The organism is Brucella sp. NBRC 12953 (assembly GCF_040369775.1).
GTDB lineage: Bacteria > Pseudomonadota > Alphaproteobacteria > Rhizobiales > Rhizobiaceae > Brucella > Brucella pseudogrignonensis.
Window position 1 is genome coordinate 228,492 of record NZ_BAABSV010000004.1, and the last position, 230,686, is coordinate 459,177.

Sequence of the window (230,686 nt, forward strand, 5' to 3'; positions counted from 1 at the left end):
GCGGCTTTTTCAATTTATTGTAGTTCGCTTAGCGGAAGATAGCTTCGCCCTGCTCATCCACGATCTGACGGCCCTTATTAAGCGAAATGCTCGCGGCATCTTCAATGCCAGGGCAGCGATCAGCGCGCACAAAGCGATGTTCTTTCAGCTCACCATTGATCGTCTTCGAGATAACACCGCAAACCTGATACTGGCCGCCTTCGCTGTAAGGCGTCGCGATGATCAGAAAGTCTTTGTGTTCAAGACGCCCAGCTTCTTTCGGTTCTGCTGGGGTTTCTTCAACAGAGCCACCGCCAAAAAGACGCTTCAGAAAAGACATAACGCTCCCTCTTTATAAAAATCGCCCGAAACCGTATCCGGCATCGGGCGAGGAGTTATTAGCTGTCGAGGAACGAACGCAGCTTGCGCGAGCGGCTCGGATGCTTGAGCTTGCGCAGTGCCTTCGCTTCAATCTGACGGATACGTTCGCGCGTTACCGAGAACTGCTGACCGACTTCTTCAAGCGTATGGTCAGTGTTCATGCCGATACCGAAACGCATACGCAGCACGCGTTCTTCACGCGGTGTAAGCGATGCGAGAACGCGGGTCGTCGTATCGCGAAGGTTTGCCTGAATGGCCGCATCAATTGGCAGCAGCGCATTCTTGTCTTCGATGAAATCGCCCAGGTGTGAATCTTCTTCATCACCAACTGGCGTTTCAAGCGAAATTGGTTCTTTGGCGATTTTCAGAACCTTGCGCACTTTTTCAAGCGGCATGGCCAGCTTTTCAGCCAATTCTTCCGGCGTTGGTTCACGACCGATTTCATGCAGCATCTGGCGCGAGGTACGAACGATCTTGTTGATCGTTTCGATCATATGCACCGGAATACGGATGGTGCGGGCCTGATCGGCAATCGAACGGGTGATCGCCTGACGGATCCACCAGGTCGCATAGGTCGAGAACTTGTAACCACGGCGATATTCGAACTTATCGACCGCCTTCATCAGACCGATATTGCCTTCCTGAATAAGATCAAGGAACTGAAGGCCACGATTGGTGTACTTCTTGGCAATCGAGATAACGAGACGAAGGTTGGCTTCCACCATTTCCTTCTTGGCGATGGTTGCTTCGCGTTCGCCCTTCTGAACCTGATTGACGATGCGACGGAATTCGCCAATCGAAATCGCGGTTTCAGTAGCCAACATCTGAATTTCCGAACGCAGACGATCAATCGTGCGTTCTTCCTTCGTGGCGAAGTCTTTCCAGCCGCGAGCAGCCAGAGTGCCGACGCGCTCAACCCACTTTGGATCAAGTTCGTGACCCTGATATTCCTTCAGGAACTCTTCACGACGCACGCCAAACGATTCAGCCAGACGCAGCAGCTTGCCTTCGTTCTGAACGAGACGCTTGTTGATGTCGTAAAGCTGTTCAACCAGCTGTTCGATACGGTTCTGGTTCAGCGAAAGCGACTTAACCGCCTTGATCAGCTGATCCTTCAGTTCCTTGTAACGACGTTCCTGGCTGGAAGACAGATCAGCGGCAGCAGCCAGACGGCTTTCAACCTGCTGGTCCTGCAGCTTACGCAGCTTGCGATAGGTATCTGCGATCAGATCGAGTGTTTCCATGACCTGTGGGCGCAGTTCGGCTTCCATAGCCGCCAGCGACAGGTTGGCTTCATCCTCGTCTTCTTCTTCCTCTTCCGCAGGCATGTCACCGCCGACATTGGTAATGTCGTCGTCATCACGCGAACGGCGCGGACCCTTGTCATCACGCGGCTTTTCTTCTTCCACGCGCTCGACAATCGGAGCCTGCTTGGCTTCCGGTCCGGCATAAGTGGTTTCAAGGTCGATGATTTCACGCAGCAGAATGTTGGATTCATTCAGCTGTTCACGCCAGATGATGATCGCCTGGAATGTCAGCGGGCTTTCGCAAAGCCCTGCAATCATCGTTTCACGACCGGCTTCAATGCGCTTTGCGATGGCGATTTCGCCTTCGCGTGACAGAAGCTCGACGGAACCCATTTCGCGCAGATACATGCGCACCGGATCGTCCGTACGATCGGTCGGCTCTTTCTTGGTAGTGGTGGCAGCAACAGCCGTTCCGGTCGATTCGACCAGGTCGCCGCCTTCTTCATTGTCGTCGTCGTTGTTGTCGTCGCGATCGTTTTCCTGTTCGTCGTCTTCAACGACGTTGATGCCCATGTCCGAAAGCATGGCCATCGTGTCTTCGATCTGCTCGGATGTCACTTCCTCGGAAGGCAGCACGGCATTCAGCTCGTCCATAGTGACGTAGCCGCGCTTCTTCGCGAGCTTGATCATCTTCTTGACAGCATCGTCAGAAAGGTCGAGAAGCGGCCCGTCGGTCGCACCTTCGCGCTCGACTTCGGCTTCTTCGTTTTCCTTAACCTTCGTTGCCATATTGCTCGTCTCCAGGCGACACCGGTCGCTTCTAAGATATATAGAGTGGTCAAACGGTTTTGCGAGAGCGCCGTTTAACTGTTGATTCTGCGAATAGCTGATTTCACGTTAATGCCGGATTAACCCTGCCGGTATTAACGGACCCTTTCGTCTCCAAATTCTTGTGGGTAGATCCGGGATCAATGGTCGCCTTCAAGGCCCTGCCCGGTCTGTTATTATGGCCCATCAAGGCTGATTTCAGGAGTCCACTTAGGGAACGTTTATCAATATCAGTTCTTTAATCCTTGCTCGAACTGTCGTGATTCCGTCATTTGTGCCGCACGTCAAGAGCGACTCACCTGATTCGGGTCCAAAAAGCGAATCATTTATTGTCGCGGCGCGTTCTCGGCCGTTTTCAACGCCTCAAATTCCCGCAAACCCGCCATTTCCGGCAGTTTGAAGTCTTTCGCCGTTTCCAGGTGATTCGGGGCCTGTGACATTAAACTGTTACGCGTTTACCTGATTGCAGGCAGCATGACTGAAATCACGAACTTCCCGGTGCGCGTCCCGATGAAAGTCCAAACCCGTCAATGAGGGCTTCGGTTGCTTCTGCCTGAGCAATCTGTTTCTGAATATCAATAAGTCGGGCGAAAATTTCACCCGTTTCATCCCTATCAAGCGATGCTTCGACAGCGCGCAACTCCCTATGTAGGGTGCGCGCCCGCTGATGCAAGTGAAGCGCCTGTTTTAAGGCTTCACGAACATCATCCTCGGCCGCCTGCGCCGTGGCCGTCCACTCGCGGGTACGCCTGACAACAGCTTCAAGCGTCTCGATCAATTCGACATGCCCGGCCGCAACCAGCGCCTTGCGCATCGCGTATCCATCTTCGACATGATTGGAGGCCAGCACATCCAGCATTGCCAGATGCAATACCTTCAAGGCCTCGTGCTCAAGATCCAGTGCGGCCATCGTCTCAAAATCTTCTTCGATCAAACGCGGATGGTTAAGCAGCATCAAAACGATTGCCGTTTCGCGCAGCGGCGCGTTGCGGCCTTTGACCATGTTGGAGCGTGTCAGACTGTCAGAAAACGACAGACGACCGCCAAAGGCAGCACCGCCGCGACCCTGCTGAGGGCCTCGCGCCTTATCTTTGCCACGATTAAACGTATTTCCGCCATTATTTTGCCGTCGCTGCCCAAAAAATGCCTGAGCTCTGTCACGCATTTCCTGACTATAATGGCGCCGAATGTCCTCATTTGCGATGCGGCTGGTGATTTCGCGCAAACGCGCTTCAAGTTCCGCACGGCGCTCCGGGGTGTCGTAAACGCCGCTGGCAGTCTCACGCGTCCAGACCATATCGACCAGCGGCTTAGCATCACGCAAAACGGAATAAAACGCTGATGGACCTTCTGCCTTCACCAGATCGTCCGGGTCCTGCCCTTCGGGAAGCATGGCGAAACGCAACGATTTACCCGGTTGCAACGTAGGCAATGCCAGATCAGCCGCACGATAGGCTGCGCGAACACCTGCGCCATCGCCGTCAAAGCAGAGGATAGGTTCAGGACTGATGCGCCAAAGCAATTCAAGCTGCTCTTCTGTCAGTGCCGTCCCGAGCGGCGCCACGGCCTGCTCAATGCCCGCCTGTGCCAGCGCAATCACATCCATATAGCCTTCAACAGCGATGATAGGCTTTGCCGGTTCGCCGCCCTGTGGCTGACACGCCTTGCGTGCACGGAGGCCATTATAAAGAATGCGGCCCTTATGAAACAGCTCGGTTTCCGGTGAATTGAGGTATTTTGCAGGGGCATCAGCCGAAAGCGCACGACCACCAAAAGCGACAATGCGTCCGCGCAAATCCTCAATCGGAAACATGATACGATCACGGAAACGATCATAGGAAACCGCAATGCCTTCACCATGGACAACGAGGCCGCAGGCTTCGATCTGGTCTTTCGCGATACCTTTGCCCGCCAGGAACTCTTTCAGCGCATTGCGCGATTCCGGCGCATAGCCAATGCGAAAAGTCTGCTGTGTTGCGCTGGAAAGTCCGCGATCGCGCAGATAAGCACGCGCCTTTGCGCCTGCAGCAACCTGCAGCTGGCTTTCAAAAAACTGCGCTGCAAGCTCCATCACATCATAAAGCGATGCGCGCTGCGCTTCGCGCTTTTCCATTTCCGGATCGCGTGCGGGCATCGGCACGCCAGCCATGTCAGCGACGCGCTCCACTGCTTCAGGAAAGCTTGCGCCTTCCAGCTCGGTCAGAAATTTGAAGTGATCGCCGGTTACTCCGCAACCGAAACAGTGGTAACGTCCCTTACGGTCTTCGCAGTGGAAGCTTGGCGTTTTTTCGCCATGGAACGGGCAACAGCCCCAGAAATCACCCTTCGGCGGATTGCTCTTTTTCCGATCAAACGAAACGCGCGTTCCGATCAGCGTCGAGATCGGCACGCGATCTCGGATCTCATCGAGAAAGGAAGGCGGAAAACGCATTACGATTGTCTCTTTCAGCTCAGCAGGCAATTTGTTCTTCAGCATATATAGGCGCGCGCGAACACGCAGTCCATGACACAGAAGCGGCCCTCCCCGCTAATCACAGTCCGCAGTACATAGGGACTGCGTCGCCCGATATGTCATAAAACTGTCACATATCTTTCACATTTAAGCGACGCCGCTTGATTTAGAGGGATTTCAGGCTCATATTCCCTCATTAATATAATTAGCCGGAACATATTTTTTCTCTTTTTGTTGTTTAGACTTAATTGAAAAATTTGATCCCCCAATCTCCAACCCGAAAGGAGTTCCAATGAACGGTTCTCTTGTCCTTTTGCATCTTGCTGGTGCTGTTGCTCTCCTTCTTTGGGCGACCCGCATGGTGCGAACGGGTGTGGAGCGCGCCTATGGTGATCGGCTACGCCGTCGTCTGCGCAATCAGATGCAGAACCCGCTGCTGGCGATAGCCTTCGGCCTCGTCATGGCAATTGCCCTGCAAAGTTCCACCGCAGTCACACTTTTGGTCGGCTCTTTTGTCGGATCAGGCATTGTGAGCGGCGTTGCGGGCTTGATGGCTGTGCGCGGCGGCGAACTTGGATCGGCGCTTGTCGTCAAGATCCTGAGCTATGATCTGACCTTGCTTGTGCCGCTCTGCCTTGTTTCGGGCACCGCGATTTTCATGACCACCGAGCGACGGGACTGGCGCCAGATTGGCCGCATCCTCGTCGGCATCGGCTTGCTCATTATGTCTCTGGAAATGACAGGACAGGCCACGGAGCCGCTGCGTCAGAGCGAGCTGCTGCCAATTATCGTAGATTATCTGTCCAGCGATCCGGTGACGACTTATCTTCTGGCCGCACTGATGACCTGGTTGTTCCATTCGAGCATTGCAGGCGTCATCCTGCTGACCACATTCGCGTCCCGGGGACTAATCACGCCGGAGCTTGCAGTTATCATGGTGCTGGGTGTTAATCTCGGCTCGTCCATTATCGCCCCAATTCTGACCCGCAACGCGCCACCAGAAACCCGCGTCGTCCCGCTCGGCAATTTGCTGATGCGCGGCGCAGGTTCGCTGATCATGCTGGTGCTGTTTGAAAGCTTCAAGCCTTCGCTCGGTTTCCTCGGCGGCGACCCTGTCTCGCAGGTGGTCAACGCGCATATCCTGTTCAATGTCATCATCATGCTTGCGGGCATTCCATTGTCCGGCCTGGTTCTGCGAGCAACAGAAGCATTGGTGCATCTCAACTCGGACAAGAATGCCCCCGTTCAGCCAATCGAGGTCGAAGAATACAGCGCGCTCGATAATGCGGTGCTCGACCGCCCTTCGCAGGCGCTTGCCAATGCAACGCGCGAAGTTGTGGGCGTCTGCGACACGATCGAAGTAATGCTGCGCCGCATTATCGACCTTTACGAGAAGCCGGATCAGGCCCGTATTAATGAACTCGCAGCACTCGATGACCGGGTCGACAAAAAACATGCGGCGATCAAGCTTTATCTCACCAGGCTTGCAAGCAAGGACCTTGATGAGTTTGAAGCGCTCCGTATGCAGGAGCTGATGGGTGCCTGCGTCAAGCTCGAACAGGTCGGCGACATCATCGTCCGCAACATGCTTGCGCATGTGCAAAAGAAGATGGACCACAATCTCGAATTCACCGAGGAAGGCTGGAAGGAGCTGAGCCACTTCCATGCCATGGTGCTGGCCAACGCGCATATGGCTTTCAACGTGATTGTTTCGCGTGATGGTCGCACGGCGCGCCTGTTGGTTCAGGAGAAAGACAACCTGCGCGATCTCGAAAAGCAGACGAGTATGCGTCACTTCTCGCGCCTTCGCGAAGGCTCAACGCGCAGTATCGAAACAAGCACCATCCATCTCGACACCATTCGCGATCTCAAGCAGATTAATTCATTGCTGGCATCGATGGCATATCCGGTTCTCGAAGAACAAGGACTGCTCAGTGCAACCCGCTTGAAGACAGCGAAACAAAGCTAACAAAAAGCCCCGCAGAAGCGGGGCTTTTTTATTTACAACAAAGGCGCTTCTATTGAAGCAGTGTCTTCACCAGAGCGCTGGCTTTGGTGAAGTCCATCTGGCCTGCATAGCGTTCTTTCAATGCAGCCATGACCTTGCCCATATCGCGAAGGCCCTGCGCACCGATATCTGCAATAACCGTTTCACAAGCCGTCTTGATCTCATCATCGCTCATCTGCGTTGGCAGGAAATCATTGAGGATCGCAATTTCCTGACGTTCGCCTTCAGCGAGCTCAATACGATTGCCTTCTTCATAGATGCGCGCGGATTCTTCGCGCTGCTTGACCATCTTTCCGAGAATGCCAAGCAGTTCCTCGTCGCCAACCGGATCTTTGCCAGCGCCGCGATTAGCAATGTCACGGTCCTTAACCGCAGCCATAATCAGACGCAGTGTCGACAAGCGCAGCTTATCCTGTGCCTTCATTGCATTGGTAAGTGCCTGAGAAATCTCCTGGCGAAGCATAACGTCTCTCCTGACGGTTAGGTAAGAAATATAGCTATACAGCAATGCTGCATATCCGCCGAGCTGTCGAAACCATCATCCCACAAGTAAAAACTCGGCAATTATCGCCGATATTACCGGAAACAGTGGATCAAGACGATTGACCCCGCGCCCAACTTTCTCTATTGCTCGAGGCTTAGCAGGACATCGGCATGTGCTCACGGCGGAAGGTTTTTAACCCCGCTGCTTTTTGGCGCGTATATGGCTCTAAAAGTTCCAGTTTTCAAGCAGCCTCTCAACTGGCTGGCTGAAAACAGGCGCATGTCGCATACTGATAAACTCGAAACGTGCGCCAGACGGCAGCCGCGAAACCACACAGGAGTGCACCTATGACCGAAACCACATCGAAAACCGCACCCTGGACGACGACCAAGCGAACCGCCATTCTGGTTCTGGCAGACGGAACCGTTATCGAAGGTCAGGGCCTTGGCGCAACCGGCGCGATTGAAGCCGAAGTGGTCTTCAACACCGCCCTCACCGGTTATGAAGAAATCCTGACCGATCCATCCTATGCCGGACAGATCGTGACCTTCACCTTCCCGCATATCGGCAATGTCGGTGCGAATGCTGAAGACATCGAAGACCTGACGCCAGCCAATCGCCACGGCGCAGTCGGTGCAATCTTCAAGGCAGACATCACAACGCCTTCGAACTTCCGTTCATCGGAAGACCTCAACACCTGGCTCAAAAACCGCGGCGTCATCGCGCTCGCCGGCATCGATACCCGCGCCCTCACATCGCTGATCCGTGAGCGCGGCGCGCAGAATGCCGTCATCGCACACGATCCTGAAGGTAAGTTCGACATCGACGCTCTCAAGGCCCGCGCTGCAAACTGGAGCGGTCTGGAAAATCTCGATCTGGCAAAGGATGTCACCATCGGCCAGAGCCTGACCTGGGACCAGACCCCGTGGACGCTAGGCGAAGGCTATAGCGAACAGGCCGACAACCAGTATCATGTCGTAGCACTCGACTTCGGCGTGAAGCGTAACATTCTGCGTCTGCTTTCCGGCCTCGGCGCGAAGGTCACGGTTCTGCCTGCAACCGCTACTGCAGAAGATGTACTGGCCTATAATCCAGACGGCATCTTCCTTTCGAACGGCCCTGGCGATCCGGCTGCCACCGGTGAATATGCTGTGCCAACGATCCAGAAGCTGGTTGATGCCGAACTGCCTGTTTTCGGCATCTGCCTTGGACACCAGATGCTAGCGCTGGCACTCGGTGCGAAAACCGAGAAGATGCATCAGGGCCATCATGGCGCAAACCATCCGGTCAAGGATTACACAACCGGTAAGGTTGAGATTGTTTCGATGAACCACGGCTTCGCGGTCGATTCCGACAGCCTGCCAGACCATGTAGAAGAAACGCATGTATCGCTGTTCGACGGCACCAATTGCGGCCTGCGCGTCATCGGCAAGCCGGTCTTCTCCGTACAGCACCATCCGGAAGCTTCTCCCGGCCCGCAGGATAGCCACTATCTCTTCCGTCGCTTCATCAATCTGATCCGCGAAAAGAAGGGCGAAGCTCTTCTGCCAGAACGCGAAGAGGCTGCGTGAATCAACGCTCTAGATTTGTTATTTAAGCATTTCCAGCAAAAGTGCGAAGCGGTTTTGCGTCGGATAATGCGTAAAAACAAACAGTTACAGCGGTTCCAACGATTCATTCTTAACTGGAACCGTTGTAAGACTCTGTTAAGAAAAGAAAAAGCCGGGATTTGATCCCGGCTTTTTCGTTGTTTATATCGGCTTTAGCGATCAGACATCGCCGCTGAAAGTATCGCAGGATTCGATCTTGCCGCTCTGGAAACCGCGTTGGAACCACTTGGCGCGCTGTGCAGACGTTCCGTGATTGAAGCTTTCAGGAACGACATAGCCCTGACTACGCTTTTGCAGCGTATCGTCACCAATCTGGTGCGCGGCGTTGATCGCTTCTTCAAGATCGCCAGCTTCCAGAATGCCCTTCTGGTTTGTGTAATATCCCCAGACACCAGCAAAACAATCGGCCTGCAATTCGACACGAACCGACATCTGGTTGGCCTGAGCCTGACTCATCTGCTGACGCATTTGGTTGAAGCGCGGCAGGATGCCGAGCAGATTCTGAACATGGTGGCCGACCTCATGCGCAATGACATAGGCATTGGCGAAATCACCCGATGCACCGAACTTAGTGGCAAGTTCATTGAAGAACGTCAGATCGATATAAAGCTTGCGATCACCGGGGCAGTAGAATGGCCCCGAAGCCGCCGAAGCCATACCGCAGGCTGAACGAACACCATCCGAAAACAGAACCATCGTCGGCGGCGTGTAAGTCTGTCCGCGCGACTGGAAAATTCCGCTCCATGTATCTTCGGTCTCAGCGAGAATGGTGCGAGCAAATTGTGTCGCCTCGTCATTGGCGACCTTGCCGCCCTCAGCAGGCGTGCGACCACTGCCCTGCTGCGTCTGCGTAGACTGGATACTACCATCACCAAACAGGAATGGCAGTGGATCAATGCCAATTGCACGCAACACGAAGAACATCACAACGAGAATGAGAATACCGGAAATGCCGCCGCCGCGAACGATGCGAAAGCCCGGTCCGCCGCCCATGCCGCCACCGCGACCAAAGCCGCCGCCGAGGCCACCACTTTGTTGTCCACGAACATCCTCAACATTATCGCTTTGTCTACGGCCTTGCCAACGCATGGACCAACTCCCCTTCACCGTGCCAGCCGTTAAGAAGGCAGCACCAATCTGTTGCAAGCAATTGTCGCACAAACAGTTGGCGCAGCAACAGAAAAAGTAAATGAGCGAGGATCACAAACAAACACGTATCTGCAACAAACGCACCAATGAGTGGTTGCAATCTCGACGCTTGTTTGTGATTTTCCGTAAATGCCCGCATTTTCTTTTAAATAAGGGCATTTGTGGGGTTCCGCTTTGGGTCATCATTGCCTATAAGGCCAGCTTAGCCCACAGAATTTCTCTCTGCCAACCCGCCGGTAAACCGTGCGGGCTTTTCTGGCAGGCTAAGAACAAGGAAAACGCCCCCATGCCGAAACGTACAGATATCAAATCGATCCTGATTATCGGCGCGGGCCCCATTGTTATCGGCCAGGCTTGCGAGTTCGATTATTCCGGCACGCAGGCCTGTAAAGCGTTGAAAGAGGAAGGCTACCGCATCATCCTCGTCAACTCCAACCCAGCCACGATCATGACCGATCCTGATCTGGCGGACGCGACCTATATTGAACCAATTACGCCTGAAGTCGTCGCCAAGATCATCGCCAAGGAACGTCCGGACGCACTGCTGCCAACCATGGGCGGTCAGACCGCGCTGAACACTGCATTGTCGCTCCGCCGCATGGGCGTTCTTGAGCGCTACAATGTTGAGATGATCGGCGCACATGCAGAAGCCATCGACAAGGCAGAAGACCGCGCCCTTTTCCGCGAAGCAATGGAAAAGATCGGTCTCGACACGCCAGAATCGCGACTGGCCAATGCGACCGAAATCAAGGACGAAGACCGCAAGCGTCACGAAGCCAAGCGCGCTGAAGTGAAGTCGCAGTATTCTGGCGATGATCTCGACAAGGCGCTCGACAAGCTGGAAACCGAATGGCAGCTGGGCGAAGTTGAGCGCAAGCAGCGCTACATGAGCCACGCGCTTGCAAAAGCTGCGCAGGCACTCGACGTGGTTGGCCTGCCTGCCATTATCCGCCCAAGCTTCACGCTCGGCGGCACCGGCGGCGGCATCGCTTATAACCGTCAGGAATTCTTCGAAATCATCGAACGTGGTCTGGATGCATCGCCAACGACTGAAGTTCTGATCGAAGAGTCGGTTCTGGGCTGGAAAGAATATGAAATGGAAGTCGTCCGCGACAAGGCGGATAACTGCATCATCATCTGCTCGATCGAAAACCTCGATCCTATGGGCGTTCATACCGGCGACTCGATCACCGTTGCGCCAGCCCTGACGCTGACCGACAAAGAATACCAGATCATGCGTAACGCCTCGATTGCGGTGCTGCGCGAGATCGGCGTTGAAACCGGTGGCTCCAACGTGCAGTTCGCGATCAACCCGGCCAATGGCCGCATGATCGTGATTGAAATGAACCCACGCGTGTCGCGTTCTTCGGCTCTCGCTTCCAAGGCAACCGGCTTCCCGATTGCCAAGGTCGCGGCCAAGCTTGCTGTCGGCTACACGCTGGACGAACTCGACAACGACATCACCGGCGGCGCGACACCTGCATCGTTCGAACCATCGATCGACTATGTCGTCACCAAAATTCCGCGCTTTGCATTCGAAAAATTCCCGGGCTCTTCGCCAATCCTGACCACCGCAATGAAGTCGGTCGGCGAAGTTATGGCCATTGGCCGTACTTTCCAGGAAAGCTTGCAGAAGGCGCTTCGCGGCCTCGAAACCGGCCTGACAGGTCTTGATGAAATCGCCATTCCAAATATTGAAGAAGGCGATGAAAAGAACGCGATCCGCGCCGCCATCGGCACGCCTACGCCAGACCGTCTGCGCATGGTCGCTCAGGCAATGCGCCTTGGTTTGACGACCGAGCAGGTTCACGATGCGTCCAAGATCGATCCTTGGTTCCTCGAACAAATCGAAGCCATTGTGAAGACCGAAGAGCGTGTTCGCGAACACGGTCTGCCACAGGATGCAGAAAACCTGCGTATGCTGAAAGCCATGGGCTTCTCCGATGCGCGCCTCGCCAGCCTGACGGGAAAGGACGCAGAGGATATCGCAAAACTGCGCGGTGAACTTGATGTGCATCCGGTTTACAAGCGCATCGATACCTGCGCTGCAGAATTCGCTTCGCCAACCGCCTACATGTACTCGACCTATGAAACGCCATTCGTCGGTCAGCCTCGCTCCGAGGCACAGGTTTCGGATCGCAAGAAGGTCGTCATTCTCGGCGGTGGTCCAAACCGCATCGGTCAGGGCATCGAATTCGATTATTGCTGCTGTCATGCCGCTTTCGCACTCGGCGATGCCGATTACGAAGCCATCATGATCAACTGCAACCCGGAAACAGTTTCGACCGATTACGACACGTCCGACCGCCTCTACTTTGAACCGCTTACAGCTGAAGATGTGTTGGAAATCCTGCGCGTAGAGCAGGAAAAGGGCACATTGCATGGCGTGATCGTACAGTTTGGTGGCCAGACCCCGCTCAAGCTTGCAAATGCACTGGAAAAGGCAGGCATTCCGATCCTCGGCACTTCGCCTGACGCGATTGATCTTGCAGAAGACCGCGACCGCTTCCAGAAGCTGCTCATCAAGCTCGGTCTCAACCAGCCAAAGAACGGCATCGCCTATTCGGTTGAACAGGCACGCCTGATCGCAGCAGACCTTGGTTTCCCGCTGGTTGTTCGTCCGTCCTATGTTCTGGGTGGCCGCGCCATGCAGATCATCCATGATGAACGCAGCCTGCAGGCCTATCTGCTCGATACCGTTCCGGAACTGGTCCCTGAAGACATCAAGGCCAAGTATCCAAACGACAAGACCGGTCAGATCAACACGCTGCTCGGCAAGAACCCGCTCCTGTTCGATACCTATCTTACACAGGCCATCGAAGTGGACGTCGACTGCCTTTGCGACGGCAAGACCAGCTTCGTTTCCGGCATCATGGAGCATATCGAAGAAGCCGGTATTCACTCGGGCGACAGTGCCTGTTCGCTGCCAGTTCACTCGCTCTCCGCTGAAACCGTTGCTGAGCTGGAACGTCAGACCGAAGCTCTTGCGAAGGCACTTAATGTTGGCGGCCTGATGAACGTCCAGTTCGCGATCAAGGACGGCGAAATCTTCATTCTTGAAGTGAACCCCCGCGCTTCGCGTACGGTTCCGTTCGTTGCCAAGACCATCGGCACACCCATTGCCAAGGTTGCGGCCCGCATCATGGCTGGCGAAAGCCTTGAAGAAGCGCTCGGCGCGTATGGCGGCAAGCCACAGGCTCCTTCGCGCCCACACATCGCGGTCAAGGAAGCCGTGTTCCCATTTGCACGCTTCCCGGGCGTCGATACGCTGCTCGGACCTGAAATGCGTTCGACCGGTGAAGTCATGGGCCTCGACTACGACTACGCACTGGCCTTCGCCAAGGCGCAGCTCGGTGCAGGCGTTGAGCTGCCGCGCGAAGGCACGGTCTTCGTCTCAGTTCGCGATGAAGACAAGGAACGCGTATTGGGTGCAGTCCGCAAGCTTGCAAGCATCGGCTTCAAGGTAATGGCAACCGGCGGAACACAGCAGTTCCTCGTCGCCAATGGCGTGGAAGCGACCAAGATCAACAAGGTCATCGAAGGCCGTCCGCACGTTGAAGACGCGATCCGCAACCGTCAGATCCATCTGGTCTTCAACACGACCGACAGCGCAAGCGCTGTTTCGGACAGCAAGTCGATCCGCCGTGCAACACTGATGCAGAAGCTGCCTTACTACACCACCATGGCTGGTGCAGAAGCTGCTGCTGAAGCTATTGCAGCGCTTAAGGCCGGGTCGATGGAAGTCCGTCCGCTGCAGGATTACTTCCGCGATTAATCAAACTGAGAGACACGAAAAAGGCCGCAGATGAGAATCTGCGGCCTTATTCTTTGGTAGCAGCCACCAATATGACGAACTCGGCAATGCTCTATCTGTTTGTTTTTGCGCGCATTTTGCACTGAAAACCGCTTCGCACTTTTCTAGATAAGCTCTAGGGTCTGCGGGGAATTAGGTTTCGGGCGTGGCGTGCGACGGATTTTGGTCCTGAACAGGAGAAAAGACCGCCGTAGCTAATTCCCCACAAACCCTAGACCGTTGCTTCTGTTTGATGCGGCAGGCGAAGTGGATCAGCCTGCAAGTCCATCTCAAGATGGAGTTGGCGTGTGAACAAACCATTATGCCCAAGACCTTTGCCGATATGAATGACGGATGCATCTTTTAATGGGCCGGTCAAAATTGCATAGGCGCGTTTGCGCGCTTCTTCATCCATACCGTCCAATGTGCCATCAATCACGATCCAGCTTGGATTTTGCAGAACAAGCCGCGCGAGTGCCAGGCTTTGCTGCTCGTCATCAGTGAGCGTCCTATCCCAGCGCAAGGTACGATCAATCTGTGGTTCCAGACGCTCCAGCCCCGCGAATTTCAGCACTTCCGCGACCTGATTTTTTGAGAAATCGGCAGCATTCAGTGGATATACAACGGCGTCATGCAGGTTGCCGGGTGGGATATAAGGCGCATGAGGGATAAACACCACGCGATCACCAGCAGGCAGACCGATGCGCCCGCTTCCCCAAGGCCACAAACCACCGAGAGCACGGAAGAACCGGCTGCGCTCGGTCTCTGTCGCCCCTGTCACAAACAGACGTTCGCCGGGGTTGATCGCTACTTGCTTCTCAACAAGATTGAGGCACCCATCAGGCACCGCAATCGACAAACCGTCGATGGTCAAACGCTCGTCTTCGTTCGTTTCGAGCGTGATCTGGCGATCAATATGGCCGATATCATCCATTCGCAAGATAGCCTGACGGAAGCTTGCAACGCGCAAAAGCGTTGCACGCCAGTCGGCAATAGCGCCGAAATTATCGACGAACCAGCGTAGGGAATTATGTACCTGCGTGAAGGCACCCACAGCCATCATAAGGCCACCGAAGGTCAGCCCACCGGAAAAATAGACCGGTGCAGCGACAAGAATCGGCGCAATAATCGTGAACCAGCCATAGCCAGCAGTTACCCATGTGAGGTTCGTTGTCGCAATGACGATCCTCTTGATCGCGCTCAAAACGGCATCGAGATCGCGATCCAGCCTGCGGCGTTCATCAGCTTCACCGCGTGCGAGTGTTACGGCATCGATATGCTCGTTAACCCGCATCAGCGAGAAGCGGAAATCAGCCTCGCGCGCATAGCGGTTGGCATTGTGATTGACGAGGCTGCGACCGACAAACCACGAAAGCAGCGACGCAGAACCCGCATAAAAAACAGCCGCCCAGACCATGTAGCCGGGAATAGAAAAACTATAACCCCATACATGGAAGACAAAGCCGCTTGAAAGCGACCATAAGACGCCGACGAAACTCACCAGAATGACTGTCGACTGCAGCAGATTGATGCCGAGATCGCTCGTCGTTTCGGCCAGATGGCGCGCATCTTCCTGCAAGCGCTGATCGGGATTGATGCCAATTTCGCCAGCCTTTGCCAGTCGAAACGCCCTCCCCGGCTGCAACCACTGACCAACCAGATCACGCGCCAACCCATCGCGCAGCTTCAGCTTGAACATCTGGTTCAGCCAGGTCTGTGAGACGTTAAGGATGAGAACTGAGCCGGCAATGGCAAAGAAAATTAATAGCTGATGGAAGAACGCACTCAAATTGCGGTCCGATAACGCATTGTAAAATGGCACGTTCCAGCGGTTGATTGCCACCTGCCCGATAGCGATCAGAACGATCAGCACGAAGATACCTGTTCCCAAGGCGATCAGCTGATTACGAACGGGGGACACCCAGAACGCGCTCATCATCATGCGAACTTGCGAGAGAAGATCGCTGCCGTCCTGCTTGCTCTTATCCGGATGACGACGAGGCGGGCGAGTAGCCCTATGCGGCTTATCCTGCTTTGATTTGGACACCACGTCTTTCCTCATCGGGCTTGTGTTTGGCAGATGCAAAACTTTGCTAGTGGCTTGAATTTGACGTTTGAATTCCGGCTGACACCTATGTTGTTTCAAACGTCAAATTCGAAAAATCCACTAGATAGAAATACTTACTAGTGGTCCTTTTAAATTCCAACATTTGCTCAGCACATGAAACGAGGGAAGCAAATGTTGGAATCAGACCACTAGTAAATATAGGCGTAAATACCAAAGGTCATGGGATTGTTCTTAAACAATTCCGGCCTCACTCTGTAGCAACATTTTGGAACTTTTGTGTGAGAACCAGACCGCTCACTTTATCGGATGCTTGCACCTGCTTATCCAGCTGGCAGCATTATAAAATGCATCCCCGTTTGAGGAATAAAACCATCTCTTTTCATCTCTTCCAGGTGCATTTGGCAGACGTTAGCGATCACATCTGGATCGGAATATGAAAAAGCATTTCAAAAATAGGCCTTTAGAGATATCAAAGCCTGTCTTGTATTGGTCAAATTTGTCGCATATAGTCGGGCAATCGATTTTTCGGTCAAGTGACTTTGCGACCCGCCCGGCCTGCCGTGCTTCCTGACGATCTCCTGTCCATAAATTCGATCCACAGGGACGTGTGCGAAGCATACGGACTACACGACTACTAATGTTACAAAGGAATTTCCCATGGCTACGGGAACTGTTAAGTGGTTCAACACGACCAAGGGCTTCGGCTTCATTCAGCCTGATCAGGGCGGCACGGACGTATTCGTTCACATTTCCGCTGTTCAGCGCGCTGGTCTGGCCACGCTCGATGAAGGCCAGAAGGTTACGTACGAAATCGTACAGGACCGCCGTTCGGGCCGTTCGTCTGCCGACAACCTCGTCGCAGCATAATTTTTGCCGCAAGGCAGAGGAAAGGCGGGACTTGTCCCGCCTTTTTTATTTGTCCGATTTCTTATTCGATAATATTCAGACTTTTATCAGCGCACTCGCTCCCAGCATAAGAGCTGCGACCAACGCTGCTACGGTGCGAACATGGTTCCAAAGAGTCCAGTCGCGCACATAAGCGATCCAGACATCCGCTGATGCAGCAGCATTTGCATCCATGACGGCAAGCTGATCATTGAGCGGCACATTCAGAATCATGGTTACGCCAATGGTGCCGATCAGATAGATGCCAGCACCGATCATCGTCCACTTCGACAGGCTGCCAAAACCCATCAGCCCGAGCGCAATTATCGCCAGACAGAGCAATGCCGTTCCAAAAAAGACGGCAAAGAATGTACCATTAATCACTGTTATGTTGATCGACTGCATTGCCGATATGCCTGCATTTGCCGGAATGCGTGCGAGAGCAGCCATCACAAAACTTGAGAACGCATAGAAAATACCGCCTGTAATCGCACTACCCCATGCCGTCAGCAGCACAAGCAGTTGAAAACTCATCGTCATGATCCTTCCTCCCAAGCGCCTTCTTCAGCGGCCTTGCGGGCAAAATCTGCAAAGCGGCGCGGCTTTCGACCCAAAGCTTCCTCAACGCCATGAGCCACTTTGGCGTTACGACCATCAAAAAGCTCAGTGAAAAGATAGCGCAAAAGTGCAATCACATCTTCAGGCAGCGCCTGTTCGCGCAACGCCACTTCATAATCAGCAAACGAAACAGAATAGAACGACAGTTCCCTCCCCGTAGCGCTTGCGAGCTCGCTCACTGCATCGTTAAAACTCAGCAGTTCCGGGCCTGTTAGCTCATAGAGGCGATTGCGGTGGCTCGATTGCGTCAGGGCTGCAACCGCCACATCAGCAATATCGTCGACATCGATGAACGGCTCTTTTGTCTGCCCGACCGGCAACGTCAGCGACCCCGATAAAAGCTCATCCCGCATGTAATTCTCACTGAAGTTCTGCATGAACCAGCTTGCGCGCAGCACGGTCCAATCAAGGCCGGAGGTTTGAAGCACCTGCTCTGCAGCTTCGGCCTCCTCCTCGCCTCGCCCGGAAAGAAGCACGACATGCTTCACACCAGCCATCTTCGCGGCCATCAGAAATGCGCGGATTGCATCTACTGCACCCGGCAAAGCCAGATCCGGCTGATATGTGACATAGGCACGTGTGACACCTTCAAGCGCCGCAGCCCAACTGGATTGACTATTCCAGTCAAAGGCAATTTCCGTGCTTCGCGATACGGCACGAACAGACAGGCCCTTTTCCCGTAATTTCTCCGCAACGCGCCTGCCAGTTTTTCCGGTCGCACCGATCACCAGATAAAGATCATTCGAGTCCGTATTCATTTTCCATCTCCCAAAATATGAGCATCCCTCATATTTGCAATATGTGAGCAATCCTCATATTCTGTCAAGAGCGGATAATGTGAGTCGGTCATGAAGCAGAATTCGGGTACGGAAACAGAAGTAATCGGTGCCGCAATCCTGCGGCGCACGCCCAGTCAGAGCCGGGCACAGGAAAAAATCCGCCGCATAGCGGAATGCGCGACCGCGCTGATCGCCGCAAAGGGCAGCGACAGTCTGAAGATGAGCGAAATTGCCCAGCAGGCCGGCATTTCGATCGGTGCGCTCTATCAGTATTTCCCCGATAAAAGCGTCTTGATCCGGTATCTGTTTGAAAGCTGTAACGCGCAATCGCGTCAGTGCATCGAAGATGGACTTGCCGCAGCAAATTCAAGCGACGAATTGATTGCTGCATTTAACGCCTTGATTGACGAATATCTGGCTTTGATGCGGCTGGAACCAGCAATGCGCGATATATGGTCGGCCACGCAGACCGATAAATCCCTGTCGAAGCTGGAGATTGCCGAAAGCCGCCAGAATGGCAAGTTGCTAGCGGATACAATTCGCCGGATCGCCCCCGATAAAGAAACTGCCCAGCTGGACGAAACCGCATTTCTGCTGATGCATTTTGGCGAATCCACCATGCGCATCGCCGTCGAGGTTGCGGAGGATGAATGTCATGCGCTGATTAAGGCTTACAAAGTCATGGCCACGCGCAGCTTGCGAGACCTCATGGGCCATTAAAGCATTTCCAGCAAAACTGCGAAGCGGTGTTGCGTAGGGATAATACGTAAAACAAAAAGATGAAGCGGTTCCAACAATTTAATATTAACTGGAACCGCCCTGAACATTAAGGCAGCCAGTCCATCGAAACATGCCCTTCATCGGCTGCTACGCGCTTAAGCCACGCATTCACTGCCGGATAGCGATCCATATTGAAGCCGCCCCGATGCGCCTCATGCGTATAAGCATAAAGAGCAATATCAGCCACCGTCAGGCTGTCACCTGCCAGGAAAGGTGTCTTCTTCAATTGCTCTTCCATAACGCCGAGCGCCTTGTCGCCACCGGCAAGCGTCGATGCCAGACGTTCAGGCGTCGCGTCACGGGCGCGCTCCGGATAGACCATCAAGGCACGGCGCACAGCGACATAAGGCTCATGGCTGTATTGCTCGAAGAACAGCCACTGATAAACCAGCGCCCGCTCATAAGCGTCCTTCGGCAGATAGGGCGTCCCTTCCGCCAGATGGAGAAGCATGGCATTCGATTCGGCAAGGAAGCGACCATCTTCCAGTTCAAGGAGCGGAACCTTACCATTCGGGTTTTTCGCCAGATATTCAGGTGTTCGCGTCGAACCGTCGAGGGATGAAACGGTGACGTGCTTGAAAGGCTTACCGAGTTTTGCGAGCAAAAGCCGTGGCTTATAGCAATTTCCGGAATCTGGCTGTGAATAGATCGTGAGCATTTGCTTCTCCTATACCGGTATAACATGTCCGTCAGACTGAAAGCTGTCCAATCAGTTTCATTGAACGAATATGTGCGGATCTCTGATGGATCAGAACTTTTCAGCAACACAATCGCGCGAGAAATCGGAATTTCTTGCGAAAATGCAAAGCTTTTGTTGCGATTCGTGCGCCGATGCGACATAGAAAGTCCGCAAAACCGGACCGTGCCCGGTGCCGGTTATCTGATCCTGCCATCTATGGAGATCTATCATGGCATTTCTCGCCGACGCCCTTTCTCGTGTAAAGCCATCTGCAACCATCGCGGTCAGCCAGAAAGCACGTGAACTGAAAGCCAAGGGCAAGGACGTGATTGGTCTCGGAGCGGGCGAACCCGATTTCGACACACCAGACAATATCAAGAAGGCTGCCATCGACGCGATCAATCGCGGCGAAACCAAGTACACGCCAGTTGCTGGTATTCCTGAGCTGCGTCAGGCCATCGTTGCTAAGTTCAAGCGCGAAAATGGCCTCGACTATAAGCCGGAACAGGTTATCGTCGGCACCGGCGGCAAGCAGATCCTGTTCAACGCTTTCATGGCGACCCTGAACCCAGGTGATGAAGTGATCGTGCCTGCCCCATACTGGGTAAGCTACCCGGAAATGGTTGCAATCAACGGCGGCACGCCAGTTTTCGTCAACACGAAGATCGAAGACAACTTCAAGCTGACTGCAAGCGATCTTGAAAAGGCGATCACGCCAAAGACCAAGTGGCTGATCTTCAACTCGCCATCGAACCCAACCGGCTCGGCATACACTGAAGCAGAACTGAAGGCTCTGACCGACGTTCTCGTCCGTCATCCGCAGGTCTGGATCCTCACCGACGACATGTATGAACATCTCGTCTATGGCGATTTCGTCTTCACGACGCCTGCACAGGTTGAACCTTCGCTCTATGATCGTACGCTCACCATGAACGGCGTATCGAAGGCCTATGCAATGACCGGCTGGCGTATTGGTTATGCCGCAGGCCCGCTGCAGCTCATCAAGGCTATGGATATGGTGCAGGGTCAGCAGACCTCCGGCGCTTGCTCCATCGCTCAGTGGGCAGCTGTTGAAGCGCTCAACGGCACACAGGACTTCATTCCGGAAAACAAGAAGATCTTCCAGGCTCGCCGCGATCTGGTCGTATCAATGCTCAATCAGGCAACCGGCATCCATTGCCCAACGCCAGAAGGTGCATTCTACGTTTACCCATCCTGTGCAGGCCTGATCGGCAAGAAGACTGAAGCTGGCAAAGTCATCGAAACTGACGAAGACTTCGTAACTGAGCTGCTCGAAGCAGAAGGCGTTGCAGTCGTTCATGGTTCGGCTTTCGGCCTTGGACCAAACTTCCGCATTTCTTATGCGACATCCGACGAACTGCTTGAAGAAGCCTGCTCACGCATTCAGCGCTTCTGCGCAAGCCTGCGTTAAAAGCTAAAAATACAAACGACGAAGGGGCCGAAAGGCCCCTTTTTCGTATCTTCACCTCAAGAGAAAAACCAAGATCTGGCGAAAAGCCAAAAAAAAAGCCAGACAAATGTCTGGCTTTGAGTTTTGAAGGTGCCTTCAAGGCGAACCTCCAGAGGGGAACACTCAGCGCGCGCAAATGGGAGGAGGAAACGCAGCGCTGAGATGACTTATATATGCCTTGTGCTCATTGTTTTTGCAATGCAACTTTAGCGCAATACAGCTATGCGTTTTTTGCATGGCTGGAAAATCGATAAAAAGTCAATATATTCATAGTGTTAGAGATTAACCACTTATCCGACTTTCTTAACTGGCTATTATAGAGCCGCCCAAACAGAAGGCATAGCCGAACAATCACTGCCTCTAAAAATAGCAAATCACTTCCGTAAATCGCAAGCATCCGCCGCTGTCATGAAACTATCATGGCACTGAATCTGACTTGTCACAGAAGAGGCATAGAAGCCCTCGCAAGGCCGCAGCCATCCTTTTTGAATGCCGAAACGGCACATGCTGCAGCGCACCCCTTATCCAACAAGGAGCGCCATCTTGCGTATCGTCCAGATTACCGACACCCACCTCAGCCCAACCAAGTCGCACTTCAACAGCAATTGGGCACCCCTTGTTGCGTGGATTGAAGAACAAAAGCCGGATCTCATCATTCACACCGGCGACCTGACCGTTGACGGTGCAGATATGGAAGCGGATCTCGCTTTCTGCCGCGAACGTATCGCCGAACTTACCGCCCCTGTGCTGAGCCTTCCCGGCAATCACGACATCGGCCACCTGCCCGGCAGCCATCAACCTGTCAACATGCAGCGCCTGAAGCGTTGGCGTGATCATTTCGGTCCAGACTACTGGGCTAAAGATCTCGGCGACTGGCGCATCATTGGACTTAACAGCCTGATTATCGGTGCTGACTCCGCTGAGGAAGAAGAACAGTTCCAATGGCTTGAGGCAGAGCTGAATAACAGCGATGGCAAGCCTGTTGCTATTTTTGCGCATAAGCCGGTTTTCGTCGATCAGCCAGATGAAGGGGACACGGGCTACTGGGGTATTCGTCCCGCTCCACGTCAGCGCCTCTACGATCTGTTTGCTGCCAATAATGTAAAGCTTCATGCAAGCGGCCATCTTCACCGCGCATGGGCTGGGGAAGCTTATGGTACAAGCTATATCTGGGCACCGGCAGCAGCATTCATAGTGGGCGCCATGGAACGTGACCTGCCCGGTGAGCGTATTCTGGGAGCAGCTATCCACGACCTCGGCGAAACAGTAAAAAGTGAAATCGTCCGTATTGAAGAGCTTACACCTTACGTCATTGATGATGTTGTGCATGAAGTCTATCCGCATCACACGGGCGATGGTGAGGCGGAAAAGCTTGCTGAGGAGGCTACTCAGTGAGCACGCTTGTCCTTCGCGATATCAGCAAGTCTTACGGCAACAATCAGATCCTTGACGGTATTTCCATTGAGGCCGCAGAAGGCGAGTTTATTGCACTCGTGGGTCCGTCAGGTTGTGGCAAGAGCACGTTGCTGCGCATACTTGCAGGCCTTGATCACGCCGATGAAGGCAGCATTGCCATTGCCGGACGCGATATCACAGGCGCCCATCCTGCTGACCGCAACATGGCGATGGTCTTTCAATCCTATGCACTTTATCCGCATTTAACGGCCGCGCAGAACATCGCGGTTCCTCTTGCCATGCGCGATATGACCACTCTGGAACGCTTTCCACTGGTCGGCGCACTCGTTCCGGGGCAACGCAAGAAGCGAGCAACCATCCAAAAGCAGGTCAAAGCGACAGCAACCAGCCTTAAAATCGATCATCTGCTTGATCGCAAGCCGGGCCAAATGTCGGGTGGCCAGCGCCAGCGTGTTGCGCTTGCCCGTGCTCTTGTCCGTCAGCCCGGCGCGTTTCTAATGGATGAGCCGCTGTCCAACCTCGACGCCAATCTGCGGGTTCACACCCGGGCGGAAATCGTTGATCTACATCGCCGCGCCGGTGTGCCGACAATCTATGTAACGCACGATCAGGCTGAAGCGCTGAGCATGGCCGACCGTGTGGCCGTCATGATGGGCGGTAAGTTACTGCAGATTGATACGCCAACTGCAATCTATAATGATCCAAAACATATTGAAGTCGCTCAGTTTATCGGCACACCGCGCATCAATATCCTTGACGCTCTGGTGAGCGACAATGGCATCGTCCATTTTGCTGGCCGCGCGATACTGCAAGGCATCGCGGCACATTCTGGCACGCAAATCCGCGTCGGCATCAGGCCCGAACATTTCCGCATCGTTCCACACGACAGAACCGGTATCACTGCCACGGTTTCGCGGATTGAGTTCCTGGGCTCGGAAGTGTTGATCTATGTAAAAGCTCCCGGCGCGTCACAGGATCTCACAGTCAAGCTTGATCCCGCGAACGCAAAACATATTGCAGCGGGTTTAGCCGTTGGCCTGCATTTTGATGCAGAAAACGCCTATCTTTTTGGCGACGACGGTCTGCGTCTGCGTCAACCCACCGGAAATGCAATACAACTTGCCCCGCGGGAAAAGGCGCCAGCTCATGTCTGACGCCGCTCTTCCTCACACGGGTTTAACCAACGCTCGCACGGCTGCAGCAAAGGCACGCCGGCGTGAAGAACGCCTTGCCTGGAAGCTTGCGGCACCGGCCATTCTCCTCACAGCACTTTTGATCCTGTTACCGACAGCAGCTGTGATCTTCTGGAGCCTCACCAATTTCGAGTTGGGCTATGACGGCTTTGAATTTATCGGCCTTGATAACTACCGCGAGTTATTCACCGACCGCACGTTTTTGATCTCACTCAAAAACACGGCAGTTTACACAGCCATCGTAGCTCCGGCTTCCGTTTTTCTGGGCCTTGGCGTGGCGCTTCTTATTGAAAGCGAAGTTCGCGGCAAATCATTTTTCCGCACGGTTTACTTCCTTCCTGTCGCTTCGCTTCTCGTCGCCATGGCAACCGTCTGGCAATATCTGCTGCATCCAACGCTTGGTCCGGTAAACGCAATGCTTGGGATGATCGGCATTACCGGCCCCAACTGGCTAGGCTCCAGCGATACCGTGCTCTTTAGCCTTGCACTCATTGGCGTCTGGCAAAGCGTCGGTTTCAACATGGTTCTGTTTCTTGCTGGCCTGACCGCGATACCACGCGAACTTTATTCGGCTGCGGAAGTTGATGGCGTGAAAAGCAGCTGGGAACGGTTTCGTCTGGTCACTTGGCCTCTGCTCGGCCCCACCACGCTGTTTGTAACGACAATCAGCATTATCAACGCAGTGAAAGTCTTTGAGACAGTCAAAACACTGACCGAAGGCGGTCCAAATAAAGCATCCGAAGTGCTGCTCTGGACCATTTATCAGGAAGGCTTTGTCTATCTGCGCGTGGGCTATGCCTCTGCGATGACCGTGATTTTCCTCGCTGTGCTGATCGTTCTGATGATGATGCAGTTCCGCGTGCTGGACCGCCGTACCCATTATTGAGGAACCAGAAATGACTTTTGCCCGTTCCTTCCGTCTCGGCTTGCTTTCATTGGGTGCGCTTATTTTTCTGGCACCCTATATCTTCATGCTATCGACGGCCGCCAAATCGCAACAGGATATCTTTTCCTCTTCACTTTCGCTCATTCCGCAGAACTGGGCTCTTTGGGATAACCTCACCAAAGCTTTGACGCGCGTTCCGATGGGACTTCTGCTGTTTAACGGTGTCGTCGTCTGTGGACTGGTTCTCGTCGTACAGGTGGTGATTGCCATACCGTGTGCTTATGCAATGGCAAAGCTGCAGTTTCGCGGTCAGCGCACGATGATGATGCTAGTCATGCTTGGCCTTCTTGTTCCGATCCATGCAACGGCCCTCCCGTTCTATGTCGGCTTCAATCAGCTTGGCGTTCTCAATAGCTACTTCGCACTGAGCGCACCGTTCTTCATTTCGGTCTTCGGCATTTTCCTGTTTCTACAGTTTTTCCGTGCTCTTCCGGATGACCTCATCAGCGCTGCTCGCCTTGATGGAATGTCCGAAGCAGGCATCGTCATGCGCGTCATTGTTCCAAATGCGTGGCCTGCCATCACCGCTTTCTCGATCTTTTCGGTGGTCGCACACTGGAACGATCTGTTTTGGCCGCTCATCGTCGTCAATGGCATGGAACGGGCCACACCACCGCTCGGTCTCCTCTATTTCCGCGCAGCAGAAGCTGGCGACGACTATGGCGCACTGATGGCGGCAACGCTTATCATCACCCTGCCGCTTCTCCTCGCGTTTCTCGCAGCCCAACGCCGCTTCATCGAAGGCATTACTTTAACCGGCCTCAAAGGCTGAAATCCTCCCCGCCCTCCCTTATCCTCCCAAGGAGTTAAACCATGAAACGCCTTTCCAGCGCTCTTGCCGCTCTGGCTGTTGCAACCGGCCTCGTCTCTCCGGCTTTCGCAGAAACCACGCTTAACGTGCATTATCCGATGCCCGGTTTCTTCAAAGATGTCATGGCCGACATCTCGAAGAAGTTCATGGACGAAAATCCAGATATCAAGATCAACTTCGTAAGCCCCTCAGCGACTTATGAAGAAGGCATCCAGACAATCATGCGTCAGGCTGGCACCTCGGAACTGCCGGACATCACTTTCACTGGCTTGAACCGTCTGCGCGTACTGGCTGAACGCAATATTGGCGTCGATATGAAGCCGCTCGTTGATAAGGAAGCAGACCTTGAAGCTCAGGGCTTTACCGATCGCCTGCTAAGCCTTGCTCGCGTTGGTGATCGTCAGGTTGGCCTTGCTTTCGCAACGTCAAACCCGATCATGTATTACAATGCCGATCTGGTTAAGGCTGCGGGCGGCAACCCAGATACACCGCCAACCACCTGGGACGAGGTGATCGAGCTCGGCGGCAAAATCAAGGCACTCGGCAACGGCAATGAAGGCATCGACTTCCGCTGGCAGGGTGACGACTGGATGTTCTCAGCGCTGCTTTTCGGCGCGGGCGGCACCATGCTCACTGAAGACGAAAAGAAGGTTGCCTTTAATGGACCGGAAGGCCTTGAAGCCTTCAAACTCGTTGATCGTTTGGTGAAAGAAGGCGGCATGCCAGTTCTGACCAAGGCTGCGGGTGAACAGGCTTTTGCTGCTGGTAAGGTAGGCTTCGCATTCCAGACCACTGGTGCGCTGCGCAACACAATCAAGAATGTTGGCGATAAGTTCGATATGCGCACCGCCAAGATTCCACTGCTTAACGCTGAAAAGGGTCGCTTGCCGACGGGTGGTAATGCAGTTGTCATCCTGACCGAAGACCAGGCAAAGCTTGATGCAGCCTGGAAATTTGCCAAGTTTGCTGCAGGCCCATATGGCGCATCGGTCGTTGTACCAGGTACCGGCTATGTGCCGAACAACGAACTGGCTGCGAAGTCGGATGAATATCTCGGCAAATTCTATGAAGAAAATCCGCTCTTCAAAGCTGGTCTGAGCCAGATGTCGATCATGATCCCTTGGTATGCATTCCCGGGCTCGAACGGCGTCAAGGTAACACAGACCATTGTCGACAACCTCTCGCGTGTTGTTGAGCAGTCCGCATCGCCTGAAGATGCTCTTGCCGATGCATCGAAAGAAGTTCAGCGCCTGCTGCCACGCAAATAGCTTCACAAAACAAAAAGGCCGCGCTGGATTGTCCAGCGCGGCCTTTTCTTGTCAAAAACGAAGATCAGAAGGTCCAGTTTCTTGCCTTCGAGAACAGGAAGTCACGGAAAGCATGAAGTTTGGCTGAATTCTTCAGCGCTTCCGGATAACAGAAGAACGTGTCGAAGGATGGGATTTCCTCAAGCTCAGGCAGAAGCTGAACAAGCCCGGATTCCTTGTCCGCCATATAGTCAGGCAACACCGCAATTCCGACACCACGCTGGACTGCACGACGAATGGAAAGCAGATTATTCACCTGCAAAACCGGAATGCGTGAGCTGCCATCGGACCGACCAGCGATCTCGAGCCAGTTCAATCCTGTCAGATAGCTTGGAGCAGGCTCACCGAATGTCACAACCCGATGCTGGTCGATCTCGTCTATGGAATTCAGCTTCCCATATTTCGAGACATAACCCGCAGAGGCATAAACATGCATATGCACGGTGAACAGGCGGCGCTGGATGAGGTCAGGCTGCTGGGGCTGGCGCAAGCGGATTGCGCAATCCGCATGACGCATGGTCAGATCCAGTTCCTCATTATCGAGGATCAGCTGCAGCTGAATATCCGGGTAAAGCTCGACAAACTCCTGAATGCGCTCGATCAGCCAGCCCGAGCCAAGACCAACCGTCGTGGTCACACGCAGGCGACCCGTCGGCTTTTCCTTGCTTTCGGCAAGTTTGGAGCGGACATTTTCGAGCTTCATCAGCACGTCATGCGCCGTGCGATAGAGCGTTTCGCCTTGTTCCGTCAGAATAAGTCCACGCGCATGGCGATGAAACAGCGGAACGCCGACATCCTGCTCAAGCGCGCTGACCTGACGCGAAATAGCCGACTGCGACAGATGCAATGTCTGCGCGGCATGGGTAAAGGACCCCGCTTCCGCGGCAGCATGGAATATGCGCAGTTTATCCCAGTCGAGCGGTGCGACCACCTTCTCCCCCTCTCGTTACTCCGCAGCTTCGTGCAGCGGTTCCTGTGCAGCCAACCAGCGCTCTGCTTCCAGAGCAGCCATGCAACCCATACCTGCTGCCGTTACAGCCTGCCGGTAAATATCGTCCGTAACGTCACCGGCGGCAAAAATGCCTGGAACGTCAGTGGACGTTGAATCAGGTGCAGTCCAAAGATAGCCGTTTGGCTTCTGCTTGAGTTTGCCCTCGAACAAAGAAACGGCAGGTGCGTGGCCAATGGCTATGAAAACGCCATGAACGTCGTGAACAGCCGTTTCGCCCGTGACAACATTCTTGAGGCGCACGCCGGTCACTGTCGCGCCCATTGGTGGCTTGGCCTCGGTGCCGACGATTTCGTCGATGACGCTGTTCCAGACGACTTTAACATTGTCGCGGTTCAGCAGGCGATCCTGCATGATCTTTTCTGCGCGGAAGCCTTCGCGGCGATGAACAACGGTCACGCTCTTCGCGATATGCGAAAGGTAAAGCGCTTCCTCGACAGCGGTATTGCCGCCGCCGACAACCACGACATCTTTGCCGCGATAGAAGAAACCGTCACAGGTCGCACAAGCTGAAACGCCGCCACCCATGAAGGTCTGTTCGCTCTCAAGCCCCAGCCATTTTGCCTGCGCACCGGTCGCAATGATCAGCGCATCACAGGTATAAACCGTGCCTGAATCGCCGATCAGGCGGAATGGACGCGATTTCGTATCGACCTCTGTGATGATGTCATAAAGAATTTCAGCGCCGACATTCTGAGCCTGTGTCGCCATCTGATCCATCATCCATGGACCCTGAACAGGTTCGGCATAGCCCGGATAGTTTTCCACATCGGTGGTGATCATCAGCTGACCACCCTGCTGCAAACCGGTAATGATGATCGGCTTGAGCATGGCGCGCGCTGCATAAATGGCTGCTGTATATCCTGCCGGACCTGAGCCGATGACAATGACGGGCGCGTGACGCTGTGACATGGGTAGTTCTCCGGTCCCAAAAATCGATTTAAATCGCGGACTTCAGGCTTACTAGAATCGCCTTCGCGCTCAGCTCTGCCAATGCCCTGATATTATGGCCAAGGTAGGTCTGCAAACTGGCCATTGCAAGGTTCGACCAGCATTTGAAGCCCGTTAGCCACAGCTTGTGACCTTTCGGCATGGCTATACGTCACACCACATTGCAGCTGGCAATTTCCCGCGTTAAACACACAGAATATGAAGCAGCTTCTAAAAAACGCTGGAGCCGACCGCCATCTATAAGACAGTCGCCAATATCTGTGCGCGTTTCGGCCTTGTTATGGCTGTTGCAATGCTGCTGCCTGCAGCCATCGATCTGCGCGACGGCAGCGATGACTGGCTGATTTTCGTGCGCTCTGCGGCAGCAACCGGAGCGCTATCCGCGCTGATCCTGTTTGCCACGCAGAACCAGAACACACGCTTCACACCACGTCTTGGTTTTCTGTTGACTGCCTGCCTTTGGCTCACCGCAAGTTTTCTTGGCTCTATCCCGCTTTATTTTTCGCATCTGCCAATCAGCTATGCGACGGCATTCTTTGAGGCCATGTCGGGTGTAACGTCTACAGGAGCTACAGCACTCACAGGCCTTGATGACATGCAGCGTGGTATTCTGCTGTGGCGCTCTCTGCTTTGCTGGATCGGAGGCGTTGGCTTCATCGGCTTGGCTCTCCTGATGCTGCCGTCATTGCGAGCTGGTGGTCTGGCGCTGTTCCATATGGAAAACTCGGACAAGTCGGAAAAAATTCTGCCGCGCATGAACCAGATCGCGCTTGGCATTATTTTGGCTTATCTCACCCTGACAGCCGCCTGCATGATCGCTTATTTCGCTGTCGGGATGAGCATCTTCGATGCAATCAATCATGGTTTGGCGACGGTTGCGACGGCCGGTTTTTCGACCCATGATAATTCGTTCGGCTTTTATCAAGGCAACCGAATGTTGCTGGTTGTTTCGACAGTTTTCATGGTGCTGTCGGCCCTGCCGTTCGTTTTATACATCAAGGCATTTATGCCACGCCGTACAGAACTGCTGAAAGATCCCCAGGTGAAACTCTTCTTCACCATCGTAATCGGTTTCAGCTTCGTTCTCGCTGTCGTACTGCGCCTTGGTTCTAACGTTCCATTTGGCGATGCTCTGATTTCAGCTTCGTTCCACTTTGTCTCGGTCATCACAACCACCGGCTTTACAACCGAAGATTACTCACTGTGGGGACCACCCGCGATAGGCATCTTTTTCCTCGCGTCCTTTCTGGGCGGCTGCGCAGGCTCGACGTCCGGCGGCATCAAGATGAACCGTCTCATCATCCTGTGGAGCTTGACACAAGCCAATCTGGCACGCCTCGTCATGCCCCACGCTGTCATCAAAATCCGGTACGGTTCATCAGAAGTGTCTGGCGAGATCGCCCAGAACGTATTGCTCTATCTGTTTCTCTATATCGCATCGCTCATTATCGGCGCGGTCTTGCTCGCCTCACTTGGCCTCGACTTCGTGTCCGCCTTCACTGGCGCACTGACCGCATTATCCAATGTTGGCCCCGGATTCGGCGATACAATTGGTCCTGTGGGCAATTTTTCGACGATCCATGACCCCGCACTTTGGGTGCTCTCGTTCCTCATGTTGGTCGGCCGCCTCGAGCTCATAACCATATTTATCCTGTTCACACGTACTTTCTGGATGCGCTAACAACGCTTTAGGCGGTTTACATCCTGTCGTTTCTTTTGGTATGAGCAGGATTAGATTGCGCTATACCAGCGCTGAGTGTTTTATAATTACAACCGACTGAAATATCCTTGCGCGCGGAGTTTTGCATGCCTATCAAGGCTGATCTGGACGATATCGATTGGAAAATCCTTCGGGAGCTCCAGAATGACGGGCGCATCACCAATGTCGAACTCGCTGAACGGGTCGGAATCTCGGCCCCTCCTTGCTTGCGTCGTGTACGCAAACTCGAGGAAAGCGGCGTTATTCGTGGCTATCGCGCAATCCTGAATGGTAATGCGCTCGGCCAGGATCTGGTAGCTTTCTGCTCGGTTGGCTTGCACCGTCAGGCTGATGCCGATCTCAAGGCATTTGCGGAGAAAACAAAGCAGTGGCCTCTGGTACGCCGCGCATGGATGGTTTCTGGCGAATCCGACTTCCTGCTTCATTGCGTTGCACGCGACCTCAACACCTTCCAGACTTTCGTCATTGAAGAGCTGACCGCGGCCCCAAATGTGGATTCAGTACGCACAGCGCTGACAATTCGTCCGGTCAAGGACGAGCCGCTGATGATTCTATGATAAGATAAATATTCCATAAGAGAGCGACTACGTCCCGGCGCAGTCGCTCTTTTTATTTGGAATTAAGTTCAGCTGTTAAAGACACGCTCATAAACGGCGCTGATAGCGTCCGCTTCTTTTTCGAGCGGAAATGCTTCATGCACATGGGCAAGCGCATTTTCACCATGGCGCTGCGCCATAGCCGGATCGGCAAGATATGGCTCAATCGCATTGCGAAGCGCATCGCCATCACCCGCTGCAACAAAGCTGCCCGTGCCATCCACGATCATTTCGGCATAAGCGCCGGCATCACTTGCAACGACCGCAGTTTTTGAAGCCATTGCTTCCAGCGGGGTCAGGCCAAAACCTTCGTTACGCGATGGCGCAACATAAAGCGTCAACCGGCGGTACCAGACACGGATGTCCGGCACTTCACCTAAGATAAGAATACGATCCTGAAGACCTGCAGCAGCAATACGCGCTTTCAGATCATCCTCGAACGACTGATGTTCGGACGTCGTACGGCCGGTGATTATTGCCGTCCATTCCGGATATTTGGGTAAAAGTGCGATCATGGCGTCTACAAAAAGGTCGGTGCCTTTGGAATGACGCACACGCCCAAAACAGCCAACGGCATATTTGCCCGGCAACCCTGATGCGCTGAATGCATCAGCCAAATCAACGGGCGGATGAAAACGCTCAAGATCGACACCATGCATAATCACATCATGCGGCACTTGAAGAAAACTGCCCGACCGGCCACTGGTCGCAATCACCGCATTCATGCGACGGATCAGCCATTTGGTGAAAGGCTTGTGGTCACGCTGCGCAGCTGAGGTGAATACCAGTCGAAGCTTCATACGCAGAATATCGCGCATGAAAATACCCGCCAGCATTTCGATGTTGCGGCGTGCATGCCAGATACGAAAACGGCGTTTAGCGGGCTTTTTCCAGAACGAGAAAAGTGCTGACCAGCCCAGATGCGGCAGGCTGTCAGGAAGTCCCGGCCCCATTGTTGCAATGCCCAATCCCTTTGCGCGTTGCAAAGGGATGAGCTGTACGATGGTCGAAGTCACACCCGAAAGGCGGCGCTTGAAGTTCGGCGCTACGACTTCCACCTGTTCAACGGGAACGGACACGTTCCGACTCAAGCGAACTTGAAGCCGAGAATTTCGTAGGAACGCGAACCGCCCGGTGCATTGACCTCAATGGTATCGCCTTCACCCTTGCCGATCAGCGCACGCGCGATCGGGGAAGAAATCGAAATACGACCTTCCTTCACATTGGCTTCCTGATCGCCAACGATCTGATAGATTTTTTCTTCTTCGGTATCTTCATCAATAAGCGTGACAGTGGCGCCAAACTTGATCTTGTCGCCGGTCAGCTTCGTAACGTCGATAACTTCTGCGCGGCCAACGAGGTCTTCCAATTCGTTGATTCGACCTTCATTGAGGCTCTGCGCTTCTTTTGCTGCATGATATTCGGCATTTTCAGACAGATCGCCATGTGCACGCGCTTCAGCAATTGCCTCAATGATCCGCGGGCGTTCATTTTGCTGACGCGTGCGGAGTTCTTCCTTGAGGTTTTCGAAACCGCGAGGGGTCATTGGGAACTTTTCCATACCCAGTCCAGTCCTTTCCATCGCCCGCCGCACGTCCCTCCAGGATGAGCGCGACGGCAGTTTGGTTGCCCGCCTGATCTTGAGCCGTGTTTGGCACAAGACACCCGCCCGGGAGGTGAATTCACCCGCCGGTACACAAAAAGAAAACGGTCACCGAAGCACACGCTTCGGAACCGTTCAAAGTGATGTTGCTTAAACTATAGCATTTTCGTCGATCATTTCACGAAGAAAAATTTAAGCCTGTTAATTGTATCCAAAACCGCAGCTATTTTGCAGATACAGGCCAGCTCGCTGGCCATTTTTCGGGGCCGCCCGCATAATTGCCGTCGCAATCACCTTTCGAGCGTTCTTCAACGAGCACAAAGCGAACTTTGCCCTCCCCGTCGTCAGTCGCTTTCCAGACGTCATAGATGCCGCAATCACCCAATCCCCTGCCCTTGAAGAACGCTGTGATCGTTTTATTCGACTGCGACCAATCAATATTCCAGGCCTGATCCGTTGTGCTTGGTCCAGCATCTGAAATGGTCGGCAGTGAAATTGGAACGGTCTGATTCTCGCTCTGGCTATAGAACACGTAAGACTGATTATACGCCCCAGGAGAACCACAGGGCATTCCGATCAGATTAAGCCCATCCGCAATCTTTGCATTAAAACCGCCACCGGAGCTGAACGAATCCCCGTTCGATGTTCCGCAAACGCCATCCTCGTCAGTGAAGTCTTTGCGGACTTGTTCGGGAATCTGCTGAACATCCTTGATCAATGTCACATCAGGCGCAGGCGGGGCTGACTTGGCGCCTTTGGCTTGAAGTGCATCAACCGTTCCTGCACGCGATTGCTGTTCGTCAATATAGATCAAGCCTCCCACAAAACCGGAAAGCGAATAGTTCGAAACCTTGCCTGCGAATTTAAGCTGCAGCTTCTGACCATTCCTCATCGCTTCAATCAATTTGGCGACCGCGTCCGCATCTCCATAGCTGAGTTGTTCATCCTGCAACTTCATGACTGACGCATCGACACTCAACGCGGGCTTGCCATCAATCGATAGCTCCAGCTTACCCGACACTTTCGATGGGTCGATATAAGAGAGTTGAAGTTCAGGCTTTGCGCCCACAGCACGACCGCGATAAATGCCCAATCCCGGCGCACCGTCACTGGCAACTGGCGTCAGAGACAATGTGCAATTCTGCGCGAAATCACACAGGACGGATGTATCGCGGATCAACTTGTAGGCGGCGTAAGAGACGCCAAGACTGCTCAATATCGACGTAAAAACCGTCCCGGCCAGCAAGATAGCTTTACTGCTCTTTTTCAATGAAAGCATAAACAACTCCCCGCGTATAAATATTTGCTTTCTTATGTGCAGCAGTGTCGCAGTGAAACTACTACCTTGCCGATTATCCCGAATATTCTCTATAGCATATCCTGCCCCGGGAAGATGATCCAAATGAAAGAGGGCAGTTCTCTTTAGAGCACCCTCTGCGCTTCAAGAAGCCAAGAGCCGCTTAAAGAATTATTTGGTGGGATGAGGCAGCAATGACGCGCGTTCAGGCAAATTTACTTCTCCTTTTGGCGGGCGTCATTTGGGGTATGGGCTTCGTCGCGCAGTCTACCGCAATGGCAAGCATAGGCCCCTTTTTGTTTATAGGTGTCCGTTCAGCCATTGCCGCCCTGACCGTGCTACCATGGTCTATCGCCGAAAGCAGACGCTCACCGCACAAGCTCAAAGGCTCGAACTATCTTTACTTCATGGTCGTTGGAGCAACGCTTTTTATCGGCCTTGTGCTGCAGCAGATCGGACTGATCACCACCTCCGTCACCAATGCCGGTTTCCTGACAGGTCTTTACGTCGTGATGGTACCGGTGCTCGGCGTGATTATTTTCCGCAGCTGGCCACATCCTGTTGTCTGGCCAAGCGCTATCGCCTGCCTCACAGGCATATTCCTGTTATCAGGCGGGGAACTAAGCGCTCTCAAACAAGGCGACTGGCTTGTCATTGCCGGTGCTGTTTTCTGGGCTATGCAGGTGTTGTTGATTAGCCGTGCCAATCGCGCAGGCCGCCCGATCACGCTGAGCTGCGTTCAGTTTGCGACCGCCGCAGTCGCAGGCCTGCTGATCGCCGCAGCAATTGAAGACATTAACTGGAACGTCATCGCACTCACCTGGAAAGAACTGCTGTTCACAGGCGTCTTTTCATCCGGCATTGCCTTCACGCTGCAAGCCATCGGCCAACGCTACACCACCTCGGCGCAGGCTGCGATTTTCCTGTCGTCCGAAGCGATCTTTGCAGCAATGTTTGGCGCAATTTTCCTTGGCGACCGGCTGACTTTCATCGGCTTCATCGGCTGTGGTCTGCTGTTTACGGCCATGCTTGCTGTCGAACTGGTTCCGATGTTCTGGAAACGTAAAGCGGAACCAATCCCGGCAGCTGCTGAATAATTACCCTCGGAAAATAAGGGCCGCCCCGCCTGCGATCAGCGCAAAGCCAAGCACATGATTCCAGGTGAAGGCTTCTTTGAGATAGAAGATCGAGAACAGGCTGAATATCACCAGCGTGATCACTTCCTGCATCGTCTTGAGTTGGGCAGCTGAATAGACTTCATGCCCGATACGATTTGCCGGCACAGCCAGACAATATTCAATCAGAGCAATGCCCCAACTGATGAAAATGACAGTGACCAGAGGGGTACTGGTGAACTTGAGATGCCCGTACCAGGCAAAGGTCATGAAAACATTAGAGCCGATCAGAAGCAGGATCGGCAGAACACTTGGCGACATCAGTGCTGACATGGAAAGAACTTTGGGGACCGGGAGGACACTGTCGCGGCTTGGCCCGAAACCGCTTTTAAGCGTTAGCACAAAGCCATGAAGATTTCGTCGGACTTATGACCATCAATTGGGCGATAAATCACCTTATTTGCGCCGCAGCTCTTAACAGGCTCACTGACTGTTCGTTTACGCTTATCGGCTAATATGAACGGAAGCCCGGTTCCAAAATGAAAGGCAGGGGCATGAGTTTTGCGTTGTCCACTCGCTTTCACCATTACGTATTACCGGCATCTCTTGCGCTGTTCACACTTGTTGCAGGCTGCTCCGGAGAACGGCCGCCGCGACCGCAGGCAGATATTGGCAACACCGATGTCATTGTCCCGCCTGCCCCTGTTGCTTCGGTGAACACACCGCAGGAACAACGTGTCGTGGGGTTGGCGGAGGAAATCGAAAACAACGCCAATGAAATGACGACACAGAGCCAGCCGCATTACACTGGCAATTACGGTTTTGCGACACCTGTACAGAACCCAGTCAGCACTGCGGAGAACATCTACACGATGTCCAATTCGGAAGCCGCTTGCCGAACCCGGCTAAAGCGCCTCGGTGTTGTCTTCACTGAAAAATCACCCATCAATCAAAGCGGCAGCTGTCGTATCGACAACCCTATTGAAGTCAGCGGCTTTAACAGCGGTGCCATCGCTTTCAAACCTGCCGCGACTTTGAATTGTCAGGTGACAGAAGCCTTTGCGCGCTGGATCAAGGGCGACTTGCAGCCATCTGCGCGCCTTCGTTATCTGTCCGGCATCAACACCATTCACAATGCCGGTGGCTATTCCTGCCGCACAATGAACCATCGCCGTGGCGCCAAGATGTCGGAGCATTCTCGCGGCAATGCGATCGATGTCACCAAGATCGTTCTGAATAACGGCAAGAGCATCACGGTGCGCAAGCCCGGCTTCTTTGCTTTCCGCGAAAAAGGCTTGCTCAACAGCGTGCGCTCGGACGCCTGCTCCTATTTCACAACCGTTCTTGGGCCAGGCTATAACCGCGAACATGCCGACCATTTTCACTTCGACCTGATGCAGCGACGCAGCGGCCACCGTGCCTGCAAGTAGTAAAAAAGCCCGGATCACCCGGGCTTTTTCGATTCTCTTTCATCAGCTTAGCGAAACAGGCTGAATCAGTTCCCGAACTTGCTTACTCAGCCGGAACTGGTGTCGGCTGGCCACTCTTGTCGAGTGCCACCATGACGAATTCGCCATGTGTAACCAGATCCATTTCGTCAGCTAGATAGCGCTGAGCCCATGCTTCAACGCGCAACGTAATCGAGGTGCGACCAACGCGCTTAATCTCGGTATAAACACACAGAACGTCGCCAATCTTGACCGGCTTGGCGAAAGACATTTCACGCACCGCAGCTGTTACAACGCGGCCCTTGGCACGTTCTGCAGCACGAATGCCGCTGGCCGTATCCATCTGCGCCATAACCCAGCCGCCGAAAATATCACCAGCCGAATTGGTATCTTTAGGCATGGCCTGCGTGCGTACAGTCAACATGCCCTTTGGCGCATTAATATCATTCATCAGTAGGTCCTTCGATCACCAGAGGCGCATCCCAAACCGCATGAAGCGGTTTCGTAAAAGATGCACGTCAAAACAGAAAACTAGAGTCATCGCTGAGTATGCTGCAAGCCTCTCCGAAGGGAAAGTGCGACATGCGCACCGCAGCCATGCAAATCAGGCACGAAACACCTACAAAAGTTAAACTCTTAATTATTAATCATACCGTAAATATTCATATTGGCTTTAAAGTAATAATAACAATTACATGCTATGTATAAATTCATGTAATACATATCAGGGGCTAAAATGAAGATTATTATTACATCATCTATTGCTACATTAGCAGTTTTATTTGCAACGAATGCTGAAGCATATAGTGGCCTTGCAACCGCGAATATAAACCTTCGCACTGGCCCCGGCACACAATACCCATCAATGGGTAGAATTCCGAATGGTGTCCTTCTCAACGTTGCAGGCTGCACCAGCGGATATGGTTGGTGTCGCGTCAACTATGCCGGCCTCGACGGTTGGGCTTCTTCAAATTACATCGCCGTACAAACGGGTGGTGGTGGTTACACGACCAACGACAATTTCGGCTCGACTGCCGCAGCCGTCGGCATTCCCCTGATTGCCGGGCTGGTGATCGGCTCGGCAATAAACAACAATCGATGGGACGATGGTCCAAATTGGGGACCAGGATGGGGACCACGCCCATACCGTTCCGGCTGGGGCCCCGGCCCTTATCGTCCGGGCCCAGGTTGGCGCGGACCCGGCCAGTGGGGTGAACCACGTCCACATTGGGGCGATCGTCCCGGCTGGCGCGACCACCCCGGCTTTCACCCAAATGTCTACGGCCCCGGTGATCGCTGGCGTCCACGCGGGCCACGGTGATTGCCACCTCCTGACAGCCTGATGTCAGGAGCCATATAGAATTGCGACGCGGCGCACCGGATTTGTTCCATATTTGATCCGGGCGCCCTTTTCATTTGTGCCGTGAAATTCCATATTGGGACCATGGCTTCCTCAAAAGACAAATACACTCAGGATTCGCATGATGAAACTCGCGGCTTTGGCGAAGTGCCTCAGTCCGGTTTCTCAGGTGCACCGCTTTCAGGCTCAATTTCCGACTGGGCGAAAGAGATAGGGGATGAGGCTGAAAAACCTCAACCTAAAGCCAAATCACCCAAAGCAGCGAAGACACCGAAAAAGGTGCCTGAACGCAGCAAAGAAGCGACGCGCAGCGCGCGCGGTACATCGATGGGCGGCGCAGCCTCGGCTAAGGAACGCGCAGCCGCGGGGCTTAATCCTGTGGCTGGTCTTGATATAAGCCTCGAAGACGCCACGGCTCTTAATCCTTCCGGCGCCACGGCCACCGTCAAAGCGCTGTCTGACCTGATTGAATCCGGCAATCCGCTGTTCAAGAATGGCGAGCTTTGGACACCGCACCGCCCTGCCCGTCCGGCCAAATCCGAAGGCGGGATTGCGATTGAGATGGAATCGAGCTTCGAGCCATCTGGCGACCAGCCGACAGCGATCCGCGACCTGATCAGTGGTTTGAACGACGAAGATCGGACACAGGTTCTGCTCGGCGTCACCGGCTCCGGTAAAACCTTCACCATGGCGAAAGTCATTCAGGAAACGCAGCGTCCGGCGCTTATTCTTGCGCCGAACAAGACGCTTGCGGCGCAGCTTTACGGCGAGTTCAAAAACTTCTTTCCGAACAATGCCGTCGAATATTTCGTTTCCTATTACGATTACTATCAGCCCGAAGCCTATGTGGCGCGGTCGGACACCTATATCGAAAAAGAATCGACCGTAAACGAACAGATCGACCGGATGCGCCACGCAGCAACGCGAGCGCTGATCGAGCGCGATGACGTCATCATCGTGGCATCAGTTTCGTGCATTTACGGTATCGGTTCGGTCGAAACCTATACGGCCATGACGTTTGAGATGAAGATTGGCGACCGGCTCGACCAGCGCCAGCTTCTCGCCGATCTCGTGGCACAGCAATATAAGCGGCAGGACATCAACTTCGTCCGCGGCTCATTCCGCGTGCGTGGCGATACGATTGAAATCTTCCCGGCCCACTTGGAAGACCGCGCATGGCGCATCTCGCTGTTTGGCGACGAGATTGAAACCATCGCTGAGTTTGACCCGCTGACTGCCCAAAAGACCGGCGATCTTCAGTCAGTCAAGATCTACGCGAATTCGCACTATGTGACTCCGCGTCCGACGCTTAATCAGGCGATCAAGTCCATTCAGGAAGAGCTGCAGCATCGTCTTGCGGAACTCACCCGCGCAGGTCGTCTGCTCGAAGCGCAGCGCCTTGAACAGCGCACGAATTTCGACCTTGAAATGTTAGAGGCAACCGGCGTCTGCAACGGCATCGAAAACTATTCGCGCTATCTGACAGGCCGCCAGCCGGGCGAACCACCTCCGACCCTATTCGAGTACATCCCGGACAATGCTCTGGTCTTCCTCGATGAAAGCCACGTCACTGTTCCACAGATTGGCGGCATGTATCGCGGCGACTTTAGGCGCAAAGCAACATTGGCCGAATATGGCTTCCGCCTGCCATCCTGCATGGATAACCGCCCGTTGCGCTTCGAGGAATGGGACGCCATGCGTCCGCAGACCATCGCGGTTTCGGCAACGCCCGGCAAATGGGAAATGGAAGAAGCTGGCGGCGTATTTGCCGAACAGGTCATCCGCCCGACCGGCCTGATCGATCCGCCAGTAGAAGTGCGTCCTGCGAAAAGTCAGGTCGATGATGTGTTGGGCGAAATCCGCGAAACTGCGCGCAAGGGCTATCGTACGCTCTGCACGGTTCTTACCAAGCGCATGGCGGAAGATCTAACCGAGTATCTCCACGAACAGGGCGTTCGCGTGCGTTATATGCACTCGGACATCGACACGCTGGAACGTATCGAAATCATTCGCGATCTGCGTCTTGGCGCGTTCGACGTGCTGGTTGGTATCAACCTGCTGCGCGAAGGTCTCGATATTCCGGAATGCGGCTTCGTCGCCATTCTTGATGCTGACAAGGAAGGTTTCCTGCGTTCGGAAACGTCTCTGGTGCAGACGATTGGTCGTGCGGCGCGTAACGTTGACGGCAAGGTTATTCTTTACGCCGACAACATCACCGGCTCGATGCAGCGCGCGATGGATGAAACCAGCCGCCGCCGCGAAAAGCAGGAAGCCTACAATCTTGAGCATGGCATCACGCCTGCCTCGGTGAAGAAGAATATCTCGGACATTCTGAACTCGGTTTACGAGCAGGATCACGTCCGCGCTGATATTTCGGGCTTTGCCGAAGAAGGCTCGATGATGGGCAACAATCTTGCTGCTCATCTTGAACATCTTGAAAAACAGATGCGCGATGCCGCCGCCGATCTCGACTTCGAAAAGGCAGCGCGTCTGCGTGATGAGGTCAAGCGCCTGCGCGAAATGGAGCTGGCAATTGCCGACGATCCAATGGCGCGTGAAGTGGAACTTGAAAGCCCTGTAACTGGCCGTACCAAGGGCCGTCACAATGCGGGTCGCAAGGTTCACCGCACGGTTGATGCCGAGCCGAAGAAGTCGCTTTTTGCCAAGCCTTCGCTCGACAATATGGGACCGGGCACGGACATGGCAAAACCGCTGTTCCGCAAGAACACGCTGGATGAGATGACTGTCAAGCGGACAGAAAAACCGGCAGGTGCGGATGAAGCTCTTCTTCGCCGCGAACGTTCAGGCATCGGCTCTTATGAAGACCCGGCTGAAACCGCCCGCAAGAAGCGACGCCCCGGCAAGACTGGCCGACCGGGGCGGTAATATCGCAAAACTCGGAGGCTGCTTCTTACCAGCCTTCGAGTACGATCTTGCCCTTAGCCTTACCGCTTTCAAGCACAGCATGAGCGGCCTTGAGATTTGTGGCGTTGATCGGGGACAGCACGTCCGTCACCGTCGTTTTGATTTTGCCTGCATCGATCAGGCGTGCAACTTCATTCAGAAGCTTGCCCTGCTCATCCATGTCGGCAGTTTCAAAAATTGGACGTGTGAACATCAGTTCCCAGTGCACTGACACCGACTTGCGCTTGAATGGCATGATGTCAAGCTTGTCCGGATCGTCAATCAGACCGAACCGTCCCTGTGGTGCGATCAGTTCAACGATTTCGCTAAGATGATCCAGCGTTTGCGTGGTCGAGAACACAAAGGCAGGCGCACCAATCCCCAAAGCCTCGACCTGCTCTGCCAAAGGCTCACTGTGATTGATGACATGGTGCGCGCCGAGCTGCTTAACCCATTCCTGGGTTTCAGGACGCGATGCTGTCGCAATTACAGTCAGATCGGTTAATGCACGAACGAGCTGGATCGCGATAGAACCCACACCGCCTGCCCCACCAACAATAAGCACCGCATTGGCGGCACCAGGCACAGGCTTGCGCACATCAAGCCTGTCAAAGAGCATTTCCCAGGCAGTAATCGACGTAAGCGGCAAAGCTGCAGCCTCACTCTTGGCAAGCGATACCGGCGCCTGTCCAACAATACGCTCGTCCACGAGGTGATATTCACTGTTTGCACCCTGACGGATAAGTGACCCGGCATACCAGACCTTGTCGCCAGTCTTGAAGTTCTGGACCGCCTCACCGGTTTCAACCACCGTTCCAACCGCATCCCAACCCAGCACTTTCCATGTGCCTTCGTCTGCCGACGCACGGTTCCGGATTTTGTAATCGACGGGATTGACCGATATCGCCTCGACCTGCACCAGCAGATCACGGCCTTTCGCAACAGGCTTATCCAGTTCGACATCAACCAGCGAATCTGCACGGTCCAGCTTTCCGGCAGTTTGATAGGCAACAGCTTTCATAGTCTTTGCTCCATTTGCTATGGATCAAATATTAGACTACTATCTAAAAATGAAAATACGCACAAAAATCGCCCATAGTGACGATATCTGTACTTAGTATATAAAGGTTACTGTAATGACCAAGCCAAAGCACTCACGCTTCGATTGCAGTCCCGGCTGCGCAGTCGAGGCTGCAATCAGCCTCATCGACGGCAAATGGAAGAGTGTGGTGCTATATCATCTTCTGGATGGAACGCTGAGGTTCAATGAATTGAGACGGCAGATACCGGGCGTTACGCAGCGTATGCTCACCAATCAGCTACGTGAGCTGGAAGAAGATGGCCTGATTGAGCGCAAGGTCTATGCGCAGGTTCCGCCCAAAGTGGAATATAGCCTCTCCCCACTTGGCCGCAGCATTGAGCCCATTCTTCTTGCGCTCAAAGACTGGGGTGACACCAATATCGAACGATTCAGCAAGCCACAGTCAACACAAACTGCGGCTTGAAAAAAGCGGCCCATGAAGGCCGCTCTTTTAGTTCAGTTATCTTACCGGCACTGACCACCACCAGTAATGCGATAGCCTGCGCGTTCTGCTTCACAACGGTTAGGGAATGTCTGCCTGTCATTACCCCTGCGGGCGCAAACTGGCATATATTCCCGTGTGCAGGCACCAGCACCCGGCCCCGGACGACCCGGTCTGTTGCCTTGATGCGGCGGGCGTCCTGGCCGCTCTCCTCCCCAGCCCGAACCAGGTCCCGGCCTTGATGTGCATTGTCCGTTGCCAACGATCCGATAGCCATCGGCACGCGCTTGGCAGGCGTTACCAAACGTCTTGCGCGAAGACCCGCGCTCACCGCAAACCGGCGCGTAAATCATCGGGCACATTTGCGGCTGCGATGGGCCCGGCCTGACTGGTGGCCGATAATCAGGCCCACCTTCAGCGACGCAACCTGCAAGAAACAAGGCACCTGCCATTAGGCTCAAACGACTGATTCTGTTTAGAAGCATTGCTCTCTCCCTCTCCTGTTGACTGCTAAAATGGCACAGCGAAGAGGAAGAACAAGGATATATTCGCGTATATTCCGCTTCCCTCCGCGAAAGTCATATCGACAAGTCAGAAACTTCCTTTACTCTGTCGGTAGCTTTCGGGGATGAATGGCGGAAAGGCTGCATGAAGCGTTCGCATCTGGCTATAGCAACTGTCGCAGTATTCCAGCTTCTTTGCTGGCCAGAAGCTATCAATTCCGCCTTTGCTGAAAATGGATCGGAAGCCGAAATCTATGGTCCACCGATGCCCCCCAAGAAAGCGGAGCCCACGGTCGCACGAATCTGCGAGTTGATTGAAGCGAGCGCCGAACATCGCGGCATTCCAAAAGACTTCTTTGCACGGCTGATCTGGAAGGAAAGCCGTTTTGATCATCGCGCTGTCAGCCCTGTGGGCGCACAGGGCATTGCACAATTCATGCCCTATACGGCCAAAGAACGCGGTTTGGCAGACCCATTCGATATCGAACAGGCCATCCCGGCTTCAGCCACTTTTCTCAGTGAACTGAAAGGCGCCTTCGGCAATTGGGGGCTCGCAGCTGCAGCCTATAATGCCGGGCCGACACGCGTTTCCAACTGGATGCGTTCAGGCGGCTTTCTTCCATTGGAAACCGAAGATTACGTGCTGGATCTGACTGGCGCTCCTGCAGATAACTTTGCGTCGGGCAATGAAATTACCAATCGTCCGCTTGATGCAAAACTCACCTTTTCGGAAGCCTGCAAGCGTCTGCCCATCGTTAGAACAGCAACGATTCCCATGTCGCAGATCAAGCCGAAGCCATGGGGTATTCAAGTTGCCGGTAATTTCCGACGCAGCGTTGCCGTTAATCAATGGAGCAGGTTGCGTAAACAATTCTCGTCAGTACTCGCCGGGCATAACCCTGTCATCAGTCGCGTTCGCACACCGATGGCGCGACGTGGAATCTATGCGGTTCGTATCGGTGCAGATAGCCGTTCCGAGGCTGATAACATTTGCAGTAAACTTCGCGCAGTTGGTGGAGCCTGCATAGTTTTGCGTAATCGCTAAGCATATTCGAATGCTATACCATAGTATGATACGATATATTGCGACCAGAATGTTCTATTTTGGTATTAAACCGTCGTTATTCTCGTAATTTTTGTACAAATTCGTGACGATACCGTTTCAAAGATAACCAATCACATATTCTGTGAAGAATTTGCTTGCCAAACTACGCGGCATAGATCAGTCTTCGTTCGTCCGGGCAATTTGAGTACAAACGGAAGACTGGAAGAACGGCGCGCCGGAACCGCTAGAAGTTCCGGGTCGGGGAGTAATCTCTGGCAATGATCGGTTCCTTTCCAATGTCGAAAACTGCCTGCATGACCCTCTGCCGGGTGTGTGGTGCGTTCGGCAGAAGTTGTAATTCCACTGTTTTCTAAAAAAGCAGTGGCGCCAAGGAAAAGGAACGGATCCCATGGCACAGACCGGACAGGTCAAATTCTTCAACTCCGAAAAAGGTTTCGGATTCATCAAGCCAGATGATGGCGGCGCAGACATTTTCGTGCACATCTCCGCTGTTCAGGCGTCGGGTTTGGCCGGACTTGCTGACAATCAGAAGGTTTCCTACGAGACGGAACCGGATCGTCGTGGCAAAGGCCCTAAGGCTGTAAACATTACCGTTACTGAGTAATCGTTTACCCAAAAAGATCTATACCCCGGCCAACGCCGGGGTTTTTTATTGGCCGATCATTGGCCCAATATGCGCCTAAAAACACCTCACTTAAAACGCGCGAAATATTACCAGCACGGTATTTAATTTACCGCTTATCAGCGGATTCCGCCGCGCCTTCACCATTGTTCAGCCTCCATTCATGTCGAGAATATTAACTTGATATTCATGATTGATGCGATGTGCCGACCGGCCCGCAGCATCGCCGAAATTGCAGTTGTGCTTCTGAAGGAGCGGACAATGAACAAACTACTTAAAACAGCTATTCTGGCAGTTGCCTCGATAGCAGCAGTCTCAGCACCGCTGGCAGCGGCTTCGGCAGACTCCTGGGGCCGTCGCGGCTGGGATCGCGGCGACTGGAACCGTGGTGGATGGGATCGCCCATACCATCGTCATCGTGACCGCACAGGTGATGCTGTAGCAGCTGGTGTAATTGGCCTCGCAGCAGGCGCATTGCTCGGCAGCGCTCTGAGCCAGCCGCAGCCAACCTATGTGCAGCCAGCTCCGGTTTATGCGCCGCCCCCACCGCCTCCAGCCTATTATCCAGCGCCGCCAGCACGCAGCGTGCAGTATCGCGTTGGGTATGAACCATGGAGCCGTGGCTGGTATCAGTATTGCTCGGACCGCTATCGTTCATTCAATGCAAATACCGGAACCTATCGTGGTTACGACGGTCGGGATCATTTCTGCTCAGCAAACTAATCCCGTACCAGACTAAAAAAGCCGCTTACAGCGGTTCCGGTTAAAAAAGAATCGTTGAAACCGCTGTAACTGCTTGTTTTTACGCATTATCCGACGCAGAACCGCTTCGCACTTTTGCTGGAAATGCTATAATACAAAAACTCCATGAGTATGACTCATGGAGTTTTTGTTTAGGACTGAGTGGCGATTGATTTTTTCAAAGCTTAATGCGCAGCATCTTGAGCCGCCACGTTATAGAAGGGCGCCGTTCTCAGGCTCTCCTCCGGATATCATGCATATCCGATATTGTTCAGAAACGGATTGTTGCGGCGCTCTTCACCGAAACGACTTCCCGTACCATGTCCGCATAGAAAGCCGACATCATCGCCCAGCGGTAGGAGCTTTTCTTTGATCGAACGGATCAACGCGTCATGGTCTCCGCCTGGCAGATCTGTTCGACCCACAGACCCGTTAAACAGAACATCACCAACAATCGCAAAACGCGCTTCCGGGTTATAAAAAACCACATGACCTGGCGCGTGACCCGGGCAATGGAAAACGTCAAACGCATGGCCAGCAACGGTGACTGTGTCACCTTCTTCGAGCCAGCGATCCGGCGTTATGTTGCGTACACCTTCGGTCAAACCGTATTTCAAGCCAGTCGTAACCAGACTGTTGAGCAGAAACTCATCATCCTTGTGCGGGCCGATAACATCAACGCCCAAAGCGTCTCTAAGTTCAGATGCCGCGCCAGCATGATCGATATGACCATGCGTGATCCAAATCGCTTCAACTTCGATATTCTGAGAAGCGATTGCTTCCTTGATGCGCTCAAGATCGCCACCCGGATCAATCACCACACCCTTTTTCGTTTCCGCATCAAAAAGGATTGTGCAGTTCTGCTGAAATGGCGTCACCGGAACGATTATGGCCTGAAGTTGCCCCATGAAATACTCCATTTGGTCAGCATGATTGAAAAGGCTGCATATATTGCCGTCCCCCATCACATAATGCGGCATGACATGCTTGCAAAGCCCCTCAAACAAAACGGGCGGCCTTAAGCCGCCCGTTTTCCCCTCTCTCACGAAGGTCTGAAGCACATCTTGCCGGAAAACAGTTATTCTGCAGGATGCACTCAAAATCGGTTGTTGTCCCCACAACCGCGCTATTTGCTTACACTCAGGCTTTGCTTGCCAGCGAGTTCTTGATCAGTCCGATAATTGCCGTGAGGACGATACCGCCCACACCACCACCGGCCAGCTGGCCAACGACACCATTAAGAACAGAGTCCAACCCGCCACCGGACAGTAAAGGCAGAAGCTGACCAAGAATAACGCCACCAATGCCACCGGCAACAGTGTTTCCTGCGGTACCGAGGCTCAGATTCTTGACAGCACCAGCAATGTTGCCGCCGACTGCACCTGAAACAAGCTGGAGAATGATAGGCAGTAGAGATTCCATAATCGTCACCCCATCTGAGTTAAAAGCCGGAATAACGCGAATCCGACTTGGAAAATCTTGAACCGAAACTTCCCAATGTCAAACAATAAGCATTCACATAGTAAAAAAGCGGCTTAAAAGCCGCTTTTTTCTGTTTAAAACCTTATTACTCAGCAGCTATTCGCTTGGGCTGAACTTCGGCTGTATAGTCGTTCATCAGCAAATTCGTAATTTCGCCTGGCTTGAAATGGTACTTGCCTATTTCAGAAACCGGCGTCACTTCGGCAGCCGTGCCGCACAGGAAGCATTCGCTGAATGCTTCCATTTCTTCTGGCATGATAACGCGCTCGATAACTTCCAGACCACGGCGCTTGGCGAGATCAATGATCGTGCGGCGCGTAATACCGTCGAGGAAGCAATCAGGCTTTGGCGTATGCAAAGCACCATCCTTCACGAAGAAGACATTGGCACCCGTGGCTTCAGCAACCTGACCACGCCAATCCAGCATCAACGCGTCGGCATAACCCTTGGCTTCTGCCGCGTGCTTGGAAATGGTGCAGATCATATAAAGACCGGCAGCCTTCGAGCGCGAAGGTGCAGTGCGCGGGTCTGGGCGGCAATATTCAGCAATATCGAGGCGAATACCCTTCATTTTCTCTTCTGGCGAGAAATAGCTTGGCCACTGCCAGATCGCGATTGCCAGATGAATGCGATTGTTCTGTGCGGAAACGCCGAGCGACTCCGAGCCGCGCCATGCAATAGGACGCACATAGGCATCTTCAAAGCCCTGCTTTTTCAGCAGCTCGCGGCAGGCATCGTTGATTTCATCCACGCTGTAGGGAATCTCGAAACCAAGAATTCGCGCCGATTCATGCAGACGCTCGGTATGCTCCGTCAGCTTGAAGATTTCGCCGCCATAAGCGCGTTCACCTTCAAACACTGCACTCGCATAGTGCAGACCATGGGTCAGCACATGAACCTTTGCTTCCTTCCAGGCGACGAACTCGCCGTCCTGCCAGATAAACCCTTCCCGTTGATCGAATGGAATCGCAGCCATTTTAGCTTCCTCAAAGTTGGGCTACGGTTTTTCCGCCCGCCCGTTTTGCCCTGATGGGCCTTTCCCTAGTCTTTTCTCACCATTTAAATCGATATAACTGGTAAGATAGAGACGTTTTTCTTTGCCAAGACTGGCATTTTACAATCAAACACGCTGAGGTCAGCTCAAACAATTATGCTGAGATCAGACAAAGAATGCATGTAAAACAAAGATATTTCCGGCAATTACGGAAAATAACGCTCGCTATTGGTCATTACCGTCCTTAAGGGACAGTATGACACAGCTAACCGCGTAATTATCTCTCCTCCAACATGCAGCAGCGCAAACTTTATTCCAAAAAAACCGGTCTGCACTTCCCAAAAATTATCTTGGCGATTGAGTTATGTCAACAATGCTGACATATTTATCGCAACAGGATGGAGCTTCGATGTGAACTCGACGAATGATATGAACTACATAAGCAACCCTCTAACCTCTCTGGAGGCTGATGACCTCAACGTCATTGAGTTGCTGTTCTTTTCCTATCGCGATTTCACCGCCGACCCGGATCTCATCCTTGAAAAGATTGGCTTTGGCCGCGCGCATCACCGTGTGCTGTATTTTATCAACCGTAAGCCCGGTATGACTGTAGCAGAGCTTCTTGATGTTTTGCGTATCACCAAGCAAAGCCTGTCGCGTGTTCTCAAACAATTGATCGACACAGGTCACGTTGTTCAGGCTACCGGACTTCACGACCGCCGCCATCGCAAACTTTATCCCACAAAAAGCGGGCGGCAACTCACACTCGCGCTTGCTCTGCCACAGTCGCGCCGCATCGCGCGGGCATTGGAAGAATCCGGAGCGGCAGAACGCGAAGTTATTGAACGTTTTCTTTATAATATGGTCAATCCTGAGCGCCGCGCCCAGATCGATGATTTTGCAGCAACCGAAACGGCTGTGGAAGCATCTTAACCCCAACCTGAGAAGGCTGGGGGAGAACGCGCAACAATATAAGCCCCGCATAGACGCGCCGTCTTGCAGTGGCTAAGATGCGGTATGTTATGGAAGATCATGAAACGGTTTTCCTCCATATACGTGAAGTAAAAGCCCAATGCCGTGCGGCAACCTTTGCACGGTAATTTGGCACAGGATGGGATCAAACGACGCCATGGCTGTAGAAGAATCGAACCTATCGGATGACGCACCACATCTTCTTGTTGTCGATGACGACACGCGAATCCGTAGCCTTCTTTCACAATATCTGACGACCAGCGGCTTCCGCGTCACCATGGCAGGCAGCGCTGCAGAAGCGCGCCGCAAGCTTGAAGGCATCGACTTTGATCTTCTGATCCTCGACGTCATGATGCCAGGAGAAACAGGCGTTTCGCTGACCCGCTCGCTGCGCGAGCAGAAGAGCGTGCCGATCCTCATGCTGACAGCTCTGTCAGAAACAGACAGCCGCATCGATGGCCTGTCGGCCGGTGCAGATGACTATTTGCCAAAACCTTTCGATCCGCGTGAGCTGATCCTGCGTATCAATAATATTCTTCGTCGTGGCGCCACACCGGCCCAGCCGAAAATCGAGCAGATCGTTTTCGGCCCTTACACTTTCTTCATTCCACGTCGCGAACTGAAGAAAGGCACTGAAACGATCAAGCTTACGGATCGTGAGCAGGACATCATGGCGATTTTCGCCGAGCGTGCTGGCGAAACCATCCCACGTCATGAACTGACTGGTCAGGATGGCGATGTCGGCGAGCGCACGATTGATGTGCAGATCAACCGTCTGCGCCGTAAGATCGAACAGGACCCGGCCAACCCGGTCTGGCTGCAAACAGTTCGCGGCATCGGCTACAAGCTGAGCATCGAATAGTAATTCGAAGAGAGAAAGCGGAGCCTCGCAAATTTCAGAGCGTGACAAAAGCCATGCAACTAGCAGAACCGTCTGGAGTTATCTGAGACGATGAAGTCACCCTGGAAATCGATAACACGCTGGTTTGCGCGCAGAATGCCTAAAGGGCTTTATGCGCGCTCGCTCATCATCATCATTGCACCGATGGTTCTGCTTCAGTCAGTGATCGCTTATGTCTTCATGGAAAGACATTGGCAGATGGTGACTGAGCGGCTTTCAACAGCCGTTGTCCGCGACATTTCTGCGATTATCGACATTCTGGAAACCTATCCGCAGGAACCAGGATACGACAATCTAATCCGCATTTCGCAGCAGCGCCTCGGGCTCAACATTTCGATCCTGCCTCCTGACCCGCTGCCGCCGCCGGGGCCGAAACCATTCTTCGCTATTCTCGATTACTTCCTGAGTGAAGAAATCACACGCCAGATCAACCGCCCCTTCTGGGTCGATACGGTGGGCGATTCTGATCTGATTGAAATCCGCATCAAGCTCGATGATAAAGTGCTGCGCGTCTTTGCACGCCGCAGTCAGGCTTATGCATCCAATACCGGCATCTTCCTGACATGGATGATCGGCACGGCGCTTGTGTTGCTGATCATCGCCATCGCCTTCCTGCGCAACCAGATCAAGCCAATTCAGCAGCTTTCACAGGCCGCTGAAAGCTTCGGTAAGGGCCGACCAATGCCAGAAGGCTTCCGCCCGCATGGCGCGGAAGAGGTTCGCCGCGCGGGTATTGCCTTCATTCAAATGCGCTCACGTATCGAACGTCAGATTGAACAGCGCACGGCAATGCTCTCGGGCGTCAGCCACGATCTGCGCACGATCCTAACCCGCTTCAAACTGCAACTGGCGCTCACCGGTAATGCCATAGACACAGAGCCGCTTAATCAGGATATTGCTGATATGCAGACCATGCTTGAAGGCTATCTGGCCTTTGCGCGCGGTGAAGGATCGGAAGAAGCAGCGACGTATGATGTGCGCCTGCTTTGCGACAAGCTGGCCAATGAAGCGCGGTTGCGGGAGCGCGGGTTCAAGTATTCGATCGAAGGCGACAGCGAAGTGAATGTGCGCCCCAATGCCTTCTCGCGCCTTGTCAGCAATCTTGTATCGAACGCTTTCCGCCATGCACAAAATGTCGAGTTGGCAATCACACATGATGAAGGCTGGCTGAAGATCGTCGTGGACGACGACGGTCCAGGCATTCCGGAAGATCGCCGCGAAGACGTGTTCAAGCCGTTTGTGCGCCTTGATGAAGCACGTACGCAGGATTCAGGCGGTACGGGTGGCCTTGGCCTCGCTATCGCGCGTGATATCGCACGAAGCCACGGCGGCGACATCGATCTGGAAGATGCACCGACCGGCGGGTTGAGGGCGATTATCCGCATTCCGGCTTAGAGCGCATCCCGAAAAGTGCGAAGCGGTTTTCGGAACAAGATGCGCGCAAAAACAAACAGATGTTGCGGCCCGAAAAGTGCGAAGCGGTTTTTCGTGGGATAATGCTATAAAACAAAGAGGTAGAGCATTTCCGATAATTCAATGAAAACCGGAAATGCTCTTAGTGATTGCACTAAACAGTGCCACGCACTCTAAACCTTGCTGATCGCCTGCCCCACTACATAACCAAGCGCCGTTGCAGCCAGGCAGGCGAAGAGAGAAATGCCGACATTCATAAGAGCGCGGCCCGGCATCCCAAGCCGCAGCAACTCGAACGTCTGCACACTGAATGAGGAAAAGGTGGTGAAGCCACCACAAATACCGACCATAAAGGCAATACGCCATATTTCGGGTACTTCGAAACGGCTTGATGCCATCGTCATGGCGCCAAAAAAGGCGATTGCAAATGAACCGATGATGTTGACGACGATCGTACCCCACGGCAAATCTTTGCTCACCGGTGCCAGCCAGATGGCAAACCAGTAGCGCAAAACACTGCCAAGTGCTCCACCGATGGCGACGACGATCGTTCCCTGCATCTGTTCCATTCCTATCCGTTGCTTGCGCGATCAATCGCACAGAACATGCGATATGCACAAATCACAGATAGAAGATCAGAACAGCTTAACGCCGTCTTGGACTTTTTTATCGATTGCGGCGAGAACAACATCGCCATTTTCGTCAGGAAAACCAAGTGTCAGCACTTCGGACATGAAAGGTCCGATCTGCCGTGGTGGAAAATTGACCACAGCCATGATCTGCCGACCAACCAGATCCTCCGGCTGATAATGCTTGGTGATTTGTGCAGACGACTTCTTAATACCGATCTTGTCGCCAAAATCGATCTTCAGCTTAAAAGCTGGCTTGCGTGCTTCCGGGAATGGCACGGCCTCAACGATAGTTCCTGTGCGAATATCGACCTTCTCGAAATCAGCCCAGTTGATCGTTTCAGTTCCGCTCATTTTATCCCCCCGAAAGTAAAATCCCGGCGAACCCTGCCGGGATTTGAATTGATTATGCGCGTCCGACCGTTTCGAACAGCACGCTTTCCAGCGCTTCACGCGCACTGACACCGGACCAAACGACAAACTGAAACGCCTGGAAGTAGTTTTCGCAAGCTTCAAGCGCTGCCGAAAGCAACACTTCAACCTGACGGCTGGTCGGCTCCGCACCACCAGCAAGCAGAAGCGACTGACGATACATGATCGCGCCTTCCTGCTGCCAGAGATCGAAGTGGCCCATCAAAAGCTTTTCGTTGATGAGCGACAGCAACCGCATCACTTCATTGACCCGAGGTTCAGCAACCTTGATGTCAAAGGCACAGGCCAGATGCAGAGCTTCAAAGTCCTCCATCCAGGAGAACGAGATATGGTAGTCAGTCCAGTTACCTGCTACCGAAATTGCAATTTCGTCGTCGCCAGTCCGCTCGAACGTCCAGTCGTTTGAATTCGCAACATGCTCGATCACATCCACTGGATGTGCTTCGCGTGCAAATTCAAGCTCAAGAAGGCTCATGTCCGTTTCCTGTTCTGGGAAGCGCCTCGAAAGACACCTCCAAATTCCCGGCGCGCAAGTTACTGCTCGCCCGTACCCGGCCCTGCACAAGAATAAGTGCAGAAAAACAGGCACGAATTGATCGGTTGAGGAACTGACATGCTTAGACAGCATGTAACGCCTCAATGGCACACGCACATACGCAACTGATACTGGAAAGCAGCCTGGAAGACGCGAAAACTAAAACTACAGCCTCTCGCCGCTGCCTACATGACCACATTACGAATCATGTAGTGTTTTCAGTCTATTGATGCTGAATCTGAACGCCAGCCCCTTTTATAAAAAGAGGCATTAAAGCATGTGGAAATATGATTTGAGCGGACCGCAACCCCTGCCTTAAGCGACTCTAAGACAAGGGTTTTTGGCACTTACAGCCTGTTAATAAAAAATTATGAATTATCTTTGGATTTAGCAGCCGAAGCAGAGGTTTTTGCCGTTTTGGCAGTCGAATCAACTTCGAATTTGGCAAGACGGGCTTCCAATGCTTCAATTTTAACAAGCAGAGCAGCGTTTTCAGCACGCGCCTTGATTGCCATTTCACGCACCGCTTCGAAGTCTTCACGCTGCACGACATCGAGCGTATTGAGCACGCGTTCGCTCTGCGAGCGCAATGCTGTCTCTACTTCGCGGCGTACGCCTTGCGCAGCGCCTGCCGCATCAGTCACAAGCTTGGCGAGTTCATCGAGAACCCGGTTTGATCCGCTGGTCATGGCATTCTTTCCTATCTTCGATACGGTCTTGTTGAAAACCTGATTTTGAAATAGGGCCGTCTCGGTTCTGATGCAAGTGAAGCTGTATAAACGTGATGACTTGACCACTCAGATATCGTCGCGCATCTTCCGCCGGAAAATGGAGTAATTGAATGATAGAGACGTTGCTGCCGGTTTCGGCTCTGGCTTTTCCAAACATCGATCCGGTGATCTTCTCGGTCGGCCCCCTTGCCGTTCATTGGTATGGACTAGGCTATGTCGTCGGCATCATGTTCGCATGGTGGTACGGCAAGAAGCTGCTGCGCAATCATCGTCTGTGGGGCAATAATCAGCCACCAATGCAGCCCGAAGCACTTGATGATTTCGTCATCTGGGCAGCGCTTGGCGTCGTGCTCGGGGGGCGTATCGGCTATGTGCTGTTCTATAACTTCTCCTATTATCTCTCCAATCCGCTGGCCATTCCTGCGGTATGGGATGGCGGCATGTCGTTCCATGGCGGAATCTTAGGCACCACAATCGCGATGACCTGGTTCGCGCGCTCGCGCGGCATCAAGGTCTGGAGCATGTTCGATGTGATTGCAGCAGGCGTCCCCGTCGGACTTGGCGTCGTGCGCGTGGCAAACTTCATCAATTCCGAGCTCTGGGGCCGCGTCAGCGATGTGCCGTGGGCTTTCTATTTCCCAAATGGCGGACCAGAACCACGTCACCCAAGCCAACTCTATGAAGCATTCCTCGAAGGCTTTGTGCTGTTCTTCGTTCTTCTTCTGCTCGTGTGGGTTGGAAAAAAGCTGAAAGCCCCAGGCTTTATCGCTGGCACATTCGTCCTTGGTTATGGTCTCAGCCGCATTATCGTCGAGTTCTTCCGCGAACCGGATGCCCAGCTTGGCTATCTCTTCGGTGGCTGGCTGACCATGGGAATGATCCTCTCCCTTCCAATGGTTCTCATCGGCCTTTGGGCGATGTGGCGTGCCAATCGGGCAGCAGCGAAGAATGCCTGAGGCAACACTGAAAGACAGGCTGAAACGACTGATCGGCACCACAGGGCCGATCAGCGTCGCCGACTACATGGCGGCCTCCCTTGGTGATCGGGAACAGGGTTACTACACCACACGCGAACCCTTCGGGCGCGACGGGGATTTCATCACCGCCCCTGAGGTCAGCCAGATGTTCGGCGAACTCATCGGCATCTGGTGTGTCGGTGTGTGGGATGCTCTCGGACGTCCTGATAACGCTGTACTTTGCGAAATTGGTCCCGGCCGCGGCACATTGATGAGTGACATTCTGCGCACGCTCGCCAAGCTCGCACCGCAAATGGCCGCTTCAATTCGTGTCGCCATGGTCGAGACCAGTCCGCGCCTCATTGAAAAGCAGAAGGAGAAGCTTTCAAACACCGGATATTCAATCGACTGGTTTGAACGCTTTGCAGATATTCCTGATGGCCCGCTGATCCTCTTTTCCAACGAATTGTTCGACGCGATCCCGATCCGGCAGTTCGTGAAAGCCGATGGCCGCTTTGTCGAACGGCTGATAGCACTCAATGAACAAGACGAGCTCCAGTTCGTCAGCGGCGCAGCAGGCATTGATGCAGCGCTTCTACCAGCAAACCATCAGACCGCACCGGATGGCACGATCTTTGAAGCTGCCCCTGCTCGCACCGCTTTGATGCAGGAAATTGTGCAGCGCATTGCCGCAATGCGAGGTGCAGCACTCTCCATCGATTATGGCCATCTGCAATCAGGCTTTGGCGATACGCTGCAAGCCATGCTGAAACATGCCTATGATGACGTCTTCGCCCACCCGGGAGAAGCAGATCTGACCAGCCATGTCGATTTCGACATGCTGGAAAAAACCGCGCGCAATTGCGGCTGCCTGACCGCAACCATGACGCAAGGTGACTTTCTGCTCGCTATGGGCCTCATCGACCGTGCCGGTCGCTTAGGTGCCGGGCGTGACGAAACTTTCCAGAATAAAATTCGCGAAGACGTCAAACGATTGGCGGCACCGGACCAGATGGGAACACTTTTCAAAGTGCTGGCGATCGCTGACCAACAAACAAAAATCTTCCCCCTTGATACATCCCAATAAATTGCATCGTCAAAAAGCTTCAATTGACAAGCCAATCTTGCTCCCCCACCATCCAGCCGTTTGAAAAGAGAAAGCTAATGATCGATAAGCCGCAACCGCTTCGCTCCCCTTTACTGGACGGCCCTGCCGGATCAAACGGCAAGCGTATTGCGCATGGCTTTTTCACCCGCAAAGGTGGCGTTTCAGATGGCATTTACGCTGGCCTTAACGTTGGCAGCGGCTCAAATGACGTGCCGGAACTCGTGACCGAGAATCGCCGCCGCGTTGCCGAAACACTTGGTATTGCCTCCGACCATCTGATGACTGTGCATCAGGTTCATTCGCCCGACGTGGTTTACGTCACAGAACCGTTGAGCTCACCACGTCCAAAGGCCGATGCAATGGTGACGAATGTTCCGGGCATTGCGATTGGCGCGCTATCGGCTGATTGCGGCCCGGTGCTGTTTGCCGATCATGAAGCAGGTGTCATCGGTTCGGCCCATGCAGGCTGGCGTGGTGCCTTTACAGGCGTACTTGAAAACACCGTTGAAGCGATGATCAAGCTGGGTGCCAGACGCGAGAAGATTATTGCCGTTCTTGGGCCAACGATCGGCCCTGAAAATTATGAAGTCGGTCCGGAATTCTACTCAGAGTTCACTGGCAAAGACGCATCATACACGAAATATTTTGAGCCTTCGGACAAAGAAGGTCACAAGCTTTTCGATCTCTGGGCCTTTATCACCGACCGTCTGACCAACGCAGGTGTCAGGGCGGAAGCACTGCGTCAGTGCACCTATGCCGATGAAGACCAGTTTTATTCCTATCGGCGCACGACGCATCGCGGTGAGCCGGATTACGGTCGTCAGATTGCTGCCATCGCCATTGTAGAAGATTAAGGAGAACCGCATGGCCCTTCACTTCGAGCCGGAAGAATTCGCTGCACGTCGCGACCGTCTGATCTTGAAGATGGAGGAAGAGAAACTGGATGCTTTGCTGCTTTTCGCGCAGGAAAGCATGTATTGGCTGACTGGCTATGACACGTTCGGCTTTTGCTTTTTCCAGTGTCTCGTTGTCAAAGCCGACGGCACAAGCGTGTTGATGACACGCTCCGCCGATCTGAGGCAAGCGCGCCATACCTCTAACATCGAGAATATCGTTGTCTGGACCGATCGCGACAATGCAAATCCGGCAATCGATCTGCGCAACATTCTCACTGAGCTTGATCTGCTCGGCACGCGCATCGGCATCGAATACCAAACTCACGGCCTCACCGGTGCCAATGCCCGCAAACTTGATGAGCAGTTGCAGAGCTTTGCCAAGCTCTATGATGCATCGGGCATGGTCGACAGTTTGCGCCTTCTCAAAAGCCCTGCTGAAATTGCTTTCACCAAGCGCGCAGCGGAACTCAGTGATGATGCGCTTGATGCGGCCCTGAAACTGGTCAAGGCTGGCGCGAGTGAAGCCGATATTCTCGCTGCGATGATGGCAGCTAATTTTGCAGGCGATGGCGACTATCCGGCCAATGAATATATTATCGGCTCTGGAGCCGATGCCCTGCTTTGCCGCTACAAAGCGGGACGCCGCACACTTTCTGCCAATGACCAGCTCACGCTCGAATGGTCAGGCGTTTATCGTCATTACCATGCACCGATGATGCGCACGATCATCATTGGTCAGCCAAGGCCTGAACATCAAAAGCTTTATGACGCCGCACGCGAAGCGTTGGAAGCCGTTGAAGAAGCCATGACACCTGCTTCGACATTCGGCGATGTATTCGACGCGCATTCGCGCACGATGGAGGCGCATGGCCTTACCCGGCACAGGCTCAATGCCTGTGGTTATTCTGTGGGCGCACGCTTTACGCCATCATGGATGGACCCGCAGATGTTCTATTCGGGCAACCCTGAAAGCATCCAGCCTGATATGACGCTCTTTGCGCACATGATCATTATGGATTCCGACACGGAAACGGCGATGACACTGGGGCAAACATATCTCACCACAAATGGTGCAGCTCTGCCATTGTCCCGCCATTCTCTTGATATCATTGCCAAGTAGCGCACAATCGGCGATAAATCCGACTGGCGCGGGAGTGGTCTGCGCTTTCAGGAGATGAAGCTGAACATGAATAAGGCACATCTTTCCGTGATGCTGTTGCTTGCTGGACTGCTTGCCGCCTGCAATAGCACTGAATCTGCATTGAACGTGCAGGGCGCCAATCAGCAATCCGGACAAACCACAACACCACCTACGGGCCAAACGACTGACCCGGCAGCGACGCCTGCTGCCACAACACCCGCACAGACAACAACGCCGACTGCACCGCAGCGTTCAGCATCGCTCAAGCCGGGCAAGCTTTATATTGCGCCCATCATCGGTGCGCCGGTTAATGTGGTCACGCCCCTCACCCACCGCATCAATGACGATGCGCGTGCAAAGGGCGTTGAGCTTTCAGGTAACAATGGCGCCGATGCAGCTTACGTCATGAAGGGCTATTTCTCGGTCCTGTCTGAAGATAATCAGACGACCGTACTCTATGTCTGGGACGTTATGGACGCCACCGGCAACCGCCTGCATCGCATTCAAGGGCAAGAAAAAGTGCCGGGAGCTGCGGCAGACTCATGGAGCATCGTCCCGCCTTCTGCCATGCAATCAATCGCCGACAAGACCATGCAGGAATATTCGACCTGGCTTGCGGCAAATCGCGCATGAGAAAGCACTTATGCGGCAAAAGACTGAAATCTTTTGCTGAATCATGGGTGAAGCCCTGTGGGAAAGCACTTTGCGAAGGCTTTTTACTGTAATTGTGGCCAGACAGGACTTGCAATGACGGTGACTCTTTGCAATAGGCCGCTCATTCGAGAAAACCTTGAAAGCTGCGGCACTTGACACCTTGTGAAAGAGTACGCGGCTTTAAAGTTTTTAAGAGTGGCATAGCGTAACCGAACTTGCTTCGGCTCACGTTCACATAAGAGATTACGTCCGTTTCACGGACTTTTTGCGACAGAACGAAACTGCTCCGGCTTCAGAGGCAAAAAGAATGAAACTTTTCGCAGGCAACTCCAACCGGGTTCTTGCCGAATCCGTTGCTCAATATCTCAACATCCCGCTCGGTAAGGCCAGTGTTCGCCGTTTCGCCGATCAGGAAATCTTCGTAGAGATTCAGGAAAACGTGCGCGGCGAAGACGTATTCGTTCTGCAATCGACCTCCTATCCGGCAAACGACAATCTGATGGAACTGCTGATCATGATCGACGCGTTTCGTCGTTCGTCAGCACGCCGCATCACTGCCGTTCTCCCTTATTTCGGCTATGCTCGTCAGGATCGTAAGCCAGGCCCACGCACGCCGATCTCGGCAAAGCTGGTTGCCAACCTCATCACCGAAGCCGGTGCAAACCGCGTGTTGACGCTTGATCTTCATGCAGGTCAGATTCAGGGCTTCTTCGATATTCCTACCGACAACCTCTATGCTGTTCCGGTCATTGCGCGCGATGTGAAGGCAAACTACCCGACCGGCAATTGCATGGTCGTTTCGCCAGACGTTGGCGGTGTGGTTCGTGCTCGCTCGCTCGCAAAGCGTATCGATGCTCAGCTCGCAATCGTTGATAAGCGCCGTGAACGTCCGGGTGAATCTGAAGTCATGAACGTCATTGGTGACGTCAGCGGCAAAGACTGCCTGCTGTTCGACGATATCGTCGATTCCGGCGGCACGCTCTGCAATGCGGCCGAAGCTCTGCTTGCCAAGGGCGCGAAAAGCGTCACCGCTTACATCACACACGGCGTTCTGTCGGGTGGCGCTGTTGCCCGTATCGCTTCTTCAAAGCTGAAAGAGTTGGTCATTACCGACTCGATCCAGCCAACAACCGCCATCAACGACGCTCCAAATATCCGCGTTCTGTCGATCTCCAGCCTCATCGGTGAAGCTGTTGCGCGTACTGCCGCTGAAGAGTCGGTTTCAAGCCTGTTCGATTAATTTAACTACAATGCCCAGACATGCCGCAAGCAATAGCACGAGCGGCATGTTGAGCCTCAGAACGATAAGCAATAATGCCGCCGCGCCTGCGATCAGGACGGCGGCATTGTCTATTGTGCTCCACATTGGCATTGGCAGCGTGAAGGCACCGAGCGGCACTTCCCGAACCTGTGCAAACAAGACGTGCAGCGAAAACCAGAGCGCCAGATTGGCAATCACGCCGACCACCGCCGCCGTGATACCGCCCAGCATGGCGGACAGCCAGCGCAGCTGACGCAGACGCTCCACAAAGGGCGCACCAGCCAGTATCCAGAGAAAGCACGGCACGAAGGTAAACCAGAGGGTGATTAACCCGCCCACAAGCCCGCCGACCAGTGGCGGCAGACCAGATAGATTGGCTGCACCCACAAAGCCAACAAAGACCAACACTAATATCAGCGGCCCCGGTGTGGTTTCTGCCAGTCCCAGTCCGGTCAGCATTTCACCGGGTTTCATCCAGCCGAAATGTTCGACAGCCTGCTGCGCTGTATAGGACAGCGCTGCATAGGCTCCGCCAAAAGTGACGGCTGCAAGCTTAGAAAAAAACGCGGCCTCAGCTGTGAACACATGCTGCCCGCCAAAGATCAGATACAGCGCAATGAGTGGCGCCAGCCACAAGCCACCCCAGATCAGGGTTTGCAGCGAAAACTCACGAAATGCATGGGGAGCTGCGTGTGTAACAGCAGTTGCCACACCACCGCCTTGCAGCAAATGACGCAAACCGCCAGCTAAAGCTGCGAGCAGCACGACAATCGGAAAAGGTAGCTTCAGAAGCGCAATCGCAACAAAGGCGGCAATCGCTATCACATAAGAAAAGCCGGAAGCCAATGTGCGCTTCGCCATCCGGTAAAGCGCTTCAAACACCACCGCCAGCACCGCCGCCTTGAGGCCGAACAGAAGGCCCGCAACAATATCGACATGTCCGAAAGCAACATAAAGCGCCGACAGAGCCAGCATCACGCTCGCACCGGGCAAAACAAACAAAAGCCCTGCCAGCAACCCGCCGCGCCAGCCTTTGACAGCCCAACCCGCATAGGTCGCAAGCTGCATGGCTTCCGGTCCCGGTAGTAACATGCAGAAATTAAGGGCGTGGATCAGCCGTTCCTGATCCATCCAGCGCTTTTCATCAACAAGGATGCGCTGCAACATGGCAATCTGCGCAGCTGGCCCGCCAAACGACAGCAGCCCGACCTTGCCAAAAGTAACAAACAGTTCTCGGAAATCAGGCTGCGGCGCTGTCGTCATTCTTGCTCTCTGTAAAATCCTCCCAGCAGTTACCGAGGATCATTACAGGTTCATGACGGTTTGCACAGAAGTGCTTTATTCAGCGGCAGTCGCTTCATCCGCCTGATCATCGGGAGCGTTTGGGTCGCCCGGTGCCGTCTCACATTCGAGATCCGGGAAGTTCACAATGCGCAAGCCTTTGAAATCATTGCGCACGACCAGCAATCCACGCTCTTCAAAATAGGTCAGCAAACGCCGGGCACGGCTTAGCGAATGGGTGCCGTAAGCACGCGCGAGTGCCGCATCCGATGGGCAGATCGCACCTGTTACCGCCGCCTGTGCGACAATCAGAAACACGCCTTGCACGTCATCTGTGAGGCTTTCAGACAGCGTCAATGCCTTTTGCCATGTCTCACCGGTGGCTACATCGCTCTCTATGCTTGCTTGCGCAACCGCAAGACGACGACGGAACGCAGGCAAAGCCAGTGGCTCACCCGGAACGCGGTGAATGCGGCAACGGACCAGAAAATCCTGATAAAGCACCGCAACCGAACGGAAGGACGCTTCGGGATCATCAACGATCTCGCGCATCACCTTCTCAAGCAGACTGTCGCGCTCGGCCTCCACAATGCCGGGAAACAATGGCGCTTCAACCGGCTCTGCTTCCAGCTTTGGCTTTGCCACCTGTGCCAGAATTTCTGCCGTCGATGGTGGCGGAGGCGGTGGTGGCGTGCGGCGAACAACAGTCCGGATTTCTTCAGGCGCTGGCGTGAAGATCAGATCGCGCGCGTCTTCCGGTGCATCAGGCAACGGCATGAGTTTTGGCGACGATGAACGCGCAGAAGTTTCGACCTTTCCGATTTTGATCGGCAACGGGCGGCGCGACAAAGCAGGTCCAAGTGCAATGAAATGGCCGCGCTGCAGATCGCGAAACTGTTCTGCCTGCTTACGTTCCATCCCGAGAAGATCAGACGCACGCGCCATATCAATATCAAGGAAGGTACGGCCCATCAGGAAGTTCGATGCTTCTGCGGCAACATTCTTAGCAAGCTTTGCAAGGCGCTGCGTGGCAATCACTCCGGCCAGACCACGCTTGCGGCCACGGCACATCAGGTTCGTCATGGCACCGAGCGAGAGCTTACGCGCTTCATCTGATACTTCGCCTGCAGCAGCGGGCGCAAAGAGCTGAGCCTCGTCAACCACAACCAGCATCGGATACCAGTAATCGCGTTCTGCATCAAACAGTCCGCCGAGGAAGGCGGCTGCCGCACGCATCTGCTGCTCGACATCCAGGCCTTCGAGATTGAGCACGACCGACACGCGATGCTGGCGAATGCGGCTCGCAATGCGAGTGAGTTCAGCTTCCGAGCGTGCTGCATCGACAACCACATGGCCGTAAAGATCGGCAAGCGTTACGAAATCGCCTTCGGGATCGATGATGCACTGCTGCACCCATTGCGCGCTTTGCTCTAGCAGGCGGCGCAGCAGATGCGACTTGCCGGAGCCGGAATTACCCTGCACCAGAAGACGTGTTGCGAGAAGCTCTTCAAGATCAAGCATGGCCTGCTTGCCACCACCAAGCGCCGCTGCCGAGGCAGAGCCGCTTCCAGCAACAGAACCCATGTCGATACCGACCTGCATCTCGTTTCCTTTGTTTCATAAATGATATAACGACTCGCAATACAAAGGCGGTCGATCAGCGATGCGCTTAACATTTTTGACGTGGCCAATGCCACCCGTTAAGACAAAAGCCCACAGAAGCTGTGTTTCACAGGCAAAAAACTTGCACATGGAATGCCTATGGTCTATAGGCCTGCCATCCGCGTAGACACCCTTGGAGGCAACGCGGAATGGAGCGGTCCGGTCTTTCACTTTGTGAGAGGCATTTCGGGCTGTTTCATGTCGTTCGCTGGAGCATGAAAGTGCTCAGTTAAAACTGCGATCGACACTCCAGTAACTTTGAAAGGTAATGCCATGAGCGATACTTACGTGCTCAAGGCCGATCTGCGCAGCCGGGTTGGTAAGGGGTCCTCCCGCGAACTTCGCCGCAACGGCCTGATTCCTGCAGTCATCTATGGCGACAAGCAGGAGCCAATCTCGATTGCTGTTTCCTATAAGGAAATCTTCTACAAGATCCACGGCGGCGGCTTCAAAACCACTGTTGCTACGATTGAAGTAGACGGCAAGAAGATTCAGGTTCTCCCTAAGGACTACCAGCTGGATCCAGTTCGCGACTTCCCACAGCACGTTGATTTCCTCCGCGTTTCCGCGAAGTCGGTTGTTCACGTCAACGTTCCAGTTCACTTCAAGAACGAAGAAGCAGCACCGGGCATCAAGCGCGGCGGCGTTCTCAACATCGTTCGTCACGACGTTGAACTGATCGTTCCAGCGAACGCGATTCCAGAAGCTCTCGAATTCGACCTCACCGGTCTCGAAATCGGCGATTCGGTTCACATTTCGGCTATCAAGCTGCCGAAGGGTGCAACTGCTGCTATTCAGGACCGTGACTTCACGATCGCCACCATTGCTGCACCTGCCGGCCTCAAGTCGGAAGAAAATGCAGAAGGCGAAGCAGAAGCCAACGAAAGCGAATAATCGCTTTACGCATTATAGGGGCTCTGAACCATGCTGCTCATCGCAGGACTTGGCAATCCCGGCCCCCAATATGCGCATAACCGACACAATATCGGTTTCATGGCGGTGGATGAAATATTCCGCCGCCATAGATTTTCCAACTGGCAGAAGAAGTTCAAGGCCGAGATCGCCGATGGCGTGATCGACGGCGAAAAAGTGCTTCTCATCAAGCCAATGACTTTCATGAACCTTTCTGGCCAGTCGATTGGCGAAGCCATGCGCTTCTACAAGCTGACCCCTGCCGATCTCGTCGTGATCTATGACGAGCTTGACCTTGCGCCTGCAAAGCTGCGCATCAAGACGGGCGGCGGTTCCGGTGGTCATAATGGCATCAAATCAATAGACGCCCATGTGCAGGCTTTCCCCGGCGGCAAAGACTATCGTCGTATGCGCCTTGGCATCGGCCATCCGGGCGCAAAAGAGCTGGTTCACAACCACGTTCTGGGCGACTTCGCCAAAGTCGATAATGAATGGCTGGATAAGCTGTTTGGCGCCATCTCGGACAATATTGGCCTGCTGGCCAAAAAAGAAGACAACAGCTTCATGAACCGCGTGGCAGTCGTCATGGGTGATGGCAATCAGCGTCCCAATGGCTTCAAAGCTGACCCTGAACAGGCAGCCAAAGCTCCACCAAAAGCACAGAGCCACATTCGGCAGGCGCGCCAGAGCGCAGCCAAGCCGAACATTCCGGCAAGTGGCCCGATGGCTGAAATGCTGAAAAAGCTGCTTGGCAAGAAGGACTAAACTATGAGCGATGTCGTTTATATGTTTGCCATGAGCCTTGATGGCTTCATCGCCAATGATGATGGCAGCTTTGACTGGCTGGAACAGTTTCCGCCGGATGACGGCTTCGGCTTCGATGAGTTCATGGCTGGCATCACCGGCATCGTCATGGGTCGTGACACTTTTGATGTGGTTCGTTCTATTCCGGAATGGCCTTATGGCTCACTGCCGGTCGTTGTTGCAACGCATCAGAAATTCGACAATCTGCCAGCAAGCACCGCAACGATGGCTGGTACGCCAGATGAACTTCTCGCGAAGTTGAAAGCCATGGGAGCGGATGGCCGCATATGGCTCATGGGCGGCGGTGATCTGGCGCGGCAATTTCTTGATGCTGGCCTGCTTGACATCATCGATATAGGAACTATTCCGGTCATTCTGGGAAGCGGCAAGCCGGCTTTCAAAAAATCATCACGCCACTGGCTGGATCTGCAATCCGCCAAGGCGCTTCATAATGGCGCCGTGCGCTCAATTTACCGCGTAAAGCGATAAAGGACGAATATCATGGGTTTCAAATGCGGCATCGTCGGTCTGCCTAATGTTGGCAAGTCCACGCTTTTTAACGCGCTGACCAAGACTGCGGCAGCACAGGCTGCAAACTATCCGTTCTGCACCATTGAGCCAAATACCGGCGAAGTGGCAGTTCCCGATCCGCGCCAGAATGGCATTGCGAAAATCGCAGGTTCCAAGGAAATCATCCCAACCCGCATCAACTTCGTTGACATTGCTGGTCTGGTGCGCGGCGCGTCCAAGGGTGAAGGTCTGGGCAACCAGTTCCTCGCCAACATCCGTGAAGTCGATGCGATCGTGCATGTTCTTCGTTGCTTTGAAGACGACGACATCACCCATGTTGAAGGCCGTATCGATCCTGTGTCGGACGCTGAAACTGTTGAAACGGAGCTGATGCTGTCGGATCTCGAAAGCATCGAGCGCCGTATCGTTCAGATCCGCAAGCGTGCTTCGTCCAAGGACAAGGAAGCAACGACTGTTCTGCCAGTGATGGAACAGGCACTTGAGCTGCTGCAGAACGGCAAGCCGGTTCGCCTGATGCTGAAAGACATTGCACCAGATGATCTGCTGATCCTCAAGGGTCTTAATCTGCTCACCTCAAAGCCTGTGCTTTATGTCTGCAACGTCGCTGAAAGCGATGCTGCCAATGGCAATGAGTACAGTGCAGCTGTTGCAAAAATGGCTGCTGAACAGGGTGCTGAAAGCGTCATTATTTCGGCTGCGATTGAAGCTGAAGTTGCACAGCTTGCTGACGAAGAAGCCAAGGAATATCTCGACGCCATGGGCTTAGAGGAACCGGGTCTCGACCGTCTTATTCGTGCAGGCTACAAGCTGCTCGACCTCATCACCTATTTCACCGCTGGCCCCAAGGAAACCCGCGCATGGACTATCCGTCGCGGAACCAAAGCTCCGGGTGCTGCTGGCGTGATTCATACGGATTTTGAGCGCGGCTTCATTCGTGCACAGACCATCGCCTATGAGGACTACATCAAGTTCAATGGTGAAGTCGGCGCCAAGGAAGCAGGCAAGGCGCGGGACGAAGGCAAGGAATACATCGTCCATGACGGCGATGTGATGCTGTTCCGCTTCAATACCTGATAAAACGAAGGCCGCTACAAAATAGCGGCCTTTTTGCTTATTCGGGAGGAGACCGGATTGACTGATAAGACGCCTCGATATGCTTATGAAGATTTCACGCAAGGACTGAAGCTTCCCTTCGGACCTCGCACCATTAGCAAAGAAGAGATCATCGAATTCGCCCGAGAGTTCGACCCTCAGCCATTCCACCTTGATGAGAGAGCTGGCAAGGCAAGCGTCCTTGGAGGCCTGGCTGCTTCGGGCTGGCATACCGTGTCGCTTTTCATGCGCATGGTCTGGGATGCCTATCTTAAAGATTCGACCTCGCAAGGCAGCCCCGGCATAGAATTCAACCGCTGGAAACGGCCTGTTCTTGCAGGCGATACATTGAGCGGTTTCTCAACCGTCCTTGATCGCCGCCGCTCTAAATCCATGCCGCATGTGGGATTCCTCACGGTCTATAATGAGATCGTCAATCAGCGTGGCGAGGTCGTTTGCGAGTTACAGCACACTGCCATGGTCGGCCTTCGCAATCCTGAGCGCGAAGGAGACGAAGCATGAGCTTTATTGAAGAGCATCTTGGTGAAGAGCTGACCATCGGCAGCTATACATTCACCGCAGAAGAAATCATCCACTTCGCTTCAAAATTCGACCCGCAGCCGTTTCATCTGGATGCGGAAGCAGCCAAGAAAAGCGTGCTGGGCGGCCTCTGTGCGTCGGGTTGGCATACCACAGCAGTCTTCATGAAGCTGAACGTGGCATCCATTGTTGAGGCAACAAAAGATGCAATGAAGCGCGGCGAAGTTCCGCCGACATTTGGCCCCTCACCCGGCTTTGAAAACCTCAAATGGATGCGCCCGGTCTATGCAGGCGACACGATCACCTATAAGCGCACCGTCCACGCGGTCCGCCCTCTCAGCTCGCGTCCCGGCTGGTCGATGCTGAGTATGAGCACCAGTGCTTATAACCAAAACGGCGACAAGGTTTTGTCCTTTGACAATGCCGCCATGGTAAAGCTGCCCGCTTAACGAAAAAGGCCCGGAAAACTCCGGGCCTTTTCTTCTGAGGGTGAGGTGAATCAATCACCTTCAAATTCGACAAGTGTGCGGACCGGAACGCCGAGAGCTTCGAGCTTCTTACGTCCGCCAAGGTCTGGCAAATCAATGATAAAGCAGGCCGCTACGATATTCGCACCCATCTGCAGAAGGAGCTTGGCTGCAGCTTCTGCCGTGCCACCAGTTGCAATCAGATCGTCAACGAGAATGATGCGTTCGCCCTTCTCGATGGCGTCGCGATGCATCTCCATTTCGTCGATGCCATACTCCAGGCTGTAGGCAATACGAACGGTATCGCGCGGCAACTTACCCTTCTTGCGGATCGGCACAAAGCCAGCTGAAAGCTGATGTGCAATCGCGCCGCCAAGAATGAAGCCGCGTGCTTCAATACCGGCAACCTTATCGACCTTGTTTCCGGCATAAGGATAAACCAGCTCATCCACCGCACGGCGAAATGCCTGTGCATCGCCCATAAGCGTGGTGACATCACGGAACTGAACACCGGGTTTTGGATAATCGGGAATGGTTCTGATCGCGTCCTTCAAAGTGGCTTTGAACCCGGATTCCATTTTCAGTCCTTTCGATGCGAATAAATCTAAGGTGCTTTTCTCATTTCAAAAGCACTTCTTTTTTCAGATTATCTTCAATCACGATATGGCCGCTACGCCAAGCTTATTCAAAGCCGTTCCCGATCATTCTCGACAGTGTATCCCGGGAATGGTGGTTCGCTGATCAAAACCGCGAGATCGCTGATGTCATACGGGCAAAAGAAAAGGGCGCCTCGCAGCGCCCTTAACATTCAACTTTAATCAGGAGATCAGTGCTTCACATCAGACCAGACCGAACGCTTGGCAATGTAAACAAGGCCGGCGAATAGAATGAGGAAGATGATGACGCGGAAGCCAGTCTTCTTGCGATCTTCCAGATGCGGCTCTGCAGCCCACATCAAAAACGCAGAAACGTCACGTGCATACTGGTCCACCGTCTGTGGAGAACCATCATCGTAAGTCACCTGATCGTCACTGAGTGGTTTCGCCATGGCCAGCGACTTGCCCGCGATGAAATACGGGTTGTAGTGCGTGCCTTCCGGTACATGCATACCTGCAGGCGGCTGTTCATCATAGCCGGTCAGCAGAGAGTGGATGTAATCCGGACCTGCTTCAGCATATTGCGTGAATATGTCGAAGATAAAGGTCGGGAAACCACGCTCAACCGCACGCGCCTTCGCAATCAGCGAGAAGTCAGGCGGAGCTGCACCGTTGTTAGCTGCAGCCGCTGCATTCGCATTCGCAAATGGCGATGGGAAATGATCAGTAGGGATTGCCTTGCGGGTGAACATTTCACCGTCTGCATTCGGGCCATCCTGTACTTCATATTCCGCAGCAAAAGCCTTTACCTGCTCAGGCGAATAGCCAAGGTCCTCCAGCGTGCGGAAGGCCACCAGGTTCATCGAATGGCAAGCAGAGCAGACTTCCTTATAGACCTTGAGACCGCGCTGAAGCTGTCCCTTGTCATAAGTTCCGAATGGGCCAGAGAAGGTCCACTTTTCCTGCTTTGGATGGTGGATCGGAAAGTGTTCCGGCTCCCCCTCACCGCCACCGGCGGCATAAGCACCACCCATCGTCACACCCAACGCAACAAGCGGAGCGATGCCGAAAGCAGCGAAACTCTTGAGGATGTTTTTCATTGATACGTCCTTCATCTCTCGCTGCTTCAGCCCTTGATTTCCACTGGGGCGATCTCGGCCTTGCCTTCATTCTTTTCCAGCACGGCCTCGGTAATCGAGTTCGGCAGACGCTTCGGCGTTTCGATCAAGCCAAGAACAGGCATGATGACGATGAAGAATGCGAAGTAGTAGAGCGTGCCAAACTGGGCCATCAGCGTGTAGACGCCTTCGGCCGGACGCGAACCCAACCAGCCAAGGAAGATGGCGTTGATGACAAACAGCCAGAAGAACAACTTGAACAACGGGCGGTAAACTGCCGAACGGACCTTCGATGTATCGAGCCAAGGCACGACAAAGAGGATCGCGATCGAACCGAACATGGTCAGAACGCCGCCAAGCTTTGAGTCGATCGGGCCGATATTGAAGGTGATCGCACGCAGCATCGCGTAGAACGGCAGGAAGTACCATTCAGGAACAATGTGAGCTGGCGTCTTCAGTGAGTCAGCCGGAATGTAGTTATCCGGATGGCCCAGGAAGTTTGGCATGTAGAAGACGAAGTAAGCGAAGAAAATGAAGAACACGAGCGCGCCGAAAGCATCCTTGATGGTTGCATAAGGCGTGAACGGCAGCGTGTCTGTCTTCGACTTCACTTCAATCCCTGTCGGATTAGTCTGCCCGGTTACGTGCAAAGCCCATACGTGCAGGATAACAACGCCCACAATCATGAACGGCAGCAGATAATGCAGCGAGAAGAAGCGGTTAAGCGTTGGATTATCAACGGCAAAGCCACCGAGCAGCAATTGCTGGATCGGCTCGCCGATTATCGGAAAGGCCGTAAAGAAGCCCGTGATAACCGTCGCACCCCAGAAGGACATCTGTCCCCAAGGCAGAACATAACCCATGAAGGCGGTTGCCATCATGAGAAGGAAGATCACCACGCCGAGGATCCAAAGCAGCTCGCGCGGTGCCTTGTAGGAGCCGTAATAAAGACCGCGAGCAATATGAAGATAAACGGCGATAAAGAAGAATGATGCACCGTTTGCGTGCATGTAACGCAGCAGCCAACCAGAGTTGACGTCACGCATAATCTTTTCAACGGAGTTGAATGCAATGCCCGTATCCGCAGCATAATGCATCGCCAGCACGATACCGGTGATGAGCTGCGCAATAAGCATAAAGCTTAGAATGCCACCAAAGGTGTACATATAATTCAGGTTACGCGGCGTCGGATAGGCAACAAAGGAATCATAGACCAGGCGCGGCAAAGGAAGCCGTTCGTCGACCCATTTTTCGATGCCGGTCGAGGGCGTATATGTGGAGTGATTACCACTCATGTTTTCTCTCCCCAAGATCTGTCTTAGCCGATCCTGATGACCGTATCGGAAGCAAATGCGTATTCCGGAATGTGCATGTTTTCCGGCGCCGGACCGCTGCGGATACGACCCGCAGTGTCATAGGTCGAGCCATGGCACGGGCAGAACCAGCCGCCAAACGAACCAGACTCACCCAGTGGCACGCAACCAAGGTGGGTACAAACACCGATCATGATGATCCAGTTTTCCTTACCTTCACCAGCAGAACGCGCAACGTCGGTCGCCTGTGCGTCCGAAGCAAGATTGGCGTTACGGGCATTCGGATCTTTAAGATCGCCAAGCGCTGTTGTCTTCGCGTCTTCTATTTCCTTGGCCGTACGGTTTCGGATGAAAACTGGCTTACCGCGCCATTTGACGGTGAGCGATGCGCCTTCTGCGAGAGAAGAAACATCAACCTCAATAGACGCTGCAGCAAGCGTCGAAGCGTCGGGGCGCATCTGGTCGATAAACGGCCATGCCAGTCCGCCGACACCGACGACACCGGCCATTCCCGTCGCAATATACAAAAAATCACGCCGTGTCGGCTCAGCCGTGTCGTGTGCGCTCACGTGCCAATTCCTTTTTAACCTGGATATCCAATTGAAATCTCCCCTCGTTCCCTTGCACTTAGGCAAAAGCAGTCCAGCCTTTCGCGTTCACGCAAAAAGCAGTTCTACAATTGCTTGCAGAACGAAATTCCCTCCATCTCAACATTCAGGTTTAGGCAGGTTGAAATGCCTTGTCCAGACGCCAACCCCATAGGACGGCACCATGTCGCAGGCTGATTTATTGGGATGTTTTAAAAGCGACAAAACAAAACAAGCCGCTCAAATCTAACTTTGAGCGGCTTGGTGAGTGTCGTCTGAAAATGCCTGAAATTAGCTGTTTATACCGAGAAAACCGCCCGACTGGCGGGCCCAGAGGCCCGCATAGATTCCGCCTTGCGCAATCAATTCCTCATGGGTGCCTTCTTCTACAATCCGGCCCTTATCCATGACGATGAGGCGATCAAGAGCTGCAATAGTCGAAAGCCGATGTGCAATTGCGATAACGGTCTTGCCTTCCATGAGCTGACGAAGATTCTCCTGGATCGAGGCTTCAACCTCTGAGTCGAGTGCCGAGGTTGCTTCATCCAGAATGAGGATCGGTGCGTCTTTCAGGATCGCACGCGCAATCGCGATACGCTGACGCTGACCGCCCGAAAGCTTGACGCCACGCTCACCAACAAAGGCATCGAAGGATTTCCGTCCATTGAAGTCTTCCAGCTTCGCGATGAACTCGTCTGCTTCGGCCTGTCGTGCAGCCTGAGCAAGCTCTTCATCCGTGGCATCATCACGCGCGAGCATGATGTTGTCGCGCAGCGAACGGTGCAGCAGCGCTGTTTCCTGACTGACGACCGCAAAGGCGCGTCGCAGAGAGGATTGCGTCACATCGCGAACATCCTGACCATCGACAAGGATCGCGCCCTTCTCAACATCGTAAAGACGCAGGATCAGATTGATGAGCGTCGACTTGCCCGCCCCTGAATGGCCAACAAGCCCGACCCGCTCGCCACCCCTGATGGAAAAGTTGATACCGTCAAGAACACCTGCTGCCTTACCATAATGAAACGTGACATTCTGAATATCGATGCGCGCTTCGGTAATCTGCAACGGTTTTGCACCGCGCTTGTCTTCCAAGCCCAATGGTTCGGAAACAAGCTTCATCGAATTTTCGATCAGCCCCAGCTGACGCAGCATACCATTCAGCTGCATCATCAGACGGCCAAGCAGCATATTAAGGCGCAACACCAGACCGAGCGTGAACGACACCTGCCCAACCGTGATGGCATCTTTGGTCCACAGGTCGATGGTAATTGCTGCCACAGTCACAATCATCAGACCTGACAAGGCGGTCATGGCAAGACGCACGCCGGTCAGTGAGCGCATAAACGGCAGGATTGCCCCGAGATAGCGCATAAAACCGTCGCGCATATAGCGCTCATCGTCATCGACGGTGTTGAGCTTGATGGTTTGGATATTGGAATAGCTATCAACGATACGGCCGTTGATCAGGGAGCCCGCTTCGGCGGAGGCTTCAGCATTCTTTCGAATGCGAGGCAAATAGTGCCGGGCAATCAGGCCGAAAGCCACGATCCATGCGATCACCGCGGCAGCCAGCCGCCAGTCGAGACGGCCCACCAGAAACAGCGTCGTCACGCTATAGATCGCCATGAACCAGACGACCTGAATGAGACTTTCAATCAGATCACCTGCCGCCTGCCCCGCCTGCCAGACCTTGGTGGCAATGCGCCCGGCAAAATCATTCTGAAAGAATGCATAGGATTGCCGCTGGACATAGGAATTCGCCTGCCAGCGGATCATGTTGTAGAAACCGGGCGAAAGTGTCTGACCTTCAAGAAGGGTGTTTATGGCCGTGACAACAAAACGGATGACGAGAACAGTGATCCCCATGAACAGAAGTTCCGGACCCGCAGCCTGAAACAGTGCCGACCAGCTACGCTCGACACCGCCCTTGCCTGCCTGATCGAGAATATCGACAAGCCTGCCCGTGAAATAAAACAGCCCAGCCTCCACGAGAGGCAAAAGACCGCCAACAGCCAGCGAGGCTGCAAGCGGCCATTTAGCCTGTCGCGCATAATGCCAGAGGAAGGCCAATGTTGTTGAAGGCGGTCTAAGCTTGTCCGGTTCGCGGAAGGGATCAACCCAACGCTCGAACAGGCTATAAACCGCTTTCATCAATTGCGTATTCCTTACTTTGCCATTTCCGCTTCGGTCTGCTCGTCAAAACCAAGGAACCCGCCCGACTGACGTGCCCATAGTCCGGCATAAATGCCGCCGAGCGCAACAAGTTCCTCATGCGTGCCATCTTCGACAATCTGTCCCTTGTCCATCACAACGAGACGATCAAGGGCAGCGATAGTCGAAAGACGATGGGCAATCGCAATAACGGTCTTGCCTTCCATCAGTGTGTTGAGACTGTCCTGAATGGCTGCCTCCACTTCCGAGTCGAGTGCAGAGGTTGCCTCATCCAGAATGAGGATCGGCGCATCTTTCAGCATCACGCGTGCAATCGCGATACGCTGGCGCTGGCCACCGGAAAGCTTCACACCACGCTCACCGACATGAGCATCCAGTCCGCGTCGGCCCTTCGCATCAGTCAATAGAGGAATGAACTGGTCAGCTTGAGCGAGACGGATTGCCCGCTCGACCATTTCTTCCGTCGCATCCGGACGGCCATACATGATGTTCTCGCGCACCGAGCGATGCAGCAAAGACGTGTCCTGCGTAACCATGCCGATGCTTGCGCGAAGCGAATCCTGCGTGACCTTGGAAATATCCTGCCCATCAATCAGGATGCGGCCTTTTTCAAGATCGTAGAAACGCAGCAGCAGATTGACGAGCGTGGATTTACCCGCACCGGAACGTCCGACGAGACCGATCTTCTGCCCGGCCTGAATGTCGAGCGACAGGCCTTCGATAACACCTTTGCCCTTGCCGTAGTGGAAGCCGATCTTGTCGAAATCCAGCGCACCCTTGCTCACTTTCAGCACAGGCGCATTTGGCGTATCCACCACTTCATGAGCGCGCGAAATCGTCGTGATGCCGTCTTCCACCGTGCCGATATTTTCGAACAGTGCAGACATTTCCCACATGATCCACTGCGACATGCCGTTAAGGCGCAGCACAAGGCCGATGCCGACAGCAACCGCACCCACGGAAATGGCTTCATTCATCCAGAGCTTGATGCCGATCGCACCCACAGCAAACAGCAGGATGCAGTTCGCCATATAAAGCGTGAAGTGGAACATCGTTATGAGACGCATCTGTCGATGCACCGTGACGAGGAAGCCATCGAGGCTTTCTTTCACATAAGACTCTTCACGGCTTGAATGCGAGAACAGCTTCACGGTCGCGATGTTGGTATAGCTGTCGACGATACGTCCGGTCATGGACGAACGCGCATCAGCCTGCTGTTCGGAAATCACCCTGAGACGCGGAATGAAGAAGCGCAACAGGATGATGTAGACGATCAGCCAGACCGCAAACGGGATCATCAGAACAATATCCGCCGAGGCCGCGATAAACAGCGTACCGGCAAAATAGACGATGACGTAGTTCAGCACGTCGAGCAGCTTCATCACCGTTTCACGCACAGCGAGAGCAGTCTGCATCAGCTTGGTTGAGATACGTCCGGCAAACTCGTCCTGAAAGAACGACATGGACTGACGGATCAGATAGCGATGCATAAGCCAGCGCACACGCATCGGATAGTTGCCGAGCAACGTCTGGTGAATAAGCAGCGAGTGGATGAGAACCACGCCCGGCAAACCGACCAGAACGACGCCCGCGATCAGCGCAAGCCGCCAGCCTTCATTGCTCAGGAATGTCTCACGCGACTGGTGCGAAAGCCAGTCAACGATATTGCCCATGAAGGCAAAAAGCGACACTTCGATAATAGCGATCAGTGTCGTGAAAATTGCCATGCCGATAATCCATGGCCATGCGCCACGGGTGTAATAAAGGCAAAAGGCTACCAACCCGCGCGGAGGCTCGCGCGGCGGTTCTTCGGGATAAGCTTCGAGTCGTTTTTCAAACCATTTGAACATGGCGATCCTTTTACGGGCACCTTGCAAAATTTCCAAGTCGGAACAGGAACAAAAAGGGAATATTTTCGTGATGCGAGAATGATTTTATTCTTGCAGGCACCATCCCGCGAATTGATGTGTTGACGTGTGGGACACAACCAATCTGAACACTTGCAGCCATCGGATTTGTGAGCTACCCGCCTTATATGGATCTGCGTATCGCCCTTTACCAGCCCGACATTCCCGGCAACACGGGAACCATTCTGCGCATGGCCGCCTGCCTCGGCTTCGCGGTGGACCTGATCGAGCCTGCAGGCTTCGACGTTTCCGACAGATCATTGAAACGCGCAGGCATGGATTATCTCGAACAGGCCGCCCTCACCCGCCATGCGGACTGGGAGCATTTCAACGATTGGCGCAGCCAGGCAGGCAAGCGCCTCGTGTTGCTGTCGACCAAGGCAGCAATCCCCTATACGGAATACACGTTTCAGGAAAATGACATCCTGTTGTTCGGGCGGGAGTCCGCAGGCGTCCCTGACAGCATTCAGGACATCGCGGATGCGCGACTGATTATCCCCATGGTGCCGGGTGCCAGATCCCTCAATCTTGCGGTTTCTGTTGCGATCACGGCAGGCGAAGCTCTGCGCCAGCAAAATTTAAAAAGCGATTCCGTTTCAACCGCATAGACGGACAAACGGAATCAGTTCCCGAAGCAGATTTAATATTCAGTCAGAAAAGGTTCTTCTCCGATGAAGCCATCGTTCCGCACTTCTGTTCTTACGGCCTCTCTTCTGGCAACCGCAGTTGCCGCTCCTGCATTTGCACAGGCTGCTGAAACCATTTCGCCAAAGGTCATGGTCATCACCATGTTCGGTGAGGAAGCAAAGCCTTGGCTGGAAGGTGAAAAGTTCACACAGAAGCTGAAGCTTGCGGGCTTGAGCCCTGAATATCCTGAGATCGATTGTACGGCTGAAGGCCTCTGCCACATGACCACGGCCATGGGCTTTGCCAATGCAGCCAGTGCGGTCTCGGCAATGGCGCTGAGCGACAAACTTGATCTGAGCCACACCTATTTCCTCATCGCCGGTATCGCAGGCGTGGATCCAAAGCATGGCACACTCGGTTCTGCGCATTGGGCAAAATACGCAGTCGATGCCAATCTCAACCATCGCATTGATATCCGCGAAGCACCTGAAGGCTGGGCGACCGACTTCTTCGGCCTCGGCGCTGAAAAGCCGGGTGAAAAGCCAAAATGGGCTGCTGGTACGGAAGTGTTCGAACTCAATGGCAAGCTTGCCGATTACGCTCTTAAAACAACCAAGGGCGTTGAACTTCTCGACAGCGACGATGCCAAGGAATATCGCAAGCATTACACAGAAGAAGCAGCCACCAGCGCGCCTCAGGTCACAATCTGCGATACCGCATCGGGCGACACATACTGGCACGGCACCAAGCTCGGCGAAGCCATGGAACAGTGGGCAAAGCTCCTGACCGATGGCAAAGCGAACTACTGCACGTCACAGATGGAAGACAATGCAACGCTGACCTCGCTCAAGCGCGCAGCCGATGCAGGCAAGCTCGATTATGACCGTATTGCGCTGCTGCGTACGTCCTCCAACTTCGACCGTCAGGGCAAAGACCAGACGGCTGCAGAGTCGCTTGCTGCGAAGTCAGGCGGTTTCCCGCTGGCAACGACCAATGCCTATCGCGTTGGCAAGGCATATGCTGACAGCATCATCAAGGATTGGAAGTCGTGGGAGCAGGCCCCTCAGACGGAAACGAAGTAACGCTGTAACGCTATAACGACTCAGAAATGGAAACGCCCTCCGGCAAAACCGGAGGGCGTTTTCGCAAATGCCTGATTTGAATCTGGTTTCAATGGCTTAAAGCGTCTCGTTGACTCAGATCTCTAATCCGATGTCGGCAGGCGACGCATCGTAAATTCGATGACATCATCAGGCCGTTCACACCAGCTTTCGATTTCAGTCCAATAGGCAGCTTTGGGGAAAGCCTCAAACCATTCCCGCGCTTTATCGCGTGCGGCCTGTCGCGGTAGGGTGAATGTCTCGCGGACAAACCCGTCGCGTGGCATACGGCTCTTCTTGGCACGACCTTTTTCTAGCTGCTTGCGCAAGCCTTCAAGTGGTGGGCGGGGCGAAGATGCGGTCATGCAATTGCCTCCCGAAACAAGGGAAAACTCGAAACTTCCAATCCCTTGGAAGCTTAAGATAGGGAAGCAACGACTTCATGACGAGTCTTTTCTTGGGGAGAGGAATTCGCACCCGCAAGCCGCGCAGTCTTCGCGCTTTGCCAGACTGCAGGACTTTGCTAAGTCAAGAAGATAGACGTTTGAATTTTTGCGGCCTTTCGGTCGCTCGGTACATTGCGTGAGAGGATATCCAAAATGCAGCGAGACGAAATTCCGGCAATCATCCCGCAAGATATCGAAGAGAAAAAACAAGCCGCCCAGAACTGGTTTGAAGAATTGCGCGACCGTATCTGCGCGAGCTTCGAACAGCTCGAAGACGATTTGCAGGGCCAGCTTTCCGATCAGGAGCCAGGACGCTTTGTTCGCACCCCATGGCAGAAGGATGAAGGCAACGGTGGTGGCGGTGTCATGTCCATCATGCATGGCCGTGTCTTTGAAAAAGTCGGCGTGCATGTCTCGACCGTCTATGGCGAATTTTCTCCTGAGTTCCGCAAGCAGATACCGGGCGCCGAGGAAGACCCACGCTATTGGGCAAGCGGCATTTCACTGATCGCGCATCCGCAGAACCCGAATGTGCCAGCCGTCCATATGAACACCCGCATGGTCGTGACCACACGCCAATGGTTCGGTGGTGGCGCTGACCTTACGCCCGTTCTCGATGACCGCCGCACACAGGAAGATCCGGACACCCTCGCCTTCCACAAGGCGTTTCGCTTCATCTGTGAAAAGCATAAGGACATTGTCGATTATCAGCGTCTGAAAGAATGGTGCGACGAATATTTCTACCTGCCACACCGCAATGAAGCCCGCGGCATCGGTGGCATCTTCTATGACTGGCTGCATTCAACCGAAGAACAGGGCGGCTGGGATAAGGATTTCGCTTTTACCCGCGATGTCGGTCGTGGTTTCTCGGTGGTCTACCTGCATCTCGTGCGCCAGAACTTCAACAAGGAATGGACACCAGAACAGCGCGAGGAACAGCTGATCCGTCGCGGACGCTATGTCGAATTCAACCTGCTTTATGATCGCGGTACGATCTTTGGTCTCAAGACCGGCGGCAATGTGAATTCCATTCTGTCGTCGATGCCACCCGTGGTGAAGTGGCCGTAAAAGTTAATATGAACCAAACAAAAGGGCGGGAATTTCCCGCCCTTTCTTTATGCTTCAAATGCTGAGTGATAGGTCACTTTGCCTTTCGGCATTTCACCCTCAATCACAAGGCATTGGAAATACTCAGCCGGAACACCGTCAAGTGTTAGCCTTTCATCGGCTTTAAAACCAAACCGTTGATAATAGCCCGGGTCACCGAGCAGCACGCAACCTTTGGCGCCCACTTCATGCAAGCACGTTAGACCTTGCCGGATGAGCGCACTGCCAATGCCCTCACCCTGCCTGTCCGGCCGCACTGAGACGGGGCCAAGCCCGTACCAGCCACAATCAACACCATTGATGAGAACCGGCGAGAATGCCACATGCCCGACAAGAGCCTCTCCCTCTTCGGCAACCAGCGATACGATCAGCGCCGATGCCGAACGAAGAGCGTCGACAATTGCCGCCTCTTTCTGGTTGCTATAGGGCACCGTACGAAAGGCTTCACTCGTCAAATGCCGGATTGAGGAAATATCCTTCGGTTGTTCCTTGCGGATATGCATCATGCACTCCTCATCGATTGTTGGCTTGTGCTCGGACGTTGGTGCGTCCTTTGAGCGAGATGCGATACGCACTTCCCGCACGCGATTCGATCAGCCGTTTTCGTCGCAATTGCTGGAAAACAACCATCGTGCAATCGGAAAGCAGATAGCCTTCACGCGTATAGCATTCGATTTCGCAGATGCGTCCGTCTTCGCGCAGATGGCGAATGTAGCCGCCCTGCGCCAGCACGTGAAGCACGCGCTGTTCAATACGTGAGATATTCATTGTTGTTATGCCTGGATGGAAACCATGACAAGCATCAGCGCACGCGGACAGCCAATACCTGTCCACGGCCAATGCCATTTCCGTCCCTGAACATCTGCGCTCTACTCAAGGCGCAGCAATCGTTCGGAACGATCAGAGGCTTCCTACAATCTCCGGCATCAACAATTCCTTCTGGAGCACACTCGAAAAGTATGCGGCCCACTCATTTGGGGCACAAACAACTGGAGGGCTAAAAAGCCCTCCAGAAGATTATTTAAAAGCGGCGAGGCTTGAAGTCAAATCCTCAGGCTTTTGGCTGATTGCGAAGCTGTTCAGCTTGCGCATAGAACTTCTTTTCCCACTCATTGTGGTTATCCAGCCCTTCCTTGATGAAGGGCGTGAAGATCGCGAGGTTCATCAGTGCCCAGTTTACAAAACGGGCCGGAAATTTCAGCGGCTTCACAAAATCAACGAACAACACCACGCGCGTATGCTCGGTGTGGTTCCAGGCTTCATGCTCATAAGCATCGTCGAAAATCAGAACCTTGCCTTCCTGCCAGTGGCAAACCTGCTTATCCACGCGGATCGCAAGCTTATCGGCAGGTTCCGGCACGATCATGCCCATATGCAGACGCAGCACGCCATTATAAGGACCGCGATGCGGCGGCAGGTGCTTGCCCGGCTCGAAGATCGAGAACATGGCAGTCGTCAGACCTGGAATATGCTGCACCGCATTCCATGTGTTGGGACAGGCCTTAATGTTCTGCTCCGACTTCACACCAAAGCCCAGCAGGAAGAATGTTTTCCAATGATTATCTGTCGAGATCGTCTTCACGTCCGACGAAATATCCTGAAACGATGGTAGCTCGCTCTGACGCAGCAGAACCTTTTCAAGTTCCTTGCGAATAGCCGGATAGGCCTTCTCAACCTCTGCTGCCCATGGGAACGTGGCATTGTCATAAACAGGCGGATTGCCGAGCTTCGCATATTTCAGATTAAGGCTCTCTGCCCAGGCAACAATCCCCATGAAGAAGCGCGTTACAGCACCTGGACGCTCCATCGGCGCGATACCGCTGGTGCCAAAATTCTGCTTGGGATCTGAGCTGGCATTCTGCGAAGTTGATGTATCAGGATTGGACATGCCAAGACGCTTTCAAAACAAAACTAAAAACATTCGATCATAAGTTAATGAAACTATGGCTGAATTTTGCAAGCTATCAGCCGTTCATTTTATTGCGATCAAGTTTGTCCAGAAGCGCTTCGCGGTCAAGACTAAAACCGGAGTCAATCCATAGAGTTTCGAGATCACGCAATGCTTCACCAAGCCCCGGCCCCTTCTCGACACCAAGCGACAGCAGGTCTCCGCCGGTCACGGGAAAGACCAGCGGTTCATATTTCTCAACCGCATCCAGAAGACGTGAATATCCGCCAGCGCGGATCATCGCTTCATCACTGGCAGCGGCTTCCTGTCGTGCAGACGCATAGGCAAGACGAATACGATCCGCGACTGCCTGCGAACTGCCGCGATAGATGAGCTTCTTCAATGCCTGTTCAGACGTTTCCGACTTGATGGCATCGGCCCGCGCCCATGCTTCAAGACGAGCCCGCTCGGCATTCGACATTTTCAGCCGTTTGCCAAGTTCTGTCATACGGGCAGCATCGGGTGGCACAATGCTTTCAAGACGCAAAAGCGCATCCACCTGCCAGTCGAGATCAGCTTCTGCACGAACGAGGCCGTGAATGGCATCAATGCCCCATTTCTCGCTTTCAGGCAGAATGATATTCAGCACACCCGATTGCCGCATCCACAGCATCGCGCGCGAAGGATCAGGGGCGGACAACAGCTTCTTGAGCTCCGACCAGACGCGCTCGGCTGAAAGCTGGTTCAACCCGTCTTTCAAACGAGCGCTCGCCCGCAATCCGTCGGTCTCGGGTCGACCCGAACCATACCAGGCAAAGAAGCGGAAAAAGCGCAGAATGCGCAGATAATCCTCTCGGATACGTTCTTCAGCGTCGCCAATAAAACGCAGCGTCTTAGTTTCAATATCAGCAAGACCGCCGACATAATCGATCACATCGCCGTCAGCAGTCGCATAAAGCGCATTGATTGTGAAATCACGCCGCTCAGCATCCGTCTTCCAGTCGGTGCCAAACGCAACTTTAGCGTGACGACCGTTGGTCTCAATATCCTTACGCAAAGTCGTGACTTCAAAAGGCTGCCCCTGCACCACAACGGTTATCGTGCCATGCTCAATCCCGGTCGGCACCGGCTTGAAGCCAGCTTCCTTGGCAAGCCGAACCGTTTGTTCCGGCAAATGCGTGGTCGCCAGATCGACATCGCTGACTTTCGTGCCAAGCAGGGTATTGCGAACTGCACCGCCCACCACGCGCACCTCGCCACCATCGCGGTTGAGCGCTGCAAACAGCGCCTGCAACGGCTTGGAGCGAAGCCAGTTAGCCCCATCTGAAATATTCACTGTATCGCTCAACGGTAGAGCCTTTCATAAAGTCCGCGAATAATGCCTGCGGTCACGCCCCAGATGAATCGCTCGTGATAAGGCATCGCGTAATAAAAGCGTTCCGTGCCATTGAACAGCCTGCTTTCGCGCCGGTGATTGTCCGGGTTCATTAGGAAGGACAACGGTACTTCAAAAATATCCGCAACCTCATCAGGGTTTGGATGCACATCGAAAGGTGTGTTAACGACCGCCAGAACCGGCGTAATCGAAAAGCCGCTACCGGTGAGATAACGCGGCAGACTGCCGAGAATTTCGGCGCGTTCCGACACAAGGCCAATCTCTTCATTGGCTTCGCGCAAAGCGGCATTTTCAGCCGTCCCATCCTCCGGGTCGATTGCACCACCCGGAAAAGCGATCTGGCCTGAATGTTTACGCAAAGTGTCCGTGCGACGCGTCAGCAACAGGGTTGCTTCCGAACCGCGATCAACCACCGGCACGAGCACGGCGGCATCGCGCATCTTCGCCGTCACCATGGCTTGTGTGAAATCCGGATTAAGCGAATGATCGCCGGTCAGATCATCTTGATCAGGCTGCCAGTGGCGAACACGCTCAGCAAAATCACCGGCTGAAAATCGGGTGTTTAGATGCAATGCACGGTCCATCATTTCAGCGAAGCCTCAAGAGCTTCCGCTGGCATGATAGGGAAAACTGTGCCGCCAGAGCGTATTGCAAACATCACAACGCCATTCACTTCGATTTCTTCGCCCAATGCCACAAGATCATACATAACTGAACGCCCAACCAGCGCCTCAAGCCGTCCACGCACATTGATATAGGGCTTTAACCCACCGCTTTCATCCTCAACGACAAAGCGCAATGGATGCTCGGCGTCGGCGTCAACCACATCGCCAACATTGGTGCGGAAGGTCAATTTCTGAACGTCACCTTCATCTGAAACCTGCATTTCAACGGCTATGAAATGCGCGTCTTCGACGCTGATTTCAATCTTCTCTACCGGCGTTACGAGATAGGTTTTACCGTCTTCATCCTTGCGCAACACGGTTGAAAACAAACGAACGAGCTGTTTACGCCCGATAGGCGTGCCCATGTAAAACCATGTTCCATCGGCCTTAATCTCAATATCAAGCGCGCCGCAAAACTCCGGATTCCAGCGCTCCACCGGCGGAATTCCACGTTCTTTCGTAGCCGGTCCGCTTTGCGCGTCCGCATGAGCGCGTGCAATCAGGGCCTCCAGTCCACCCATTCCTTCAGTGCCCGGCTTTGCGCTTTGCGGCGTTTCATTGCCTTCAGGGGTGCTTTTTGTCATCCGACTCGGTTATCCCTGTCTGAATGTGAATTTAACTCGTAGAGCGTATCCCGAAAAGTGCGAAGCGGTTTTCGGAGCAAGATGCGCGTAAAAACAAATTGATAGAGCATTTCCAATGGCTCAATCAAAACAGGAAATGCTCTAAAGCCATGAAATAGTCACCGTTTCACGGCTTGTCAGTATATATAGTGATTTAACCGATCACATGCAGGTGCGGATATTTTTGCGAGGTTCTTATGAGTGTTGTTGTTACGCCCGAAGCCGTCAACCCCGATCAGATCGTCGCCGAAGCTGAACGTGCACTTGCAGATATTGCGCGGATCAAGGAAAGCATCGGCACCGTTATCTTCGGACAGGAAAGCGTTATTGAGCGCACGCTCGTAGCTGTTCTGGCCGGCGGTCATGCTCTGCTTGTCGGCGTACCCGGCCTTGCAAAAACCAAGCTGGTCGAAACACTGGGAACCGTGCTTGGCCTTTCGGGCCAGCGCATCCAGTTCACACCCGACCTGATGCCATCCGACATCATCGGTTCGGAAGTGATGGAGCAGGATGCCGATGGTCGCCGTTCTTTCCGTTACCTCAAAGGTCCGATCTTCGCACAGCTTCTGATGGCCGACGAAATCAACCGTGCTTCGCCGCGTACGCAGTCAGCCCTTTTGCAGGCCATGCAGGAATACCACGTCACGGTCGCCGGTCAGCGTTATGATCTGCCTGCCCCCTTCCATGTGCTTGCAACACAAAACCCGCTGGAACAGGAAGGCACCTATCCGCTGCCAGAAGCCCAGCTCGACCGCTTCCTCATGCAGATTGATATTCTCTATCCGGAACTCGACGCCGAACGTCGTATTCTTCTGGAAACCACCGGTGTTGCAGAAGCAAAGGCCTATGAAATTCTCGATGCCGAGCGTCTGCGTCAGATGCAGGCGCTGGTGCGCCGTATGCCTGTTTCCGAAAGTGTGCTGGATGCAATTCTCAAGCTGGTTCGTTCGGCACGACCTGACGCTGATAATGAACATGCGAAAAAGCATATTGCCTGGGGTCCGGGCCCGCGTGCCAGTCAGGCGCTGATGCTCTGCGCCCGTGCGCGCGCACTTTACGAAGGCCGCCTTGCTCCATCTGTTGACGATGTCAAAGCGCTGGCCGAGCCTGTTCTTCAACACCGCATGGCGCTCAATTTCGCAGCGCGCGCCGATGGTATGCATGTCCGTGATGTCATTGCCAATCTGGTGAAGGCAGCAGCCTGATGGCGGTTGGCGCACAGGTTTCAGCTACAGACCGCAAGGATACGCTCGCTCGTGCTCGGGCGCGAGCTGCAAGCATTCCCGATCTGCTGGTCGAGGCCCGGCGCGTCGTCAACACCGTCATGAATGGCTGGCACGGACGGCGCAAACGCGGCCCCGGAGAAAACTTCTGGCAGTTCCGCCCCTATGTTGAAGGCGATGCACTTGCACGCATCGACTGGCGACGCTCGGCCCGCGACGACCATACCTATGTTCGCGACCGGGAATGGGAATCAGCCCATACAGTCTGGCTGTGGTGCGACTTCTCGCCTTCCATGCTCTACCGCTCCAATCTGACGCCGATATCCAAGGAAGCACGCGCATTGGTCCTGACGCTGGCTATGGCCGAGCTTCTCTCAAGATCAGGCGAACGCATCGCCTTTCCGGCCCTGCTGCCACCTTTCTCCGCCCGCAATGGTGCCGAACGCCTTGCAGGAGCCCTGATGGGTTCAATGATGCATGAAGCATCCGAAAGCGCTTTGCCGGACATCAACCAGATCCGCCGCTTTTCCGAAGTGGTACTTGTTTCAGACTTTCTGCATCCGTTTGATGAACTGACCGATTTGCTCGATCAGCTCGCACGTCGCGGCGTCCGCGCGCATCTTGTTGAAGTGGCAGATCCTGCAGAAGAAACGTTCCCCTATGCGGGACGTACAGAGTTTCGCGACCCTGAAACAGGCAGCACCCTTGTTGCCGGTCGTGCAGAAACCTATGCCGAGGACTACCGGCGCTTATACATCGCACGCCGGGAAACATTGTCTGATTTCTGCAAACGACTTGGCTGGAGCTATACGGTGCATCGTACAGATCGACCAGCGACCGAAGCGCTATCACGATTGCATAGTTCTCTAAGCGCGTCCTCTCTCAGTGGAGCACGCGCATGAATTTTCTGCCTCTCGCCTTTGGATCACCGCTGATCCTCGCAGGCCTTCTCGCCTTGCCGGTTATCTGGTGGCTGCTGCGTATGACGCCACCGCGCCCGCAGGAAGAAAGCTTCCCGCCTTTGCGTATTCTGGCGCAGGTTTTCAAACGCGAGGAAGTGCCGTCAAAAAGCCCCTGGTGGATGACGCTGCTACGCCTGCTGATCGCAGCGCTGGTTATTCTGGCTCTTGCCTCCCCTGTCTGGAACCCGCGTGCCACCGCAATTGCAGGCGATGAGCCGCTTGCAATCATGATCGATAACGGCTGGGCCTCGGCTGAAGACTGGTCGCAACGTGTGGCTGCTGCGGAAAAACTCATTTCCGATGCAGATGAAACCAACACGCAGATTTATATCATCGGCACCGCAGAACCTGCCAATGCTGCAATCGGACCTTATGATCGTACTGGAGCAACCGAACGTTTGCAGGCGTTGCAGGCACGCCCACTTCCTGTGGACCGCAAAGCCGCCACTGAACGCCTCTCTTCAGCCCTGCCTGAAGGCGTAAAAATACGCCTCGCTTTCCTGAATGACGGCCTTGCCAGCGAGAACGACGCCGAAAGCTTCGGCGCGCTCGACAAGACCGGCCATCTGGGTTCGATCCTCTGGTATAAGGCGAGCCTCGGGCGCACATTTGCCCTCACCGGCATCGACAACAAAGCCGACAGTCTGGATGCGATTGCAATCCGTCCGGAAGGGGTACAGGCGCCGCGTTCGTTGACTGCCGCAGCTTATGACGACAAGGGACGCCGCATTGCCGAAGCCCCGCTGACCTTTGCGCTCGGCAGCGTCGAGGGTTCAGCGCGTTTCAATCTGCCGGTGGAATTGCGCAATGATTTCCGCCTGATACGCGTTGATGGCGTTGAGCAGGCAGGCGCAACCCATCTGATCGATGCCGGTTCAGAGCGCCGTACCATTGGGCTTCTTGCAAGTGGTGATGGCGATCTCGCCCAGCCACTGCTGTCACCGCTGCATTATATTTCACGCGCCCTTTCCCCTTACGCAAATCTGGTTGAGCCGCGCTCTGCCGACCTCCTGCAATCCGTACCGGAATTGCTCGATGGCAAGCCTTCCCTGCTCATCATGGCCGACATCGGCACGATGCCCCAGCCGGTCATCGAACAGCTTTCAAAATGGGTGGAAGATGGCGGCACACTTGTGCGTTTTGCGGGTCCACGCCTTGCCGGTGCAAATGACAACGATCCGCTGCTTCCGGTTAAACTGCGCAAAGGCGAACGTGCTTTGGGTGGTACGCTGTCATGGTCGGAACCGCAGAAACTCCGTACCTTTCCGCAACAAGGCCCATTTGCTGGCCTGACTATTCCCGACGATGTGAATGTCTCGCGACAGGTGCTGGCGGAACCGTCTTTTGATCTGAATGACAAGACCTATGCCGTGCTTGCCGACGGCACTCCGCTTGTAACCGGCGAAAAACGCAGACGCGGCAATATCGTGTTGTTCCATATTTCGCCTGACGCAACTTGGTCGACGCTGCCTATTTCCGGCTCATTTGTCGACATGCTTCGCCGCATCGTCTCATTGTCCAACCGCGCAGGCGGACAAGACAGTCAGGACGCAGTTTCGCTGCCGCCGTTCCAGCTTCTTTCTGCTTCTGGAGCCCTTGTGCCGCCGACATCGGAGGCCAAGCCTTTGATCGTTGAGAAAAACAAGCAGGCCAGTGTCAGCATCAACACGCCGCCCGGTTTCTACGGCAATGAGGATGGCTTGAAAGCACTCAATATTTTTGATGGCAGCAACATCAAATTGCACCCAATCGAGCAACCAGCATTTTCCACGGGCGTCACCGAAGCATCCTACACGTCGGATGAGTCGATCTCGCTCGCAGGACCATTTCTTGGCTTCGCAGCTATGCTTTTGGCACTCGATACATTGTTGATGCTCTGGCTGCGCGGTGCCTTCCGTCGTCGCATGAAGACACGGGCCAAGGCTGCAAGCATCGCCCTGCTATTGGCAGGTGGACTGGCATTCAGTTTTGCACCTGCAACTGTCAATCATGCGCGAGCCCAAGAGCCACAACAAACACACGACGATAGCAAACCCGGCGATGAAGCGATCATCAACTCGGTTTCGCAAACCCACCTTGCCTATATCATCACCGGCAATGCCGAGACCGACGATATCAGCAAGGCAGGTCTGCGTGGCCTTACCTTCGCTCTCAACGACAAGACTGCGCTTGAGCCGGGCGATCCGATTGGCGTTGATCCTGCCAAGGATGAACTGGCTTTCTATCCGTTGATTTACTGGCCGATTGATCCAAATGCAGCCATGCCAAGCGCTGAGGCCATCGCCAAGGTCGACGCCTATATGCAGCAGGGCGGAACAGTGCTTTTCGATACCCGCGACCAGCTTCAGGCAGGCGCAAGCCTTGATGCATCCGCGTCACCTGCAAATCAGCGGCTAAGGGCGATCCTCGACAACATGAACGTGCCACCTCTGGAACCCGTTCCGGACGACCATGTCCTGACCAAGTCCTTCTTCATCATGCCAGATTTTCCAGGTCGTTATGAGGGAAGCCCGCTGTGGGTCGAAGCAACGACACCCAACAATGCCACACAGGATCGCCCCGTTCGCACCGGCGATGGTGTGACACCAATCATGATCACCGCAAATGATTTTGCGGGCGCATGGGCAGTCGATGAACAGGGCAATCCTCTGTTGCCAACGGTTCCGAACGATCCAATGCAGCGCATCTATGCCATCCGTGGCGGTGTCAATATCGTGATGTATATGCTCACCGGCAATTACAAATCCGATCAGGTCCACGTCCCGGCCCTGCTTGAACGGCTGGGGAATTAAAGCATGTTTCGGAAAAGTGAAAACCGGTTTTCCGGTAAAGCGTATGCGGAAAGGAGATCGGCATGAATGTTGAATTCGAACCGTTCCTCTCTCTGCCGTGGCTCATTGGTATTCTCGTGCCATTGGCGCTTCTCATTTTGGCGACTATTGCGCTTCGTATGCGTGGTGGTCTTATCCGTCTGGCTGCCGCAGCTGCTCTCGCACTGGCCCTGTTCAATCCGGTTATCATCAATGAAGAGCGCGAACCGTTAAAGAGTGTCGTGGCTGTCGTTGTTGATCGCAGCCAGAGCCAGGAGCTGGGCGAACGCAGCAGCGATACGGATGCCGCACTGAAAGCCGTCCAGGATCAGTTGTCAGCAATGCCGCAGTTTGAAACGCGCGTAGTTGAAACTGGCAAGCCTGATGACAATGAAGACGGCTATGCAACGCGCCTGTTTGGTCCGCTTGCACGCACGCTTCTCGACGTACCGCCATCGCGTGTAGCTGGCGCGATCATGATCACCGATGGTCAGGTCCATGATATTCCAGCCAATGAGAATGCACTTGGCTTCGACGCACCGGTGCATGGTCTTATCACCGGAAAGCCCGACGAATTCGACCGCCGGATCAAATTCAACAAGGCGCCGCGCTATGGTATCAGCGGCAAGCCGCTGGAAATGTCCTTTACGGTGATGGACGAAGGCAAAAGCCTCGGAAATCCCGCACAGGTTCAGATCAGTGTTAATGGCGAAGTCGTCAGCGAAGAAGAAGCGCAGGTTGGACAGGAAACAACGACCAGCATCAACCTGCCCCGCGCTGGCGTGAATATCGTCGAGATAACAACGCCTACACTGCCCGGCGAAGTGACGGACGCCAATAACCGCGCAGTCGCAACCATTGACGGCATTCGCGAAAACCTGCGTGTGCTTCTGGTTTCCGGCGAGCCCCATAACGGCGAACGCACATGGCGCAATCTTCTGAAATCCGACGCTGCTGTGGATCTCGTCCATTTCACGATTCTGCGTCCGCCTGAAAAACAAGACGGAACGCCGATCAACGAGCTGTCACTGATTGCCTTTCCGACGCGCGAACTCTTTGTCGATAAGGTCAATGAGTTCGATCTCATCATTCTTGATCGCTATCAGCACCGCGATGTGCTGCCGCTCCTCTATTACGATTACATCGCTCAATATGTGGAGAATGGCGGCGCATTGTTGATTGCAGCAGGTCCGGAATATGCAGGCGATATGTCGATTGCCCGCACGCCGCTTTATAGCGCGTTGCCAGCCATGCCGACCGGTACGATCACCGAGAAGGCTTTCTATCCGCGGCTGACCAACCTTGGCAAACGCCATCCAGTCACGCGCGGTCTTGATGGAGCCGAACAGGAACCGCCACATTGGAGCCGCTGGTTCCGCACCATCGATATCGGTCAGCCGCAAGGCGAAACCGTGATGAGCGGTGCCGACAACAAGCCGCTGCTGGTGCTCAATCGCGTTGGCAAGGGTCGCGTTGGCATGTTCCTTTCTGATCAGGGCTGGCTTTGGGCGCGTGGCTTTGAAGGTGGAGGCCCATACGCCTCGCTTTATCGCCGCATCGCGCATTGGCTGATGCAGGAACCGGAACTGGAAGAAGAAGCACTGACTGCAAGCGGCAACGGCCGCACCCTTTCAATCCGGCGTCAGACGATGGGCGACAATCCGGGCATTGCCACCGTCACATCACCATCCGGCAAGCAATTGCAGGTTAATCTCGCACAGGGAAAACCTGGCCTGTTCGAGGGTTCGCTGCAAACCGATGAAATCGGCATTTTCCGTGTGAAGAATGGCGATCTGGAAACACTTGCGCATGTCGGCCCTGTCGATGCGGCGGAATTTGCAGACAGCATTTCGACAGCTGATCGCCTGAAGCCACTGGCCGATGCAACGGGTGGCTCAGTTCACCGCGTTCATGAAAGTGCCGATAGTTCGGTTCAGGTGCCAGCAATCACCGCCGTTGCAGCCAATCGTACAGCCGCAGGCAATGACTGGATCGGCCTGCGTGAAACATCAGACACGCAGCTTAAAAGCGTCAATCGCCTGCCACTGTTTTCAGGACTGTTTGCGCTGGCCGCCCTGCTCTTTGTCTTCGGCGGCATGTGGTATCGCGAAGGGCGGTAAACCGCCCCTCGCTTCCCCTCTTTTTAACTTTTAAACTCTGCTTGCGTGACGCACTATGCCGGTTGCGCCGTTCAGCGCATTGGGCGCAAGCTCACAGGCGAGCATCCGGCGCGGATCAACGGGCGCTGGCATAATCATCGAACCCGGCTGCACCATCTTGAAGCCAAAAGGCGCATAATAAGGCTCGTCACCTACCAGAACGATCAGCTTGTGACCGGCATTCTGAGCTGCCTCTATCGACATCCGCATCAAGCTGCCACCGATGCCGCGCTTCTTCCATTCCGGCCTTACAGCGAGCGGTCCGAGCAGCAAAGCCGGTTTCTTGCCAACCATAACAGGCGTCTGCCGGACTGATCCGACAACGATGCCACCCATCAGTGCGACGAAGGACAGGTTCAGATCGTGAGAGCCACCTTCACGAATGAAATGCGCTGCTTTGGTAAAACGGGCAGGACCGAAAGCCTCGGCATTGATGGCTTCGATTTCGATGTCGTGCGCCGGATTTTCCTGCGCGTATGTCAGTTCAAGCTGCTGCATGGGGCTTTGATCGCAATAGGAGATGTCGGTGACCGTTCGATGGTCAATGGAATGCATACCGCGCATTTCACGCAGTCCAGATTTCATCGTCGGAGGATGAAAAGCATTTCCATTACACGGCTCTCCTGATTGGTCGGAATTATCCAACCGCAATTTGGAAGCTGGGTATCACCAAAATGATCACAGGTAAAACAAAATCTTTCAAAACGGCGGTTCAAATTTAGCTTTTTGGCACCGTTACGCACTGTTCACGCGTTGATAGGCTGTCAAACGGCAGTTTTGCGGCTATTTTCCTTATCAAAAGGAGAAATCACATGGGACTTCTGGTTGACGGCAAATGGCAGGATGTCTGGTATGACACGAAAGCCACCAAAGGCCGTTTCGAGCGCTCGAAATCGCAGTTCAGAAACTGGGTCACAGCGGATGGAAGCGCAGGCCCAACTGGCGAAGGCGGCTTCAAGGCCGAACCCGGCCGCTATCACCTCTATGTCTCCTACGCCTGCCCATGGGCACATCGTACGCTGATATTCCGTGCATTGAAGAAGCTTGAAGATGTAATTTCCGTCTCGGTTGTCGATTATCTCATGGTCGAAGAAGGCTGGACCTTCTACGGCACAACCGGCAGTACGGGTGACGCTCTCTACGGCTCAAAACGCCTGCATGAGATTTATACCCGCGCCGATCCAACCTATTCCGGTCGCGTAACCGTACCGGTTCTCTGGGACAAGCAGCGCGAGACGATTGTTTCAAATGAGTCATCTGAGATTATCAGAATGCTCAATTCGGCTTTCGATGCGTTTGGCGATGCGTCGCTTGATCTTTATCCGGAAGCCCTGCGCGGAGAGATCGACGCACTCAATGAGTTTGTCTATCCAAACATCAATAATGGTGTTTACCGGGCTGGCTTTGCGACCTCACAGGAAGCCTATGAAGAAGCTTTCGGACAGGTTTTCGCAGCGCTCGATACACTGGAGGAAAAACTTTCAAAGAGCCGCTATCTGGCAGGCTCCAGCCTGACGGAAGCTGATTGGCGGCTGTTCACTACACTGTTACGCTTTGATCCGGTTTATGTCGGGCATTTTAAATGCAACCTGCGGCGCATCGCCGACTATCCGAACCTTTGGAATTACACGAAAGAGCTTTATCAGGTGCCGGGCGTGGCTTCGACCGTCAATATGGAACACATCAAGGGCCATTATTATTGCAGCCACAAGACGATCAACCCAACAGGCATTGTTCCGCTTGGACCGGAAATCGACCTCTCAGCACCACATGACCGGGACCGTCTCAGCAACTGAGCTTTTCCTGCAACAGTCCCATCAGAACATCCTTACTTTCTAAAATCTTGAGCGCCTCTTTGATCCTGATCAATGGGGCGCTTTGCTATGCGGTCCAGAGTGCGCGCATCACTACCCCAGACTACCGGGATCAGGACTGTTAGACCAAGACTTTTAGGAGAGACTGATGAACCGCTTTGCCAAAGGGCTTCTCGCCGCAACCGCACTGACATTCGCAGCACCTGCAGCTTTTGCTGCTGATGCGATTGTTGCGCAGCCAGCAACCGAGATCGTTGCCGTGCCACAGGCTTTGTCGCCATGGCAGATCCGCGTGCGTGCGCTTGGCGTTATTGCCGAGAATAAAGGCTATGTGAACGGCGTCGATGGCTCTGGTCTTGATTACTCGAAGTCGATCACGCCAGAACTCGACATCACCTACTACTTCACTGACAATCTGGCCGCTGAACTCATCCTCGGCACCACTTATGCCAATATCAATGGCACTGGTTCGATTGAAGGTCTGGGCAAAGTCGGCAAGGTATGGATGCTGCCTCCAACGCTCACCATGCAGTATCACTTCACCAACTTCGGCGCTTTCAAGCCTTATGTCGGTGCGGGCGTGAACTACACCATCTTCTACAATCAGGATGCAGCCGGCGTTGACTATCTCAAGGTCAAGAACACGTTTGGCGGCGCGCTTCAGGTCGGCTTCGACTACATGATCGATGAACATTGGGGTATCAACTTCGATGTGAAGAAGCTGTTCCTCGAACCCAAGTTTGACGCGACTCTGGCTGGTGGCACACAGGTTAGCGGTAAGGCCAAGCTTAACCCTTGGCTGATCGGTACGGGTATCACCTACCGCTTCTAATCTCTGAATATAAGGGCGCGAAAGCGCCCTTTCCTTTTACCAGTTTGGTAGCGGATCAAGATCGTGAAGCGCTTCCTGCAAGCGGCGCTTGGTTGAAGACGTCGTCCCGTCAGGCAGGTTATCGAGCGGGAAGAAACCAGCTTCCGCTATTTCCCTGTCTCGCTGTTTCGGCTCTGTCTGCTCGAACGCCCGACAGACATAGAGCGCCACATGATCCCGCTTTGAGGCATGAGCATTTTTGTAAAGCGCGAAAAGCTCAGGCCGTCCGGTGAGGAAAATATTACCTTCCTCACGCAATTCCTTTTCAAGAGCCTGTCCGAATGTCTCGCCACTATCCACGCCACCGCCCGGCAATTGCCAGCCGGGTACGTAAGTGTGCTTCACCAGAAAAACTGAATTTTTCTGCTCATCAAATACAATTGCCCTGACACCGAGAGTCATCGGGCGTCGCAATAGAAAATAGGTATGAAATAAAAAATGGCGGAAGCGCATACCGTCGATCCTGAACAAATTTCTTTGCAGCATCATTGCTACAGGCACATCAATAAAAAGTCGCTAAACACGGTTTCGATTTAAAAAATAATACAGTACACCGACTATATGTTTCGCCTCGCCCATATTTCCGACATCCACCTGTCACCTCTGCCCCGCATTCGCTATCGCGAATTGGCGTCGAAACGTATCACAGGTTACATCAACTGGCTGCGTAATCGTAAAAACGCCATGCACGGCACCGTGCTGGATAGTCTGATTGCCGACATGCTGGCACAAAAGCCTGATCATATCTCAGTCACGGGCGATCTGGTGAACCTTGCCCTCAATCTGGAAATCGACATCGCCCATGACTGGCTGTTGAAGCTTGGCAATCCGGATAACGTATCTGTCGTTCCGGGCAATCACGATGCCTATGTCCCCGGTGCGCTGGATAAATCCTGCCGCAAATGGGAGCCATGGATGCGTGGCGATGGCGTGGACAACCACGGCCAGCGACCGCTATTCCCCTATATGCGCGAACGCGGGCCGGTAGCGATAATCGGCGTCTCGTCTGCACGCGCAACTGCTCCCTTCATGGCCAGCGGTGACTTTAAATCCGCACAGGCCAAGCGCCTGGCCATGGCGCTTGATGAAGCTGGCGCACGCGGACTGTTCCGTGTGGTGATGATCCATCACCCGCCGATCCACGGCGCAACGCCCACGCATAAGCGGCTCTACGGTATTCGCCGCTTTCAGAAAGTTATTCGCAAGCATGGTGCCGAGCTGGTCATTCATGGCCACACGCATCTGGCAACGCGCTACGATATTGACGGGCTGAACGGAAAAGTACCGGTTATCTGCGTGCCCTCTGCCAGCCAGAATTTCGGCGGGCATAAGCCGCCTGCACGCTACAACATCTTCAACATCGACCGGAAGCCGGAAGGCGGCTGGCTATGCCAGTGGGAACAGCACGGCATTGAAGATGAAAGCGAAAGAATAATCGAACTCAGCCGGCAAGAGCTAAAAATTCCATAGTTCAACACGACGATTAATGGATGTTTCGAATTTATAGCATTTCCAGCAAAAGTGGGAACCGGTTTTGCGTCGGATAATGCGTAAAACAAATAGTTACAGCAGCTCCAAGGATTCAGTCTTAACTGGAACCGCTGTAATGTCTGAAGCAGTGTTTCAACCGACGATATCAAACGCTAAATTCAAACCACTCATTACATCATTAAAGTTCAGCGAGAGCGAAACGTGATATTGCAGTTCTTCTGGGCTGCAGCGACCTCCAATGCCTGCATTTCACCTTTCAGGCGGGCAACATCGGCGGCTTTTGCACCATTACCTTCATTGAAGAAAAGTACGGGCCAGAACAGGACAAGACCAACCCCTGTTTTTACTGCGTCGCCAGTCGCCGCTGAATCTTGGCGCCCTGAAGCCGCGGCTGCACTATATGAAACACGCACGGCCTCTTCTTTCAGAGCGGCACATGAAAGCGAGCTGTAAGCCGAAGAAGATACATAACTCGCCGAAATATTACTGGAGCGCGATGCACAACCTGCAACAACAGATCAAAATACTACTAACATTAGAATATTCTTCATAAACATACCCAATAAATAAAATAATTCACTGGGCGTTGTATTTATAAATATGAATATATGATGACAATCCCAAATTATAAATAAACATAAAGGCACATATAATAGATACATAAATTAAAGGCGACGCATAGCGCCGCCTGTAACAAAATAAATTGCCCGTATTATTTTCCGATTACGCGATTGGCCGCCGAAACAATTGCTTCGAGCGAGGCGCTCACGATGTTGTCGTTGATACCGGCGCCGAACAATTTTCCGTCCGGGTATGCAACTTCAACATAGGAAATAGCAGCCGCGTCCGAACCTTGCTTTAGCGAATGCTCGGAGTAATCGATAACCGACATCTTCACGCCGAGATATTTCGACAACGCATCGATGAAGCCATCAATCGGGCCTGTGCCCTTACCTTCGATATTCTTGGTCACGCCGTTATCGGTGATTTCAGCGGTCAGAATACGACGACCCTTCTGTTCAGGATCTGGATAGGTGTGGTGATCCACGAACTTGATGCGGCCTTCTGGCTGTTCGACATAGAGCTTCTGGAACTCTTCATGAATGCGCTTTGATGGCAGTTCTTTGCCTTCATCATCCGTGATGTTCTGGATGATTTCGCGGAACTCAACCTGGAGATTGCGCGGCAGATTCAAGCCGTAGTCAGCCTGCAGAATATAGGCGATACCGCCCTTACCAGACTGCGAATTGATGCGGATGATCGCCTCATAAGAACGGCCAACATCCTGCGGATCGATTGGCAGATAAGGCACTTCCCAGACCGGCGAATTGGCGGTCTTGCGAACCTTCATACCTTTGTTGATCGCATCCTGATGCGAACCCGAGAAAGCTGTATAGACCAGCTCGCCCACATAAGGATGACGCTCTGCAATCTTCAGCTGGTTTGAATATTCGTAGACATCCTTCATGCGATTGATGTCTGTGCAATCCAGCTCTGGATCGATGCCCTGCGTGTACATGTTGAGCGCCAACGTCACCACGTCCACATTGCCGGTGCGTTCGCCATTGCCGAACAGCGTGCCTTCAACGCGATCAGCCCCCGCCATCAGGCCGAGTTCCGTTGCAGCGATGCCCGTTCCACGATCATTGTGCGGGTGCAGCGAAATGATCAGGTTTTCGCGATTGTCGAGATTGCGGCACATCCATTCGATCTGGTCGGCGTAAACATTTGGCGTGTTCATTTCGACAGTGGATGGCAGGTTGAGGATCAGCTTGTGCTCTGCTGTCGGCTTGACGATTTCCGTCACCGCATTGCAGATTTCCAGCGCCACTTCCAGCTCGGTGCCGGTGAAGCTTTCTGGCGAATACTGGAAACGATAACCACCGCCTGCTTTCGCAGCCATGTCCATGATCATCTTTGCGGCATCGGTCGCAATCTGCTTGATGCCCTTAACGTCCTTGTTGAAAACAACGCGGCGCTGCAATTCACTGGTCGAATTGTAGAAGTGGATGATCGGCGTCTTAGCACCTTCCAGCGCTTCAAACGTACGCGTAATCAATTCGGGGCGGCACTGCACCAGCACCTGCAGATCAACTTCGTCAGGCGTGTCGCCCTGCTCGATTGCCCAGCGGCAGAAGTCGAAATCTGTCTGCGAAGCCGATGGGAAACCGATTTCGATTTCAGGGAAACCCATATCGACCAGCAAGCGGAACATACGTTCCTTACGGTCGTGACCCATTGGGTCAATCAGCGCCTGATTACCGTCGCGCAAATCGACCGAACACCAGATCGGTGCTTTTTCAATGCGCTTTGCAGGCCAGGTGCGGTCGTCGAGCTTTGGAAACGGAAATGGCGAATATTTCACAGCCGCGTCTGGCATACCTTTATGCTTAGCAGCGGAATTCGGCGTGTTTACGTTCTGATTCATGGTCATCTCATCCTCCCGGCGTACTAAGCAGTTCTGTACTGCTGTAACGACACGGATATCTCGTCTTAAAATTCAAATTTGGATTTTGAGAAAGGAGCATGCGTCAGCGGGACTTCAATCGACCGCCGGACGCTCCTTTCAACGAGCCCGGCGATCGCCGCTAAGGCCGAGGGTAAGAAGCGAGTTTAGAACGCAAACGTTCACGCGCGCGCTGGAAGCGGCTGCGGAATGTTCCATAGATGTTGCGTTCTTCATAACCATGGAAACGCTTTTACACTCGAGGTTCAAAACGCGCAAGCCGCTATTTGTTTCATGCGCACCCCGAAAAGTGTGTAGCGGTTTTCGGATAGGAAGCGCATCAAATATAAAGATTAGAGCGCCGATCTGATAAAATCAGATCGAAATGCGCTCTAGGCGAAAGACACTGAACTCGTGCCAATCGGCAGTTTTGCCTCATCTTCCGGCTCAACATGGATCACAACACGCGCGCTTTCGATCTGCGTCTTCAGTGCGTCTTCGATTCGGTCGCATATGACATGCGCGTCGCCCACGCTCATTTCAGCAGCCACGACCAGATGAAACTCGATGAAGGTGACTCGGCCTGCAATGCGGGTCTTGAGATCATGAACCTCGATAGCGCCACCGGCATTGGCCGAAATCACATCGCGAATGCGCATTTCCTCAGAAGGTTCGACACCGATATCCATCAAGCCCTGTACGGATTTATTGATAACACCCCAGCCCTGCCAAAGAATGTTGATCGCAACCAGAATGGCAAGCAGCGGATCGAGGATCGCCCAGCCTGTTATGACGGCTCCAACAAGACCGACCAGAACACCGACCGACGTAAACACGTCAGTCATAATATGCTGACCATCTGCTTCCAAAGCAGGCGAGCGCGCACTGCGACCCGTGCGAATAAGCAGCATGGCCCAGAAAGCATTTATCACAGCAGCGCCCGTATTGATCGCAAGACCCAGCCACGGCTCATCAAGCTGACGCGGATTCTCAAGCGCAGACCATGCTTCTTTTGCAATCAAAAGCGCCGCAATCGTAATCAGTACGCCTTCGACAACTGCCGAAATATACTCTGCTTTATGATGGCCAAACGGGTGGTTTTCATCCGCTGGCTTATAGCTGACACTGATCGCCCACCAGGCGCCAAGTGCCGCAATCACATTGACGATGGATTCCAGAGCATCCGAATAGAGTGCCACGGAGCCGGTCACTGCATAGGCCAGATATTTCAGCCCCATTACGCCCAGCGCAACAGGAATCGACCAAGCGGCGAGCCGCCGAACTTTTACACTCGCGTCCATCACAAACCTTCAGATACTTTAATTCTTATCCCGACAGGCGGGTTCAGGCTAACAAGAAGCCTATTGCGCATTCACTCCGGCGTGGCCGGTAAGCAGCATTTCGATAGCCGTTCTATAGCCCATAAAATCCAAATTTCGAAACCCTGTTTTTTTACTTCGCGCATTTAATTTTCTCTTGCGAATGCAATGCATTACTGTTGCAAATGGTTCGCCAAAGCAGCTCTGAAAAACCATGATTTTATAAGGCCATAAACGAAAAAACCGGCCGCAGTTTTCACCACGGCCGGCTCATTGTTTTGCAACTGAGGAAATGCTCTAGTAATTGCTGCGACGCGCTTTGTGCTTTGCTGCAAAATGCACCACGACATTTTCGATCATTCGCATCCCCGCATTATGACCAAGCGTCATGATGGATTCGGGGTGGAACTGAACGGCTGCCACAGGCTCTTTTTTATGTTCAAAAGCCATGATGACGCCGTCCTCTGTCTCCGCCGTAACCAGAAAATCATCCGGCAGACGTTCAGGATCAGCAAAGATCGAGTGATAGCGGCCAACCGTTACTTCCTTCGGCAGGCCCGAGAAGATGCGTTCAGGCTTTGAAACCCGGATACGCGACGGCTTGCCATGCATCGGAATGCGCAGCTGGCGCAGCGTGCCGCCATAGGCTTCTGCCAATGCCTGAAGCCCAAGGCAAACACCGAAGATCGGCAGCTGACGCTTACGCGCCTTATCGATGGTCGCCTTGCAATCGAAGTCCTGCGGTGTACCCGGTCCGGGCGACAGCACAACAAGATCAGGATTGATGCGGTCGAACACTTCTTCGGCGACCGGCGAGCGCACCGTCGAAACCGTAGCACCCGTCTGGCGGAAGTAATTGGCGAGCGTGTGCACGAAGGAATCTTCGTGATCGACCAGCAGGATCGAAATCCCCTCGCCCACCTTTGCAGCAACCCGTTCTTCAGCAACCTGATTGCTCTTCTGTGCTTCACGCACAGCAGCGATCATCGCGGATGCCTTCAGTTCGGTTTCTGCTTCCTCCTCTTCAGGATTGGAATCAAACAGCAGCGTCGCACCGGCGCGGATCTGTGCCACGCCATCCTTGACGCGGATCGTGCGCAGCGTGAGGCCAGTGTTCATGTCGCCGTTGAAGTGCATCATGCCGATGGCACCGCCATACCATGCGCGTGGGCTACGCTCGTTTTCTTCGAGGAAGCGCATAGCCCAAAGTTTTGGTGCACCGGTTACGGTCACAGCCCATGCATGGCTGAGGAAGCCGTCAAAGGCATCCATACCGTCACGCAGTCGGCCTTCGATATGGTCAACAGTGTGGATCAGACGCGAGTACATCTCGATCTGACGACGACCGATCACCCGCACCGAACCTGGCTCACAAACCCGGCTCTTATCGTTGCGATCAACGTCCGAACACATGGTCAGCTCGGACTCGTCTTTCTTGGAATTGAGCAGTTTCAGAATCTGTTCAGAGTCTGAAATTGCATCTTCACCACGCTTGATGGTGCCGGAAATCGGGCAGGTCTCGATGCGACGGCCATTGACGCGCACGAACATTTCCGGCGAAGCGCCAACCAGATACTCGTTCTCTCCAAGATTGATGAAGAACGAATAAGGCGATGGATTGATCGACTTCAGGCGACGGAAGATTTCCGAAGGAGCCGTGTGGCAGCGCTCATAGAAAGTCTGCCCCGGCACGACTTCAAACAGATCGCCGCGCTTGAAGCTTTCCTTCGCGCGTTCAACCAGCTTGGCATATTCGCCCGGATTATGATCGCCACGCGGCAGATCGCGCTCTGCGGGCTTGAATGGCTGCACCGGTGTCGCCCGTGCAAGATCATGCGTTGAAGAGCCGCCGCAGACAAATTCGTAGCGATCCACCCATGCTCGCGCTGAGTAGTGGTCGGCCACGAAGATTTCGTCCGGGATGAAAAGCACCAGATCACGCTGATCGTCCGGGCGTTTCAATTTGTACTGGATTGGATCGAACTGGAATGCCAGATCATAGCCAAACGCACCGTAAAGGCCGAGATTTGCATCTTCCTCGGAGAAGAAAAGGCCCACAATCGCGCGCAGCACGGTGAAGACCGAAGGCATACGCGAGCGTTCTTCTTCGGTGAATGTGCCGGTGGGTTCAGCAATCGTCAGCTCGATAAGATCTTCACTGGCCTTATCGACCTTCACTTCGGCAAGCGCCTGAACCGTCTTGAGGATCGGGCGCAGCAGGATCGTTCCGCGCTTGTTCAGCGCTTCAATGCGCATCTGGCGATTGCGGGAGGTAATCACGACTGGCGGATCGACAATTGCCGTGTCCCATCGCGTGTAGCGGCCGGGATATTCGTAGTTGGAAGAAAAGACCGCGCCCCGCCGCTCATTGAGAGCATCGATATAAGTCTCGATAGCTCCCTTATAAGCAGTCAAATGGCGCACACGTTCGACAACAATGCCGCCCGCTGTCTCGTGCGTGAATATCTCGCTATCCGCAATCTTCGCATTCATGACTGGCAATTCCCAAGTGTTATTCGTTATCGAGCACTTCCAAAGCTCAGGCCCCTCAACCAAAGCGCATCGTGCTTCGGCTTTTTATTCTCGCATGTTGCCCAAAACCGGCTTCCGCTCTTGAGCAACATGCGGTGGCATTATTCAAACAGCCAAACAAAAAGGCCGCCCGGATAATCCCAGCGGCCTTAACTAAAACGCAAATGCACAAACGCCTGCGTGGCCGCTTTTAGCGAGCCCACCACCAGATTTTTGTGTCAATGCGCGAAATGTTCATGGCGATACTGTTAGCCTTCCCTCGCATCGCTTGCAACTGGAAAATTCAAAGCCTCAAATCACTGATGTCGACCTGTCAGAATTGACGTATTTCAGCGGCGCAAATTTTTTAGAATGTTTGATCCCGCACAAAAAGAAAATCCGGACTGCTTTAAATAGTCCGGATTCTCCCTAGTCCTTGATAAGGACAAACTGACTAAAGGTTGGAGTACCTTTTCCGGCCCGCCGTGGGTATAACACCTGCCAAAAGTCTTAACTCTATGCGTGCAATATCACTTTAAGTACACCTATTTACTACTATGGATTGCACATTTCCGCAACTGTCAAGTCTATCGTCGTAGCCTTCTACCAAACCGTGTAATGCAGCTGTAATTTAAGTATGTTTCAAAAATTTTGCCTTGCGTGCGAGACGGATTTCGGATTCATTTCGCAAGCAAATCATTTATAAACAAACAATAAAAAACCGCCATCGCAGGCGGTCGAGTGGGGACACCAATGAAGAATCTTGATGTAATGGACAGGAGTATTCTGCACGCCCTTCAAGAGAACGGGCGACTGACCAATACTGAACTTGCCGATCGTATTAATCTGTCTCAGACCGCCACCGCAGAACGCGTCAAACGCCTCACACGCGAAGGCTATATTCTCGGCTATTCTGCCCATCTGTCGCCAAAGATGCTTGATCGATCCATGCTGGTTTTCATTGAAATCAAGCTTGATCGCACCACGCCAGAGGTCTTTGAAACCTTCTCCGCCTTCACGCGCGGCAATCCCGATATTCTCGAATGTCATATGGTTGCAGGCGGCTTCGATTATCTGATCAAGGCACGCGTCTCCGATATGGATCACTATCGCCGTTTTCTCTCGGAAGCACTTCTATCCCTGCCGGGCGTAAGGGAATCCCACACTTACGCCGTAATGGAAGAGGTCAAGGAAACGTCACACATCGCTGTGTGACGTCGCTATCGTAGGCTATCGACCTGAACTTATTGCCAGCGTGATGACAGTATAGATCGGCTTATTGCCGATACAGGCTTGCCATTAATTATTTACGGGTATATACCCGCATTATGTCCAATCCATGTTTCTGCATCCTTCTGCGGCAGGCCGCGAGAAAATCATCCAGCGTTTACGACAAGGCGCTGGCGCCGCTCGGCATCAATGTCGCGCAGTTCAGTCTGCTGCGAAAGATTGCGCGTGCGCAATCGATCTCATTGACCGAGCTTGCCCGGCTTGCCGACCTTGATCGATCAACCATGGGCCGCAATGCGAAGGTGTTGCAGCGTATGGACCTTATCGAACAGACATCGGGCGAAGATCATCGTGAGACGCACATCGCTTTGACGTCGACAGGCCGCGACCTTGTCGAGCGCGGCGCGCCGCTCTGGGATCAGGCACAAGAAGAAATAGAAGCAAAACTTGGCAGCGAAGGCGTGGAGCAATTGCTTACCCTTCTCCGCGCCTTTGACTGAAAACAATGACCAAAGCCCATTGAGCCTGTAACTGGCGAACTGGGTTGACCTTCAACTTTGCGGCTGTTCAAAAATCAGCCAGTCTCCGAAAGCGCCGAAGATGATTTCTGCCAGCCTTGCAAGCTTTCTTCAAAAGCGAAACATCCATTATGGATGGGTTGTTGCTGCCATCACGTTCCTGACCATGCTTGCAACCGCTGCAGCCATGGGCTCGGCGGGCATCCTGATCGAGCCATTGCAGAAGGAATTCGGCTGGACCAATGCCAATATTTCCTTCGCCATGGCGCTGCGTCTGGTGCTGTTTGGTTTGATGGGGCCCTTTGCTGCTGCTTTCATGAACCAGTTTGGCCTGCGACGCGTCGTGTCCGCAGCACTCGTCATGATCGCCTGCGGACTGGTCGGCTCGATCTTCATGACTGAAGAATGGCAGATGGTCGGGCTTTGGGGCATCGTTATCGGCCTTGGAACCGGCATGACCGCACTTGTCCTGGGTGCGACTGTTGCTGCTCGCTGGTTTGAAAAGCGTCGGGGTCTCGTGGTTGGCCTCATGACGGCCAGCAATGCAACCGGCCAGCTTGTTTTCATGCCGATCCTCGCCAGTGTGAGCCAGAATATCGGTTGGCGCACGTCGCTAACCATTGTCGTCGGCTTTCTTATAGCAGCACTCGTGCTGGTGCTTGCCCTGATGCGCGATCATCCCGCAGATATCGGGCTGAAGCCCTATGGCCGAACCGCCCCTCTCCCTGCCGCAGAGCCTAAGAAAAGCTTTGCTTCGCTGCTCGCTTCCCCGCTGATCACCTTGCGCGAAGTATCTTCCACATCAACCTTCTGGGTGCTGTTCGTCACCTTCTTCGTCTGCGGCTTTTCCACCAACGGTCTGATCCAGACCCATTGGATCGCATTGTGCGGCGATTTCGGCATCGTACCTGTGGGTGCAGCAGGCATTCTGGCCGTCATCGGTGCTTTCGATCTCATCGGCACCATCGGCGCAGGCTGGCTTTCCGACCGCTTCGACAACCGCTGGCTGCTGTTCTGGTTCTACAGCCTGCGCGGATTGTCACTGATCTACCTGACCTTTACCGATTTCACGCTCTATGAACTGGCACTCTTTGCCGTCTTCTATGGTCTCGATTGGGTTGCAACCGTACCGCCAACGGTCAAGCTTGCCGCAGAACGTTTCGGTCCAGAAAAGGCTGGCATGGTGTTCGGATGGGTATTCACCGGCCATCAGGTGGGTGCAGCTGCAGCCGCAGCTTTTGCAGGCTTCGTCCGCACCGATTATGACAGCTATACACCGGCGCTCATTCTGGCAGGGGCGATGTGTTTCGCAGCAGCCGCCATGGTGTTCATCATCAGCAGGCCAGCTCCAAGACCCGCTTTGCAGGCATCATAATACTCAACGCTTCCTGCCCTTTCTGTTCAGCGCCAGCACACCCAAGCTGATCAGAAGGGCAGCAGCGGTATCGGTCCATCCCGGCACCTCACCAAGCAGCAAGAGCCCCAAGACGAGTGTCGCAACCGGTATGAGCGCGGATAAGGCCGCGCCTGCGGCTGTTCCCAACAGCACAACTGCACGATTAAAGGCAAAAACACCGAAAGCCGACGTCAGCACACCCTGATAAAAGCCCTGCAAGGCAATATCACCCCACGAAGTCTGTCCGATGCCTTTGTCGAGCAACAGGATGTAAATCGGCAGAAACACCAGTGCAGAGGCAACCGCTGCAATCGCAGTGGCATGAAGGCCGTCCATGCCTTTCCGGCGAAAGACCATCACGTAGATCGACCAAACCAGCGCCGCTGCAAAAAACGAGAGATGACCCATCATCTCCTGCCCGCCAAGTTGTGACAGGCCAGCGATCAAGCCACTGCCGATAAGGATGAGCACCACCCCGACCCAGCGCGACAGCGCCAATCGCTCCTGAAGCAGCAACACGCCAAGGACCGCGACAAGTGCTGTCATCAGGCCGGGGATAAGCGCTGCCGCGTGCGATGCAGGCGCGAATTGCAGCCCATAAACCGTCAGAAGCGCATAGGGAAATCCGGCACCAGATGCGAGTAGCACGAAGCCAAGCAGCCCCAATTGCCGGAAGCCAAACCCTTTGGCGAATACAACCGGCAGCAGAACCAGTCCAGCCACCCCAAATCGCAATGCGATGATGTCAGAAGGCATAAGCGCTGTCTTGAATCCAAAGCGGGTCAAAACGAATGAACCAGACCAGACGAGAACTCCTGAGAGGCCCCAAACAAGGCCTTTCACTGTATCGGAGGTTGAAACGGGAATGGTCGTATCGGTGGTCGCCGTCATATCTGCTGTGCTCTGCTTCGTGAATAGTCGGGCAACTATTACAGAAACCATGAATGCATACGGCACGGATAAATCAGATATGAGATATTAGAAATTCTTATGCCGCTTTGACATTTGCTTGTTTGGCAATCGCGCAGAAACTGTCGATCAAATGCCTCACCGGGCTATCTGCACGATAGACGATATAGACGGTTCTGAATGTCGGTGGATCCAGCTTGATGGCCCTGAGATCGTGCAGATTGGACCCCGGAAGGCTGATTTCCGATAGCAGCGTCAAGCCGATCCCATGGCGTACCATTTCAAGCACGGTCGCAACGTCCCGCGTTCTGACCTGCTCGCTGCGTGCGCCGCCATCTGCATGAATGATGCGGTCGATAATCAGCTCACAGCCAGCAGCCGCGATAAGCTGTCGATCACGCAAATCACCGGGAGAGATGAGATCGCGGCGCATGAACGGATCGTCACGACGCCCCACGACAACCAGCTCTTCCTGCCCGACTTCGTCTGCTTCAAGGCCGGAAGTCGGTAATGAGGTAATGCCCAGATCGGCAATTCCTTCGCTGACCCAAAGGCTCACATCGTCATGACCACCTTCAAAGGTACTGAACTCAACACGCGGATGAAGCCGCAAAAAGTTTTTGCGCAGCTCCGGCACCACATATTCGAGCTGGCTGGGAATAGCCGCCACACGCAACCTGTCGGGCGCATTCGTAACCATCTTGCGTGCCTGCACTTCGATCCGATCAACCGCCGATAAAGCGCTGCGTGCATCATCGAGAATGGTCTGCGCAAAAGCAGTCAGCATCGCACCGTCGCGTTTACGCGCAAGCAGATCCAGCCCGAGGATTTTCTCCAGCGTCGCCAGCGCCTGACTGGCACCCGACTGGGTAAGGCCAAGCTTGCGCGCTGCAGCACCGACACTGCCGGTTTCGGCTACCGCTTCAAGCAAACGCAGCTGCACGAGACTGATCTTCATCGCTTAGTTTCCCAGTGCTGCGTCGCCCCAATCGGCACGACGCGCCCAACGGAAAAACTCGCCATCCCGCTTGGTGACAAGACGCTCTTCGGCGCTTCCATCATCGTTGCAGAGCTTCAGTGAAACCTTGCCGCCGCCAACGCGCGTAGGCGCAATCACGCGCGCCGTGGCACTCATCGACGGATCACGCGTTGCAGCCAGATAGATAAACTTCTCGTCTTCCCACGGCACTTCAGCATCCTTAGTCAGACGATGGATACGGGACCGGGCAACACGGCGCGAAAAATGGCACCAGTCAGGAGCCATCAACGGACAGTCGTGCTGATGCGTGCATGGCGCTGCGATATGCGCACCTTGCGCAATCAGTGCTGACCGTGCATCAAGAATGCGTTGCCAGCCGGCAGGTGTTCCCGGCTCCACAATCACAAATAGATGGCGAGCCGAGGCCCAAAGCCGCTCGACAAGTTCCTTGCGATCAAGGGGAGCGAGTTCATCCAGAACATAGGCAATCGTCACGAGATCGGCTTGCGGAAAATCGATCTTTTCCTTGACCAGATCGCCTGCACGCCACTCGGTTTGAAGCCCAACATTTTCTGCAAGCTTGCTTCCCACGGCACGGATTGCCGGGCTTGCTTCTATCATCGTGGCTGATTGCAAGTCAGACCAGCATCCGCGTGCCGCCCAGAGTGCGGTCCCTGGTCCACAGCCAACATCAAGCATGGTGGCAGGGGTAAAATCCGGGCACATTTCCGCAACACTCTCAAGGCTTGCGCCCACAGCCGCATAGGTCGCAGGCAGTCGCGCAGCCAGATAGGCTTTTGCGGCGAGTTCATCCGAAATATGCAGACGACCATCGCGCGTTTCCGCGCGATAGCGCCGCGAAAGAACCTCAGACGCACGCTTGAGGTCAGCCAGAGCCACCCCTTCAAGCGACGCGTCCACAGCCTGACGCAATAGTGATGGCAGTTCCATTAGAAATTAGCGCTCCAGAACCTGCTTCACGTCCACCAGATTGGAGCGAACGCGCAGGATGTAAAAGCCCATGGTCGTCAGATGCGACGGCGTAAACCAAGCATCCGGGCTACCATTGGAAACGATGAATGGCTGCATATCGAGCGCTGAGCGCAGCTGCCGCTCCATTTCGTCCCAAACGCCATCAAGATGCTTTTCCGCTAGCACATTACGGAAGTCCGAATGCGACGCACGCAGCAGGCCGTAATAGGCATAGAGCTGGCCATAGGCGAACCAGAAGCGATCATCGGCACGCGTATCGAACCAGCCGGCATGATAGTTTTCGGCACGATCCTTGAGGATTGCAGAGGTCGAACCCAGATCGCTCGCAATACGATCAACAAACTGGATCAGATTGTCGGCGCGTGCATCAAAGGTTGCCTGACAGTTTTCAAGACGGGTGTTGAACGAGCGCAAATCCTTGATTGCCGAACGATAATAGCTCGGCGTCGGGGTCTTTGGACCAAACGGGCTCAGGCCAAAATACCAGGCGTCTTCTGCAAACTGCAGATTGCCGCGTGCTTTCTGCAGGTCGCCATCAATTTGCGAGGTGCCGCGCAGACGGCCGATATTGTCCACCAGTTCGATTGCCGTGCGGCGCACAGCTGCATTGATACCGCGCTGGAACGACGCCTTGTTGTCGAGGAAAGGCGTGCGATCCCAATCAACACCGAAGAAGCCAACCTTGTAGAGCAGCATGGAAGAAATCCACGCGTTCTGGTTCACATTGAAATCGGTAAGATCAGCGGCGACTTCAGCAATCGCGGAAGGCGAACACTTGCGCGCAGTCGACGGAATTTGTGCGGCCTGCATTGGCGGTGTCTGCGTTGACGTATCACCATCACCCGTTGCAGGCGTGGTGTCTGTCCCGCTCGCACTGTTTTCTGAAGGCGTTGGGGTTGCAGGCTCCGGCGTTCCAGACTCTGGTGTTGAAGTCAGGGGCTGAGGTGTCGTCTGCACCACTTCACCAGGCGTCACAGCATTCTGGTAGCTATACTTGGCTGGATAATCAGGATTGAAGTTGGTCCAGACCTGCGTTTGCCAGATAAAATAGACATAAAGGCCGCCAAGTCCGATCACGATCACCGCAATCGCAACTTTCCACAAATTTCCCAACTTGAGAAAAAGTCCCCACAGACCGCCGAGTGGCACTGCAATCACGCGGGCCAATGCCGCGATAAAACGACCAAGGAAGGAGAAAACGCCCCGAACTGCATTCCACACTGTAACGAATCCTTCCTGTTACCTGCAATTGCAGGCTCTCCGACACTTTTACCCATCCGGATCACAGACCCGGAAAATCGCCGATTACCAAGCAGCATATGCTGATAAGTTTCACACTTCTCAAATAGAGTGCGTCAGGCTTTTCGACAACCATCAACCAGACAGGTTCGGACTTTATTGGGTGTTTTCAAGCCTTCATGGGTTGAAACAAGACGGGCTGTGCGTAACATGGCGCCACTTCGCACTGCTTCGGCTTTTAACGCTTTATCTGCAGAACCTTTTGTCTGACGGTCCAGAAAAACGAGTACAACACACCCCAAAGTCGCAATCAGAAATATTTTCGCCGCAATGGTACTTGATCGGCGAAATCTTTGGTGTTTGCTAAAAGCCGGAACCGGAAAAACAATCAACCGTTAAAGCGGCCCGGTTAATGGAGAGAAAAATGAAGTCCACTTCGACGCCTACGCTCAAATATGCCTTGAGTATGTTAGCCATCACGACAGCGATCTTTGCGCTGCCCGCAACCGCCTCGGCTGCGGAGCCTGCAAGCTGCTCGACTGTCCGCTTTTCCGATGTGGGCTGGACCGACATCACCTCCACCACGGCAGTAGCCACCGAGATCCTCAAGGGTCTTGGCTACAAGGCCGACATCAAGGTTCTTTCCGTGCCAGTGACCTATGCGTCGCTCAGCAAGAAGGATATCGACGTTTTCCTCGGCTATTGGAACCCATCGATGAGCGCTGATCTCAAGCCTTATCTGGATGACAAGAGCGTCGAAACCCTCCGCACCAACCTGACGGGCGCAAAATACACCCTCGCAGTGCCTAAATATGCCTATGACGAAGGCCTTAAGGACTTCAAAGACATCGCCACTTTCAAGGACAAGCTCGGCGGCAAGATTTACGGCATTGAACCGGGCAATGACGGCAATCGTCTGATTCTCGACATGATCAGCAAGGATGCGTTCGGCCTCAAGTCGTTCGAACTGGCTGAATCGTCTGAACAGGGAATGCTGGCGCAGGTAGCCCGCAGCATCAAAAGCAAAGACCCGGTCGTCTTCCTCGCATGGGAACCGCATCCGATGAACAAGCGCTTTGAGATCGCTTATCTGACCGGCGGCGACGACTTCTTCGGACCAAACCTTGGTGGCGCGAAGGTCGAAACAAATGTCCGTGCTGGCTATACGCAGGAATGCCCGAATGTCGGCAAGTTCCTGACCAATCTTGAGTTCCAGCTTGAAATGGAAAACGAGATCATGGGCAAGATTCTCGACGATGGCGAAGATCCGGCAAAGGCCGCAACTGCCTGGCTCAAGGCAAATCCTGCTGTGCTCGACAAGTGGCTTGACGGTGTGACCACCGTTGACGGCAAGGAAGGTCTGCCAGCCGTTAAGTCGGAACTGGGCCTGTAATCCTTAGAAAGTCAGGCCGCGGATTACCGCGGCCTACTCTTTTGTAGGTAAACTATCGAAGCGCATCCCGAAAAGGGTGAAGCGGTTTTCGGACAGGATGCGCGTTAAGATAAACAGCTGGAGCAGCGAAGCGATCTGATAAAGCAGGTCGCACCACGCTCCACGACTGAAAGAACGCGGCAGGAGACATAATCGTTGAACTGGCTGACGGACTATAAAATTCCGGTCGGACCCACCGCAAAATCGGTGGTCGATTGGCTCACGGACAATATGGGTGGCTTTTTCGATGGGCTGGCTGCGGTTATGCAGTGGCTTATCGACGGCCTGTTGTATCTGTTACAACTGCCGCATCCGCTCGTCCTGATCGTCATTTTTGCAGTGATCGCCTGGTTTATCCAGCGCCGCATCTCGGTGGTGATCCTCACCATCCTGGGTTTTCTGTTCATCATCAATCAGGGCTATTGGGATGGCACACTCAAGACACTGACGCTGGTTCTGTCGGCCTGTTTCCTCTGTATGGCAATTGGCGTCCCGCTCGGCATCGCCGCAGCGCACCGCCCTACCCTTTATGCAGTCCTGCGACCGATTCTCGATCTGATGCAGACGTTGCCAACCTTCGTCTATCTGATCCCGGCCATCGTATTCTTCGGCATCGGCATGGTGCCTGGCCTGCTGGCAACCGCGATCTTTGTGCTGCCCGCGCCGGTACGACTGACCCATCTCGGTATCTCATCAACACCTTCGTCATTGATCGAAGCCGGTGAAGCTTTCGGCGCATCCCGCACACAGCTTCTCTGGAAAATCGAGCTGCCTTACGCCATGCCGCAAATTCTAGCCGGCCTGACACAGACGATCATGCTGTCGCTTTCCATGGTGGTGATTGCGGCGCTTGTCGGTGCTGACGGCCTCGGTGTGCCGGTCGTTCGAGCCCTGAACTCGGTCAATACCGCACTGGGCTTTGAATCGGGCTTTGTCATTGTCGTGGTCGCTATCGTGCTCGACCGCATCTTCCGCGCCGGACGCGAGAAATAGGAGCCGATCATGACAATCATTGCACTGGAAGATGTAAGCATCATTTTCGGCAAAAATGTCGATAACGCGCTGGAACTCGCGGACCGGGGCGCTTCACGTTCGGAGATTCAGGCTGAAACCGATCTCGTTCTGGGCGTGCATGACTGCGCGCTCAACATTCAGGAAGGCGAGATTCTCGTCCTGATGGGGCTCTCGGGTTCTGGAAAATCAACACTCCTGCGTGCCATCAACCGGCTCAACCCGATTTCACGCGGCCGCGTACTGGTGCGTGATGGTGAGCGGACTATCGATGTCGGCAAAGCAGATCGGGGAACGCTTCGCCATCTGCGCACGGAACTCGTTTCAATGGTGTTTCAGCAGTTTGGTCTGCTGCCATGGCGCACGGTTGAAGAGAACGTCGCGTTTGGACTGGAAATCTCCGGTATGCGCAAGGACGAGCGGCTGGCACAAGCGCGCAAGCAGCTTGAACTGGTGGGCTTGCAGGACTGGGCCAAGCGCAAGGTGGGCGAACTTTCCGGCGGTATGCAGCAGCGCGTTGGTCTGGCGCGTGCCTTTGCAACCGGGGCACCGATTCTGCTCATGGATGAGCCGTTTTCCGCGCTCGATCCGTTGATCCGCACGCGTTTGCAGGATGAACTGCTGGCTTTCCAGTCACGGCTCAAGAAGACAATCGTTTTCGTGAGCCATGATCTCGACGAAGCCATGAAAATCGGCAATCGCATCGCCATCATGGAAGGCGGCCGCATCGTTCAATGTGGTACACCGCAGGAAATTCTTCTGCAGCCGGCGGATCAGTATGTCGCCGATTTCGTAGCGCATATGAACCCGCTCGGCGTTTTGTGTGCAGGCGATATCATGACGCCATTTGACCGCACTGCCGCACCTCGCCCCTTTGCCGCAACCGCTCGACGCGAAACCCTTATTCGCGACCTGATGGGCGCAGTTGCGGATAGCAGCGGGGATGTGGGGATTGTCGAGAATGGCGCCATCATCGGCAAAATTGCCGCCGATGACATTGTGCGCGCCCTTGCCTGGCACCAGCAACGCGGTCAGCATTAGAGCGCATCCCGAAAAGTGCGAAGCGGTTTTCGGAACAAGATGCACGTAAAGACAAATGGATAGAGTGCCGTGCGTCCTTATGGGCGTACAAAGTCGCTCTAAAACAAGGGCTTCAAACAAAAACGCCGCCTCAAAGGGCGGCGTTTTTTATTATCGATTGAAGGCTTTAAGCCTGTGCGGCCTCGCGTGCAGCGGCACGCGCTTCAACACGGGCGCGGATTGCATCCACATCCGCACGCGGCGTGGCTGCAAAAAGCTTCTTCGTATAGTCGTGCTGCGGGTTGTTAAACACGTCGTCACGCGAGCCATATTCAACAACTTCACCGAAATACATCACCATCACATCGTCAGCGATGTAACGGACAACCGACAGATCGTGGCTGATGAATACGTAAGTCAGGCCAAATTCTTCCTGCAGATCAGCAAGAATATTGAGCACCTGCGCCTGCACAGAAAGATCGAGCGCCGAAACCGGCTCATCAAGAATGAGCAGCTTCGGATTGAGCATCAATGCGCGTGCAATAGCGATACGCTGACGCTGGCCGCCCGAGAACATATGCGGGTAGCGATTGAAATGCTCCTTGCCAAGACCAACCTTGAGCAGCATTTCCATCGACTTTTCACGACGTTCCTTGGCAGACATATTGGTGTTGAGCAGCAGAGGCTCAGCCAGCACATCACCAATCTTCTGGCGCGGATTGAGCGAACCGTAAGGGTTCTGGAAAACGATCTGCACCTTCTGGCGCATTTCGGCTGTCAGACCATCACGGGCAATGTTCACATCCTTCCCGCCGATCATCAGATCGCCAGAGGTCTGCGGGTCGATCATGGTCAGGATGCGGGCGAGTGTTGACTTGCCGCAACCTGATTCACCGACGATTGCGAGCGTCTTGCCTTTTTCAAGCTTGAAGCTCACGCCCTTGACGGCATGAACAACCTTGGGCTTGCCAAAAAGACCGCCGCCAACATGGTAGTCGCGCTTGATATCGCGCGCTTCGAGAACGATCTCGCTCATCACGCTTCTCCTGCGGCATTGTTTGCAAAGACGAAATCGGAAACCGTCGGCAGACGGTCGCCAGTCGCATTTTCCGGCAGAGCCGAAAGCAACGCACGCGTATATGGGTGCTTTGGCGCGGAAAACAACGACAACACGTCAGCGTCTTCCATCTTGTGGCCCTTATACTGCACGATCACTCGGTCAGCAGTTTCGGCAACAACGCCCATATCATGGGTAATCATGATGAGGCCCATGCCGTGCTCCACCTGAAGACGCATCAGCAGATCGAGGATCTGCTTCTGGATCGTCACGTCAAGCGCGGTTGTCGGTTCGTCGGCAATCAACAGCTTCGGATTACAGGCGATTGCAATTGCGATCATCACGCGCTGGCACTGACCGCCAGACATCTGATGCGGGAAGCTGGACAGGCGCTCGGCAGCATCACGGATGCCAACGAGTTCCAGAAGTTCAATTGCACGGGCACGACTTGCAGAACCTTTAAGCCCCATATGGCGCTTAAGCACTTCTTCAAGCTGATAGCCCACCGTGAAACACGGATTGAGGCTTGCAACCGGCTCCTGAAAGATCATCGAAATATCGCGCCCGATAATCTTGCGGCGTTCCTTGTCGGACATCCCTTTCAGGTCTTGTCCGTCAAACGTCATGCTGTCGGCGGTTACGGTTGCAGTCTTGGGCAGCAAGCCCATGACAGCAAGCATACCGACGGATTTACCAGAGCCTGACTCACCCACGATGGCAAGGACTTCGCCCTTGTCCACCGAGATATCGATGCCATCGACCGCCTTGAACGGGCCAGTCGAGGTATCAAACGAAACCGTAAGGTTCTTGATTTCAAGCAGAGCCATCGATCAGCTCCTCTTCAGTTTCGGGTCAAGCGCATCGCGCAGACCATCGCCGACCAGATTGATCGCGAGAACGGTGATCAGGATCGCTAGACCCGGGAAAGTCACAACCCACCATGCGCGCATGATGAATTCACGCGCTTCTGCAAGCATTGTGCCCCATTCCGGTGTCGGCGGCTGCGCACCCATACCAAGGAAGCCAAGCGCTGCAACGTCGAGAATGGCGTTGGAGAACGACATGGTTGCCTGAACAACCAGAGGTGCAAGGCAGTTTGGCAGAATGGTCTTGAACATCAGACGCAGTTTGCTTGCACCGGCAAGCTTGGCTGCGGTCACATATTCACGTTCCTTTTCGGCCATGACAGCGGCGCGGGTCAGGCGTGAGAAGTGTGGAAGCAGAACCAGCGTGATCGCAAGAACGGCGTTGATGAGGCCTGGTCCCAGAATCGCCACCAGAACCAGTGCGAGCAACAGCGATGGAAACGCCAGAATGACGTCCATGATACGCATGAAGATCGTATCGACACCGCCGCCAAAATAGCCGGAGAGAAGGCCGATGGTGATGCCAAGGCACATCGAAATGATGACGATGACAAAGCCGACCAGCAGCGAATACTGAGCGCCATAGATCAAACGCGACAGCATATCGCGACCGACAGCATCCGTGCCAAGCAGGAACTGTGTTGTGCCGCCCTGTTCCCAGAAAGGAGGAACCAGCATGAAGTCACGAAACTGTTCCGAAGGATTGTGCGGTGCGAGAACCGGCGCGAGGATCGCGACGATAACAAGCGCCAGAAATACGAAAAGACCGATGACAGCGCCGCGATTGACGCTGAAATAGAACCAGAAATCTTTCAAAGCACGGATTTTTCCGACTTCGTTTACGGCTTCCGGCTGAATTGCTGAGTGTGTCATGATACCCTCACTTATGCCGGATACGCGGATTGATCAGGCCGTAAAGCAGATCGACAACCAGATTCACGATCATGATGATGAAAGCGATAATCAGCAGTCCGCTCTGCACGACCGGATAGTCGCGACGCGAAATGGAATCGAGCATCCATTTGCCAATTCCGGGCCATGAGAAGATGGTCTCAGTCAGGATAGCACCCGCCATAAGCACACCGACCTGAAGGCCAATGGTGGTGATGACCGGGATCATTGCGTTACGCAACGCATGAAGACCGATAACGCGGCGAACCGGCAGGCCTTTTGCACGAGCAGTACGCACATAATCTTCACCCAGCACTTCCAGCATTGCCGAACGTGTCTGGCGCGCAATCACCGCAAGCGGGATCGTTGCAAGCACGATGGTCGGCAGGATGAGATGCGAAGCCGCAGAAGCGAAAGCACCCTTCTGACCCGACAGCAGGCTGTCAATCAGCATGAAGCCCGTTACTGGCGGGAAGAAATACAGCAATGAGATACGGCCAGAAACCGGCGTCCACTGCATCATGCCCGAGAAAAAGATGATGAGCAGCAAAGCCCACCAAAAGATCGGCATCGAATAACCAACGAGCGAGATGCCCATCAGGCCCTGATCGAACCATGAACCGCGCTTCACAGCTGCGATGACACCTGCAGGAATACCAACCAGGATAGCCACGATAATCGCGCAGATTGAAAGCTCGACAGTTGCAGGGAACAGGGCGAAGAATTCGGTCAGAACCGGCTTTTTCGTGACCAGAGACTGGCCGAAGTCACCGTTGAGAAGGTTCCAGACATAGTTGATATATTGCTCCCACAACGGACGGTCAAAGCCGAGCTGAGCCAGCAGCTGTGCATGGCGCTCAGGACTGACGCCGCGTTCGCCTGCCATCAACAGCACGGGATCGCCCGGTAGAACGCGGACGAATGCGAAAGCAACGATCGTGATGCCAATGAAAGTCGGCACCAGATAGATGAGTTTGTTTAATATAAAACGAAACATACAAAAACTCCGACCGGGTGCGGAGGAAACCTCCACACCCGGCCGCTGGTGTTGTTAGATTTTACTCGGAGATATCGACATCTTCGAAGCGATAATCACCAAGCGGGCTCTGCTTGAAGCCCGTAACCTTGGCCGACATCGGCACGAATACGGTCGAGTGAGCGATGGTGTTCCATGGAGCCTGCTCCTTGAAGATCACCTGAGCTTCTTCATAAAGCTTGACGCGTTCTTCATGGTTGGTCGAGACCTTTGCCTTCTGGATCAGGTCTTCGAACGGCTGGTAGCACCACTGTGCACGGTTGTTCGAACCAACGCCGGCGCAGCCCAGAAGCGTGCCGAGGAAGTTGTCCGGATCACCATTGTCACCGGTCCAGCCGAGGATGACGGCACCGTCGCGGTCCTTTTCGCCGGACTTCTTGAGGTATTCACCCCATTCCATCGAAACGATTTCAGCGCTTACGCCAACCTTGGCAAGATCGGACTGCATGAGTTCTGCAGTACGACGTGCGTTTGGCATGTAAGGACGGCTCACAGGCATTGCCCAGAGCTTCATTTTCAGATCCTTGACGCCAGCGGCTTCGAGAGCCTTCTTGGCAGCTTCCGGATCGTACTTGTCGTCCTCGATCTTGTCGTTGTAGCTCCACATTGTCGGTGGGATCGGGTTCTTAGCAACCTGTCCCTGACCCTGGAACACTGCATCAACGATAGCCTGCTTGTTAACAGCCTGGTTGAGTGCCTTACGAACTTCCGGCTTGTCGTATGGAGCGACAGTCGTGTTGTAAGCGAAGTAAGCAATGTTCAGACCAGCCTGTTCGTCAACCTTAAGGTTGGAATCAGCCTGAAGGTCCTTGATGTCTGCTGGAGCAGGATAAGACATCAGGTGGCATTCGCCAGCCTTGAGCTTCTGCGCGCGGACTGCAGGATCGGTCGTGATTGCGAAAACCAGATCGTCGATCTTTGGCTTATCGCCCCAATAATCCTTGTTAGCCTTGAAGCGAACAACAGCGTCCTTTTGGTAGGCTACGAACTGGAAAGGACCAGTGCCGACAGGAACCTGATTGAGATCGTCCTTCTTACCGTCAGCTGCGAGCTTGTCGGTATATTCCTTCGAGATGATCGAAGCGAAAGGCATCGAGATATTGGCGAGGAAAGCAGCTTCCGAACGGTTCAGAACGAACTTGACGGTGTTGTCGTCGATCTTCTGAATTTCCTTGATCAGCGAGCCCATTTCCATCGAATCGAAATATTCGTAGGAAATGCCAGCCGTATATTCGTGCCAAGGGTTTTCCTTGTTACCCATACGGTCGAAGGAAAGGATCACGTCGTCAGCGTTGAAATCACGGGTTGGCGTGAAGTAATCGCTCGAATGGAACTTTACGCCCTTACGCAGATGGAAGGTATATTCCTTACCGTCTTCCGAAACTTCCCAGCTTTCTGCCAGACCCGGTACGACTTCGGTCGTGCCGTTCTTGAACTCTGCAAGGCGGTTGTAGACCGGATGCGCCGACGCATCGAACGTGTCACCACCGGTGTAAGCTGCCGGATCAAAGCCCTCAGGCGATGCTGGCGAGCAATATACAAAGGTCTTAGCCGATGCAGCGCCGCTCATTAGAGCGACAACTGCAGTTGCCGCCAAAAGTTTCTGGTAGAATTTCATTGTAGTGCCCGCCTCCACGGAAAATAATATTGCGCGCACCCTAAGCACGCAATTGGACCTTATCGAAACGCTTGGCTTGCCACAATGCAAGCGCAATTTTTAGAATCGCGTCATATTCTCAACCGATTTTACCCAGTTTTATTAGATTTTTATTCCATGACAGCGTTGGGTTTTAGAAAATTGCGCTAAACGGTATGGAATTATAATAATCTTCGCATCTAAAATATGTGCGACAACAGCCACCTGACATCCCGTCAGAGGTGTACTGTTCGGCACATTATGCATTCGTACTCCAAACATAATTTAGCAAAAGATTGGATATTGCTACAGGCCATCACTCTTCGATAAGCAAAAATTGATCCGCTTCTATACTCCAATATGCGGATGAGCTATTAACTGGATAAATTCACTCACATTTGAGTTACTTTCCATGCCCGAAGAAAAAAGTCCTATTCGGCCCACCACGCCAGAAGCGATCCAGTTGGCCAAAGCCTTGCTGCGCACGTCCCGTTATGGCGCAATCGCAGTCTTTGATCCCAAGACGGGCAGACCGCTTGCAAGCCGAGTGGCTGTCGCCACGGACATCGACGGAACGCCGATTATTCTCATTTCGCCACTGGCAGCGCATACCCCCGGGTTAATCGCCAATCCCGCCTGCTCGCTGCTGCTTGGTGAGGCAGGAAAGGGAGATCCGCTCGCCCATCCGCGCATTACCCTTCACTGTAATGCCAACAAAATTGAACGAAGCTCTAGCGAGTATCCTCGTGTAAGACGGCGTTATCTCAACCATAATCCCAAGGGCGCTTTATATGTCGACCTGGGAGATTTTGCCTTTTTCCGACTTACCATTGAGTCTGCCAGCCTGAATGGCGGCTTCGGCAAGGCATTTAATCTGACCGATAACGACCTCATAAACCCGCCTGAGAGCGTCGGCGCAATCGCGGTTTCCGAACAGGACACGATTGATGACCTCAACAACAAATATGGTAACGAAATCAATCTTCACGCCGCCCGTCACAAGGACGTGGCAAAAAACTGGAAGATAACGAGTTTCGATCCCGACGGCTTCAATATGTCGAGTGGTGACCACATCATCCGCTCTGATTTTTCCGCTCAGGCCGATTCTGGTGAGAACGCAATGAAAATGCTGCAAGACTTGTTCAAAGCCGAGCGCTGAAACAAAACCCTGCTATTTTTGGGACAAATCGATGATTTTTTGAGCTGGTTAATATAAGCAAGCCCTTTTCAATTTCTCGGTATAGTATTAATTTTGGGGTGTCTGCGGCTAATGAACCACAGGCATTTTTTTAACCGAATGCTGTCTTACGGGGGTATGACTGCAAATGACCAATGAACATAATTTTTTTGATTTAATAGAAAACGTTGATCAAGCGGCTGATTTTCTTTCAGCTCTTGCTAACAACAAAAGACTACTCATTTTGTGCAAGTTACTTCACAATGAAATGTCTGTTGGTGCTTTAGCAAAAGCAATTGATCTTAGCCAATCCGCGCTATCCCAGCACCTCGCAAAACTACGGGCACTTGACCTCGTATCGACGCGGCGTGACGCGCAAACCATATATTACATGGTATCTTCACCACACATCGAGTTGATGTTGTCTACGCTTTCAAGTCTCTATATGAGTCCTGCACCGCGTCGACGTGAGATTGCTGCGGTCGTTCACCAATAACGCACCTATATGAGGCTAAGTCGTGCGATGAAGGAACAAACCGGATCGCACGACTTTGTCGTAAGCATCTCTGATTCTGCCGATGCTCGTTTATCCCCCTACACGAACATTCGTGAAAAAGATCTTGTCGGCCGCCAGCAGCGTTTCATCGCTGAGGGAAAAGTGGTCGTTAACGTCCTGTTCTCCTCTCATGCACGCTTTCAAACAGAATCCTTGCTCGTTCTGGAAAATCGCCTGAACGGGCTTGAGGAGCAACTAAAACAGCGTCCCGATGGCGTCGCTGTCTATTCTGTGCCTCAATCTGTTATGGATGAAGTTGCAGGATTTCACGTCCATCGCGGCATTCTCGCGGTCGGACGACGCAAAACTCAGCCAACCCTTGAAGAAATGGTCGGCCAGTTACCAGAGAACGCTCTGGTTGTTGTGCTGTGTGGCATTTCCAATCACGACAATGTCGGCTCGATCTTCCGCAATGCGGCAGCATTTGAAGCGGATTGTGTTCTTATGGATGAGACCTGCTGCGATCCACTTTACCGAAAAGCCATTCGCGTTTCTGTTGGTGCCACGCTGAAAATGCCATATTTCCACGGTGCCTCTATCGAAGAGATCATTGCAGCGCTGCAAGCTGCCAACTTCAACATATTGGCACTAAGCCCTTCTTCTGAAACAAGCATCTTCAAGGCGCCGGACCATAAAAAACAGGCTTTGCTGTTAGGTACGGAAGGCGAAGGTTTGCCCCCTCACCTATTACAGCGATTAGCAACGGCACGCATACCGATGTCCAAAGAGTTCGATAGCCTCAACGTGGCAACGGCGTCGGGCATAGCATTATCCCGCTTCAGTCGTTTCGATTAAAACTTGCTATTCAAATGAAAAAGCCTCCGAACAATGTCGGAGGCTTTTGATTTTATAGCATTTCCAGCAAAAGTGCGAAGCGGTTTTGCGTCGGATAATGCGTAAAAACAAACAGTTACAGCGGTTCCAACGATTCTTTCTTAACTGGACCGCTGTAAACGCATATGTCGCGCTCTAAGCTGCAGATACCTTTGAGGTATTGGCAACCAGACGACGCAGCATTTCTTCTGCCTGCGGTTCACGTTCGGAGCGACCGATGAAACCGCCGCCAAACACACGCGCAGTGTTCGAATCATCTGAATAGAGAACGCACGCCTGCCCGGGTGCGATACCGCTTTCGCCGTCGACCAGCTCCACCCAGGTCTTGCCATCTGCATGATGCAGAACAGCTGGACGTGGCGGACGCGTCGAGCGAACCTTTGCGAAGACTTCAATACCGCCCTTTGGCAGCGCGTCCAGCGCACCATCGCCGAGCCAGTTAACATCGCGCAAGAAAACCTTATGGGTTTCAAGGGCTTCACGCGGGCCAACAATCACACGCGTATTGGCAGCATCAAGATGCACCACATAAAGCGGTTCACCGGTTGCAACACCAATGCCACGGCGCTGGCCGACCGTATAATGAACAATGCCATCATGGCGACCGAGCACACGACCATCAATATGAACGATATCGCCCGGCGTTGCCGCTTCAGGCTTCAGCTTGGAAATGATGTCGGAATATTTGCCCTGCGGAACAAAGCAGATGTCCTGACTATCCTGCTTCTTGGCGACCGTCAGGCCCATTTCTTCGGCGATTTCGCGAACCTGTGCCTTTGGCAGATGGCCCAGCGGGAAACGCAGATAATCGATCTGGTCCTGCGTGGTCGCAAACAGGAAGTAGCTCTGATCACGGTCCGAATCGACAGGGCGGAACATCGCACGATGGTCGCCATTCTGACTGCTGCGAATATAGTGGCCGGTAGCCAGCGCATCGGCACCAAGCTCACGCGCAGTCTGCAGAAGATCGGCAAACTTTACAGTCTGGTTGCAGGATACGCATGGAATCGGCGTTTCACCGCTCACATAGGAATTTGCAAATGGATCGATCACAGCTTCACGAAAGCGTGCTTCATAATCCAATACATAATGAGGAATGCCGAGGCTTTCTGAAACGCGGCGGGCATCTTCAATGTCCTGGCCAGCGCAGCAAGAACCGGCGCGATGCACTGCCGCACCATGGTCGTAAAGCTGCAGCGTTACGCCAACAACATCATAGCCTTCACGTTTGAGAATGCCTGCCACAACAGAGGAATCGACGCCGCCCGACATGGCGACGACAACGCGCGTGTCTTCCGGCTTTCCCGGTAGATCGAGGCTGTTCAGGCTCATGATTATTTCCAGCTTCCGGGCAAATGCCCTGCTTTTAAAAGTTTAGGTTTGTGCCCTATATAGGTCACACAACGGGTACTTGCCAAGATGTCGCAGCAAAAACAGTGGCCGTTTTGCGGCATTGCAACCACAAATTCCCGTGAGACTTTTTATCAAATGCCTGCCAAGCCAGGTTTTTTTATGACTTTCTTTCGAAATAAGTCATTTTTTTGCAAGTGTTACCAGAGAGTTACCGCCTGTTTAGGTAATTCTTAAAGCTGTGGCGTTAGTCTCGGTCTCGATTAGGTCCTTGAGTGTTGTGTAGAGAGTACAATGACCGATCTGACAAGACCGCGTATAAAATATGTTATCGGTCCTGATGGCAGTCCACTGACCATCGCGGACCTCCCGCCCGCCACTACAAGGCGCTGGGTCATTCGCCGTAAGGCTGAAGTTGTCGCCGCTGTACGCGGTGGGCTTCTCAGCCTTGAGGAAGCATGTCAGCGTTATACCTTGACGGTGGAGGAATTTCTTGGCTGGCAGTCCTCGATCGATGAGCATGGTCTCGCCGGTCTCAGGACCACACGTATCCAGCAGTATAGACACTAAAAATCTGCCGGTTTCTCCGGAAAAGGCAGATACGCAAATTAAGCCCCGGCCGGGTTAACCGGCCGGGGTTTTTCTTTGGCCGTTCATCACTATATCAATGAGAACTGAAACCCTCATGGGGAGAGCAGAATGGCCGAAAATATTCAGATCCAGAAAGCCGACAGCACCGATAGCGGTCGTTACTTTGCCAATATCGATGGCGACGAAGCGGAGATGACTTATACAAAGCTCGGGCCTGCACTCATCTCCATCGATCACACCTTCGTGCCCGATTCCATGCGTGGCAAAGGTGTAGCGCAGGCCTTAGCGCTAAATGCTGTCGAAGACGCCCGTAAAACCGGCTGGAAAATCATCCCACGCTGCAGTTTCATGCAGGCGCAGGTCAAGCGCCATCCAGATTGGTCAGACGTTATAGCCAGTGATTGATATCAGCGCAGATCGCGGATGCGACTGGCAAGGCTCTTTGGGCTGGCATTTTTGCCCTTGCCAACTGAACCTTCAGCGTCAAGCAACTTATGGATAGGCGAGTTTTCGCCTTCCTTCTCTGCGGTAGCTGCAACCATGCGCGCGGCCAAGGCTGCCATCTCTTCGCGAAGAGCCGCATTTTCTTTTGAGAATTCTGCGGGTTGCTCTGTTTCGGCGTTTGATGCCGAACCATTGCGGGTAAAGCGCTCCAGCTTTTCCTGAGCGTCGGAGAAATCGGTAATCAGCTTGTCGAGTTTGGCCTGCAATTCAGTATTGCGGCGCTTCTCGCTCTTTAATTCAGTCTGTGCTGTCGTCAATTGCGTCGAAACCTCATTATAGCGGGCAGATGCATCTTTACGTTCCCGACGCATTTCGCTCATCTCATTCATCAGACGACCATGTTCGGTCTCTTTGGCACTCATTTCGATACGTAGCGTATCGGCCAGTTCTTCGAGAGATGAAAGATGTTTCTGCAGCCGCTCAACCTCGGCCTCAACAATTTCTGCTTTTTCAGCAGCAGTGTCGCGTTCCGATATCGTTTCTGCGACCTGCTTTGCACGTTCCGCCAGCGTCTCTTTTAGCTGTGCGATATCATTTTCCAATGAAGCGAAACGCTTGAGTTCATCATGCTGCTTGCCGAGCTCGATCAGCTGGCCGGATGATTTATCACGTTCAAGCTTGAGCTGCTGTGCAAGCTTGCTGGCCACCACCGCATGTTCGGCTCTCAGGCCATCCCGATCCGCTCTGATTTCAGCAAGCGTTATCGGCAGTTCGGCTTGAACCTGCCGACGCGCCAGAAAGAAAGCGCGGCGCCAAACCGAAGGGCCAAGCAGAACCACGACGAAAACCGCCACGAGAACGCCAAGTATGAAAATGAGCGCAGACTGGATCACGGCTTTGTCACTAAACGGGAAAATGGACCAGCCAAAAGACTTGGCTGGTTGTTATTTATAATGGAGCGGCATTCCGCTTTCCAGCTAGAACGCCAGTCCAAATCAGAATGGGTTCCAGGTCGGCGCCGCAGAAAGCTTCAGATAACCAATATTGACGCCAAGGCGGGCACCAACGCCCGTACGAATTGGCACCAGCATGATATTCTGACGCTTGAGCACGTTGAAGCCTGCTCCGGCGATCACATAAGCAGAACCTGCAACGCCGGCATAACGCCCATAGAGGCTCTGAATATCGTCAAGATTATAGACGAGCATCATGACGCGCGAGCCTTGCCCGCCAAAATCCCAGCCGAGCGACGGACCCTGCCAGAACGTGCGATGATCGCCAGCATTCTTGGTGTAGAGCGTACCTTCGCCATAGGTGAGACCACCTATGAAGGCACCGGAGCCCTCTTCACCCAGAATATAGCCATTGGGAAGACCGAAGCTCTGGAACGCCTTTTCGACTGCGCTGGCGATACCGCCAGATGTCGAACCGAAGAACCGGTGTCCGGATTCAACAACTTCCTCGGCCGAATATGTGTTGCTGCTCTGTGCCTGCGCTTTGTGCGGCACGGCGATGATGGAGATCAGAAAGGCCGCAAAGAACGCTACAATATACGCCGCGTTGCGGAACCTGATCTGCGACAGGGACGGTATGGCCATCTATAATTCCTTTTGCCTACCAGCTTCTCTGTCTGACGGCCCTGTTAAAAGCCTGGCAGCGCTTCTTGCGAGCACTTTGCCGAATCGCGCGTAGTTTAACCGCGAATTTATTGTCTAAATCTTTAAGCGCCGAAATTGGCTTTAGAATGGCGGCAAAAAACAGCTTTCTTGCGGCAACAGGACGTCGCGTGTATCCAGATTCCCAAGGTTCCCGGTGGTGATTCGTCGGGATTTATGCTCATCAACTGATTGCCGCCTGACATTCGATTACAAAGTCGATTCGCAGAGCCGGTTCGCGCCTGGAGAAAACACCATGCCATTGCCCGTTACCCTGTCCGCACTCGATCTTGGTGCGCTTCTGTGCAGCCGGATCTGTCATGACATCATCTCGCCGGTTGGCGCCATTAACAATGGTCTCGAACTGCTCGAAGAAGGTGGCGCTGACGAAGACGCAATGGCGCTTATCAAGTCGAGCGCGCGCAATGCTTCGGCCCGCCTTCAATTTGCCCGCATCGCGTTCGGTGCAGCCGGTTCCGCAGGCGTACAGATCGATACCGGCGATGCGCAGCATGTCGCAACCGAATATTTCAAGAATGAAAAGCCGGAACTGACCTGGGAAGGCGCCCGCGTTCTGCTGCCAAAGAACAAGGTCAAGCTTTTGCTCAACCTGCTTCTGATCAGCAATGCAGCCATTCCACGCGGCGGTTCGCTGGCTGTTCGCCTCGAAAACGGCGACACCAATCCACGTTTTGTCATCACCGCAAAAGGCCGGATGCTACGCGTACCGCCAAAGTTCCTCGAACTGCATTCAGGCGCAGAGCCGGAAGAGCCAATCGACGCCCATTCGGTTCAGCCATATTACACACTGCTTCTGGCTGAAGATGCAGGCATGACCATTTCCATCCATGCGACTGCCGAAGACATCGTCTTCGCCGCAGAATAAGAAGCATTTCTTTAAGCAAAAGGCGCAGGGTAAAACCTGCGCCTTTTTTGTTTGCGGCCTCATATAAGAAAAGGCCCCGCTTACGCGGAGCCTTATTCAATCAGGTACTTCCAGCAAAACTGCTAAGCGCTTATGCGCTTTCGCGCAGTTCTGTGCCATCTGGCTCGCGCAGCACATAGCCGCGACCCCAAACGGTTTCGATGTAGCTCTGGCTGCCGGAAACGGCATCAAGCTTCTTGCGCAGCTTGCAGATAAACACGTCGATGATCTTCAGCTCAGGCTCGTCCATGCCGCCATAAAGGTGGTTGAGGAACATTTCCTTGGTGAGCGTCGTGCCCTTGCGGAGCGAAAGAAGCTCGAGCATCTGATATTCTTTGCCGGTCAGGTGAACGCGCTGACCACCAACCTCAACCGTCTTGGCGTCGAGGTTAACAATCAGGTCGCCAGTGGTGATGACCGACTGGGCATGGCCCTTGGAGCGACGAACAATCGCATGAATACGGGCGATCAGCTCGTCCTTGTGGAACGGCTTCGTCATGTAGTCGTCTGCACCGAAGCCCAGACCGCGAACCTTGTCCTCAATGCCAGCCATGCCGGAGAGGATAAGGATTGGTGTCTTGACCTTCGAGAGGCGCAAGGTACGCAGAACTTCATAACCGGACATGTCCGGCAAGTTCAGGTCCAGCAAGATGATGTCGTAATCATAAAGCTTGCCGAGATCGATGCCTTCTTCACCCAGATCGGTGGTGTAGACATTGAAGCTCTCGGACTTCAGCATCAATTCAATGCTCTGTGCGATAGCACTGTCGTCTTCAATCAAAAGGACGCGCATATCTTATCCCCTTTCCGCCGCTGATCAGTTTTCCCTCACGGCAGCTGACGGAACTGTCGTTGCCTTAGCATGAAGGTGCCTGCAAATGGTTAACAAAATATGATTCCGGTTGGCAAGTACAATTCTTTCCAGTTTAGAAAAAACTCTTATCCGACTGAATCATATGTAATTATTCGACTCATTAGACCCTTATGAATCACATTAAGAAAACTTCCTAAGTGATTCATTTGACTCTAGCTTTCACCTGTTACTCAAAAACCACACCAGATTTACCGAGCCTTAATTCCTAACGCGTATGATTAACGTTGCCGGTAAAGGAATGGTTACCAAAAGGGCGAAATCTTAACTTTTTGTTTCGCTTATTGAGGCTGTTCTTAAAATTGGTGGCAGAGCTGGAGCCCTTAAAAGCCAAGCATTGCAACGGATTTCACGGCATATTGTGGGAAAACCGCCCGCATATATGCCTGTTAATAAAGTCGGGGGGAACGCCCCAACGTTAAGAGAGCTGGTTGGTGTTCAAGGAGTATTGCGTATGAAGCCACGTGAAAGCCTCGTCAGGCTGAAATTGTTCCAGGTGAAGGAAAAGCGCCGTCAGCTGGGCCAACTTGACTTGATGATCGGCGAGTTCGAGCGGATGGCCGGAGAACTCGACGCCCAGATTCTATCGGAAGAGAAGAAGGCAGGCATCACTGACATCAATCATTTTGCCTATCCGACCTTCGCAAAGGCAGCGCGCCAGCGGCGCGATAACCTGTTTGGTTCGATTCGCGATCTGATGCAGCAGAAGGAAGGCGCCGAGGCCGAACTGGTTGTGGCTGAGGCTGACCTTGCGAAAGCCGAAGCACTGGAAGAGCGCGACGGCGTAAAAGCCCCGCGTGATGTCGTGGAACGGCCGGTCAATCAGCGGCGCGCGATGATCGGCTAAGATTACGAACTGCAAAGTCTTTGGATTTCGGAAAAATGAGGCGCGGCTTCTGCGGGGGAGCCGTGCCTTTCGTATTTTTAGCCTTGAGAGCGCTAGAGCGCCGTGCGCCCTTCCGGGCGCACAAGGTCGCTCTAAAACTTTATATTTACAGCATAATTTTACCTTAAACTGATTCAAGTTTAAGGAATTATGCTGTAGTCTGCTTAGCCAAACCATAGGCGCTTTAAAGCGTGAGCAGATAGTCCTCGAAGCGCTGCCCCTTCTGATGCCGAAACACCTGACCGGCAGTTTCAACCTTACTGATCCGGTCGAGACGGAAATTCCGGAAATCATTGCGACTTTCACACCAACCTGTCAGCAGCCAGACCGCATCGAACATCGTTAAACCAAGTGGCCTTACAATACGCTCTGTGATGTTGTCTTTCAGATCAAGATATTCGAGCGTAACAACCACGCGATCACGAACCGCACGCCGTAGAAATGAAAGATGCAGGTTCGCCTTGCTGTGTTCCTCGGTCAATTTCGACACAGCCCTCAATGGCAGGTTCTTGTATCGATCCCCCGCCCCGGCCTGCATCGTTGAACTGATTTTTCCCGAAACGCGCTGCGCTGCGGCACTAAGATCGCCATCACCTCTGGCCATAACAAGCCTCACACCGAGCATAATGGCTTCCAGCTCATCAGCATCGAAGTGAAGCGGCGGCAGAAAGTAACCTTTCTCAAGCTGATAACCCAATCCGGCTTCACCTCTGACCGGTGCGCCCATTGCAACCAGCGTCGCCATATCGCGATAGATCGTGCGCGGTGACACTTCCAGCATATCGGCAAGCACCTCCGCCGAAACGGGCGCAGAAGCCGAACGAAGTCTATCGAGGAGAGAAAAGAGCCGCAGTGTTTTCATGCGCCAAGCCTATAGCACACCCCTGACAGGAACTGTCAGGGGCTCCGTGTATGTGAAGCTCACCAAACATACAGGAGCTTTTCTTGAACACGCCATACTTCGAAATTGTAACATATAAGGTCAACGACATAACCAGCGCAGATAAGGAACGCGAAAACGCACGCGAACAAATCTGTGCTCTTCCTGGCTTCATCTCTTGGGTGCCATTTAGCGGCATAACGGATGCGGGAGATCGTGTTGATCTCGTTTCCTGGTCCACGCTGGATGATGCGCTGGCTGCAGTAAAGCTTGTTAGCACCGCACCTGAATTTGCCGCCTTTAGAGAAACGCTAAAAGAAATGGTATCGATAGGCCATTACCAAGCCCAGGCAGAGCCGCAGCAGCCGGTAATATCAGGCAACGGCCTAGAACTCGGGCGCTTCCGATTGAAAGCCGGCGTGGATGAACAAGCCATGCGAGACGCCTATACCGCGATGGTGAGCAACCACCTCTCGCATCAGTCGGGCTGGCTTGCACAGCATCTCGTAAAACTCGCTGATGGGACATTTGTCGATCTGGCCTTCGCCGATAATCAGACCACCGCCACCGAAATTTGTGCAAGCTGGCAAGGCAATGCAGATTGCGATGCATTCCTGTCGCTGATTGATCCCGTCAGCATGGAATTCGGCACCATCGTTTGATGGCACGAACCGCGTGAGTTTCTTCTCGCAGCATATATGCCCTTGGGGGAAAAACGCGTTTGCATTCTCACCTTCGCTAGTTGTAGGGAAGAAGCGCGATGCAAAAACCCGTCCCCCCCGGGCAAGAAAAGGCCCGCAATACGTTCACGTTCAGCAATACACCGAAGCCAGTCCAGTGGGGCGTGCTGCTGATCGCCTCTGCCTTGCTGATCTTCCTCGGAGAAATGCTGGGATTACCCGCAGCTTTGCTGCTTGGCGCGATGCTGGGCGCCATCTTTCTCGCGTCTCGTGAGAGCACGATCAAGGTCCACAAGAATTTCTCTCTGCTCGCACAGGCGATTGTCGGCCTGTTGATCGCCCGTGCCATGACCGCTGAATTCTTCAGCAATATGGGACAACACCTGCCGATCATCCTGTTTTCGACGGGCTTCACGCTGCTCGCCAGCACCACAATCGGCTATCTTCTGGCGCGCTTTCGCGTTTTGCCCGGAACAACCGCCGTCTGGGGTGTCTCGCCAGGGGCTGCGACAGCAATCGTGCTCATGGCTGAATCCTTTGGGTCGGACGCACGACTTATCGCCTTCATGCAATATTTGCGCGTGGTGTTGGTGGCAACCACTGCATCGCTTGTTGTCATGTTCACAGCCGATGTCGAAACAGTCGCTCCAGCGGCCGTAGAATGGTTTCCGGCAATAAACTGGCATACGCTTGGCCCGACCCTCGCCTTGATCGTCTGCGGCGCCTTTCTGGGTCAAATATCACGCATTCCAACCGGAGCGATGCTCGTACCGCTGGCGCTCGGTGCCTTGTTGCAGGATTTCGGCCTTATGGTCATTGATCTGCCGCCATGGCTGCTGGCTGCGAGCTATATATTCATCGGCTGGCGCATTGGCCTTGGCTTTACCCGTGCAATCATTGCACACGCTGCCCGCGCCTTCCCGGCTGTGCTCGCATCAGCGCTTATTCTGATTGCCGTTTGTGGCCTGTTCGGCATGACACTCGGCCATGTGCTGGACCTTGATCCACTCACCGCTTACCTCGCCACCAGCCCCGGCGGCGCAGATACCGTGGCCATTATCGCAGCATCGAGCAATGTCGATCTGCCATTCATCATCGCCATGCAAACCAGCCGCTTTTTCATCGTGCTGCTTGCTGGTCCGGCAATTGCCCGCTTCGTCGCGTCGCGCATTGCCAGAAGGCAAAAATAAGAAAGCCCGACTTTCGCCGGGCTTTTCTCAATCACTGGTAAATCAGGCTTACTTGCCGTGGAAACCACGGATCGCACCGATGATCTTGTCCTGATCTTCTTCCGAAAGGTAAGGATGCATCGGCAGGCTGAGGATGCGTGCAGGCAGCGCTTCCGAAACAGGCAGGCCACCCGGTGCAATCGGATAATGCTTGTATGCCGTCTGCAGATGCAAAGGCTTTACATAGTAGATGACCGATGGAACGCCGGCTGCCTGAAGATGCGCCTTCAGACCATCGCGGTTTTCGCTTTCAATCGAATACTGTGCCCAGGCCGAACGATTGCCAGCAGGCAGACCCGGAACCTTGACCACATCCTTGAGCAGCTCATTGTAGCGCTTGGCAATACGGTCGCGCGCTTCCATTTCGTCTTCAAGGATCGCCAGCTTTTCCAAAAGAATAGCTGCCTGGATGGTGTCGAGACGCGAGTTGAGACCGATGCGAACATTGTCATACTGCGTTTCGCCCTTGCCGTGAAACAGAACGGAACGCAGCGTGTCGGCCAGTTCGGCATCGTTGGTGAACATTGCACCGCCGTCGCCATAGCAGCCGAGCGGCTTGGCAGGGTAAAAGCTCGTCGCACCGACATGGCCGAAAGCACCGCACATGACGTTGTCGCGCTTGCCGCCAATCGACTGCGCCGCATCTTCGATCACAAACAGGTTTTCGCGATCAGCAACTGCGGTGATGCGGTTGTAATCAGCAGCAAGACCAAACAGATCGACAGGAATGATTGCCTTTGGCTCAAGACGACCTTCCTTGCGGACAGCAGCAATGGCAGCTTCAAGCTGTTCTATATTCATGTTGTAGGTGTCGGCATCGACGTCGACGAAAACCGGCTCTGCACCGACAAGGGCAACAACTTCAGCGGTTGCGGCAAACGTGAACGACGGAACGAAAACGGCATGGCCCGGGCCGATGCCGCGCGCCATCAAAGGCATCTGCAAGGCGTCGGTGCCGTTGGCGCAAGCGATCACATGTTCCACGCCCAGATATTCACCGAGCTTCTTTTCGAACTCAGCCACTTCAGGACCGAGAATGTAACGGCCTTCCGCAACAACCTTGGAAACGGCGGCATTAAGACGGTCTTCGATACGCGCGCGTTGCGCTCCAAGATCAATGAACTGCATGTTGGCTCCAATTTATCTGGTTTACTGAGAATGCTCAGCGAATCCACGACAATTCTCTTATTCCTTCACGCCCCGCCCTGCCATGGGTGGAGCGTTCAAAGTTTTGCTATTCCCGTAACACCGCTTGACAGAAATTTCCGTCAAGTGCGTGTTATCTGGAATGAATGACCGATCCTTCGGTCAGAATGCGCAATACGTTGATTGCTTCCTGCCCATCAGTGCGCGGATTTTCGCGCGTTTCGATGCAGTGCAGGAAATGCTGCAACTCGCGTGTCAGCGGCATTCCTTCCTCGACGGGGATATAGATCGGATCGACCGATTTGAAAGCCCACTGATCATTCTCGCGCCATACTTCGTGCTTGTAGAATGCAAGCTTCCGATCCCAAGGTTCGGCATCATCAAAGACAAGCATACCCTTGGTTCCCGTCACGCTCAGGCGGCGCTCACGATAGGAATTCATTCGGGAAGCGAAAAGATGGCCGCGAATGCCGCTCGGGAATTCGAGATGCACATGCGCAAAATCGCTGATCTTGTCGATGATCGCCGTGCCTTCTCCGCGAACAGCTGACGGTTCTTCGCCAGTGATGGCGAGGATCATCGAAAGGTCGTGCGGGGCGAGATCCCAAAGCGCATCGAACTTGTCGTGGAATTTTCCGAAACCGACGCGGTGCGAATGCACATAGCGAATATCGCCGAGCTCTCCGCCCTTCACCATGTCGAGCAGCTTCTCAAATGCCGGATGGAAGCGCAGAATATGCCCGACCATGAACACGCGACCATTTTCGCGTGCGGCTGCCACTTCTGCTTCCGCATCGGCAACTTCCAGCGCGATCGGCTTTTCAACCAGAACGTCTTTGCCGTTTTTCACTGCTTCAATCGCATATTGCGCATGAAACTGCGCAGGCAGCGCCAAAACGATGCCATCAATATCGGGATGCGAGAAGAGTTCATCGACCGGAATGTTGGGAACACCGAACTCAGAAGCGAATCGTTCCGCATTCTGTGGATTGGCGTCAGAAACACCCTGAAGGACACCGAGCCCCTTCAAGGTACGAATATGGTTGCCGCCCCAATAGCCACAACCCAAAACCGCAATACGAGGTGCCATAAAACTAAGCCTTTGCTTTCCGCTAGTTACTTATCTACGCAAAACGTGGAAAACAAGACGAAAGCTATGCGAAGAGTGCTTGACAGGGTCCCGTTCCCCACATATACCGCCGCCATTCCTTGCGAAATCATTCGTTCAAAACACTAGAAACGGTGGTGAACAGAGTTCGCAGAAAACGTGGCGGAGTAGCTCAGTAGGTTAGAGCAGAGGAATCATAATCCTTGTGTCGGCGGTTCGAATCCGTCCTCCGCTACCATCACTTCAAAGTGAAGTAGCTTTTTTCCGACAAATCAACTTGATTGCCTAAAGCTACAGCTGCTTTGCGCAGGTCGCTGCTTGCTTCAAGCCGATATCGTCGCGCAGCTTATGGTATTGTGGCGGAAAAGCGCCGTAAGTCATAAGCTGTGCGGAATATCCATTCCCATTCAACAAATCGACAAAACGGCGCTGCAAAACAAATGGCGCAACGCGATCCCTCGGATTTCCAATCACAATAATCTTCAGCTGCGGGTTTCGTACGATTCCACGGATATGTTCCATCGGATCATAGGGGGCTGGCAGTCCGGTCGTATCACGTCCGGGCCGTTGCTTCAGCCCGGATTCAGCACGCAACATCTGCGCACGTTCCAGAAGACCGAATGCACCCGACGTCAACACCACGCAGGAAACATCATTGCGCCCAAGGGTGAGCAAAGCTGCAGCCGCAGTTGCACCGCCGCTATGCCCCATCAGCACAAACTGCTGGATGTTGTATCGCTGTTTGATTGCATCCAGCGCAGAATTCAGCGCCAAGAATTCGGGCGCCTGTCGTCTCCGCAAGTGGTTGCCGGTTGAACCGAAAGTTCCGGGCCGCTCCAGCACAATGACAGGAACATCGATCACCTGCGCTGTTCGTTCCGCGCGGCCTTTCTGCGCTTCTACCGTATTGTCGGGAATATCTGCCGGCTTGCGTTTCACCCAGCCCACGGTATCGCCGCGCAGCAGAACAATGACCACCGGCGCATCCTTGATGGTGCCGCCTGAGAAAAAGCGGATACAATCCTGCCCGCCTGCATATTCCGCCCAGACAGCGTCGCCGGTTTTCTGACAGGTCGCAAAATCAGGTTTGAGGCTCCACTGCAGCAGCTCGGCTCTGGCATCACCGATGGGTAAGATAGTCAGCAGCAGGCTCAGCGAAATCACCCATTCACAGCTGAACCGGCGACTTTCGCGAACCATTTTCCACATGGCGCCACCTAGTCCCTACCGTTCTCGCAACGCTTCGCTTGCCCTGTTGAGCGGTTTGATCAGGTAATCAAAGACTGTCTTGCTACCAGTATGAATATCCACCGTCGCAACCATGCCTGGAACGATGGGAAAGCGTTCTCCATGCTTGTTTAAAAGTGCATCTGTCTCGGTCTTGATGAACACGCGATAATAATAATTTTCAGGCTTCGCTTCATCCTTGATCGTGTCGGCCGAGATGCTGACAACCTTGCCTTCCAATCCGCCATAAATCGCATAATCATATGCGGTCACCTTGACTGTCGCACGCTGATCCGGGTGAATATAAGCAATATCCCGCGGCGAGATCCGCGTCTCGATCAGCAGCTGTTCATCAAGCGGCACAATAATCATAAGTTTGCCATTCGGAGGCACCACACCACCAATGGTCGAAACTTCGATATTCTTGACGATGCCGCGCACCGGCGAGCGCAACGTCAGACGCGCAAGCGCATCCGATCGTCCGCGAATAACCGATGAAAGCGATTCCACCTCGGCATTTGCCTTTGCAAGCTCCTCACGCGCCTGAACGATATAATCCGATTTGATCTCGGTTTCCTTGAGTTGCAACTCAACCAGCTGCCGTTTCAGGCGGATCACCTCCACATTACTGGCAGCACCCATTTTGCTTAGTGACTGGCTGATATTGAGTTCGTCTTGCACAAGCTTTTTGGATTCGGTGATCCATTCAAGCGAATCCTGCAGGCTACGTGTACGCGCATCGAAAAGTCGTGTTTCTGCAGCCACCAGCATCGGAAACGCATCAAGCTCCGGCGAGAATTGCAGCTCAGTCTGGCTGACTTCAGCAGTTAGCCGCGCAGAACTTGCCAAAGCCGCACGATATTTGGCGGCACTTTCCTGCACGCTTGATTCTGTAACGGTTGGGTCGAGCTGCGCCAGAATCTGCCCCGGCTCCACCACATCATCCTGTCGCACCATGAGCTTGGCGACAACGCCGCCCTCGAGTGACTGAATGACCTGTTCCTGCGAGGTCGGCACCACTTTACCTGTCCCGTTAGAGACTTCATCAAGCAAAGCCCAATAGGCCCAGCCCACCAGAATGATGAAGAAAACGAAGACGAGCCGAACAAAGCGCTTCTTCTTCTTGAGCTGAAGCCCTTGCTCGCTTCCGTTTACCCAGGCACCAAAGTCTCCGCCGATGGCCGCCATGCTGTATCCCTCCGGATCACGCCTGTTTAGGTGTTTCTACCTTGCTCATGCCCAGCAATGTCTGCAGACCGCGTTCCTTGCTGTCGTCCAATGCAACCTGCCCGTTCTCAACGACGATCAGTCGCTGCACGAGTTCGAGCACACGCATTCGGTGCGTCGCGATAACGACCGTGCGCCCGACACTCCATTTCGCGAATTGTTCGATAAAATGCCGCTCTGTGGCCTCGTCCATGGTTGATGTCGGCTCATCGAGAAGCACAACCGATGGATCGCGGATCAAAAGTCGTGCCAGCAAAATGGCCTGTTTCTGGCCCCCTGAAAGACCGCCACCACCTTCTTGAACCAGATGTTCAAGACCTTTCTGCAGGCGACGTACAAAGCCATCTGCTCCAACCATGGCAAGCACCCGCTGGATCTCCGCATCCGAAGCATCAGACGCACCCATGGTGATATTCTCGCGCAAAGTGCCAAAGAACAGGCGCGAGTTCTGCGTCAGCAGACCCACATCCCGTCGCACATCGGCGGGATCTATTTGCGGCAAGGCAAGATCGTCGAGCAGAACCTCACCTTCAGCTGCATCAAGCAGTCCGGAAAGAGCAAGCAACAGGGTCGATTTGCCCGCACCATTGCGCCCAAGCACGGCAATGCGATCTCCATGCTTGATCTTCAGATCCTTGATCAGAAGAACGGGGGTCGAGTTCTCATCGCCATAGCGGAAAATGGCATCCTTCAATCGATAGGAGCCGTCAATTTTCGGGCAGTGGATACGGGTTTCGCTATCGGGATGATCGACCGGCATTTGCATCAGCTGATCAAGGCCACGCTTGGCAATACGCGCATGTTGCAAGCGTCCCATGATCTGAGACAACTGACCCATCGGCGCCAACATGCGGGAGCCAAGAATAGATGCGCCGACCAGCGCACCCGTTGTCATGTCGCCCGCAATAATCAGCGGCGCACCCACAAAAACTGTCAGAGCATAAACCCCGCCCTGCACATTCTGCGTCCACACACTGAGACTATTGGTCAAGGCACGAAGCCTGATCTGTGCCTCACCCGTTACGGCATTGAAGTGGTTCCACTGCTGCTGAAACCGATCTTCTGCCTGTAGCCCTTTGATATCCTCGATGCCCTGCACGGTTTCAACCAGCATGGCATTACGAAGCGAGGCCTCACGCATGGCCGCATTGGCATAAGCTCTTAACCGCCGTTGCAGGAAAAGGCCCGGCAAAATCAGAAGAACCAGCGCGCCAAGCGGTATGAAGACCATCCAGCCAACCAGCGCCGAATAAATGACAAGGAACAGGAAAAAGAACGGAAGGTCGGCCAGCGCGGACACCGTCGTCGAGGTGAGCAATTCACGCACCTGATCAACGTCACGCAATTGCGCGATAAACGATCCTGTCGATGTCGGTCGCGCTCGATTGCGAACACGCAAGGCGTGACCGAACACGACATCGGACATCTGCAAGTCGGTCTGTTTGCCGAGCATGTCGATGATGCCCATGCGCGCACGGCGCATCATGAAATCAAAGAATATCGCCAGCAAAACGCCGCTGAACAGCACATAAAGCGTGTTGAACGATTGTGCAGGCACGACGCGATCATAGACCTGCATCGAGAATAATATGCCCGCGAGACCCAGCGTATTTGCGATCAGCGAGGCAACCAGCACATGGCTATAAGATCCGATATCGCGGAAAATAATCTTCCGTAGCCAGTTTTCTTCATACGGCTTGATATAGGCATCGACACGCGCATCGGGCACGGTTTTCGATGGTCGGGCAAGCACAACACTTTCTGTCTCAGCCAGAAGATCTTTCAGCGCAAACGGCTGCTCAAGCCCCTCTTCGCCGCTTAACCAGACGCTCGCCTGCCCGTCCTTTGAAAGCGTATGCACTACTGCAAGCTGCTTATCCTTGAGCATCAGAACAAACGGCAGATGCCAGGTCGAAAGGGTGATCTTGGTTGGCTCAACAAGCCTGACACCCAGCCCCATGTGACGGGCCATAGCGCGAATTTTTGCTTTGTCGTCGATGTTGAGATCAGCGGCGGCCGCAAGCTTGGCTCCCTGCACGGATACAGGCATTCGGTAATGCTTTGCCACCAGTTCCAGCGCTTCGAGCCAGTCTTCAACATTGAAGCGTGATGGCGCCTCAGGCTTTGGTTGTTCGCCAATCAAACCAAGTTCAATCGACGGATCGATAATTGGAGGGTTCTCGCCACGCTTCATTGGTTGCTCCCGTCTCCCCGCAATGCCGATGCCTGAAGACCAAAACCTTGGCGCATTTTGCCTGAGCTATAGAGGCAGTTCAGATTGAGGCGCCTGATATCATGCACCGTGTTGGCTGACTGAAACCGGGACTCATGCAATTCCTGCTCGGCGTTGAGCAGATCGAGCAATGTTCTTGTGCCCAGTTCCACATATTGTTCTCGATAAAGATCGCGGGTTTTCACCATCATACCGGCGCGCAATTCGAGCGATGACATAAGCCGGTTCAACGTACCAATCTGGCTTCGCGACTCCATGAGATTGCGTTCCATATCGATGCGTGCCGTGCTGATTGCCGATTCCGCTGCCTGAAGGCCGTAAGCCGCAGCACGTTTGCGCGCACCTGTCTGACCGCCATTATAAAGGCTGGACGACACATTCACGCCGACCGAATATTCCGGCTGGCGATCATTGCTGGTCGTATTATCGCGGGAAGCATTCAGATCATAACCCGTCGTCGCTTCAAGCGAAACGGTCGGGAAAGCCTCTGCTTTACTTGCTGCCAACTGTGCGACCGCCTCTTCTTTTTCAGCCTTGGCCTGCAGCATCGCCGGAACCTGATCCCAATCGGGTGCTGCAATGTCACAAGACTTGCCAAGCCAGGAAGGGACGTCCGAGGATGGGTTTGCGCTTCCACCCCCAATCATCGCAGCAAGCACAACCTGCCAGCGATTGAGTTCTGACTGATATTGAAACTGGGTCGCCAACGCCGCTTCTACACGCGCATCGGCCTGAACCTTGTCGGACATGGTGCTCGCACCTTTGTCCGTTCGCTCATTCACCAGGCCCGCAATGCGCTTAACGCCCTCGACCTGCTCCTGTGCCAGAGCCGAAAGCTTTCGATAGCGCTGGACCTCGACAACCGCACTGGCAGTGTCCCTTGAGAGATTATCAACCGCAAGCAGCATTCGGGCCTGATTGATTTCCTTGCCAGCACGCTCGGTATCAACCGCGCTCGAAACTTTGCCAAAATCATAAAGCAATTGTGAAGCGGCAACATTGAACTGTGGACGCCAGCCTTCGCGATTATTGCTCTGATAGCCCGAATTCACACCGGCATTGAGCTTTGGGTAATAACCGGCCTGCGCCGCCCTGATCCGTTCGTCGGCCTGATAAATACGGTCTGAAGCTTCATTGATGGTTGGATGCCAGCCGACAGCGCGACGGACCGCGGTTTCCATTGTAAGGGAACCACGGTCCGACACCTTGGGAGTGCTGGCGCTTGTCACGTTTGCCCTGTCAACAGCAGGTACGGGGGCTGAACCCGCCATTGACAGGGGCCGTGAGGCCTCGGTGTTTTTTGACTGCGTCAGCGTCTTCTCGCCCAAAGCAAGATTGTTTGCAGACATCTGGCACGCAGCCAAAAGGCATGAAGTAAACGTTATGGTCGCGAAACGTCTTAAAACCAGAATTTTTCGCATTTATTTTCCATTATAACCGGCAATAAGGCCGGTGATCTGTCATCTGAACCTCCGCCGCCAAAGAACTCAGCGGCGAAGGGTGGAAGCTGATAGATCAGACAGTATGTGTCGTATGAAGATCGTCCTCCTGCGTGAGCGGATCTGGCACCAGATGTCCGAGCGGATCATCCACTGAGGCCGTTTCCTCGACTGGAGCCGTACCCAGACCCGTGTCAGATGTCTGTGTGGCACTGTCATCGCTGGACGGCTGGTCATTGCTTGACGGCAATGTCACTTCACCACTGCCATCATCGAGCAGTATGCCCTCTGTCAGGCTATGCTGAGCTGGGGTTTCGCCAGCATCTGCATCTGGTGCCGCCAGATGATCACCGAGCGGGACAACATCGCTTTCATGCTGATCTGCAACGGGTGCATCACCACTTCCTTCAGCTGAAGCCGTCTGTTCGGTCGTTTGTGTGGCCTCCTGATCCACAGGTGTTTCAGTTGAAGCGTGGACATCACCGCTGCCATCATTCAGGGCGTTGTCGTCCGCCACCTGATGCTCATCCGCTTGATGGGTCGTATGTGCATCAGAATTGTCGTTATGCTCGTTCGCCGATGCAGCAGCCGCCGTATCGTGATGCTCCGCAGCCACGGCATCATCATGAACCGGATCTTCTGCAATACGGGCACTGAGTATCTGGCTACCTTCTTCCAGCCCGATGGTGATGTGAGCCGCCGTTTCGTGGCCGTTTGGCAGCACGATCTTGTAATTGAAGGTATCCGTCGCAAAGCGATCTGTGTAAGCAAGGTTCGAGTGCGGCTGATACTTGTATTCACCATTACTGTAGATCGTCAGGTCACCATGCAGTCCCTGAATGACAGTGCCCGTAGCACTGACAGTCACAAAACCGCCGCTGCCCTGAACCTGTAGTTTTGCAGCAAGTGGCAAGGTCCCGTCATTGTCGAGCAGATTGCCCGTCGTACCAGGATTGCTCTGGATCACATGCTGGTCAGTCAAGGTGACATTGACATCCGAGATCGTATTAACCGAACCTGCAACACCACTGATCGTGGTATGGACACGATACTGGCCCGGAACCAGATTAAGGCTGCCAACGTCAAGGGTCTTCACGACGCCGAGCAGACCGAGCGTCATAGTGTAGGTTTCTGGCGTGCCCACATTCTGCCAGTTACCACCAACCAGCCTTTGGATGACAACCGTACCGCTCGCTACAGCCGCTACCGTAACCGAAATGGTTATGGTTCCGGTGGCATCCATATTACTGCCGATAGTGAACGTATTACTGTTCGATTGACCGCTACCCAGAACGGCTGTGAGAGGCTGTGTCTGATCAAAGAAGGCATTATTGACCGCATTGACCCAGACAATTCCCGACGTATCCGTGTCGTCGGTGGCAACGAAGTCGTAGGTTGCAGGCTGGGTGAAGTCATCACTCCACACAAGTCCCTGACCATCGCTATCTATACGGATGTTCAGATTTGCGGTTGTATTGGCGTTGGTGAGCGGATCGTGAACCGTATAGGTAAACTGCTCGACCTGCCCGATGGCAGCCGCACTCGCATTTGGCGTGTAGGTATATGTGCCATCCTGATGGATGACCAATGTACCATACTGACCAGTGATCGTTGTACCCTGTGCACCAGCAACCACGGCATGTGCGACACCGCCAACGGTGACACTTGTAACCAGGTGGCCAGCTTCAATCGCTGCACCGTCATTGGCCATGACGTTGCCCTGAATGGCTGGAGCCTGAATACCACTTGGTTCCTGATAGTTCAGATCCTGGCCCGAGACGGCCAGATTGCCAAGCAGACCCACACTGACCGTGTTCTGAACTGCGGCAAAGGCACGATATGTTCCTTCACCCAGCAGTACGGAGGCTTCGGCACGATTACCCAGAAGTGTCAGGGTAAGCAGCGTGGCATTGCCATTGCCGTCTACCGAGGCCCATGTACCGTCCGGCATCAGTTTCTGGACGATAATCGATGTACCACCGGCCAGATCCACACCCAGCGCCTGTGCGTAAGTCAGCTGCAGATTCTGCTGATGACCCTGTGCCACCGTGATACCCACGGAGTTCACGCTCAGAACACGCAGATCAAGACCCAGAATACCGACAAGTGCCAGATAGGATGCACCCGGATAAGTGACGGCGGTTGTCGTTGGCTGAATAACCACTTCTGCAGTTACATTATCGTCGACCGGCGCTGTGCTGCCCGGATCGATAATCGGTGCGGTTACCGAGCCTGGGTTTGAGAGATTGCCTGCCGCATCCTGCAGTGTGACGGACAGTTGCTGCCCCTCCCTCTGCGGAGTTGTAAGCCCAATCTGGAAGTTGCCGCTAGAGTCAACCGTTCCTTCACCGACGACAGCGTTACCTGCGCCTCGAATAATGACCGTCGTATTCGGTTCACCCTTACCGCTAACGGTCACACCATCTGGTGTGATGGTGATGTCCGTTGGCGCAAGCGGTGCCAGCGTATCCGGCACGGTCGCAGGGCTGGCCTCCGACTGATTACCCGCAGCATCAGTCTGTGAGACCAATACGTTCTGCCCGTTGCTTTGGTCCAGCGTATAGGTTGCTGTTCCACCAGCGCCGATCGGCACTGTCGCGATAACTTGACCAAGCGCATTATGAATTGTCGCCGTGGCGTTCGCCTCACCAGTGATCGTCAGCGTACGTCCGTCAGCACCCACAGCCACTGTTGGCGCATCTGGTGCCAACGTATCCGGCAAGGTTGCTGGCGTGGAGCCTGATTCATTACCTGCCCCATCACTCTGGGTAACGGTAACTGCCTGGCCATTCGTTTCCGGCAAGGTATAGGTCGCTTCTCCTTCCGCACCCAGTGGAACCGTCGCGATTGGATTACCTCCGGCATCATAGATCGTGGCGGTTGCACCCGGCTCACCAGTGATGGTGAGCGTTACACCATCTTCACCGACGACGACTGTCGGTGCATCCGGTGCCAGTGTATCTGGCAGGGTTGCAGGTGTTGCGCTCGATTCGTTACCTGCTGCATCGCTTTGGGTAACAGTGATCGCCTGACCATTGCTTTCCGGCAAGGTATAGGTCGCTTCGCCTTCCGCACCCAGTGGAACCGTCGCAAGCGGATTGCCTTCGGCATCATATATTGTCGCGCTTGCACCCGGCTCACCGGTAATGGTGAGCGTCACACCATCTTCACCGACAACCACGACCGGAGCAGATGGAGCGAGTGTATCCGGCAAGGTTGCAGGCGTTGAGCCCGATTCATTACCCGCAAGATCACTTTGAGTAACGGTGATCGCCTGACCGTTGCTTTCCGGAAGCGTGTAGGTTGCCTCACCCGTTGGACCGAGCGGTACCGTCGCAAGCGGATTGCCTTCGGCATCGTAGATCGTGGCAGTCGCACCCGATTCACCGGTGATGGTAAGCGTTACACCATCTTCTCCAACAACGACTGTCGGTGCATCCGGTGCCAGCGTATCCGGCAAAGTTGCAGGCGTTGAGCCCGATTCGTTACCCGCCGCATCGCTTTGGGTAACGGTGACGGCCTGACCGTTGCTTTCCGGCAAGGTATAGGTCGCTTCGCCTTCCGCCCCCAATGGAACTGTCGCGATTGGATTGCCTTCGGCATCATAGATCGTGGCAGTCGCACCCGGCTCACCGGTAATGGTGAGTGTCAACCCATCCTCACCAACCACAACCGTCGGCGCATCCGGTGCCAGCGTATCCGGCAAGGTTGCGGAGGTTGAGCCCGATTCGTTACCCGCCGCATCGCTTTGGGTAACGGTGACGGTCTGACCGTTGCTTTCCGGCAAGGTATAGGTCGCTTCACCTTCCGCACCTAACGGAACCGTTGCAATCGGATTGCCCTGCGCATCGTAAATCGTGGCAGTTGCACCCGGCTCACCGGTGATGGTGAGGGTTACACCATCTTCACCTACAGTTACAGCTGGGTCATCCGGCGCCAATGAATCTGGGAGTGTCGCAGCCGTTCCCGGAGACTCGTTATTCGCAGCGTTCGTCAAGGTCACAGTGACGACCTGACCATTGCTTGGATCAAGCGTAAATGTTGCACTCCCGTCGCCAGACAGGCCGACCGTGCCAATTACGCCACCTGTAGAATTGTAAATCGTCGCTGTCGTATTGGGCTCGCCGGTAATCGTCAGTGTACGACCGTCATCACCGACGGTGACATTCGGCTCATCCGGCGTATCAGAGTCTGAGTCCGCATCGGCATCGGCATCGGCATCAGCATCAGCATCAGCATCCGCGTCAGCATCAGCATCGGCGTCCGCGTCCGCATCAGCGTCCGCATCGGCGTCTGCATCAGCATCAGCATCAGCATCGGCGTCAGCGTCAGCATCGGCATCGGCGTCGGCGTCAGCATCGGCATCCGCATCGGCATCCGCGTCGGCATCAGCATCCGCGTCAGCATCGGCATCAGCGTCTGCGTCTGCGTCGGCATCGGCATCTGCGTCGGCATCCGCGTCCGCATCCGCATCGGCATCCGCATCGGCATCAGCGTCTGCGTCGGCATCAGCATCCGCATCGGCGTCGGCATCCGCATCGGCATCAGCGTCTGCGTCAGCATCCGCATCGGCGTCAGCATCAGCGTCTGCGTCAGCATCGGCATCAGCGTCTGCGTCGGCATCAGCATCCGCATCAGCATCCGCATCAGCGTCAGCATCAGCGTCGGCATCCGCGTCGGCATCAGCGTCTGCGTCGGCATCAGCATCGGCATCAGCATCAGCGTCGGCATCAGCATCCGCATCAGCGTCAGCGTCTGCGTCGGCGTCCGCATCGGCATCAGCGTCTGCGTCGGCATCAGCATCCGCATCAGCATCAGCATCCGCATCAGCGTCAGCGTCGGCATCAGCATCGGCGTCAGCGTCTGCGTCAGCGTCGGCATCCGCATCGGCATCAGCATCCGCGTCAGCATCCGCGTCAGCATCTGCGTCAGCATCAGCATCAGCATCTGCGTCAGCATCGGCATCAGCGTCTGCATCTGCGTCGGCGTCCGCATCGGCGTCTGCATCAGCATCAGCGTCTGCGTCAGCATCCGCATCGGCGTCAGCATCAGCGTCTGCGTCAGCATCGGCATCCGCATCGGCATCGGCATCAGCGTCTGCGTCGGCATCCGCATCAGCGTCCGCGTCGGCATCCGCGTCAGCATCAGCATCTGCGTCAGCATCGGCATCAGCGTCTGCGTCGGCATCTGCGTCGGCGTCGGCGTCGGCATCTGCGTCAGCATCGGCATCCGCGTCTGCGTCGGCATCAGCATCCGCGTCGGCGTCAGCATCGGCATCTGCGTCGGCATCAGCATCCGCGTCGGCGTCAGCATCAGCATCAGCATCCGCATCCGCATCGGCGTCTGCGTCTGCGTCGGCATCAGCATCCGCATCGGCATCGGCATCGGCATCAGAATCTGCGTCCGCGTCATTATCATCATCACCGCGCGACGATGCTCCGATCACGGCACCTATGGCGCCCAGACCAGCAAGGCCCAGCAGAACCGGGCCCAAACCACCACCGCCGCCGCCGGCAAGCTGATCAACGGATTGTATCTCGGAGAAATTGAAATCGGCTAAGCCATCGCTGTGATTACCGGCCCACAGCTTACCATGATCATCCTGCAGGACGAGGTCGTTATCCTCGCCGTTTTGATAATGCGTATAGAAATGAACAATTCGGATTGTTTCGCCATTATGCAGTCGAATAAGGAGATCGTCGCCAACCTTCTGGTATTCCGCAATCGCGTCTGGATTGAGCGACAGTTTAACAATGCTAGGTCCTGAAAGGACGATGTTATCACCAGTAATGGTACGCGAGCTGCCGCTCACCTTATTCGTAACAACTGCAACCATGACTCTCTCCTCAACCGAAACTGAGCTTCAAGGGCCTATGTGAAACAGAACTCGAACTATTGAGAGAGCGCTTATCTATGGCATCAATATTATTTAAAATGTGAACTAAATATTAAATACAAACAGGACCAACCGCAAAGTATAAACCTTGCGTAAAGTAAAGCCATAAATCTGCACTTCATAATAGTTGCTGAGAACACCCCTCGAAGACGATAAATACCCGTCTCAAAATTTCGTTATCGGTAGAGGTTTGTCTATGCTGATATCGACTCCTTTTGTATAATAAATACAAAATGTACTAATTAAGTTGTATGTTTTGGACTACCTATCGTTGAGCTCTTCTCCTGAAGGATGCAGGGCTTGTTCCGATAATTCTCCCAAAAAAACGAGTAAGATGGACCTGATCTGCGAAACCGCACTCATGCGCGATTTCAGCAATCGGCATTTGCGTTTCCATCAAAAGGTCACGCGCCTTATCAACGCGGCGGCGAATGATGTATTGGTGCAGCGTGACATTCGTTGCCCTCTTGAACAGACGGGCAAATTGCGCAGCCCCCACTCCGGCGGTATTGGCAAGCTTATCGATAACAATGCGACGATGTAGGTTTTCATCGATGTAATCGAATGTCCTTTGAAGTGTAGGAAGAGAAAGACCAGCATCAGGGTTAAGATCACCCGATGTCAGTGTAGAATATTTCGATACGACACGCGCAACAAGAAGACGCGCTATATATTGCACTTCAATGGATGAAAACCGTCCACCGACATACAGTATATCTTTAACGGAATTAATTGTCTGTTCCAGGAATTCGTCATAGATGGAAAGACTGTAGTCAAGCTTGAATAGATTATTGCTAACGGATGAAAATTCTAGAAAAACATCATCCATCAGGTTCTTGGATATATATATATTTATAACTTCAGCATTACTATTTATCGAAACTTTTAAACTCTCGTCCGGAGGAATTACAATAATTGATCCGGGCTGCAGATAAAGTTCCGATAACTCTCCGCCTATCTGCCAAGCTCCTTGCAGATGCCCTTTAAGGACCATGGCAACCAATAGCGAATCGACGGGCTGGAATACGGAATTAAATGGTTGCAGACGTGCCGTGTAGGCAAACAAGTTTTTCCAGCCGTGATCAGAACTTGTCTTTAGAATTTCAATAGCTTCAACGTTTCTTACATCATGGAATGCAACCAAATTCCCCTCTGTATTTGGCATATATCCTCCATAAACATTGATATTTCGGATTATCCTAAACTAATAATATCTATTAAAAAATCAAACCTATCTCCTTTCATTTTTGTGAATATCTTTAAAAATAAATCATAATAAATAGATAGCAATAAACATATTGCCCGAAATCATGAGCAAACACTTTAATTAGTAAATACTAAAATTAGAAGTAATGTTATTTTTTACATCAGCCGTTATTTTTTCTCTTTGTTCAAAGCTAAATTCCGGTCGCGAAAACTTAAATTAAATGGAAATAATTTCCATATTTGAAGACCGCGCAAGAAAATCGTCGGTAACTGCAGTCGTAAAACGCGAACGATTCCAGATATTTCGACCTCATTTGGCTCATCAGATTACAACCAAAGCGCGATTGGAAATCAGACGGGCTTCGAAACCGCTTAATGCCGTTATTGCCAGCGGCTTCCAGGCATGTGCGGCAAAGCTTCTCTGGCATCAAGGGAATTGCAGGCCTATATCAGGCTCGAAGGCCGTTCTTGCGGCAGCAATCCAATTGGCACCGAAAATGACCGTTCTTATAAACCAGCCTCATCCATCCATCGACAAGGCGTCCATCAAACAACTGGTCGACACGTTTTATGGACGTGCGCGGGAAGATGCCGTGATTGGCCCAATATTCACGCAAGCGGTGGCGGATTGGGATCACCACCTTGATCAAATCGCGGAATTCTGGTCATCGGTCATTCTGAAAACCGGCAGCTATGAAGGGCGTCCCATGCCGCCGCATCTGCGACTTGGCCTGAAAGGCGATCATTTCGACCGCTGGCTGGAGCTGTTTGAACAGACGGCGCGCGAGGTTTTCCCGCCCGAAGGCGCCATTGTCTTTATCGATCGCGCCCGACGTATCGCCGATAGTTTTGAAATGGCAATCGCAACCCATGGCGGGACGATTTCTACCCCGCGCCATTCGCGTAAGCCTCTCTAAAACATATCGCGGAAAAGTAGGAACCTATCTTCGGATAAGATTGGCATCTAAGACAAAACAAAAAGCCTGCCTCTGATGAAGAGGCAGGCTTTGAAGTTTTATGCGGCAGGCTTGGACTGTTCCGCCTTAAGCTGCTGCTTGTGGCGCAGCAACATGCCGTAAAGATCGCGCGGCTCATCCGGGTCAGCCAGAAGATCGAGCTGCTCATAGAAGCCCGTATCCTGGAGCTTATCGCGAACATAGCGCAGTGCCGAAAAGTCTTCCGTAGCAAAGCCGACCGAATCGAACAGCGTAATCTGACGCGCATCCTTGCGGCCTTCAGTCTTGCCGGTAATCACTTCCCACAATTCATTGACGGGATAATCTTCCGGAAGCTGCTGAATTTCGCCTTCAATGCGGGTCTGCGGTGGATATTCGACAAAAATATCCGAGCGACGCAGAATATCGCCATGAAGCTCGGTCTTGCCGGGACAGTCACCACCAACTGCGTTGATATGCACGCCAGCGCCAACCATGTTGTCGGTCAGGATCGTGGCATTGAGCTTGTCGGCGGTTACGGTGGTGATGATGTCCGCACCTTCGACCACTTCTTCGACATCCTTGCAGATCACGATATCAATGCCTGCGCCTTCGAGATTGCGCGCGCATTTTTCCGAAGCCGTGCGGTCAATATCGTAAAGACGCAGCTTGTCGATGCCGAGAATTGCCTTGAACGCCAAAGCCTGAAATTCGCTCTGCGCGCCATTGCCGATGATCGCCATCGTGCGTGCGTTCTTTGGTGCAAGATGCTTGGCCGCAACGGCCGATGTTGCAGCAGTGCGAAGCGCCGTCAGAATGGTCATTTCGGTCAGAAGCATCGGGTACCCGCTGCCAACATCCGAGAGAACGCCAAAAGCCGTCACCGTCTGCAGGCCGTCGCGCGTGTTCTTTGGATGACCATTCACATATTTGAAGCCGTACATCGTACCGTCGCTTGTCGGCATCAGTTCGATCACGCCTTCATCGGAATGCGAAGCCACACGCGGCGTCTTGTCGAAGCTTTCCCAGCGGCGGAAATCCTCTTCCACGTAATCGGCGAGTTCCTTGAGGAAGGTCTCGACACCGACGGAAAGCACCAGCTTCATCATGTGATCGACACTGACAAAAGGGACGATATTGAGGTTCGGTTGGGTCATTCTTGCTCCTTAGCATTCAGCGGCAGACCATTGATCCGCCAGCAGCGAATGCGGTTTCTGAATTCAATAATTGATGGTTGGACGATCCATGACGCTGCGGCCCAACAGGCTCGCCATCAGGTCGACCATCACCGTTGCGGTGCGTCCGCGTTCATCGAGAAACGGGTTAAGCTCAACCAGATCGAGGCTTGTCACCAGATCGCTGTCGTGCAGCATTTCCATGATGAGATGCGCTTCACGGAAGGTCGCGCCGCCCGGAACCGTGGTGCCGACAGCTGGCGCAATCGACGGCTCAAGGAAATCGACATCCAGGCTCACATGCAGAAGACCGTTTTCGTCCTTCACGCGCTGCAGGAAGCGGCGCAGCAGCGCTGCCACACCGTGCTCATCGATAAGGCGCATATCAAAAACAGACACAGCAGTTTTCTGGATCGCATCGCGTTCTGCCGGATCAACACTGCGAATACCCATCATGCAGACATTGGCTGGATCAATCGGTGCTGCCAATGCCGGGAAATAGCCTTCAAAGCCCTTCTGGCCCGTGTAATAGGCCACAGGCGTACCATGCAGATTGCCACTGCCCGTTGTTTCCAGCGTATGGAAATCCGTATGCGCATCAAGCCACAGTACAAATTGCTTGCGACCCTTTTCCGCGGCGCGGCGCGCAATGCCGGGAACAGTGCCTGCTGCAAGCAGATGATCGCCACCCAGGAATATCGGGAAACCGTCTTCGCTCTCACGATAAGCGGCTTCACTAATGGCTTCGATCCAGGCGACAGCCTGCGGCAAAGCCTTGATCACAGGATTGGGATGGGTCAGTGGGCGCTGTTCAGCCGGGGCCAGATTGCCCAGATCGGTAAACTCATGACCGAGTTCACGAATCGCATCCGCAATGCCAGCGGCGCGATAACCGTCGGGGCCCATATTGCAGCCCAGACGTCCAGTGCCTTCCTGAACCGGCAATCCCAAAATCTTGCAATGCATAAAGTGCTACTCCTGAGAAATTAAAGCATTTCCAGCAAAAGTGCGAAGCGGTTTTGCGTAGGCAAATGCATAGTAACAAAAAGATGGAGCGGCTCACGATTCTGTAGCAACTGGAGCCGCTCTATCGCCATAGATTGACCATTTAAGCTTGGCGATGTGAAGCAACCGGATTGGCAATTTTAACGGTTTGGTTTATCAGAATGTCGGATTGGCTTTTCAAAATGGAGAAAACATGGACGATCTGGATGAAAAGCTTATCACGCTTTTACGTCACAATGGCCGACGCAGCATTTCGGATGTGGCAATCGATCTCGGCGTTTCACGCGCAACCGTCCGCTCGCGCATGGAACGTCTGGAACAGTCCGGCGACATCATCGGCTATACGGTGATCCTGCGGTCTGATGCGGTTGATCTGCCGGTGCGCGGTATCATGATGATCGAAATCGAAGGCCATGTCGCCGACCGTGTGGTCAAAGCGCTTGGCGGCTTCTCCGAAATTTCAGCCATCCACACCACCAATGGTCGTTTCGATCTGGTGGTGGAGCTGGGCGCTGCAACGCTGACAGATTTCGATGCTGTGCTGCGCCGCATCCGGCTGGTGCCGGGGATCAAGGCCAGCGAAACCAATCTATTGTTGGCAACACCGCGCTCAACGCGCGCACGTCTCTAATAAAAAAGCCCGGCTCAAGGCCAGGCTTTCTATTTTATGAGTAAGTGTCTGAATTAAAAAGCGGCAGGCCGTGGCGAAAATGGTGATTTTCGAGCACCGAAGCGGAGTGTACTTTCGGGTACATGAGCATCGGAACGCAAACAAATTGCCATTTGCAGACTGGCATGGCGGCTTTTTTCACTTCTATTAGGCGAGGATCGGATAATCCGTGTAACCCTTAGCGCCACCGCCATACATATGCTGCTGATCCAGCTCGTTGAGCGGTGAATTGTCCTTCAAACGACGGACAAGGTCAGGGTTGGAGATGAACGGCTTGCCAAAGGCAACCACATCAGCGCGACCGCTTTCGATTTCCTGTTCAGCCAGTTCGCGATCATAGCCATTATTGACCATCCAGGCAGCTTCGCCACCGGCATCACGATAAACCTGCTTGAGACGCGCATAATCGAATGGCTGTGGACCCTGCTGGAAATCGCGTGGGCCGCCGGTCGCACCTTCGATGATGTGAATATAAGCAAGACCGTAAGAGGCAAGCTTTTCGAGCACATAATCAAACAGCGGCTGCGGATCGGAATCTGATGCATCATTGGCAGGCGTTACCGGCGAAAGACGAATACCAACTTTGCCCGGCGCAACCGACTTGGTGATTGCGTCCACCACTTCAAACAGGAATCGTGCGCGGTTTTCGATGGAGCCGCCATATTCATCGGTGCGATGATTGCTGTCCGAACGCAGGAACTGGTCGATCAGATAGCCGTTTGCAGCATGGATTTCGACGCCGTCAAAACCAGCCACTTCAACCGCATCCTTTGCAGCCTTGGCATAGGTCGCAACGATTTCTGGAAGCTCGCTCTTTTCAAGCGCGCGTGGCTCTGAGGTTGGTGCAAATTCGCCGGTGCCGTCCGGATGCACGAGATAGGTCTTCGACTTGGCCGTGATGGCCGAAGGCGCAACCGGCTTGCCGCCATTTGGCTGCAGGCTGTCGTGCGAAATACGGCCCACATGCCACATCTGCACGACGATCTTGCCGCCTGCGCTGTGAACAGCGTCGGTGACGCGCTTCCAGCCTGCAAGCTGCTCGTCCGAATAAAGGCCCGGCACATCGGCATAGCCCTGCCCCTGATGGCTGATCGGCGTTGCCTCGGTGATGATGAGACCAGCACTTGCGCGCTGTTCATAATAGGTGACGTTGAGGTCGTTTGGCACAGCGCGGGGCGAGCGATTGCGCGTCAGCGGTGCCATAACGATACGGTTGGCAAGCTTGAGATCGCCGACTGTGACTGGATCGAACAATGTGGCCATAGATACATTTCCTTCAAGTGGGAACGATTGGGCAAATGGGATTAAAGATCGGACAGTGATTTGAGCAAGGCGGCAATCGCCTCCTCATCGCGCTTGTAGAAGGTCCATTGGCCAACGCGGTGGGGCGTAATCAGCCCCGCTTTCGTCAGCACGGACAAATGAGCAGAAACGGTGGACTGGGAGAGGCCGCACCGCTCGAACTGACCGGCGCACACACCCATCTCCAGGGGCATGTGCTGAGCGGAGAAATGCTTCTCCGGCTGCTTGAGCCAGCTTAAAATGTCGAGACGAACTGGATGGCCAAGTGCCTTGAGTATCTCGTCCAACGGCATAGCCAATGAATTAGGCTGTGCTACAGATTGAATGTCCGACATCATGGTCACCTCGCTGATCCTCATTCATATCGTCATTTCACGATATATGTATCGCTCAATTCCGATTTTAAAAGACCCTGCGCGTTCACAGGCGCGTGAACAAAGAATATACATGCTTTCCTGTGGACCATTATGGCGGTCGTGATTGCGTCAAAAACCTATCCGACTATGTTCGCGTAAAGATTTGAGATTGGAATGAATATGGCCAACGATATTAAGCGAATTGCCGCAATCATTGCAGCGGAGATCAACGCAAAGCCCGAACAGGCCATAGCAGCCATTGGTCTTCTCGATGAAGGCTCGACCGTGCCGTTCGTCGCCCGTTACCGCAAAGAAGTCACCGGCGGACTTGACGACACGCAGCTGCGCACGCTGGATGAGCGACTTTCTTATCTGCGTGAGCTTGAAGCACGGCGCACTTCCATTCTGGAATCGATCCGCGGGCAGGAAAAGCTGACGCCGGAACTGGAGCTGAAAATCGCAGGCGTCCAGACCAAGTCCGAGCTTGAAGATCTGTATCTTCCCTATAAGCCAAAGCGCCGCACCAAAGCAGAAATCGCACGCGAACGTGGTCTTGGCCCGCTTGCCGAAGCTATTCTCACCGACCGCAGACTGGTCCCCGCAGAGATTGCCACACAATATGTCACGGGCGACGTTGCCGATGTCAAAGCAGCTCTTGAAGGCGCGCGCGACATCATTGCCGAAGGCTTCACCGAGAATGCTGAACTGATCGGTAATCTGCGTAATTATCTCAAAGATCGCGCTGTTTTGCGCTCCCGAGTTGTCGATGGCAAACAGGACGCAGGCGCTAAGTTCTCCGATTATTTCGACCATTCCGAACGCTGGGCAAATGTTGCAGGCCACCGCGCTCTGGCGATGCTGCGCGGTCGCAACGAGGATTTTCTGTCGCTCGACATTGAAATTGACGCCGACGACACCTCGCCTGTCAAACCGGTCGAACGCAAAATTGCAGCCGTCTATAGTATCGGCGCCACCCTGCCCGGCGACCGCTGGCTGATGGAAGTTGCAGGCTGGGCATGGCGCGTCAAGCTCTCGCTCTCCTTGTCACTCGACCTCATGCGCGACCTGCGTGAACGCGCCGAGGAAGAAGCCATCAACGTCTTCGCCCGCAACCTCAAAGACCTGCTGCTCGCAGCCCCTGCCGGTTCGCGTGCCACCATGGGCCTTGATCCGGGCATCCGCACCGGCGTCAAAGTCGCAATCGTAGATGGCACTGGCAAACTGCTCGACACAACGACGGTCTATCCGTTTCCGCCAAAGAACGATGTGCGTGGCACACAGGCAGAGCTTGCAAGCCTGATCCGCAAACACAAGATCGAGCTGATTGCGATTGGCAACGGCACAGGCAGTCGCGAAACCGAACGTCTTGTCGTGGATATGCTCAACGACCTGCCAGCGCCCAAGCCGCTCAAAGTCATCGTGTCGGAAGCAGGTGCATCGGTCTATTCGGCGTCAGAAGCAGCAGCGAACGAATTTCCGCAGCTCGACGTATCGCTGCGTGGTGCCGTTTCCATCGCCCGCCGCCTGCAAGACCCATTGGCGGAGCTCGTCAAGATCGAGCCTAAATCCATCGGCGTTGGCCAGTATCAGCATGATGTCGATCAGTCCCGTCTGGCGCGTTCGCTCGATGCAGTGGTCGAAGATGCAGTGAACGCTGTCGGCGTTGATCTCAACACGGCATCCGCCTCACTGCTGGCGCGTGTATCGGGTCTGGGAAAGTCTCTTGCCGAAGCAATTGTTGCGCATCGCGATGACGCCGGTGCCTTCAAGAACCGCAAGGAACTTCTGAAAGTAGCTCGCCTCGGCAACCGCGCTTTTGAACAATGCGCAGGCTTCCTGCGTATCGCCAACGGCACCGAACCGCTTGATGCGTCCTCCGTTCACCCGGAAGCCTATGGCGTTGCCAAAAAGATCGTTTCCGCCTGCGGTCGCGATGTGCGCAGCCTCATGGGTGATAGCGCAGCACTTAAAAGCCTCGATCCGCGCGTCTTTGTCGATGAGCGTTTTGGTCTGCCAACCGTGCGTGACATTATCGCCGAGCTTGATAAGCCGGGCCGCGATCCGCGTCCTGAATTCAAAACCGCGACCTTTGCCGATGGCATCGATGACATCAAGGACCTGAAACCCGGCATGATGCTGGAAGGCACCGTCACAAACGTTGCTGCCTTTGGTGCCTTTGTCGATATTGGCGTGCATCAGGACGGACTTGTCCATGTTTCGCAGCTCGCTGATAAGTTTGTCAAAGACCCGCATGAAGTGGTCAAGGCTGGCGATGTGGTGAAGGTGCGCGTGACCGAAGTGGATGTGCCACGCAAGCGCATCGGCCTCACAATGCGCAAGGAAGGTGGCGAAGCCCCTGCCCCGCGCAACAATTCGCAGCGCGACACGAAACCTGCACAGAAGCAAAACTTCACCCCGCGCAAACAGGAACAGCCGTCAACCGGCGGTTTCGGTGCAGCCCTTTTGGAAGCGATGAAGAAGAAATAGGCTAGAGCGTGTCGCGCTTATTCGTATCCACAGCGCTCGCTCTATCTATTTTTTTGCGCATGTCGTTATCGGATCGAAGCGGGATCAGAAATCAGTCCAGTGGACTGATTTCCCCGCGAAGGCGGTTCCCGCTTTTCCGCGACATGCTTTAAATCTTGTTGCCGATTGGAAAGCCGGTTGAGACTTTTCTCACCGGCATTTCATCGGTTGGAATGATCCAGCCGCCGCGAATAGCGATGCGAACTTCATCGCCTTCTTCCAGTCTTACCGGATCGCGCACTTCAAAATGCAGGTGAATATCCGGTTTTGTCAGCGGATGCGCCTCGATGCGCGAACCGCCACCGCGATAGACCGAACGTTTGACCCGCACAGGGATGCCGCCGGTTTCAGTCAATGCCAGATCTTCTGCGCGAACGCAGAGCTGCGCATTGGCACGCGGCATTTCAATGCCGGAACAACGCACCTCAGCACGGCTTCCCAGCACCAGCGCCTCACAATGTCCCGCTTGCGCAAAAGACACGACCTCCGCAGGCAGAACCATCCCATGCGCGATGAAGGACGCGACCATTTCGCTGGCCGGTTCTTCGTAAAGCTTGCGCGGCGTATCGAACTGCTGAAGCTTGCCGTGATCGAGAACTGCAATCCGGTCAGCAAGCGCCATGGCCTCAGCCTGGTCATGGGTAATGTAGATAATCGTCGTACCGGTGCGCTTGTGGAAAGCCGCAAATTCGTCTTCCATCGAAGCACGCAAATGCACGTCGAGATTGGCAAGCGGTTCGTCAAACAAGACCAGCGAAGGGGCTGCTACCAGACAGCGGGCCAAAGCCACACGCTGCCGCTGACCACCCGAAAGATTGGCCGGGCGGCGATCACCAAAACCGTCCAGATCGACCAGCGCCAGCGCTTGGCGAACGCGGGCCTCGCGCTCGGCTTTGGCAACCTTTGCCACCCGCAGACTATAGCCGACATTCTCGGCGACCGTCATATGCGGCCAGAGCGCATAATTCTGGAAGACGATACCGACCTGCCGCTTTTCCGGTGGCACGTTACCATCCACATGAGAAACGCGGCTGTCCCCAATATGGATTTCGCCACCATCGACATCTTCAAAACCTGCAATCATCCGCAGAAGCGTGGTCTTGCCGCAGCCAGATGGTCCGAGAATGGCAACAAACTCGCCGTCCTTCACATCAAGCGACACTTCAGACAGGGCCTGGAACTCGTTGAAGGCCTTGGAAACAGAAGCGATTTTCAGTCGCGCCATGGCAGCACCCCGTTTGGAAGACGCCGCGCAAACAGATTTGTTGCAAGCATCAGCATGAATGTTACCGCAACGGCCAGAATGGATATGGCAGCCGCATAGGCGGAATCGCCCGCCTGTTCAAAAGAAAACATCACCACGCCCAGCGTTTCCGATCCCGACGCCCAGAGGAGCGCTGAAACCGTCAGCTCACAGAATGCGGTCATGAAAATGAGTACGCCGCCTGCAAGCGTCGCTGGTGCGACAAGAGGAAATATAATGGTCCTGAGCCGATAGAAAAGCCCTGCGCCTGCAATTCGCGCGGCTTCTTCCAGCGCACGGTCAATCTGGTGAAGGCCAGCAACCGTTGGCCGCAGCGCCAGCACAAAGAAGCGCGCAAGATAGGCAAACAGGATGATCCAGAGCGTATTATAGAGGCTGACGCCGACCACCGGCAGCGGCTTTAAGAACATCAGCAGGCAAGCAATTGCCAGCACCACGCCCGGTAACGCATAGGGCATCTCGGCTGCGAAGTTGAGGATCGGCGTCCACCGCCGTTTGCGCCATGCGAGCATATAGGCAAGTGGAACTGCAATCAGCACAGCAAAGACAGCCGCCGCAAAGGACAGCATCAGGCTATTGCCAAAAGCGCGGGCTGATCCGCTGTGTTCAAGCATCACAAAGCGGAAATTTTCAAGCGTTGCTGTCGCAAATGTAAGCGGCACGCCATAGGCCGGAACCAGTGCTGAAAGCGTCAAACCGATCAGCGGCAGAAACAGCACGATCACGATCAACAGCCATGCAGCCAGTTCCGCCCAAATACGCCATACGCCAAGCGCAAAAGGTGCAGCGGGCAACGACGTTGAAACAATGCGGAAATCGCGACGGCGCGAGGCGTAATCTTGCGCTGCGATCCCTGCCATAGCGATCAGACCAATCAGCACTGAAAGCACCGCGACGCTGGAGAGCACCGCTGGCCCACCGCCCGCAAGACGCTGATAAATCAGCGTTGGCAAAACGAGGTAATTCGATGGAATCCCCAGAAACGCCGGGATGCCGAAATTGCCGACGCACGACACGAAAGCCAAGGCTGCAGCACCGATGATCGATGGCGTCATCAGCGGCAGGATGATGGTGCGCAGAACAGTCCATTTACTGGCACCGGCACTCAGACCCGCTTCCACCAGCTCGCGTGGAAGCTTGCGCAGACCAGCGCGCACAATCAGAAAGACCAGCGGTCCATATTGCACGCCCAGAAGAAAGATAATGCCCCAGACAGAATAGAGCGGATTGCGGCTTCCCAGCGGCGGCGCCATGCCGATGATCTTGAGGAACTGGCTGGAAGGCCCGAAAAGCTGGAGCCACGCCAGCGCTGTCACCTGCGGGGCAATCAGCAGCGGGGTCACATAAAATAGCACGAAGATATTTCGCCCGCGCATGTCTGTGAGGCCGACGAGCAACGCCGCAATAATACCAAATACCAACGCCAGCAGCGTGCCGCCGATACCGATCTGCAGAGAATGCCATGTGGCAATCCATGTCGAGCGGCTGCTCAATGTTTCAGAAAGAACGGATGTCGAAAGCTGTCCCTGCGGCGCAACAAGCTCAACAAGCAGACGCGCCATCGGCAGAAGCGACAGCACCGCAACAATCAGCGTTACACCAACAATCAGGGCCGTATCACGGCCCTGAAGATCTCGAAACATCCGCATTTTCGCTTTTTATCCGCCAAACAGCTCGGAGAACTGCTTCTTGTCGGCATCAGTCTGATCGAGAACTTTCTGGGTGTCGATAGACATGATGTTGATCTTGGTGCCTTCTGGCAGCCATGCAGGGCGACCAACGCCGTCCTTGGCAGGCAGATAGCCCTGCTCAAGTGCCAGCTTCTGGCCATCATCCGACAGGACGAAATCAACGAACTTCTTGGCACCATCGACGTTCTTGGCTGTCGCCATGATCGCAACTGGTTCGGTTACAGCAGGCACACCTTCCGACGGGAAGACGAACTCGATCGGCGAACCCTTGGCCTTGGCATTGAGCGCCATGAAGTCAACGAGAATGCCGTATGGCTTTTCGCCACTTGCGACCGACTTCAGAACCGCGCCGTTGCCCTTCACGCTTGCAAGTTCATTGGACTTGAGGTTCTTGAAATAATCCCAGCCGAGATCCTTGTTGAGTGCGAAACCGCTCAGGAGATAGGCCGCAGCACCCGAATAAAGCGGGCTTGGCATAACAACCTGGCCCTTATAGTCAGCCTTGGCGAGATCGGCCCAATGTTCAGGCTTCTGCGCCGCACCCGTGTTGTATGCAATGCCGGTGGTGATCAGTTTGGAGCCGAAATAAGTCTTGTCTGCGTCATAGCTATCCGCAGCAAAACCATCAACCTTGGCGTCCGTGTAAGGCAGAAGGCGCTTGTCCTTCTTCAGACCTTCCATCGTCACCGCATCAGCGATCAGCAGAACGTCAGGCTGTGGCGCGCCAGCTGAAAATTCGGCGGCAAGCTTGGTGAGGAGTTCGCTCGTTCCCGAACGGAAAATCTGCACATCCGTATCCGGATTGGCCTTGCGGAAAGCTTCAACCGTCTTGGTCGCATCAGCTTCTGGCTGCGACGTGTAAAGCGTCAGCGTGTCAGCCTGTGCGACAGCCATGGACAGAGCAAGAAGAGCTGGAATGGCCGTAGCCCGCTTCAACATCTTGGTCATGGAGTTTGCTCCTCGAATTTCTGTGTGATTTTCAGCAGCATGTGCCGCTGCTCCAGCGTGGTTACGCTGCATACGAGCTGAAATGGCGCAGATACTGTCATATCGAGAAGCGCGATCATTCCTGTTCATGACTCACCTGTCAAACAAGTCTGTAAAACATCTGCCAGAAAATCGGAAACGATTTCAGAAAGCAAAATGCCCTCCGGCAGACTAAGGGTCAGCAGAAGGGCATTTCAGATTGATTTGCCTTCCGCATCTCTTCCACCCCGGAAGCGATGCGGATGCCATAAAGGGCTTAGGCTTCAATTATATGACACTTTGACATTAACGCATGTCTTTATCCCAAAACCGGTTTCCACTTTTGGGAGACATGCTTTGCTTTAGATAATTATCTCAGCCGCGTGTGCTACCTGAGCGCCCGCTTCATAATAGGCTTCGCGCAGACCACGGAAACTCTGTTCCCTCGGATCGCTAACCGGCAGTGGCAGATCAGCTTCCCCGATCTCGCCTGAAACCAGCTTTGCAAGATGCTTGCCAAACACTGTTCCCGGCGCGATGCCGCGTCCGTTATAACCCGAAAAGCCAACAACATTGCGTGCAAGGCGATGGAACTTCGGCAGACTGTCATTGGTCATGCCGATCTTGCCATACCATTCCGACTCAAATTCCACTTCGCCGATCTGCGGGAAGAGACGTTTCAGCGACTTCTTTGCCCATGCCTTATGCACACTCGCACCCGTATTGCGCAGCGCACCGACGCTGCCAAACACAAGACGGCCCTGCTGGTCAAAGCGGAAAGACGACAACACTTCCTTGGTGTCCCATGCGCCCTGACGCTCCGGCAGAATGGAACGCTTGATATTGTCCGAGAGAGGCTTGGTGGCCATGTTGAAATATGGAAGGTGCACAAGCTCGGCGCGCACTTCCGGCCATGGCACATTGGTATAGGCGTTGGTTGCAACCACGATCCAATCGGCCGTAACCGTGCCAGAAGCAGTCTTGACCACCCATTTGCCATTTTGTTCGCTGGCGCCGGTCACAGGGCTTCCCGTGAAAATCCGGGCACCGGCAGCAACGGCTGCATGTGCAAGCCCGCGCACATAGGCAAGCGGCTGAATTGTGCCGGCGCGCAGATCGAGCAGCGACCCGGAATAGGCCTTGGTGCCGACCTTGGCTTCGGTTTCCTGCGCGTCGAGCAGTTTTACATTGGCACCGCGCCGCGCCCACTGTTCGTAGCGGTCTTCAAGTTCCTTGAGACCCTTCTTGCCAACAGCGCAATGCAGCGTGCCCTGTTTCTCAACTTCGCAGGCAATCTTGTGTTTCTCGATGATTTCAAAAACCAGCTTCGGCGCATTGCCGAGCACATCGAGCAGACGGTCGCCATATTGATGACCAAGCACGCCCGGCAGATCATCCGGCATGACCCACATGCCCGCATTGACGAGGCCCACATTGCGGCCCGAGCCGCCGTAGCCGATTTCAATGCCTTCCAACACGACGGCGTTGGTGCCTTTTTCAGCCAGATGCAAAGCCGTCGAAAGGCCGGTAAATCCGCCGCCCACAATCACCACATCGGCAGACAGATCGCCTTTCAGCGATGTGGTCTTGGGTGCGGCTGGAGCGGTCTTCTCCCAAAGACCATGCGAGCGAGGATCGTTCAACATTGAAGGCAACCATTTCTTATTTTGGAAAACTGGCGGTTTTTACCGTCGCAACTATTTCATGCTGTGGAAGCCACAAGAACAGCAATATTTCTGCAACAATTCATGCCTATTCGGAATGACCTATACTAAAGAACGACGTTCCCCACCTGCCCTGCGATCCACTGACAGAAGACCTGCGTCAGCGGGTTCTCAAGTTTGCCTTCCGGAACCACAAGATAATAGTCATTCTCGGTCCGCATCGGCTGCTCGAAAAGCATGACCAGTTCGCCGTTACGCAATTCCTGTTCAATCAGATAAAGCGGCAACAGTGCGAAGCCAAGGCCTGCAAGTGCCGCCCCGATCACCATCGAAAACTGATCAAAACGGTGGCCACGATAAGCGGACTTGCCTTCAACGCCACAGCTTTCAAACCATTGCGCCCACATTTTAGGCCGTGTCGCGAGATGCAGCAGCGGCTCGTTTTCCAGCTCTTCCGGGGTTGCCGGATGGCGCGCTTTAAGAAGGCTCGGGCTTGCAACAGGCACAATCACCTCTGAACATAGGAAAGTGCAGGTCGCATGTGCCCAGACCGGCTGGCCATAATGGATGGCAAGATCGAAAGGCTGCTCTTCAAAGTCAAAAACGCCGGAACGCGAGGCCACATTGATTGCAATGCCGGGATGTTTTTCAACGAAATCCGGAATACGCGGCATCAGCCAGCGCGTACCAAATGTAGGCAGCGTTGCTACACTGAATGAAGAGGTAGACTGCGCCGACGCCATGGCGCGCAGCATCGTGTCCTCAGTCTGGTTGAGCAGACGCCGCACTTCCGGCAGGAACTTTCGCCCTGCATCAGAGAGAAGAATGCGCTGGCGGATGCGCTCAAACAGCAATACACCGAGCTGGCTTTCCAGATCCTTGATCTGACGGCTGACAGCACTCTGCGTGAGGTTCAATTCGTTGGCGGCCTGCGTGAAACTGCCATGTCGGGCCGCACATTCAAACGCTTGCAGCGTGGCAATGTCGGGGATCAGTCTCCTGCTAAGCTTCATTCCAATCTCGCATTAACATAGTTGCGTTCGTCGCGATCATAACGGCAAAACGGCTGATATGATACATTTTCATCATAATCGCGGTGTGTTTTTTATTTTCTAACATACCTCCCAAGCAGACGATCCAACTTCTACGGAAGCTCTTGCAATGAACGCGCAGAAATTCGTTTCACCGGACGCCATTCGCTCCGCCTTTTCGGCAGCCATGTCGGCCATGTATAAGGAAGAAGTGCCTGCTTATGGCACATTGATGGAACTCGTCTCCGATGTGAACGCAAAGGTTCTCGCAGACGACAAGCATCTGCATGAGCGTCTGACGGAAACAGATTCGCTCGAACGCATTTCCGAAGAACGTCACGGTGCAATTCGTTTGGGCACTGCCGCTGAGCTGTCGATGATGCGCCGCGTTTTCTCGGTCATGGGCATGTTCCCGGTTGGCTACTACGATTTGAGCGCTGCCGGCGTGCCAGTGCATTCCACTGCCTTCCGCCCGATCGACGATGCAGCACTCAAGCACAATCCGTTCCGTGTTTTCACCTCATTGCTGCGCCTTGATCTGATCTCTGATGCGAAGCTGCGTGCAGAATCGGAAGAAGTTCTCGCGAAGCGCAACATCTTCACGCCGGGCGCGATTGCGCTTGTCGAAAAGGCGGAAGCCAATGGCGGCCTTGATGAAGGTGATGCGAAGACCTTCGTTGCAGAAGTGCTCGAAACGTTCCGCTGGCACGATCATGCCAATGTCAGTGCCGAGCTTTACCATCGCCTCCACGATGCGCATCGCCTGATCGCCGACGTTGTTTCCTTCAAGGGTCCGCACATCAACCACCTGACACCACGCACGCTCGACATCGACGCCGTGCAGGTTCAGATGCCAGATCGCGGCATCAACCCGAAGGCAGTTGTCGAAGGTCCGCCAACCCGCAAATGCCCGATCCTTCTGCGCCAGACCTCGTTCAAGGCGCTGGAAGAAGAAGTTTCGTTCGTAAGCGCAGACGGCACCTGGACCCCAGGCTCCCACACTGCCCGTTTCGGTGAAATCGAACAGCGTGGCGTCGCCCTCACGCCAAAGGGCCGCGCGCTTTACGACAAGCTGCTCAACGACACCCGCGCAGTTGCGCGCCCAGCGCCAGATGGTTCAAACTCGGCTGAATATGTGAAGGCACTGAGCGACACCTTTGCCGCTTTCCCTGACACATGGGCAGGCGTGCGTGAAGAAGCGCTTGGCTATTTCGCCTATTCGGTCAAGGATGCCGCACGTCTTGCAGCATTCAAGCCTGATACCGATATTGAAACTCTGATCGAAGGCGGCGCAGTCCAGTTCGATCCGATCATCTATGAAGACTTCCTGCCGGTCAGTGCCGCTGGTATCTTCCAGTCCAATCTTGGCGACGACGACGCGCAGGATTTTGTGGAAAGCCCGAACCAGAAGCGTTTCGAGGAAGACCTTGGCGCCAAAGTTCTTAATGAATTCGAGCATTATGCTCGTATCGAACGCGAATCCATCGAAGCTGTACAGGCCCGCCTGAGCGGTCTTGAAGCAGCAGAATAATCAGACAGGTTAAGAGGATAAACATGAACACCGCTGTTAAAAAACTCGACGTGAAAAAAGAAGCCGCTGATCTGCTTTCAAAGCTTGGCGTTGACGCAGCCATTTACACGTCGGGCGACCTCGCTGGCTTCAGCCCGGTCTCCGGTGAACAGATCGCTTCGATCAAGACCCACAGCAAAGAAGATGCAGTCAAGATCATCGACAAGGCTGACGAAGCTTTCCGCGCTTGGCGCACTGTTCCAGCTCCAAAGCGTGGCGAACTGATCCGTCTCTTGGGTGAAGAACTCCGCGCTTCCAAGGAAGATCTCGGCCGTCTCGTTTCGCTTGAAGCTGGCAAGATCCCTTCGGAAGGCCTCGGCGAAGTTCAGGAAATGATCGACATCTGCGATTTCGCAGTCGGTCTGTCGCGTCAGCTCTACGGTCTCACCATCGCAACCGAACGCGCTGGCCATCGCATGATGGAAACCTGGCATCCGCTTGGCGTTGTCGGTGTTATCTCGGCCTTCAACTTCCCTGTTGCTGTCTGGGCATGGAACTCCGCTCTCGCTATCGTTTGCGGTAACTCGGTTGTCTGGAAGCCATCGGAAAAGACCCTGCTCACCGCTATTGCATGTGACGCGATCCTGAAGCGCGCCATCAAGCGTTTTGGCGATGCTCCAGAAGGTCTGGCTGAAGTTGTACTCGGCGACCGTACTGTTGGTGAAGTTCTCGTTGACAGCCCGAAGGTTCCTGTTCTTTCGGCAACCGGTTCGACCCGCATGGGCCGCGAAGTTGGTCCACGCCTTGCAAAGCGTTTTGCGCGTGCAATCCTCGAACTTGGCGGCAACAATGCCGGTATCGTCTGCCCATCGGCAGATCTCGACATGGCGCTGCGCGCAATCGCTTTCGGTGCAATGGGCACCGCTGGTCAGCGTTGCACCACGCTCCGTCGTCTGTTCGTACATGAAAGCGTTTACGACGCTCTCGTTCCACGTCTGCAGAAGGCATATGCCAGCGTTACCGTTGGTTCGCCGCTCGAAACCACAGCTCTCGTTGGTCCATTGATCGACAAGGTTGCTTTCGACAACATGCAGAAGGCACTCAAGGAAGCAGCCGCTCACGGCGGCAAGGTACAGGGCGGCGAACGCGTCGATGCTGGCCATGAAAACGCTTACTACGTGCGTCCGGCTATCGTCGAAATGCCAAAGCAGCAGGGTCCGGTTCTCGAAGAAACCTTCGCACCGATCCTTTACGTCATGAAGTATTCCGACTTCGACGACGTGCTGGCGAGCCACAACGAAGTTGGCGCAGGCCTGTCCTCGTCGATCTTCACACTCAACCTGCAGGAAGCAGAGCGCTTCCTTTCGGTTGAAGGCTCGGATTGCGGCATTGCAAACGTCAATATCGGTACTTCGGGTGCCGAAATCGGCGGCGCATTCGGCGGCGAAAAGGAAACCGGTGGTGGTCGTGAATCGGGTTCGGATGCGTGGAAGGGCTATATGCGCCGCGCAACCAACACCATCAACTACTCGAAGGCTCTGCCGCTCGCACAGGGCGTTTCCTTCGACATCGACTAATCGGTCTCACGATAGATCAAAAGAAAACCCCGCTTTTGGCGGGGTTTTTTATTATCTCAACATTCGCGATTAGCGAGATTGTCGTTATGACGTGCCGAAAATCGTGGCTTTTGAGAACCGGCGCGCAGCGTACTTGAGTACGTGAGCACCGGAAGCGCAAAAAGACGCGATTTGCAGGCCGTCAGAGCGGCAATATCAGCCCATACGTTCGGAGGCGAAGGAGCCGGGTGACGCCGGGAACACGACGGTACGGTTGCCGTTGAGGAATGAACGGTGATGAATATGCGCGTGAACTGCGCGTGCCAGAACCTGCGCTTCAACATCACGGCCAATCGACACATAATCGGCGGCACTCTGCGCGTGCGTGATACGGGCGACATCCTGCTCGATGATCGGACCTTCATCAAGATCGGCGGTTACATAATGCGCCGTGGCACCAATCAGCTTCACACCGCGCTCATAGGCCTGCTTGTAAGGGTTTGCACCCTTAAACGACGGCAGGAAAGAGTGGTGGATGTTGATGATCTTGCCCGACATCTTCTGGCAAAGCTGATCGGACAGAACCTGCATATAACGTGCAAGAACCACCAGCTCAGTGCCCGTATTATCGACAATATCCAGAAGACGCTGTTCGGCTTCCGGCTTGTTGGCTTTGGTGACAGCCACATGATGGAATGGGATGTCGTGATTGACGACGACCTTCTGATAATCGAAGTGGTTCGACACGACACCAACGATATCGATTGGCAGGGCGCCGATTTTCCAGCGATAGAGAAGATCGTTCAGGCAATGACCAAAACGCGACACCATAAGCAGCGTCTTCGTGCGATGGGCATTGTCGTGGAAATCAAAATCCATTTCAAACGGTGCTGCGATAGGCTGAAAGCCTTCGCGCAAAACATCAAGCGCCACACCGTCTTCGGAAATGAAGCTGACACGCATAAAGAAGCGACCAGTGTCCAGATCGTCGAACTGGGCGCTGTCGATAATATTGCACCCTTTGCCCGCAAGATAACCCGAGATGGCGGCAACAATACCGCGAGTGGATTTACAGGTGACGGTCAGGACAAAGTTATGCATCGGACTTCCTTCATTACGCAGGCTCAATGGCATCGTGATTTTTACTCTACGATGTGATGATCGCCATGCCAGAATGCGTAATGCACTGACCGGATTGCGCTATCAAGTCGATAATGCGTGAATATTGGAATTGTGGGAGTATTCTTTAGACCGTCGACGTTACCTTGTTCAAATGACGTGGCTTATCGGGATCGTAGCCCTTGCGGCGCGTCACCGTCTCGATGATCCGATAATAGTTGATGAGCGAAACCAGCGGGTCGAGATGACCATTGCCGGTGCTGGCAGACGGCACCCGATGGCCCGGCACCGAAGCATCACCAAATGAGACAAGGTTTGCGCCGAACGACTGAAGCCTGCCCAGTGCCTGAATACTTGTTTCAAGTGCTTGATCCTGCGGTATGAATGACAGAATTGGGAAGCCGGTTTCCACCAGCCGCATCGGTCCATGCATCAGCTCAGCAAGTGAGAATGCTTCCGCATGAATATTGGCGGTCTCCTTGGCCTTGAGTGCTGCTTCGAGCGAAATGGCATAGGCCGTACCACGTCCGCCAGTGAACAGTGACTTTGCCTCAACCAACAGGTCTTCCACCACCTCGCAGCCTTCCGGCTTTGTGGCAGCCAACGCTTCCGGCAAGCGGCTCAAACCGTCTTTCAGCCGGACATCGTTGCTGGCGGCAGCCACCACGCCTGAAAGCGCTGCGACTGATGCAATGAAGGACTTGGTGGCGGCAACGCTTTTCTCTTCGCCTGCATGAAGGGCGAGCACAATGTCGGCCCCCTTCGCAAGCGGACTATCTGTTACGTTAACAACGGCAACTGTCGTTGCCCCTCCCCGCTTTGCTGCATCCTGCACCGCGATAATGTCCGGGCTTGCACCCGATTGCGACACGGTGAAATGCAGACCACCCTCCAGTTTCAGCTTCGCGCCATAAACGGAAGCCACCGATGGTCCGATAGAGGCAACCGGAATGCCCGTGGCAATCTCCATCAGATACTTGAAGAAAGTCGCCGCATGATCGGACGAGCCGCGCGCAGCTGTCGTAATCATGGTGGGCGACTTTTCAAACAGCCGACCGATCTCAGCAAATGTCCCAACTTCTGCTGCAAGAAGTTTCGCCACCACAGCTGGTGACTGTTCGGTTTCCTGTAGCATCAGGGATGGGACAGTCTGCATAATCATTCTCCGGTTGGGTCGTCCAACTCATATCAATGTTGCGGTTGCGGCTCCACTGCTGTTTCAACTTCTTTTGCGTCAGGCTCCTTGATGCGGAACCAGGCCACGTAAAGTGCTGGCAGGAACAGCAGAGTGATGCCCGTACCGGCAATGATACCGCCCATCATCGCATAGGCCATCGGTCCCCAGAACACTTCACGCGCAATCGGGATCAGCGCCAGACTTGCAGCCGCTGCAGTCAATGCAATGGGCCGCATACGGTGCTGACTTGCCTGAACAACCGCATCCCAGGGATGCATTCCATCAGTAATATGCTCTTCAACCTGTACGATCAGAATGACCGAGTTTCGGATAAGAATACCGATCAGCGCCAGCACACCGAGGATTGCCACGAAGCCGAGCGGTTTGCCACTCGGAAGCAGTGCCGCGACCACGCCGATCAGCCCCAAAGGTGCAACGGCAACCACAAGGAACAGGCGCTGAAAGCTCTGCAATTGCAGCATCAGAACGGTTGCCATCACGAACAGCATCAGCGGCACAACGGCAGCAATCGGCCCCTGGCTCTTGCCGCTTTCTTCAACCGTACCGGCTGTCGCAACCGAATAACCCGCTGGAAGCTTATCGACGAATGCCTTCACCGCAGGCTCAAGCTCTTTCACAATCGTGTCCGGCATCGTTTTATCAACAATACCAGCTGCAACCGTGATGGTTGGAATGCGCGAACGGCGATAAACGACCGGCTGTTCCAGCTCGTAACGGAAATTGGCAATGGCTGCGAGCGGCACGGAACTGCCGTTGCCAGTTGCAATCTGAAGGCTCTGAAGCGTGTCGATGGAATCGCGCTCATGCTTCTGCGCCCGCACAATTACATCGATCAGATAGATGGAATCCCGTACGTGTGTGATGCTGATACCGCCCACAACACCATTGAGCGTGGTGGCAATATCCTTGGACGAAATGCCAAGCTTGCGTGCCTTGTCCTGCATGACATCTACTCGGATGACACGACCCGGCTCGTTCCAGTTATAGCTGACGACGCCTAAGCGTTTATCGGCACTCATGATACCGGCAAAGTCCTGCGCAACGCCGCGCAGTTTCTGGATATCAGGACCGGAAATACGATACTGCACAGGGCGCCCGACCGGCGGTCCGAGTTCGAGGAACTTTACATAGGTATCGGTGCCGACATAATCCTTGCGCAACGCTTCGTCGAACTTCTGCTTCAGGCGATCACGCGCTTCCACGTCCTTGGCGACAACCACCATCTGACCGAAATACGGATTGGCTGGCTGCACATCAAACGAGAGAATGAAGCGGATCGCACTTTGCCCGACATAGGTGCTCCAGTGGTCGATATCCGGATTATCCTTGAGCATGGTCTGCTCGAAGCGTTCCATCTGCGCCTTGGTATCGGCGATGGAGCTGTTCTGGGGCAAGGTCCAGTCGATCACCAGTTCCGGTCGGTCGGATTGCGGAAAGAACTGTCGTTCGATGAAGCCCATGCCGAACACGGACACCACAAACAAAGCGATCGTCGTGATGATGGTGATCCACTTGTGCCGCATCGCCAGAAGCAGTGTCTTCGAGAAAGCTTCGAAAAAACGGCTGCGCTTTTCCTCATGATGCTTCATTTTCTTGGGCAGGAAGGTCACGCCAAGAAGCGGCGCAAACAACACAGCCACAATCCATGAAACGATCAGCGAAACAGCAATCACCACGAAAAGCGTGAACGTATATTCGCCCGCCTGACTGGTGTTGAGGCCAATCGGGATAAAACCTGCAATTGTTACAAGCGTTCCCGTGAGCATCGGAAATGCCGTGTGCGAATAAACATAAGTCGCGGCCTTGTTGATCGGATCGCCCTGCTCCAGCCGCGCGACCATCATTTCGACCGCGATCATCGCATCATCAACCAGCAGCCCCAGCGCGATAATCAATGCACCGAGCGAAACACGTTGCAGCGAAATATCCATCAGCGACATGGCAAGGAAGGTGATCGCCAGCACCAGCGGAATCGACAGTGACACAACAAAACCGGCGCGCAAGCCAAGGCTGATGAAGCTCACGGCGAGAACGATGACAACCGCTTCAAACAGCGCCTGTGTGAACCCTGACACCGCGTCCTGCACGACCTCCGGCTGATCGGCAACCTTGAAGACATTCACGCCAACCGGCAACTCAGCCTTTGCCTGCTCCATCAGGGCATCAAGCTTTTCACCAAATTCGAGCAGATTGCCGTTTGGTTTCATACCGATGCCAAGGCCAATCGCATCATGGCCGTTCACACGAAAAATCGATGTCGGTGGATCGACATAGCCGCGCGTGATCGTCGCCACATCGGAAAGACGGAAGAAGCGGTCATTCACGCGCAGATTGACGGCTCTGAGGTCGGCTTCCGAATTGAACTGGCCGCTCACACGTACGCTGATCCGCTCAGGTCCGGCCTGCACAACACCCGAAGGCGTGATCGCATTCTGATCCTGAAGCGCCTTGAGAATTGCCTGCTGGTCGAGGCCAAGGGCTGCCACCTGCCGCGTCGAGAATTCGAGATAGATCGCCTCATCCTGCGCACCGATCAGCTCAACCTTACCGGCATTGGGAATGGTCAGAATTTTGGTGCGAACATCTTCGGCGTAATCGCGCAATTGGCGCATCGATAAGCCATCGGCTGTAAACGCAAAGATATTGCCGAACACGTCGCCGAACTTGTCGTTGTAATATGGGCCGTAAACGCCTTCCGGCAGATTAGGCTTGATGTCGTCAAGCATGTGACGCACTTCGGACCAGGCTTTTGTCACCTGTTCCTTGCGCACGGTATCTTTCAAAAACACGAAGACCACGGATTTACCCGCCGTCGTCACACTGCGCGTATAGTCGAGCGTATCAAGCTCTTCGAGCTTCTTCTCGATGCGGTCTGTGACCTGGTTCATGGTTTCGTCGATGGATGCGCCGGGCCAATTGGCCTGCACCACCATGGTTTTCACCGTGAATTCGGGGTCTTCCGCGCGGCCAAGGTCGAGATAGGAGATAAGCCCTGCGACCAGAAACACGAGCATAAAATACCAGACAAGCGACCGGTGGTTCAAAGCCCAGTCAGAAAGATTGAAACCCTTTTTCACAGGCTGTTTCCTTTCGCATCCAAACGGACTTTTTGCCCTTCCTTGAGCTCGTTCACGCCGGCCGTTGCCACATAGCTGCCGACCTCGACATTATTGGCAACAAAACTGTCGCTGCGACGCTCGACAACCTGAATGTCATGAAGGCTTACAGTCTGCGTCTTTGGGTCAATCACCCAGATTTCGGTCTTTCCGTCTTTTTCAAGCAAGGCCTGAATCGGCAAAAGCACATGATCTTTTTCCGCTCTTGCAAGCCCTGCCCTTATCGTCGCTCCCAACCGGAAGCCCTCCGGCGGGTTTTCAAGTGCAATGCGGACCCGGCGCGTGCGCGTCTGCGCGTCCGCCTGCGGGGCGACTTCCCGCACCGTACCCTGTCCGGTTACGGTCGGATCAGCCTGCAGCTGGACATTAAACGGCGTTCCAGCCACGAAATACTCGGTCATGCTGTCGGGAATATCGAGAACGGCTTCACGAATATCCGGTCTCGCAACTGTCATCACCGCTTGCCCGGCAGCAACCACCTGCCCCACTTCGGCATTGGTTGCAGAGATGACGCCATCAAAATCAGGGCTTAACACGGCATAGCCGCGCTGATCTTCCGCTTTGCGCAATCCAGCCTGTGCTTTTTCAAGCCCCGCCTGTGCGCTGTCACGCGACTGCTTGGCAGCATCGTAATCAGCCTGAGAAATGTTGTTGCCCTTGAGCAAAATGTGCAGACGCTCTTCGCTGGCAGCGGCATTGGCATATTGCGCTTCCGCACTTGCGAGATCAGCCTTGGCAGACTGAACTGAAAGATCGAGTGTGGAGGGATCAAGCATCGCAACCATCTCATCTTTTTTGACGAGATCGCCAACAATAACCGGACGCGCGATAATGCGACCGAGAACACGGAAGGCCAGATCAGTCGAATAACGCGGCTCGATCGTACCAGCAAAGCTGGTCTGGATTGCAGGCTTCGGCGTTGCAATCGTGTAAAGAACAGGGCGGGCGGGCTCTGCTTGCGATGATTTGTCGTCATCTTTGCCACAGGCCGCAAGCGTTACAAGCGAACCAACAATGGCAACGCAGCTTAAAAATTTCATCGTCGATTTCATTGTGCGTCCGCCTTTTCGAGACCCTTTATAATCTCGGTTTGAGCACCGGATCGCAGCATCTGCGCGCCTTTGGTCACGATCAGCTCGCCAACATTCAAACCAGACGCAACAATGACCCGTTCCTTTTCATAGGCCAACACCTTGACCGGAACGAGCGTTGCAACCTGCGTGTCCTTTGCTACGCGCCAAACAGCCGTGCGACCTGAATCGGACGTCATGGCGCTCCATGGCAGGATCACGACCTGCTGGTTTTCCATATGGACCGTGCCTGTCACTGTTGCCCCAAGGGCCATTTGCTCAGGCGTATCGGCAATGCCAACTTTCACCCGCACGGTGCCCGTCTGTGCATCGACCACCGGTGAGATTTCGCGGATTTTCCCTTCTGCCTGAACGCTGTCGTCAGACAGCAAGGCCAGAGTTACGTCCATGCCGATCTTGGCATAATTGACCAGCGTTTCCTGAACATCGAAGATCGCATCACGCGGACCGTCTTCGGCAATCGAGAACGCAGTTTGCGCAGCCTGAACCACCTGGCCGGTTTCGATATTGCGAGCCGTCAGCACACCTGAAACCGGCGCATGAAGCTCGGTATAGGAAAGCTCGTCACGCGCATTACTGAGCTGACTTTCCGCATTCATCAATGTGCTTTGAGCGGTGCGAAACACCTGCTCAGACTGATCATATTGCGACCGCGTGGTGAAGCCTTGTGCCAAGAGCGCCTGCTGGCGTTTGAAACTTGCTTCCGCCTGCACAAGCTGCGCCTGAGCTGCATCCTTGGATGCCTGTGCAACGCGCATGTTGGACTGCTGTTCGGCATTGTCGATCCGTGCGAGAAGCTCGCCTTTCTCGACATGCTGGCCGATTTCGACCTTGCGCTCCACAACCTGTCCGTTGACGCGGAAAGAAACATTGACCAGTGAGCGTGCCGCAATTGCACCAGAGAGCGTCAGCTTGGGCTGATAGTCGACCAGCTTGCTCTCCGTCACGGCCACCGGAACGACGCCGCTCATTTCGGAATGCGCATAATTGCTTGAAGCCATAACCATCGTCGTAACGACGAGAACACTCGCAATCGCTTTCAGTGCACCATATCCCGCTTGTGCGAGAGGGGAAAATTTTGTGGCCATTGATACGATTCTCACTGGTTTCTTTGACAACAACATGCAGCCAAAAGAATGCTGAGAAAAGCATGCTTTAATAACATTATTAATCATCATATTCGCATATAGAAATGCGTCTCTCAAATAGCTTCGCGAAAGCGTTTAAATCAAAAACAATAAAACAAAATAATTATAAAATGACTTCTTCGACAAGCCGCTCGCCTGCAGCGTTTAACTGATAATAAGTGCGCTGTGTCCGAGCATCGCGTTGCCGGACCGTGATATAGCCACCATTGGTTTCAAGTACAATAACCTCCCTCAGCACAAGAGCGTGAGCAACGCCAAGTATGCGAGAAAAACTGCGGCTATCCTTGGCAATATCCAGTGCAGCCGCAGCAATAATTCCCGCGCCGAGCCGTGAGACTTTGCCCGATGCAGCCTCCAGCGCATCGACCAATGCCATATATTCAGCTTCTTCCATCAGGCGTTAGCTGCGTTAACCGCCTGAACCGGACGGAACGAAACAATGACCGACTTCGATGTTGGCGTATAGCTTTCGTCACCCGCGCTTGCCAAAGGCACAAGCACATTCATTTCCGGGTAGTAGCCCGCAATGCATCCACGCGGAATATCGTAAGGGACAAAGCGGAAATCACGAGCCACGCGCTCAACACCGTCCTCGAAATCACCGACGATATCGGCCCGATCTCCGGCTTCAACACCAATATCCGACATATCGGCGGGGTTCATGAACACCACCTGCCGTTCGCCATAGACACCGCGATAACGATCATCCATGCCATAAATCGTGGTATTGTACTGGTCATGGCTGCGGAATGTCTGGAGCACATAACGCCCCGGCTTGCCGCGTGCCTGCTGATGCTCGACAGCTTCAGGCAGTGCACCGCTCCAGAACGTAGCCTTGCCAGCCGGTGTTGCCCATTCCAGTTCTCGCGCCGTGTTGCGCAAATGGAAACCACGCGGCACACGAACGCGCGCGTTGAAGTCGTAGAAGTCCGGCAATACCCGTGAGATGTGATCACGGATCAGATCGTAATCATCGGCCAGTGCCAGCCAGTCAACCGGCTTTGGGCCCAATGTCGTATTTGCCATGCCGGCAATGATCGCAACTTCCGAACGAAGCAACGGCGAAGCTGGGTGATTGATACCGCCCGATCCATGCACCATGCTCATCGAATCCTCCACGGTGACAATCTGCGCCACGCCCTTGGAGTTGAGATCAATCTCAGTGCGGCCAAGGCATGGAAGGATAAAGGAATCCTGCCCCGGCAAAAGATGCGAATGGTTAAGTTTGGTTGCGATATGCACAGTCAGTCTTTGGCCGGACAGTGCTTTGATAATCATCGGACTGTCAGGTGTTGCACGCGCAAAATTACCGCCCAGGCCGATAAAAGCCTTTGCCGAGCCATCAAGCATGGCACCAATCGCGCCAAGCACATTATGGCCGGGTTCCCGCGGCGCTTTGAAACCAAATTCCTTTTCTAAGGCATCAAGGAATGCAGGCGACGGACGCTCATTGATGCCGACCGTGCGATCTCCCTGCACATTGGAATGTCCACGCACCGGACAAAGCCCGGCGCCCGGCTTGCCGATATTGCCACGCAACAACATGAAATTGGTGATTTCGCGGATCATGATCACCGAATGACGATGTTGGGTAATGCCCATCGCCCATGTGCAGATAACTCGACCAGCCTTCATGTAAATGCGAGCGGCATGTTCAAGCGATTGACGCAGAAGACCGGATTGATCTTCAATCGCTTCCCATGAAGTTGCGTCGACAGCCGCACGATAAGCTTCAAATTCTGCCGTATGCGCTGCCAGAAATTCGCGATCCAGAACCGACGGCTCTCCAGCCGCAAGCGCTGCATCATCGGCAGCAAATACTGCCTTGGCCATTCCGCGGAAGGCGGCCAAATCGCCACCCAGACGCGGCTGATAATAATCACTGGCTATGGCTTCGCTGCCGCCATGCATCATTTCAAGTTTGTTCTGCGGATCGGCAAACCGCTCCAGCCCGCGCTCACGAACGGGATTGAAAACAACGATCTGCGCACCGCGTTCGGCTGCGCGGCGCAGATCACCCAACATGCGCGGATGATTGGTGCCGGGATTTTGACCGACCACGAAAATCGCATCAGCCTGCTCGAAATCCTCAAGCAGAACCGTGCCTTTGCCAACGCCAACCGATTGCTTCAGAGCAACACCACTGGCCTCGTGGCACATATTGGAACAGTCAGGGAAATTGTTGGTGCCATAGGCGCGCACAAAAAGCTGATACAGAAATGCCGCCTCATTGGAGGCGCGACCCGATGTATAGAATTCGACACGATCCGGCGTATCGAAACCCTGCAAAATACCGCCGATGGCCGCAAAGGCTTCGTCCCATTCGACCGCTTCATATTTATCGGTTGCCGCGTTGTAACGCATCGGATGTGTAAGACGACCAGTGTTCTCCAGCGCATAATCCGTCCAGGATTGCAGCTCGGAAACCGTATGTTCAGTGAAAAACTTTGGCGTCGTGCGTCGTTCGGTTGCCTCCCAGGCAACAGCCTTCACGCCATTTTCGCAAAACTCGAAAGACGAACCATGTTCCGGATCACCCCAGGCACAGCCGGGGCAGTCGAAACCATCGGGCTGATTGGCTTTCAGAAGAGCACGCGCGCCAGTCAATGGCGCACCGCTGGCCAGCAACTGCTTGCCACAACTTTTCAAAGCGCCCCATCCGCCAGCGGCACTTGATCGTTTGCCAATAAATCGGGTTTCCGAAGCCTTGCTCATCTTGCTATCCTCGACTGCATAACGCGCTGCACCCAATGAATGTCGTACAACAATGCAGCATTCTAGAGCGCATCCCGAAAAGTGCGAAACGATTTTCGGAGAGGATGCGCGTGAATACAAATAATTAGGGCGCCAAATGCGACGCACCCCTGTCGTAAAATATCTTTGCGGCAATTTCTGACAATCGCCATATCAGCTGCAGAAATAAGCCGATAGTATAGTTGCACTTCGCAAACCATCAAATTAGCGCGAGCCAATTGTTATTCCATGCGGGTTCACTCTTGATTTCAGCCGCGCAATCCGTCATGCGATTGGTAAAGAAAACTGACCACAAGGGGTGGGAGAATGCCTAACATCGTCGAGATCGCCGATCTGAAGCGACTGGCCAAGCGCCGCGTCCCGAAAATGTTCTTCGATTATGCAGATTCGGGTGCCTGGACGGAATCAACCTATCGCGCCAATGAAACCGATTTCGCCAAGATCAAGCTGCGCCAGCGCGTTCTGGTCGATATGACCAATCGTTCGCTTGAAACAACGATGGTTGGCGAGAAGGTCGCAATGCCTGTGGCCCTCGCCCCGACCGGCCTAACCGGTATGCAACACGCAGATGGTGAAATGCTTGCGGCACAGGCGGCAGAGGCTTTTGGCGTTCCTTTTACCCTCTCGACCATGAGCATCTGCTCCATCGAAGACGTGGCATCCGTCACCAAGAAGCCATTCTGGTTTCAGCTCTACGTGATGAAAGACCGCGAATTCGTCAAAAACCTGATCACCCGTGCGAAAGCTGCCGGTTGTTCGGCTCTGGTGCTGACGCTTGATCTGCAGATTCTCGGTCAGCGCCACAAGGATCTGCGCAACGGCCTTTCCGCCCCGCCAAAGTTCACGCCAAAGCACATCTGGCAGATGGCAACCCGTCCGGGCTGGTGCATGGGCATGATGGGCACGCAGCGCCGCACCTTCCGCAACATTGCCGGTCACGCGAAAAATGTTACCGACCTGTCGTCGCTTTCCTCCTGGACTGCAGAGCAGTTCGATCCGCAGTTGAACTGGAATGATGTTGCATGGATCAAGGAACAATGGGGCGGCAAGCTGATCCTCAAGGGCATCCTCGACGTTGAAGACGCGAAGATGGCCGCAAAATCCGGTGCCGATGCGATTATCGTTTCCAACCACGGCGGTCGCCAGCTTGACGGTGCTGTCTCGTCCATCTCCATGCTCAAGCCAATTGTCGACGCTGTCGGCGATCAGATCGAAGTGCATATGGACGGCGGTGTTCGCTCAGGCCAGGATGTTCTGAAAGCCCGCGCACTGGGTGCGCAGGGCGTGTTCATTGGCCGTCCGTTCCTATACGGACTTGGCGCCATGGGTAAGGAAGGCGTTACACTCGCTCTCGAGATCATCCGCAAAGAACTCGACATCACGATGGCTCTCTGCGGCAAGCGCAACATTAACGATATCGACCAGTCCGTCATACAGTCAGTCGATTTCAAGTAAAGATTGCAGAACCCGGCTCAGGCCGGGTTTTTCTTTCCCGGTTAGACGACACTTCTCAAGATAAATACTACCGCAAGTTTAGTGCTCGCTAATAAGAAGTAACGATAGCTTAAGCATATTCATTTACCATCTTTTTCCAACGGTTCGGGAACCGCAATTATTTCGGTTGGAGTTGGGTAGATGAAATATGTTTCCGCTATAGCGCTCATGACATGCAGCATGTTGATCGGTGCAAACGGAGCGCGCGCAGCTGACATTATTCTTGAGGAGCCAGCGCCAGTCGTTGTGGCACCTGCTCCTTTGGCGTCCGGGTGGTACATCCGTGGCGACATCGGTTACAACTTCAAAAACAAAACCGATGGTGAATGGGATTTCTGGAACCAGGAAAATCCACCCTATCGCGGCATCGACGACACGTTGAAATACGATAGCTTCAAGCTGAAAGGCGGCGCAGCCTACGGCGTCGGCGTCGGTTATCGTTTCAACGAAATGTTCCGCACAGATGCAACGCTGGATTTCTTCCGCGCCAATATTAACGGCCGTACAAACTGCACCAGCTACGTAAAGAGCGCCCACGGCCTCAACCCGGTAGAAGATAATTGCCATTATGAAGACGCATCGACGGCAAATATCTGGACAGCAATGGCCAATGCCTATGTCGATCTGCCAAAGGTTGGAGCGGTCACGCCTTATCTTGGCGCCGGTCTGGGTGCTGCCTATGTGAAATACGGCAATTGGGATACGCGTCAGGTATGCTCTGACTTCACAACCCGCAATTGCGATTACCAGTCAGACAAAGGCGGCCTCGACAGCTGGCGTTTTGCCATGGGCCTGATGGCTGGTGTGAGCTACGACCTTACCGAGCAGCTGAAGTTTGACCTTGGCTATCGCTATCTGCGCATCAATGGTGGCAAAGCCTATGGTTATGATGCCGCAGACAGCAGCACAAACCCCTACGGCAACTCCGAAGGTCCGGGCGCAACAGGCGCACAGGCCAAGGACAATGGCTTCAACATCCATACGGTCCGCGCCGGTCTTCGCTACGAATTCCGCTAAGCAGCAGCCGTCCTAAGAAATCAAAAGCCCGGCCAAATGCCGGGCTTTTTCTACGCCCGTGACGCCGGCGCTTTCGAGAGCAGCACCGTGCGGATTGCAAAGCTCGAATGAATGCGCGCAACACCCGGCAGCCGCGATAGAATTTCCTTGTGAATGATTTCATAGGAAGCGGCATTCTCCGCCTCAACCCGCAGAATATAATCGGCATCGCCGGTCATCAGATAACATTCCTGCACTTCTGGATGGCGACGCACCGCCTCTTCAAAGCGGTTGAGATATTCTTCCGTCTGCCGGTCCAGCGTGATGCGAACAATCGCCACCAGCCGCTCATCCCCGCCGGAAGATCCAACAATCGCGGTATATCCGCGAATAACGCCACTTTCTTCGAGAATCTGTACACGCCGCAGACAGGCCGACTGCGAAAGCCCCACTTCGGCGGCAAGCTGGCTGTTCGTCATCCGGCCATCGCGTCGCAGCGAACGGATGATATTGCGGTCTATGCTATCCAGTGTCGCCATGAATATTCTTCGAATGATGAGCTAATAAGTGCGTAAATCATGCTAAAATTCGCATAATCTACGACAAAATGCAAAAACATTCGAATAGTCTTCGACTATCATTATCGCTATTGCTTTGGGGTCAAGGAATAGCGATCCGCCAGTCGCCGAAACCCGACATCGAAGCAATGTGCTTTTGGGAGGAAGCGGATTAGATTCCAGGCATCCCACCAACAAACCGAGTGCACTGGAAATGACCGATATGTCGATGCATTTTTCTCAAACTGAACGAGACCTCGCCGCAGGCGGCGTTCTAACCATCGACCTTAAAGCCCTGCGCCACAATTATTCGACCATCGCAAAGCGTATTGCGCCAACCCGCACAGCCGCTGTTGTGAAAGCTGATTCTTACGGTCTTGGTGCAAACCGCGTCGCGCCGGCTTTTTATGAAGCAGGTTGCCGCGATTTCTTCGTCGCCCATCTTGGCGAAGCAATTACGCTCCGCCCTTTTCTCAATCCAGATGCGACGCTTTACGTGCTGAACGGCCTTCAGCCCGGCACCGAAGCTGCCTGCGCACGCGAGAAAATTCTGCCTGTTCTCAACTCGCTGGAGCAGATTGAAAACTGGTCGGCACTTGCCGCAAGCCTGAACGAAAAACTGCCTGCGCTGCTACAGATCGATACCGGAATGTCGCGCCTTGGCCTGTCGGCCAAAGAACTCGACCAACTGGTCGATGACCAGCATCTTCTGGACCATATCGATGTGAAATTCGTCATCAGCCATCTGGCGAGCGGCGATGAACCGGAAAATCCGGCCAATGCGCGCCAGCTGGCAGCTATGTCGGCAGCGCTTGCGCGTTTGCCAAAAATGCCGGTGGCATTTTCAAACTCCGGCGGCTGTTTTCTCGAAAATACCTATCACTTCAATCTCGCTCGTCCGGGCGTAGCGCTTTATGGCGTTGGTCCTTCAGCGGGTGAAAACCCAATCAAACCAGTACTCGAATTGTCCGCACGCGTCATTCAGGTGCGCGATATCGATAAGGGCGCGGCAGTCGGTTATGGCGGCACATTCATAGCAAGCAAGCCCATGCGGATTGCAACCATTGCAGTCGGTTATGCCGATGGCTGGTTCCGCGCTTTGAGCAACAAGGGCTCCGCCTTTTATGGTGACACGCGTCTGCCGATTGTCGGTCGTGTTTCGATGGATTCGATCACGCTTGACGTAACTGCCCTGCCGGAAGGCGCAATCAAGCTTGGCAGCCTGGTTGAACTCGTCGGCCCGCATCAGCGACTCGAAGATGTGGCCCGCGATTGCGACACCATTCCTTATGAAATCCTGACTTCGTTAGGCCACCGCTATGCCCGTGTTTACGTGGATGGCGCAGCATCTGAAACAAAAGCATAATAATTAAGAGGCGAACATGCAGATCACCATTCTCGGCAGCGGCGTCATCGGCGTCACCAGCGCATACTATCTGGCCAAGCTTGGCCATGAAGTCACTGTCGTTGACCGCGAGGAAGGCCCTGCACTGGAAACCAGCTTCGCCAATGCCGGACAGGTTTCGCCGGGCTATGCATCGCCATGGGCAGCACCCGGCATTCCATTGAAAGCTGCCAAATGGCTGTTTCAGAAACATGCGCCGCTGGTTCTGCGCCTGACCACAGATCCGAAGCAGTACGCTTGGCTGTTGCAAATGCTCGCGAACTGCACCGAGAGCCGCTACAAGGTCAATAAAACCCGCATGGTTCGTGTGGCCGAATATAGCCGCGATTGCCTTGTCGCTCTGCGCGAGGAAACCGGCATTCAATATGACCAGCGCACACAGGGCACTTTGCAGCTGTTCCGCGAGCAGTATCAGCTCGACGGCATCGGCAAGGATATCGAAGTTCTGCGTCAGGACGGCGTGCCGTTTGAAGTGCTTGACCGTGAAGATTGCGTGCGGGTCGAGCCTGCTCTGGCCCGCGCCAGAGACAAGTTCGTCGGTGGCCTGCGCCTGCCGCATGATGAGACCGGCGACTGCTTCAAATTCACCAATGAACTGGCCAAAATCGCCGAAGGTCTCGGCGTCAAATTCCGCTTTGGCGTTGACATCAAATCGCTGCTGATCTCTGGCGGCAAGGTGTCGGGCGTTGAAACCTCGGAAGGTGTTCTGACGGCTGATCGCTATGTTGTGGCGCTGGGCAGCTACACGCCCGCTCTGGTCAAGTCGCTTGGCCTGAATGCTCCGATCTACCCGGTCAAAGGCTATTCGATCACCGCTCCAATCATCAATGAAGAGCTGGCGCCTGTCTCGACCGTACTTGATGAAAGCTACAAGATTGCCATTACCCGCCTTGGTGATCGCATCCGTGTGGGCGGCATGGCCGAAGTCTCCGGCTTCACCAAAGACCTGCCTGCTGCACGTCGCGCAACGCTTGATCTCTCGGTAAGTGATCTGTTCCCGGGCGGTGATCTCAAGGCTGCGACCTTCTGGTCGGGCCTGCGTCCAATGACGCCGGATTCAACGCCGATCATCGGTGCAACACGCTATGACAACGTGTTTATCAATGCAGGCCACGGTACTCTTGGATGGACCATGGGTCCGGGTTCGGGCAAGCTGCTCGCCGACCTCATCTCCGGCAATAAGCCGGATATCCGTGCCGACGACCTTAGTATCGCGCGCTACGCATAAATCACGGTGGCGAGGAAGCGAAACCAGAAATCAGTCCAGTGGACTGATTTCCCCGCATAGGCATTTTCTCTTGGCACACAAAGATCGCCCTAGCCAATGAGATGGCGCAGAAGCCCGGCTGATGCGATTGCCACCACGACCGTTACAAGCATAGGAAACCGCGTTGCGGCGGCAATTGTCAGCGCAAGCGCAATCATATCCGCTGGTTTGCCGGTAAAAAACTCCGGCGCGATAACGCTAATCAGCACGCAGCCGGGCGCGCTTTCCAGCAGCATTTGCGCCCGCGGACTCAGAGTGCGATTGCGCAGGAAAATATAACCGCCGATGCGGGTCATGTAAGTGACCGTCGCCATCAGCAATATGGTCAGAGCGTGAATAGGGTCGATCATCATTCTGGCTTCGCCTGCTTCCAGGCCACGATAAGACCCGCCACAACACCAGCTGGCACATACCAGGCGCCAGGAACGCTCAGATAGGTTACGCCCGCAACGATGAGGCTCACCAGCCATGGCAGAGCGGCAACCGGTCCCTTCCACATGCTGGCAAGGATAACGATAAAGACTGCTGGAAACGCCATATCGAAACCGAAGCGTTTCACATCACCCAGAACCGGACCAACCAGCGCACCTATAGTCGTGAAGACAATCCAGGTTGCATAAAGGCCGAGTGCGGCTCCGAAGTAATAACGAATGCTGAAGCGGTTGCCCGACTTGCGCGCATCGGCAAGACCAAGCGCCCAGCTCTCGTCACACATGAAGAACAGCGCCAGAAATGCCTTGCGCTTCGGCAAATGCTTGATGAGCGGCGCAAGCGCTGCACCCATCAGGAAATGTCGGCTGTTTACGAGAAATGTGATCGCGACAATCAGCAGGATATGCGGCGGCGACGTCCAGAGTCCAATGGCAGCAAATTCCGAACCTCCGCCAAAATTCAGGCCGGTCATCATCGGCACTTCAACCGGGCTCAGACCCTTTTGTGTGGCCTGTGCGCCCAAGAGCAGTGCGAACGGAACAAAACTCAGACAGACGGGAATGGCTTCCCGCAGGCCACGCAGGCCTTCAGATCGCCGGGAGACGCCGCTTTGCCCCTCGACAAAATCCATACTACGCATCAACTATTTCCTTTTTGAAGAGCAACAATGCGCTCATTCCGAACCGGGAAAATACGTCAATTCGCGCAGATTATTGTTGCTTTTACACTCTCTATACACAAAATATTGGCTGTAAATATCAACAATTTGTCATTAGGCGCATTATAATGCCAACATCAATTGATGCAATTGATCGTGCCATCCTTCGGGTGCTCCAACAGGAAGGCAAGATTAACAACACTGAACTTGCCGAACGTGTTGGCCTCTCCCCATCCCCGTGCCTTCGCCGGGTGAAGCAGCTGGAAGATGCAGGCTTCATCGAACGCTATGTCGCACTGGTCGATGCTGCGAAGCTCGGAATGGGCTTCACTGTTTATGTGCGCATATGGTTGACCGGTCAGGACGAAGAAACTGTCACAAGCTTTGTGAAGGCGATTGAAAAGCTGCCGCAGATTGTCGAATGCCATTTGATGGCAGGTGATTGCGATTTTCTGCTGCGCGTCATTACGCCTGATCTGGAAGGTTTCAGAAAATTCCAGATGGAATATATCGGCAAGATAAAGGGCGTTCGGAACATAAAATCCGAAATCCCGATGCAGCAGATCAAGCGCTCATGGGTCGTGCCACTATAGGCGCTTTGGTTGACACATCAGAAACTCGGCGGTGTGCAGGCGCTCACCACTTCGCAGGCTACTGGCCCCACGCATTTGAACCGATGTGGCAGCTTGCTTGAGAAATAATAGGCATCGCCCGGCCCCAAGATTCGGCGCTCGCTACCGACCGTCACTTCGATGCGACCCGAAATGACGATGCCCCCCTCCTCGCCCTCATGCATGAGCAGAACCTTGCCGGTATCCGATCCCGGCTCGTAGCGCTCTTTGAGGATTTGCAGCGAACGCGCAAAGAGGTGGTCGCCCACCTGTCGATAAGAAATCGGCCCCTTGCCGATCTCCACCAGTTCATCCGCCTGATAGAAGACCTTGTGCGGCGCATCCGGCTCAAGCGCAAAAAACTCGGCCATTCCGATAGGAATTCCATCCAGAATGCGCTTTAATGCACCAACCGACGGATTGGACTGATTGGCTTCGATCAGCGATATGGTGGAATTGGTCACGCCAGCACGTTTTGCAAGCTCTCGCTGAGACAGATTCTGCCGCATTCGCACATAGCGAAGCCTGCCTCCGATATCGATGCTCATCGACGGTTCCCCTTATTGTTTATGATGTTCGATATATCACAAACTTCCGTTTCAAAGCACGTAATTTCAATGGCTTAAATTTCTGAAGAAAAGGACTTGTTGCCTTCGATAATGCATGGCCTCCTGCTCTCAAAATAGGAGGTTTTAATGCTTAACAACACCAACGCGCCAAGTCTTGATAACTTCTGGATGCCGTTCACGGCGAACCGCCAGTTCAAGGCCGCCCCACGCCTGCTCGCAAGCGCTTCGGGCATGTATTACACTGATGTCGACGGCCATCAGGTTCTGGATGGCACGGCTGGCCTTTGGTGCTGCAATGCCGGTCATGGGCGTAAGCAGATCACCCAGGCTGTCGAGCGCCAGATCTCGACCATGGACTTCGCGCCGACCTTCCAGATGGGCCACAACATTGCTTTCGACTTTGCCGAAAAGCTCGCAGCCATTGCGCCTGGCGGCCCGGATGCCAAGCTTGATCGCGTGTTCTTCACCAATTCCGGCTCGGAATCGGTCGATACCGCACTGAAGATCGCCATCGCCTATCAGCGTGCCATTGGTCAGGGCACCCGTACCCTCATCATCGGTCGTGAAAAAGGCTATCACGGCGTTGGCTTCGGCGGCATTTCTGTCGGCGGCCTCGTCAACAACCGCCGCGTCTTCCCGCAGATTCCTGCCGATCATATGCGCCATACGCTCGATATTGGCCGCAATGCATTCTCCAAGGGCTTGCCGGAACACGGCATTGAACTCGCCGACGATCTGGAACGTCTGGTTCAGCTGCACGGCGCAGAAAAAATTGCCGCCGTCATCGTTGAGCCAATGTCCGGCTCTGCCGGTGTTGTTCTGCCACCAAAGGGCTATCTCGAACGCATCCGCGCGACCGCTGACAAGCACGGCATTCTGGTGATCTATGACGAAGTCATCACCGGCTTCGGACGCCTCGGCACACCATTTGCTGTCGATTATTTCGGCGTAAAGCCTGATCTCGTCACCACCGCCAAGGGCCTCACCAACGGCGCAATTCCAATGGGCGCGGTCTTTGCAAGCCGCACAGTGCATGACGCGCTGATGACCGGCCCGGAAAACGCCATCGAGCTCTTCCACGGCTACACCTATTCCGGCCATCCGGTTGCCTGTGCTGCCGGTCTTGCCACGCTTGAAATCTACGCCGAAGAAGGTCTTCTGACCCGCGGCGCAGAACTGGCCGAGCATTGGCAGAACGCGCTTCATTCGCTGAAGGGCGCGCCAAATGTCATCGACATCCGTAACCTCGGCCTCGTTGGCGCAATCGAACTGTCGTCACGCGAAGGCGCTATCGGCGCACGCGCTTACGATGTCTTTGTCGATTGCTTCAAGAAGGGTCTCCTGATCCGTGTGACCGGCGACGTGATCGCGCTTTCGCCACCACTCATCGTGGAAAAGGAACAGATCGACACAATCGTTTCCATGATCGGAGATGCGCTTAAACGCGCGGCCTGATCACCACCCAGATCGAGCCGCAACTTGGCCGCCGCTTTCCCCTGCGGCGGCTTTTTTCTTAAGCATTTCTAGCAAAAGTGCGCAGCGGTTTTGCGTAAGATAGTGCGTAAAAACAAACAAATAGAGAAGTTTTGGCATTATGCATAACCAGAACTTCTCTATGAATCACATTATGCGGAAAGTGGTCCAAGGGATTCTGCGCATTATCATTTTAGCGGCCACTATGTGCGAAGCCTCCAAAAGCGTAATAACGTTACATTACATCGCTAAATTTAGCTCTGCGACGGCGTAAATTTTGCCACCAGCGCATGACTATCGCCCGGATAAGTGAAGCGTACATGCGTCACCGGCTGATCGGCATTCCACGTCTGGCGCTCAACGACAAGACAAGGCGAACCGGCAGGCACGCCAAGCGTCGCAGCGTTTTCCTCGGTTGAGACAACCGCACGGATGGAATGCTGCGCATTGCTCCAAGGCACGCAGGAAACAAGCCACGGACCGGGTGATTGCTCTGCAAAATCGGTCTCTCCCGCGCTCGGCACAGCATCAAGGCTGATAATGCGTTCTTCCAACGCAAAGACCCGCTTCCCTGCATAATGACGGCAAACTAGTTCGACCAGCGGCGTGTGTCGTGGCATGTCGATATGACGCGCATCGGCAGGGCCGCTCAACCGCTCATTTCGTTTCAGCAGGTCAAAACGATAAGGCTGCCCAAGCGCTGCAACCTCATCGCGAATATCGTGGATTTCGAGAATAGCGGCTTGTGACTGCGGGAAGGAAACAAAGCTGCCCGAACGGCGCTTTCGTTCAATCAGACCGGCTTTTGCCAGCTGCGTCAGCGCCTTGTTCACGGTCATGCGCGAGCAATTATAATACTCGGTAAGCTCGTGCTCGAACGGGATGCGATGACCGGGCTGCCATTCGCCAGAAATAATGCGCGTTTCAATATCATCCAGAATACGCTGATGCAGCGATAATGTCGGCTCGTCTTTTCCGGATGGATTGTCCTGCACGTCCCGCTCGCCCCATCTATTAGTTCAGCAATTCGCCGATCACTTTCTGGAAAGCACGCTCTGCCGCATCGCGCAAGCGGTGATGTCCACCCTCCACCTGTTTCATGCCGCGCACCCACACATCAGAGGCACGCGCACGACCGGCAAAAATCCAGCCATCGAGAACCGCATCCCCTTTTGCATGGGGCAGGCGCTCAACATCAAGCGATACAAAATCTGCCGAAGCACCCAGTCTCAAACCATCGCCTTCGCGACCCATAGCAATATTGCCGCCTGCCAATGCACCATCAAACGAGGCTCGTCCGGTCGAGCCTTCGTTTTTCGCCAGCACATTGCGCGCTCGATGCAGCAAACGCTGCGAATATTCATACTGCCGCAGCTCATCGCCAATGCCGACCAGCACATTGGAATCGGACCCAACGCCGAAACGGCCACCATTGGCATCAAACACGGTGGCATTGAACGTGCCATCGCCAAGATTGGCTTCCGTAACCGGACAAAGACCGGCAATCGCACCAGCCTGAGCCATACGCACGGTTTCCGTGTCACTCATGTGCGTTGCGTGGATAAGGCACCAGCGCGACGACAATTCCTGATGGTCAAGCAGCCATTCAACAGGTCGCTGTCCGGACCACGCAATGCAGTCCTCCACTTCCTTAACCTGCTCGGCAATGTGAATATGCACCGGCGCGCCGGGCAACAGCTTTGCTGCAAATGTCAGCTCATCCGGGGTGACAGCACGCAGACTGTGCGGCGCCACGCCAAGCACAGCACCATCGAAGCCAGAAAGAGCCCTCTCGCAGCCCTCGATCAAGCGCGCAAAACTCTGCTGATCGTTAATGAAACGGCGCTGGCCCTCATTGGGATCGGCACCGCCAAAACTCGAATGCGCATAAAGCACCGGCAACAAGGTCAGACCGATGCCAGCCGTTTGCGCTGCCGAGACAATGCGGTCCGCCATTTCCGAGATATTGCTGTAAGGTGTGCCGTCGCGATCATGATGCAGATAATGAAACTCACCGACGCGTGTAAAACCGGCTTCCAGCATATCGACATAAAGCCGCAATGCGACTGCTTCCGCCTGTTCCGGCGTCATGGTCAGTGCAAACTTATACATGATCTCGCGCCAGCTCCAGAAACTGTCAGCCGAAGGGCCGCGCCGTTCAGCAAGGCCAGCCATGCCATATTGAAACGCGTGGCTGTGCAGGTTTGGCATCCCCGCTACGATCACCTTATAGCGCTCGTCTCCCGTTTTGGCTTCAACACCAATCTCCACAGAAGCAATTTTTCCCTGAGCTAAACCAAGCCGCACATCCTCTGCCCAGCCCGTCTGCAAAAGCGCCTGACCAGCATGGATAAATTGCGTTGTTGGGACTGCGGCTGACATTCGATGAAGCTCCTCATTCCGCCCAATTTGAACACCCGTTTTTCAACAGATCGCGATTGGATGCATTTTTTCTCTTGGCGGTTCCGTTAATATGTATATACATTATTGAAAACCAGGGGAAGCGAGAAAACGATCATGACACAGAAATCGAACTTCGTTTTAACGCAGGCACGCATCGCCACTCTATCGGAAAAGGCAGATGGACTTGGTTTGATCGAAGCTGCAGCAATTGCCGTCAAAGATGGCAAAATCGCTTATGTCGGCGCTGAAATTGATCTTCCTGCTGAATATGCCTCGCTTGAGAAGATTGACTGCGAAAACCGCCTGATCACGCCCGGTCTGATCGACTGTCACACGCATCTGATCCACGCAGGCAATCGCGCGCATGAATTTGAGCTGCGCCTGAATGGTGCCACTTACGAAGAAGTTGCGCGCGCGGGCGGCGGTATTGTTTCCTCTGTTAAAAACCTGCGTGCGGCCAGCGAAGATGATCTGGTCCGTGAAACCCTGCCCCGCCTCGATGCGCTGATTGCTGAAGGCGTGACGACGGTTGAAGTCAAATCGGGTTATGGTCTCGATACGGACAGCGAAGCAAAGTCATTGCGTGCGGCTCGCCGTCTTGGGCATGAACGCGATGTTGCTATTCGCACGACCTTCTTGGGCGCACATGCTCTGCCGCCGGAAATGAATGGCGACAAAACGGCTTTCATCGACAAGATCGTCAATGAAATGCTGCCTGCTATTGCGAGCGAAAATCTCGCCGATGCCGTGGACGGGTTCTGCGAAGGCATCGCCTTCCTGCCGGATGAAATTGCACGCGTTTTCGATGCTGCAAAGGCGCACGGCCTTCAGGTCAAACTCCACGCAGACCAGCTTTCCAATCTGCATGGCGCAGCTCTTGCCGCTTCATATGACGCACTTTCCGCCGATCATCTCGAGTATACCGATGCGGAAGGTGCAGCCGCCATGGCAAAGGCTGGAACTGTCGCGGTTCTGCTTCCCGGCGCTTATTATTTCATCCGTGAAACGCAAAAGCCGCCGGTCGATCTTTTCCGCGCAGCTGGCACAAAGATGGCGCTGGCCACCGACAATAATCCCGGCACTTCGCCGCTTACCTCGCTTCTGCTCACCATGAACATGGGCGCAACCCTGTTTCGTATGACAGTTGATGAATGCATTGCAGGCGTCACCCGCGAAGCAGCACGTGCTCTTGGTGTGCTCGACAAGACCGGCACGCTGGAGGTCGGCAAGGACGCGGATCTCGCCATCTGGAGTGTCGAGCGTCCGGCAGAGCTTGTTTACCGCATTGGCTTCAACCCGCTCTGGAAGCGGGTTTTCAAAGGCCAGATTTAATTCATATCCCCAATGGAGTTTTCCATGTCCCTCATATTGAAGCCCGGCAGCGTTCCACTCTCAACAATCGAGAAAATCTATCGCGAAAACCTCGCCGTTCGCATTGATCCGTCATTCCATGCTGGTGTTGAAAAGGCTGCGGCACGCATCGCCGAAATCGCAGCTGGCGATGCACCGGTTTATGGCATCAATACTGGCTTTGGTAAGCTTGCCTCTATCCGTATTGCTCCCGAAGACGTGGCAACACTTCAACGCAATCTGATCCTGTCGCATTGCTGTGGCGTGGGTGAACCGCTGAGTGAAGAGATCGTGCGCCTCATAATGGCGCTGAAACTCATTTCGCTTGGCCGTGGTGCGTCGGGCGTGCGGCTGGAACTCATCACCCTCATCGAAGCCATGCTTGAAAAAGGCGTGATCCCGATGATCCCGGCCAAGGGTTCGGTTGGCGCTTCTGGCGATCTTGCACCGCTCGCTCATATGGCAGCGGCCATGATCGGCGAAGGTGAAGCCTTCTATCAGGGCGAACGCCTGCCATCTGCTGAAGCACTGAAGAAAGCAGGACTCAAGCCCGTCGTTCTGGCTGCCAAGGAAGGTCTTGCCCTCATCAACGGCACACAGACCTCAACTGCACTGGCATTGGCCGGTCTGTTTCGCGCGCATCGTGCATTGCAGGCAGCCCTTGTCACCGGCGCACTTTCGACCGATGCGGCAATGGGTTCCACCGCCCCGTTCCATCCGGATATTCACACATTGCGCGGCCATCAGGGCCAGATCGATACGGCCGCAGCGCTGCGCAATCTGCTGTCCGGTTCGGTCATTCGCGAGAGCCACCTTGAAGGCGACCAGCGCGTACAAGACCCTTATTGCATCCGCTGTCAGCCACAGGTCGATGGTGCCTGTCTCGACATTCTACGCCAAGCTGCACGCACACTTGAAATCGAAGCCAATGCCGTTACCGATAACCCACTCGTCCTCTCCGATGACAGTGTGGTTTCAGGCGGCAACTTCCATGCCGAACCAGTTGCTTTCGCAGCAGATCAGATCGCGCTTGCCGTCTGTGAAATCGGCGCGATTGCCCAGCGCCGCATTGCGCTTCTGGTTGACCCTGCGCTTTCATTTGGTCTTCCAGCTTTCCTTGCAAAAAAGCCGGGTCTCAATTCGGGTCTTATGATTGCGGAAGTCACTTCGGCTGCACTGATGAGCGAAAACAAGCAAATGGCGCATCCGGCATCGGTTGATTCAACGCCAACCTCCGCCAATCAGGAAGATCATGTTTCCATGGCCTGCCATGGGGCGCGTCGCCTGTTGCAGATGACTGAAAACCTCAACGCTATTATCGGCATTGAAGCATTGACAGGCGCACTCGGCGTTGAATTGCGCGGCCCGCTCGAAACCAGCCCTGAACTGAAAGCTGCCACCGCCGTTCTGCGCGCGCATGTGCCGACACTCGACGTTGATCGCTACATGGCCAACGATTTGGCAAGCGCAAGCGCCATCATCGCCGACGGCTCGTTCACCGCCAGCATCAGCGCAAATATTCTGCCATCTCTGGAGGCCTGATATGAGCGTCTTTGAAGTCAGGCAGGGCACGTCGCCCGTCATTCTCGGCCTTCCCCACACCGGAACAGACGTGCCGGAAGACATCTGGGCACGGCTCAACGACAATGGCCGCATTCTTGCCGACACCGACTGGCATATCCACAAGCTCTATGACGGGCTTCTGGACAATGTCACGACAGTCCGCGCCACGTTTCACCGCTATTGCATCGATGCCAATCGCGATCCGGCAGGCGTCAGCCTCTATCCCGGCCAGAACACGACGACGCTGATCCCGGATACCGATTTCGACGGCCTTGCCATCTGGAAAGACGGCGAAGCACCCACCGAAGCCGACATTCCCGATCGTATTGCCCGCTTCCACAAGCCCTATCACGATGCGCTTTCAGCCGAAATCGAACGCGTGAAAGCAATCCATGGCGTGGCGATCCTTTATGATTGCCACTCGATCCGCTCGCATATTCCATTCCTGTTTGAAGGCAAGCTGCCGGATTTGAACATCGGCACAGACCTCGGCAAGACTTGCGCACCGGAAATTGAAGCCGCTGCCGTGGAAGTGACCCAAAACGCCACCGGCTACACGTCCATCCTCAATGGCCGCTTCAAGGGCGGCTGGACGACGCGCCACTATGGCAAGCCCGAAACCGGCGTCCACGCCATCCAGATGGAGCTGGCGCAATCCACACATCTGGCGACCGAGGCCGTGCCTTTCGCATACGACGAAGCCAAGGCCGAGCCACTCCGCGCCCATCTCAAAAACCTATTGCAGCGTCTCGAACAGATCGCTGCCAAGATCTAAGTCCGAAAAGGGGAAATCATGTCCAACCCACGTCATAACGAACGCGACGTTCGCGCTCCACGCGGCACCGAGCTCAACGCCAAGAGCTGGCTTACCGAAGCCCCCCTGCGCATGTTGATGAACAATCTCGACCCGGACGTTGCCGAACGCCCGCATGAACTGGTTGTCTATGGCGGCATTGGTCGCGCAGCCCGTACATGGGACGATTTCGACCGTATCGTTGCAACGCTGAAGACACTCAACGACGACGAAACCCTGCTGGTGCAGTCGGGCAAGCCGGTCGGTGTGTTCCGTACCCACAAGGATGCGCCGCGCGTTCTGATCGCCAATTCCAACCTCGTGCCACATTGGGCAACCTGGGACCATTTCAACGAACTGGATAAGAAGGGCTTGGCCATGTATGGCCAGATGACCGCCGGTTCGTGGATTTATATCGGCGCGCAGGGCATCGTTCAGGGTACCTATGAAACCTTCGTGGAAGCTGGTCGCCAGCATTATGATGGCAACCTTAAGGGAAAATGGATTCTCACCGGCGGCCTCGGCGGCATGGGCGGCGCTCAGCCTCTCGCAGCGGTTATGGCTGGCGCTTGCTGCCTCGCAGTCGAGTGTGACGAAACCCGCGCTGATTTCCGCCTCCGTACCCGCTATGTCGATGAAAAAACCCACAGCCTTGATGAAGCTCTGGCTAAGATCGACGAATGGACCAAGGCAGGTGAAGCCAAATCCATTGCACTCATCGGCAATGCCGCTGATGTTTTCCCGGAACTCGTCAAGCGCGGCGTGCGCCCTGACATCGTGACCGATCAGACCTCGGCACATGATCCGGTGCATGGCTATCTGCCAATCGGCTGGAGCGTTGCTGAATGGCGCGCCAAGCAGGAGAGCGATCCGAAGGGCGTCGCAAAAGCCGCCCGCGCTTCGATGAAGGTGCAGGTTCAGGCCATGCTCGACTTCTGGAATGCTGGCATTCCAACGGTGGATTACGGCAACAACATCCGCCAGATGGCGCTTGAAGAAGGTCTGGAAGACGCCTTTGCCTTCCCGGGCTTCGTGCCTGCCTATATCCGCCCGCTGTTCTGCCGCGGCATTGGGCCTTTCCGCTGGGCAGCCCTTTCCGGCGATCCGGAAGATATTGCAAAGACCGATGCCAAGGTGAAGGAACTGCTGCCAGACAACAAGCATCTGCACAACTGGCTCGACATGGCGAAAGAACGCATCGCGTTTCAGGGTCTGCCAGCGCGCATCTGCTGGGTTGGCCTCGGTGATCGTCACCGCCTCGGCCTCGCTTTCAACGAAATGGTCCGCAATGGCGAACTGAAAGCACCTATCGTCATTGGCCGCGATCACCTCGACAGTGGCTCGGTCGCTTCGCCAAACCGCGAAACCGAATCCATGAAGGACGGCTCGGATGCTGTATCCGACTGGCCGCTGCTCAATGCCCTGCTCAACACCGCATCGGGCGCAACATGGGTATCGCTCCATCATGGCGGCGGCGTCGGCATGGGCTTCTCCCAGCATTCGGGCATGGTCATCTGCTGTGACGGCTCGGAAGATGCCGACCAGCGCATCGGTCGTGTGCTGTGGAACGATCCGGCTACCGGCGTCATGCGCCATGCCGATGCGGGCTATGAAGAAGCGCTCGACTGGGCAAAGCAGCAGGGTCTGCGTCTGCCTGCAATACTGGGTAATTAATCCATGCACATCTTACGCAGCGCCGACCACAAGCACATGCCGTGGAAAAACGGTGGCGGTGTTACGGTTGAAATTGCGATCCACCCTGAAAATGCGTCAGTCGATAATTTCGACTGGCGCATTTCCACAGCAACCGTTGCCAATGACGGCCCCTTCTCGGTTTTCACTGGCATTGATCGCACATTGTCGGTGCTGGAAGGCAACGGCATTGTTCTCGATGTTGAAGGTTTGGAAACCACCCTCACACGCGAGACAGCACCCTTTGCATTTGCCGCCGATGCCAGCTCTGGTGCCTGCCTCATCGACGGAACAATCACCGATCTCAACGTCATGACGCGACGCGGGCGCTTCACGCATCACGTCGAACGCATCGCCATTTATGATTCGAGAATTGTTGCATCCAATCGCGGCGCCATGCTTATTTTCTGTGCAGAAGGCAATTTCGATCTAAAAACAGACAGCAGAATCGCGCATCTGAGCCTGCATGATTGCTTGGTCATGTCGGGAGAGGCTCAGTTTTCTCTAGAACTTATTGGTAAGGGGATCGTCTATCGGATTGCGATTATCGAAGTATAATCAACAATCTACGGGAAATTTGAACAGTTTGGCGGCCAAAGGATTCTTTATACGCCTCTCTGGACAGAAATTTCCGCCCTGCTAATTTGTCTGCCAGAATATGTATATGCTTAAAACAAAAAAGGGGTTCACATATGAGAAAATCTTGGTTGGCAGGCGCAGCCCTCGCAGCGCTCACCTTCGCTTCGAGCGCACAGGCAGAAACAAAAGTCGCAATCGGCTTTTCCGGCTGGACCGGCTTTGGTCCGCTGACGCTTGCGAAAGAAGCAGGTATCTTCAAAAAGAACGGCCTCGACGTCACGCTCAATAAAATTCCGCAGGCAAGCCGCCACCTGGCGCTCGCATCGGGCGATATCCAGTGCGCGGCAACCACCGTTGAAACATGGATCATCTGGAACGCGGCTGGCGTGAAGTCCAAGCAGATTTTCCAGATGGACAAATCCTATGGCGCTGACGGCATCGCCGTGCGCGCCGATGTCAATTCCTTTGCCGATCTGAAGGGCAAGACCATTGCCGCTTCCGCTCCCGGCACGTCGCCATACTTCTTCCTTGCCTTCATGCTGGCCAAGAACGGCATGACCACCAAGGACGTGAAGATCGTCAACATGGAACCGGGACCAGCAGCGCAGGCTTTCGTTGCAGGCCAGAACGACGCTGCCCTGACCTACGAACCATATCTGTCGACGGTACGTGCAGCACCCGACAAAGGCAAAATTCTCGCCACAACACTCGAATATCCGGCTGTCATGGACACCGTTGGCTGCACCCCGGATTTCCTTGAAAAGAACCCGGAAGCTGCCAAGGCACTCGCCAACAGTTATTTCGAAGCGCTTGAAATGATTGCAGCCGATCAGGCCAAATCCTACGAAATCATGGGCAAGGATGTGAAGCAGTCAGGCGAAGAATTTGGTAAGTCCGCCGCCTATTTGCGCTGGCAGGACAAAGCCGCCAACCAGAAGTTCTTTGAAGGCGAGTTCAAGGAGTTTTCGGAAGAAGCCACCAAGCTCCTGCTGGACGCTGGTGTGATCAAGAACAAGCCGAACCTCGACGATATTGTCGACACAAGCTTCATCAAGTAATCACATCGAAAAAGCAGGCTCGGAGTTCGCTCCGGGTCTGTTTCATTTCAGCCTCACGTAGTGCCTGACTAAACGGATATATCTATGCAGCCTATGCAACCGATTGGAAACGGAGCCCGAATTTTTCTGGGAATTCTGTTCTTCGTGCTTTTCTTTGCTTTCTGGGGCGTCGCAACCCTCGGAGGCTTCGTTTCCCCTACCTTCCTAGCCGATCCGATCACCATGGTTCAGGATGGATATGATCTCATCGCCAATCAGGGTTTCCTTTCGGATATCGGCATGACTGTCTGGCGTGTGCTGGGCGGCTTCATCATGGCAAGCATCGTTGCCATTCCGCTTGGTATTGCGATGGGTGCATATAAACCCATTGAAGCGCTGCTCGAACCCTTCGTTTCCTTTGCACGTTACTTGCCAGCATCGGCTTTCGTGCCACTTCTCATTCTCTGGTCAGGCATTGGCGAAACACAAAAGCTGCTCGTCATCTTCATCGGCGCAGTCTTCCAGCTCATTTTGATGATCGCTGTCATTGTTTCTAACACGCGCCGCGATCTGGTTGAGGCTGCCTATACACTCGGCGCCAAGGATCGCGGCGTTATTCGCCGTGTGCTTGTGCCTTCTAGCGCCCCCGATATTGCTGAAACGCTGCGCCTCGTGCTCGGCTGGGCATGGACCTATGTAATCGTCGCTGAGCTGATCGGCGCATCATCGGGCATCGGCTATATGATCATCAATTCGCAGGCGCTTATGGCCACCGGACAGATCATTTTCGGCATCATTGTAATCGGCGTTATCGGCCTGATTTCTGATCTGGCGTTCAAATACATCAACCGCTGGCTCTTTGCGTGGAGGTTTGCGTAATGGTTACGACAACCGAACAGGAACTCGTCGTTAAAGGCGTGAGCCGTACCTTTCCGGGTGTTCACGGCGGCAAACCAACCCTTGCTTTACAATCAACTGATCTCATCATTCCGAAGAATGATTTTGTCACCATTCTCGGTCCTTCGGGCTGCGGCAAGTCCACACTTTTGCGCATCATTGCCGGTCTCGACAAGCCGACCACTGGCACGGTGACGCTGGAAGGTCAGCCGGTCAAAGGACCGGGTGCTGATCGCGGCATGGTGTTCCAGTCTTATACGCTGTTTCCATGGCTAACCGTTCGGCAGAATGTCGGTTTCGGCCTGCGCGAAAAAGGTATGCCGGAAAAGCAGGCCCGCGAAATTATCGATAGCTACATCGATAAAGTCGGTCTGCGCGGATTTGAAAACCACTGGCCGAAGCAGCTTTCAGGTGGGATGCAGCAGCGCACGGCAATCGCCCGTGCACTTGCCAATGACCCAAAAATCCTGCTCCTTGATGAGCCTTTCGGCGCGCTCGACAACCAGACGCGTGGACTGATGCAGGAACTCTTGCTCGGCATCTGGGAACGTGAGCAGAAAACCGTGATCTTCGTCACCCACGATATTGAAGAATCGATCTTTATGGCGACCCGCGTGGTTACGATGACAGCCCGCCCCGGCAAGATCAAATCGATCACGCCGGTCAATATTGAGCATCCGCGTTCCTATCAGGTCAAAGCCAGCCCGGAATTCTCGGAGCTGCGCTTAAAGCTCACCGAAGAAATCCGCAACGAAGCAATTACGGCGGCAAAACAGGCTGCCTGAAAATTATTGTTCCTTCTGATGAGATGGTATCTTAAGAAAAGGCTGCGATGTTCTTCGCAGCCTTTTCTTTTTAGCGTTTGCGCGCATCTATTCCGAAAATCGCTTCACACTTTTCGGGATGCGCTATTTTCAGGACCGTTCCAACATGGCCGTTTCAGCAGAACTTGAAGACCGCATCGTTTATGTGAATGGCGATTATGTCGCCGCGCGCGATGCAAAAATCTCGATCTTTGATCGTGGTTTTCTCTTTGGTGACGGAATTTACGAAGTAACCGCAGTCCTTGACGGCAAGCTGGTCGATAGCGACCCGCATATGAAGCGTCTGCGTCGTTCGACAGGTGAAATCGGCATTCCTATGCCGATGAGCGAAGATGAGATTGTCGAGATCGAGCACGAACTGATCCGCCGCAACAATCTCACCGAGGGTCTGGTCTATCTTCAAGTAACGCGCGGCGATGGTCGCGACCGTGATTTTGTCGCTAAAGGTTTGGAGCCATCAGTGGTTCTGTTCACCCAAGTTAAAGCCCTTGCGGTCCGGCCGGAAGTCGCAACAGGCATCCGCGTGCTTTCACTGGACGATCTGCGCTGGAAGCGTCGCGACATCAAAACCGTCTGCCTTCTGCCACAGGCTCTCGCCAAGGAAATCGCCCAGAATGCCGGTTGCAGCGAGGCCTGGATGTTAGAGGACGGCTACGTCACCGAAGGCGCATCTTCGACCGGCTATATCGTCACTCAGGATGATGTAATCGTCACCCGCCCAAACAGCAATGCGGTCCTGCCAGGTTGCACACGTTTGTCGCTGTTGCAGCTCATCGCTGAAACCGGCATGAAGCTTGAAGAGCGTCTTTTCACGATTGATGAAGCCTATGCTGCGAAAGAAGCTTTCATGACCAGCGCGGGTACTTTTGTAACGCCGATTTCGTTTATCGACGACAAGCCTATCGGTGGCGGCAAGCCCGGTCCGGTCGCTCTCAAGCTCCGCGAGATTTATCTCGACCACGCGCGCCGTACGGCGATCTAAGAAATACAAATCGGGCCGGAACAATGTTCCGGCCCGAATGGCTTCTGCCTCCCTCTCCCAAAAGGCGAAGCACCAGCGCGATAACGCGCCGATAGTGAGCTTTTTTCCGCAAAAACGGCCTCTGAAACACGTTAAATCGTGTTAAACCCGTGTCAGGAATATGGCCATTTCATGGCCAAAGCCCGTTTAGCGGCGCTGGTTATAGACGTCGATGCAGACGGCACCCAGCAGCACGATGCCCTTAATGACCTGCTGATAATCGATACCAATACCCAAGATCGACATGCCATTATTCATCACGCCCATGATGAGCGCGCCAATCACCGCACCCGTCACACGCCCCACACCACCGTATGCCGATGCACCACCGATGAAGCAGGCGGCAATCACGTCAAGCTCAAAACCAAGGCCAGCCTTTGGTGTCGCCGTGTTGAGACGGGCCGCGAAAACCAGACCCGCAAGCGCTGCCAGCACGCCCATATTCACGAAGACGAGGAAGGTCAGCCGCTCGGTTTTAACACCCGAAAGCTTGGCCGCATGGCGATTGCCACCCACCGCATAAATCTGACGACCGATCACTGTTCGGTTGGTCAGGAACGCATAGGCAGCAATCAGAACAGCCATGATAATCAGGACGTTAGGCATACCACGATGCGACGAAATCAGCAGCGCGAGATAAGCAATACCAGCAAAGAACAGAATATTCTTGGCCACGAACAGGCCGAACGGTTCTGTCTCCACCTCGTGCGCGATATGGCGCGCGCGCGATCTTGTATTCTGCCAGACGATGAAGCCCGCAATGACCACGCCGAGGATCAGCGATGTGAGATAGATACCGCCTGATGTTGTGCCAATAAACTCCGGAATGAAGCCGGACGAAAGCTTCTGGAAAACCTGCGGGAATGGCCCGACCGACTGCCCACCAAGAACGGCAAGCATCAGACCCTTGAAAACCAGCATCCCCGCGAGCGTCACGATGAAGGACGGAATGTTGAAATAAGCGACCCAGAAGCCCTGCATCGCGCCGATGATCCCTCCTACCAGCAAGCACAGAATAGCTGCGATCGGAAATGGAATTCCCCACCGCACCATCATGACAGCTGCCAGTGCGCCGATGAAACCGCAGACCGATCCAACCGAAAGATCGATGTGTCCGGTCACGATAACCAGCAGCATTCCGAGCGCCATAATGACGATATAGCTGTTCTGCAATACGAGATTGGTGAGGTTCAGCGGCTTCATCAGCACGCCGCCGGTCACGATCTGGAAAAAGATCATGATCGCGATGAGCGAGAGCAACATTCCCGATTCACGCAGATTGTTTTTGAGATAACGCCCCACACCGCTCGGCGCTTTCGGGCCGCTCTGAATTACGTTCTCGCTCATTATTGTTTTCCCTTGTTCCGCATGATGGCGCGCATGATGTTCTCCTGCGTCGCTCCTTCGCCAGCCACTTCGCCGACGAAAGCTCCCTCATGCATGACGACAATGCGGTCGCAGATACCGATCAGTTCCGGCATTTCGGATGAAATGACGACCACGCCCTTGCCGCTGTCAGCCAGTGAATTGATGATTGTGTAAATGTCGTATTTCGCGCCCACATCGATGCCGCGCGTCGGTTCATCGAGGATCAGCACATCCGGCCCACTGAACAGCCATTTCGACAGCACCACCTTCTGCTGGTTGCCGCCTGAAAGCGTGCCTGTTTCCTGATAAACGTTGTGGCAGCGGATGCTCATCTGATCGCGATAGCTGTTCGCGACCTTCATTTCGCGAATACTGTCGATCACGCCCTTGGGGCTGACACCGCGCAAATGCGCGAGTGATATGTTGCGCGATATATTCTCGCCAAGAACAAGGCCCAACTTTTTGCGGTCCTCAGTCACATAGGCGAGCCCCGATTTGATGGCGCGGGCGACCGTGGAAATATCAACCGGAGTGCCGTTCATACGAGCTTCACCGGAAATATTCGTACCCCATGAACGCCCGAAGAGGCTCATGGCAAACTCGGTACGACCAGCGCCCATCAGGCCGGCAATACCGACGATCTCACCGGCTCGCACCTTAAACGAAACGTTCTTGACGGAGTGGCGCTCCGGATGAAGCGGATGATAAACGGACCAGTTGTCGACCTCGAAAATCACATCGCCAATGTTCGGATCGCGCTTTGGATAGCGGCTTTCCAGATCACGATCGACCATCTTGCGGATGATATCGTCTTCCTCGACCTCGCCAGCATTGCAATCAAGCGTTGCTACAGCGCGACCATCGCGCAGCACCGTGATCTTGTCGGCTACTTCACGAATTTCATTGAGCTTGTGCGAAATCAGGATCGAAGTGATACCCTGCGCGCGAAACTCGCGCAGCAATGCCAACAAGGCCGCACTATCGGTTTCGTTGAGGCTTGCTGTCGGCTCATCAAGGATCAGAAGGCGCACACGTTTGGAAAGCGCCTTGGCAATTTCGACGAGCTGCTGTTTGCCGACACCAATATCCGTCACCAGCGTATCCGGCGATTCCGTCAGGCCAACCTTCTTCAAAAGCGCCTTTGTGCGGCTATGCACCTCGCTGCGGTCAATAACACCATAGCTTGCAGGCGGATTGACGAGAAAAATATTCTCGGCAATCGTCATGAGCGGCACCAACGCCAGCTCCTGATGGATGATGACAATGCCGAGCGCTTCGGAATCATTGATATCGCGGAAGTGTCGCTCTTCTCCGTCAAAAAAGATCGAACCTTCATAGCTGCCAGAGGGATAAACACCCGACAGCACTTTCATCAGCGTTGATTTGCCCGCGCCATTTTCGCCGACAAATGCGTGAATTTCTCCCGGCATCACGGTAAAATTGACATCGCTCAACGCCTTCACGACACCGAAGGATTTGCTGATGCCGCGCATCTCAAGCAGGGGTTTACCGGCAATATCCGGCTGACCGCTGTTCTGCTCAAGCGCGACAGGATTGGCTACGTTCATCGCTCGCTCCCATTACTAGAGCGCCGCGCGCCTTCTGGGGCGCACAAATCTCGCTCTAAATATCTGTATTTACAGCATAATTTTACCTTAACTTACTCAAGTTGAAGGAATTAAGCTGTAGCCTGCCATGCCATCATTCTGCGAACCCTCAGCCCTCAAAAAGACAACGCTGTCAATCTGTTAGCCTAACCCAGTTCGAAAACTGGGCGGCGGGGATGGTGGCAATGAGCAGGCATTCCGGACGCGTTTATCAGCACGCGTCCGGGCACAAATTTACTGGATCTGGTCTTCTTTGTAATAACCGCTATCGACCAGAACCTGCTTCCAGTTCGACTTGTCAACAATAACCGGCTTGAGCAGATAAGACGGCACAACCTTGACGCCATTGTCATAGGTCTTGGTGTCGTTCACTTCTGGTTCCTTGCCGCTCATCAGCGCGTCAACCATATCGACAGTCACCTTGGCGAGTTCGCGCGTATCCTTGAAGATGGTCGAGTTCTGCTCGCCAGCAAGGATCGACTTGACCGAAGGCACTTCCGCATCCTGACCGGAAACGACCGGCATTGGCATATCGCCGCTGCCATAGCCTACACCCTTGAGCGAGGACAGGATACCGATGGAAATACCATCATAAGGCGACAGCACTGCATTGAGCTTCTTGTCGGAATAGAAAGCCGAAAGGATCGAATCCATACGCGCCTGAGCGGTCGCACCATCCCAGCGCAGCGTTGCTACCTTGTCCATGCCGGTCTGGCCGCTGGCAACAACGAGCTTACCGCTGTCGATATATGGCTGGAGAACCGACATTGCGCCGTTGTAGAAGAAGTAGGCATTGTTATCGTCAGGCGAACCACCGAAAAGCTCGATATTGAACGGGCCTTCCTTGTTCTTGAGATCAAGAGCGGTCTCAATGGACTGCGCCTGAAGTACGCCGACCTGGAAGTTATCGAAGGTCGCATAATACGACACATTCGGCGTATCGCGGATCAGGCGGTCATAAGCGATGACCTTGATGCCTGCTTCATTGGCCTTGGCCAGTACATCGGAAAGCGTTGTGCCGTCGATCGATGCCACAACAAGAACCTTGGCGCCCTTGGTGACCATGTTTTCGATCTGGGCCAGCTGGTTTGGAACATCGTCTTCAGCATACTGAAGATCGGTCTGATAACCGCGCTCTTTGAGCACCTTTACCATGTTGTCGCCGTCTGCAATCCAGCGCGCCGACGACTTGGTTGGCATTGCTACACCCACAAGACCTTTGTCCTCTGCCTGTGCAAAGCCGGTAAAGGCAAAGGCGGCCATCGCCACTGCCAATGTTAATGATTTTATGCCTGCCATTGTCTCACTCCCAAATTGGGACAGGCTCTATAAGCCTGCCGTTCTCCCAAAATTTCCGCCCCCGCCGTTAGGCCCTGCGGAATTCCTCCAAAAAACAAGATGCTTTAAGCTTTCGTTTTTACGCATGTCTTTGTCCCAAAACCGGTTCCCACTTTTGGGAGACATGCTCTAGCCTGCGATCTTGTCCCATGCCTCAACCGCACGCTGCGCGCGTTCACGCACGTCAGCGACCGTCAAACCAGCCTTGTAAAGACTGGAACCAAGTCCGAAACAGCTCACTCCCGCTGCCCGATAAGTCGCAAAATCATTTTCCGAGACACCACCCACTGCGCCTACCGGAATACCCTTCGGCAACACAGCGGAGATCGCCTTGATACCGTCAGCACCCAGCACACTTGCCGGGAAAAACTTGAGCGCCGATGCGCCAGCATGAATGGCGCTGAAAGCCTCGGTCGGTGTAAACACGCCAGGCATCGTCACCATGCCATGTCTGCTCGCGCGGCGGATCACATCAGGCTCGACATTGGGGCTGACCAGAAGTCGGCCACCAACATCATTGAGCCGATCCACATTCTCGACCGAAAGCACAGTGCCAGCACCAATCAGCACATTGGCGGGCGCAAGCTTGGCAGCCTTTTCAATGGATACAAACGGCTCCGGCGAATTGAGCGGAATTTCGATCGCCTCAAAACCCACCTCGATCAGAGCGGAGACAACGCCTTCCGTTTCTTCCGGACGAATGCCGCGCAGGATTGCCACCAGCGGATAGCGAAGCTTCGGCCATGCGATACGTTCGCTCATTGCGCGCCTCCCGCAAATGCGTGTTTTGCCGCCATAAACAGCCCATCGCGCACCAGCTCATCAGCTTCGATGCGGTTCACTTTCACACCGGCAATCTCAAGCGCAGAAGCATAAAGCGCACCCATCATGCCGTCGGAAAGCAGCAGAACCTCGCTTGGTTTTCCAAACAATGTGCGGCCACCGGCAACTTCCAGCCCGACCAACAGACCCGACAGACGTGCAAGCTGATCTGTCGGCTTATAGTCATGCACCAGCCAGCCAGCGCGCACCGTAAAGAGCGCATTGGCGATAAGCTCAGGTGTCTCAAGCGAGGCTTTGACACCGGCAGCAAAGGTTGCACTCTTTGGGTCAACCGGCCCAGCTCCTTCAAGCGCACCGGCCAGAACAGACTTGTCTTTTAGGAGTGCGAACAATTCGCCCGTCATGAAAGAGCGGTAATCGTTAAGCTTGCCGTCTGCGATATGCACCCACTTCGCATGCGTGCCGGGCATCACCACCACGGCATCACGCGTGCCGCGATGCACCAGCCCAAGCAGCTTGGTTTCCTCGCCGCGCATCACATCCGGCGCATCCTTGCTGCCCCGGGCAACACCCGGCAGCATGATGACATGCCGTTTCGCAGGCACGTGCACCGCAGCAGCGACCACTCCTTCAAGCCCGGCAGGCAAATTCATATAGGGTGCTTCGATCCAGCCGGTCCGCGAACCGGCCATACCGCAGATCACCACCGGCAGATCATCCGGCGCATCCACGGAGGCAAGATGCCGTTCGAGCAGCGTCTCAAAACCCGTTTCTTTTGCTGAGATCAACCCGTCGTCGCCGCGGCTTTCCTTGAGCACATTGCCATCAGCATCCAGCGTCCAGAGGCGGAACCGGGTCGTCCCCCAATCCGCCACTGCCGCAAATGGTGTTTTTGCGCCGGACATTTAGTGGTTATCTCGCGGCAGGCCACGCGTATGCGCAATGTCCTGATATTTGACTGCGTTTTCGAGAACCGCACCCGTTTCCATCTGGCCAACAACCGCGCGCTGGATTTCCTGCCACGGCGTCTGGCTTTCAGGATATTTATAACCACCAGCAGCTTCGAGAGCCTTGCGGCGTTCTGCCAGTTCTTCATCAGAAATCAGAATATCGGCAGTGCCGCGACCAAGATCGATACGCACACGATCACCCATTCTGAGCAGCGCCAGACCACCGCCAGCGGCGGCTTCCGGTGATGCATTGAGGATGGAAGGCGAACCCGACGTGCCCGACTGACGGCCATCGCCAATGCAAGGCAGCGAGCTGATGCCCTTCTTGAGAAGATAATCCGGCGCGCGCATATTCACGACTTCTGCGGCACCCGGATAGCCGATTGGCCCTGCACCACGCATGAACAGCACGGTATGCTCATCGATTTCCAGCGACGGGTCGTCGATGCGGTGATGATAATCTTCCGGGCCGTCAAACACGACAGCCTTGCCTTCAAAGGCATTGGGATCTTTCTCGTCAGTGAGATAGCGATTGCGGAATTCTTCCGAAATAACGCTCAATTTCATGATCGCCGACGAGAACAGATTACCGCGCAACACGCGGAAACCGGCATGGCTCTTCAATGGCTGATCATAGGTCTTGATGACATTGCTGTCTTCAATCGTAGCATTCTTGCAGTTTTCACCGATGGTCTTGCCGTTAACAGTCAGCGCATTCTCATGAATGAGGCCCTGCCCCATCAGCTGATTGACGACTGCTGGCACACCACCCGCATGGTAATAATCTTCACCGAGATATTCACCCGCTGGCTGAAGGTTGACCAGCAGCGGAATTTCCTCACCATATTTCTGCCAGTCGTCGATCGTCAGATCGACGCCAACGTGACGCGCCAGCGCATTCAAATGGATCGGCGCATTGGTCGAACCACCAATTGCCGAATTCACGCGAATTGCATTGATAAAGGCTTCCTTGGTCATGATGTCTGTTGGCTTCAGATCTTCATAGACCATCTCAACAATACGACGACCAGTCAGATACGAGACTTCCTGACGATCACGATAAGGCGCTGGAATTGCCGCCGAGCCCGGCAACTGCATACCGAGCGCTTCGGCAAGCGAATTCATCGTCGTTGCCGTGCCCATCGTGTTGCAATAGCCGGTTGAGGGTGCCGACGAAGCAACCAGCTTGATAAAGCCCGCATAGTCGATCTCGCCCTTGGCCAGCAGCTCACGCGCCTTCCAGACGATGGTGCCCGAACCCGTGCGTTCGCCACGGAACCAGCCATTGAGCATCGGACCAACCGAGAGCGCAATCGCCGGAATATTGACGGTTGCAGCAGCCATCAGGCAGGCAGGCGTGGTCTTGTCACAACCAATCGTCAGCACAACGCCATCGAGCGGATAGCCGTAAAGCACTTCGACAAGGCCGAGATATGCGAGGTTGCGATCAAGGCCCGCAGTCGGACGTTTGCCGGTTTCCTGGATCGGATGAACCGGAAATTCGATCACGATACCGCCCGCTTCACGCACACCTTCACGCACGCGATTGGCCAGCTCCAGATGATGACGGTTGCACGGTGAAAGGTCAGAACCCGTCTGCGCAATGCCGATGATCGGTCGACCGGATTGCAGCTCTTCCTGACTGAGACCGTAATTCATGTAGCGCTCAAGATAGAGCGCGGTCATATCCACATTGTCCGGATTATCGAACCATGCGCGTGAACGGAACTTTGGCGTCTGAGGAGTAACGGGCTTATTCATTTCACTGTCCTGCGTGGGTAAGAGACCGCCGGGCGGTCCCATTTCCTAATCTTCAAAAGCTTCGACTACATGCCGCTGTCCCAGAAGGAAGGCATCGGCAACATGAGTCAGAGGTGCCAGGTCAACATCGCTCTGCCCTTCGCCAACCAGCCTCACAAAATTCTGGTAAAGACGCTGATATTCACGATCAGGCTCGGCCATTTTCTCCGTGCCTGCGATGGTCAAACGACTACCGCCATGGCTCAACAGCAGCGTGCCTTTATCGGTCTCGACACGAATATCCCATGTCTGCGGGCCCGTCTGTCGCCAATCGAGTTCAAAGGAAACCGGAACACCGCTTTCCGTCTCGAAGCTGAGATCTGCTGCAATCGGTGCCGCACGATTTTCAGGGAAATAGAGATCGGACTTCGTCAGGAAAAACCGTTCCGGCAAAATATGCGTGACAATCGACAGCGCATTGATGCCCGGATCGAATACACCAAGACCACCCGGCTCCCAGATCCATTGCTGGCCGGGGTGCCAATGACGCACATCCTCTTTCCACGACACCGCAACAGATTTGATTACAGCGCCTTTCAGAAATTCGCGGGCAGGTTCAACGGCTGCAGCTTCGCGTGAATGCCAGGTCGCATAAAGCGTAACGCCCTGCTTTTCAGCAAAACGAGTCAGCGCCTGCACTTCCGAAATCGTCGCACCCGGAGGCTTCTCCAGCATCACATGCTTGCGCGCGCTCAGTGCTGCATAGGCTTGCTGAAATCGGCCCTGCGGTGGCGTGCAAAGCGACACCGCATCAATGGCGACATCACTCTCCAGCAGCTGGTCGATATCGTGAAAGGATGGCAAACCATCAAGACCAGCATTGCGGCTGGCAATGGCTTTGAGCTCAATGCCATCAATGGCTTCGATGGATGGCAGATGCTGATCGCGGGCAATCTTGCCAAGACCAACAATTGCCAGATTGATATTGGATGCAGCCGCCATTTCAGAGCGCCTTCACGGCAATGTCTGCGGCTTTCGCCTGTGCCAGCCGGTTGACCAGCGGATAACGGAAAGGCTTTGCCGAAATTTCGAACTGGTCGCCATTTTCCGTCTTCACACCTTCCGAGAAAGACAGTGTTGCGGTGCCGAAGAAATGCACATGAATGTCACCCGGGCGACGGAACAGTTCATACTTGAAATGATGATGCTCAAGATTGGCGATCGTGTGCGACATGTTCGCTTCGCCCGAAAGGAACGGCTTTTCAAAGATCACCTGATCGCCACGGCGAATCCGCGAAACACCTTCAACATGATCAGGCAGATCGCCCACATAAAGCTCTGGCCCCAGCGACGCCTGACGCAGCTTGGAATGCGCGAGCCAGAGATAATTCTGCTTTTCCGTCACATGATCGGAAAATTCATTGGCAAGGCAGAAGCCGAGGCGGAACGGCGTACCGTCCGGGCCGATCAGATAGATGCCTGCGAGTTCCGGTTCTTCACCACCATCTTCGGCAAAAGATGGCGAGACCAGCTCACCGCCCGTTCCAACCAGCGCCGAACCGTCGCCCTTATAAAACCATTCCGGCTGCACACCGGTTTGACCGGGCTTTGGCTTGCCACCTTCAACACCCATCAGGAACATACGCATGGAGTCGGTCGGCTTTTCAGCAGCCTGTGCTGCCTTGTGCATCTTGTCGCGACCATCCGCAGAACCAAGATGTGTGAGACCCGTACCTGCAACAATCAGATGTGCCGGATCTTCATGGGTAATCGGCAGGCCAACCTGACCACCTGCAAGTGCTGCATGAATATCGACAGCCTCGCCCTTGCCATTCTGCTCTACCTGTTCAGCGAGACTGATGCCTGCGGAAATTGCAGCCCACGCCAGTTCGTAAGTCGTAGTCACGCCATTGACGACATGTGCAGCGCCTTCATCATCACAAGCAGCCACACGCGTTTCTCCGCGCATGTCGCGGAACTGTACCAGACGTAACATTGAACCTCCCATTTTCCGCAAAACTCTTGCGGAACATTCTTCCCGACCGTTCAAAAACACAGATGTGTCAATCGACGGCTCCTTCTTATTAATATGACTATTTTGTCCAACACCCACTTGTCAAGCAAGCGAAACACGGTGCAGACCACCCTTCGAGATACACCACCCCCAAAAGCCTATTAACACCATGATTTAGCTATATAATTGCATAATATGCACGTTTGTCGCACCCCCAGTTTCCAGCGAACACACGAAATGCGCTTGCCATAAAGTAATATTATATGCTTCATAAACGTGAAGGCTGGGAGAGCCTTTTATTGGGAGGAACTAATATGAAACGCAGTCTGAAGGCTCTGACGGCCGCCCTGATTACAGCATCGTCTCTTGCTCTTATTTCGAGCGCATCCGCTGCTTCACTCACAGTCGGCTTTTCGCAGATCGGCTCAGAATCGGGCTGGCGCGCTGCCGAAACAAGCGTCACCAAACAGGAAGCTGAAAAGCGCGGCCACACGCTGAAATTTGCCGACGCACAGCAGAAACAGGAAAACCAGATCAAGGCCGTTCGCGGCTTCATTGCACAGGGCGTTGACGCGATCCTGATCGCGCCGGTTGTTGCAACCGGTTGGGATGCGGTTCTGAAGGAAGCCAAGGAAGCAGAAATCCCTGTCGTGCTTCTCGACCGCCAGATCGATGCACCGGAAGACCTTTATCTCACCGCTGTCACTTCCGATCAGGTCCATGAAGGCAAGGTCGCGGGCGACTGGCTGGTCAAGGAAGTAGGCGACAAGCCTTGCTCGGTTGTCGAGCTTCAGGGCACCACCGGCTCTTCTCCCGCAATCAACCGCAAGAAGGGCTTTGAAGAAGCGCTTGCAGGCCATGACAATATCAAGATTTCCCGCTCGCAGACCGGCGACTTCACCCGCACCAAGGGCAAGGAAGTCATGGAAAGCTTCATCAAGGCCGAAGGTGGCGGCAAGGATATCTGCGCAGTTTACGCCCATAATGACGACATGGCGGTAGGCGCTATTCAGGCGATCAAGGAAGCTGGTCTCAAGCCAGGCACCGACATCAAGATCGTGTCCATCGACTCCGTGCCGGATATTTTCCAGGCAATGGCCAATGGTGAAGCCAATGCTACCGTTGAGCTTACGCCAAATATGGCTGGTCCGGCTTTCGACGCGATTGAAGCTTTCAAGGACAAGGGCACCGTTCCGCCGAAGTGGATCCAGACCGAATCCAAGCTTTACACACAGGCTGATGATCCAAAGGCCGTTTATGAAGCTAAAAAGGGCCTCGGCTACTGATCTTCACATTTAACCTTCGGGCCATGTTGCATCATGGCCCGAGGCAAGTTTTGCAATTCGCAAGCGGAAGACTGCCATGGCTCGCCCCGACATCGCTGCGCGAGAGACGCCAGCAACGCCGCTTCTTGAAGCGCGCTCAATAACCAAATCCTTTCTGGGAGTGACTGCGCTTGATCACGTTGATTTCGTGCTCAATCGTGGTGAAATCCATGCCCTGCTCGGCGAAAACGGTGCAGGAAAATCAACGCTCATCAAGATATTGACCGGCGCCTATCATGGCTTTGACGGCTCAATCTTACTTGAGGGGCAAGCAATTGCTCCGGCATCAGTCGCGGAAGCGCAGACGCTCGGCATCGGCACGGTCTATCAGGAGGTCAATCTTCTTGAAAATCTGACGGTCGCCGAAAATCTGTTCCTCGGTCGCCAGCCGCGACGCCTCGGTTTCATTGACCGTCGCCGCATGGAAAAAGATGCAGCCACCCTGCTCGCCCGATACGGCCTCACAATTGACGTCGGCGCCCCCTTGTCGGCCTATTCGGTAGCCATCCGGCAGATCATCGCAATCGCCCGCGCAGTCGATGTTTCCGGCAAAGTGCTGGTACTTGATGAGCCGACCGCAAGTCTTGATGCGCGCGAAGTCGAAATGCTGTTTGGCGTGCTGCGTCAGCTGAAAGCTGAAGGCCTTGGCATCATCGTCATCACGCATTTTTTGGATCAGGTCTATGCCATAGCCGATTGCGCCACCGTGCTGCGCAATGGCAGGCTGGTCGGCAGTCGCACCCTTTCAGACCTGCCGCGCACCGATCTGATTTCGATGATGCTCGGCCATCAGTTGCAGGAAACCGTCCGCCGACAACTAACTGAAGAAGTCAGCGACAACACAACGGCTCCCATTCGCTTTTCAGGCTTTGGCAAGAAAGGCAGTGTCGCGCCGTTTGATCTCGCCATCAAGCCGGGCGAAGCCGTCGGCATTGCGGGGCTGCTCGGCTCTGGCCGAACCGAAACCGCATTGCTCATGTTCGGCGTCGATCAGGCAGACAGCGGCGCGCTTACGGTCGACAGTAAGGAAACAAAGCTGCCATCGCCTGTTGCAGCCATTGCCGAACGCTTTGCCTTCTGCCCCGAAGAACGTAAATCCGATGGCATCATCGGCGATTTTTCGGTGGCCGAGAATATTGCGCTCGCCATACAGGCAAAGCGTGGCTGGTCAAAGCCGATTTCATCGCGCGAAAAAGCCGCCCTCGCCCAGCGCTATATCAAAGCGCTTGATATCCGCCCGCCTGATCCTGACAAGCCGATCAAGTTTCTGTCGGGCGGCAACCAGCAGAAGGCCATTCTGGCGCGCTGGCTGGCCACCGATCCGCGCCTGCTGATCCTTGATGAGCCGACGCGCGGCATCGACATCGGCGCACATGCAGAAATCCTCAAGCTTATCGGCGAACTCTGCACCGAAGGCATGTCTCTGGTTATCATTTCTTCGGAATTTGAAGAACTTGCAGCCGTGGCAAACCGCGTCGTGGTGCTCTCCGACCGCCGCCATGTGGCGGAACTCAAGGGCGAAGAAATCACCGCCGACAATATCGTGCGTGCGATTGCTGAGACCGGAAGCGAAAAGGAAGCCGCAGCATGATCGCTCGCATGGCCAAGAAACTTAAAAGACTGAGCCCCCAGCTGGCAGCCCTCGCGCTTATTCTGGCAGCAAACACCATCATCGCGCCAGGCTTTCTCGGCATTTCCTTTCAGAACGGACGCCTTTACGGAAGCCTGATCGATATTCTGGTGCGTGCTGCGCCTGTCGCCATTCTTGCAGTTGGCATGACATTGGTGATCGCGACCCGCGGCATTGATCTGTCGGTCGGCGCGGTCATGGCAATCAGTGGCGCAACGGCTGCATCGCTTATCGTTGCAGGCTATCCGCTGGCGATCGTCATTCCTGTCGCACTCGGCGTTGGCCTGGTCTGCGGTTTGTGGAATGGCTTTCTTGTGGCCGTGTTCGATATCCAGCCCATCATCGCAACGCTGATATTGATGGTCGCGGGGCGTGGTATCGCCCAGCTTATCACCGAAGGCGCAATCCTCACCTTCAACAATGATTCCTTTGCAACCCTTGGCTCCGGTTCGTTCCTCGGCATACCAGTGCCGGTGCTGATCTGGATACTTGCGGGTCTTGCCGTCGGACTTGCCGTGCGCTCGACAGCGCTCGGATTCCTGATTGAAGCAACCGGCATCAACCGCCGCGCTGCCATGCTGGCAGGCGTTAAAGCCCGCTTTCTCCTGTTCAGTGTCTATGCAGTTTCAGGCGTTTGTGCAGCGCTTGCCGGGCTGATCGCCACCGCTGATATTCGCGGCGCAGATGCCAACAATGCCGGTCTCTGGCTTGAACTCGACGCCATTCTGGCGGTCGTCATCGGCGGCACATCGCTGAATGGCGGGCGTTTCTCGATAATGGCATCGCTGCTTGGCGCGCTGATCATTCAGTCGATCAATACCGGCATTCTGATGGCTGGGTTTCCGCCGGAGTTCAACCTCATCATCAAGGCAGGCATTATCGTGATCGTGCTGACATTCCAGTCGCCTGCAATCGTCAGCTTTTTCACCTTCCTGCGTGCTGAACGCAAAAACAACGTCGCAAAGCCAACGCACCAAGGAGCACGGCAATGAGAGTGCTTCGCAATCTGCCTTTCGTCACAACGGTCGCGATTTTCCTGCTCGCCTATGCGATCTGCGTCATCCAGTTTCCGAACATGCTTTCAACACGGGTGATCGGTAATCTTCTGACGGACAATGCCTTTTTAGGCATCGCAGCCGTTGGCATGACCTTTGTGATTATCTCTGGCGGCATCGACTTGTCAGTCGGATCGGTCATCGCCTTCACCAGCGTTTTTGTGGCGGTCCTTGTCGGGCAGCTTGGCGTGCATCCGCTGATCGCCTTCGCGCTCATTCTGGTGATTGCTGCCCTGTTTGGCGCGTGGATGGGGATGATGATCCATTATCTCAGCATCCCGCCCTTTGTGGCGACACTTGCGGGCATGTTTCTCGCACGCGGTGCTGCATTCCTGATCTCGACGCAGTCTGTGCCGATTTCACATCCGTTCATCGATACGCTGCAAGGGCTCTACTTCCGGCTTCCGGGCGGCGGCAGACTGACTTTTGTCGCTATGCTGATGCTGGCGGTCTTCTTCATCGGCGGTATCATTGCGCATCGCACGCGCTTTGGCGCAAACATCTATGCGCTCGGCGGCAATGCGCAATCGGCAGAGCTGATGGGTGTTCCCATTGCCCGCACGACTATCGGCATCTATACGATGTCGGGCGTGCTTTCCGGCTTAGCTGGCATCGTCTATACGCTCTACACTTCATCGGGCTATTCGCTGGCAACTGTTGGGGTGGAACTTGATGCGATTGCATCGGTGGTTATCGGTGGCACACTTCTTACCGGCGGGGCCGGTCTGGTGGCAGGAACTTTCGTCGGCATTCTGATACAGGGCCTGATACAGACCTATATCGTTTTCGATGGAACGCTATCTTCGTGGTGGACAAAAATAGCAATCGGTATCTTGCTGTTCCTGTTCATTGCGCTACAGCGAGGACTTGTATGGTTTTCCGATATAAGACTCGCGCGTCAACGCATGAAGGAGGCCTGAATTGGGATTACTGGAAACGGCCATAACCGGACGCAAGCGCCATAACAGCCACGCCGTTGTCGTGGGTGAACTGGGTCGCGGCATTGTTGCGGGCACCATTCCCGAAGGCTCCATACTTCCGGGCGATAACGAATTATCGTTGCGCTTTGGCGTTTCCCGTACCGTTCTGCGAGAAGCCATGAAAACGCTCGCAGCAAAGCGGCTGGTCGAGCCCAAGGCCAAGGTCGGAACCCGTGTGCTGGGTGCCAGCTCCTGGAATTTCTTCGATCCCGATGTGCTGACATGGCGTTTTGAAGCAGGCTTCGACGAAGTGTTCGTCGACCATCTGGCCGAAATGCGTATGGCGCTTGAACCCGCTGCCGCCGCTGCCGCCGCACAAAATGCGACCAGCGACGAACTCATTGAACTCTATGCTTTGGCCGCAAAATTTGACGATCCCAAGCATACGCCGGAATCCATCGCCAAGGTCGATCTGGATTTTCACCTGGCAATCGCCCGCATGTCTGGAAATCCGTTCATGCGTTCGGTCAGCGGTTTGATTGAAGCAGCACTGGCTATTTCATTCCAGCTGTCTTCGCCTGCCGCATCACCGGAAGGCATTGCGGAGTGCGCTGCCAATCATCTGCGCATCGCCCATGCAATTGCGTCGCGTGATCGCCTGAAAGCGCGTGCCGCAATGGAAAGCGTCATCACACTCGGCGTGGAACGCATCCGCGACGCGATATAATCGCTATACGACGGCCTCTCTCCCCAAGTGGAAACCGATTTGGGAAGACAGATGAACAACCAGAAGATCGAGCGTTTCGACTGATTCAGTTTAAATGCGAAAGCCCTAAGAGACCTTGAGATCGAACTTCGGATCACCACGCAGCGTATTGCTGACGGTGCAGATTTCCTCGGCCATCTCTGCAAGACGATGCTTTTCATCTGCCGTGAGATCGCCGTCGAAATGGAATGTTATATCGAATCGTTCGATGCGTGACGGGCCTTCATGTGCCTTATCGCCTTTTACTTCCACCCGAACATCGGTGAGTTTTTCACGCAACTCGAGCTTGGTGGCAGCAATGCGCGCACTTAACGCCATGCAGGCTGCAACCGATGCATAGATCAGATCGAGCGGATTAAACCCCGGCTGACTGACACTGGTGACAATCTCCACCGAGCCGCCCGTCGGCGTTGTGATCGTCGGCAATTTGCCATGTGGCATCTCTGCGACCGCTCCGGTCTCACGGGTTCTGACCTTCAGTTCACTCATGGCTGAATTCTCCTGTATTCAACTCCGCGTGCAAGCCAGCAGCCGACGCTCAAATCTTTTATCGCACCCTTGTCGTCACGGCGGAAAACAAGCTTCCACTCGCCGGGCGATGGTGCGTCCATCGAACGCTGAACAGGCATCAACCAGACATCAGCACCGACACTATAAAGCGGGTACATATCGCTCTTGCCAAGGAACCCTTCAAAAGCGCCATAGATCGCACCTCCTTCGGAAACCAGCAGCAGATCGGCATCAAGCTCATCGCTGTGATAACGACCGATGATATCCTGCCGGGCTTCACCTTTGACGCGGCTCATCGTCAGGCAGAGATTTTCATCCTCACGGGCAAGCTCGATCACATCGCCATCGCGCCGGATCGTCGTCATCGACGAACGCGCTTCATTCGCGCTCACCACATCCATCATTTCCGGCCCGGTGCCAAAGCGCGCTTTCATGCGGCCACGACCGGCATCCTCAAGGCTCAGAACCAGCCCTGTTTCATCATCCAGCCACGAGCCAAACCATGCCGCATCAGCCTCCAACCGCGACACTTCGGATGACGATGCGCCCAAAGCAATATTCATCAGCTTGAAGGCAACGTCTGAAGCCCCGCCTTCAAAATTGAACATGGCGATTGTCGAGAGGCGTTCATCCGCACAATGCCAGCGCTGGCAGCGCCAGCCGCGCAATGCACCACCATGGCCTGTCAGGCGCTTTCCGCCTGCTTCTTCAAATTTGAGGCCAAAGCCATAAGGTGCCACGGCACCGTCGTTGAATGTTTGCGGCCCGCTCAGCAGGCGATAGAGACCCTGTTCTTCATCGCGCGTTGCATCGATGAACTGCTCCCAGGCAATCATATCATTGAGCGACGCACAAATGCCGGCATCACCCATCCAGTGAATGCGATTGGTTGCGGGCAGAAAGCCCCGAACCGTATCGCCTTCATAACCCGTACATTCGTCAAACAGCGCCGTGTCGGGAATAAGCTCGGCACGCTTCATGCCAGCAGGCTTGAATATCCGCTCAGACAGAAGATCGACCAGCCTGCGCCCGGTATGCGCTTCGATGAGGTCTGCAAGAATACGGAAATTGCCGTTGCAATAAGAGTAATGTGAACCCGGTTCAAAATGTGTGGTCTTCAGGCGGCGCAACAGACTTTGTGCCTGTTCAGGCAGAAACACACCTTCTGGATCGGCACCACACAGAACTGTCAGCGCCCAATAATCGCGCAGACCGGACTGGTTGTTGCAGAGATCGCGAACAGCGGGGCGCTCTCCTTCGAACTTGTCGAGATAGGCTTCAAGCGCATCATCGAGCAACTCCGGCTCGCCCACCGCATCAAGCAGCACACCACAGGTAAACTGCTTGCTGACCGAACAGATCGGCATCCGCGTTTCTACCGTCATCGGCTTGCGCGTGCGAAGATCTGCAAAACCCCAGGCGTGCTGCAACACGACCTCGCCGTCCTTCAAAACGGCAACAACGCCGCCCGGACCTTTGTAATTTTGGGGAATGTGACGAACAAAGGCTTCAAGGGCAGACGTATCAAATTTCGACATGATCGACTCAGGACTCACATAATTCAACGCATGGTAAGAGCCATCATTTCAAACGATCAATCAAGGCCATGGCAGCGTGCGGGTTATGCGCCTTATGGCCGCTGATAACGTAAAGATAGACATCACGCGCCACATTGTCGGCAAGCGGTGGTGTGATGGTTTTAAGACTATCCGGCACATGACCAACCGCTATTGCTTTGGCCCGCTCTGCCCAATGGTCGAGCTCGCCCTCACTGTAACCGAGCTTCTTGTCTTCCTGTGTACCCATGATGCGCAGATAGGCAAAAGGCGCGGTCATGTCGGCAATTTCCACGAATTTGCTGTCGCCCGCAATCACCACCGCAACGCCATATTCCCGCAGCAACGCGATGAAATCCGGTGAATTGAAACTGTCGTGACGCACTTCGACAGCATGGCGCAGATCGCGCCCATCAACACGTTTTGGCAGAAGCTTGAGGAAAGCTTCAAAGTCGGCTGGATCGAATTTTTTCGTGCCCATGAACTGCCAGTTGATGACGCCGAGCTTGTCTTTCAGCTCAAGAAGGCCACCGGTCACGAACTTCTCGATACCCTCGCGTGCTTCAGCCAAAACACGTTTGTTGGTCGAAAAGCGCGGTGCTTTGAGCGAAAAAACGAAGTCATCCGGCGTTTCGTCATGCCATTTGGCAAAAGTCGCAGGCTTCTGCGGACCATAATAGGTACTGTTGATTTCGATGGAGGTCAGCTTGCTCGAAGCATATTCGAGCTGACGCTTTTTGGAGAGCTTTTCCGGATAGAAACTCTTGTCCCACTCCTCAAAAGCCCAGCCGCCAATACCCACACGGATTTTGCCTGAATTGTTCTGGCTCATTTTATCCATACCTCCACGACATGAGTTCATGAGTGTTGCTCATGATGTTTAAGCTGTTTTCACAGCCTCCGCTATGCTGTTATCACTGTGCTTTACTGGAGGAGTAAACAAATGTCGGAAACAAAAGATCCGATCGTTATCGCCAGTGCGGTACGAACACCGATCGGAAGTTTTCAAGGCGCGCTCAAGGGGGAGAGTGCAACAGCGCTGGGCGCTGTCACAATCAAGGAAGCGGTCCACAGGGCTAAGCTTAGCCCTGATCAGATCGACGAAGTGCTTATGGGCTGTGTGTTGCCCGCAGGGCTGGGACAGGCACCCGGACGTCAGGCCGCAATTCATGCCGGTCTCCCGCAGACAGTGCCCTGCTCGACCATCAACAAGGTTTGCGGATCGGGCATGAAGACCGTCATGCTGGGCGCCGATCTCATTTCCGCAGGAAGTGCGGACATTGTGGTTGCTGGCGGCATGGAAAGCATGACCAATGCACCTTATCTGCTTGAAAAGGCGCGCGGTGGCTATCGCATGGGCCACGGCAAAATCTACGATCACATGTTCCTCGACGGCCTCGAAGACGCCTATGACAAAGGCCGCGCCATGGGAACTTTCGCGGAAGAAACCGCCGACCAATACCAGTTCACGCGTCAGCAGCAGGACGAATTTGCCCTCCGCTCACTTTCGCGTTCACTCAAAGCCACCGAAGCGGGTTCTTTCGCGAAAGAGCTGGTCAATGTTGCAGAGCTTGACCGCGATGAGCAGCCAACCCGCGCAAAGCCTGAAAAAATACCAAACCTCAAGCCTGCTTTCCGCGAAGGCGGCACAATCACAGCCGCCAATTCCTCATCGATTTCTGATGGTGCGGCATCGCTTACCCTGATGCGCCTGTCCAAAGCTGAAAAACTTGGCATAGAACCGCTTGCCATTATTCGCGGTCATGCAAGCCAGGCACAACAGCCTGCCCTTTTCACCACGGCCCCGATTTTTGCGATGAGGAAACTCTTCGACAAAACCGGCTGGAATGCACGCGACGTTGATTTGTTTGAAATCAATGAAGCTTTCGCAGTTGTTGTTATGGCTGCAATGCAGGAACTCGACCTCCCCGCCGACAAGGTGAATATCCATGGCGGTGCCTGCGCTATGGGCCATCCGATTGGCTGCTCTGGCGCACGCATCATCGTCACGCTGCTTCATGCCATGAAGCAGAACGATCTTAAGCGTGGAATGGCTTCTGTCTGCATCGGTGGTGGCGAGGCAACTGCCATTGCGCTGGAAGCACTTTAAGCGGGGGAACAAATGGATATTGAAGGAAAAATCGCCATCGTCAGCGGTGGTGCATCAGGTCTTGGTGCTGCAACTGCACAGGCTCTAGCAGCCAAGGGTGCGAAAGTTGCAATCCTCGACTTCAACATTGATGGTGCAAATACGGTGGCAGCTGCGATTGGCGGCGTCGCTATTCAATGCAACGTATCGGACGCAGCGAGTGCAGAAGCTGCCTTCAAGGCAATCGGCGAAAAGCTCGGATCACCGCATATTCTGGTCAATTGCGCGGGCGTGGCACCAGCAAAGAAAATGCTGGCGCGTGATGGCAGCGTCATGCCGCTTGATGATTTCCGTCGCGCTGTTGAAATCAACCTGATCGGCTCGTTCAATCTGCTGCGGCTTTTTGCCGATGTCGCATCCAAAAGCGAAGCCCTGCCAACGGGCGAGCGCGGCGTTGTCATTAATACGGCATCGGTTGCGGCCTTTGACGGCCAGATCGGCCAGACAGCCTATGCGGCGTCTAAAGGCGGTATCGTTGGTCTGACCCTGCCTGCTGCGCGTGAATTAGCCCCGCTTGGCATTCGGGTATGCGCCATCGCGCCCGGTATTTTTGAAACCCCCATGCTCAAAGGCCTGCCGCAACCTGCACAGGATGCGCTGGGCCAAATGGTTCCTTTCCCCCCGCGTCTGGGTCGGCCAGACGAATATGCGGCACTCGCGCTGCATATTATCGAAAACAGCATGCTCAACGGCGAAACCATACGGCTCGATGGTGCGCTGCGTATGCCTCCGAAATAGAGCGCATGCGCGCCAAAGTCGTTCAGACATTTTGAGGGTTAGGAAATGCACAAATCCACGACCAACTCCAACACACGCAATGGCGGTCAGATACTGGTGGATGCACTCGGCATTCATGGCGTCGACCGCGTTTTCTGCGTGCCCGGCGAAAGTTACCTTGCAGCGCTGGATGCGTTTCATGACGTAAGCGAACAGATTGATTTGATTGTCTGCCGTCAGGAAGGCGGTGCTGCTTACATGGCGGAAGCCTATGGCAAGCTGACCGGCAAGCCCGGCATCTGCTTTGTCACGCGCGGCCCCGGTGCGACGAATGCCTCCGTCGGCGTTCATACCGCCTTTCAGGATTCCACACCGATGCTTCTGTTCATAGGACAGGTCGCAAGCGATCAGGTGGAACGTGAGGCATTTCAGGAAGTTGATTATCGCCGCATGTTCGGCCAGATGGCCAAATGGGTGGTGCAGATCGATGATCCCGCCCGTATCCCGGAACTGGTCAGTCAGGCTTTCCATCGCGCAGTCAACGGGCGCCCTGGCCCTGTGGTCATCGCCCTGCCCGAAGATATGCTGACATCGCACGCAACCGTCAGTGATGCACCGGCTTACAAGCATGTCGAGATGCATCCGGGAAGCGATCAGTTACAGGAAATGAAGTCGCTTCTCGAAAAGGCCGAGCGGCCACTGATGATCGTCGGTGGCGGCGGCTGGAATGCGCAAGCGGTTCGCGACCTTCAAACATTCGCTGAAAACATGTCGCTGCCTGTTGCAGCATCCTTCCGCTGTCAGGATATGTTCGACAATCATCATCCGCTTTATGCCGGTGAAATGGGAACATCTATCAGCCCGAAACTTGCAGCGCGGGTTAAAGACTCAGACCTTTTGCTGGTCGTGGGCGCGCGCCTTGGCGAGATGACCACGCAGGGCTACGAGCTTATCAATATCCCTGTTCCAAAGCAGAAGCTCATCCATGTCCATCCGGGTGCGGAAGAACTTGGCCGTGTCTATCATGCTGATATTCCAATCAATGCCAGTATGGCGGCCTTCACCAAAGCAGCTTCAAAGCTTGAGCCTATCGCCAATCCCGGCTTCAAAGCATGGGCTGAAAGCGCCAATGCCGACTATCGCGACAATCTGAAAACGCCGACAATTCCCGGTGACGTTCAGATGGGCGAGATCATGGAATGGCTGCGCGCGCATCTCACTGATGATGCCATCATCACCAATGGCGCTGGCAATTATTCGGCATGGCCGCACCGCTTCTATCAGTATCGCACCTATCGCAGCCAGTTGGCGCCAACCAATGGTTCAATGGGCTATGGCGTGCCTGCAGCGGTTTCTGCCAAGCTGACGGCACCGGAGCGAACCGTCGTCTGTTTTGCTGGTGACGGCTGTTTTTTGATGAACGGTCAGGAACTCGCAACGGCTGCTCAATATGGTGCCAATGCGATTTTCATCGTCGTCAATAACGGCATGTATGGCACCATCCGTATGCATCAGGAACGCACCTATCCGGGTCGCGTTTCCGGTACTGGCCTTGCAAATCCTGATTTTGCAGCGCTTGCCCGCGCCTATGGCCTGCATGGAGAAACGGTGGAAAAAACCGCAGATTTTGCGGAAGCTTTCCAGCGGTGTGAACAATCGGGCAAGCCGGGTTTGATTGAAATCCGCATCGATCCGGAAGCGCTTTCGCCCAAGATGACGCTGAGCCAGATGCGCGAACAGGGACTGGCGAAGCAGCGCTAACAGTTTTCAATTATCGAATCTTTAGGCCGGGTTTTCGTCTCGACGACGGCCCGGTCTAACTTCCCTGACACCAATTCAATCCATTTAAATGCGGAGAATACCCCTAAAATTTACAGGTATCGCCGCGATGTCACTTATGAACAGGCTGCAATGTAGGAAATACAACTTTAGTTTGGATCGATACAATTTAGAGTAGACATTCCCGTCCAAGTCGCACATAAACCGCCCGGGTTGCAATGGGAGGGGAAATTGCGAACACTTAATCTATTCATTATTGGCTTTGGCTTTAGCGCACTTATCATCACCTGCATTTACGCAATTGGTGGCGGATTACTTTAAAATCGAAGAAGGCTCTCGCCTAAAAAATTTGCCGATGCCTCACGCACCGCACCAAGCATAAAATCACTGATCACTCTGATACGCGGCGCGGCCATGACATCCACATGGCAATTCATCCAATATTCGCGTTCAAGATGCATTTCCTTTGGCAACACCGGCACCAGCTCGGAATGCATATCGGCTATGTAATATGGAAGCACGCAAAGCCCATAACCCGTTTGTGTGGCGGTCAGTTGTGCGTGAATACTTGAACTTTGATAGTTACAGCGCTGTCCGGGCAATATCTCGCGCATATAGTCCAGACCGGGCGTGAACACCATGTCGTCGATATAGCCGATAAAGGGATGTCGAGACAGATCCTCTCGCGACCTTATCGGCGGATGGCAGTTCAGATAATCCCGATGACCATATATAAACAGACGATAAGACGTCAGCTTTTCACTGTGATACGGCCCGGTGCGAGGCATATGCAGCGTGATCGATAATTCGGCCTCGCGACGCGACAACGACATGATCTGCTGAATCGTCACAACCTCTACGGAAAGGCTGGGATAGGATTGCGCCAGCACCGGCAGGCGATCGGCCAGAAAGAAATTACCGAAGCCTTCAAGGGTTGAAAGCCGCACCACACCTGACAGTGCCGAGAAACTTCCTGTGGCTTCTGTCTGGAACTTCAGCGCCTCGCGCTCCATCACCTCCGCAGGTTCAACCAGTCGTTCGCCCATCGGCGTCAGCAGATAGCCGCGCGGATTGCGCTCAAACAACTTGGTTGCAAGCGCCTGCTCCAGACGATCAATCCGCCGCAGCACCGTGACGTGACTGGTGCGCAATTGTCTTGCTGCGGTAGAAAGCTGGCCGGTCCGTGCAACCGCCAGAAAATACTGCAGATCATCCCATGTAAACTGCCGCATCTCTTCCTCCCAAAAGATAGCCATCGCCCGTTAGCCGAGTTCTGTACGTTTTTGAACAGACGATGTTCAAAAATTGTTATTCTTGTACGCATTTGTCAATGCTACCGTTCTCAAGAACAGCCCGACCGGAGGAACAAAATCGGGCAGAAGCAGAGGGATGTGCAATCATGAGGAAGATTGCCAACCCGGTCTGAGAAGACTGCTTCAGAGGGCATCCCGAAAAATGTGAACGGTTTTCGGAAAAAGGTGCACGTTAGAACAAACAATGAGAGCGCCAGTCTGATCCTGTCAGATCGAAACGCGCTCTAACGGAGGATACCGTTCGATTCTATCGCGACGGACACAAGCTTTTTGGGAGGAGCACTGAATGAAACTTTTTGCACTTGCTACGGCTGCACTTTTGGCTGCAACCGCAATTTCATCTGCAGCAGAAGTATCCGACGGCAAAGTCAAGATCGGCATCCTGAACGACCAATCGGGTGTTTATGCGGACTTCGGCGGCAAGTGGTCGTTTGAAGCTGCAAAAATGGCTGCCGAAGATTTCGGCGGCAAGGTGCTGGATGCGCCGATTGAAATCATCACTGCCGACCATCAGAACAAGCCGGATGTTGCAGCCAATATCGCTCGTCAGTGGTACGATACCGAACAGGTCGACGCCATTATGGAGCTGACCAGCTCTTCCGTGGGTCTCGCCGTTCAGGCGCTCTCCAAAGACAAAAAGAAAATCACCATCAATACGGGTGCGGCGACATCAGAACTCACAGGCAAGCAATGCACGCCTTATGGTTTCCATTGGGCCTATGACACGCACGCGCTGGCTGTTGGCACCGGCGGATCGCTCGTCGAACAGGGCGGCGACACCTGGTACTTCCTGACAGCCGACTATGCTTTCGGTTATTCGCTGGAAGAGCAGACCTCGAAATTCGTTGAATCCAAAGGCGGTAAAGTTCTTGGCTCGGTTCGCCATCCATTGAGCACCACCGACTATTCCTCGTTCCTGCTACAGGCCCAGTCATCGGGCGCAAAGGTCGTTGGCCTTGCCAATGCCGGCCTTGATACATCCAATGCGATCAAACAGGCTGCAGAATTCGGCATTGTGGCCGGTGGTCAGCGCCTTGCGGCATTGTTGTTCACGTTAGCTGAAGTTCACGGACTTGGCCTTGAAGCCGCACAAGGCCTGACGCTCACTGAAGGTTTCTACTGGGATCGCGACGATGAATCGCGCGAGTTCAGCAAGCGCTTTTTCGACCGTACCGGCCGTATGCCGAACATGATCCAGGCAGGCACTTATTCGGCTGTACTTCAGTATTTGAAAGCCATCAAGGAAGCAGGCACAGACGAGACAGAAGCTGTCGCCAAGAAGCTTCATGAAATGCCGGTCAATGATGTCTTCGCCCGCAACGGTAAGGTCGGCGCCAATGGCCGCATGATCTACGATATGTATCTCATGGAAGTGAAAAAGCCTGACGAAAGCAAGGCACCATGGGACTATTATAAGGTGCTGGCCACCATCCCCGGCGATCAGGCCTATTTGAAGCCTGAAGAAAGCGGCTGTCCTCTGGTCACGCAGTAAGAGGCTGATGGCATGAACACAGCAACTCAAAATACTACGGCTCTGCGAGAAGCAGAGCCGTCGAGGATTGTTCTTTCTGCTCGTGGGCTTGGCAAATCTTTTGGCGGCTTTAATGCGGTGAAGAATGTCGATCTTGATGTAGAGCACGCCCGCGTTCATGCCCTTATCGGGCCAAATGGTGCAGGCAAGACGACCGTTTTCAACCTGCTCACCAAATTCCTCCAGCCGACAAGCGGCGAGATTACGCTTCTTGGCGAAAACATCACCAAAACCAACCCTGCCAAGGTAGCGCGGATGGGTCTGGTGCGTTCGTTCCAGATTTCCGCAACCTTCCCGCATCTTACGGTGCTGGAAAACGTGAAGGTCGCTCTTCAACGCCCAAATGGTCTGGCAACGCAGTTCTGGCGTTCGCTGTCTGCACTGGATCAGCTCGACGCAAAAGCGATTGATCTTCTTGAGCGCGTGGGCCTTAGCGATGCCCGCCATGCGCTGGCCGCCGATCTTTCCTATGGCCGCAAGCGCGCGCTTGAAATCGCCACCACACTGGCACTCGATCCGAAAGTGCTGCTGCTTGATGAGCCAATGGCAGGCATGGGGCACGAAGACGTGCACATCATTGCCGCCCTCATCACCGATGTAGCAAAAGATCGTGCGGTGCTGATGGTCGAACACAATCTCAAAGTGGTGGCCGACATCGCCCATCACGTCACGGTGCTGCAACGCGGCGAAATCCTCGCATCGGGCAATTATGCCACCGTCGCACAAGACGAGCGCGTCCGCACCGCTTACATGGGAACTGAACATGAATAGAGGCCAACCCCTGCTCTCAGTGCGCGGGCTTAATGCCTGGTATGGCGAAAGCCATGCGCTGCACGGCGTCGATCTCGATATCTGGCCCGGTGAAACCATCACGCTTTTGGGTCGCAATGGCGTCGGAAAGACCACAACGCTGCGCGCGATCATGGGCATCATCCGCAAGCGGACCGGCACCATCACGCTTGATGGCAAAGACATTCTGCGCGTGCCACTGCATCGCATTGCCCGCACGGGCCTTGGCTTTGTGCCGGAAGAACGCGGAATCTTTGCAACGCTCAACGTGCATGAAAACCTGCTGCTGCCGCCCGTTGTCGGCAAGGGCAGCGGAGCCATGTCACTCGACGAGATTTACGAGCTCTTCCCCAATCTCTATGAGCGCCGCAACAGCCCCGGCACCAAGCTTTCGGGTGGCGAGCAGCAGATGCTGGCGATTGCCCGCATCCTGCGTACCGGCGTGAAAGTAATGCTGCTTGATGAGCCGACCGAAGGGCTTGCGCCTGTCATCATCCAGCGCATCGGTGATGTGCTGGTGGAGCTTAAAAAGCGCGGCATGACTGTGTTGCTGGTCGAGCAGAACTTCCGCTTTGCAGCCAAAGTCGCGGACCGCTTTTATCTGATGGATCATGGTGTGGTGACGGAAAACTTCCCAACCGCCGAGCTGCCAGCACGGATGGCATCGCTCACGCAAGCTCTGGGGGTTTGAATCAATGACAATGATTTTTGGAATACCTTTGCAAGCGCTTCTTGGGCAGTTGCTCGTAGGCCTCATCAATGGCTCTTTCTACGCCATGCTGAGCCTCGGCCTTGCGATTATTTTCGGGCTTTTGCGCATCATCAACTTTGCCCATGGCGCGCAATATATGCTCGGCGCATTTGTTGGCTACCTGCTTTTGAGCGGCCTTGGCATCGGCTATTGGCCAGCGCTTATTCTCGCTCCACTTATCGTGGGTCTGGGCGGCGCTATTATCGAACGCGTTGCGCTTTCAAGGCTCTATAATCTTGATCCGCTTTATGGCCTGCTGTTCACTTTTGGTCTGGCGCTCGTGATCGAAGGCACTTTCCGCTATTATTATGGTGCGGCCGGTCAGCCCTATGCCGTCCCGCCATCACTTGCAGGCGGCAATAATCTCGGCTTCATGTTCCTGCCAAACTATCGCGCATGGGTGGTGGTGGCGTCACTCGTCATCTGTATCGGCACATGGCTGCTGATAGAAAAGACCAAGCTCGGCGCTTACCTGCGTGCTGCAACCGAAAACCCCACACTGGTCAAAGCTTTCGGCATCAATGTGCCACTGCTGCTCACCTTCACCTATGCGTTGGGTGCAGCTCTTGCTGGCTTTGCCGGAATTCTGGCGGCTCCCATCTATCAGGTCAGCCCGCTGATGGGGTCCAACATCATCATCGTGGTCTTTGCCGTGGTCGTGGTCGGCGGAATGGGTTCGATCCTTGGCGCTATCATCACCGGCTATGTGCTGGGGCTGGCAGAAGGTTTGACCAAGGTGTTCTATCCCGAAGCTTCCAGCATCGTCATCTTCGTTATCATGGCTATCGTCCTTCTGGTGCGACCCGCCGGACTGTTCGGGAAGGAGGCCTGATATGACTGATACTGTTCTCAAAGCAACGACGGCAAATCATCAGGCCAAAGCGCCGGCCCTCAACAGCCTTTCGGCGGTCGTTCTGGCGATTGCCATTGCTGGATTGATCGTAGCGCCCTTCATGGTCTATCCGATCTTCCTGATGAAGATGCTGTGCTTCGCGCTCTTTGCCTCAGCCTTCAACCTCTTGCTCGGCTATACCGGCATTCTGTCATTTGGCCATGCAGCCTTCTTTGGCGGCGCTGCCTATGTGACGGCTCATGCGGTCAAGGAATGGGGTGTAACACCCGAAATCGGCATCCTGCTTGGTATGCTGACAGCCGCGGGTCTCGGCCTCATCATCGGCTATCTCGCTATTCGTCGTCAGGGCATCTATTCCACGATGATCACGCTGGCGCTGGCGCAGATGTTCTTCTTCTTCTGTCTGCAGGCAGCCTTTACACACGGCGAAGATGGTCTTCAGGGTGTGCCACGCGGCTATCTCTTTGGCTTCATCGACCTCAATCAGCCCATGAATATGTATTATTTTGTGCTGGCTGTGTTTGTGATCGGGGTCTTTGCGATCTGGCGCATCATCAATTCGCCATTCGGGATGATCCTTAAATCCGTGCGCGAAAACGAAAACCGCGCCGTGTCGCTGGGCTATTCCGTCAATCATTACAAGCTTGCAGCCTTTGTCATGTCGGCAGCACTTGCAGGTCTTGCAGGCGGCATGAAGGCACTTGTCTTCCAGTTTGCCACACTCACCGATGTGGGCTGGCAGATGTCGGGCGAAGTGATCCTGATGACGCTGCTTGGCGGCATCGGAACGCTGATCGGCCCTATCGTCGGCGCAGCCTTCGTAGTCGCTCTTCAGAACTATCTCGCAACCTCGGACTTCCCCGTGACAATCGTCACTGGTGTCATCTTCATGGCCTGCGTTCTGCTCTTCCGTAGAGGCATCGTAGGCGAGTTCTATGCATCGCGGCTTGGAAAGAAATTGTTCGGATAACCGGCACTCCCGGAGCCGCATGTTCATCAGATAGCGGCTCCACCTTTTTACTGGATATGAAATCATGACCGACACCTACGATTACATCGTGGTTGGCGCGGGCACGGCTGGCTGCGCCCTTGCGAACCGCCTTTCCGCAGATAAGAACCGTTCCGTGCTGCTGCTTGAAGCAGGCGGCAAAGACAATTACGCGTGGATTCATATCCCCGTCGGCTATCTCTATTGCATCGGCAATCCGCGCACCGACTGGTGTTTTACCACCGAAGCGGAAGCAGGCCTGAATGGACGCTCACTTGGCTATCCACGCGGCAAGGTGCTTGGTGGCTGTTCTTCCATCAATGGCATGATCTATATGCGCGGACAGGCGCGCGATTATGATCTGTGGCGACAGGCCGGTTGCGACGGCTGGGGCTGGGACGACGTGTTGCCCTTCTTCAAAAAATCAGAAGACAATTTCGCGGGCGCAGATGATCTGCATGGCGCAGGTGGCGAATGGCGCGTTGAAAATGCCCGTCTGCACTGGGATATTCTGGATGCTTTTCGTGATGCAGCAGTTGCTGCCGGGATTCCAGCAACCGACGATTTCAATCGCGGTGACAATGAAGGTGTGTCCTATTTCAAGGTCAACCAGAAGCGCGGCATTCGCTGGAATACGGCTAAAGCCTTTCTGCGCCCGGCCCTTGATCGCCCCAACCTGCGCGTTGAAACCGGCGCCCATGTTCGTCGCATCGAGATCGAAGAACTGCGCGCAACCGGGGTCACTTTCGATCAGAATGGGACAACCCGAACCGTCAAAGCAAAACGCGAGATTATTCTGGCAGCAGGTGCCGTCGGCTCACCGCAGATATTGGAGCTTTCAGGCGTAGGACGTGGTGATGTGCTGCAAAAGGCAGGCATTCCGGTAAAACTCGAACGCAGACAGCTGGGCGAAAATCTGCAGGATCATCTGCAACTGCGCTGCGCTTATAAAGTTACCGGCATTCCAACGCTCAATGAAAAGGCGAGCAAGCTCTTCGGTAAAGCCATGATCGGGCTTGAATATTTCCTGCGTCGCTCTGGCCCCATGTCGATGGCACCCAGCCAGCTCGGTGTTTTCACCCGCTCGGACCCATCCTATGAAACGGCCAATCTGCAATATCATGTGCAGCCATTGAGCCTTGAGAAATTCGGTGAAGCCGTCCACCCCTTCCCGGCCTTTACCGCATCCGTCTGTAATCTGCGCCCCGACAGCCGCGGTTCGATCCACATCAAGTCGCCTGATCACCGGACCCAACCGGCAATCCAGCCGAACTATCTTTCCGCAGAAAGCGACCGCCGTGTTGCAGCCGATTCCATCCGCCTCACCCGTCATATCGTGGCGCAGGCGCCTTTGCAGAAATATCGCCCGGAAGAATTCAAGCCCGGACCAAGCTATGAAACGCAGGAGCAGCTGGAAAAAGCAGCGGGCGATATCGGCACCACGATTTTCCATCCGGTCGGTACCTGCCGAATGGGTGTAGATGCTGAAGCGATTGTCGATCCGCGTCTGCGACTTAACGGCATTCAGGGACTGCGCGTGGCCGATGCCTCGGTCATGCCAGGAATCACTTCCGGCAACACGAACTCACCCACGTTGATGATTGCCGAGAAGGCCGCCCAGATGATTATTTCGGATAATTATTAGAACCAGATTCCGGTCAGCCCCGTGAGCGGAAATGGCAATCCGCTCACGGGGCTGTGAACGCAATTTCACAATCGCTGAATCTCGTGAAGCTGAAATAATTTTCCTTGTTTATTGCCGTACAAACGGGAATTATCGGCATCAAGGTGGGCAGGGGGAGAAAGATCATCTAACATGATCACTTTCCGGGACCGGCTCTCCAAAAAACTTTAGACAAGGAAAATAAGAATGTCGTCAGTCCTTTCCCGCTATTCGCTGACCCGCCGCGCGGGTCTGAAAGCCGCCCTTTTCACCGCTGCAGCTCTCACAGTTGGTTTTGCGAGCGCGCCAAGCCACGCAGAAGACAAGACCATCAAGGTCGGCATCATGGGCGGCGAAGACGAAGACGTCTGGAAAGTCGTTGCCGAAGAAGGCAAGAAGCACGGCCTCAACATCGAGCGCGTGACCTTCAACGATTACAACCAGCCAAATGAAGCGCTGGAACGCAAGGAAATCGACGCGAACGCTTTCCAGCACAAGCCTTACCTTGACGAACAGATCAAGCAGCACGGCTACAAGATTGGCGTTGCAGGTTACACCGCTGTCTGGCCAATCGGCATCTATTCGCGCAAGATCAAGAGCCTTGATGAACTGAAAGAAGGCGCAGTTGTCGGTGTGCCGAACGACCCATCGAATGAAGGTCGTGCGCTCCGCGTTCTCGAAGCAAGCGGCCTTATCAAGCTGAAGCCGGAAGCAGGCATCCTCGCAACGCCAATCGATGTGATTGAAAATCCAAAGAAGATCGAAATCAAGGAACTCGACGCCGGTGTCGTCGGTCGCTCGATTGATGATCTCGATGTCGCAATCGTGAACAACGACTGGGCAGCTAAAGCTGGCCTGAAGAAGGAAGAAGCGATCGGTTGGGAATCCAAGGAAAACAACCCATACAACAACTTCATCGCGGTCCGCACCGAAGATGAAAATGCTGAATGGGTAAAGAACCTTGTTGCCTCCTTCCAGAACGACGCCGTCAAGGCCGAGCTGGACCGCGTTTACAAGGGCACAGGCATTCCGGCCTGGAACTAATTGCTATGAGTGACTGAAAGACCGCGCCGGAAAAAGCTTTTCCGGCGCGGCTTTTATTGACGTAAGCAAAAAAATTGCCCAAAAGCATCGGCGGTGAGCATTAGCTCCATGGCTTAGCCAGGCCTCATCTTTCCTTGAAGCCTTATCCGATTGCAGTTTGCCGCTGTTTTACAGCGGTGCATCTAACTATAGAAGAAACGACCGTGACCATTGAACAGCCACCTGCCGCATTAGCGCCCATCGTCGAAATGAAAGACGTGCGCCGAATGTTCGGCGAAACGGCTGCGATCAGCGGTGTCTCTCTTTCCGTCGCACGCGGCGAAATTCTCGGCATCATCGGTCGCAGCGGCGCGGGTAAATCCACGCTGATCCGTTGCGTCAATGGTCTTGAGAAGCCCGACAGCGGTTCAATCCTGATTGAAGGTCGTGAGATCACCGGCCTTGGTGAAGACGCGCTTCGCCCTGTGCGCCGCCGCATCGGCATGGTGTTTCAGCACTTCAATCTCATGTCGGCCAAAACCGTGGCGCAGAACGTAGCTTTACCGCTCAAGATTGCGGGTATGCCAAAAGCTCAGCGCATCAAGCGCGTGGCAGAACTGCTGGATCTCGTCGGTCTCTCCGACAAGGCAAAGCAATATCCGGCACAGCTTTCCGGTGGCCAGAAGCAGCGCGTCGGCATTGCGCGCGCACTTGCTGCCGAACCCGCTGTTCTGCTTTCTGACGAAGCCACCTCGGCGCTCGATCCTGAGACAACCCAGTCAATTCTGGCGCTGCTCAAAGATATCAACACCAAGCTTGGCCTGACCATCCTGCTCATTACCCATGAGATGGACGTTATCCGCCGCATCGCCGACCGGGTGATCGTGCTGGAACACGGCGCAATCGCCGAAGAAGGTCCGGTCTGGAAAGTCTTCGCCAATCCGCAGTCGCCCATCACGCAAAGCATGTTGCAAGTGCTGGAGCCGGAACTGCCTGCCGTGTGGCGCGAGCGCCTCGACAAGACCGGCGATCTTGCCATTCTCAAGGTCAAGCTTTCAGGAACCGCCGCCAAGGGCGCATTCTTCAGCGAAGCGACACTTGCGACCGGCATTGCGCTTCAACTGATCCATGGCGGTATGGATACCATTCAGGGCGAGCCGGTTGGAACCATGTTCATTGGCCTGCCCACGCAGGACAAGGCAAAACTAGACGCCACACTCGCCTATTTCAACACCCATGCAGACGCCACGGAGGTTCTCGGCTATGTCTCAGGCAATGCTTGATCTTCTCTGGCGCTCCTTCTGGGAGACCATGATCATGACCGGCTTTTCGAGCCTGATTTCGCTCGTCGTCGGTCTGCCGCTGGCACTCATCATGATTCTAACCGAACGTGGTGGCCTTGCGCAAAATCTGACAATCAACGCCATTCTCGGTGCCATCATCAATGGCTTCCGTTCAGTGCCTTTCATCATTTTGCTTGTCGCACTCATCCCGGTGACGCGCTTTGTTGTCGGCACATCAATCGGCACATGGGCATCCATCGTGCCATTGTCGATTGCCGCGATTCCTTATTATGCGCGCATCGCAGAAGTCTCGCTTCGCGAAGTGGATAACGGCCTCGTGGAAGCTGCCCGTTCGATGGGCGCAAACCGCTGGACAATCGTGCGTGAAGTGCTGGTGCCGGAAGCCCTTCCCGGCATTATCGCAGGCTTCACCGTGACCATCATCACACTCATTGGCGCGTCTGCAATGGCTGGTGCCATCGGTGCAGGCGGTCTTGGCGATCTGGCTATCCGCTATGGATATCAGCGCTTTGAAACGCAGATCATGATTGCTGTGGTGATTATTCTGATCATCATGGTGTGCGGAATTCAGCTGATTGGCGATTATCTCGTCAATCGTCTCGACAAGCGCAACCTGCGTTCACGCAGCTAAACTACAGACTGAGGGTGTTTATCGCACCCTCCGTCTGAAACCTGCTTCCAGCGTATTGCCATCAGGATCGAAGACGAGAGCCGCATAATAGCCCATCTCTTCCGGCCCCTGATAGGCCGGTGAGCCGCTCTCCCTGCCGCCACCCTGAACTGCTGCCCGGAAAAAAGCCTCCACATCTTCACGGCTGCTCGCATTGAACATCAGATGAAGATGGTTGCCCGGCTTGCCTTCAGGCACGCCTGCATCCGCTTTCTGCCCTTTGTGTATCCATAGAAAGGGCACAGGTGCCCTCTCGCCGCCACTCACAAAGAAACCGCTATCCGAATGTGGAATAACAGCGAGCCCAAGTTTAGGCATGCAGCTTTCATAGAAAGAAAGGCTGCGGCGAAGGTCTTTGCTTTGAAAGCCGATATGATCGAAGAGCGACATAGCAATGATTATATGTCGGCTTTTAATAAAGAAAAGCGGCGCCCCCTATTTTGGAGAGCGCCGCTGTAATTATTCTTGTAAAAGATGGATTAGTGTCTGTGGGGATTTTTCGAATTTGACGTTTGAAACAGCATTAATGTCAGCCGGGATTCAAACGTCAAATCCTATCCACTAGCCGCGTGTGCGTGCCAGTCCGGCCTTGGCAGGCTGATAGTTTGCATCAAGCTGAATAGCGCGCGAATAAGAATTCGCAGCCTTGGCCTTGTCGCCGCGCTGTTCATAGACCAGCGCCTGATTGGACCAGCTTTCAGCAACATTGCCATCAAGGGTGATCGCCGTGTTGAAATCGTCAAATGCGTTGTCGTAGTCGCCCAGCGCCACATAAGAAATGCCGCGACCATTATAAGGTTCAGGCGCTGTTGAATTAAGCGAAATCGCTTTCGAGAAATCCTCAATCGCCTGCTTGTGCTGGCCCTTGGCCTGATAGATCAGACCACGATTGTGGTAAGCGCGGCCATCGGTCGTCTGCAACGAGATTGCCTGGTTAAAATCGCTAAGCGCCTGATCGAGACGTCCAGCCAGACGATAGACATTACCACGTCCGACATAAGCCGCATCATATTGCGGGTTGATCTGGATCGCGCGGCTGTAATCCTGCGCTGCCTTGCCGCTGTCGCCCATATAACGATAAATCAGCGCGCGGTTTGCATAGGCCTGATAGAAATTCGGGTTCAGCGCAATTGCCTGATCGAAATCACGCAGCGCTTCCTTATAACGGCGGGCCTTGCCATAAGCCGATCCGCGCACGTTGTAAGCTTCGGGATCGCGCGGGTTGCTCTGAATAACGCTGGTGAGCGAGCTGATGTTTTCGCTCGAACCCTGTGCACGATCAACCGTGCTCAATGCGCTATGTGTGCTAGAGCTTTGGCAACCAGCAACCGCAAGAGCCAGAACTGCCGTGACCGCCAATAGGCTGTTTCGTGCAAAATGAGAGCCTGTTGATTTTCCGGCCTTCTCAACAAAGTTCCCGGACGAATGCATCACCTTAAAGCGTGTTGGCAACGACAGCGTTCCTTTCTGCTTGATCGGAGCGAGGGACCTGAAACCCTGAACTTCCGTCAACTTTGTCCCCGGCTGATACAACAGCCACAATACTATATTTGCTTCTATAGCACAGCAAAAGGCCGCAGAAAAAACTGCGCCTTGAAATGCACCCGAAAAACGAAACCGGCTTTCGGATAAGATAGGCGTAAACTCAACTCTTGGAAGCCCGGATCTGATGCTATCGGATCTTTGCTCCAGATGGATCAACGCCACAATAAAGGTCAGTATATGGCGGCCCGCTGACACTTCAAATCGGCATGTCTTATCTCGTGAAGCAAACCGAGATCATGCTCTGACCTTCAGACATGCAAAAACCGGCGCGAGCCATAAGCTGCACCGGTAAGCAAAAGGCGCCACAAAGGCGGCGCCAATCTCAGGTCACTTAGCGAGCTGCGGTACGACCGCCGCCGATAAGACCTTCACGCTGTGCGCGCTTACGAGCCAGCTTGCGAGCGCGACGAACGGCTTCTGCCTTTTCGCGGGCGCGCTTTTCAGATGGCTTTTCATAATGGCCACGCATCTTCATTTCGCGGAAGATACCTTCGCGCTGCATCTTTTTCTTCAGAGCGCGGAGAGCCTGATCAACATTGTTATCGCGGACGAGTACCTGCACGTGTAATCCCGTATCGGTTAGAATTTCGGTTGAGCCTGAGGCTTTAAGGGCGTCTCTTAACGATGTTCAGTCGACAGAGTCAACTGTCTAAACGCCGAAAGGCTCCCAAGCTTCGCAACATAAACGCTGCAAATTGGGGCTGGCATTACCAGATGGCCCGGCTTTTGTCCACCTCAAGATAAGACTTTGCCCAGCCATGGGTACAAATAATGGCTTCACGTCGAATTATAATGACCAAATCAGCCTTTATAGGCTAGAGAGCACGCGCTTTTCGCACAATTCAGCCTCATTGCTCCGTCATGAGCTACAGGCTGGTGAAATGTACCGCCCATCCCCATTCATTGATTCCTTCTGTCGAGATTTATGTCTTTCCACAAACGACTCGTTATTCAATTCACAGGCTATGAAGGCCTGCACCCGAAAGCCGTCCGCGTGCGTCATGCGCAAGCGTTGAAGGACTTCGACCGTTTGTGGCAAGCAAAAACCAAATTGCCTCCGATGAAAGACGAGTCGGATGACTGCGGCAGTCTGACAGCGACGACCAATGGCAATGGCTGGCAAACGGAAACCGAATTCTGTCAGTTTGGCACCGCAGACATCTTTGACGACTACGCAGCCCGCTCTACGCCCATGCGTATGCTGACGGGCTTCCGTGCCTTCATGAACATTTTCTTCACAGGCACCCTGCTCCGTTATCTGCTGACCAGCTGGCGCTTCGTGATGTTCTTCATGTGGCCGTTTCTGCTATCCATCGTCATTATCGCAATCGCGGCCATGATCGCTTCTGCGCCAATGCTTGCTGGTTTCCCATCCTGGAACCTTGTCTGGTCCCTGCCGCTTGCCGCAGTTATCGCCACATTGCTCGTGCGCTGGCCGGGCGACCGATTCTTCATGTCCTATCTGCTCGATGACTGGTCGGCTGCCTATGACCGTATCTATAGCCGCAACGACAAGCTCAAAGCACGTCGTCACGCCTTTGCGGAAGCACTCAAAAAGAAGATCGAGGAAAGCAACGCCGACGAAGTGATTATCGTCGCCCATAGCCTTGGAACGGTTCCTGCCGTGGAAGCGCTGGCAGATGTTCAGCGCGAGCGCCCCGACCTGCTCACAAAACAGCCTGTGTCTATGCTGGCCATTGGCTCATGCCTTCTGATGATCGCTCTTCACCCAAAGGCACGCGGCTTGCGCGAAGACGTGCGCGTGGTGATGAACGAAAGCCCTGTGCTCTGGTCGGAGTTTCAGGTTCTCACCGACATCATCCACTTCTACGGCTCAGATCCGGCGAAGGCGCTGAAGATAAAGGCCGAGAACCCGCCGCTCATCCATCGTATCCGCTTCAAAAACGTACACAGTGAAAACCGCTATAAGCGTTCAAAGGGCAATTTCTTCCTGATGCACCTGCTTTATATGCGCGGTGCCGAGAAGAAGAACTTCTACGACTTTGGCATGTTTCTGCATGGCCCGTTCTTCTTCCGTGAGCTGATGACAACCCACAAAGACAAAGCCGCCCCACTTGATGAAGAGGGACGGCTTCAAAACTCATAAAGAGCAGCGCTTACGCCTCTGGTGGCTCCACCACGGCGATGGTAAGCCATGTCGCCGTGAGCGCTGGCTTGATGGTGTTCTCAACTTCCAGCGTCACTTCGTAATGATTGACCACCCGGCCCGATGGGCGAATATCGGCATCGGCAAGCTTGAAACGGGCGCGTACGCGTGCGCCTGTCTTGACCGGTGACATGAAGCGCACCTTATCGAAGCCGTAATTAATGCCCATGGTGGCACCCTGCAGCATCGGCAGCGCTTCAAAAGCCAGTGTTGAAAGCAGCGATAAAGTCAGAAACCCGTGCGCAATCGTGCCGCCAAATGGCGTTTCCTTGGCTGCGCGCTCCGGATCAACATGAATGAACTGATGATCATCCGTTGCATCGGCAAACTGATTGATCATTTCCTGCGTGACTTCACGCCACTCGGAACATCCGATTTCCGTGCCGATCGCCTCGCGCAACTGGTCGAGCGTAATTGCGTCCTTCATTCCCTCAAACTTTCTGCTGAACTGATAACGCCTTCTTTAGCCTATAAAAAAGGCCCGGCAAATCATAACCTCACGCTGCAACCAGTATTTCACGGGC

At 54.2% G+C, this 230,686-nt stretch carries 206 protein-coding genes, 1 tRNA gene and 1 pseudogene (1 of these 208 running past the window's edge); 101 read left to right on the forward strand and 107 right to left on the reverse strand.

Annotated features, from left to right (window positions below; translation table 11 throughout):
• Positions 1–28 precede the first annotated feature (28 nt).
• The 3 genes from ABWV94_RS11415 to dnaG all read right to left on the reverse strand — a co-directional run bounded on the left by ABWV94_RS11415 (position 29) and on the right by dnaG (position 4,866).
• Positions 29–319: an HlyU family transcriptional regulator gene (locus tag ABWV94_RS11415; protein WP_353413638.1), complete on the reverse strand. Its 291-nt coding sequence runs from the start codon at positions 317–319 to the stop codon at positions 29–31.
• 58 nt (positions 320–377) lie between these two features.
• Complete coding sequence (gene rpoD, locus ABWV94_RS11420) at positions 378–2,396, reverse strand: RNA polymerase sigma factor RpoD (protein WP_079212105.1); 2,019 nt, start codon at positions 2,394–2,396, stop codon at positions 378–380.
• 523 nt (positions 2,397–2,919) lie between these two features.
• On the reverse strand, positions 2,920–4,866 hold the full coding sequence (gene dnaG / locus ABWV94_RS11425) for a DNA primase (RefSeq protein WP_113498122.1): 1,947 nt from the start codon (positions 4,864–4,866) through the stop codon (positions 2,920–2,922).
• 313 nt (positions 4,867–5,179) lie between these two features.
• Here dnaG and ABWV94_RS11430 point away from each other — a divergent pair, with 313 nt between their 5' ends.
• Positions 5,180–6,856: a Na/Pi cotransporter family protein gene (locus tag ABWV94_RS11430; RefSeq protein WP_112805645.1), complete on the forward strand. Its 1,677-nt coding sequence runs from the start codon at positions 5,180–5,182 to the stop codon at positions 6,854–6,856.
• A gap of 49 nt (positions 6,857–6,905) precedes the next feature.
• Here the strand turns inward: ABWV94_RS11430 and ABWV94_RS11435 are convergent, their stop codons facing one another.
• Complete coding sequence (locus ABWV94_RS11435) at positions 6,906–7,358, reverse strand: GatB/YqeY domain-containing protein (RefSeq protein ID WP_007875918.1); 453 nt, start codon at positions 7,356–7,358, stop codon at positions 6,906–6,908.
• A 368-nt stretch (positions 7,359–7,726) separates the two neighbouring features.
• Here ABWV94_RS11435 and carA point away from each other — a divergent pair, with 368 nt between their 5' ends.
• Entirely contained in the window at positions 7,727–8,950 is a 1,224-nt protein-coding gene (gene carA, locus ABWV94_RS11440) for a glutamine-hydrolyzing carbamoyl-phosphate synthase small subunit (RefSeq protein ID WP_353413641.1), read from the forward strand.
• A gap of 198 nt (positions 8,951–9,148) precedes the next feature.
• Here the strand turns inward: carA and ypfJ are convergent, their stop codons facing one another.
• Positions 9,149–10,078: a KPN_02809 family neutral zinc metallopeptidase gene (gene ypfJ, locus ABWV94_RS11445; RefSeq protein ID WP_113497946.1), complete on the reverse strand. Its 930-nt coding sequence runs from the start codon at positions 10,076–10,078 to the stop codon at positions 9,149–9,151.
• A gap of 346 nt (positions 10,079–10,424) precedes the next feature.
• Between ypfJ and carB the strand changes: the two genes are divergently transcribed.
• Positions 10,425–13,913 carry a carbamoyl-phosphate synthase large subunit gene (gene carB, locus ABWV94_RS11450; protein ID WP_079212107.1) on the forward strand — a complete coding sequence of 1,163 codons (3,489 nt, stop codon included), beginning with the start codon at positions 10,425–10,427 and terminating at the stop codon, positions 13,911–13,913.
• 250 nt (positions 13,914–14,163) lie between these two features.
• On the opposite strand, the gene ABWV94_RS11455 is transcribed toward carB, so the two are convergent.
• On the reverse strand, positions 14,164–15,981 hold the full coding sequence (locus tag ABWV94_RS11455; protein WP_083898634.1) for an ABC transporter ATP-binding protein/permease: 1,818 nt from the start codon (positions 15,979–15,981) through the stop codon (positions 14,164–14,166).
• Positions 15,982–16,656: 675 nt separating this feature from the next.
• On the opposite strand from ABWV94_RS11455, the gene ABWV94_RS11460 reads away from it, so the two are divergent.
• On the forward strand, positions 16,657–16,866 hold the full coding sequence (locus tag ABWV94_RS11460; protein WP_007875924.1) for a cold-shock protein: 210 nt from the start codon (positions 16,657–16,659) through the stop codon (positions 16,864–16,866).
• Between the two features lie 75 nt (positions 16,867–16,941).
• Here the strand turns inward: ABWV94_RS11460 and ABWV94_RS11465 are convergent, their stop codons facing one another.
• Complete coding sequence (locus tag ABWV94_RS11465) at positions 16,942–17,424, reverse strand: anthrone oxygenase family protein (RefSeq protein ID WP_007875925.1); 483 nt, start codon at positions 17,422–17,424, stop codon at positions 16,942–16,944.
• Complete coding sequence (locus tag ABWV94_RS11470; protein ID WP_113497943.1) at positions 17,421–18,260, reverse strand: NAD(P)H-binding protein; 840 nt, start codon at positions 18,258–18,260, stop codon at positions 17,421–17,423. The genes ABWV94_RS11465 and ABWV94_RS11470 overlap by 4 nt, the downstream gene beginning before the upstream one ends.
• 90 nt (positions 18,261–18,350) lie before the next feature.
• On the opposite strand from ABWV94_RS11470, the gene ABWV94_RS11475 reads away from it, so the two are divergent.
• Positions 18,351–19,001, forward strand: coding sequence for a TetR/AcrR family transcriptional regulator (locus tag ABWV94_RS11475; RefSeq protein ID WP_113497941.1), 651 nt, complete (start codon positions 18,351–18,353; stop codon positions 18,999–19,001).
• Positions 19,002–19,107: 106 nt separating this feature from the next.
• Here the strand turns inward: ABWV94_RS11475 and ABWV94_RS11480 are convergent, their stop codons facing one another.
• Positions 19,108–19,719, reverse strand: coding sequence for a glutathione S-transferase family protein (locus tag ABWV94_RS11480; protein WP_105518759.1), 612 nt, complete (start codon positions 19,717–19,719; stop codon positions 19,108–19,110).
• A gap of 250 nt (positions 19,720–19,969) precedes the next feature.
• On the opposite strand from ABWV94_RS11480, the gene ABWV94_RS11485 reads away from it, so the two are divergent.
• The 7 genes and pseudogenes from ABWV94_RS11485 (at position 19,970) to ABWV94_RS11515 (ending at position 26,845) form a co-directional block, all read left to right on the forward strand.
• Positions 19,970–21,172 carry a pyridoxal phosphate-dependent aminotransferase gene (locus ABWV94_RS11485; RefSeq protein ID WP_007875930.1) on the forward strand — a complete coding sequence of 401 codons (1,203 nt, stop codon included), beginning with the start codon at positions 19,970–19,972 and terminating at the stop codon, positions 21,170–21,172.
• Between the two features lie 9 nt (positions 21,173–21,181).
• Positions 21,182–21,377: pseudogene (locus ABWV94_RS11490) on the forward strand (hypothetical protein).
• 377 nt (positions 21,378–21,754) lie between these two features.
• Complete coding sequence (locus ABWV94_RS11495) at positions 21,755–22,606, forward strand: metallophosphoesterase family protein (RefSeq protein ID WP_113498120.1); 852 nt, start codon at positions 21,755–21,757, stop codon at positions 22,604–22,606.
• The gene (locus tag ABWV94_RS11500; protein ID WP_113497939.1) at positions 22,603–23,781 is read left to right on the forward strand and encodes an ABC transporter ATP-binding protein; all 1,179 of its coding nucleotides are present in this window, start codon (positions 22,603–22,605) and stop codon (positions 23,779–23,781) included. Before ABWV94_RS11495 ends, ABWV94_RS11500 begins: the two co-directional genes overlap by 4 nt.
• Positions 23,774–24,706 carry a carbohydrate ABC transporter permease gene (locus ABWV94_RS11505; RefSeq protein WP_113497937.1) on the forward strand — a complete coding sequence of 311 codons (933 nt, stop codon included), beginning with the start codon at positions 23,774–23,776 and terminating at the stop codon, positions 24,704–24,706. Before ABWV94_RS11500 ends, ABWV94_RS11505 begins: the two co-directional genes overlap by 8 nt.
• A 10-nt stretch (positions 24,707–24,716) precedes the next feature.
• On the forward strand, positions 24,717–25,538 hold the full coding sequence (locus ABWV94_RS11510) for a carbohydrate ABC transporter permease (protein ID WP_007875942.1): 822 nt from the start codon (positions 24,717–24,719) through the stop codon (positions 25,536–25,538).
• Positions 25,539–25,579: 41 nt separating this feature from the next.
• The gene (locus tag ABWV94_RS11515) at positions 25,580–26,845 is read left to right on the forward strand and encodes an ABC transporter substrate-binding protein (protein ID WP_113497933.1); all 1,266 of its coding nucleotides are present in this window, start codon (positions 25,580–25,582) and stop codon (positions 26,843–26,845) included.
• Between the two features lie 64 nt (positions 26,846–26,909).
• Here ABWV94_RS11515 and ABWV94_RS11520 read toward each other — a convergent pair whose 3' ends face one another.
• A complete protein-coding gene (locus ABWV94_RS11520; protein WP_007875944.1) occupies positions 26,910–27,815 on the reverse strand; it encodes a LysR family transcriptional regulator in 906 nt (301 codons plus the stop codon).
• Positions 27,816–27,830: 15 nt separating this feature from the next.
• A complete protein-coding gene (gene trxB / locus ABWV94_RS11525) occupies positions 27,831–28,805 on the reverse strand; it encodes a thioredoxin-disulfide reductase (RefSeq protein ID WP_113497931.1) in 975 nt (324 codons plus the stop codon).
• 319 nt (positions 28,806–29,124) lie between these two features.
• Between trxB and ABWV94_RS11530 the strand changes: the two genes are divergently transcribed.
• Both ABWV94_RS11530 and ABWV94_RS11535 read left to right on the forward strand, forming a co-directional pair.
• A complete protein-coding gene (locus ABWV94_RS11530) occupies positions 29,125–30,525 on the forward strand; it encodes a TrkH family potassium uptake protein (RefSeq protein ID WP_113497929.1) in 1,401 nt (466 codons plus the stop codon).
• A 125-nt stretch (positions 30,526–30,650) separates the two neighbouring features.
• A complete protein-coding gene (locus ABWV94_RS11535; RefSeq protein WP_007875947.1) occupies positions 30,651–31,121 on the forward strand; it encodes an Lrp/AsnC family transcriptional regulator in 471 nt (156 codons plus the stop codon).
• Between the two features lie 68 nt (positions 31,122–31,189).
• On the opposite strand, the gene ABWV94_RS11540 is transcribed toward ABWV94_RS11535, so the two are convergent.
• The 3 genes from ABWV94_RS11540 to ABWV94_RS11550 all read right to left on the reverse strand — a co-directional run bounded on the left by ABWV94_RS11540 (position 31,190) and on the right by ABWV94_RS11550 (position 34,042).
• Complete coding sequence (locus ABWV94_RS11540) at positions 31,190–32,239, reverse strand: glycosyltransferase family 4 protein (protein ID WP_167377093.1); 1,050 nt, start codon at positions 32,237–32,239, stop codon at positions 31,190–31,192.
• A gap of 8 nt (positions 32,240–32,247) precedes the next feature.
• Positions 32,248–32,721, reverse strand: coding sequence for a transcription elongation factor GreA (gene greA / locus ABWV94_RS11545; RefSeq protein ID WP_007875950.1), 474 nt, complete (start codon positions 32,719–32,721; stop codon positions 32,248–32,250).
• Positions 32,722–32,986: 265 nt separating this feature from the next.
• The gene (locus tag ABWV94_RS11550; protein WP_113497927.1) at positions 32,987–34,042 is read right to left on the reverse strand and encodes a DUF1176 domain-containing protein; all 1,056 of its coding nucleotides are present in this window, start codon (positions 34,040–34,042) and stop codon (positions 32,987–32,989) included.
• Between the two features lie 212 nt (positions 34,043–34,254).
• Here ABWV94_RS11550 and ABWV94_RS11555 point away from each other — a divergent pair, with 212 nt between their 5' ends.
• Complete coding sequence (locus tag ABWV94_RS11555; RefSeq protein WP_064320858.1) at positions 34,255–35,157, forward strand: DMT family transporter; 903 nt, start codon at positions 34,255–34,257, stop codon at positions 35,155–35,157.
• Here ABWV94_RS11555 and ABWV94_RS11560 read toward each other — a convergent pair whose 3' ends face one another.
• The gene (locus ABWV94_RS11560) at positions 35,158–35,508 is read right to left on the reverse strand and encodes a DMT family protein (RefSeq protein ID WP_007875953.1); all 351 of its coding nucleotides are present in this window, start codon (positions 35,506–35,508) and stop codon (positions 35,158–35,160) included.
• Between the two features lie 221 nt (positions 35,509–35,729).
• Here ABWV94_RS11560 and ABWV94_RS11565 point away from each other — a divergent pair, with 221 nt between their 5' ends.
• Entirely contained in the window at positions 35,730–36,605 is an 876-nt protein-coding gene (locus ABWV94_RS11565; RefSeq protein WP_353413648.1) for an extensin-like domain-containing protein, read from the forward strand.
• Positions 36,606–36,687: 82 nt separating this feature from the next.
• Here ABWV94_RS11565 and ABWV94_RS11570 read toward each other — a convergent pair whose 3' ends face one another.
• Positions 36,688–37,074: an acyl-CoA thioesterase gene (locus tag ABWV94_RS11570; protein ID WP_113497923.1), complete on the reverse strand. Its 387-nt coding sequence runs from the start codon at positions 37,072–37,074 to the stop codon at positions 36,688–36,690.
• 285 nt (positions 37,075–37,359) lie between these two features.
• Between ABWV94_RS11570 and ABWV94_RS11575 the strand changes: the two genes are divergently transcribed.
• Together ABWV94_RS11575 and uvrB are read left to right on the forward strand one after the other, a co-directional pair.
• Positions 37,360–37,944 (forward strand): SH3 domain-containing protein, encoded by a 585-nt coding sequence (locus tag ABWV94_RS11575; protein ID WP_007875959.1) that lies wholly within the window; start codon positions 37,360–37,362, stop codon positions 37,942–37,944.
• A gap of 123 nt (positions 37,945–38,067) precedes the next feature.
• Positions 38,068–40,869: an excinuclease ABC subunit UvrB gene (gene uvrB / locus ABWV94_RS11580; protein ID WP_113497921.1), complete on the forward strand. Its 2,802-nt coding sequence runs from the start codon at positions 38,068–38,070 to the stop codon at positions 40,867–40,869.
• Between the two features lie 25 nt (positions 40,870–40,894).
• Here the strand turns inward: uvrB and ABWV94_RS11585 are convergent, their stop codons facing one another.
• Complete coding sequence (locus tag ABWV94_RS11585; protein WP_113497919.1) at positions 40,895–41,908, reverse strand: zinc-binding alcohol dehydrogenase family protein; 1,014 nt, start codon at positions 41,906–41,908, stop codon at positions 40,895–40,897.
• 115 nt (positions 41,909–42,023) lie between these two features.
• Between ABWV94_RS11585 and ABWV94_RS11590 the strand changes: the two genes are divergently transcribed.
• Complete coding sequence (locus ABWV94_RS11590; protein ID WP_113497917.1) at positions 42,024–42,392, forward strand: winged helix-turn-helix transcriptional regulator; 369 nt, start codon at positions 42,024–42,026, stop codon at positions 42,390–42,392.
• A 41-nt stretch (positions 42,393–42,433) separates the two neighbouring features.
• Here ABWV94_RS11590 and ABWV94_RS11595 read toward each other — a convergent pair whose 3' ends face one another.
• Complete coding sequence (locus ABWV94_RS11595) at positions 42,434–42,895, reverse strand: Kazal-type serine protease inhibitor family protein (protein WP_113497915.1); 462 nt, start codon at positions 42,893–42,895, stop codon at positions 42,434–42,436.
• Positions 42,896–43,058: 163 nt separating this feature from the next.
• Here ABWV94_RS11595 and ABWV94_RS11600 point away from each other — a divergent pair, with 163 nt between their 5' ends.
• The 3 genes from ABWV94_RS11600 to ABWV94_RS11610 all read left to right on the forward strand — a co-directional run bounded on the left by ABWV94_RS11600 (position 43,059) and on the right by ABWV94_RS11610 (position 45,324).
• Entirely contained in the window at positions 43,059–43,958 is a 900-nt protein-coding gene (locus ABWV94_RS11600) for a transglycosylase SLT domain-containing protein (RefSeq protein WP_113497913.1), read from the forward strand.
• A 409-nt stretch (positions 43,959–44,367) separates the two neighbouring features.
• Entirely contained in the window at positions 44,368–44,583 is a 216-nt protein-coding gene (locus ABWV94_RS11605) for a cold-shock protein (RefSeq protein WP_007875966.1), read from the forward strand.
• Between the two features lie 279 nt (positions 44,584–44,862).
• Positions 44,863–45,324 (forward strand): BA14K family protein, encoded by a 462-nt coding sequence (locus tag ABWV94_RS11610; RefSeq protein ID WP_039859991.1) that lies wholly within the window; start codon positions 44,863–44,865, stop codon positions 45,322–45,324.
• A 269-nt stretch (positions 45,325–45,593) separates the two neighbouring features.
• Here the strand turns inward: ABWV94_RS11610 and ABWV94_RS11615 are convergent, their stop codons facing one another.
• The 3 genes from ABWV94_RS11615 to ABWV94_RS11625 all read right to left on the reverse strand — a co-directional run bounded on the left by ABWV94_RS11615 (position 45,594) and on the right by ABWV94_RS11625 (position 47,800).
• Positions 45,594–46,250 (reverse strand): MBL fold metallo-hydrolase, encoded by a 657-nt coding sequence (locus tag ABWV94_RS11615; RefSeq protein ID WP_113496218.1) that lies wholly within the window; start codon positions 46,248–46,250, stop codon positions 45,594–45,596.
• Positions 46,251–46,482: 232 nt separating this feature from the next.
• A complete protein-coding gene (locus ABWV94_RS11620) occupies positions 46,483–46,764 on the reverse strand; it encodes a hypothetical protein (RefSeq protein ID WP_007875973.1) in 282 nt (93 codons plus the stop codon).
• A gap of 145 nt (positions 46,765–46,909) precedes the next feature.
• Positions 46,910–47,800, reverse strand: coding sequence for a branched-chain amino acid aminotransferase (locus tag ABWV94_RS11625; RefSeq protein ID WP_353413652.1), 891 nt, complete (start codon positions 47,798–47,800; stop codon positions 46,910–46,912).
• A gap of 429 nt (positions 47,801–48,229) precedes the next feature.
• On the opposite strand from ABWV94_RS11625, the gene ABWV94_RS11630 reads away from it, so the two are divergent.
• The 3 genes from ABWV94_RS11630 to ABWV94_RS11640 all read left to right on the forward strand — a co-directional run bounded on the left by ABWV94_RS11630 (position 48,230) and on the right by ABWV94_RS11640 (position 51,086).
• A complete protein-coding gene (locus ABWV94_RS11630) occupies positions 48,230–48,751 on the forward strand; it encodes a MarR family winged helix-turn-helix transcriptional regulator (RefSeq protein WP_039859981.1) in 522 nt (173 codons plus the stop codon).
• Positions 48,752–48,929: 178 nt separating this feature from the next.
• Positions 48,930–49,652, forward strand: coding sequence for a response regulator (locus ABWV94_RS11635; RefSeq protein ID WP_064320866.1), 723 nt, complete (start codon positions 48,930–48,932; stop codon positions 49,650–49,652).
• 90 nt (positions 49,653–49,742) lie between these two features.
• The gene (locus tag ABWV94_RS11640) at positions 49,743–51,086 is read left to right on the forward strand and encodes an ATP-binding protein (protein ID WP_113496176.1); all 1,344 of its coding nucleotides are present in this window, start codon (positions 49,743–49,745) and stop codon (positions 51,084–51,086) included.
• Positions 51,087–51,277: 191 nt separating this feature from the next.
• Here ABWV94_RS11640 and crcB read toward each other — a convergent pair whose 3' ends face one another.
• The 4 genes from crcB to ABWV94_RS11660 form a co-directional block, all read right to left on the reverse strand.
• Positions 51,278–51,664 carry a fluoride efflux transporter CrcB gene (crcB, locus tag ABWV94_RS11645; RefSeq protein WP_231195780.1) on the reverse strand — a complete coding sequence of 129 codons (387 nt, stop codon included), beginning with the start codon at positions 51,662–51,664 and terminating at the stop codon, positions 51,278–51,280.
• A 75-nt stretch (positions 51,665–51,739) separates the two neighbouring features.
• A complete protein-coding gene (locus ABWV94_RS11650; protein WP_007875980.1) occupies positions 51,740–52,087 on the reverse strand; it encodes a tRNA-binding protein in 348 nt (115 codons plus the stop codon).
• Positions 52,088–52,139: 52 nt separating this feature from the next.
• Positions 52,140–52,640, reverse strand: a complete 501-nt coding sequence (locus ABWV94_RS11655; RefSeq protein WP_007875981.1) for a type III secretion system chaperone family protein — start codon at positions 52,638–52,640, stop codon at positions 52,140–52,142.
• Positions 52,641–53,068: 428 nt separating this feature from the next.
• On the reverse strand, positions 53,069–53,389 hold the full coding sequence (locus tag ABWV94_RS11660) for an accessory factor UbiK family protein (protein WP_007875982.1): 321 nt from the start codon (positions 53,387–53,389) through the stop codon (positions 53,069–53,071).
• Positions 53,390–53,541: 152 nt separating this feature from the next.
• On the opposite strand from ABWV94_RS11660, the gene lgt reads away from it, so the two are divergent.
• The 6 genes from lgt to ABWV94_RS11690 all read left to right on the forward strand — a co-directional run bounded on the left by lgt (position 53,542) and on the right by ABWV94_RS11690 (position 59,426).
• Positions 53,542–54,387 (forward strand): prolipoprotein diacylglyceryl transferase, encoded by an 846-nt coding sequence (lgt, locus tag ABWV94_RS11665; RefSeq protein WP_113496177.1) that lies wholly within the window; start codon positions 53,542–53,544, stop codon positions 54,385–54,387.
• Positions 54,380–55,474, forward strand: coding sequence for a class I SAM-dependent methyltransferase (locus ABWV94_RS11670; RefSeq protein WP_113496178.1), 1,095 nt, complete (start codon positions 54,380–54,382; stop codon positions 55,472–55,474). Before lgt ends, ABWV94_RS11670 begins: the two co-directional genes overlap by 8 nt.
• 77 nt (positions 55,475–55,551) lie before the next feature.
• Positions 55,552–56,349 carry a peptidoglycan editing factor PgeF gene (gene pgeF, locus ABWV94_RS11675; RefSeq protein ID WP_113496179.1) on the forward strand — a complete coding sequence of 266 codons (798 nt, stop codon included), beginning with the start codon at positions 55,552–55,554 and terminating at the stop codon, positions 56,347–56,349.
• A 10-nt stretch (positions 56,350–56,359) separates the two neighbouring features.
• The gene (locus tag ABWV94_RS11680) at positions 56,360–57,511 is read left to right on the forward strand and encodes a M24 family metallopeptidase (RefSeq protein ID WP_007875988.1); all 1,152 of its coding nucleotides are present in this window, start codon (positions 56,360–56,362) and stop codon (positions 57,509–57,511) included.
• Positions 57,512–57,565: 54 nt separating this feature from the next.
• Entirely contained in the window at positions 57,566–58,165 is a 600-nt protein-coding gene (locus ABWV94_RS11685; RefSeq protein WP_007875992.1) for a hypothetical protein, read from the forward strand.
• A gap of 328 nt (positions 58,166–58,493) precedes the next feature.
• Complete coding sequence (locus ABWV94_RS11690) at positions 58,494–59,426, forward strand: ribose-phosphate pyrophosphokinase (protein ID WP_007875994.1); 933 nt, start codon at positions 58,494–58,496, stop codon at positions 59,424–59,426.
• Here ABWV94_RS11690 and chrA read toward each other — a convergent pair.
• Positions 59,409–60,710 carry a chromate efflux transporter gene (gene chrA / locus ABWV94_RS11695; RefSeq protein WP_113496180.1) on the reverse strand — a complete coding sequence of 434 codons (1,302 nt, stop codon included), beginning with the start codon at positions 60,708–60,710 and terminating at the stop codon, positions 59,409–59,411. The two genes, ABWV94_RS11690 and chrA, sit on opposite strands and share 18 nt — an antisense overlap.
• A gap of 75 nt (positions 60,711–60,785) precedes the next feature.
• On the reverse strand, positions 60,786–62,330 hold the full coding sequence (locus tag ABWV94_RS11700) for a helicase HerA domain-containing protein (protein ID WP_113496181.1): 1,545 nt from the start codon (positions 62,328–62,330) through the stop codon (positions 60,786–60,788).
• 333 nt (positions 62,331–62,663) lie between these two features.
• On the opposite strand from ABWV94_RS11700, the gene ABWV94_RS11705 reads away from it, so the two are divergent.
• Genes ABWV94_RS11705 through ABWV94_RS11730 form a run of 6 tightly spaced genes read left to right on the forward strand, consistent with a single transcriptional unit; the run spans position 62,664 to position 66,718 of the window.
• A complete protein-coding gene (locus ABWV94_RS11705) occupies positions 62,664–63,284 on the forward strand; it encodes a 50S ribosomal protein L25/general stress protein Ctc (RefSeq protein ID WP_007876000.1) in 621 nt (206 codons plus the stop codon).
• A 30-nt stretch (positions 63,285–63,314) separates the two neighbouring features.
• A complete protein-coding gene (pth, locus tag ABWV94_RS11710; RefSeq protein ID WP_007876001.1) occupies positions 63,315–64,067 on the forward strand; it encodes an aminoacyl-tRNA hydrolase in 753 nt (250 codons plus the stop codon).
• Positions 64,068–64,070: 3 nt separating this feature from the next.
• Positions 64,071–64,595, forward strand: coding sequence for a dihydrofolate reductase family protein (locus ABWV94_RS11715; protein ID WP_007876003.1), 525 nt, complete (start codon positions 64,071–64,073; stop codon positions 64,593–64,595).
• 12 nt (positions 64,596–64,607) lie between these two features.
• Positions 64,608–65,711 (forward strand): redox-regulated ATPase YchF, encoded by a 1,104-nt coding sequence (gene ychF / locus ABWV94_RS11720; RefSeq protein WP_007876005.1) that lies wholly within the window; start codon positions 64,608–64,610, stop codon positions 65,709–65,711.
• A gap of 57 nt (positions 65,712–65,768) precedes the next feature.
• Positions 65,769–66,251: a MaoC family dehydratase gene (locus ABWV94_RS11725; protein ID WP_079212135.1), complete on the forward strand. Its 483-nt coding sequence runs from the start codon at positions 65,769–65,771 to the stop codon at positions 66,249–66,251.
• Positions 66,248–66,718 (forward strand): MaoC family dehydratase, encoded by a 471-nt coding sequence (locus ABWV94_RS11730; protein WP_064320876.1) that lies wholly within the window; start codon positions 66,248–66,250, stop codon positions 66,716–66,718. The genes ABWV94_RS11725 and ABWV94_RS11730 overlap by 4 nt, the downstream gene beginning before the upstream one ends.
• Positions 66,719–66,768: 50 nt before the next feature.
• Here the strand turns inward: ABWV94_RS11730 and ABWV94_RS11735 are convergent, their stop codons facing one another.
• From ABWV94_RS11735 to ABWV94_RS11760, 6 genes are all read right to left on the reverse strand, one after another.
• Positions 66,769–67,314 (reverse strand): adenine phosphoribosyltransferase, encoded by a 546-nt coding sequence (locus ABWV94_RS11735; RefSeq protein ID WP_064320877.1) that lies wholly within the window; start codon positions 67,312–67,314, stop codon positions 66,769–66,771.
• A 248-nt stretch (positions 67,315–67,562) separates the two neighbouring features.
• Positions 67,563–68,432: a cytochrome c1 gene (locus ABWV94_RS11740; RefSeq protein ID WP_194779911.1), complete on the reverse strand. Its 870-nt coding sequence runs from the start codon at positions 68,430–68,432 to the stop codon at positions 67,563–67,565.
• A 26-nt stretch (positions 68,433–68,458) separates the two neighbouring features.
• Positions 68,459–69,745 (reverse strand): cytochrome b, encoded by a 1,287-nt coding sequence (locus ABWV94_RS11745; protein ID WP_007876025.1) that lies wholly within the window; start codon positions 69,743–69,745, stop codon positions 68,459–68,461.
• A 23-nt stretch (positions 69,746–69,768) separates the two neighbouring features.
• Positions 69,769–70,332 (reverse strand): ubiquinol-cytochrome c reductase iron-sulfur subunit, encoded by a 564-nt coding sequence (petA, locus tag ABWV94_RS11750; RefSeq protein ID WP_007876027.1) that lies wholly within the window; start codon positions 70,330–70,332, stop codon positions 69,769–69,771.
• 309 nt (positions 70,333–70,641) lie between these two features.
• Positions 70,642–72,501 carry an ABC transporter ATP-binding protein gene (locus ABWV94_RS11755; protein ID WP_007876034.1) on the reverse strand — a complete coding sequence of 620 codons (1,860 nt, stop codon included), beginning with the start codon at positions 72,499–72,501 and terminating at the stop codon, positions 70,642–70,644.
• Between the two features lie 14 nt (positions 72,502–72,515).
• Complete coding sequence (locus tag ABWV94_RS11760; protein WP_079212138.1) at positions 72,516–74,372, reverse strand: ABC transporter ATP-binding protein; 1,857 nt, start codon at positions 74,370–74,372, stop codon at positions 72,516–72,518.
• Between the two features lie 185 nt (positions 74,373–74,557).
• On the opposite strand from ABWV94_RS11760, the gene ABWV94_RS11765 reads away from it, so the two are divergent.
• The gene (locus ABWV94_RS11765; RefSeq protein WP_079212139.1) at positions 74,558–75,037 is read left to right on the forward strand and encodes a tRNA (cytidine(34)-2'-O)-methyltransferase; all 480 of its coding nucleotides are present in this window, start codon (positions 74,558–74,560) and stop codon (positions 75,035–75,037) included.
• Positions 75,038–75,100: 63 nt separating this feature from the next.
• On the forward strand, positions 75,101–76,138 hold the full coding sequence (locus ABWV94_RS11770; RefSeq protein WP_079212140.1) for a purine-nucleoside phosphorylase: 1,038 nt from the start codon (positions 75,101–75,103) through the stop codon (positions 76,136–76,138).
• Positions 76,139–76,260: 122 nt separating this feature from the next.
• Here the strand turns inward: ABWV94_RS11770 and ABWV94_RS11775 are convergent, their stop codons facing one another.
• Positions 76,261–76,521, reverse strand: a complete 261-nt coding sequence (locus ABWV94_RS11775) for a hypothetical protein (protein WP_007876038.1) — start codon at positions 76,519–76,521, stop codon at positions 76,261–76,263.
• A gap of 234 nt (positions 76,522–76,755) precedes the next feature.
• Here ABWV94_RS11775 and hemF point away from each other — a divergent pair, with 234 nt between their 5' ends.
• The gene (gene hemF / locus ABWV94_RS11780; protein WP_353413658.1) at positions 76,756–77,670 is read left to right on the forward strand and encodes an oxygen-dependent coproporphyrinogen oxidase; all 915 of its coding nucleotides are present in this window, start codon (positions 76,756–76,758) and stop codon (positions 77,668–77,670) included.
• A 47-nt stretch (positions 77,671–77,717) separates the two neighbouring features.
• Here the strand turns inward: hemF and ABWV94_RS11785 are convergent, their stop codons facing one another.
• The 6 genes from ABWV94_RS11785 to ABWV94_RS11810 form a co-directional block, all read right to left on the reverse strand.
• Entirely contained in the window at positions 77,718–78,212 is a 495-nt protein-coding gene (locus tag ABWV94_RS11785; protein ID WP_113496219.1) for a GNAT family N-acetyltransferase, read from the reverse strand.
• A 10-nt stretch (positions 78,213–78,222) separates the two neighbouring features.
• Complete coding sequence (locus ABWV94_RS11790) at positions 78,223–78,477, reverse strand: YjhX family toxin (RefSeq protein WP_007876042.1); 255 nt, start codon at positions 78,475–78,477, stop codon at positions 78,223–78,225.
• Between the two features lie 283 nt (positions 78,478–78,760).
• Complete coding sequence (gene olsC, locus ABWV94_RS11795; protein ID WP_079212142.1) at positions 78,761–79,597, reverse strand: ornithine lipid ester-linked acyl 2-hydroxylase OlsC; 837 nt, start codon at positions 79,595–79,597, stop codon at positions 78,761–78,763.
• Between the two features lie 76 nt (positions 79,598–79,673).
• Positions 79,674–80,945 carry a CCA tRNA nucleotidyltransferase gene (locus ABWV94_RS11800; protein ID WP_113496184.1) on the reverse strand — a complete coding sequence of 424 codons (1,272 nt, stop codon included), beginning with the start codon at positions 80,943–80,945 and terminating at the stop codon, positions 79,674–79,676.
• On the reverse strand, positions 80,942–81,577 hold the full coding sequence (locus ABWV94_RS11805; RefSeq protein WP_039860001.1) for a CoA pyrophosphatase: 636 nt from the start codon (positions 81,575–81,577) through the stop codon (positions 80,942–80,944). The genes ABWV94_RS11800 and ABWV94_RS11805 overlap by 4 nt, the downstream gene beginning before the upstream one ends.
• A complete protein-coding gene (locus ABWV94_RS11810) occupies positions 81,577–82,242 on the reverse strand; it encodes a DUF1285 domain-containing protein (RefSeq protein WP_113496185.1) in 666 nt (221 codons plus the stop codon). The genes ABWV94_RS11805 and ABWV94_RS11810 overlap by 1 nt, the downstream gene beginning before the upstream one ends.
• A gap of 236 nt (positions 82,243–82,478) precedes the next feature.
• Here ABWV94_RS11810 and ABWV94_RS11815 point away from each other — a divergent pair, with 236 nt between their 5' ends.
• The 4 genes from ABWV94_RS11815 (at position 82,479) to ABWV94_RS11830 (ending at position 89,396) form a co-directional block, all read left to right on the forward strand.
• On the forward strand, positions 82,479–83,486 hold the full coding sequence (locus ABWV94_RS11815) for an AAA family ATPase (protein ID WP_113496186.1): 1,008 nt from the start codon (positions 82,479–82,481) through the stop codon (positions 83,484–83,486).
• A complete protein-coding gene (locus tag ABWV94_RS11820; protein ID WP_113496187.1) occupies positions 83,486–84,406 on the forward strand; it encodes a DUF58 domain-containing protein in 921 nt (306 codons plus the stop codon). The genes ABWV94_RS11815 and ABWV94_RS11820 overlap by 1 nt, the downstream gene beginning before the upstream one ends.
• Entirely contained in the window at positions 84,403–87,258 is a 2,856-nt protein-coding gene (locus tag ABWV94_RS11825) for a DUF4159 domain-containing protein (protein WP_113496188.1), read from the forward strand. Before ABWV94_RS11820 ends, ABWV94_RS11825 begins: the two co-directional genes overlap by 4 nt.
• A gap of 62 nt (positions 87,259–87,320) precedes the next feature.
• On the forward strand, positions 87,321–89,396 hold the full coding sequence (locus ABWV94_RS11830; protein ID WP_113496189.1) for a hypothetical protein: 2,076 nt from the start codon (positions 87,321–87,323) through the stop codon (positions 89,394–89,396).
• A gap of 30 nt (positions 89,397–89,426) precedes the next feature.
• On the opposite strand, the gene ABWV94_RS11835 is transcribed toward ABWV94_RS11830, so the two are convergent.
• Positions 89,427–89,933, reverse strand: a complete 507-nt coding sequence (locus ABWV94_RS11835) for a GNAT family N-acetyltransferase (protein ID WP_113496220.1) — start codon at positions 89,931–89,933, stop codon at positions 89,427–89,429.
• Positions 89,934–90,247: 314 nt separating this feature from the next.
• On the opposite strand from ABWV94_RS11835, the gene ABWV94_RS11840 reads away from it, so the two are divergent.
• Positions 90,248–91,231 (forward strand): glutathione S-transferase family protein, encoded by a 984-nt coding sequence (locus ABWV94_RS11840; RefSeq protein ID WP_007876057.1) that lies wholly within the window; start codon positions 90,248–90,250, stop codon positions 91,229–91,231.
• A 166-nt stretch (positions 91,232–91,397) separates the two neighbouring features.
• Entirely contained in the window at positions 91,398–92,081 is a 684-nt protein-coding gene (locus tag ABWV94_RS11845; RefSeq protein ID WP_007876059.1) for an OmpW/AlkL family protein, read from the forward strand.
• 36 nt (positions 92,082–92,117) lie between these two features.
• Here ABWV94_RS11845 and ABWV94_RS11850 read toward each other — a convergent pair whose 3' ends face one another.
• On the reverse strand, positions 92,118–92,573 hold the full coding sequence (locus ABWV94_RS11850; protein WP_113496190.1) for an NUDIX domain-containing protein: 456 nt from the start codon (positions 92,571–92,573) through the stop codon (positions 92,118–92,120).
• A 108-nt stretch (positions 92,574–92,681) separates the two neighbouring features.
• Here ABWV94_RS11850 and ABWV94_RS11855 point away from each other — a divergent pair, with 108 nt between their 5' ends.
• A complete protein-coding gene (locus ABWV94_RS11855) occupies positions 92,682–93,590 on the forward strand; it encodes a metallophosphoesterase family protein (protein WP_007876062.1) in 909 nt (302 codons plus the stop codon).
• Positions 93,591–93,796: 206 nt separating this feature from the next.
• Here ABWV94_RS11855 and ABWV94_RS11860 read toward each other — a convergent pair whose 3' ends face one another.
• The 4 genes from ABWV94_RS11860 to ABWV94_RS11875 all read right to left on the reverse strand — a co-directional run bounded on the left by ABWV94_RS11860 (position 93,797) and on the right by ABWV94_RS11875 (position 99,869).
• Complete coding sequence (locus ABWV94_RS11860; protein ID WP_353413663.1) at positions 93,797–94,024, reverse strand: hypothetical protein; 228 nt, start codon at positions 94,022–94,024, stop codon at positions 93,797–93,799.
• 299 nt (positions 94,025–94,323) lie between these two features.
• Positions 94,324–96,039: a 2-isopropylmalate synthase gene (leuA, locus tag ABWV94_RS11865; protein WP_113496222.1), complete on the reverse strand. Its 1,716-nt coding sequence runs from the start codon at positions 96,037–96,039 to the stop codon at positions 94,324–94,326.
• 410 nt (positions 96,040–96,449) lie between these two features.
• Positions 96,450–97,358 carry a cation diffusion facilitator family transporter gene (locus tag ABWV94_RS11870; RefSeq protein ID WP_113496191.1) on the reverse strand — a complete coding sequence of 303 codons (909 nt, stop codon included), beginning with the start codon at positions 97,356–97,358 and terminating at the stop codon, positions 96,450–96,452.
• 315 nt (positions 97,359–97,673) lie between these two features.
• Positions 97,674–99,869 (reverse strand): anthranilate synthase component I, encoded by a 2,196-nt coding sequence (locus ABWV94_RS11875; protein ID WP_064320889.1) that lies wholly within the window; start codon positions 99,867–99,869, stop codon positions 97,674–97,676.
• 771 nt (positions 99,870–100,640) lie between these two features.
• On the opposite strand from ABWV94_RS11875, the gene ABWV94_RS11880 reads away from it, so the two are divergent.
• The 3 genes from ABWV94_RS11880 (at position 100,641) to ABWV94_RS11890 (ending at position 103,010) form a co-directional block, all read left to right on the forward strand.
• Complete coding sequence (locus ABWV94_RS11880; RefSeq protein WP_007876078.1) at positions 100,641–101,102, forward strand: Lrp/AsnC ligand binding domain-containing protein; 462 nt, start codon at positions 100,641–100,643, stop codon at positions 101,100–101,102.
• Positions 101,103–101,215: 113 nt separating this feature from the next.
• Positions 101,216–101,617, forward strand: coding sequence for a MarR family winged helix-turn-helix transcriptional regulator (locus tag ABWV94_RS11885; RefSeq protein WP_113496192.1), 402 nt, complete (start codon positions 101,216–101,218; stop codon positions 101,615–101,617).
• Positions 101,618–101,717: 100 nt separating this feature from the next.
• Positions 101,718–103,010 (forward strand): MFS transporter, encoded by a 1,293-nt coding sequence (locus ABWV94_RS11890; RefSeq protein ID WP_064320891.1) that lies wholly within the window; start codon positions 101,718–101,720, stop codon positions 103,008–103,010.
• Positions 103,011–103,013: 3 nt separating this feature from the next.
• Here ABWV94_RS11890 and ABWV94_RS11895 read toward each other — a convergent pair whose 3' ends face one another.
• The 4 genes from ABWV94_RS11895 to ABWV94_RS11910 form a co-directional block, all read right to left on the reverse strand.
• A complete protein-coding gene (locus ABWV94_RS11895; RefSeq protein WP_064320892.1) occupies positions 103,014–103,922 on the reverse strand; it encodes a DMT family transporter in 909 nt (302 codons plus the stop codon).
• A 97-nt stretch (positions 103,923–104,019) separates the two neighbouring features.
• On the reverse strand, positions 104,020–104,898 hold the full coding sequence (locus ABWV94_RS11900; RefSeq protein WP_112805580.1) for a LysR family transcriptional regulator: 879 nt from the start codon (positions 104,896–104,898) through the stop codon (positions 104,020–104,022).
• Between the two features lie 3 nt (positions 104,899–104,901).
• Entirely contained in the window at positions 104,902–105,870 is a 969-nt protein-coding gene (locus tag ABWV94_RS11905) for a small ribosomal subunit Rsm22 family protein (protein ID WP_353413667.1), read from the reverse strand.
• A gap of 6 nt (positions 105,871–105,876) precedes the next feature.
• Positions 105,877–107,133 (reverse strand): DUF2333 family protein, encoded by a 1,257-nt coding sequence (locus ABWV94_RS11910; protein WP_064320895.1) that lies wholly within the window; start codon positions 107,131–107,133, stop codon positions 105,877–105,879.
• Positions 107,134–107,575: 442 nt separating this feature from the next.
• On the opposite strand from ABWV94_RS11910, the gene ABWV94_RS11915 reads away from it, so the two are divergent.
• The 3 genes from ABWV94_RS11915 to choV all read left to right on the forward strand — a co-directional run bounded on the left by ABWV94_RS11915 (position 107,576) and on the right by choV (position 110,635).
• The gene (locus ABWV94_RS11915; RefSeq protein ID WP_113496193.1) at positions 107,576–108,544 is read left to right on the forward strand and encodes a choline ABC transporter substrate-binding protein; all 969 of its coding nucleotides are present in this window, start codon (positions 107,576–107,578) and stop codon (positions 108,542–108,544) included.
• A 195-nt stretch (positions 108,545–108,739) separates the two neighbouring features.
• A complete protein-coding gene (choW, locus tag ABWV94_RS11920; RefSeq protein WP_079212155.1) occupies positions 108,740–109,576 on the forward strand; it encodes a choline ABC transporter permease subunit in 837 nt (278 codons plus the stop codon).
• Between the two features lie 9 nt (positions 109,577–109,585).
• The gene (choV, locus tag ABWV94_RS11925) at positions 109,586–110,635 is read left to right on the forward strand and encodes a choline ABC transporter ATP-binding protein (protein ID WP_007876090.1); all 1,050 of its coding nucleotides are present in this window, start codon (positions 109,586–109,588) and stop codon (positions 110,633–110,635) included.
• A gap of 166 nt (positions 110,636–110,801) precedes the next feature.
• Here choV and ABWV94_RS11930 read toward each other — a convergent pair whose 3' ends face one another.
• The 5 genes from ABWV94_RS11930 to ABWV94_RS11950 form a co-directional block, all read right to left on the reverse strand.
• A complete protein-coding gene (locus ABWV94_RS11930) occupies positions 110,802–111,650 on the reverse strand; it encodes a dipeptide ABC transporter ATP-binding protein (protein ID WP_064320898.1) in 849 nt (282 codons plus the stop codon).
• Positions 111,650–112,498: an ABC transporter ATP-binding protein gene (locus ABWV94_RS11935; RefSeq protein ID WP_007876094.1), complete on the reverse strand. Its 849-nt coding sequence runs from the start codon at positions 112,496–112,498 to the stop codon at positions 111,650–111,652. The genes ABWV94_RS11930 and ABWV94_RS11935 overlap by 1 nt, the downstream gene beginning before the upstream one ends.
• Before the next feature lie 3 nt (positions 112,499–112,501).
• Positions 112,502–113,410 (reverse strand): ABC transporter permease subunit, encoded by a 909-nt coding sequence (locus ABWV94_RS11940; protein WP_007876099.1) that lies wholly within the window; start codon positions 113,408–113,410, stop codon positions 112,502–112,504.
• A 7-nt stretch (positions 113,411–113,417) separates the two neighbouring features.
• Entirely contained in the window at positions 113,418–114,425 is a 1,008-nt protein-coding gene (locus tag ABWV94_RS11945) for an ABC transporter permease subunit (protein ID WP_007876101.1), read from the reverse strand.
• 61 nt (positions 114,426–114,486) lie between these two features.
• Positions 114,487–116,082: an ABC transporter substrate-binding protein gene (locus ABWV94_RS11950; protein WP_007876103.1), complete on the reverse strand. Its 1,596-nt coding sequence runs from the start codon at positions 116,080–116,082 to the stop codon at positions 114,487–114,489.
• A 430-nt stretch (positions 116,083–116,512) separates the two neighbouring features.
• Here ABWV94_RS11950 and ABWV94_RS11955 point away from each other — a divergent pair, with 430 nt between their 5' ends.
• The 3 genes from ABWV94_RS11955 to ABWV94_RS11965 all read left to right on the forward strand — a co-directional run bounded on the left by ABWV94_RS11955 (position 116,513) and on the right by ABWV94_RS11965 (position 118,628).
• On the forward strand, positions 116,513–117,259 hold the full coding sequence (locus tag ABWV94_RS11955) for a HugZ family pyridoxamine 5'-phosphate oxidase (RefSeq protein ID WP_353413670.1): 747 nt from the start codon (positions 116,513–116,515) through the stop codon (positions 117,257–117,259).
• 166 nt (positions 117,260–117,425) lie between these two features.
• The gene (locus tag ABWV94_RS11960) at positions 117,426–117,773 is read left to right on the forward strand and encodes an ArsR/SmtB family transcription factor (RefSeq protein ID WP_007876108.1); all 348 of its coding nucleotides are present in this window, start codon (positions 117,426–117,428) and stop codon (positions 117,771–117,773) included.
• 27 nt (positions 117,774–117,800) lie between these two features.
• Positions 117,801–118,628: a TrmH family RNA methyltransferase gene (locus tag ABWV94_RS11965; protein ID WP_113496195.1), complete on the forward strand. Its 828-nt coding sequence runs from the start codon at positions 117,801–117,803 to the stop codon at positions 118,626–118,628.
• A gap of 174 nt (positions 118,629–118,802) precedes the next feature.
• Here the strand turns inward: ABWV94_RS11965 and mnmA are convergent, their stop codons facing one another.
• Positions 118,803–119,999, reverse strand: coding sequence for a tRNA 2-thiouridine(34) synthase MnmA (mnmA, locus tag ABWV94_RS11970; protein ID WP_007876111.1), 1,197 nt, complete (start codon positions 119,997–119,999; stop codon positions 118,803–118,805).
• A gap of 312 nt (positions 120,000–120,311) precedes the next feature.
• Here mnmA and sciP point away from each other — a divergent pair, with 312 nt between their 5' ends.
• Both sciP and ABWV94_RS11980 read left to right on the forward strand, forming a co-directional pair.
• Positions 120,312–120,587, forward strand: a complete 276-nt coding sequence (sciP, locus tag ABWV94_RS11975; protein ID WP_007876112.1) for a CtrA inhibitor SciP — start codon at positions 120,312–120,314, stop codon at positions 120,585–120,587.
• Positions 120,588–120,716: 129 nt separating this feature from the next.
• Positions 120,717–121,013, forward strand: a complete 297-nt coding sequence (locus ABWV94_RS11980) for a GNAT family N-acetyltransferase (RefSeq protein ID WP_007876113.1) — start codon at positions 120,717–120,719, stop codon at positions 121,011–121,013.
• A gap of 2 nt (positions 121,014–121,015) precedes the next feature.
• Here ABWV94_RS11980 and ABWV94_RS11985 read toward each other — a convergent pair whose 3' ends face one another.
• Both ABWV94_RS11985 and ABWV94_RS11990 read right to left on the reverse strand, forming a co-directional pair.
• Positions 121,016–121,921, reverse strand: a complete 906-nt coding sequence (locus tag ABWV94_RS11985; RefSeq protein ID WP_208856201.1) for a coiled-coil domain-containing protein — start codon at positions 121,919–121,921, stop codon at positions 121,016–121,018.
• 126 nt (positions 121,922–122,047) lie between these two features.
• Positions 122,048–122,650 (reverse strand): DUF1134 domain-containing protein, encoded by a 603-nt coding sequence (locus ABWV94_RS11990; RefSeq protein ID WP_064320902.1) that lies wholly within the window; start codon positions 122,648–122,650, stop codon positions 122,048–122,050.
• A 313-nt stretch (positions 122,651–122,963) separates the two neighbouring features.
• Between ABWV94_RS11990 and chpT the strand changes: the two genes are divergently transcribed.
• Positions 122,964–123,593, forward strand: a complete 630-nt coding sequence (gene chpT / locus ABWV94_RS11995; protein ID WP_007876116.1) for a histidine phosphotransferase ChpT — start codon at positions 122,964–122,966, stop codon at positions 123,591–123,593.
• Positions 123,594–123,723: 130 nt separating this feature from the next.
• Here the strand turns inward: chpT and ctrA are convergent, their stop codons facing one another.
• Positions 123,724–124,425, reverse strand: a complete 702-nt coding sequence (gene ctrA, locus ABWV94_RS12000; protein ID WP_007876117.1) for a response regulator transcription factor CtrA — start codon at positions 124,423–124,425, stop codon at positions 123,724–123,726.
• A gap of 532 nt (positions 124,426–124,957) precedes the next feature.
• On the opposite strand from ctrA, the gene ABWV94_RS12005 reads away from it, so the two are divergent.
• The gene (locus tag ABWV94_RS12005) at positions 124,958–125,350 is read left to right on the forward strand and encodes a hypothetical protein (RefSeq protein ID WP_007876119.1); all 393 of its coding nucleotides are present in this window, start codon (positions 124,958–124,960) and stop codon (positions 125,348–125,350) included.
• Positions 125,351–125,573: 223 nt separating this feature from the next.
• On the opposite strand, the gene ABWV94_RS12010 is transcribed toward ABWV94_RS12005, so the two are convergent.
• Positions 125,574–126,251 carry a helix-turn-helix transcriptional regulator gene (locus ABWV94_RS12010; protein WP_113496196.1) on the reverse strand — a complete coding sequence of 226 codons (678 nt, stop codon included), beginning with the start codon at positions 126,249–126,251 and terminating at the stop codon, positions 125,574–125,576.
• 83 nt (positions 126,252–126,334) lie between these two features.
• On the opposite strand from ABWV94_RS12010, the gene ABWV94_RS12015 reads away from it, so the two are divergent.
• Positions 126,335–126,931, forward strand: coding sequence for a hypothetical protein (locus tag ABWV94_RS12015; RefSeq protein ID WP_113496197.1), 597 nt, complete (start codon positions 126,335–126,337; stop codon positions 126,929–126,931).
• A 98-nt stretch (positions 126,932–127,029) separates the two neighbouring features.
• Positions 127,030–128,139: an AbrB family transcriptional regulator gene (locus tag ABWV94_RS12020; protein ID WP_064320905.1), complete on the forward strand. Its 1,110-nt coding sequence runs from the start codon at positions 127,030–127,032 to the stop codon at positions 128,137–128,139.
• A 48-nt stretch (positions 128,140–128,187) separates the two neighbouring features.
• On the opposite strand, the gene ABWV94_RS12025 is transcribed toward ABWV94_RS12020, so the two are convergent.
• Together ABWV94_RS12025 and ABWV94_RS12030 are read right to left on the reverse strand one after the other, a co-directional pair.
• A complete protein-coding gene (locus ABWV94_RS12025) occupies positions 128,188–129,306 on the reverse strand; it encodes a DegT/DnrJ/EryC1/StrS family aminotransferase (protein ID WP_007876128.1) in 1,119 nt (372 codons plus the stop codon).
• Between the two features lie 151 nt (positions 129,307–129,457).
• On the reverse strand, positions 129,458–130,414 hold the full coding sequence (locus tag ABWV94_RS12030) for a Gfo/Idh/MocA family protein (RefSeq protein WP_079212165.1): 957 nt from the start codon (positions 130,412–130,414) through the stop codon (positions 129,458–129,460).
• 179 nt (positions 130,415–130,593) lie between these two features.
• Between ABWV94_RS12030 and ABWV94_RS12035 the strand changes: the two genes are divergently transcribed.
• Positions 130,594–130,670, forward strand: a tRNA-Met gene (locus ABWV94_RS12035).
• A 53-nt stretch (positions 130,671–130,723) separates the two neighbouring features.
• Here the strand turns inward: ABWV94_RS12035 and ABWV94_RS12040 are convergent.
• The 6 genes from ABWV94_RS12040 to ABWV94_RS12065 form a co-directional block, all read right to left on the reverse strand.
• The gene (locus tag ABWV94_RS12040) at positions 130,724–131,641 is read right to left on the reverse strand and encodes an alpha/beta fold hydrolase (protein ID WP_113496198.1); all 918 of its coding nucleotides are present in this window, start codon (positions 131,639–131,641) and stop codon (positions 130,724–130,726) included.
• Positions 131,642–131,656: 15 nt separating this feature from the next.
• Positions 131,657–132,847: a beta-barrel domain-containing protein gene (locus ABWV94_RS12045; RefSeq protein ID WP_007876146.1), complete on the reverse strand. Its 1,191-nt coding sequence runs from the start codon at positions 132,845–132,847 to the stop codon at positions 131,657–131,659.
• A 16-nt stretch (positions 132,848–132,863) separates the two neighbouring features.
• The gene (locus tag ABWV94_RS12050; protein ID WP_113496199.1) at positions 132,864–135,080 is read right to left on the reverse strand and encodes a type I secretion system permease/ATPase; all 2,217 of its coding nucleotides are present in this window, start codon (positions 135,078–135,080) and stop codon (positions 132,864–132,866) included.
• A complete protein-coding gene (locus ABWV94_RS12055) occupies positions 135,077–136,300 on the reverse strand; it encodes a TolC family outer membrane protein (RefSeq protein WP_353413675.1) in 1,224 nt (407 codons plus the stop codon). The genes ABWV94_RS12050 and ABWV94_RS12055 overlap by 4 nt, the downstream gene beginning before the upstream one ends.
• Positions 136,301–136,634: 334 nt before the next feature.
• Positions 136,635–142,394: a BapA/Bap/LapF family large adhesin gene (locus ABWV94_RS12060; protein ID WP_353413677.1), complete on the reverse strand. Its 5,760-nt coding sequence runs from the start codon at positions 142,392–142,394 to the stop codon at positions 136,635–136,637.
• 325 nt (positions 142,395–142,719) lie between these two features.
• A complete protein-coding gene (locus ABWV94_RS12065) occupies positions 142,720–143,619 on the reverse strand; it encodes a helix-turn-helix domain-containing protein (RefSeq protein WP_113496279.1) in 900 nt (299 codons plus the stop codon).
• Between the two features lie 538 nt (positions 143,620–144,157).
• On the opposite strand from ABWV94_RS12065, the gene ABWV94_RS12070 reads away from it, so the two are divergent.
• Positions 144,158–144,577, forward strand: coding sequence for a group III truncated hemoglobin (locus tag ABWV94_RS12070; protein WP_007876161.1), 420 nt, complete (start codon positions 144,158–144,160; stop codon positions 144,575–144,577).
• Positions 144,578–144,675: 98 nt separating this feature from the next.
• Here the strand turns inward: ABWV94_RS12070 and ocd are convergent, their stop codons facing one another.
• Both ocd and rocF read right to left on the reverse strand, forming a co-directional pair.
• Positions 144,676–145,752 carry an ornithine cyclodeaminase gene (gene ocd / locus ABWV94_RS12075; RefSeq protein ID WP_007876164.1) on the reverse strand — a complete coding sequence of 359 codons (1,077 nt, stop codon included), beginning with the start codon at positions 145,750–145,752 and terminating at the stop codon, positions 144,676–144,678.
• Positions 145,753–145,815: 63 nt separating this feature from the next.
• On the reverse strand, positions 145,816–146,736 hold the full coding sequence (gene rocF / locus ABWV94_RS12080; RefSeq protein ID WP_064320911.1) for an arginase: 921 nt from the start codon (positions 146,734–146,736) through the stop codon (positions 145,816–145,818).
• Positions 146,737–146,968: 232 nt separating this feature from the next.
• Here rocF and ABWV94_RS12085 point away from each other — a divergent pair, with 232 nt between their 5' ends.
• A complete protein-coding gene (locus ABWV94_RS12085) occupies positions 146,969–147,406 on the forward strand; it encodes an Lrp/AsnC family transcriptional regulator (protein WP_007876167.1) in 438 nt (145 codons plus the stop codon).
• A 186-nt stretch (positions 147,407–147,592) separates the two neighbouring features.
• On the opposite strand, the gene ABWV94_RS12090 is transcribed toward ABWV94_RS12085, so the two are convergent.
• Positions 147,593–148,708, reverse strand: coding sequence for an alkene reductase (locus tag ABWV94_RS12090; RefSeq protein WP_105518812.1), 1,116 nt, complete (start codon positions 148,706–148,708; stop codon positions 147,593–147,595).
• A gap of 41 nt (positions 148,709–148,749) precedes the next feature.
• Positions 148,750–149,040, reverse strand: coding sequence for an ArsR/SmtB family transcription factor (locus ABWV94_RS12095; protein ID WP_007876169.1), 291 nt, complete (start codon positions 149,038–149,040; stop codon positions 148,750–148,752).
• 243 nt (positions 149,041–149,283) lie between these two features.
• On the opposite strand from ABWV94_RS12095, the gene ABWV94_RS12100 reads away from it, so the two are divergent.
• Positions 149,284–151,590, forward strand: a complete 2,307-nt coding sequence (locus ABWV94_RS12100) for a Tex family protein (protein ID WP_353413680.1) — start codon at positions 149,284–149,286, stop codon at positions 151,588–151,590.
• Between the two features lie 148 nt (positions 151,591–151,738).
• Here the strand turns inward: ABWV94_RS12100 and ABWV94_RS12105 are convergent, their stop codons facing one another.
• The 5 genes from ABWV94_RS12105 to ABWV94_RS12125 form a co-directional block, all read right to left on the reverse strand.
• Complete coding sequence (locus tag ABWV94_RS12105) at positions 151,739–152,854, reverse strand: ABC transporter ATP-binding protein (protein ID WP_079212168.1); 1,116 nt, start codon at positions 152,852–152,854, stop codon at positions 151,739–151,741.
• Positions 152,842–154,542, reverse strand: coding sequence for an ABC transporter permease (locus ABWV94_RS12110; RefSeq protein WP_113496280.1), 1,701 nt, complete (start codon positions 154,540–154,542; stop codon positions 152,842–152,844). The genes ABWV94_RS12105 and ABWV94_RS12110 overlap by 13 nt, the downstream gene beginning before the upstream one ends.
• Before the next feature lie 9 nt (positions 154,543–154,551).
• Complete coding sequence (locus tag ABWV94_RS12115; RefSeq protein ID WP_353413683.1) at positions 154,552–155,532, reverse strand: ABC transporter substrate-binding protein; 981 nt, start codon at positions 155,530–155,532, stop codon at positions 154,552–154,554.
• Between the two features lie 380 nt (positions 155,533–155,912).
• Complete coding sequence (locus tag ABWV94_RS12120) at positions 155,913–157,196, reverse strand: NAD(P)/FAD-dependent oxidoreductase (protein ID WP_064320917.1); 1,284 nt, start codon at positions 157,194–157,196, stop codon at positions 155,913–155,915.
• A gap of 125 nt (positions 157,197–157,321) precedes the next feature.
• Complete coding sequence (locus tag ABWV94_RS12125) at positions 157,322–158,227, reverse strand: LysR family transcriptional regulator (protein ID WP_007876178.1); 906 nt, start codon at positions 158,225–158,227, stop codon at positions 157,322–157,324.
• 148 nt (positions 158,228–158,375) lie between these two features.
• Between ABWV94_RS12125 and hglS the strand changes: the two genes are divergently transcribed.
• Together hglS and amaB are read left to right on the forward strand one after the other, a co-directional pair.
• Positions 158,376–159,776 (forward strand): 2-oxoadipate dioxygenase/decarboxylase HglS, encoded by a 1,401-nt coding sequence (hglS, locus tag ABWV94_RS12130; RefSeq protein WP_113496282.1) that lies wholly within the window; start codon positions 158,376–158,378, stop codon positions 159,774–159,776.
• Between the two features lie 23 nt (positions 159,777–159,799).
• Positions 159,800–161,332, forward strand: a complete 1,533-nt coding sequence (gene amaB, locus ABWV94_RS12135; protein WP_007876181.1) for an L-piperidine-6-carboxylate dehydrogenase — start codon at positions 159,800–159,802, stop codon at positions 161,330–161,332.
• Between the two features lie 195 nt (positions 161,333–161,527).
• On the opposite strand, the gene purU is transcribed toward amaB, so the two are convergent.
• The 7 genes from purU to ABWV94_RS12170 form a co-directional block, all read right to left on the reverse strand.
• Entirely contained in the window at positions 161,528–162,412 is an 885-nt protein-coding gene (gene purU / locus ABWV94_RS12140; protein WP_007876183.1) for a formyltetrahydrofolate deformylase, read from the reverse strand.
• A 145-nt stretch (positions 162,413–162,557) separates the two neighbouring features.
• Positions 162,558–163,586 (reverse strand): SIS domain-containing protein, encoded by a 1,029-nt coding sequence (locus ABWV94_RS12145; protein ID WP_113496283.1) that lies wholly within the window; start codon positions 163,584–163,586, stop codon positions 162,558–162,560.
• A 32-nt stretch (positions 163,587–163,618) separates the two neighbouring features.
• Entirely contained in the window at positions 163,619–166,705 is a 3,087-nt protein-coding gene (locus tag ABWV94_RS12150) for an efflux RND transporter permease subunit (RefSeq protein WP_113496284.1), read from the reverse strand.
• Positions 166,702–167,796: an efflux RND transporter periplasmic adaptor subunit gene (locus ABWV94_RS12155; RefSeq protein WP_113496285.1), complete on the reverse strand. Its 1,095-nt coding sequence runs from the start codon at positions 167,794–167,796 to the stop codon at positions 166,702–166,704. The genes ABWV94_RS12150 and ABWV94_RS12155 overlap by 4 nt, the downstream gene beginning before the upstream one ends.
• A complete protein-coding gene (locus ABWV94_RS12160) occupies positions 167,793–168,842 on the reverse strand; it encodes an efflux RND transporter periplasmic adaptor subunit (protein ID WP_231195277.1) in 1,050 nt (349 codons plus the stop codon). Before ABWV94_RS12160 ends, ABWV94_RS12155 begins: the two co-directional genes overlap by 4 nt.
• 244 nt (positions 168,843–169,086) lie before the next feature.
• On the reverse strand, positions 169,087–169,377 hold the full coding sequence (locus ABWV94_RS12165) for a hypothetical protein (RefSeq protein WP_408913711.1): 291 nt from the start codon (positions 169,375–169,377) through the stop codon (positions 169,087–169,089).
• Complete coding sequence (locus ABWV94_RS12170; protein ID WP_113496329.1) at positions 169,377–171,698, reverse strand: FdhF/YdeP family oxidoreductase; 2,322 nt, start codon at positions 171,696–171,698, stop codon at positions 169,377–169,379. The genes ABWV94_RS12165 and ABWV94_RS12170 overlap by 1 nt, the downstream gene beginning before the upstream one ends.
• Positions 171,699–172,043: 345 nt before the next feature.
• Between ABWV94_RS12170 and ABWV94_RS12175 the strand changes: the two genes are divergently transcribed.
• Both ABWV94_RS12175 and ABWV94_RS12180 read left to right on the forward strand, forming a co-directional pair.
• Positions 172,044–173,192, forward strand: a complete 1,149-nt coding sequence (locus ABWV94_RS12175) for an alpha-hydroxy acid oxidase (protein WP_007876196.1) — start codon at positions 172,044–172,046, stop codon at positions 173,190–173,192.
• A gap of 180 nt (positions 173,193–173,372) precedes the next feature.
• On the forward strand, positions 173,373–174,248 hold the full coding sequence (locus tag ABWV94_RS12180; protein ID WP_007876198.1) for an outer membrane protein: 876 nt from the start codon (positions 173,373–173,375) through the stop codon (positions 174,246–174,248).
• Between the two features lie 50 nt (positions 174,249–174,298).
• Here ABWV94_RS12180 and ABWV94_RS12185 read toward each other — a convergent pair whose 3' ends face one another.
• Positions 174,299–174,766: an Lrp/AsnC family transcriptional regulator gene (locus ABWV94_RS12185; protein ID WP_064320925.1), complete on the reverse strand. Its 468-nt coding sequence runs from the start codon at positions 174,764–174,766 to the stop codon at positions 174,299–174,301.
• A 232-nt stretch (positions 174,767–174,998) separates the two neighbouring features.
• Between ABWV94_RS12185 and alr the strand changes: the two genes are divergently transcribed.
• The gene (gene alr / locus ABWV94_RS12190) at positions 174,999–176,150 is read left to right on the forward strand and encodes an alanine racemase (RefSeq protein WP_079212178.1); all 1,152 of its coding nucleotides are present in this window, start codon (positions 174,999–175,001) and stop codon (positions 176,148–176,150) included.
• 16 nt (positions 176,151–176,166) lie between these two features.
• Positions 176,167–177,417, forward strand: a complete 1,251-nt coding sequence (locus tag ABWV94_RS12195; protein WP_007876203.1) for a D-amino acid dehydrogenase — start codon at positions 176,167–176,169, stop codon at positions 177,415–177,417.
• An 89-nt stretch (positions 177,418–177,506) separates the two neighbouring features.
• Here ABWV94_RS12195 and ABWV94_RS12200 read toward each other — a convergent pair whose 3' ends face one another.
• The gene (locus ABWV94_RS12200) at positions 177,507–177,806 is read right to left on the reverse strand and encodes an AzlD family protein (protein ID WP_064322441.1); all 300 of its coding nucleotides are present in this window, start codon (positions 177,804–177,806) and stop codon (positions 177,507–177,509) included.
• Complete coding sequence (locus tag ABWV94_RS12205) at positions 177,806–178,519, reverse strand: AzlC family ABC transporter permease (protein WP_007876205.1); 714 nt, start codon at positions 178,517–178,519, stop codon at positions 177,806–177,808. The genes ABWV94_RS12200 and ABWV94_RS12205 overlap by 1 nt, the downstream gene beginning before the upstream one ends.
• Positions 178,520–178,674: 155 nt before the next feature.
• Here ABWV94_RS12205 and ABWV94_RS12210 point away from each other — a divergent pair, with 155 nt between their 5' ends.
• Complete coding sequence (locus ABWV94_RS12210) at positions 178,675–179,139, forward strand: Lrp/AsnC family transcriptional regulator (protein ID WP_079212180.1); 465 nt, start codon at positions 178,675–178,677, stop codon at positions 179,137–179,139.
• Between the two features lie 17 nt (positions 179,140–179,156).
• Here the strand turns inward: ABWV94_RS12210 and ABWV94_RS12215 are convergent, their stop codons facing one another.
• Positions 179,157–179,705: a cupin domain-containing protein gene (locus ABWV94_RS12215; protein WP_007876209.1), complete on the reverse strand. Its 549-nt coding sequence runs from the start codon at positions 179,703–179,705 to the stop codon at positions 179,157–179,159.
• A gap of 147 nt (positions 179,706–179,852) precedes the next feature.
• Here ABWV94_RS12215 and aptA point away from each other — a divergent pair, with 147 nt between their 5' ends.
• Complete coding sequence (aptA, locus tag ABWV94_RS12220; RefSeq protein ID WP_007876210.1) at positions 179,853–181,181, forward strand: omega-aminotransferase AptA; 1,329 nt, start codon at positions 179,853–179,855, stop codon at positions 181,179–181,181.
• 272 nt (positions 181,182–181,453) lie between these two features.
• On the opposite strand, the gene hutC is transcribed toward aptA, so the two are convergent.
• Positions 181,454–182,194 (reverse strand): histidine utilization transcriptional repressor HutC, encoded by a 741-nt coding sequence (hutC, locus tag ABWV94_RS12225; RefSeq protein WP_113496286.1) that lies wholly within the window; start codon positions 182,192–182,194, stop codon positions 181,454–181,456.
• A gap of 19 nt (positions 182,195–182,213) precedes the next feature.
• Positions 182,214–183,581 carry a formimidoylglutamate deiminase gene (locus tag ABWV94_RS12230; protein ID WP_113496287.1) on the reverse strand — a complete coding sequence of 456 codons (1,368 nt, stop codon included), beginning with the start codon at positions 183,579–183,581 and terminating at the stop codon, positions 182,214–182,216.
• A gap of 135 nt (positions 183,582–183,716) precedes the next feature.
• Between ABWV94_RS12230 and hutI the strand changes: the two genes are divergently transcribed.
• From hutI to ABWV94_RS12275, 9 genes are all read left to right on the forward strand, one after another.
• Positions 183,717–184,934 (forward strand): imidazolonepropionase, encoded by a 1,218-nt coding sequence (gene hutI, locus ABWV94_RS12235; protein WP_079212184.1) that lies wholly within the window; start codon positions 183,717–183,719, stop codon positions 184,932–184,934.
• A 24-nt stretch (positions 184,935–184,958) separates the two neighbouring features.
• On the forward strand, positions 184,959–186,494 hold the full coding sequence (hutH, locus tag ABWV94_RS12240; protein WP_113496288.1) for a histidine ammonia-lyase: 1,536 nt from the start codon (positions 184,959–184,961) through the stop codon (positions 186,492–186,494).
• Position 186,495: 1 nt separating this feature from the next.
• The gene (gene hutG, locus ABWV94_RS12245; RefSeq protein WP_113496289.1) at positions 186,496–187,290 is read left to right on the forward strand and encodes an N-formylglutamate deformylase; all 795 of its coding nucleotides are present in this window, start codon (positions 186,496–186,498) and stop codon (positions 187,288–187,290) included.
• Between the two features lie 18 nt (positions 187,291–187,308).
• Positions 187,309–188,982 carry a urocanate hydratase gene (gene hutU / locus ABWV94_RS12250; protein WP_113496290.1) on the forward strand — a complete coding sequence of 558 codons (1,674 nt, stop codon included), beginning with the start codon at positions 187,309–187,311 and terminating at the stop codon, positions 188,980–188,982.
• A 3-nt stretch (positions 188,983–188,985) separates the two neighbouring features.
• Positions 188,986–189,558 (forward strand): HutD/Ves family protein, encoded by a 573-nt coding sequence (locus tag ABWV94_RS12255; RefSeq protein ID WP_353413690.1) that lies wholly within the window; start codon positions 188,986–188,988, stop codon positions 189,556–189,558.
• A gap of 134 nt (positions 189,559–189,692) precedes the next feature.
• Complete coding sequence (locus tag ABWV94_RS12260) at positions 189,693–190,637, forward strand: ABC transporter substrate-binding protein (RefSeq protein ID WP_039860058.1); 945 nt, start codon at positions 189,693–189,695, stop codon at positions 190,635–190,637.
• 84 nt (positions 190,638–190,721) lie between these two features.
• Positions 190,722–191,495, forward strand: a complete 774-nt coding sequence (locus ABWV94_RS12265; RefSeq protein ID WP_113496292.1) for an ABC transporter permease — start codon at positions 190,722–190,724, stop codon at positions 191,493–191,495.
• The gene (locus ABWV94_RS12270; RefSeq protein ID WP_064320938.1) at positions 191,495–192,298 is read left to right on the forward strand and encodes an ABC transporter ATP-binding protein; all 804 of its coding nucleotides are present in this window, start codon (positions 191,495–191,497) and stop codon (positions 192,296–192,298) included. Before ABWV94_RS12265 ends, ABWV94_RS12270 begins: the two co-directional genes overlap by 1 nt.
• A 145-nt stretch (positions 192,299–192,443) precedes the next feature.
• Complete coding sequence (locus ABWV94_RS12275; RefSeq protein ID WP_353413693.1) at positions 192,444–193,319, forward strand: D-amino-acid transaminase; 876 nt, start codon at positions 192,444–192,446, stop codon at positions 193,317–193,319.
• Positions 193,320–193,505: 186 nt separating this feature from the next.
• Here ABWV94_RS12275 and mmsB read toward each other — a convergent pair whose 3' ends face one another.
• The 8 genes from mmsB to araD1 form a co-directional block, all read right to left on the reverse strand.
• Complete coding sequence (gene mmsB, locus ABWV94_RS12280) at positions 193,506–194,705, reverse strand: multiple monosaccharide ABC transporter permease (RefSeq protein ID WP_007876249.1); 1,200 nt, start codon at positions 194,703–194,705, stop codon at positions 193,506–193,508.
• The gene (gene mmsA, locus ABWV94_RS12285; protein ID WP_113496293.1) at positions 194,705–196,294 is read right to left on the reverse strand and encodes a multiple monosaccharide ABC transporter ATP-binding protein; all 1,590 of its coding nucleotides are present in this window, start codon (positions 196,292–196,294) and stop codon (positions 194,705–194,707) included. The genes mmsB and mmsA overlap by 1 nt, the downstream gene beginning before the upstream one ends.
• Before the next feature lie 273 nt (positions 196,295–196,567).
• On the reverse strand, positions 196,568–197,632 hold the full coding sequence (gene chvE, locus ABWV94_RS12290) for a multiple monosaccharide ABC transporter substrate-binding protein (RefSeq protein WP_112812731.1): 1,065 nt from the start codon (positions 197,630–197,632) through the stop codon (positions 196,568–196,570).
• A 168-nt stretch (positions 197,633–197,800) separates the two neighbouring features.
• Complete coding sequence (locus ABWV94_RS12295; RefSeq protein ID WP_113496294.1) at positions 197,801–198,433, reverse strand: 2-dehydro-3-deoxy-6-phosphogalactonate aldolase; 633 nt, start codon at positions 198,431–198,433, stop codon at positions 197,801–197,803.
• Positions 198,430–199,359, reverse strand: coding sequence for a 2-dehydro-3-deoxygalactonokinase (locus ABWV94_RS12300; RefSeq protein WP_353413696.1), 930 nt, complete (start codon positions 199,357–199,359; stop codon positions 198,430–198,432). Before ABWV94_RS12300 ends, ABWV94_RS12295 begins: the two co-directional genes overlap by 4 nt.
• Positions 199,360–201,165: an IlvD/Edd family dehydratase gene (locus tag ABWV94_RS12305; protein ID WP_079212601.1), complete on the reverse strand. Its 1,806-nt coding sequence runs from the start codon at positions 201,163–201,165 to the stop codon at positions 199,360–199,362. It abuts the gene before it with no gap.
• Positions 201,166–201,210: 45 nt separating this feature from the next.
• On the reverse strand, positions 201,211–202,146 hold the full coding sequence (locus ABWV94_RS12310) for a Gfo/Idh/MocA family protein (protein WP_113496296.1): 936 nt from the start codon (positions 202,144–202,146) through the stop codon (positions 201,211–201,213).
• A 1-nt stretch (position 202,147) separates the two neighbouring features.
• The gene (gene araD1 / locus ABWV94_RS12315) at positions 202,148–203,140 is read right to left on the reverse strand and encodes an AraD1 family protein (RefSeq protein WP_007876261.1); all 993 of its coding nucleotides are present in this window, start codon (positions 203,138–203,140) and stop codon (positions 202,148–202,150) included.
• 332 nt (positions 203,141–203,472) lie between these two features.
• Between araD1 and ytfQ the strand changes: the two genes are divergently transcribed.
• From ytfQ to ABWV94_RS12340, 5 genes are all read left to right on the forward strand, one after another.
• Positions 203,473–204,444 carry a galactofuranose ABC transporter, galactofuranose-binding protein YtfQ gene (gene ytfQ / locus ABWV94_RS12320; protein WP_007876262.1) on the forward strand — a complete coding sequence of 324 codons (972 nt, stop codon included), beginning with the start codon at positions 203,473–203,475 and terminating at the stop codon, positions 204,442–204,444.
• Positions 204,445–204,520: 76 nt separating this feature from the next.
• Positions 204,521–206,074 (forward strand): sugar ABC transporter ATP-binding protein, encoded by a 1,554-nt coding sequence (locus ABWV94_RS12325; protein WP_312468431.1) that lies wholly within the window; start codon positions 204,521–204,523, stop codon positions 206,072–206,074.
• The gene (locus tag ABWV94_RS12330; protein ID WP_007876266.1) at positions 206,071–207,105 is read left to right on the forward strand and encodes an ABC transporter permease; all 1,035 of its coding nucleotides are present in this window, start codon (positions 206,071–206,073) and stop codon (positions 207,103–207,105) included. The genes ABWV94_RS12325 and ABWV94_RS12330 overlap by 4 nt, the downstream gene beginning before the upstream one ends.
• A complete protein-coding gene (yjfF, locus tag ABWV94_RS12335) occupies positions 207,102–208,088 on the forward strand; it encodes a galactofuranose ABC transporter, permease protein YjfF (protein WP_113496297.1) in 987 nt (328 codons plus the stop codon). Before ABWV94_RS12330 ends, yjfF begins: the two co-directional genes overlap by 4 nt.
• A gap of 1 nt (position 208,089) precedes the next feature.
• Complete coding sequence (locus tag ABWV94_RS12340; protein ID WP_007876268.1) at positions 208,090–208,815, forward strand: FadR/GntR family transcriptional regulator; 726 nt, start codon at positions 208,090–208,092, stop codon at positions 208,813–208,815.
• A 105-nt stretch (positions 208,816–208,920) separates the two neighbouring features.
• Here ABWV94_RS12340 and ABWV94_RS12345 read toward each other — a convergent pair whose 3' ends face one another.
• Genes ABWV94_RS12345 through ABWV94_RS12355 form a run of 3 tightly spaced genes read right to left on the reverse strand, consistent with a single transcriptional unit; the run spans position 208,921 to position 211,752 of the window.
• Positions 208,921–209,343, reverse strand: a complete 423-nt coding sequence (locus ABWV94_RS12345) for an OsmC family protein (RefSeq protein WP_064320948.1) — start codon at positions 209,341–209,343, stop codon at positions 208,921–208,923.
• Positions 209,340–210,902, reverse strand: coding sequence for a D-aminopeptidase (locus tag ABWV94_RS12350; RefSeq protein WP_113496298.1), 1,563 nt, complete (start codon positions 210,900–210,902; stop codon positions 209,340–209,342). Before ABWV94_RS12350 ends, ABWV94_RS12345 begins: the two co-directional genes overlap by 4 nt.
• Positions 210,903–210,945: 43 nt before the next feature.
• Positions 210,946–211,752 (reverse strand): DUF72 domain-containing protein, encoded by an 807-nt coding sequence (locus tag ABWV94_RS12355; protein ID WP_112812756.1) that lies wholly within the window; start codon positions 211,750–211,752, stop codon positions 210,946–210,948.
• A 111-nt stretch (positions 211,753–211,863) separates the two neighbouring features.
• Between ABWV94_RS12355 and ABWV94_RS12360 the strand changes: the two genes are divergently transcribed.
• The 3 genes from ABWV94_RS12360 to ABWV94_RS12370 are packed head-to-tail and all read left to right on the forward strand — an operon-like array spanning position 211,864 to position 215,547.
• On the forward strand, positions 211,864–213,030 hold the full coding sequence (locus ABWV94_RS12360) for an acetyl-CoA C-acyltransferase (protein WP_113496299.1): 1,167 nt from the start codon (positions 211,864–211,866) through the stop codon (positions 213,028–213,030).
• Positions 213,031–213,042: 12 nt separating this feature from the next.
• Positions 213,043–213,807 (forward strand): SDR family oxidoreductase, encoded by a 765-nt coding sequence (locus tag ABWV94_RS12365; protein WP_113496300.1) that lies wholly within the window; start codon positions 213,043–213,045, stop codon positions 213,805–213,807.
• 45 nt (positions 213,808–213,852) lie between these two features.
• Positions 213,853–215,547, forward strand: coding sequence for a thiamine pyrophosphate-binding protein (locus ABWV94_RS12370; RefSeq protein ID WP_113496301.1), 1,695 nt, complete (start codon positions 213,853–213,855; stop codon positions 215,545–215,547).
• A 335-nt stretch (positions 215,548–215,882) separates the two neighbouring features.
• Here the strand turns inward: ABWV94_RS12370 and ABWV94_RS12375 are convergent, their stop codons facing one another.
• On the reverse strand, positions 215,883–216,797 hold the full coding sequence (locus ABWV94_RS12375; protein WP_113496302.1) for a LysR family transcriptional regulator: 915 nt from the start codon (positions 216,795–216,797) through the stop codon (positions 215,883–215,885).
• Between the two features lie 367 nt (positions 216,798–217,164).
• Here ABWV94_RS12375 and ABWV94_RS12380 point away from each other — a divergent pair, with 367 nt between their 5' ends.
• The 9 genes from ABWV94_RS12380 (at position 217,165) to ABWV94_RS12420 (ending at position 226,411) form a co-directional block, all read left to right on the forward strand.
• On the forward strand, positions 217,165–218,370 hold the full coding sequence (locus ABWV94_RS12380; protein ID WP_007876288.1) for an ABC transporter substrate-binding protein: 1,206 nt from the start codon (positions 217,165–217,167) through the stop codon (positions 218,368–218,370).
• A 12-nt stretch (positions 218,371–218,382) separates the two neighbouring features.
• On the forward strand, positions 218,383–219,180 hold the full coding sequence (locus tag ABWV94_RS12385) for an ABC transporter ATP-binding protein (protein ID WP_079212202.1): 798 nt from the start codon (positions 218,383–218,385) through the stop codon (positions 219,178–219,180).
• On the forward strand, positions 219,173–219,889 hold the full coding sequence (locus tag ABWV94_RS12390) for an ABC transporter ATP-binding protein (protein ID WP_064320955.1): 717 nt from the start codon (positions 219,173–219,175) through the stop codon (positions 219,887–219,889). The genes ABWV94_RS12385 and ABWV94_RS12390 overlap by 8 nt, the downstream gene beginning before the upstream one ends.
• Before the next feature lie 4 nt (positions 219,890–219,893).
• Entirely contained in the window at positions 219,894–220,781 is an 888-nt protein-coding gene (locus ABWV94_RS12395) for a branched-chain amino acid ABC transporter permease (RefSeq protein WP_064320956.1), read from the forward strand.
• Position 220,782: 1 nt separating this feature from the next.
• Positions 220,783–221,772: a branched-chain amino acid ABC transporter permease gene (locus ABWV94_RS12400; RefSeq protein WP_113496303.1), complete on the forward strand. Its 990-nt coding sequence runs from the start codon at positions 220,783–220,785 to the stop codon at positions 221,770–221,772.
• A gap of 64 nt (positions 221,773–221,836) precedes the next feature.
• Complete coding sequence (locus tag ABWV94_RS12405; protein WP_064322446.1) at positions 221,837–223,435, forward strand: GMC family oxidoreductase; 1,599 nt, start codon at positions 221,837–221,839, stop codon at positions 223,433–223,435.
• A gap of 225 nt (positions 223,436–223,660) precedes the next feature.
• Positions 223,661–224,497 carry a MetQ/NlpA family ABC transporter substrate-binding protein gene (locus tag ABWV94_RS12410; RefSeq protein WP_064320958.1) on the forward strand — a complete coding sequence of 279 codons (837 nt, stop codon included), beginning with the start codon at positions 223,661–223,663 and terminating at the stop codon, positions 224,495–224,497.
• A 203-nt stretch (positions 224,498–224,700) separates the two neighbouring features.
• Positions 224,701–225,759, forward strand: coding sequence for a methionine ABC transporter ATP-binding protein (locus tag ABWV94_RS12415; protein ID WP_113496332.1), 1,059 nt, complete (start codon positions 224,701–224,703; stop codon positions 225,757–225,759).
• Complete coding sequence (locus ABWV94_RS12420; protein WP_007876310.1) at positions 225,740–226,411, forward strand: methionine ABC transporter permease; 672 nt, start codon at positions 225,740–225,742, stop codon at positions 226,409–226,411. The genes ABWV94_RS12415 and ABWV94_RS12420 overlap by 20 nt, the downstream gene beginning before the upstream one ends.
• Before the next feature lie 18 nt (positions 226,412–226,429).
• On the opposite strand, the gene ABWV94_RS12425 is transcribed toward ABWV94_RS12420, so the two are convergent.
• The 3 genes from ABWV94_RS12425 to rpsU form a co-directional block, all read right to left on the reverse strand.
• Complete coding sequence (locus ABWV94_RS12425) at positions 226,430–226,840, reverse strand: VOC family protein (RefSeq protein ID WP_007876312.1); 411 nt, start codon at positions 226,838–226,840, stop codon at positions 226,430–226,432.
• A gap of 171 nt (positions 226,841–227,011) precedes the next feature.
• Complete coding sequence (locus ABWV94_RS12430) at positions 227,012–227,881, reverse strand: tetratricopeptide repeat protein (protein WP_064322447.1); 870 nt, start codon at positions 227,879–227,881, stop codon at positions 227,012–227,014.
• 445 nt (positions 227,882–228,326) lie between these two features.
• On the reverse strand, positions 228,327–228,557 hold the full coding sequence (gene rpsU / locus ABWV94_RS12435; RefSeq protein WP_007876315.1) for a 30S ribosomal protein S21: 231 nt from the start codon (positions 228,555–228,557) through the stop codon (positions 228,327–228,329).
• 363 nt (positions 228,558–228,920) lie between these two features.
• Between rpsU and ABWV94_RS12440 the strand changes: the two genes are divergently transcribed.
• A complete protein-coding gene (locus ABWV94_RS12440; RefSeq protein ID WP_113496305.1) occupies positions 228,921–230,102 on the forward strand; it encodes an alpha/beta hydrolase in 1,182 nt (393 codons plus the stop codon).
• Positions 230,103–230,112: 10 nt separating this feature from the next.
• On the opposite strand, the gene ABWV94_RS12445 is transcribed toward ABWV94_RS12440, so the two are convergent.
• Both ABWV94_RS12445 and ABWV94_RS12450 read right to left on the reverse strand, forming a co-directional pair.
• Complete coding sequence (locus tag ABWV94_RS12445) at positions 230,113–230,589, reverse strand: MaoC family dehydratase (protein WP_007876322.1); 477 nt, start codon at positions 230,587–230,589, stop codon at positions 230,113–230,115.
• Between the two features lie 70 nt (positions 230,590–230,659).
• Positions 230,660–230,686: the 3' end of an HAD family hydrolase gene (locus tag ABWV94_RS12450; RefSeq protein ID WP_007876324.1), read on the reverse strand. 645 nt of this gene lie beyond the right edge of the window; only the last 27 of its 672 coding nucleotides appear in the window; the start codon falls outside the window, past its right edge — the gene reads right to left on this strand; its stop codon occupies positions 230,660–230,662.

Coding starts and splice junctions, on each gene's coding strand:
- ABWV94_RS11415 (WP_353413638.1), bottom strand. CDS start 319: ATGTCTTTTCTGAAGCGTCTTTTTGGCGGTGGCTCTGTTGAAGAAACC.
- rpoD (WP_079212105.1), bottom strand. CDS start 2,396: ATGGCAACGAAGGTTAAGGAAAACGAAGAAGCCGAAGTCGAGCGCGAA.
- dnaG (WP_113498122.1), bottom strand. CDS start 4,866: ATGCGTTTTCCGCCTTCCTTTCTCGATGAGATCCGAGATCGCGTGCCG.
- ABWV94_RS11430 (WP_112805645.1), top strand. CDS start 5,180: ATGAACGGTTCTCTTGTCCTTTTGCATCTTGCTGGTGCTGTTGCTCTC.
- ABWV94_RS11435 (WP_007875918.1), bottom strand. CDS start 7,358: ATGCTTCGCCAGGAGATTTCTCAGGCACTTACCAATGCAATGAAGGCA.
- carA (WP_353413641.1), top strand. CDS start 7,727: ATGACCGAAACCACATCGAAAACCGCACCCTGGACGACGACCAAGCGA.
- ypfJ (WP_113497946.1), bottom strand. CDS start 10,078: ATGCGTTGGCAAGGCCGTAGACAAAGCGATAATGTTGAGGATGTTCGT.
- carB (WP_079212107.1), top strand. CDS start 10,425: ATGCCGAAACGTACAGATATCAAATCGATCCTGATTATCGGCGCGGGC.
- ABWV94_RS11460 (WP_007875924.1), top strand. CDS start 16,657: ATGGCTACGGGAACTGTTAAGTGGTTCAACACGACCAAGGGCTTCGGC.
- ABWV94_RS11465 (WP_007875925.1), bottom strand. CDS start 17,424: ATGACGATGAGTTTTCAACTGCTTGTGCTGCTGACGGCATGGGGTAGT.
- ABWV94_RS11470 (WP_113497943.1), bottom strand. CDS start 18,260: ATGAATACGGACTCGAATGATCTTTATCTGGTGATCGGTGCGACCGGA.
- ABWV94_RS11475 (WP_113497941.1), top strand. CDS start 18,351: ATGAAGCAGAATTCGGGTACGGAAACAGAAGTAATCGGTGCCGCAATC.
- ABWV94_RS11480 (WP_105518759.1), bottom strand. CDS start 19,719: ATGCTCACGATCTATTCACAGCCAGATTCCGGAAATTGCTATAAGCCA.
- ABWV94_RS11485 (WP_007875930.1), top strand. CDS start 19,970: ATGGCATTTCTCGCCGACGCCCTTTCTCGTGTAAAGCCATCTGCAACC.
- ABWV94_RS11505 (WP_113497937.1), top strand. CDS start 23,774: ATGTCTGACGCCGCTCTTCCTCACACGGGTTTAACCAACGCTCGCACG.
- ABWV94_RS11510 (WP_007875942.1), top strand. CDS start 24,717: ATGACTTTTGCCCGTTCCTTCCGTCTCGGCTTGCTTTCATTGGGTGCG.
- ABWV94_RS11515 (WP_113497933.1), top strand. CDS start 25,580: ATGAAACGCCTTTCCAGCGCTCTTGCCGCTCTGGCTGTTGCAACCGGC.
- trxB (WP_113497931.1), bottom strand. CDS start 28,805: ATGTCACAGCGTCACGCGCCCGTCATTGTCATCGGCTCAGGTCCGGCA.
- ABWV94_RS11530 (WP_113497929.1), top strand. CDS start 29,125: ATGGCTGTTGCAATGCTGCTGCCTGCAGCCATCGATCTGCGCGACGGC.
- ABWV94_RS11535 (WP_007875947.1), top strand. CDS start 30,651: ATGCCTATCAAGGCTGATCTGGACGATATCGATTGGAAAATCCTTCGG.
- greA (WP_007875950.1), bottom strand. CDS start 32,721: ATGGAAAAGTTCCCAATGACCCCTCGCGGTTTCGAAAACCTCAAGGAA.
- ABWV94_RS11550 (WP_113497927.1), bottom strand. CDS start 34,042: ATGCTTTCATTGAAAAAGAGCAGTAAAGCTATCTTGCTGGCCGGGACG.
- ABWV94_RS11555 (WP_064320858.1), top strand. CDS start 34,255: ATGACGCGCGTTCAGGCAAATTTACTTCTCCTTTTGGCGGGCGTCATT.
- ABWV94_RS11560 (WP_007875953.1), bottom strand. CDS start 35,508: ATGTCAGCACTGATGTCGCCAAGTGTTCTGCCGATCCTGCTTCTGATC.
- ABWV94_RS11565 (WP_353413648.1), top strand. CDS start 35,730: ATGAGTTTTGCGTTGTCCACTCGCTTTCACCATTACGTATTACCGGCA.
- ABWV94_RS11570 (WP_113497923.1), bottom strand. CDS start 37,074: ATGAATGATATTAATGCGCCAAAGGGCATGTTGACTGTACGCACGCAG.
- ABWV94_RS11575 (WP_007875959.1), top strand. CDS start 37,360: ATGAAGATTATTATTACATCATCTATTGCTACATTAGCAGTTTTATTT.
- uvrB (WP_113497921.1), top strand. CDS start 38,068: ATGGCTTCCTCAAAAGACAAATACACTCAGGATTCGCATGATGAAACT.
- ABWV94_RS11585 (WP_113497919.1), bottom strand. CDS start 41,908: ATGAAAGCTGTTGCCTATCAAACTGCCGGAAAGCTGGACCGTGCAGAT.
- ABWV94_RS11590 (WP_113497917.1), top strand. CDS start 42,024: ATGACCAAGCCAAAGCACTCACGCTTCGATTGCAGTCCCGGCTGCGCA.
- ABWV94_RS11595 (WP_113497915.1), bottom strand. CDS start 42,895: ATGCTTCTAAACAGAATCAGTCGTTTGAGCCTAATGGCAGGTGCCTTG.
- ABWV94_RS11600 (WP_113497913.1), top strand. CDS start 43,059: ATGAAGCGTTCGCATCTGGCTATAGCAACTGTCGCAGTATTCCAGCTT.
- ABWV94_RS11605 (WP_007875966.1), top strand. CDS start 44,368: ATGGCACAGACCGGACAGGTCAAATTCTTCAACTCCGAAAAAGGTTTC.
- ABWV94_RS11610 (WP_039859991.1), top strand. CDS start 44,863: ATGAACAAACTACTTAAAACAGCTATTCTGGCAGTTGCCTCGATAGCA.
- ABWV94_RS11615 (WP_113496218.1), bottom strand. CDS start 46,250: ATGGGGCAACTTCAGGCCATAATCGTTCCGGTGACGCCATTTCAGCAG.
- ABWV94_RS11620 (WP_007875973.1), bottom strand. CDS start 46,764: ATGGAATCTCTACTGCCTATCATTCTCCAGCTTGTTTCAGGTGCAGTC.
- ABWV94_RS11625 (WP_353413652.1), bottom strand. CDS start 47,800: ATGGCTGCGATTCCATTCGATCAACGGGAAGGGTTTATCTGGCAGGAC.
- ABWV94_RS11635 (WP_064320866.1), top strand. CDS start 48,930: ATGGGATCAAACGACGCCATGGCTGTAGAAGAATCGAACCTATCGGAT.
- ABWV94_RS11640 (WP_113496176.1), top strand. CDS start 49,743: ATGAAGTCACCCTGGAAATCGATAACACGCTGGTTTGCGCGCAGAATG.
- crcB (WP_231195780.1), bottom strand. CDS start 51,664: ATGCAGGGAACGATCGTCGTCGCCATCGGTGGAGCACTTGGCAGTGTT.
- ABWV94_RS11650 (WP_007875980.1), bottom strand. CDS start 52,087: ATGAGCGGAACTGAAACGATCAACTGGGCTGATTTCGAGAAGGTCGAT.
- ABWV94_RS11655 (WP_007875981.1), bottom strand. CDS start 52,640: ATGAGCCTTCTTGAGCTTGAATTTGCACGCGAAGCACATCCAGTGGAT.
- ABWV94_RS11660 (WP_007875982.1), bottom strand. CDS start 53,389: ATGACCAGCGGATCAAACCGGGTTCTCGATGAACTCGCCAAGCTTGTG.
- lgt (WP_113496177.1), top strand. CDS start 53,542: ATGATAGAGACGTTGCTGCCGGTTTCGGCTCTGGCTTTTCCAAACATC.
- ABWV94_RS11670 (WP_113496178.1), top strand. CDS start 54,380: ATGCCTGAGGCAACACTGAAAGACAGGCTGAAACGACTGATCGGCACC.
- pgeF (WP_113496179.1), top strand. CDS start 55,552: ATGATCGATAAGCCGCAACCGCTTCGCTCCCCTTTACTGGACGGCCCT.
- ABWV94_RS11680 (WP_007875988.1), top strand. CDS start 56,360: ATGGCCCTTCACTTCGAGCCGGAAGAATTCGCTGCACGTCGCGACCGT.
- ABWV94_RS11685 (WP_007875992.1), top strand. CDS start 57,566: ATGAAGCTGAACATGAATAAGGCACATCTTTCCGTGATGCTGTTGCTT.
- ABWV94_RS11690 (WP_007875994.1), top strand. CDS start 58,494: ATGAAACTTTTCGCAGGCAACTCCAACCGGGTTCTTGCCGAATCCGTT.
- chrA (WP_113496180.1), bottom strand. CDS start 60,710: ATGACGACAGCGCCGCAGCCTGATTTCCGAGAACTGTTTGTTACTTTT.
- ABWV94_RS11700 (WP_113496181.1), bottom strand. CDS start 62,330: ATGCAGGTCGGTATCGACATGGGTTCTGTTGCTGGAAGCGGCTCTGCC.
- ABWV94_RS11705 (WP_007876000.1), top strand. CDS start 62,664: ATGAGCGATACTTACGTGCTCAAGGCCGATCTGCGCAGCCGGGTTGGT.
- pth (WP_007876001.1), top strand. CDS start 63,315: ATGCTGCTCATCGCAGGACTTGGCAATCCCGGCCCCCAATATGCGCAT.
- ABWV94_RS11715 (WP_007876003.1), top strand. CDS start 64,071: ATGAGCGATGTCGTTTATATGTTTGCCATGAGCCTTGATGGCTTCATC.
- ychF (WP_007876005.1), top strand. CDS start 64,608: ATGGGTTTCAAATGCGGCATCGTCGGTCTGCCTAATGTTGGCAAGTCC.
- ABWV94_RS11730 (WP_064320876.1), top strand. CDS start 66,248: ATGAGCTTTATTGAAGAGCATCTTGGTGAAGAGCTGACCATCGGCAGC.
- ABWV94_RS11735 (WP_064320877.1), bottom strand. CDS start 67,314: ATGGAATCCGGGTTCAAAGCCACTTTGAAGGACGCGATCAGAACCATT.
- ABWV94_RS11740 (WP_194779911.1), bottom strand. CDS start 68,432: ATGAAAAACATCCTCAAGAGTTTCGCTGCTTTCGGCATCGCTCCGCTT.
- ABWV94_RS11745 (WP_007876025.1), bottom strand. CDS start 69,745: ATGAGTGGTAATCACTCCACATATACGCCCTCGACCGGCATCGAAAAA.
- ABWV94_RS11755 (WP_007876034.1), bottom strand. CDS start 72,501: ATGAAAGCGGTTTATAGCCTGTTCGAGCGTTGGGTTGATCCCTTCCGC.
- ABWV94_RS11760 (WP_079212138.1), bottom strand. CDS start 74,372: ATGTTCAAATGGTTTGAAAAACGACTCGAAGCTTATCCCGAAGAACCG.
- ABWV94_RS11765 (WP_079212139.1), top strand. CDS start 74,558: ATGGATCTGCGTATCGCCCTTTACCAGCCCGACATTCCCGGCAACACG.
- ABWV94_RS11770 (WP_079212140.1), top strand. CDS start 75,101: ATGAAGCCATCGTTCCGCACTTCTGTTCTTACGGCCTCTCTTCTGGCA.
- ABWV94_RS11775 (WP_007876038.1), bottom strand. CDS start 76,521: ATGACCGCATCTTCGCCCCGCCCACCACTTGAAGGCTTGCGCAAGCAG.
- hemF (WP_353413658.1), top strand. CDS start 76,756: ATGCAGCGAGACGAAATTCCGGCAATCATCCCGCAAGATATCGAAGAG.
- ABWV94_RS11785 (WP_113496219.1), bottom strand. CDS start 78,212: ATGCATATCCGCAAGGAACAACCGAAGGATATTTCCTCAATCCGGCAT.
- ABWV94_RS11790 (WP_007876042.1), bottom strand. CDS start 78,477: ATGAATATCTCACGTATTGAACAGCGCGTGCTTCACGTGCTGGCGCAG.
- olsC (WP_079212142.1), bottom strand. CDS start 79,597: ATGTCCAATCCTGATACATCAACTTCGCAGAATGCCAGCTCAGATCCC.
- ABWV94_RS11805 (WP_039860001.1), bottom strand. CDS start 81,577: ATGGACCGTGCATTGCATCTAAACACCCGATTTTCAGCCGGTGATTTT.
- ABWV94_RS11810 (WP_113496185.1), bottom strand. CDS start 82,242: ATGACAAAAAGCACCCCTGAAGGCAATGAAACGCCGCAAAGCGCAAAG.
- ABWV94_RS11815 (WP_113496186.1), top strand. CDS start 82,479: ATGAGTGTTGTTGTTACGCCCGAAGCCGTCAACCCCGATCAGATCGTC.
- ABWV94_RS11820 (WP_113496187.1), top strand. CDS start 83,486: ATGGCGGTTGGCGCACAGGTTTCAGCTACAGACCGCAAGGATACGCTC.
- ABWV94_RS11825 (WP_113496188.1), top strand. CDS start 84,403: ATGAATTTTCTGCCTCTCGCCTTTGGATCACCGCTGATCCTCGCAGGC.
- ABWV94_RS11830 (WP_113496189.1), top strand. CDS start 87,321: ATGAATGTTGAATTCGAACCGTTCCTCTCTCTGCCGTGGCTCATTGGT.
- ABWV94_RS11835 (WP_113496220.1), bottom strand. CDS start 89,933: ATGCAGCAGCTTGAACTGACATACGCGCAGGAAAATCCGGCGCACGAC.
- ABWV94_RS11840 (WP_007876057.1), top strand. CDS start 90,248: ATGGGACTTCTGGTTGACGGCAAATGGCAGGATGTCTGGTATGACACG.
- ABWV94_RS11845 (WP_007876059.1), top strand. CDS start 91,398: ATGAACCGCTTTGCCAAAGGGCTTCTCGCCGCAACCGCACTGACATTC.
- ABWV94_RS11850 (WP_113496190.1), bottom strand. CDS start 92,573: ATGCGCTTCCGCCATTTTTTATTTCATACCTATTTTCTATTGCGACGC.
- ABWV94_RS11855 (WP_007876062.1), top strand. CDS start 92,682: ATGTTTCGCCTCGCCCATATTTCCGACATCCACCTGTCACCTCTGCCC.
- leuA (WP_113496222.1), bottom strand. CDS start 96,039: ATGAATCAGAACGTAAACACGCCGAATTCCGCTGCTAAGCATAAAGGT.
- ABWV94_RS11870 (WP_113496191.1), bottom strand. CDS start 97,358: ATGGACGCGAGTGTAAAAGTTCGGCGGCTCGCCGCTTGGTCGATTCCT.
- ABWV94_RS11875 (WP_064320889.1), bottom strand. CDS start 99,869: ATGAATGCGAAGATTGCGGATAGCGAGATATTCACGCACGAGACAGCG.
- ABWV94_RS11880 (WP_007876078.1), top strand. CDS start 100,641: ATGAAGAATCTTGATGTAATGGACAGGAGTATTCTGCACGCCCTTCAA.
- ABWV94_RS11885 (WP_113496192.1), top strand. CDS start 101,216: ATGTCCAATCCATGTTTCTGCATCCTTCTGCGGCAGGCCGCGAGAAAA.
- ABWV94_RS11890 (WP_064320891.1), top strand. CDS start 101,718: ATGATTTCTGCCAGCCTTGCAAGCTTTCTTCAAAAGCGAAACATCCAT.
- ABWV94_RS11895 (WP_064320892.1), bottom strand. CDS start 103,922: ATGACGGCGACCACCGATACGACCATTCCCGTTTCAACCTCCGATACA.
- ABWV94_RS11900 (WP_112805580.1), bottom strand. CDS start 104,898: ATGAAGATCAGTCTCGTGCAGCTGCGTTTGCTTGAAGCGGTAGCCGAA.
- ABWV94_RS11905 (WP_353413667.1), bottom strand. CDS start 105,870: ATGGAACTGCCATCACTATTGCGTCAGGCTGTGGACGCGTCGCTTGAA.
- ABWV94_RS11915 (WP_113496193.1), top strand. CDS start 107,576: ATGAAGTCCACTTCGACGCCTACGCTCAAATATGCCTTGAGTATGTTA.
- choV (WP_007876090.1), top strand. CDS start 109,586: ATGACAATCATTGCACTGGAAGATGTAAGCATCATTTTCGGCAAAAAT.
- ABWV94_RS11930 (WP_064320898.1), bottom strand. CDS start 111,650: ATGAGCGAGATCGTTCTCGAAGCGCGCGATATCAAGCGCGACTACCAT.
- ABWV94_RS11935 (WP_007876094.1), bottom strand. CDS start 112,498: ATGGCTCTGCTTGAAATCAAGAACCTTACGGTTTCGTTTGATACCTCG.
- ABWV94_RS11940 (WP_007876099.1), bottom strand. CDS start 113,410: ATGACACACTCAGCAATTCAGCCGGAAGCCGTAAACGAAGTCGGAAAA.
- ABWV94_RS11945 (WP_007876101.1), bottom strand. CDS start 114,425: ATGTTTCGTTTTATATTAAACAAACTCATCTATCTGGTGCCGACTTTC.
- ABWV94_RS11950 (WP_007876103.1), bottom strand. CDS start 116,082: ATGAAATTCTACCAGAAACTTTTGGCGGCAACTGCAGTTGTCGCTCTA.
- ABWV94_RS11955 (WP_353413670.1), top strand. CDS start 116,513: ATGCCCGAAGAAAAAAGTCCTATTCGGCCCACCACGCCAGAAGCGATC.
- ABWV94_RS11960 (WP_007876108.1), top strand. CDS start 117,426: ATGACCAATGAACATAATTTTTTTGATTTAATAGAAAACGTTGATCAA.
- ABWV94_RS11965 (WP_113496195.1), top strand. CDS start 117,801: ATGAAGGAACAAACCGGATCGCACGACTTTGTCGTAAGCATCTCTGAT.
- mnmA (WP_007876111.1), bottom strand. CDS start 119,999: ATGAGCCTGAACAGCCTCGATCTACCGGGAAAGCCGGAAGACACGCGC.
- sciP (WP_007876112.1), top strand. CDS start 120,312: ATGACCGATCTGACAAGACCGCGTATAAAATATGTTATCGGTCCTGAT.
- ABWV94_RS11980 (WP_007876113.1), top strand. CDS start 120,717: ATGGCCGAAAATATTCAGATCCAGAAAGCCGACAGCACCGATAGCGGT.
- ABWV94_RS11990 (WP_064320902.1), bottom strand. CDS start 122,650: ATGGCCATACCGTCCCTGTCGCAGATCAGGTTCCGCAACGCGGCGTAT.
- chpT (WP_007876116.1), top strand. CDS start 122,964: ATGCCATTGCCCGTTACCCTGTCCGCACTCGATCTTGGTGCGCTTCTG.
- ctrA (WP_007876117.1), bottom strand. CDS start 124,425: ATGCGCGTCCTTTTGATTGAAGACGACAGTGCTATCGCACAGAGCATT.
- ABWV94_RS12005 (WP_007876119.1), top strand. CDS start 124,958: ATGAAGCCACGTGAAAGCCTCGTCAGGCTGAAATTGTTCCAGGTGAAG.
- ABWV94_RS12010 (WP_113496196.1), bottom strand. CDS start 126,251: ATGAAAACACTGCGGCTCTTTTCTCTCCTCGATAGACTTCGTTCGGCT.
- ABWV94_RS12020 (WP_064320905.1), top strand. CDS start 127,030: ATGCAAAAACCCGTCCCCCCCGGGCAAGAAAAGGCCCGCAATACGTTC.
- ABWV94_RS12025 (WP_007876128.1), bottom strand. CDS start 129,306: ATGCAGTTCATTGATCTTGGAGCGCAACGCGCGCGTATCGAAGACCGT.
- ABWV94_RS12030 (WP_079212165.1), bottom strand. CDS start 130,414: ATGGCACCTCGTATTGCGGTTTTGGGTTGTGGCTATTGGGGCGGCAAC.
- ABWV94_RS12040 (WP_113496198.1), bottom strand. CDS start 131,641: ATGTGGAAAATGGTTCGCGAAAGTCGCCGGTTCAGCTGTGAATGGGTG.
- ABWV94_RS12045 (WP_007876146.1), bottom strand. CDS start 132,847: ATGGCGGCCATCGGCGGAGACTTTGGTGCCTGGGTAAACGGAAGCGAG.
- ABWV94_RS12050 (WP_113496199.1), bottom strand. CDS start 135,080: ATGAAGCGTGGCGAGAACCCTCCAATTATCGATCCGTCGATTGAACTT.
- ABWV94_RS12055 (WP_353413675.1), bottom strand. CDS start 136,300: ATGGAAACCGCGGTCCGTCGCGCTGTCGGCTGGCATCCAACCATCAAT.
- ABWV94_RS12060 (WP_353413677.1), bottom strand. CDS start 142,394: ATGGTTGCAGTTGTTACGAATAAGGTGAGCGGCAGCTCGCGTACCATT.
- ABWV94_RS12065 (WP_113496279.1), bottom strand. CDS start 143,619: ATGCCAAATACAGAGGGGAATTTGGTTGCATTCCATGATGTAAGAAAC.
- ABWV94_RS12070 (WP_007876161.1), top strand. CDS start 144,158: ATGACCGTTCTTATAAACCAGCCTCATCCATCCATCGACAAGGCGTCC.
- ocd (WP_007876164.1), bottom strand. CDS start 145,752: ATGACCCAACCGAACCTCAATATCGTCCCTTTTGTCAGTGTCGATCAC.
- rocF (WP_064320911.1), bottom strand. CDS start 146,736: ATGCATTGCAAGATTTTGGGATTGCCGGTTCAGGAAGGCACTGGACGT.
- ABWV94_RS12085 (WP_007876167.1), top strand. CDS start 146,969: ATGGACGATCTGGATGAAAAGCTTATCACGCTTTTACGTCACAATGGC.
- ABWV94_RS12090 (WP_105518812.1), bottom strand. CDS start 148,708: ATGGCCACATTGTTCGATCCAGTCACAGTCGGCGATCTCAAGCTTGCC.
- ABWV94_RS12095 (WP_007876169.1), bottom strand. CDS start 149,040: ATGCCGTTGGACGAGATACTCAAGGCACTTGGCCATCCAGTTCGTCTC.
- ABWV94_RS12100 (WP_353413680.1), top strand. CDS start 149,284: ATGGCCAACGATATTAAGCGAATTGCCGCAATCATTGCAGCGGAGATC.
- ABWV94_RS12105 (WP_079212168.1), bottom strand. CDS start 152,854: ATGGCGCGACTGAAAATCGCTTCTGTTTCCAAGGCCTTCAACGAGTTC.
- ABWV94_RS12110 (WP_113496280.1), bottom strand. CDS start 154,542: ATGCGGATGTTTCGAGATCTTCAGGGCCGTGATACGGCCCTGATTGTT.
- ABWV94_RS12115 (WP_353413683.1), bottom strand. CDS start 155,532: ATGACCAAGATGTTGAAGCGGGCTACGGCCATTCCAGCTCTTCTTGCT.
- ABWV94_RS12120 (WP_064320917.1), bottom strand. CDS start 157,196: ATGTTGAACGATCCTCGCTCGCATGGTCTTTGGGAGAAGACCGCTCCA.
- ABWV94_RS12125 (WP_007876178.1), bottom strand. CDS start 158,227: ATGAAGCTTAGCAGGAGACTGATCCCCGACATTGCCACGCTGCAAGCG.
- hglS (WP_113496282.1), top strand. CDS start 158,376: ATGAACGCGCAGAAATTCGTTTCACCGGACGCCATTCGCTCCGCCTTT.
- amaB (WP_007876181.1), top strand. CDS start 159,800: ATGAACACCGCTGTTAAAAAACTCGACGTGAAAAAAGAAGCCGCTGAT.
- purU (WP_007876183.1), bottom strand. CDS start 162,412: ATGCATAACTTTGTCCTGACCGTCACCTGTAAATCCACTCGCGGTATT.
- ABWV94_RS12145 (WP_113496283.1), bottom strand. CDS start 163,586: ATGCAGACTGTCCCATCCCTGATGCTACAGGAAACCGAACAGTCACCA.
- ABWV94_RS12155 (WP_113496285.1), bottom strand. CDS start 167,796: ATGAAATCGACGATGAAATTTTTAAGCTGCGTTGCCATTGTTGGTTCG.
- ABWV94_RS12160 (WP_231195277.1), bottom strand. CDS start 168,842: ATGGTTATGGCTTCAAGCAATTATGCGCATTCCGAAATGAGCGGCGTC.
- ABWV94_RS12165 (WP_408913711.1), bottom strand. CDS start 169,377: ATGGAAGAAGCTGAATATATGGCATTGGTCGATGCGCTGGAGGCTGCA.
- ABWV94_RS12170 (WP_113496329.1), bottom strand. CDS start 171,698: ATGAGCAAGGCTTCGGAAACCCGATTTATTGGCAAACGATCAAGTGCC.
- ABWV94_RS12175 (WP_007876196.1), top strand. CDS start 172,044: ATGCCTAACATCGTCGAGATCGCCGATCTGAAGCGACTGGCCAAGCGC.
- ABWV94_RS12180 (WP_007876198.1), top strand. CDS start 173,373: ATGAAATATGTTTCCGCTATAGCGCTCATGACATGCAGCATGTTGATC.
- ABWV94_RS12185 (WP_064320925.1), bottom strand. CDS start 174,766: ATGGCGACACTGGATAGCATAGACCGCAATATCATCCGTTCGCTGCGA.
- alr (WP_079212178.1), top strand. CDS start 174,999: ATGACCGATATGTCGATGCATTTTTCTCAAACTGAACGAGACCTCGCC.
- ABWV94_RS12195 (WP_007876203.1), top strand. CDS start 176,167: ATGCAGATCACCATTCTCGGCAGCGGCGTCATCGGCGTCACCAGCGCA.
- ABWV94_RS12200 (WP_064322441.1), bottom strand. CDS start 177,806: ATGATCGACCCTATTCACGCTCTGACCATATTGCTGATGGCGACGGTC.
- ABWV94_RS12205 (WP_007876205.1), bottom strand. CDS start 178,519: ATGGATTTTGTCGAGGGGCAAAGCGGCGTCTCCCGGCGATCTGAAGGC.
- ABWV94_RS12210 (WP_079212180.1), top strand. CDS start 178,675: ATGCCAACATCAATTGATGCAATTGATCGTGCCATCCTTCGGGTGCTC.
- ABWV94_RS12215 (WP_007876209.1), bottom strand. CDS start 179,705: ATGAGCATCGATATCGGAGGCAGGCTTCGCTATGTGCGAATGCGGCAG.
- aptA (WP_007876210.1), top strand. CDS start 179,853: ATGCTTAACAACACCAACGCGCCAAGTCTTGATAACTTCTGGATGCCG.
- ABWV94_RS12230 (WP_113496287.1), bottom strand. CDS start 183,581: ATGTCAGCCGCAGTCCCAACAACGCAATTTATCCATGCTGGTCAGGCG.
- hutI (WP_079212184.1), top strand. CDS start 183,717: ATGACACAGAAATCGAACTTCGTTTTAACGCAGGCACGCATCGCCACT.
- hutH (WP_113496288.1), top strand. CDS start 184,959: ATGTCCCTCATATTGAAGCCCGGCAGCGTTCCACTCTCAACAATCGAG.
- hutG (WP_113496289.1), top strand. CDS start 186,496: ATGAGCGTCTTTGAAGTCAGGCAGGGCACGTCGCCCGTCATTCTCGGC.
- hutU (WP_113496290.1), top strand. CDS start 187,309: ATGTCCAACCCACGTCATAACGAACGCGACGTTCGCGCTCCACGCGGC.
- ABWV94_RS12255 (WP_353413690.1), top strand. CDS start 188,986: ATGCACATCTTACGCAGCGCCGACCACAAGCACATGCCGTGGAAAAAC.
- ABWV94_RS12260 (WP_039860058.1), top strand. CDS start 189,693: ATGAGAAAATCTTGGTTGGCAGGCGCAGCCCTCGCAGCGCTCACCTTC.
- ABWV94_RS12265 (WP_113496292.1), top strand. CDS start 190,722: ATGCAGCCTATGCAACCGATTGGAAACGGAGCCCGAATTTTTCTGGGA.
- ABWV94_RS12270 (WP_064320938.1), top strand. CDS start 191,495: ATGGTTACGACAACCGAACAGGAACTCGTCGTTAAAGGCGTGAGCCGT.
- ABWV94_RS12275 (WP_353413693.1), top strand. CDS start 192,444: ATGGCCGTTTCAGCAGAACTTGAAGACCGCATCGTTTATGTGAATGGC.
- mmsB (WP_007876249.1), bottom strand. CDS start 194,705: ATGAGCGAGAACGTAATTCAGAGCGGCCCGAAAGCGCCGAGCGGTGTG.
- mmsA (WP_113496293.1), bottom strand. CDS start 196,294: ATGAACGTAGCCAATCCTGTCGCGCTTGAGCAGAACAGCGGTCAGCCG.
- chvE (WP_112812731.1), bottom strand. CDS start 197,632: ATGGCAGGCATAAAATCATTAACATTGGCAGTGGCGATGGCCGCCTTT.
- ABWV94_RS12295 (WP_113496294.1), bottom strand. CDS start 198,433: ATGAGCGAACGTATCGCATGGCCGAAGCTTCGCTATCCGCTGGTGGCA.
- ABWV94_RS12300 (WP_353413696.1), bottom strand. CDS start 199,359: ATGTCCGGCGCAAAAACACCATTTGCGGCAGTGGCGGATTGGGGGACG.
- ABWV94_RS12305 (WP_079212601.1), bottom strand. CDS start 201,165: ATGAATAAGCCCGTTACTCCTCAGACGCCAAAGTTCCGTTCACGCGCA.
- ABWV94_RS12310 (WP_113496296.1), bottom strand. CDS start 202,146: ATGGCGGCTGCATCCAATATCAATCTGGCAATTGTTGGTCTTGGCAAG.
- araD1 (WP_007876261.1), bottom strand. CDS start 203,140: ATGTTACGTCTGGTACAGTTCCGCGACATGCGCGGAGAAACGCGTGTG.
- ytfQ (WP_007876262.1), top strand. CDS start 203,473: ATGAAACGCAGTCTGAAGGCTCTGACGGCCGCCCTGATTACAGCATCG.
- ABWV94_RS12325 (WP_312468431.1), top strand. CDS start 204,521: ATGGCTCGCCCCGACATCGCTGCGCGAGAGACGCCAGCAACGCCGCTT.
- ABWV94_RS12330 (WP_007876266.1), top strand. CDS start 206,071: ATGATCGCTCGCATGGCCAAGAAACTTAAAAGACTGAGCCCCCAGCTG.
- yjfF (WP_113496297.1), top strand. CDS start 207,102: ATGAGAGTGCTTCGCAATCTGCCTTTCGTCACAACGGTCGCGATTTTC.
- ABWV94_RS12345 (WP_064320948.1), bottom strand. CDS start 209,343: ATGAGTGAACTGAAGGTCAGAACCCGTGAGACCGGAGCGGTCGCAGAG.
- ABWV94_RS12350 (WP_113496298.1), bottom strand. CDS start 210,902: ATGTCGAAATTTGATACGTCTGCCCTTGAAGCCTTTGTTCGTCACATT.
- ABWV94_RS12355 (WP_112812756.1), bottom strand. CDS start 211,752: ATGAGCCAGAACAATTCAGGCAAAATCCGTGTGGGTATTGGCGGCTGG.
- ABWV94_RS12360 (WP_113496299.1), top strand. CDS start 211,864: ATGTCGGAAACAAAAGATCCGATCGTTATCGCCAGTGCGGTACGAACA.
- ABWV94_RS12365 (WP_113496300.1), top strand. CDS start 213,043: ATGGATATTGAAGGAAAAATCGCCATCGTCAGCGGTGGTGCATCAGGT.
- ABWV94_RS12370 (WP_113496301.1), top strand. CDS start 213,853: ATGCACAAATCCACGACCAACTCCAACACACGCAATGGCGGTCAGATA.
- ABWV94_RS12375 (WP_113496302.1), bottom strand. CDS start 216,797: ATGCGGCAGTTTACATGGGATGATCTGCAGTATTTTCTGGCGGTTGCA.
- ABWV94_RS12380 (WP_007876288.1), top strand. CDS start 217,165: ATGAAACTTTTTGCACTTGCTACGGCTGCACTTTTGGCTGCAACCGCA.
- ABWV94_RS12385 (WP_079212202.1), top strand. CDS start 218,383: ATGAACACAGCAACTCAAAATACTACGGCTCTGCGAGAAGCAGAGCCG.
- ABWV94_RS12390 (WP_064320955.1), top strand. CDS start 219,173: ATGAATAGAGGCCAACCCCTGCTCTCAGTGCGCGGGCTTAATGCCTGG.
- ABWV94_RS12395 (WP_064320956.1), top strand. CDS start 219,894: ATGACAATGATTTTTGGAATACCTTTGCAAGCGCTTCTTGGGCAGTTG.
- ABWV94_RS12400 (WP_113496303.1), top strand. CDS start 220,783: ATGACTGATACTGTTCTCAAAGCAACGACGGCAAATCATCAGGCCAAA.
- ABWV94_RS12405 (WP_064322446.1), top strand. CDS start 221,837: ATGACCGACACCTACGATTACATCGTGGTTGGCGCGGGCACGGCTGGC.
- ABWV94_RS12410 (WP_064320958.1), top strand. CDS start 223,661: ATGTCGTCAGTCCTTTCCCGCTATTCGCTGACCCGCCGCGCGGGTCTG.
- ABWV94_RS12420 (WP_007876310.1), top strand. CDS start 225,740: ATGTCTCAGGCAATGCTTGATCTTCTCTGGCGCTCCTTCTGGGAGACC.
- ABWV94_RS12425 (WP_007876312.1), bottom strand. CDS start 226,840: ATGTCGCTCTTCGATCATATCGGCTTTCAAAGCAAAGACCTTCGCCGC.
- ABWV94_RS12430 (WP_064322447.1), bottom strand. CDS start 227,881: ATGCATTCGTCCGGGAACTTTGTTGAGAAGGCCGGAAAATCAACAGGC.
- ABWV94_RS12440 (WP_113496305.1), top strand. CDS start 228,921: ATGTCTTTCCACAAACGACTCGTTATTCAATTCACAGGCTATGAAGGC.
- ABWV94_RS12445 (WP_007876322.1), bottom strand. CDS start 230,589: ATGAAGGACGCAATTACGCTCGACCAGTTGCGCGAGGCGATCGGCACG.